The 230,686-nt window shown below is 61.2% G+C and carries 193 protein-coding genes, 3 tRNA genes, 2 rRNA genes and 6 pseudogenes (1 of these 204 cut by a window edge); 115 read left to right on the plus strand and 89 right to left on the minus strand.

Annotated features, from left to right (window positions below):
- Positions 1–8: 8 nt before the first annotated feature.
- Together rrf (CAF79_RS11810) and rrf (CAF79_RS11815) are read left to right on the plus strand one after the other, a co-directional pair.
- Positions 9–124, plus strand: a 5S ribosomal RNA gene (gene rrf / locus CAF79_RS11810).
- 106 nt (positions 125–230) lie between these two features.
- A 5S ribosomal RNA gene (rrf, locus tag CAF79_RS11815) occupies positions 231–346 on the plus strand.
- A 73-nt stretch (positions 347–419) separates the two neighbouring features.
- Here rrf (CAF79_RS11815) and CAF79_RS11820 read toward each other — a convergent pair.
- From CAF79_RS11820 to CAF79_RS11835, 4 genes are all read right to left on the minus strand, one after another.
- Positions 420–1,598: a PepSY domain-containing protein gene (locus CAF79_RS11820; protein ID WP_085697913.1), complete on the minus strand. Its 1,179-nt coding sequence runs from the start codon at positions 1,596–1,598 to the stop codon at positions 420–422.
- Between the two features lie 75 nt (positions 1,599–1,673).
- A complete protein-coding gene (locus CAF79_RS11825; RefSeq protein WP_085697914.1) occupies positions 1,674–4,175 on the minus strand; it encodes a TonB-dependent siderophore receptor in 2,502 nt (833 codons plus the stop codon).
- 87 nt (positions 4,176–4,262) lie between these two features.
- Positions 4,263–5,264 (minus strand): FecR domain-containing protein, encoded by a 1,002-nt coding sequence (locus tag CAF79_RS11830; protein ID WP_085697915.1) that lies wholly within the window; start codon positions 5,262–5,264, stop codon positions 4,263–4,265.
- Entirely contained in the window at positions 5,264–5,764 is a 501-nt protein-coding gene (locus CAF79_RS11835; RefSeq protein ID WP_085684392.1) for a sigma-70 family RNA polymerase sigma factor, read from the minus strand. The genes CAF79_RS11830 and CAF79_RS11835 overlap by 1 nt, the downstream gene beginning before the upstream one ends.
- 310 nt (positions 5,765–6,074) lie before the next feature.
- Between CAF79_RS11835 and CAF79_RS29700 the strand changes: the two are divergent.
- Both CAF79_RS29700 and CAF79_RS29705 read left to right on the plus strand, forming a co-directional pair.
- Positions 6,075–7,100, plus strand: a pseudogene (locus CAF79_RS29700) (cache domain-containing protein); the annotation flags it as partial.
- A 69-nt stretch (positions 7,101–7,169) separates the two neighbouring features.
- Entirely contained in the window at positions 7,170–7,955 is a 786-nt protein-coding gene (locus CAF79_RS29705; RefSeq protein ID WP_371807395.1) for a methyl-accepting chemotaxis protein, read from the plus strand.
- A 146-nt stretch (positions 7,956–8,101) separates the two neighbouring features.
- Here the strand turns inward: CAF79_RS29705 and CAF79_RS11845 are convergent, their stop codons facing one another.
- From CAF79_RS11845 to CAF79_RS11865, 5 genes are all read right to left on the minus strand, one after another.
- The gene (locus tag CAF79_RS11845) at positions 8,102–8,569 is read right to left on the minus strand and encodes an SRPBCC family protein (protein WP_085697916.1); all 468 of its coding nucleotides are present in this window, start codon (positions 8,567–8,569) and stop codon (positions 8,102–8,104) included.
- A 23-nt stretch (positions 8,570–8,592) separates the two neighbouring features.
- Positions 8,593–11,982, minus strand: a complete 3,390-nt coding sequence (locus CAF79_RS11850; protein ID WP_085697917.1) for a non-ribosomal peptide synthetase — start codon at positions 11,980–11,982, stop codon at positions 8,593–8,595.
- Positions 11,983–11,995: 13 nt separating this feature from the next.
- Positions 11,996–12,925, minus strand: coding sequence for a diiron oxygenase (locus tag CAF79_RS11855; RefSeq protein ID WP_085697918.1), 930 nt, complete (start codon positions 12,923–12,925; stop codon positions 11,996–11,998).
- Positions 12,922–13,695, minus strand: a complete 774-nt coding sequence (locus CAF79_RS11860) for a DUF3050 domain-containing protein (RefSeq protein WP_085697919.1) — start codon at positions 13,693–13,695, stop codon at positions 12,922–12,924. Before CAF79_RS11860 ends, CAF79_RS11855 begins: the two co-directional genes overlap by 4 nt.
- Before the next feature lie 752 nt (positions 13,696–14,447).
- Positions 14,448–15,158: a GntR family transcriptional regulator gene (locus CAF79_RS11865; RefSeq protein ID WP_085697920.1), complete on the minus strand. Its 711-nt coding sequence runs from the start codon at positions 15,156–15,158 to the stop codon at positions 14,448–14,450.
- 194 nt (positions 15,159–15,352) lie between these two features.
- Between CAF79_RS11865 and lapG the strand changes: the two genes are divergently transcribed.
- Both lapG and lapD read left to right on the plus strand, forming a co-directional pair.
- Complete coding sequence (gene lapG / locus CAF79_RS11870) at positions 15,353–16,045, plus strand: cysteine protease LapG (RefSeq protein ID WP_007960234.1); 693 nt, start codon at positions 15,353–15,355, stop codon at positions 16,043–16,045.
- 14 nt (positions 16,046–16,059) lie between these two features.
- A complete protein-coding gene (gene lapD / locus CAF79_RS11875) occupies positions 16,060–18,006 on the plus strand; it encodes a cyclic di-GMP receptor LapD (protein ID WP_085697921.1) in 1,947 nt (648 codons plus the stop codon).
- 128 nt (positions 18,007–18,134) lie between these two features.
- On the opposite strand, the gene CAF79_RS11880 is transcribed toward lapD, so the two are convergent.
- A complete protein-coding gene (locus tag CAF79_RS11880; protein ID WP_039773037.1) occupies positions 18,135–18,473 on the minus strand; it encodes a hypothetical protein in 339 nt (112 codons plus the stop codon).
- A gap of 148 nt (positions 18,474–18,621) precedes the next feature.
- Positions 18,622–34,854, minus strand: coding sequence for an immunoglobulin-like domain-containing protein (locus CAF79_RS11885; RefSeq protein ID WP_085697922.1), 16,233 nt, complete (start codon positions 34,852–34,854; stop codon positions 18,622–18,624).
- 359 nt (positions 34,855–35,213) lie between these two features.
- Between CAF79_RS11885 and CAF79_RS11890 the strand changes: the two genes are divergently transcribed.
- The 11 genes from CAF79_RS11890 to CAF79_RS11940 all read left to right on the plus strand — a co-directional run bounded on the left by CAF79_RS11890 (position 35,214) and on the right by CAF79_RS11940 (position 50,538).
- Entirely contained in the window at positions 35,214–36,566 is a 1,353-nt protein-coding gene (locus CAF79_RS11890; RefSeq protein WP_085698122.1) for a TolC family outer membrane protein, read from the plus strand.
- 34 nt (positions 36,567–36,600) lie between these two features.
- Entirely contained in the window at positions 36,601–38,757 is a 2,157-nt protein-coding gene (locus CAF79_RS11895; RefSeq protein ID WP_085697923.1) for a type I secretion system permease/ATPase, read from the plus strand.
- Positions 38,747–40,114, plus strand: coding sequence for an HlyD family type I secretion periplasmic adaptor subunit (locus CAF79_RS11900; protein WP_085697924.1), 1,368 nt, complete (start codon positions 38,747–38,749; stop codon positions 40,112–40,114). The genes CAF79_RS11895 and CAF79_RS11900 overlap by 11 nt, the downstream gene beginning before the upstream one ends.
- Before the next feature lie 368 nt (positions 40,115–40,482).
- On the plus strand, positions 40,483–41,400 hold the full coding sequence (locus CAF79_RS11905) for a LysR family transcriptional regulator (protein WP_085697925.1): 918 nt from the start codon (positions 40,483–40,485) through the stop codon (positions 41,398–41,400).
- Between the two features lie 102 nt (positions 41,401–41,502).
- On the plus strand, positions 41,503–43,038 hold the full coding sequence (locus CAF79_RS11910) for an MFS transporter (RefSeq protein WP_085697926.1): 1,536 nt from the start codon (positions 41,503–41,505) through the stop codon (positions 43,036–43,038).
- An 18-nt stretch (positions 43,039–43,056) separates the two neighbouring features.
- Positions 43,057–44,127 (plus strand): HlyD family secretion protein, encoded by a 1,071-nt coding sequence (locus CAF79_RS11915; RefSeq protein WP_085697927.1) that lies wholly within the window; start codon positions 43,057–43,059, stop codon positions 44,125–44,127.
- The gene (locus CAF79_RS11920) at positions 44,124–45,575 is read left to right on the plus strand and encodes an efflux transporter outer membrane subunit (protein ID WP_085697928.1); all 1,452 of its coding nucleotides are present in this window, start codon (positions 44,124–44,126) and stop codon (positions 45,573–45,575) included. The genes CAF79_RS11915 and CAF79_RS11920 overlap by 4 nt, the downstream gene beginning before the upstream one ends.
- A gap of 270 nt (positions 45,576–45,845) precedes the next feature.
- Entirely contained in the window at positions 45,846–46,625 is a 780-nt protein-coding gene (locus CAF79_RS11925) for an efflux RND transporter periplasmic adaptor subunit (RefSeq protein WP_085697929.1), read from the plus strand.
- The gene (locus CAF79_RS11930; protein WP_085697930.1) at positions 46,622–47,941 is read left to right on the plus strand and encodes an efflux RND transporter periplasmic adaptor subunit; all 1,320 of its coding nucleotides are present in this window, start codon (positions 46,622–46,624) and stop codon (positions 47,939–47,941) included. The genes CAF79_RS11925 and CAF79_RS11930 overlap by 4 nt, the downstream gene beginning before the upstream one ends.
- The gene (locus CAF79_RS11935) at positions 47,942–50,038 is read left to right on the plus strand and encodes a biotin/lipoyl-binding protein (RefSeq protein WP_085697931.1); all 2,097 of its coding nucleotides are present in this window, start codon (positions 47,942–47,944) and stop codon (positions 50,036–50,038) included.
- Positions 50,039–50,049: 11 nt separating this feature from the next.
- Entirely contained in the window at positions 50,050–50,538 is a 489-nt protein-coding gene (locus tag CAF79_RS11940) for a GNAT family N-acetyltransferase (protein WP_371917919.1), read from the plus strand.
- A gap of 9 nt (positions 50,539–50,547) precedes the next feature.
- Here CAF79_RS11940 and CAF79_RS11945 read toward each other — a convergent pair whose 3' ends face one another.
- Positions 50,548–50,859: a hypothetical protein gene (locus tag CAF79_RS11945; RefSeq protein ID WP_085697933.1), complete on the minus strand. Its 312-nt coding sequence runs from the start codon at positions 50,857–50,859 to the stop codon at positions 50,548–50,550.
- Positions 50,860–50,916: 57 nt separating this feature from the next.
- Complete coding sequence (locus CAF79_RS11950; protein WP_085697934.1) at positions 50,917–51,504, minus strand: phage tail protein; 588 nt, start codon at positions 51,502–51,504, stop codon at positions 50,917–50,919.
- A 240-nt stretch (positions 51,505–51,744) separates the two neighbouring features.
- On the opposite strand from CAF79_RS11950, the gene CAF79_RS11955 reads away from it, so the two are divergent.
- From CAF79_RS11955 to CAF79_RS11985, 7 genes are all read left to right on the plus strand, one after another.
- Positions 51,745–53,340 (plus strand): glycosyltransferase family 39 protein, encoded by a 1,596-nt coding sequence (locus CAF79_RS11955; protein WP_085697935.1) that lies wholly within the window; start codon positions 51,745–51,747, stop codon positions 53,338–53,340.
- Between the two features lie 137 nt (positions 53,341–53,477).
- Entirely contained in the window at positions 53,478–54,323 is an 846-nt protein-coding gene (locus tag CAF79_RS11960) for a sulfotransferase (protein ID WP_085697936.1), read from the plus strand.
- 115 nt (positions 54,324–54,438) lie between these two features.
- Positions 54,439–60,759 (plus strand): Ig-like domain-containing protein, encoded by a 6,321-nt coding sequence (locus tag CAF79_RS11965; protein WP_371917920.1) that lies wholly within the window; start codon positions 54,439–54,441, stop codon positions 60,757–60,759.
- Between the two features lie 48 nt (positions 60,760–60,807).
- A complete protein-coding gene (locus CAF79_RS11970) occupies positions 60,808–62,322 on the plus strand; it encodes a TolC family protein (protein WP_085697938.1) in 1,515 nt (504 codons plus the stop codon).
- A complete protein-coding gene (gene cysC / locus CAF79_RS11975; RefSeq protein WP_085697939.1) occupies positions 62,306–62,911 on the plus strand; it encodes an adenylyl-sulfate kinase in 606 nt (201 codons plus the stop codon). Before CAF79_RS11970 ends, cysC begins: the two co-directional genes overlap by 17 nt.
- Positions 62,908–63,693 (plus strand): aspartyl/asparaginyl beta-hydroxylase domain-containing protein, encoded by a 786-nt coding sequence (locus CAF79_RS11980; RefSeq protein ID WP_085697940.1) that lies wholly within the window; start codon positions 62,908–62,910, stop codon positions 63,691–63,693. The genes cysC and CAF79_RS11980 overlap by 4 nt, the downstream gene beginning before the upstream one ends.
- Positions 63,681–64,655: a sulfotransferase family protein gene (locus CAF79_RS11985; protein ID WP_085697941.1), complete on the plus strand. Its 975-nt coding sequence runs from the start codon at positions 63,681–63,683 to the stop codon at positions 64,653–64,655. Before CAF79_RS11980 ends, CAF79_RS11985 begins: the two co-directional genes overlap by 13 nt.
- On the opposite strand, the gene CAF79_RS11990 is transcribed toward CAF79_RS11985, so the two are convergent.
- Both CAF79_RS11990 and CAF79_RS11995 read right to left on the minus strand, forming a co-directional pair.
- Positions 64,621–65,379 carry a slipin family protein gene (locus tag CAF79_RS11990; protein ID WP_085684328.1) on the minus strand — a complete coding sequence of 253 codons (759 nt, stop codon included), beginning with the start codon at positions 65,377–65,379 and terminating at the stop codon, positions 64,621–64,623. The two genes, CAF79_RS11985 and CAF79_RS11990, sit on opposite strands and share 35 nt — an antisense overlap.
- Before the next feature lie 2 nt (positions 65,380–65,381).
- Positions 65,382–65,909 carry an NfeD family protein gene (locus CAF79_RS11995; protein ID WP_085697942.1) on the minus strand — a complete coding sequence of 176 codons (528 nt, stop codon included), beginning with the start codon at positions 65,907–65,909 and terminating at the stop codon, positions 65,382–65,384.
- A 196-nt stretch (positions 65,910–66,105) separates the two neighbouring features.
- Here CAF79_RS11995 and CAF79_RS12000 point away from each other — a divergent pair, with 196 nt between their 5' ends.
- The 13 genes from CAF79_RS12000 (at position 66,106) to pgaD (ending at position 81,245) form a co-directional block, all read left to right on the plus strand.
- The gene (locus CAF79_RS12000) at positions 66,106–66,567 is read left to right on the plus strand and encodes an aminoacyl-tRNA deacylase (protein ID WP_085697943.1); all 462 of its coding nucleotides are present in this window, start codon (positions 66,106–66,108) and stop codon (positions 66,565–66,567) included.
- A 127-nt stretch (positions 66,568–66,694) separates the two neighbouring features.
- Positions 66,695–66,940 carry a DUF2789 domain-containing protein gene (locus CAF79_RS12005; protein WP_085697944.1) on the plus strand — a complete coding sequence of 82 codons (246 nt, stop codon included), beginning with the start codon at positions 66,695–66,697 and terminating at the stop codon, positions 66,938–66,940.
- A gap of 214 nt (positions 66,941–67,154) precedes the next feature.
- Positions 67,155–67,583: a MarR family winged helix-turn-helix transcriptional regulator gene (locus CAF79_RS12010; RefSeq protein ID WP_085697945.1), complete on the plus strand. Its 429-nt coding sequence runs from the start codon at positions 67,155–67,157 to the stop codon at positions 67,581–67,583.
- The gene (locus CAF79_RS12015) at positions 67,580–69,643 is read left to right on the plus strand and encodes an FUSC family protein (protein ID WP_085697946.1); all 2,064 of its coding nucleotides are present in this window, start codon (positions 67,580–67,582) and stop codon (positions 69,641–69,643) included. Before CAF79_RS12010 ends, CAF79_RS12015 begins: the two co-directional genes overlap by 4 nt.
- A complete protein-coding gene (locus CAF79_RS12020) occupies positions 69,640–69,849 on the plus strand; it encodes a DUF1656 domain-containing protein (protein WP_007957657.1) in 210 nt (69 codons plus the stop codon). Before CAF79_RS12015 ends, CAF79_RS12020 begins: the two co-directional genes overlap by 4 nt.
- A complete protein-coding gene (locus CAF79_RS12025) occupies positions 69,846–70,733 on the plus strand; it encodes an HlyD family secretion protein (RefSeq protein ID WP_085697947.1) in 888 nt (295 codons plus the stop codon). Before CAF79_RS12020 ends, CAF79_RS12025 begins: the two co-directional genes overlap by 4 nt.
- Positions 70,730–72,172 (plus strand): efflux transporter outer membrane subunit, encoded by a 1,443-nt coding sequence (locus tag CAF79_RS12030; RefSeq protein WP_085697948.1) that lies wholly within the window; start codon positions 70,730–70,732, stop codon positions 72,170–72,172. The genes CAF79_RS12025 and CAF79_RS12030 overlap by 4 nt, the downstream gene beginning before the upstream one ends.
- Positions 72,173–72,265: 93 nt before the next feature.
- Complete coding sequence (locus CAF79_RS12035) at positions 72,266–72,901, plus strand: hypothetical protein (protein ID WP_007957651.1); 636 nt, start codon at positions 72,266–72,268, stop codon at positions 72,899–72,901.
- Between the two features lie 199 nt (positions 72,902–73,100).
- A complete protein-coding gene (locus CAF79_RS12040; protein WP_085697949.1) occupies positions 73,101–74,606 on the plus strand; it encodes a YdgA family protein in 1,506 nt (501 codons plus the stop codon).
- A gap of 261 nt (positions 74,607–74,867) precedes the next feature.
- Positions 74,868–77,348: a poly-beta-1,6 N-acetyl-D-glucosamine export porin PgaA gene (pgaA, locus tag CAF79_RS12045; protein WP_085697950.1), complete on the plus strand. Its 2,481-nt coding sequence runs from the start codon at positions 74,868–74,870 to the stop codon at positions 77,346–77,348.
- A gap of 12 nt (positions 77,349–77,360) precedes the next feature.
- The gene (gene pgaB, locus CAF79_RS12050; protein ID WP_085697951.1) at positions 77,361–79,358 is read left to right on the plus strand and encodes a poly-beta-1,6-N-acetyl-D-glucosamine N-deacetylase PgaB; all 1,998 of its coding nucleotides are present in this window, start codon (positions 77,361–77,363) and stop codon (positions 79,356–79,358) included.
- A gap of 1 nt (position 79,359) precedes the next feature.
- A complete protein-coding gene (pgaC, locus tag CAF79_RS12055) occupies positions 79,360–80,715 on the plus strand; it encodes a poly-beta-1,6-N-acetyl-D-glucosamine synthase (protein WP_085697952.1) in 1,356 nt (451 codons plus the stop codon).
- Entirely contained in the window at positions 80,712–81,245 is a 534-nt protein-coding gene (gene pgaD / locus CAF79_RS12060) for a poly-beta-1,6-N-acetyl-D-glucosamine biosynthesis protein PgaD (protein ID WP_085697953.1), read from the plus strand. Before pgaC ends, pgaD begins: the two co-directional genes overlap by 4 nt.
- On the opposite strand, the gene CAF79_RS12065 is transcribed toward pgaD, so the two are convergent.
- Positions 81,238–82,767, minus strand: a complete 1,530-nt coding sequence (locus tag CAF79_RS12065; RefSeq protein ID WP_085697954.1) for an FAD-dependent oxidoreductase — start codon at positions 82,765–82,767, stop codon at positions 81,238–81,240. The genes pgaD and CAF79_RS12065 overlap by 8 nt on opposite strands.
- Before the next feature lie 139 nt (positions 82,768–82,906).
- Here CAF79_RS12065 and CAF79_RS12070 point away from each other — a divergent pair, with 139 nt between their 5' ends.
- The 5 genes from CAF79_RS12070 to CAF79_RS12090 all read left to right on the plus strand — a co-directional run bounded on the left by CAF79_RS12070 (position 82,907) and on the right by CAF79_RS12090 (position 86,746).
- Complete coding sequence (locus tag CAF79_RS12070) at positions 82,907–83,467, plus strand: YbhB/YbcL family Raf kinase inhibitor-like protein (protein WP_085697955.1); 561 nt, start codon at positions 82,907–82,909, stop codon at positions 83,465–83,467.
- Positions 83,468–83,554: 87 nt separating this feature from the next.
- Positions 83,555–85,246, plus strand: coding sequence for a VWA domain-containing protein (locus CAF79_RS12075; protein ID WP_085697956.1), 1,692 nt, complete (start codon positions 83,555–83,557; stop codon positions 85,244–85,246).
- A gap of 29 nt (positions 85,247–85,275) precedes the next feature.
- Positions 85,276–85,857: an RNA polymerase sigma factor gene (locus CAF79_RS12080; RefSeq protein ID WP_256579265.1), complete on the plus strand. Its 582-nt coding sequence runs from the start codon at positions 85,276–85,278 to the stop codon at positions 85,855–85,857.
- The gene (locus CAF79_RS12085; protein ID WP_085697958.1) at positions 85,854–86,456 is read left to right on the plus strand and encodes a hypothetical protein; all 603 of its coding nucleotides are present in this window, start codon (positions 85,854–85,856) and stop codon (positions 86,454–86,456) included. The genes CAF79_RS12080 and CAF79_RS12085 overlap by 4 nt, the downstream gene beginning before the upstream one ends.
- A gap of 20 nt (positions 86,457–86,476) precedes the next feature.
- A complete protein-coding gene (locus CAF79_RS12090) occupies positions 86,477–86,746 on the plus strand; it encodes a hypothetical protein (protein WP_227234078.1) in 270 nt (89 codons plus the stop codon).
- Between the two features lie 67 nt (positions 86,747–86,813).
- On the opposite strand, the gene CAF79_RS12095 is transcribed toward CAF79_RS12090, so the two are convergent.
- Positions 86,814–86,890, minus strand: a tRNA-Arg gene (locus tag CAF79_RS12095).
- 198 nt (positions 86,891–87,088) lie between these two features.
- Here CAF79_RS12095 and CAF79_RS12100 point away from each other — a divergent pair.
- The 6 genes from CAF79_RS12100 to CAF79_RS12125 all read left to right on the plus strand — a co-directional run bounded on the left by CAF79_RS12100 (position 87,089) and on the right by CAF79_RS12125 (position 92,793).
- The gene (locus tag CAF79_RS12100) at positions 87,089–87,316 is read left to right on the plus strand and encodes a RebB family R body protein (RefSeq protein WP_085684289.1); all 228 of its coding nucleotides are present in this window, start codon (positions 87,089–87,091) and stop codon (positions 87,314–87,316) included.
- Positions 87,316–87,855, plus strand: a complete 540-nt coding sequence (locus tag CAF79_RS12105) for a hypothetical protein (protein WP_085697959.1) — start codon at positions 87,316–87,318, stop codon at positions 87,853–87,855. The genes CAF79_RS12100 and CAF79_RS12105 overlap by 1 nt, the downstream gene beginning before the upstream one ends.
- Before the next feature lie 43 nt (positions 87,856–87,898).
- Positions 87,899–88,216, plus strand: coding sequence for a RebB family R body protein (locus tag CAF79_RS12110; protein ID WP_085697960.1), 318 nt, complete (start codon positions 87,899–87,901; stop codon positions 88,214–88,216).
- Positions 88,217–88,533: 317 nt separating this feature from the next.
- Entirely contained in the window at positions 88,534–89,976 is a 1,443-nt protein-coding gene (gabD, locus tag CAF79_RS12115; protein ID WP_085697961.1) for an NADP-dependent succinate-semialdehyde dehydrogenase, read from the plus strand.
- Between the two features lie 186 nt (positions 89,977–90,162).
- Positions 90,163–91,440, plus strand: a complete 1,278-nt coding sequence (gabT, locus tag CAF79_RS12120) for a 4-aminobutyrate--2-oxoglutarate transaminase (RefSeq protein ID WP_085697962.1) — start codon at positions 90,163–90,165, stop codon at positions 91,438–91,440.
- 141 nt (positions 91,441–91,581) lie between these two features.
- The gene (locus CAF79_RS12125) at positions 91,582–92,793 is read left to right on the plus strand and encodes a response regulator (RefSeq protein ID WP_085697963.1); all 1,212 of its coding nucleotides are present in this window, start codon (positions 91,582–91,584) and stop codon (positions 92,791–92,793) included.
- A 138-nt stretch (positions 92,794–92,931) separates the two neighbouring features.
- Here the strand turns inward: CAF79_RS12125 and CAF79_RS12130 are convergent, their stop codons facing one another.
- Positions 92,932–93,921 (minus strand): sensor domain-containing diguanylate cyclase, encoded by a 990-nt coding sequence (locus CAF79_RS12130; protein ID WP_085697964.1) that lies wholly within the window; start codon positions 93,919–93,921, stop codon positions 92,932–92,934.
- A 145-nt stretch (positions 93,922–94,066) separates the two neighbouring features.
- Positions 94,067–95,251, minus strand: coding sequence for a delta-9 fatty acid desaturase DesA (gene desA, locus CAF79_RS12135; RefSeq protein ID WP_085697965.1), 1,185 nt, complete (start codon positions 95,249–95,251; stop codon positions 94,067–94,069).
- Between the two features lie 146 nt (positions 95,252–95,397).
- Here desA and dibA point away from each other — a divergent pair, with 146 nt between their 5' ends.
- The 6 genes from dibA to CAF79_RS12165 all read left to right on the plus strand — a co-directional run bounded on the left by dibA (position 95,398) and on the right by CAF79_RS12165 (position 101,714).
- Complete coding sequence (gene dibA, locus CAF79_RS12140; RefSeq protein ID WP_085697966.1) at positions 95,398–97,317, plus strand: phosphodiesterase DibA; 1,920 nt, start codon at positions 95,398–95,400, stop codon at positions 97,315–97,317.
- A gap of 190 nt (positions 97,318–97,507) precedes the next feature.
- On the plus strand, positions 97,508–97,690 hold the full coding sequence (oscA, locus tag CAF79_RS12145; protein WP_022643503.1) for a sulfur starvation response protein OscA: 183 nt from the start codon (positions 97,508–97,510) through the stop codon (positions 97,688–97,690).
- A gap of 140 nt (positions 97,691–97,830) precedes the next feature.
- Positions 97,831–98,844: a sulfate ABC transporter substrate-binding protein gene (locus CAF79_RS12150; protein WP_085697967.1), complete on the plus strand. Its 1,014-nt coding sequence runs from the start codon at positions 97,831–97,833 to the stop codon at positions 98,842–98,844.
- Positions 98,845–99,016: 172 nt separating this feature from the next.
- Positions 99,017–99,835, plus strand: a complete 819-nt coding sequence (gene cysT / locus CAF79_RS12155) for a sulfate ABC transporter permease subunit CysT (RefSeq protein WP_007952818.1) — start codon at positions 99,017–99,019, stop codon at positions 99,833–99,835.
- A gap of 13 nt (positions 99,836–99,848) precedes the next feature.
- A complete protein-coding gene (cysW, locus tag CAF79_RS12160) occupies positions 99,849–100,721 on the plus strand; it encodes a sulfate ABC transporter permease subunit CysW (protein ID WP_007952817.1) in 873 nt (290 codons plus the stop codon).
- Between the two features lie 3 nt (positions 100,722–100,724).
- Positions 100,725–101,714: a sulfate/molybdate ABC transporter ATP-binding protein gene (locus tag CAF79_RS12165; protein ID WP_085697968.1), complete on the plus strand. Its 990-nt coding sequence runs from the start codon at positions 100,725–100,727 to the stop codon at positions 101,712–101,714.
- A 184-nt stretch (positions 101,715–101,898) separates the two neighbouring features.
- Here the strand turns inward: CAF79_RS12165 and CAF79_RS12170 are convergent, their stop codons facing one another.
- On the minus strand, positions 101,899–102,423 hold the full coding sequence (locus tag CAF79_RS12170) for a DUF962 domain-containing protein (RefSeq protein WP_085697969.1): 525 nt from the start codon (positions 102,421–102,423) through the stop codon (positions 101,899–101,901).
- An 85-nt stretch (positions 102,424–102,508) separates the two neighbouring features.
- Between CAF79_RS12170 and CAF79_RS12175 the strand changes: the two genes are divergently transcribed.
- Complete coding sequence (locus tag CAF79_RS12175) at positions 102,509–103,192, plus strand: Crp/Fnr family transcriptional regulator (protein ID WP_085697970.1); 684 nt, start codon at positions 102,509–102,511, stop codon at positions 103,190–103,192.
- Positions 103,193–103,315: 123 nt separating this feature from the next.
- Here CAF79_RS12175 and uraH read toward each other — a convergent pair whose 3' ends face one another.
- Positions 103,316–103,726 (minus strand): hydroxyisourate hydrolase, encoded by a 411-nt coding sequence (gene uraH / locus CAF79_RS12180; protein WP_085697971.1) that lies wholly within the window; start codon positions 103,724–103,726, stop codon positions 103,316–103,318.
- Between the two features lie 16 nt (positions 103,727–103,742).
- Positions 103,743–104,225: a heme-binding protein gene (locus tag CAF79_RS12185; protein ID WP_085697972.1), complete on the minus strand. Its 483-nt coding sequence runs from the start codon at positions 104,223–104,225 to the stop codon at positions 103,743–103,745.
- Positions 104,226–104,361: 136 nt separating this feature from the next.
- Here CAF79_RS12185 and CAF79_RS12190 point away from each other — a divergent pair, with 136 nt between their 5' ends.
- Together CAF79_RS12190 and CAF79_RS12195 are read left to right on the plus strand one after the other, a co-directional pair.
- A complete protein-coding gene (locus CAF79_RS12190) occupies positions 104,362–105,042 on the plus strand; it encodes a heavy metal response regulator transcription factor (protein WP_085697973.1) in 681 nt (226 codons plus the stop codon).
- The gene (locus CAF79_RS12195) at positions 105,032–106,417 is read left to right on the plus strand and encodes a heavy metal sensor histidine kinase (RefSeq protein WP_085697974.1); all 1,386 of its coding nucleotides are present in this window, start codon (positions 105,032–105,034) and stop codon (positions 106,415–106,417) included. Before CAF79_RS12190 ends, CAF79_RS12195 begins: the two co-directional genes overlap by 11 nt.
- Positions 106,418–106,548: 131 nt before the next feature.
- On the opposite strand, the gene CAF79_RS12200 is transcribed toward CAF79_RS12195, so the two are convergent.
- The gene (locus tag CAF79_RS12200) at positions 106,549–107,553 is read right to left on the minus strand and encodes an AraC family transcriptional regulator (RefSeq protein ID WP_085697975.1); all 1,005 of its coding nucleotides are present in this window, start codon (positions 107,551–107,553) and stop codon (positions 106,549–106,551) included.
- A gap of 100 nt (positions 107,554–107,653) precedes the next feature.
- Between CAF79_RS12200 and CAF79_RS12205 the strand changes: the two genes are divergently transcribed.
- Positions 107,654–108,730, plus strand: coding sequence for a fatty acid desaturase (locus CAF79_RS12205; RefSeq protein ID WP_085697976.1), 1,077 nt, complete (start codon positions 107,654–107,656; stop codon positions 108,728–108,730).
- A 118-nt stretch (positions 108,731–108,848) separates the two neighbouring features.
- Here CAF79_RS12205 and CAF79_RS12210 read toward each other — a convergent pair.
- Positions 108,849–109,679, minus strand: a pseudogene (locus CAF79_RS12210) (sulfatase-like hydrolase/transferase); the annotation flags it as partial.
- Between CAF79_RS12210 and CAF79_RS12215 the strand changes: the two are divergent.
- A pseudogene (locus CAF79_RS12215) lies at positions 109,665–110,234 on the plus strand (TauD/TfdA dioxygenase family protein); the annotation flags it as partial. The pseudogenes CAF79_RS12210 and CAF79_RS12215 overlap by 15 nt on opposite strands.
- Before the next feature lie 52 nt (positions 110,235–110,286).
- Here CAF79_RS12215 and CAF79_RS12220 read toward each other — a convergent pair.
- Positions 110,287–111,543, minus strand: a pseudogene (locus CAF79_RS12220) (sulfatase-like hydrolase/transferase); the annotation flags it as partial.
- Between CAF79_RS12220 and CAF79_RS12225 the strand changes: the two are divergent.
- The 6 genes and pseudogenes from CAF79_RS12225 to CAF79_RS12250 form a co-directional block, all read left to right on the plus strand.
- Positions 111,543–112,079 (plus strand): annotated as a pseudogene (locus tag CAF79_RS12225) (energy transducer TonB); the annotation flags it as partial. The pseudogenes CAF79_RS12220 and CAF79_RS12225 overlap by 1 nt on opposite strands.
- A gap of 86 nt (positions 112,080–112,165) precedes the next feature.
- Positions 112,166–112,891 carry a MotA/TolQ/ExbB proton channel family protein gene (locus tag CAF79_RS12230; RefSeq protein ID WP_007952775.1) on the plus strand — a complete coding sequence of 242 codons (726 nt, stop codon included), beginning with the start codon at positions 112,166–112,168 and terminating at the stop codon, positions 112,889–112,891.
- 1 nt (position 112,892) lies between these two features.
- Positions 112,893–113,294, plus strand: coding sequence for a biopolymer transporter ExbD (locus tag CAF79_RS12235; protein ID WP_085697977.1), 402 nt, complete (start codon positions 112,893–112,895; stop codon positions 113,292–113,294).
- A 168-nt stretch (positions 113,295–113,462) separates the two neighbouring features.
- On the plus strand, positions 113,463–114,044 hold the full coding sequence (locus CAF79_RS12240; protein ID WP_085697978.1) for an alpha/beta hydrolase: 582 nt from the start codon (positions 113,463–113,465) through the stop codon (positions 114,042–114,044).
- 54 nt (positions 114,045–114,098) lie between these two features.
- Positions 114,099–115,031, plus strand: a complete 933-nt coding sequence (locus CAF79_RS12245; protein WP_085697979.1) for a sigma 54-interacting transcriptional regulator — start codon at positions 114,099–114,101, stop codon at positions 115,029–115,031.
- 164 nt (positions 115,032–115,195) lie between these two features.
- Positions 115,196–115,993, plus strand: a complete 798-nt coding sequence (locus CAF79_RS12250) for a MetQ/NlpA family ABC transporter substrate-binding protein (protein ID WP_085697980.1) — start codon at positions 115,196–115,198, stop codon at positions 115,991–115,993.
- A gap of 421 nt (positions 115,994–116,414) precedes the next feature.
- Here the strand turns inward: CAF79_RS12250 and CAF79_RS12255 are convergent, their stop codons facing one another.
- Entirely contained in the window at positions 116,415–117,575 is a 1,161-nt protein-coding gene (locus tag CAF79_RS12255; protein ID WP_085697981.1) for an AAA family ATPase, read from the minus strand.
- A 144-nt stretch (positions 117,576–117,719) separates the two neighbouring features.
- On the opposite strand from CAF79_RS12255, the gene CAF79_RS12260 reads away from it, so the two are divergent.
- The 4 genes from CAF79_RS12260 to CAF79_RS12275 all read left to right on the plus strand — a co-directional run bounded on the left by CAF79_RS12260 (position 117,720) and on the right by CAF79_RS12275 (position 125,289).
- Positions 117,720–118,823 (plus strand): efflux RND transporter periplasmic adaptor subunit, encoded by a 1,104-nt coding sequence (locus CAF79_RS12260; RefSeq protein ID WP_085697982.1) that lies wholly within the window; start codon positions 117,720–117,722, stop codon positions 118,821–118,823.
- Complete coding sequence (locus CAF79_RS12265) at positions 118,820–119,884, plus strand: efflux RND transporter periplasmic adaptor subunit (protein ID WP_085697983.1); 1,065 nt, start codon at positions 118,820–118,822, stop codon at positions 119,882–119,884. The genes CAF79_RS12260 and CAF79_RS12265 overlap by 4 nt, the downstream gene beginning before the upstream one ends.
- Positions 119,881–122,946, plus strand: a complete 3,066-nt coding sequence (locus CAF79_RS12270) for an efflux RND transporter permease subunit (protein WP_085697984.1) — start codon at positions 119,881–119,883, stop codon at positions 122,944–122,946. The genes CAF79_RS12265 and CAF79_RS12270 overlap by 4 nt, the downstream gene beginning before the upstream one ends.
- A gap of 90 nt (positions 122,947–123,036) precedes the next feature.
- Positions 123,037–125,289, plus strand: a complete 2,253-nt coding sequence (locus tag CAF79_RS12275) for a glycoside hydrolase (protein WP_085697985.1) — start codon at positions 123,037–123,039, stop codon at positions 125,287–125,289.
- 3 nt (positions 125,290–125,292) lie between these two features.
- On the opposite strand, the gene CAF79_RS12280 is transcribed toward CAF79_RS12275, so the two are convergent.
- The 12 genes from CAF79_RS12280 to CAF79_RS12335 all read right to left on the minus strand — a co-directional run bounded on the left by CAF79_RS12280 (position 125,293) and on the right by CAF79_RS12335 (position 137,454).
- Positions 125,293–125,919, minus strand: a complete 627-nt coding sequence (locus tag CAF79_RS12280; protein WP_085697986.1) for a bifunctional 2-polyprenyl-6-hydroxyphenol methylase/3-demethylubiquinol 3-O-methyltransferase UbiG — start codon at positions 125,917–125,919, stop codon at positions 125,293–125,295.
- A 48-nt stretch (positions 125,920–125,967) separates the two neighbouring features.
- A complete protein-coding gene (locus CAF79_RS12285) occupies positions 125,968–126,612 on the minus strand; it encodes a methionine ABC transporter permease (RefSeq protein WP_065261159.1) in 645 nt (214 codons plus the stop codon).
- Positions 126,602–127,726 (minus strand): methionine ABC transporter ATP-binding protein, encoded by a 1,125-nt coding sequence (locus CAF79_RS12290; protein WP_085697987.1) that lies wholly within the window; start codon positions 127,724–127,726, stop codon positions 126,602–126,604. The genes CAF79_RS12285 and CAF79_RS12290 overlap by 11 nt, the downstream gene beginning before the upstream one ends.
- 2 nt (positions 127,727–127,728) lie before the next feature.
- On the minus strand, positions 127,729–128,538 hold the full coding sequence (locus CAF79_RS12295) for a MetQ/NlpA family ABC transporter substrate-binding protein (protein WP_085697988.1): 810 nt from the start codon (positions 128,536–128,538) through the stop codon (positions 127,729–127,731).
- A 69-nt stretch (positions 128,539–128,607) separates the two neighbouring features.
- Entirely contained in the window at positions 128,608–129,960 is a 1,353-nt protein-coding gene (locus CAF79_RS12300) for an LLM class flavin-dependent oxidoreductase (RefSeq protein ID WP_085697989.1), read from the minus strand.
- Entirely contained in the window at positions 129,960–131,153 is a 1,194-nt protein-coding gene (locus CAF79_RS12305; protein WP_085697990.1) for an SfnB family sulfur acquisition oxidoreductase, read from the minus strand. The genes CAF79_RS12300 and CAF79_RS12305 overlap by 1 nt, the downstream gene beginning before the upstream one ends.
- Before the next feature lie 37 nt (positions 131,154–131,190).
- Complete coding sequence (locus tag CAF79_RS12310) at positions 131,191–132,432, minus strand: SfnB family sulfur acquisition oxidoreductase (RefSeq protein WP_085697991.1); 1,242 nt, start codon at positions 132,430–132,432, stop codon at positions 131,191–131,193.
- Between the two features lie 266 nt (positions 132,433–132,698).
- A complete protein-coding gene (locus CAF79_RS12315) occupies positions 132,699–133,463 on the minus strand; it encodes a hypothetical protein (RefSeq protein WP_085697992.1) in 765 nt (254 codons plus the stop codon).
- Positions 133,464–133,919: 456 nt separating this feature from the next.
- Positions 133,920–134,669 carry an L-cystine ABC transporter ATP-binding protein TcyN gene (tcyN, locus tag CAF79_RS12320; RefSeq protein ID WP_064382730.1) on the minus strand — a complete coding sequence of 250 codons (750 nt, stop codon included), beginning with the start codon at positions 134,667–134,669 and terminating at the stop codon, positions 133,920–133,922.
- A gap of 3 nt (positions 134,670–134,672) precedes the next feature.
- Complete coding sequence (gene tcyL, locus CAF79_RS12325; RefSeq protein ID WP_011331947.1) at positions 134,673–135,338, minus strand: cystine ABC transporter permease; 666 nt, start codon at positions 135,336–135,338, stop codon at positions 134,673–134,675.
- Entirely contained in the window at positions 135,338–136,138 is an 801-nt protein-coding gene (gene tcyJ / locus CAF79_RS12330; protein ID WP_085697993.1) for a cystine ABC transporter substrate-binding protein, read from the minus strand. Before tcyJ ends, tcyL begins: the two co-directional genes overlap by 1 nt.
- A 311-nt stretch (positions 136,139–136,449) precedes the next feature.
- Positions 136,450–137,454 carry a D-cysteine desulfhydrase gene (locus CAF79_RS12335; protein WP_085697994.1) on the minus strand — a complete coding sequence of 335 codons (1,005 nt, stop codon included), beginning with the start codon at positions 137,452–137,454 and terminating at the stop codon, positions 136,450–136,452.
- Positions 137,455–137,644: 190 nt separating this feature from the next.
- On the opposite strand from CAF79_RS12335, the gene epsC reads away from it, so the two are divergent.
- Positions 137,645–138,571, plus strand: coding sequence for a serine O-acetyltransferase EpsC (epsC, locus tag CAF79_RS12340; protein WP_085697995.1), 927 nt, complete (start codon positions 137,645–137,647; stop codon positions 138,569–138,571).
- A 288-nt stretch (positions 138,572–138,859) separates the two neighbouring features.
- A complete protein-coding gene (betT, locus tag CAF79_RS12345) occupies positions 138,860–140,821 on the plus strand; it encodes a choline transporter BetT (RefSeq protein WP_170929725.1) in 1,962 nt (653 codons plus the stop codon).
- 24 nt (positions 140,822–140,845) lie between these two features.
- Here the strand turns inward: betT and CAF79_RS12350 are convergent, their stop codons facing one another.
- Positions 140,846–141,106: a hypothetical protein gene (locus CAF79_RS12350; RefSeq protein WP_085697997.1), complete on the minus strand. Its 261-nt coding sequence runs from the start codon at positions 141,104–141,106 to the stop codon at positions 140,846–140,848.
- Between the two features lie 268 nt (positions 141,107–141,374).
- On the opposite strand from CAF79_RS12350, the gene CAF79_RS12355 reads away from it, so the two are divergent.
- Complete coding sequence (locus CAF79_RS12355) at positions 141,375–141,557, plus strand: type II toxin-antitoxin system HicA family toxin (RefSeq protein ID WP_065261145.1); 183 nt, start codon at positions 141,375–141,377, stop codon at positions 141,555–141,557.
- The gene (locus CAF79_RS12360) at positions 141,554–142,018 is read left to right on the plus strand and encodes a type II toxin-antitoxin system HicB family antitoxin (RefSeq protein WP_371917921.1); all 465 of its coding nucleotides are present in this window, start codon (positions 141,554–141,556) and stop codon (positions 142,016–142,018) included. The genes CAF79_RS12355 and CAF79_RS12360 overlap by 4 nt, the downstream gene beginning before the upstream one ends.
- 22 nt (positions 142,019–142,040) lie before the next feature.
- Here the strand turns inward: CAF79_RS12360 and CAF79_RS12365 are convergent, their stop codons facing one another.
- Positions 142,041–143,003, minus strand: coding sequence for a substrate-binding domain-containing protein (locus tag CAF79_RS12365; RefSeq protein WP_371917922.1), 963 nt, complete (start codon positions 143,001–143,003; stop codon positions 142,041–142,043).
- Here CAF79_RS12365 and CAF79_RS12370 point away from each other — a divergent pair.
- The 3 genes and pseudogenes from CAF79_RS12370 to mgrA form a co-directional block, all read left to right on the plus strand.
- A pseudogene (locus tag CAF79_RS12370) lies at positions 142,884–143,876 on the plus strand (TonB-dependent receptor); the annotation flags it as partial. The gene CAF79_RS12365 and the pseudogene CAF79_RS12370 sit on opposite strands and share 120 nt — an antisense overlap.
- A gap of 1 nt (position 143,877) precedes the next feature.
- Positions 143,878–145,197: an LLM class flavin-dependent oxidoreductase gene (locus tag CAF79_RS12375; RefSeq protein ID WP_085697999.1), complete on the plus strand. Its 1,320-nt coding sequence runs from the start codon at positions 143,878–143,880 to the stop codon at positions 145,195–145,197.
- A 39-nt stretch (positions 145,198–145,236) separates the two neighbouring features.
- The gene (mgrA, locus tag CAF79_RS12380; RefSeq protein ID WP_085698000.1) at positions 145,237–146,274 is read left to right on the plus strand and encodes an L-glyceraldehyde 3-phosphate reductase; all 1,038 of its coding nucleotides are present in this window, start codon (positions 145,237–145,239) and stop codon (positions 146,272–146,274) included.
- 160 nt (positions 146,275–146,434) lie between these two features.
- On the opposite strand, the gene tauD is transcribed toward mgrA, so the two are convergent.
- From tauD to CAF79_RS12415, 7 genes are all read right to left on the minus strand, one after another.
- Positions 146,435–147,277 (minus strand): taurine dioxygenase, encoded by an 843-nt coding sequence (gene tauD / locus CAF79_RS12385; protein ID WP_085698001.1) that lies wholly within the window; start codon positions 147,275–147,277, stop codon positions 146,435–146,437.
- A gap of 57 nt (positions 147,278–147,334) precedes the next feature.
- Positions 147,335–148,174 (minus strand): taurine ABC transporter permease TauC, encoded by an 840-nt coding sequence (gene tauC / locus CAF79_RS12390; RefSeq protein WP_085698002.1) that lies wholly within the window; start codon positions 148,172–148,174, stop codon positions 147,335–147,337.
- The gene (gene tauB, locus CAF79_RS12395) at positions 148,171–148,965 is read right to left on the minus strand and encodes a taurine ABC transporter ATP-binding subunit (protein WP_085698003.1); all 795 of its coding nucleotides are present in this window, start codon (positions 148,963–148,965) and stop codon (positions 148,171–148,173) included. Before tauB ends, tauC begins: the two co-directional genes overlap by 4 nt.
- Before the next feature lie 16 nt (positions 148,966–148,981).
- On the minus strand, positions 148,982–149,959 hold the full coding sequence (gene tauA / locus CAF79_RS12400; protein ID WP_007952702.1) for a taurine ABC transporter substrate-binding protein: 978 nt from the start codon (positions 149,957–149,959) through the stop codon (positions 148,982–148,984).
- A 267-nt stretch (positions 149,960–150,226) separates the two neighbouring features.
- Positions 150,227–151,810, minus strand: a complete 1,584-nt coding sequence (gene gshA / locus CAF79_RS12405) for a glutamate--cysteine ligase (protein WP_085698004.1) — start codon at positions 151,808–151,810, stop codon at positions 150,227–150,229.
- 317 nt (positions 151,811–152,127) lie between these two features.
- A complete protein-coding gene (locus tag CAF79_RS12410) occupies positions 152,128–152,511 on the minus strand; it encodes a PaaI family thioesterase (RefSeq protein WP_007952699.1) in 384 nt (127 codons plus the stop codon).
- The gene (locus CAF79_RS12415) at positions 152,511–154,835 is read right to left on the minus strand and encodes a Tex family protein (protein ID WP_085698005.1); all 2,325 of its coding nucleotides are present in this window, start codon (positions 154,833–154,835) and stop codon (positions 152,511–152,513) included. Before CAF79_RS12415 ends, CAF79_RS12410 begins: the two co-directional genes overlap by 1 nt.
- Positions 154,836–155,195: 360 nt before the next feature.
- Between CAF79_RS12415 and ompR the strand changes: the two genes are divergently transcribed.
- Together ompR and CAF79_RS12425 are read left to right on the plus strand one after the other, a co-directional pair.
- Positions 155,196–155,936 (plus strand): two-component system response regulator OmpR, encoded by a 741-nt coding sequence (gene ompR, locus CAF79_RS12420; RefSeq protein ID WP_007952694.1) that lies wholly within the window; start codon positions 155,196–155,198, stop codon positions 155,934–155,936.
- A gap of 114 nt (positions 155,937–156,050) precedes the next feature.
- Entirely contained in the window at positions 156,051–157,364 is a 1,314-nt protein-coding gene (locus CAF79_RS12425) for an ATP-binding protein (protein ID WP_085698006.1), read from the plus strand.
- Positions 157,365–157,399: 35 nt separating this feature from the next.
- Here the strand turns inward: CAF79_RS12425 and rimK are convergent, their stop codons facing one another.
- Genes rimK through CAF79_RS12440 form a run of 3 tightly spaced genes read right to left on the minus strand, consistent with a single transcriptional unit; the run spans position 157,400 to position 159,577 of the window.
- Complete coding sequence (gene rimK / locus CAF79_RS12430) at positions 157,400–158,305, minus strand: 30S ribosomal protein S6--L-glutamate ligase (RefSeq protein WP_065257794.1); 906 nt, start codon at positions 158,303–158,305, stop codon at positions 157,400–157,402.
- Positions 158,302–158,748 carry an ATP-dependent zinc protease gene (locus CAF79_RS12435; RefSeq protein WP_170844915.1) on the minus strand — a complete coding sequence of 149 codons (447 nt, stop codon included), beginning with the start codon at positions 158,746–158,748 and terminating at the stop codon, positions 158,302–158,304. The genes rimK and CAF79_RS12435 overlap by 4 nt, the downstream gene beginning before the upstream one ends.
- 49 nt (positions 158,749–158,797) lie before the next feature.
- Positions 158,798–159,577, minus strand: coding sequence for an EAL domain-containing protein (locus tag CAF79_RS12440; RefSeq protein ID WP_085698007.1), 780 nt, complete (start codon positions 159,575–159,577; stop codon positions 158,798–158,800).
- A 116-nt stretch (positions 159,578–159,693) separates the two neighbouring features.
- On the opposite strand from CAF79_RS12440, the gene CAF79_RS12445 reads away from it, so the two are divergent.
- Entirely contained in the window at positions 159,694–160,101 is a 408-nt protein-coding gene (locus CAF79_RS12445; RefSeq protein WP_085698008.1) for an RNA-binding S4 domain-containing protein, read from the plus strand.
- 65 nt (positions 160,102–160,166) lie between these two features.
- Here CAF79_RS12445 and CAF79_RS12450 read toward each other — a convergent pair whose 3' ends face one another.
- Positions 160,167–160,967: a phosphatase PAP2 family protein gene (locus tag CAF79_RS12450; protein ID WP_085698009.1), complete on the minus strand. Its 801-nt coding sequence runs from the start codon at positions 160,965–160,967 to the stop codon at positions 160,167–160,169.
- A gap of 104 nt (positions 160,968–161,071) precedes the next feature.
- Here CAF79_RS12450 and hslO point away from each other — a divergent pair, with 104 nt between their 5' ends.
- Both hslO and CAF79_RS12460 read left to right on the plus strand, forming a co-directional pair.
- On the plus strand, positions 161,072–161,974 hold the full coding sequence (gene hslO, locus CAF79_RS12455) for an Hsp33 family molecular chaperone HslO (RefSeq protein ID WP_085698010.1): 903 nt from the start codon (positions 161,072–161,074) through the stop codon (positions 161,972–161,974).
- Positions 161,975–162,155: 181 nt separating this feature from the next.
- A complete protein-coding gene (locus CAF79_RS12460; protein ID WP_085698011.1) occupies positions 162,156–163,697 on the plus strand; it encodes a phosphoenolpyruvate carboxykinase in 1,542 nt (513 codons plus the stop codon).
- A 172-nt stretch (positions 163,698–163,869) separates the two neighbouring features.
- Here the strand turns inward: CAF79_RS12460 and CAF79_RS12465 are convergent, their stop codons facing one another.
- The 5 genes from CAF79_RS12465 to CAF79_RS12485 all read right to left on the minus strand — a co-directional run bounded on the left by CAF79_RS12465 (position 163,870) and on the right by CAF79_RS12485 (position 166,896).
- Positions 163,870–164,142, minus strand: coding sequence for a type II toxin-antitoxin system RelE/ParE family toxin (locus CAF79_RS12465; RefSeq protein WP_085698012.1), 273 nt, complete (start codon positions 164,140–164,142; stop codon positions 163,870–163,872).
- The gene (locus CAF79_RS12470; RefSeq protein ID WP_085698013.1) at positions 164,142–164,585 is read right to left on the minus strand and encodes a hypothetical protein; all 444 of its coding nucleotides are present in this window, start codon (positions 164,583–164,585) and stop codon (positions 164,142–164,144) included. The genes CAF79_RS12465 and CAF79_RS12470 overlap by 1 nt, the downstream gene beginning before the upstream one ends.
- 156 nt (positions 164,586–164,741) lie before the next feature.
- Positions 164,742–165,041, minus strand: a complete 300-nt coding sequence (locus CAF79_RS12475) for a hypothetical protein (protein ID WP_085698014.1) — start codon at positions 165,039–165,041, stop codon at positions 164,742–164,744.
- A gap of 343 nt (positions 165,042–165,384) precedes the next feature.
- Positions 165,385–166,512, minus strand: a complete 1,128-nt coding sequence (locus CAF79_RS12480) for a hypothetical protein (RefSeq protein WP_085698015.1) — start codon at positions 166,510–166,512, stop codon at positions 165,385–165,387.
- 102 nt (positions 166,513–166,614) lie between these two features.
- Positions 166,615–166,896 carry a hypothetical protein gene (locus CAF79_RS12485; RefSeq protein WP_085698016.1) on the minus strand — a complete coding sequence of 94 codons (282 nt, stop codon included), beginning with the start codon at positions 166,894–166,896 and terminating at the stop codon, positions 166,615–166,617.
- A gap of 304 nt (positions 166,897–167,200) precedes the next feature.
- Between CAF79_RS12485 and CAF79_RS12490 the strand changes: the two genes are divergently transcribed.
- From CAF79_RS12490 to CAF79_RS12505, 4 genes are all read left to right on the plus strand, one after another.
- On the plus strand, positions 167,201–167,704 hold the full coding sequence (locus tag CAF79_RS12490) for a polysaccharide deacetylase (protein ID WP_085698017.1): 504 nt from the start codon (positions 167,201–167,203) through the stop codon (positions 167,702–167,704).
- Positions 167,705–168,075: 371 nt separating this feature from the next.
- Entirely contained in the window at positions 168,076–170,004 is a 1,929-nt protein-coding gene (locus CAF79_RS12495; protein WP_085698018.1) for an ATP-dependent DNA helicase RecQ, read from the plus strand.
- Positions 170,005–170,113: 109 nt separating this feature from the next.
- Complete coding sequence (locus tag CAF79_RS12500; protein WP_085698019.1) at positions 170,114–171,337, plus strand: 3-hydroxyacyl-CoA dehydrogenase; 1,224 nt, start codon at positions 170,114–170,116, stop codon at positions 171,335–171,337.
- Between the two features lie 31 nt (positions 171,338–171,368).
- Entirely contained in the window at positions 171,369–171,800 is a 432-nt protein-coding gene (locus CAF79_RS12505) for a thioesterase family protein (RefSeq protein ID WP_085698020.1), read from the plus strand.
- Between the two features lie 64 nt (positions 171,801–171,864).
- On the opposite strand, the gene CAF79_RS12510 is transcribed toward CAF79_RS12505, so the two are convergent.
- The 4 genes from CAF79_RS12510 to CAF79_RS12525 form a co-directional block, all read right to left on the minus strand.
- Positions 171,865–172,344 (minus strand): YMGG-like glycine zipper-containing protein, encoded by a 480-nt coding sequence (locus CAF79_RS12510; RefSeq protein ID WP_085698021.1) that lies wholly within the window; start codon positions 172,342–172,344, stop codon positions 171,865–171,867.
- A gap of 210 nt (positions 172,345–172,554) precedes the next feature.
- Positions 172,555–174,903 carry an FdhF/YdeP family oxidoreductase gene (locus CAF79_RS12515; protein ID WP_085698022.1) on the minus strand — a complete coding sequence of 783 codons (2,349 nt, stop codon included), beginning with the start codon at positions 174,901–174,903 and terminating at the stop codon, positions 172,555–172,557.
- Positions 174,900–175,739, minus strand: coding sequence for a formate dehydrogenase accessory sulfurtransferase FdhD (fdhD, locus tag CAF79_RS12520; RefSeq protein ID WP_085698023.1), 840 nt, complete (start codon positions 175,737–175,739; stop codon positions 174,900–174,902). Before fdhD ends, CAF79_RS12515 begins: the two co-directional genes overlap by 4 nt.
- 92 nt (positions 175,740–175,831) lie before the next feature.
- Positions 175,832–176,719 (minus strand): LysR family transcriptional regulator, encoded by an 888-nt coding sequence (locus tag CAF79_RS12525; protein ID WP_064382760.1) that lies wholly within the window; start codon positions 176,717–176,719, stop codon positions 175,832–175,834.
- A gap of 137 nt (positions 176,720–176,856) precedes the next feature.
- On the opposite strand from CAF79_RS12525, the gene lysM reads away from it, so the two are divergent.
- Positions 176,857–177,297 carry a peptidoglycan-binding protein LysM gene (gene lysM / locus CAF79_RS12530; protein ID WP_085698024.1) on the plus strand — a complete coding sequence of 147 codons (441 nt, stop codon included), beginning with the start codon at positions 176,857–176,859 and terminating at the stop codon, positions 177,295–177,297.
- 70 nt (positions 177,298–177,367) lie between these two features.
- Here the strand turns inward: lysM and yrfG are convergent, their stop codons facing one another.
- On the minus strand, positions 177,368–178,030 hold the full coding sequence (gene yrfG / locus CAF79_RS12535; RefSeq protein ID WP_085698025.1) for a GMP/IMP nucleotidase: 663 nt from the start codon (positions 178,028–178,030) through the stop codon (positions 177,368–177,370).
- An 88-nt stretch (positions 178,031–178,118) separates the two neighbouring features.
- On the opposite strand from yrfG, the gene nudE reads away from it, so the two are divergent.
- Positions 178,119–178,685 carry an ADP compounds hydrolase NudE gene (gene nudE, locus CAF79_RS12540; protein WP_064382762.1) on the plus strand — a complete coding sequence of 189 codons (567 nt, stop codon included), beginning with the start codon at positions 178,119–178,121 and terminating at the stop codon, positions 178,683–178,685.
- Between the two features lie 5 nt (positions 178,686–178,690).
- On the plus strand, positions 178,691–179,524 hold the full coding sequence (gene cysQ, locus CAF79_RS12545; RefSeq protein ID WP_085698026.1) for a 3'(2'),5'-bisphosphate nucleotidase CysQ: 834 nt from the start codon (positions 178,691–178,693) through the stop codon (positions 179,522–179,524).
- A gap of 13 nt (positions 179,525–179,537) precedes the next feature.
- On the opposite strand, the gene CAF79_RS12550 is transcribed toward cysQ, so the two are convergent.
- The 4 genes from CAF79_RS12550 to rfbC all read right to left on the minus strand — a co-directional run bounded on the left by CAF79_RS12550 (position 179,538) and on the right by rfbC (position 183,879).
- Entirely contained in the window at positions 179,538–179,993 is a 456-nt protein-coding gene (locus tag CAF79_RS12550; protein WP_085698027.1) for a YiiD C-terminal domain-containing protein, read from the minus strand.
- A 40-nt stretch (positions 179,994–180,033) separates the two neighbouring features.
- Positions 180,034–181,422: a sigma-54 dependent transcriptional regulator gene (locus tag CAF79_RS12555; protein ID WP_085698028.1), complete on the minus strand. Its 1,389-nt coding sequence runs from the start codon at positions 181,420–181,422 to the stop codon at positions 180,034–180,036.
- Positions 181,419–183,227 carry an ATP-binding protein gene (locus tag CAF79_RS12560; protein ID WP_085698126.1) on the minus strand — a complete coding sequence of 603 codons (1,809 nt, stop codon included), beginning with the start codon at positions 183,225–183,227 and terminating at the stop codon, positions 181,419–181,421. The genes CAF79_RS12555 and CAF79_RS12560 overlap by 4 nt, the downstream gene beginning before the upstream one ends.
- Positions 183,228–183,333: 106 nt before the next feature.
- Positions 183,334–183,879: a dTDP-4-dehydrorhamnose 3,5-epimerase gene (gene rfbC / locus CAF79_RS12565; protein WP_085698029.1), complete on the minus strand. Its 546-nt coding sequence runs from the start codon at positions 183,877–183,879 to the stop codon at positions 183,334–183,336.
- Positions 183,880–184,059: 180 nt separating this feature from the next.
- On the opposite strand from rfbC, the gene CAF79_RS12570 reads away from it, so the two are divergent.
- The 9 genes from CAF79_RS12570 (at position 184,060) to CAF79_RS12610 (ending at position 193,671) form a co-directional block, all read left to right on the plus strand.
- Positions 184,060–186,972 (plus strand): aminotransferase, encoded by a 2,913-nt coding sequence (locus tag CAF79_RS12570; RefSeq protein WP_085698030.1) that lies wholly within the window; start codon positions 184,060–184,062, stop codon positions 186,970–186,972.
- Between the two features lie 179 nt (positions 186,973–187,151).
- Positions 187,152–188,258 (plus strand): agmatine deiminase, encoded by a 1,107-nt coding sequence (gene aguA / locus CAF79_RS12575; RefSeq protein ID WP_085698031.1) that lies wholly within the window; start codon positions 187,152–187,154, stop codon positions 188,256–188,258.
- Between the two features lie 245 nt (positions 188,259–188,503).
- Complete coding sequence (locus CAF79_RS12580) at positions 188,504–188,716, plus strand: hypothetical protein (RefSeq protein WP_007952633.1); 213 nt, start codon at positions 188,504–188,506, stop codon at positions 188,714–188,716.
- Positions 188,717–188,956: 240 nt separating this feature from the next.
- The gene (locus CAF79_RS12585; RefSeq protein WP_085698032.1) at positions 188,957–189,625 is read left to right on the plus strand and encodes a DsbA family protein; all 669 of its coding nucleotides are present in this window, start codon (positions 188,957–188,959) and stop codon (positions 189,623–189,625) included.
- A gap of 299 nt (positions 189,626–189,924) precedes the next feature.
- A complete protein-coding gene (locus tag CAF79_RS12590) occupies positions 189,925–191,226 on the plus strand; it encodes an OprD family porin (RefSeq protein ID WP_085698033.1) in 1,302 nt (433 codons plus the stop codon).
- 232 nt (positions 191,227–191,458) lie between these two features.
- Positions 191,459–192,205 (plus strand): 2OG-Fe dioxygenase family protein, encoded by a 747-nt coding sequence (locus tag CAF79_RS12595; protein ID WP_011331995.1) that lies wholly within the window; start codon positions 191,459–191,461, stop codon positions 192,203–192,205.
- Positions 192,206–192,284: 79 nt separating this feature from the next.
- Positions 192,285–192,662: a GNAT family N-acetyltransferase gene (locus CAF79_RS12600; RefSeq protein ID WP_007952618.1), complete on the plus strand. Its 378-nt coding sequence runs from the start codon at positions 192,285–192,287 to the stop codon at positions 192,660–192,662.
- Entirely contained in the window at positions 192,659–193,375 is a 717-nt protein-coding gene (locus CAF79_RS12605; RefSeq protein WP_085698034.1) for an AzlC family ABC transporter permease, read from the plus strand. Before CAF79_RS12600 ends, CAF79_RS12605 begins: the two co-directional genes overlap by 4 nt.
- Positions 193,354–193,671 (plus strand): AzlD domain-containing protein, encoded by a 318-nt coding sequence (locus CAF79_RS12610; RefSeq protein ID WP_007952614.1) that lies wholly within the window; start codon positions 193,354–193,356, stop codon positions 193,669–193,671. The genes CAF79_RS12605 and CAF79_RS12610 overlap by 22 nt, the downstream gene beginning before the upstream one ends.
- On the opposite strand, the gene CAF79_RS12615 is transcribed toward CAF79_RS12610, so the two are convergent.
- On the minus strand, positions 193,588–194,514 hold the full coding sequence (locus CAF79_RS12615) for a LysR family transcriptional regulator (protein WP_085698035.1): 927 nt from the start codon (positions 194,512–194,514) through the stop codon (positions 193,588–193,590). The genes CAF79_RS12610 and CAF79_RS12615 overlap by 84 nt on opposite strands.
- Positions 194,515–194,960: 446 nt before the next feature.
- On the opposite strand from CAF79_RS12615, the gene CAF79_RS29135 reads away from it, so the two are divergent.
- The 4 genes from CAF79_RS29135 (at position 194,961) to CAF79_RS12635 (ending at position 197,446) form a co-directional block, all read left to right on the plus strand.
- Complete coding sequence (locus tag CAF79_RS29135; RefSeq protein WP_227234136.1) at positions 194,961–195,494, plus strand: PBECR2 nuclease fold domain-containing protein; 534 nt, start codon at positions 194,961–194,963, stop codon at positions 195,492–195,494.
- A 348-nt stretch (positions 195,495–195,842) separates the two neighbouring features.
- Entirely contained in the window at positions 195,843–196,061 is a 219-nt protein-coding gene (locus CAF79_RS12625) for a 4-oxalocrotonate tautomerase family protein (RefSeq protein ID WP_007952610.1), read from the plus strand.
- On the plus strand, positions 196,058–196,702 hold the full coding sequence (locus tag CAF79_RS12630) for a DsbA family oxidoreductase (RefSeq protein WP_085698036.1): 645 nt from the start codon (positions 196,058–196,060) through the stop codon (positions 196,700–196,702). Before CAF79_RS12625 ends, CAF79_RS12630 begins: the two co-directional genes overlap by 4 nt.
- Before the next feature lie 33 nt (positions 196,703–196,735).
- Entirely contained in the window at positions 196,736–197,446 is a 711-nt protein-coding gene (locus tag CAF79_RS12635; RefSeq protein WP_085698037.1) for an SDR family NAD(P)-dependent oxidoreductase, read from the plus strand.
- A gap of 58 nt (positions 197,447–197,504) precedes the next feature.
- On the opposite strand, the gene CAF79_RS12640 is transcribed toward CAF79_RS12635, so the two are convergent.
- The gene (locus CAF79_RS12640; RefSeq protein WP_085698038.1) at positions 197,505–197,771 is read right to left on the minus strand and encodes a DUF3077 domain-containing protein; all 267 of its coding nucleotides are present in this window, start codon (positions 197,769–197,771) and stop codon (positions 197,505–197,507) included.
- A gap of 527 nt (positions 197,772–198,298) precedes the next feature.
- Here CAF79_RS12640 and CAF79_RS12645 point away from each other — a divergent pair.
- The gene (locus CAF79_RS12645) at positions 198,299–198,724 is read left to right on the plus strand and encodes a type II toxin-antitoxin system HicB family antitoxin (RefSeq protein ID WP_085698039.1); all 426 of its coding nucleotides are present in this window, start codon (positions 198,299–198,301) and stop codon (positions 198,722–198,724) included.
- Between the two features lie 99 nt (positions 198,725–198,823).
- On the opposite strand, the gene CAF79_RS12650 is transcribed toward CAF79_RS12645, so the two are convergent.
- The 7 genes from CAF79_RS12650 to CAF79_RS12680 form a co-directional block, all read right to left on the minus strand.
- Positions 198,824–198,899, minus strand: a tRNA-Thr gene (locus CAF79_RS12650).
- A gap of 76 nt (positions 198,900–198,975) precedes the next feature.
- Complete coding sequence (locus tag CAF79_RS12655) at positions 198,976–199,791, minus strand: FkbM family methyltransferase (RefSeq protein WP_085698040.1); 816 nt, start codon at positions 199,789–199,791, stop codon at positions 198,976–198,978.
- A 345-nt stretch (positions 199,792–200,136) separates the two neighbouring features.
- The gene (locus CAF79_RS12660) at positions 200,137–201,372 is read right to left on the minus strand and encodes a methyltransferase (RefSeq protein ID WP_085698041.1); all 1,236 of its coding nucleotides are present in this window, start codon (positions 201,370–201,372) and stop codon (positions 200,137–200,139) included.
- The gene (locus tag CAF79_RS12665) at positions 201,353–202,042 is read right to left on the minus strand and encodes an ABC transporter permease (RefSeq protein WP_007952568.1); all 690 of its coding nucleotides are present in this window, start codon (positions 202,040–202,042) and stop codon (positions 201,353–201,355) included. The genes CAF79_RS12660 and CAF79_RS12665 overlap by 20 nt, the downstream gene beginning before the upstream one ends.
- Complete coding sequence (locus tag CAF79_RS12670; RefSeq protein ID WP_085698042.1) at positions 202,039–202,734, minus strand: ABC transporter permease; 696 nt, start codon at positions 202,732–202,734, stop codon at positions 202,039–202,041. Before CAF79_RS12670 ends, CAF79_RS12665 begins: the two co-directional genes overlap by 4 nt.
- A 78-nt stretch (positions 202,735–202,812) precedes the next feature.
- On the minus strand, positions 202,813–203,559 hold the full coding sequence (locus tag CAF79_RS12675; RefSeq protein ID WP_085684088.1) for an ABC transporter substrate-binding protein: 747 nt from the start codon (positions 203,557–203,559) through the stop codon (positions 202,813–202,815).
- A gap of 13 nt (positions 203,560–203,572) precedes the next feature.
- On the minus strand, positions 203,573–204,346 hold the full coding sequence (locus CAF79_RS12680; protein ID WP_007897462.1) for an ABC transporter ATP-binding protein: 774 nt from the start codon (positions 204,344–204,346) through the stop codon (positions 203,573–203,575).
- A 552-nt stretch (positions 204,347–204,898) separates the two neighbouring features.
- On the opposite strand from CAF79_RS12680, the gene gabP reads away from it, so the two are divergent.
- Entirely contained in the window at positions 204,899–206,290 is a 1,392-nt protein-coding gene (gene gabP, locus CAF79_RS12685) for a GABA permease (RefSeq protein ID WP_085698043.1), read from the plus strand.
- A 70-nt stretch (positions 206,291–206,360) separates the two neighbouring features.
- Here gabP and CAF79_RS12690 read toward each other — a convergent pair whose 3' ends face one another.
- The 4 genes from CAF79_RS12690 to CAF79_RS12705 form a co-directional block, all read right to left on the minus strand.
- Positions 206,361–206,813, minus strand: a complete 453-nt coding sequence (locus CAF79_RS12690; RefSeq protein ID WP_085698044.1) for a hypothetical protein — start codon at positions 206,811–206,813, stop codon at positions 206,361–206,363.
- Between the two features lie 6 nt (positions 206,814–206,819).
- Positions 206,820–207,233: a hypothetical protein gene (locus CAF79_RS12695; protein WP_085698045.1), complete on the minus strand. Its 414-nt coding sequence runs from the start codon at positions 207,231–207,233 to the stop codon at positions 206,820–206,822.
- A 20-nt stretch (positions 207,234–207,253) separates the two neighbouring features.
- Positions 207,254–208,225 carry an alpha/beta fold hydrolase gene (locus CAF79_RS12700; protein ID WP_085698046.1) on the minus strand — a complete coding sequence of 324 codons (972 nt, stop codon included), beginning with the start codon at positions 208,223–208,225 and terminating at the stop codon, positions 207,254–207,256.
- Between the two features lie 69 nt (positions 208,226–208,294).
- Complete coding sequence (locus CAF79_RS12705) at positions 208,295–209,344, minus strand: YhcG family protein (protein ID WP_085698047.1); 1,050 nt, start codon at positions 209,342–209,344, stop codon at positions 208,295–208,297.
- A 261-nt stretch (positions 209,345–209,605) separates the two neighbouring features.
- Between CAF79_RS12705 and CAF79_RS12710 the strand changes: the two genes are divergently transcribed.
- Both CAF79_RS12710 and CAF79_RS12715 read left to right on the plus strand, forming a co-directional pair.
- A complete protein-coding gene (locus tag CAF79_RS12710) occupies positions 209,606–210,055 on the plus strand; it encodes a hypothetical protein (protein WP_085698048.1) in 450 nt (149 codons plus the stop codon).
- Positions 210,056–210,130: 75 nt separating this feature from the next.
- A complete protein-coding gene (locus CAF79_RS12715; RefSeq protein WP_085698049.1) occupies positions 210,131–210,421 on the plus strand; it encodes a YceK/YidQ family lipoprotein in 291 nt (96 codons plus the stop codon).
- 128 nt (positions 210,422–210,549) lie between these two features.
- Here CAF79_RS12715 and CAF79_RS12720 read toward each other — a convergent pair whose 3' ends face one another.
- The 6 genes from CAF79_RS12720 to CAF79_RS12745 all read right to left on the minus strand — a co-directional run bounded on the left by CAF79_RS12720 (position 210,550) and on the right by CAF79_RS12745 (position 216,533).
- Positions 210,550–211,341: a TSUP family transporter gene (locus CAF79_RS12720; RefSeq protein WP_085698050.1), complete on the minus strand. Its 792-nt coding sequence runs from the start codon at positions 211,339–211,341 to the stop codon at positions 210,550–210,552.
- A gap of 68 nt (positions 211,342–211,409) precedes the next feature.
- On the minus strand, positions 211,410–212,489 hold the full coding sequence (locus tag CAF79_RS12725; protein ID WP_085698051.1) for a hypothetical protein: 1,080 nt from the start codon (positions 212,487–212,489) through the stop codon (positions 211,410–211,412).
- A gap of 318 nt (positions 212,490–212,807) precedes the next feature.
- Positions 212,808–212,883 (minus strand) — tRNA-Phe (locus tag CAF79_RS12730).
- Between the two features lie 91 nt (positions 212,884–212,974).
- A complete protein-coding gene (locus CAF79_RS12735) occupies positions 212,975–213,247 on the minus strand; it encodes an oxidative damage protection protein (RefSeq protein WP_007952551.1) in 273 nt (90 codons plus the stop codon).
- Positions 213,244–214,311, minus strand: coding sequence for an A/G-specific adenine glycosylase (mutY, locus tag CAF79_RS12740; protein WP_085698052.1), 1,068 nt, complete (start codon positions 214,309–214,311; stop codon positions 213,244–213,246). The genes CAF79_RS12735 and mutY overlap by 4 nt, the downstream gene beginning before the upstream one ends.
- Positions 214,308–216,533 (minus strand): AsmA family protein, encoded by a 2,226-nt coding sequence (locus CAF79_RS12745; RefSeq protein WP_085698053.1) that lies wholly within the window; start codon positions 216,531–216,533, stop codon positions 214,308–214,310. Before CAF79_RS12745 ends, mutY begins: the two co-directional genes overlap by 4 nt.
- Before the next feature lie 355 nt (positions 216,534–216,888).
- Between CAF79_RS12745 and CAF79_RS12750 the strand changes: the two genes are divergently transcribed.
- The 7 genes from CAF79_RS12750 to CAF79_RS12780 all read left to right on the plus strand — a co-directional run bounded on the left by CAF79_RS12750 (position 216,889) and on the right by CAF79_RS12780 (position 222,727).
- The gene (locus CAF79_RS12750; RefSeq protein ID WP_085611172.1) at positions 216,889–218,553 is read left to right on the plus strand and encodes an OFA family MFS transporter; all 1,665 of its coding nucleotides are present in this window, start codon (positions 216,889–216,891) and stop codon (positions 218,551–218,553) included.
- Between the two features lie 292 nt (positions 218,554–218,845).
- Positions 218,846–219,439, plus strand: a complete 594-nt coding sequence (gene hisB, locus CAF79_RS12755; protein ID WP_039764670.1) for an imidazoleglycerol-phosphate dehydratase HisB — start codon at positions 218,846–218,848, stop codon at positions 219,437–219,439.
- Complete coding sequence (gene hisH / locus CAF79_RS12760; RefSeq protein ID WP_085698054.1) at positions 219,439–220,077, plus strand: imidazole glycerol phosphate synthase subunit HisH; 639 nt, start codon at positions 219,439–219,441, stop codon at positions 220,075–220,077. The genes hisB and hisH overlap by 1 nt, the downstream gene beginning before the upstream one ends.
- On the plus strand, positions 220,078–220,338 hold the full coding sequence (locus CAF79_RS12765) for a DUF2164 domain-containing protein (RefSeq protein WP_085698055.1): 261 nt from the start codon (positions 220,078–220,080) through the stop codon (positions 220,336–220,338). It begins immediately after the preceding gene.
- Between the two features lie 42 nt (positions 220,339–220,380).
- Positions 220,381–221,118, plus strand: coding sequence for a 1-(5-phosphoribosyl)-5-[(5-phosphoribosylamino)methylideneamino]imidazole-4-carboxamide isomerase (gene hisA, locus CAF79_RS12770; protein WP_085698056.1), 738 nt, complete (start codon positions 220,381–220,383; stop codon positions 221,116–221,118).
- A 9-nt stretch (positions 221,119–221,127) separates the two neighbouring features.
- Positions 221,128–221,898, plus strand: a complete 771-nt coding sequence (gene hisF, locus CAF79_RS12775) for an imidazole glycerol phosphate synthase subunit HisF (protein WP_007897430.1) — start codon at positions 221,128–221,130, stop codon at positions 221,896–221,898.
- 73 nt (positions 221,899–221,971) lie between these two features.
- A complete protein-coding gene (locus CAF79_RS12780) occupies positions 221,972–222,727 on the plus strand; it encodes an ABC transporter substrate-binding protein (protein ID WP_085698057.1) in 756 nt (251 codons plus the stop codon).
- Here CAF79_RS12780 and CAF79_RS12785 read toward each other — a convergent pair.
- The 5 genes from CAF79_RS12785 to gpmI form a co-directional block, all read right to left on the minus strand.
- Positions 222,708–224,114, minus strand: coding sequence for a Vps62-related protein (locus tag CAF79_RS12785; protein ID WP_085698058.1), 1,407 nt, complete (start codon positions 224,112–224,114; stop codon positions 222,708–222,710). The genes CAF79_RS12780 and CAF79_RS12785 overlap by 20 nt on opposite strands.
- Before the next feature lie 107 nt (positions 224,115–224,221).
- Positions 224,222–224,998 (minus strand): divergent polysaccharide deacetylase family protein, encoded by a 777-nt coding sequence (locus tag CAF79_RS12790; protein ID WP_085698059.1) that lies wholly within the window; start codon positions 224,996–224,998, stop codon positions 224,222–224,224.
- 2 nt (positions 224,999–225,000) lie between these two features.
- Positions 225,001–226,320, minus strand: coding sequence for a S41 family peptidase (locus tag CAF79_RS12795; RefSeq protein ID WP_085698060.1), 1,320 nt, complete (start codon positions 226,318–226,320; stop codon positions 225,001–225,003).
- A 33-nt stretch (positions 226,321–226,353) separates the two neighbouring features.
- The gene (locus CAF79_RS12800; RefSeq protein ID WP_085698061.1) at positions 226,354–227,640 is read right to left on the minus strand and encodes a murein hydrolase activator EnvC; all 1,287 of its coding nucleotides are present in this window, start codon (positions 227,638–227,640) and stop codon (positions 226,354–226,356) included.
- Between the two features lie 250 nt (positions 227,641–227,890).
- On the minus strand, positions 227,891–229,417 hold the full coding sequence (gpmI, locus tag CAF79_RS12805) for a 2,3-bisphosphoglycerate-independent phosphoglycerate mutase (protein WP_085698062.1): 1,527 nt from the start codon (positions 229,415–229,417) through the stop codon (positions 227,891–227,893).
- Between the two features lie 152 nt (positions 229,418–229,569).
- On the opposite strand from gpmI, the gene CAF79_RS12810 reads away from it, so the two are divergent.
- The 3 genes from CAF79_RS12810 to secB all read left to right on the plus strand — a co-directional run.
- Positions 229,570–229,983 carry a rhodanese-like domain-containing protein gene (locus tag CAF79_RS12810; RefSeq protein WP_085698063.1) on the plus strand — a complete coding sequence of 138 codons (414 nt, stop codon included), beginning with the start codon at positions 229,570–229,572 and terminating at the stop codon, positions 229,981–229,983.
- Between the two features lies 1 nt (position 229,984).
- A complete protein-coding gene (gene grxC, locus CAF79_RS12815; RefSeq protein WP_039764687.1) occupies positions 229,985–230,239 on the plus strand; it encodes a glutaredoxin 3 in 255 nt (84 codons plus the stop codon).
- Positions 230,240–230,302: 63 nt separating this feature from the next.
- Positions 230,303–230,686, plus strand: the 5' portion of a protein-coding gene (secB, locus tag CAF79_RS12820) for a protein-export chaperone SecB (protein WP_007909233.1). It continues 102 nt past the right edge of the window; only the first 384 of its 486 coding nucleotides appear in the window; the start codon lies at positions 230,303–230,305; its stop codon lies beyond the right edge, outside the window.

Below are 230,686 nucleotides of genomic sequence, written 5' to 3' on the forward strand. Positions count from 1 at the left end.
CCGAATTTCTTGACGACCATAGAGCGTTGGAACCACCTGATCCCATCCCGAACTCAGAAGTGAAACGATGCATCGCCGATGGTAGTGTGGGGTTTCCCCATGTGAGAGTAGGTCATCGTCAAGATTAAATTCCGAAACCCCAATTGCGAAAGCAGTTGGGGTTTTGTTTTAGTAGAAGTCACCGATTTTTGCCGGAACGTTACTGCGGTAACGGGCTGGTCACAGAATTTCTTGACGACCATAGAGCATTGGAACCACCTGATCCCATCCCGAACTCAGAAGTGAAACGATGCATCGCCGATGGTAGTGTGGGGTTTCCCCATGTGAGAGTAGGTCATCGTCAAGATTGAATTCCGAAACCCCTGTCTGCGAATGCAGACAGGGGTTTTGTCGTTTCAGAGTCCATAAAAGTCTGATCTTCAAACCGCTCTGCGTGCCTTGCTGCTCCGACGAGCCTGCCATTTGCGCCACCAGATATAGACGCCAGTTCCCGACAACCCCGCAATCAGAACACCCAATACCGCGATCATCACTTGTCCGCTGAAGCCTATTATCCGTCCCCCATGTATCGGCAACTGTAATCGATAAAACCGCTCTCCCAACGTCCCTTCTCCTGCGATCTCTTGTCCCAATAATCGTCCGTCAGTACCGTGGAAGAACAACCAGGATTTACCGTGGGCCTCAGTGTCATGCTGTCCGAACCCCGCACCGTAGAAGTTGTACTCAAAGCTGTAATACAACTCGCCGATCGCGGCTGTCAGCCCCAATCTTTTTCCCTCCTCCTGCGCCCGTTCGTATGCCTGTTGATAACTCAATCGGGTGATCCCCAACTCTTCGGCAGGCATTCGCCCTCGAGTCTCATAGACGCTCGGTTCAATCGGAGAAAACAACGACACCACCGGTTTGAAGGCCTGGCTCGGCAGGTTCATCGCCACGCTGCTGACGGCTATCGGCAGCAATAACAACCATAGCCACAAGCCCCCCGCCCGATGCAGATCGAAGTTGAGTCGATAAGCATGGCCGCCCTTGATCTTCCAGGCGCTCGACCATTTCTTCCAGAAAAGTTTACCCCTCGGTAATGTCAGCCAGAGGGCGACGAAGCAATCGATTACCCAAGCGATGGCCACCAACCCCATCAACAGCAAACCCCAGTTACCGGGCAGTGTCAGGTTGTAGTGAAACTCAAGAATGAACGGAACGAAGTTCTCGCGCTGGAAACAGCACTCGCCCCAATAACGCTGACCTTTCTGTTCGCCACTGACCGGGTCGAGGTAGAACACTTCATTGCGTTCTTTAAACGGTTTGCCCGTCGCCGGATCATTCCGTGGAACCGCCGCCAGCAATGCCGTGTGGCCTGTCTCATTCGGGTACTCCATGTACCAGACTTGCAACTTCGGATGTACCGATTGCACCGCATCAACCAGCTCACCTGGCGGTAGACGCTCCCCCTCGGCCGACGCTGCGTAAAACTCCGGATTCAACCACTCATCCAACTCATGGTTGAACGCCAGAAGGCTCCCCGTGATCCCGGCCAGCAGTAGAAAAACCGCCGTGGCCAACCCGATATACCGGTGCAATAAAACCAGAAACGAACGCATGAACATTCCCCCACAGATACGACAAAGCCAGCCCCTGAAATCAGGGGCTGGCTTCTTTATGCACAAGACAAAGGCTCAGAACTGATAACTGACCGTCGCGGCGACGTTGCGCTCTTCGCCCATGTAGCAGAAGTCCAGACTGGCGCAGGAGGCTACGTAGGATTCGTTGGTCAGATTGTTTGCATTCAGGCGAACGTCGACACCCTTCAGACCTACCTTGCCGAGGTCATAGCCAATCGATGCGTCGAACAATGTGTAGGACGGCACCCTCATCGTGTTCTCTGCATCCACCCAGCTATAGCCGACATAACGCACACCACCACCCAGGCGCAGCCCATCGAGTGCAGCGCTGTCAAACTTGTAGTCGGCCCACAGCGATGCCATGTGCCGCGGCGCCTGGGTCGGCGAGTTGCCTTTGTTCTCGATCACATTGGTCGGTGTGCTCAAGGTGCTGATCATCGATTTCGAGTATTCAATGTCGGTAAATGTGTAACTGCCGAGGACTTTCAAGTTGTCGGTCAACTGCATGTGCGCTTCCAGTTCCAGACCTTGAGAGCGGACAGCGCCTACAGCGCGATAGAAGTTTTCCTGCGGAAGTTTGGTCGCCAGGTTCTCCTGATCGATGCGGAACAGCGAAGCGGTGAACAGGTTGTCGGTGCCCGGCGGCTGATACTTCAGGCCCATTTCCCACTGAGTTCCATCGGTCGGTGCGAGCGGATTACCGGCGCTGTCCGCGTAGGAATTCGGGTTGAACGATTCGGAATAGCTGACGTACGGCGCGAGGCCGTTATCGAACAGATACAGCGCGCCGGCACGGCCGGTGAGCTTGGTGCGTCGATCATTGATCTCGGTGCCGACCGGACGGCCCGCTTCGGCGATGCGGTTTTCGTCGGAGGTTTCCACCCAGTCCTGACGCAGTCCCAGCGAGAAGCGCCACTTGTCCATTTCGATCAGGTCTTGCAGGTAAACGCCGGTCTGCTCCAGGCGCCGCAGGTAGCTGGTATCGCCGTACGACGTAATAGCGGAATTGCCGTACACCGGGTTGAACGCGTTGATCGGCGCCAGGCCGCCACTGGTCCAGTCGACCACGGTTTTGCGTCGCTGGTAATCCGCCCCCATCAGCACCGTGTGCTTGGTCGCACCGGTGAAAAATTCGGCCTGCAGCATGTTGTCGACGATGAACGCGTGCAGACGCTCGTCGCCGCCGGTGTAGTAGCGATTCAGTTCGTTGCTGGTCGGCGACGTCCAGCCATAGGCGTATACCTGATCCATGTTCACTTTGGAGTCGAGGTAGCGGAAATTCTGCCGCGCGGTGAAGACGTCGTTGAAGCGGTGTTCGAACTGGTAACCGAACGACTGCTGATCACGGGAGTAACTATCGATGCCTGGCTCGCCTTCGAAGAAATGCGGCGAGATGCGATGGCCGTTGCGCTGATGAATCGTGCCGTCAGCGGGTACACCGCCGTGGTAACCGCCATCCGGGTCATGTTGCAGATACGCTTGCAGCGTCAGCGACGTGTCTTCGCTGAAATCGATGCTGACCGTCGGCGCGAGGGCGAAGCGCTTTTCCTTGTTGTGGTCGAATTGCGTGTCGGACTGATCCGTCAATCCGGTCAGACGATAGGCGATACGCTTGTTGTCATCGACCGGTCCGCTGAAGTCAAAACCGACACCGCGCTGGCCCTGTGTGCCGATCGTGGCCTGTACCTGGTGATAGGCTTCGTACAGCGGCTTCTTGCTGGTCAGCGCGACCAGACCGCCTGGCGAGCTACGACCGTAGAGCACTGACGACGGGCCTTTCAGAATATCGACGCGCTCAAGGAAATACGGATCGACCTGCATCGTGCTGTAGGTGCCGCTGTCGCCCATCGACTTGAGGCCGTCGAGGTAAATGTTATCCACCGAACCGTCGTTGAAACCGCGCATTGCCACGTAGTCGTAACGGTGCGTGGCGCCGTAAGGGTTGGTCAGCACGCCGGGGGTGTAACGCATGGCCTGGGACACGGTTTGGGATCCCTGGTCATCCATTTGCTCGCGAGTGACGACGGACACGCTTTGCGAAGTTTCCAGCAGCGCAGTACTGGTTTTGGTGGCGATCTGGCTGTGCGTCGCGTTGTAGCCGTCCATGCTGCCCAACGCGTTGCCGAGGGCGAAGCCTTTGATGTCGGTGGTCGGCAGGGCCAGCGCTTCGGTTTCTGCGACGGAGCGCAATACATAACTGCTGCCGTCCTGGCTGATCGCTTCCAGACCCGAACCACCGAGCAGATGACTCAGCGCCTGATCGGTCGAATACTCGCCCTGCACGCCGGGTGTTTGTCGGCCCTGGGTCTGCTGAGGCGTCATCGACAAAGTGATGTTTGCCTGACGCGCGAATTGATTGAGCGCATCGCCCAATGGTCCGGCGGCGATGTTGTAGCGGTGGTTGCTGATCTCGCTGGCATTGGCCCCCATGCTCAGGCTCGGCAACACGCCAACACCCAGTGCGGTAGAAAACAGCGCCGCCCGGACGGCATGACGCAACAGGCCGGATTCGGAAGAGAAATTCAGAGGGTTCTTACAGGTAACGCGCGCAGTCATTGTAGGTTTCCGTAGGCAGTCGCGAAGGCTGAGTTGAAGTGCTTACTGACTAAGCCGGACTTGCCACGAAAACCCGCCAAAATAATTTCAGGCCACAGACTCCAGTGTCACCCACCAGCGGGTGCGATAACGCAATTGCACCGGCAGGGTCTGCGGCAGGACCGCCAGCAGCTTGTCGGTGTCCGCAAGGCGGAATACGCCGGACAGGCGCAGATCCGCAATGTCCGACGCGCAGCTCAGAAACCCCTGACGATAACGGCCGACTTCGCTGACGAAGTCACCCAGCCGCATGTTGCGAGTCACGATCAACCCGTCGACCCAGGCACCAGCGTCCATGTCCGAGGGTGGCGCGGGGCGAATTTGATGGTGATCGATCAGATAGCTCTGACCGGCGATGACCTCTGCCGAATTGCCAGCGGAGTGAATCGCAACCCGGCCACTGGTGACGCTCAGGCGCGTGCAACCCTCTTCCTCGCGCAGAATGAATCGCGCCTTGAACGGCTCGTAAGTGCCATGACGGCTCTGCACCCGCAGCGGTCGGTCAAACGGCGCACCTTCATCGGCACCGCCGCAGGTGACGACGATTTCGCCTCGGGTCAGTTTGATCAGCCGTTGTTGCGCGGTGTAGTCGAGATCCACGCTGCTGGCAGTGTTGAGTTCGATCCGCGTGCCGTCCGGCAACTGGTAGCCACGGCGCTCGCCGGTGGCGGTGGCGTAGTCGGCGCTCCACTGTTGCCAGACGGAAGTGTCTCTGGCCAGCCATCCCGCCGAGCCCACCAGCAAAGCGCCGGACAATAGCTTCAACGCCTGACGTCGTCCCAACCCCTGCGCACTGTTTTCCAGCGTGTTGAACGCCACCTGCGCACCGGGCACGGCTCGCAAATTGTGGTTCAGTTCAGCTTGCAGAGACTGCACCCGTTGCCAGGCCAGTTCATGATCATGGTGTTCGGCGCGCCATTGTTCGCACTGGCGATTCAGGCGCGGGTTGCCATGGTTGTTGCGCAGGCGCAGGAGCCAGTGAATGGCCTGTCGAACCACCTGCTGCGGTGGCTCGGCACGACGGCCAAGCGAGGGGTTATCCACCGGCATCAGCTTTCATACCGCAGCACATAGCAGTGAAACAGGGCATCGGCGACGTAGCGTTCTACGGAGCGCAGGGACAGGCCCATCCGCTCGGCAATCTGCCTGTGGGTCAAACCTTCGCACTGCGCCAGCAGAAATGCCTGACGCACTTTCGGCTTCAAGCCTTCAAGCATGCGTGCGATGCCTTCGAGCAATTCGATCACCAAGGCGCGGGCTTCGGCACTTGGTGTTTCGGCTTCAGGCAAGTGGGCGATGGTTTCCAGATAGGCGCGTTCAATTTCTTCACGGCGCCAATGATCGATCACCAGACCCCGGGCAACCGTACGCAAAAATGCGCGGGGTGCCTTGAGCTCCAGACGCTCGGTGCGTTGCAGCAGGCGAACGAAGGTGTCCTGAGCCAGATCCGCCGCATCGGCGGCATTGCCCAGCCGCGCGCGCAACCAGCCGTTGAGCCAGCCGTGATGACTACTGTAAAGCGCCTGTACTGCAAACTCAGGTGAGGACATGAACGCGACAGCCCGAACGTCACAAATGATAATTAGTCGCATTGTCATCAAGGGTTACAGAATTTGCAACCGGCGCTGCAAAGCCGTCATCAAAAAATGACAGGCGAACGCTCTGGCACGCCGTTCGGCGGGAACTGGCAGAAATGCCGTCCATTTCCTACAAAACGCTAAGTTTTCTCCGAATCGTGCCGACAGACTGGTGAGACATGCGTGCACCAAAGTAGAGCAGCCATCAGAACGCTACCTGCGCTGTACATGGAATGTTGCATACGGAACGCATCCCCACTTTTCGCATAAGAAGTCCCATGAAATGAATCTCAAGTTCAGCCATAAAATCCTGCTGGCCGCCTCCGGCGTCGTGGTCCTGGCGTTCGCGCTGTTTACTTTGTACAACGACTATCTGCAGCGAAATACCATTCGCCAAAACCTCCAGTCCTCGGTCCAGCAGGCCGGTGACCTGACCGCCAGCAGTGTGCAGAACTGGATGAGCGGGCGGATTCTGGTACTGGAAAACCTCGCGCAGAACGTCGCTCATCAAGGCAAGAATGCCGACTTTCCGGGGCTGGTCGATCAACCGGCCTTCACCTCGAACTTTCAGTTCACCTACGTCGGTCAGGCCAACGGTGTGTTCACCCAGCGCCCTGACGCAAAGATGCCGGACGGCTACGATCCGCGTCAGCGTCCTTGGTACAAGCAGGCCGTGGCCGCTGACCAGACCATGCTGACCCCGCCATACATGGCTGCGGTTGGAGGCCTGGTGGTGACCATCGCCATGCCCGTGAAAAAGAACGGTGAACTGCTCGGCGTAGTGGGCGGTGACCTGAGCCTGGAAACCCTGGTGAAGATCATCAACTCGGTGGACTTCGGCGGCCTGGGCCACGCGTTCCTGGTCAGCGGTGACGGTCAGGTGATTGTCAGCCCGGACAAAGATCAGGTGATGAAGAACCTCAAGGACATCTACCCGAACGCCGGTGTGCGCATCGAGAAGGGCAATCAGAACGTGGTGCTCAACGGCCAGGAACGCATCCTGTCGTTCACCCCGGTCGCAGGTCTGCCGAATGCCGAGTGGTACATCGGCCTGTCGATCGACCGCGACAAGGCCTACGCCGCACTCAGCCAGTTCCGTACCTCGGCGGTGATTGCGATGTTCGTCGCCGTGGGCGCGATTGCGGTGTTCCTGAGCCTGTTGATCACCGTCCTGATGCGTCCGCTGATCACCATGGGCCGCGCGATGCAGGACATCGCCCAGGGTGAAGGTGACCTGACCCGCCGTCTGGTGGTGGAAAGCAAGGACGAGTTCGGTGAGCTGGGCAGTTCGTTCAATCAGTTCGTGGAGCGGATTCACGCCTCCATTTCCGAAGTGTCTTCCGCGACCCGTCACGTACACGACCTGTCGCAACGGGTGATGGCATCGTCCAACGCCTCGATCATCGGTTCGGACGAGCAAAGCGCGCGCACCAACAGCGTCGCTGCTGCGATCAATCAGCTGGGTGCCGCCACCCAGGAAATCGCCCGCAACGCCGCCGATGCTTCGCAACACGCCAGCGGCGCGAGCGAACAGGCTGAGGATGGTCGTCAGGTGGTCGAGCAGACGATTCAGGCGATGACCGAGCTGTCGCAGAAGATCAGTCTGTCGTGCACCCAGATCGAAACCCTGAACGCGAGCACCGACAACATCGGCCACATTCTCGATGTGATCAAAGGCATCTCCCAACAGACCAACCTGCTGGCGCTCAATGCGGCTATCGAAGCGGCCCGTGCCGGTGAAGCCGGACGCGGGTTTGCGGTGGTGGCGGACGAAGTGCGCAACCTTGCTCACCGCACCCAGGAATCGGCGGAAGAAATCCACAAGATGATCACCTCGCTGCAGGTCGGCTCCCGTGAAGCGGTGAGCACCATGAACGCCAGTCAGGCGTCCAGCGAAGAGAGCGTTGAAGTGGCGAACCAGGCCGGTCTGCGGCTGGTCAGCGTGACCCAGCGCATCGGTGAAATCGACGGCATGAACCAGTCGGTGGCAGCGGCTACCGAAGAGCAGACCGCCGTGGTGGAAACCCTCAACGTCGACGTCAACCAGATCAACCTGCTGAACCAGCAGAGCGTGGCCAACCTCAATGAAACGTTGAAGGATTGCGATGCGTTGTCGCAGCAGGCCAATCGTTTGAAACAGCTGGTCGACAGCTTCAAGATCTGACATCACGTCAGACCGCGTTATCGTTCATCGCGGGCAAGCCCGCTCACACAGGATTTCTGGCGCACACAACATTTGTGAGCGACCTGGAACCCGTGGGAGCTGGCTTGCCAGCGATAGCGGTGGCTCAATCACCGCAGAGCTGAAGCCTAAATAAACAGCTTCAGCACATTCCCCATCGCATCATTGGCAAACCCCTGCACGAAATCCTTGAACCCCGGCAGTGCCTCGGGGCCGCCGCTGGCCGGCTCGGCGATGATCGTCCAGGTCGCCCGCGACTTGCCCGCGCCCAGCGACTCCACATTCATCGCCGCCCACAGATTGGCCACGCCCAGCGTGTTGTAGATCGTGGTCCAGGTCATGCTCAACGCCTGGTCGTCCCGGGAGTTGAGTTGCTCGACCACCACGTTGCCATCCTTGAAGAACTTTTTGCGCAACGAAGACACGCCATCGCCGGTCATTTCGATGTGTGACAGGGCCGGAATGAAACGGTCGAAACCGTCGAACCTGCCCACCACCGCCCACACCTGTCTGGCGTCCACCGGCACTTCGACCGATGACACGACGTGGCAGCCGTGAGGGTTTTTGATCAGGGTGTCGGGTTGAAGATTGCTCATGGTGTTGCTCCTTGGTTGATGAGTCAGATGAAGTTGATTTCTTTCAGGTAGTCGCAGCCGCGACGCAGCAGCGCCGGGGATTTTTCCGGGTAATGCGCGCCCATCTGCTGCACGCCGGCCTGGGCGTTGGCGTGGCCGATCAGGGAAATGTCGCCGATGTCTTCCTCGAAGCCGTTGAGGTAGAAACCGAGTACGCCGAACAGCGCGTTGTCGGCATCGACCCGCTCCAGTTGCTGCTGCCAGTCGGCGACGCTGACCAGCGAAAACTCGCTGCCGGTTTCGCGGAACGACGCGACATAGGCATCCCAGCTCAGAGGCTCCGGGTTGTGCAGGTTGAACACCGCCCGTTCGGCCGAATAACGGCTGGCGTGGAAGGCGATGAAACGGGCGAGAAAATCCACTGGCATCAGGTCGAAATTCAGCGCGAAGGCGGGTACCTGACCGAGCTGGATCGAGCCCTTGAGCATCAGCATCAAACGGTTCTTGTGCGGCTGGCAGACACCGCTGAGGCTGTTGAAACTGATGTTGCCGGGCCGATACAGATTGACCCGAACCCCACGCTCCCGCGCCCGTTCGAGGATGCGTTCGCCGACCCATTTCGACAGGTTGTAGCCGTTGCGGATGTAGATCGGCGGCGTCGGTGCGGCGGGCGATTCCAGCACCCGGCCTGCGTCGTCGACGGTGCTGGAGGCGGACAGTGTCGAGACGAAATTGAACACCTTCTTGCTGCGCCCTTCGCACAGCCGCAGCAGTTCGAAAATCGGCTCGACGTTGTCCGCCGCCAACGACTCGTAATCGAGCACGTGATTGACGTTGGCCGCGTTGTGCACCAGCGCGCCGAACTCGCGATCCAGTCGCTCGAAATCCCCATCGGCCAGGCCCAGTTGCGGCCGGGTGATGTCCGCCGAATAGACCCGCACCCGACTCAGGTCCAGATGCTCCAGCCGGTTCTCTCGCAGCGCTTGGGCAAAGCGCTGCGCCGCCGTTTGCCCGCCGCCATCGCGCACCAGACACGCCACTTCGCCGGCGCCCCATCCCAGTAGCGCCTCGACGATGTGCACACCGACAAAACTGTTGGCGCCGGTGACAATCACCTTGTGAACATCGCCCATGCGACTGATCGGCAACGGCTCGATGTCCAGGGCTCGCTCGGCGTCGGCCATCGCCTGGGCGCTGAGCACCGCGCTGTCATCGGTGCCGCGCACCAGCGTGGCGAGCTTGGTAATGGTCGGCAATTCGATGAAGCGGTTGATCGAAATACTGCGACCGAACTCCTCCCGCAGACGCAGGAGCATGCGTGACAGCAGAATCGAGTGACCGCCGAGATTGAAGAAGCTTTCGTCGGTGGAAATGTCGCTGGTCGGCAGCTCCAGCAACTCGCCCCAGATTTCCAGCAGCAGTGCTTCGTCGGCATTGGCCGGCAGGCATTTCGGGCCGCTGTCCTGCACGCTGACCGGCAGTTCCAGCAAGGCCTTGCGATCGACTTTGCCGTTGGCGGCGAACGGCATGTTCGCCAGTTCCGTCCACGCCACCGGCTGCATGTAGTCGGGCAAAAACTGCTGCGCATGTGCTTTCAACGCGTCGCGCGCGGCATCCGATTGCGGCTGGGCGAGGAATGCCAGAATCCGCCGCTGACTGTCGATCACCACCGCGATTTGCCGATACAACTGACTCTCGCGCAGGCAGCGCTCGATCTCCTCCGGCTCGACCCGGAAGCCGCGGATCTTCACCTGATTGTCGCGGCGCCCGCACAGCTCTATGCCGTCTTCGCCCCACTTGGCCATATCGCCGCTGCGGTAGGCACGCAGGCGCTGGCCGTCCGGCAATTCAAGCTCCAGATAGCGCTCCGCCGTCTGCTGCGGATTGTTCAGGTAACCCAGGCACACGCCGGGGCCGACGATGAACAGTTCGCCCATCGTTTGTTCCGGTACCGGATGCAAATCGTCGTCGAGAATCAGCACCTGACTGTTGGCAATCGGCCCGCCGAGGGTGCGATTGCTGTCACCCGGTTGCAGTTGCCGCGCAGTGATCAGCACCGTGGCTTCGGTGGGGCCGTAGAGGTTGTGCAGCTTGCCCTGGCGCGTCAGTTGCTCGATCACGAACGGCTCGCAGACATCGCCGCCGGTCATGATCTGGCCGACGCTTTGCAGTTGCTCCAGCGGCAGGATGCTCAACAGCGCCGGCGGCAGGAACGCATGGGTCAGTTGCCGACGGCGGATCAGTGCCACCAGTTGCAGCGGATCGCGGCGCTGGGTGTCGTCGGGCACCACCAGTTCCGCGCCTTTGAGCAAGGTCGGGAAAATGTCGATCAGCGACGAGTCAAAACTCAGCGACGAGAACTGCAACACCCGGCTCTCTGCATGCAATTGCACATAGTCGGCGTACCACGCGGTGAAGTGCGCGAGGTTCGCCTGACTCAGCAGCACACCCTTCGGATGCCCGGTGGTGCCCGAGGTGTAGAGCGCCATGCATGGTGCATCGAGCTCGGGTCGACGACGCATCAGCGGTAGCGACAGATCGACGTCAGTGCGTTCGATGCGACAGACATCCAACCCCGGCATCGAACCGCTCAGTGGATGTTCGCCGTCGTGCAGCAACAACACCGCCCCGGCATTTTCCAGAATGTACTGCTGGCGCTGAAGTGGATGGCTCGGCTCCAGCGGCAGATACACCGCGCCGCTGCCGAGAATCGCCAGAATTGAGGCAAACAGCGCATCGCATTTCGGCAGGCAAATCCCCACCACCCACGGCTGCGGCTGGGTCTCCAGGATTGCCAGCAACCGTTGCTGGATCGCCCGGCTGTGATCATGCAACTGGCGATAGCTGATCGACCGCTCGGCAAGGTGCAATGCCGGGCGCTCCGCGTGCTCGATCAGGCTTTGTTGCAGCCGCTCGATCACCGGGATCTGCGCCTGTAGCAGCAAGGTCGGATGGTCCGTGGCATTGAAGCGATGGACGTAGGCCAGGCTATCGAGAAACAGCAGGTTTTCCACCTGCTCGAAGTCCGGTGCACGGGCTGTCGTCGCATGCTGAAAATACTCGGCATCGCGCGAAAAACGACTGACCTGCAGTGCCACTTCGTCCACCACCAGCGCCAGTGTTCGCTGGCGCAGGGCCTGGCCGTTGCCGGACGCTTCGTCGGCGATCGGCACGCGGCTCAGCAGTGTCGAGTGACACAGGCACAGCAGATCAAGCACCGGCAAACCGCCGGCGCCCGTTGCACCGATACCCAGACATAAAGTCAGGAGCGGTGTCACGCCGTAATCCTGCGGCGCAAGACTGCCGTCATCGATCACCAGATCCACCGACGGAGCGACGTCCGTCAGCAATGAATGACCGTGTTGTTCGAGCTCATGCGCCAGGTCGGTCAAGACCTGGCTGCGGCCCCTCAGCAAAATGTCGAGACGTCTCATGTCAGCCTCCTTGTCAAACCAGGTAGTCGCGCAGGGCGTGCTGCACGCACGGTGTGTCGAGCAGCGAGCTGTTGTGGAAGAACCGCACGATGTTGCCCACCAGCGGGTGGTGACGATTGATCGGGAAGGCCAACCCGGCCATCTCGTCTTTCAGTGCGCGACGGGTTGCCTCGCTGACTGGCAGGGCGTCGATCAGGCGCAGGTCGAAGGACTTCTGAATGTCGTTGGTCAGGTAATGGCCGATGAACACCGGCAGGATCTGCGCGATGCATTGACGATCCGCATCGCTCGCGGTGTGCCAGTAGATGCGCACCATCCGCGCCCAGAAACTCGAGTGTCGGCCCTCGTCGAGCAAGTGATCGGCCATCAGACCCTTGATCGAAGGCTTGACCGTGTCGTCCCGGGCGAACGCCGCGACATCGCCGGTCACGGTGTTCTCGGCGATGGCTACGCAAATCAGTTCCACGGCGCTGCGCAGGTGTTCCGGAGCCAGTTCGACGGCGGCGGGAATTGCCCGGCTCAGTTCGATTTCATTCGGTAGCTCGATCGGCTCGATGCCGGTCATGGCCACGGTCTGCTGCATGAAATCCATCGCCACCAGCGCGTGGTAATCCTCGTCCACCACCACGGTCATGGCGTCGTAGCGACAGGCGAACGGGAAGGGCACGGCGAAGCGGTTCTTGGCGATGCTGCGGGCGGTCTTGTCGACGATCTCGGTTTCGAAAATCACCACGTCGTTGATGAATTTGTACAGCGTCTGCACCAGGGCGAAATCACGCTGTTCGGGGCATTCGCGCAGGAAGGTTTCGCTGAGCACCAACGGCTGGCGGCTGAGCGGATAGATCAGCCGCGCGTCATCCTCCAGCACGCGGCGCGGCCGGGTGCGAATGGTCGCGCGGCTTTCCCAGGCATCGGCGAAAGACTGGTAGTCGGCGGCGTTCATTGGGCCACCTCCACCAGCGGTTCGCGCATGCTCAGGCGCAGGCCGTCCCAAAGGGCGATGCGGCTTTCCACGGCGGCGATGGCGCTGGCGTAAACCTCGGCTTCGCGCTGCGGATCGCCATCCACCAGTCGATCCAGCAGTTGTTCGGCGGCCGGGCCGTGGTCTTCCGAGTCGACCTCGATGTGCCGTTCGAGGTAGTAACGGAAGGTCGGCGCCTGTTCGACGCCGATGCCCCAGGCATCGAGCATGCGCTGGAACATGGTCGGGATCACGCTCTCGCGACCGTGCAGGAAGGCAGCGGCAACGCTGTGACCGGGTGCATGCAGCGCGGTGTGCAAGGTGTCACAGACGAACCGCGCCGCCGCCGGATCTACTTCGACGCTTTGCAAGGCGACGTCGTAACTGACGCCCTCCTGTTGCAGCGTCACGAAGCGCTCCACCGCTGTCGTGTCCGCACCGACTTCGCGCATGGCATCGAGGTACAGTTCGAAGTGACTGTAATGCCCGTGTGACAGCCGATCGTCAGATTCTTCCCCGAGCACGATTTCGTTGATCAGTCTTGCTGCGTGCGGATCGCGCGGCGGCAACCACGGCAGGCGAGTGCAAGTCAGTTCCTGCTGCAGGCGCTTGGTCAGCGACATGAAGTCCCAGACGGCAAATACATGGGATTCCATGAACCGGCGTAATGTCTTCAAAGAATCTATTTCGGTGAAGATCGGATGAACGCTGAGTTCGGCTTTCTTTAGTGTAAGTTGCTCTTTTGTTGGCATGGTTGCGAGACTCTGGCTAATAGGGAATAGGGATTGCTCAATCAATTGCTAATGGCGTTGAACAAGTTTCTCCAGGCGAACGACAGCCTCATTCGGTTTCGATGAAAGCAGGCAATGTCTGAAGGGCCCAAGACAGCAGCGGACGGTCAAACCGTCGCAACCGAGGCCGTAGTGCAAGGTTGTGCCGGGTTTTTCATTTCGGATCCAAACTCGGCGAAGAAAAACTAATACATCGCAAAACAACTTAACAAGTTTATTTTCAATTATTTTTAGTTGGCTGTTTTTGAAGTGTGAGTGGGTCTGATAAAACTTATAAGTTAAGTTTTATTGGGGCGTAGTTACTCCTTTCGGCGTTTAATGGCCAAAATTGAACGACAAGAGTGAATGCCTCACTCAAAGCAACTTTCCAATTGAGTAATTGAATGAATATGAGGGGATGAAGTCGGACTGTAACGGCGCCGTTCTTCCTGATCCCGTGACAAGGCTCCTTCCGTAGGTTCCTGGTGCGGGGACTGCTGCCGGGGCGGCGCGTCCCCGTTCTATATTGGGTTGGCGATTCAAGGGTGCGCGTAAATCGGCGCCGCGGCTATCGTCGAAAATGACTTCCTTTGCGGTGCAAATTCCGGGCTGTTCAAAGCAGGAGGGAGGTTAGAGCGCAGGCGCCGAAGTGCCACAGCAATTGAGCGTGACCGGCGTGGGGATTTGTAAGCGGGTTATACGCCGGGTAAGCGAGGGCTCACCCGGGCGGATTTTCAGCGTGCCGCCTGGCGATCATTAGAGGCGGTGCTTGCCAGGTATCGAGTGATCACCTCGACACCGCGATTGAGGTGCTGCTCCAGCAGTGTGACGGCACGCGGGGTGTCACGATCTATCACGGCCTGCAACAACGCACGGTGATCGTCCTGGGAGAGTTTGCCCAGGCCCATGGCCTCGAGGTTGAAACGCAGGAAGCGTTCCTCTTCATTCAAGCCGTCTTCCACCAGCCGCAACAGCCGGCCATTGGGCGCCTTGCTGTAGAGCGCCATGTGAAACAGACGGTTGAGCCGACCGATTTCGGTGTAGTCGTGTTCGACTTCCAACTCTTCGATGTAGCCGGCCGCGCGTTCGTGATCGGCCGGGGTCAACAAGGGGATCGACTGACGCAGCGCTTCAGACTCCAGCAGGATGCGCAGCTCGTAGGTTTGCGTTGCATCGCCCTGGATCAATGGCGCCACCACGGCGCCCTTGTGGGCAATCACGCTGAGCAGGCCCTGGGCCTCGAGTTGACGCAAGGCTTCGCGTACCGGCATGCGGCTGACGCCGAACAGGTCGGCCAGATCCTGCTGGCGCACGGCGGTTCCGCAGGGCAGGCGACCGTCGAGAATGGCGGCGCGCAGGGTTTCTTCGATGACCGAGCGCGCCAGATGCGCGGGAATCGGGCCGTCGACTTTGATGCTGTGGAGTGGCTTGGGCTTCTGGGTCACAACTGCACACCCTATGACTGCGATATTTGGATCCAAAGGACACTAGTGATTGCTCTACAGGTTGTCAAACCGCGTAGAGGAACCCTGTTACACCTGAAGTTTAGCGCGCCAGCGATGATCTCAGGGTGCCATTGTTTTTTGCTGGACTAACCTTCACCATCAAGCGCTTTCTTCTCTGCCCTGGATGCCTTGCATTGGCGGTACGTTTCGCAATCCCACGGATTGCGCGCTGGCTTGCCTGCGCGCTGCTGCTGGCCGGCATCATGCTGGGCGGCCTGCATGCCGATTGGGATTTTTCCGCGATCAGCCGCAAGGCCACGGCGCTGTACGGACCGCTGGGCGCCGGGCAACAGCGGATCGATGCCTGGCAGAATCTGCTGGCCACGCAGAAGCAGGTCAGCGAGATGGAAAAGCTCAAAGTGGTGAACCTGTTTTTCAACAAACAGATGCGCTACGTCGAAGACATCGATCTGTGGCACGAGGTCGATTATTGGGAAACTCCCATCGAAGCCTTGTGGAAAGGCGCCGGCGACTGCGAAGACTATGCGATCGCCAAGTATTTCAGCCTGCGCCACCTCGGTGTGGCCAGTGACAAGTTGCGCATCACCTACGTCAAGGCCCTGCGCCAGAACCGCGCGCACATGGTCCTGACTTACTATTCCAGCCCTGACGCCATGCCGCTGGTGCTCGACAGCCTGATCGACCCGATCAAACCGGCCGCCGAGCGAACCGATTTGCTGCCGGTCTACTCTTTCAATGCCGAGGGTTTGTACCTGCCGGGAGCGAAGGGCAACAAGAAGGTCGGTGACACCAAACGCCTGTCACGCTGGCAGGATGTGTTGAAGAAAATGCAGGCCGAAGGATTCCCGGTCGAGACGACTAACTAGGAGCACGCGCTCAGATGTCTTTGTTCAAACAGCTGTTGATCGCAATCTGTCTGTTCCTGGTGGTCGCCTTCACCGGCAGCTTCATGGTCAGTCTGGAGAGCTCGCGCACCCAGTACGTCAACCAGTTGCGCTCCCACGCCCAGGATGCGGCCACGGCGCTGGCGCTGTCGTTGACGCCGAACATCGACGACCCGGCGATGGTCGAACTATTGGTCAGTTCGATCTTCGACAGCGGTTATTACTCGAGCATCCGCGTGGTCGACCTGAAGACCGACCAGACCATCGTCGAGCGCAATGGCATTCCGGCGGTCACCAACGTGCCGGACTGGTTCGTCAAACTGATTGGCCTGGAACCGGCCGGTGGCGATGCGCTGGTCAGCCGTGGCTGGGAGCAGGCGGCGCGGGTCGAGGTGGTCAGCCACCCGATGTTCGCCCTGGCCAAGCTCTGGCAGAGCGCACTCGGCAGCCTCGGCTGGTTGCTGGTCTGCGGTGCGGTGAGTGCGGTGCTGGGCGCGCTGTTGCTGCGTCGGCAACTCAAGCCGCTGGATTACATGGTCAAGCAATCCCACGCCATTGCCCGCCGCGAATTCCTCAGCCTGCCGGACCTGCCGCGCACGCCTGAATTGCGCCGCGTGGTGCTGGCGATGAACCAGATGGTCGAGAAGCTCAAGGCGCTGTTTCAGGAGCAGGCCGAGCGCAGTGAAAAACTGCGCACCGAGTCCTATCAGGACAACCTCACGGGGCTGGCCAACCGGCGTTATTTCGAGATGCAGCTGAATGCGCGGGTGAGCAACCCGGAGCAGGCCAGTTCCGGTTACCTGCTGCTGTTGCGGGTCAAGGATCTGGCCGGGCTGAACCAGCGCCTTGGCGGTCAGCGCACCGATGAATTGTTGAAAGCGGTCGGCGAGCAACTGTCCCGCGAGTGCGCCAAATACCCGGAAACCCAGAATCTCGTCACCCGGATTCGTGGTGGTGAATTCGCCGTGCTGGCGCCGGGGCTGACCCGCGAAGAAGCGCTGCAACTGGCGCAAAGCCTCGACAGCGCGCTGAGCAGCCTGCACGCGACGGGCGCCACCGACGTGGCCGCCGTGGCCTCTATCGGCCTGGCGCCGTTCGCTCATGGCGATTCACCGCAAGCGGTGCTCAGCCTCGGCGATCAGGCCTTGGCTCAGGCCGAAGGTCAGGGCGAACAGAACTGGGCTTGCCTCGATCAGAGCCTGGTGGCGGATGTCGGTGACGATCACCACGCCTGGCATCGCTTGCTCGATCAGGCGCTGAACCAGCGGCGCTTCGAGCTGTTCTTCCAACCGGTGGTGGCGGCACAGGACACGCAACTGGTGCTGCATTACAAAGTGCTGTCACGCTTGCTCGACGAGCAGGGCCAGACCATCCCCGCCGGGCGTTTCCTGCCCTGGCTCGAGCGCTTCGGCTGGACCGCGCGGCTGGACCGTCTGATGCTCGAGCGCGTGCTGGAGCAGATGGCCGACCATGAAGAATCCCTGGCCTTGAACCTGTCTTCGGCGACCCTGGCTGATCCGCAGGCGCTGAACAAAGTCTTCGAGATTCTGCGCTCGCATTCCAATCTGGGGCCGCGCCTGACCCTGGAAATCGGCGAGGAACAACTGCCGGAACAAGCGGTGCTCGAACAGCTGACCCGCCGCCTGCGCGAACTTGGTTTCTCCCTGAGCCTGCAGCGCTTCGGCGGGCGCTTCAGCATGATCGGTAACCTGGCGCGGCTGGGCCTGGCGTACCTGAAGATCGATGGCAGCTACATTCGGGCGATCGATCAGGAAAGCGACAAGCGCCTGTTCATCGAAGCGATCCAGCGTGCGGCGCACAGCATTGATCTGCCGCTGATTGCCGAGCGGGTCGAGACGGAAGGGGAATTGTCGGTGATTCGCGAGATGGGGTTGTATGGGGTTCAGGGGCAATTGTTCGGTGAGCCAAAACCCTGGCGTTAAGGCTGTAGAATTGCGTCGCCGCTAAGGCTGCCTTCGCGAGCAAGCTCGCTCCCACATTGGGTATACATACCTCCTGTGGGAGCGAGCTTGCTCGCGAAGGGGCCCGTCCAGTCACCGAAGATCCTGGATCAGATCAACCCGCCCTCATCCTCATCGATCAACTGACTCAACCCACCCAGCGCTTCCCGCGCCTGAGTCCGGTCCATCAACTTGGCCTGGGCCGCCGGCGGCAGGTCGGTGACGCGGATCACGCCTTTCTGGGTCAGTACCTGAATCAGGTCGTCGAGTACCCGGATCATTTCCAGGTCGCTCTGCTTGAGCTGCTTGAGGCTGTTCTCCACGGCTTCGTTGGCGTACCAGGCCTGGATTTCGTGGTGGTCGGCCGGCAGCGTTTCCGTGGCCTCGGCGTAGGCCGCAGCTTCCACGCGAATCAACTGACCCTGCGCATCGCGTTGCACGTAAAACATTGAGCATCCCTCGGAAATGGACCAGCGTCATGCTGTCAGCAGCATAGCCAACTGCACGCGAGTATGCGGTGCGGCGACGCAATCGTCACCGGGAAGAAAGACGCAAACGTGACGGCCGCCCCATTGGGGCGGCCGTTTTGTTCACGCATCAGCTGTTGTTGTGGTCGACCTTGATAGTCGGATCACTACCGGCAATCAGGTTGTGAATGTTGGCAGTGGACCAGTTGTTGCCTTCCAGTTTGATCGTCACGTCCGGTGTGGCGGCAGCCGCATCGGCGGAGTTGAACTTGCCCGCCGAACTGACTTGCAGCGACGACACGCCATCGACCGTGGTGATCTTCAGGAAGTTGTCGATGGTGCTGCCGGACTCGCCCTGCAGCAGGTCGCGCAGGTCGATACGGTCACCTTCGCTGGCGTTGAAGTCCTTGATCACATCGTTGCCGGTGTCACCTGCTTTCCAGACGAAGGTGTCGGCGCCCGAACCACCGATCAGGATGTCGTTGCCCTGACCACCGATCAGCGTGTCGTTGCCGGTACCGCCGAGCAGGATGTCGTTGCCCTTGCCACCGTCGAGCAGGTCGTTGCCGCCCGAGCCGAACAGGATGTCATTACCCGCGCCGCCCAGCAGCGTGTCGTTGCCGTCGTGGGCGCCCGATACATCGAACGCCTGATAGTGCTCGGTGATGTACTGGTGCACGTTACTGGTGGTGACTTTGCTGACGTCGACCCCGGTTTCCTTGGCCACGAAGGCCTGCATCGCCTGATAACCTTCGCCGGCAATGCCGTTGAAGCTCACCAGGTCGCCGAACAGGATGTCGTTGCCGTCGCCACCGCTGACGGTGTCGTTGCCCGGCATCGTCGCTTCGGTATGGCCGATGATCGAGTTGGCCAGGTCCTTCGGATCGATGTTGGTTTGCGGGTTGTGATCGGTGTCGTACGGTTTCAGGTCGTTGAGGCTTACACCGCTGTTGATCCCGATGGCTTCCACATTGGACAGGTTGCCCAGCAGTGCGAAGGCGCTGTTGGCGTTGTCGGTGGTGGCCTGGCTGGTGCTGCTGCCGGAGCCTGCCAGGCTCGACAGCTCGTAGGTGCCGTCGCCCTGGGCGTGGATGGTGCCCACGTTGCTCCAGTTCCAGCTGCCGTTCTTGTACGTCTGCAGGACCACGGCACCCGCCGTGCTGATGGTCAGGTAGTGCGTGCTGTCGATGTAGGTGCTGAAGCTGTCGCCCAGCTTGTAGTTGCTGGTCTTCACCACGTCGTCGAGCTTCACGTTGCCGTACAGCGTCGGGTTGGTCTGTTCGCCGCTCTGGTAGTAGGTCGGCTGACCGTCGGTGATGAAGTACGTGAGGTTCTTCGCCCCGGTGTTAGCCACGGCTTCGGCGCTCTGGAAGAAGTTGGCCGTAGCCTTGAACACGTCTTCGTAGTTGGTGCCGCCGCCGGAGGTCATCGAGTCCAGCACAGCCTTGAGCTTGGTCAGCGCGTTCGGGTCGTTGAGGTTCACCGACACCGACTTGTTGACCTGGGTATCGAAGTCCACCAGGAAGATGTTCACCGTCCCCGAGTTGTTGCCCATGCTCTGCTTGAGAGTGTTGAACACCGACGTCAGCGAGTCCTTGGCCGCGTTGATCGACGAGGTGCTCATACTGCCCGAGCTGTCGACCATGAACGCGATGTTGTAGTTGGTGCCCGGCACTACGGTCAGGCCGCCGATGTCGGCGACGATGATGTCGTTGCCGTCGGTGCCGGTGACGTTGTCGTCGGCCGAGGTGGCGACTACCGCGTTGTAGACTGCCGGCACCACGGTGACCGGAATGGTCGCGGTGGTGCTGGCCGAGCCGCCGACCTGTTCGGTGGAGGTCGAGGTCACGGTCAGGTTGAACTGGCCGTTGTAGTAGGTCGGCGGGGTCACGGTCAGGCTGCCGAGGTTCCAGCCGGTGACGTTGGCGTCGCCGCTGGTGGCGGTCACGGTGAAGCTGTGGCCTGCGCCGTCGCTGAGCACCGAGCCGACCGGTGCGCCGCTGATCTTGATGCTCAGGGTTTCCGAGCCGTCGGTGTCGGTCAGTGCGGTGCTGATCGCCGACAGTTTCACGGTGGTGCCTTCGGCGCCGGTGTTGAGCTTGTAGCCGTCGTAATAGCCTTCGCCGTTGCTGCCGTGCAGATCGGAGACGGTCACGCCGGCATTCACTAGATCCTGCACGCCGGTGTAGATCGGTACGCCGGCGCTGCTCAGGTCGATCGGCGTGCTGCCGTTGACCGACAGGTTGACGTCGTAGCTGCCCGGGCCGCTCTGGTTGTGGTGGTAGATGTCCAGGGTGTAGTAGCCGCTGGTGGTCGGGGTGAACGAACCGTTGAGGTTGCCACCCGCGCCCCACGTTGTGGACGCCACACTCTTGCCGCAGATGGTCACCAGCAGGCTGTCATCACCGGTGCCGCTGAAGGTGTAGGTCTTGCCGGCTTCCAGATAGATCAGGCCCGAGGTTTTCGACGCGGTGCCGGCGGTCACGCTGCCATCGGACTGCACGTTGTTCACGGTGCCGCTGGTGTTCGGTTTGCCGGCACCGTCGATCACGTTTTTCAGAGTGTTCGGGTTCGCGCCGCTGCCGTCGGTGCCCAGGCCCGACAGACCGGTCCAGACTTCCTTGATCAGGCCGGTGGACTTCACGCTGTTGTCGGCGACCGACAGGGTCGGTGCATCCGCCACTGGGGTGATGTCGATCTTCACGGTGCCGGTATTGCCCAGCAACTGGCCGTCGGTTGGCTGGAACTTGATCTGTGCGTAGTCAGCCTGGTTGTTGCCCAGGCCGGTGCCGCCGTAGCCGTTCACGCCCGACTCGTTGGCATCCGGCAGGAAACGCAGCTTGCCGGCATCGATGTCGGCCTTGCTGAAGGTCTGGTTGGTGGCGACGTCTTTCCAGGTCGAACCGTCCAGGTACTGCAGTTTGCCTTCGCCCGGCAGCTGGGTGATTTTCACGCCCAGGCTGCTGGCCGGGCTGTCGACGTCGCTGACGCCGAAGGTCGACCAGCCGAGGACCAGCGGGGTGTCTTCGGTGCCGGTGACGTTGACCGGTGCAGCGACCGGCGCATCGTTGACCGCCACCACATTGACCGTGGTGGTCGCGACGTTGGAGTAGTTGCCGCCATCGGTCACGGTCACGGTGATGATCCGTGGCACGGTGCTCGGGTCTTCACTGCTGTTGGTGAAGCTGATGTTCTTGATGGCCTGCATGTAGTCGGCCAGCGTCGCATTGCCCGACAGGGTCAGCGTGATCGTGCCATTGGTGCTGTTGGCATTGATGGTGATGCCGTTGACGCTGTTGCCCAGGTTCAGCGCATCGCCGTCCTGACGGTTGGTCAGCACGACGGTGGCGCCAGTCAGCATGGTGCTGTCCGGGTCGGTGATCTTGATATCGGTGTCGGCGATCGACACACCTGCGCCCGGGGTGTTCTCGGTGAAGGTCACCTTGTAGTCGGCACCCGTTGCACCGCTGGAGTTGTTGGCGTCGAGGTCGATGACCGGCGGTGCATCGTTGTCGATGATCGAGGTGCTGACGCTGCCATTGGTGCTGCTGACCGCCAGGTTTTCGAAGTTGCCACCGGTGGCCGAGTCGATCTTGACCACGAAGTTCTCGGTGCCTTCGGTGATCTTGTCATCGATGGTGGCGACGTTGAATTGTGCACTGCTGGCGCCTGCCGGGATCTTCACGGTGTACACGCCGGTGAAGTCCGAACCGTCGGCGGCGGTGCCGCTGTAGACGATTTTCAGGGTCACTTCGGTCTGCGCCGGGTGGGTCAGGCTCACGGTATAGGTCGCGGTCTGGCCTTCGGTCACCGAGGTGCTGCCGGTGATGCTGACGGTGGTGGTGTCGATGGTGTCGGTGACGTTGGTCACCGCTGGTGTATTGCTGGTCACCAGATTTTCGAAGTTGCCACCGGTGGCATTGGTGATCGTTGCCTGCACGGTGCCGGCGTCTTTGTAGACGTCGTCGGCCGGTGCCGGAACGGTCACGGTGCCAGTTGTTTTGCCGGCCTCGATGGTGATTACCGAGCCGTTGCTCAGGGTCACGGTCACCGGGGTGCCGGCGGCGTTGGTCAGGGTTGCGGTGTAGGTGATCGAGCCACCTTCGGCCACGGTGCCGGTCGCGCTGAGCGACAGGTTGGTGGTGTCGATGGTGTCGGTCACCGTGGTGCTGACCGGCGTCTTGTCGGCGACGAGGTTTTCGTAGTTGCCGCCGCTGACGTTGGTGATCGAGTTGGTCAGCGGTGCATGACCATTCAACACGTCGTTCGGCGCGGTGGTGGTGACGGTCCCGGAGGTCTTGCCGATGTCGATGGTGATGGTCTGGCCGTTGGACAGGGTCACGGTCACTGGCGAACCGGTCACCGGCGCGCCGACAGTCGCGGTGTAGACGACGTTGCCGCCCTCGGCCGCTGTCGCGGTCGCAGTCAGCTTCACGGTGGTGGTGTCGATGGTGTCGGTGACGCTGGTCACGGCCGGCGTGGTGCTGGTCACCAGGTTTTCGAAGTTGCCGCCGGTAGCCGATTTGATCGTGGCCTGAACGGTGCCGGCGTCTTTGTAGACGTCATCGGCTGGCGCAGGAACAGTCACGGTGCCGGTGGTTTTACCGGCGTCGATGGTGATCACGGCGCCGTTGCTCAGAGTCACGGTTACCGGAGTGCCCGCAGCGTTGGTCAGTGTGGCGGTGTAGATGATCGAACCACCTTCGGCGACCGAATTGGTGGCACTCAAGGAAAGGTTGGTGGTGTCGATGGTGTCGGTGACGGTGGTCGAAACCGGGGTCTTGTCGGCCACGAGATTCTCGTAGTTGCCACCACTTACACCAGTGATTGCGTTAGTCAGTGGCGCATGACCATTCAACACGTCGTTCGGCGCGGTGGTGGTCACGGTGCCGGTGGTCTTGCCCACTTCGATGGTGATGGTCTGGCCGTTGGACAGGGTCACGGTCACTGGCGAGCCGGTCACCGGTGCGCCGACAGTCGCGGTGTAGACAACATTGCCGCCCTCGGCCGCTGTTGCGGTCGCGGTCAGCTTCACGGTGGTGGTGTCGATGGTGTCGGTGACGCTGGTCACCGCTGGCGTGTTGCTGGTCACCAGGTTTTCGAAGTTGCCACCGGTGGCGTTGGTGATGGTTGCCTGAACAGTACCGGCGTCCTTGTAAACGTCATCGGCCGGCGCCGGAACGGTCACGGTGCCGGTGGTTTTACCAGCGTCGATGGTGATCACGGCGCCATTGCTCAACGTTACGGTCACCGGAGTGCCAGCAGCGTTGGTCAGTGTGGCGGTGTAGATGATCGAACCGCCCTCGGCGACCGAATTGGTGGCGCTCAAGGACAGGTTGGTGGTGTCGACGGTGTCGGTGACAGTGGTCGAAACCGGGGTCTTGTCGGCCACGAGATTCTCGTAGTTGCCGCCACTTACACCAGTGATTGCGTTAGTCAGTGGCGCATGACCATTCAACACGTCGTTCGGCGCGGTGGTGGTCACGGTGCCGGTGGTCTTGCCCACTTCGATGGTGATGGTCTGGCCGTTGGACAGGGTCACGGTCACTGGCGAGCCGGTCACCGGTGCGCCGACAGTCGCGGTGTAGACAACATTGCCGCCCTCGGCCGCTGTTGCGGTCGCGGTCAGCTTCACGGTGGTGGTGTCGATGGTGTCGGTGACGCTGGTCACCGCTGGCGTGTTGCTGGTCACCAGGTTTTCGAAGTTGCCACCAGTGGCGGACTTGATCGTGGCCTGTACGTTGCCGGCGTCCTTGTAGACGTCATCGGCCGGTGCAGGAACGGTCACGGTGCCGGTGGTTTTGCCCGCGTCGATGGTGATGACGGCACCGTTCGACAAGGTCACGGTGACTGGCGAGCCAGCGGCGTTGGTCAGGGTCGCGGTGTAGGTGATCTGGCCACCTTCAGCCACGGTGCCGGTCGCGGTCAGCGACAGGTTGGTGGTGTCGATGGTGTCAGTGACCGTGGTCGAAACCGGTGTTTTGTCGGCGACCAGATTTTCGTAGTTGCCACCGCTCACGTTGGTGATGGCGTTGGTCAGCGGCGCGTGGCCAGTCAGCACGTCGTTTGGCGCCGTCGTGGTTACGGTGCCAGTGGTTTTGCCGACTTCGATGGTGATGGTCTGGCCGTTCGACAGGGTCACAGTGACTGGCGAGCCGGTCACCGGTGCACCTACGGTAGCGGTGTAGGTGACGGTGCCACCTTCGGCAGCGGTTTCGGTCGCAGTCAGTTTGACCGTGGTGGTGTCGATGGTATCGGTGACGTTGGTCACGGCTGGTGTGTTGCTGGTCACCAGGTTTTCGAAGTTGCCGCCGGTGGCGGATTTGATCGTCGCTTCCACGGTGCCGGCGTCCTTGTAGACGTCATCGGCTGGCGCAGGAACAGTGACGGTGCCAGTGGTTTTACCGGCTTCGATGGTGATCACCGCGCCGTTCGACAGGGTCACGGTCACCGGGGTGCCGGCCGGGTTGGTCAGGGTCGCGGTGTAAACGATCGAGCCACCCTCGGCCACGGTATCGGTCGCACTGAGCGACAGGTTGGTGGTGTCGATGGTGTCGGTCACGGTGGTGCTGACCGGAGTTTTATCAGCAACCAGATTCTCGTAGTTGCCACCGCTCACGTTGGTGATCGCGTTGGTCAATGGCGCGTGGCCGTTCAGCACATCGTTCGGTGCCGTGGTGGTCACGGAGCCGGTGGTTTTACCGACTTCGATGGTGATTTGCTGACCGTTCGACAGGGTCACGGTCACTGGCGAGCCGGTGACAGGTGCACCCACGGTCGCGGTGTACGTAACGTTCCCGCCTTCAGCCGCCGACTCGGTCGCGGTGAGTTTCACCGTGGTGGCGTCGATGGTGTCAGTGACCTGGGTCACCGCAGGAACCGTGCTGGTCACCAGATTTTCGAAGTTGCCACCGGTCGCGGACTTGATCGTCGCTTCCACGATGCCGGCGTCCTTGTAGACGTCATCGGCAGGGGCCGGAACCGTCACGGTGCCAGTGGTTTTACCGGCCTCGATGGTGATCACGGCGCCGTTGCTCAGAGTCACAGTTACCGGAGTGCCGGCGGCGTTGGTCAACGTTGCGGTGTAGATGATCGAACCGCCCTCGGCGACGGAGTTGGTGGCGCTGAGGGTCAGGTTGGTGGTGTCGACGGTGTCGGTGACGGTGGTCGAAACCGGGGTCTTGTCGGCAACGAGGTTCTCGTAATTACCGCCGGTTACGCCGGTGATCGCATTGGTCAGCGGTGCATGGCCGTTCAGCGCATCGTTCGGTGCAGTGGTGGTCACGGTGCCGGTGGTCTTGCCGACTTCAATAGTGATTTGCTGACCGTTGGACAGGGTCACGGTCACAGGCGAACCGGTGACTGGAGCACCGACAGTCGCAGTGTAAGTAACGGTCCCGCCTTCAGCCGCCGACTCGGTCGCGGTCAGTTTGACCGTGGTGGTGTCGATGGTGTCGGTGACATTGGTCACGGCTGGCGTGTTGCTGGTCACCAGGTTCTCGAAGTTGCCACCGGTCGCGGACTTGATCGTCGCTTCCACGGTGCCGGCGTCCTTGTAGACGTCATCGGCTGGCGCAGGAACAGTGACGGTGCCAGTGGTTTTACCGGCTTCGATGGTGATCACCGCGCCGTTCGACAGGGTCACGGTCACCGGGGTACCAGCCGGGTTGGTCAGAGTTGCGGTGTAAACAATCGAACCGCCCTCGGCCACGGTACCGGTCGCACTGAGCGACAGGTTGGTGGTGTCGATGGTGTCGGTCACAGTGGTGCTGACCGGAGTTTTATCAGCAACCAGATTCTCGTAGTTGCCACCGCTCACGTTGGTGATCGCGTTGGTCAATGGCGCGTGGCCGTTCAGCACATCGTTCGGTGCCGTGGTGGTCACTGTGCCGGTGGTCTTGCCGACTTCGATGGTGATTTGCTGACCGTTGGACAGGGTCACGACCACCGGCGAGCCAGTTACCGGAGCGCCCACGGTCGCGGTGTAAGTAACGGTGCCACCTTCGGCGGCAGTTTCGGAAGCGGTCAGCTTCACGGTCGTCGTGTCGATGGTGTCGGTGACTTCGGTCACGGCCGGAACAGTGCTAGGCACCAGGTTCTCGAAGTTGCCACCGGTTGCATCCTTGATGGTGACTTCGACTTTGCCGGCGTCTTTGTAGACGTCATCGGCCGGGGCCGGAACGGTCACGGTTCCGGTGGTCTTGCCCGCTTCGATGGTGATCACGGCGCCGTTGCTCAACGTCACGGTCAGCGGCGTGCCGGCCGGGTTGGTCAGGGTCGCGGTGTAAACAATCGAGCCGCCCTCGGCCACGGTGCCGGTCGCGGTCAGCGACAGGTTGGTGGTGTCGACCGTGTCGGTCACGGTGGTGCTGACCGGCGTTTTGTCGGCCACCAGATTCTCGTAGTTGCCGCCGCTGACGTCGCTAATCGCGTTGGTCAGCGGTGCATGGCCGTTCAGCGCATCGTTCGGCGCCGTGGTGGTCACGGTGCCGGTGGTCTTGCCGACTTCGATGGTGATCGACTGACCATTGGCCAGGGTCACAGTCACAGGCGAGCCAGTCACAGGCGCACCCACGGTTGCGGTGTAGGTGACGGTGCCACCTTCGGCAGCAGTTTCGGAAGCGGTCAGCTTCACGGTCGTCGTGTCGATGGTGTCGGTGACTTCGGTCACGGCCGGAACAGTGCTAGGCACCAGGTTCTCGAAGTTGCCACCGGTTGCATCCTTGATGGTGACTTCGACTTTGCCGGCGTCTTTGTAGACGTCATCGGCCGGGGCCGGAACGGTCACGGTTCCGGTGGTCTTGCCCGCTTCGATGGTGATCACGGCGCCGTTGCTCAACGTCACGGTCAGCGGCGTGCCGGCCGGGTTGGTCAGGGTCGCGGTGTAAACGATCGAACCGCCCTCGGCAACCGAGTTGGTGGCGCTGAGGGTCAGGTTGGTGGTGTCGACCGTGTCGGTGACAGTGGTCGAAACCGGCGTTTTGTCGGCGACGAGGTTTTCGTAGTTGCCGCCAGTCACGGCGGTGATCGCGTTGGTCAGCGGCTCGTGACCGTTCAACGCATCGTTCGGTGCGGTGGTGGTCACGGTACCGGTGGTATTGCCGACTTCGATGGTGATCGACTGACCATTGGCCAGGGTCACAGTCACAGGCGAACCTGTGACAGGCGCGCCCACCGTGGCGGTATAGGTGACGGTGCCACCTTCAGCAGCGGTTTCGGTCGCGGTCAGTTTGACCGTAGTGGTATCGATGGTATCGGTGACGTTGGTCACGGCCGGAACGGTGCTCGGCACCAAGTTCTCGAAGTTGCCACCGGTTGCGTCCTTGATCGTGACTTCGACTTTGCCGGCGTCTTTGTAGACGTCATCTTTCGGCGCATCGACGGTCACGGTGCCGGTGGTTTTACCGGCTTCGATGGTGATCACTGCACCGTTCGACAGGGTCACGGTCACCGGGGTGCCGGCCGGGTTGGTCAGCGTCGCGGTGTAGACAATCGAACCACCCTCGGCCACCGAGTCGGTGGCGGTCAGGTTCAGGTTGGTGGTGTCAACAGTATCCGATACCGAGGTGTTGGCCGGTTTGCTGTCGACCGCCAGGTTTTCGTAGTTGCCGCCGGTGGCCTTGTCGATGGTCACGCTCAGCGAGCTGCCGCCCGCCAGCGGGCTGTTCGGCGCAACGAAGTTCACGGTGCCGGTGGTTTCGCCCACGGCGATGGTGATGGTCTGGCCGTTGGACAGGGTCACCACGACCGGCGAACCGGTCACTGGCGCGGTCACGGTCGCGGTGTAGACCACGGTTTCGCCTTCGGCGACGTTGGCGGTAGCGGTCAGCGACACGGTGGACGTGTCGATGGTGTCGTGAACGGTGGTGACCGCCGGGGCAGTGTTGGTGACCAGGTTTTCAAAGTTGCCGCCAGTGGCGCCCTTGATGGTCGTTTCAACGGTGCCGGCGTCCTTGTAGACGTCGTCCTTCGGTGCGTCGACGGTCACGGTGCCGGTGGTTTTGCCGGCCTCGATGGTGATCACGGCGCCGTTGCTCAACGTCACGGTCACCGGGGTGCCGGCGGCGTTGGTCAGGGTCGCGGTGTAGGTGATCTGGCCACCTTCGTTGACTTCCGGCGTCGCGCTCAGTGTCAGGTTGGTGGTGTCGACGGTGTCGGTCACGGTGGTGCTGACCGGGGTTTTGTCGGCCACGAGGTTTTCGTAGTTGCCGCCGCTCACGCCAGTGATTGAGTTGGTCAGCGGTTCGTGACCATTGAGTGCATCGTTCGGTGCGGTGGTGGTGACGGTGCCAGTGGTTTTACCGACCTCGATGGTGATCTGCTGACCGTTGGCCAGGGTCACGGTCACCGGCGAACCGGTGACTGGTGCGCCGACGGTGGCGGTGTAGGTGACGGTGCCGCCTTCCGCCGCCGACTCGGTCGCGGTCAGTTTGACCGTGGTGGTGTCGATGGTGTCGGTGACCTCGGTGACGGCCGGAACAGTGCTCGGCACCAGGTTCTCGAAGTTGCCACCGGACGCGTCCTTGATCGTGACTTCAACCTTGCCGGCGTCTTTGTAGACGTCATCGGCCGGGGCTGGAACGCTGACGGTGCCGGTGGTTTTACCGGCTTCGATGGTGATCACGGCACCGTTCGACAGGGTCACGGTCACCGGAGTGCCGGCCGGGTTGGTCAGGGTCGCGGTGTAAACAATCGAGCCGCCCTCGGCCACGGTGCCGGTCGCGGTCAGCGACAGATTGGTGGTGTCGACGGTATCGGTCACGGTGGTCGACACTGGAGTCTTGTCCGCTACGAGGTTCTCGTAGTTGCCGCCGCTGACGTCGGTAATCGCGTTGGTCAGCGGTGCATGGCCGTTCAACGCATCGTTCGGCGCCGTGGTGGTCACGGTGCCGGTGGTCTTGCCGACTTCGATGGTGATTTGCTGACCGTTGGACAGGGTCACGGTCACAGGCGAACCGGTCACCGGCGCGCCTACGGTAGCGGTGTAGGTGACGGTGCCACCTTCGGCAGCGGTTTCGGTCGCAGTCAGTTTGACCGTGGTGGTGTCGATGGTATCGGTGACGTTGGTCACGGCTGGTGTGTTGCTGGTCACCAGGTTTTCGAAGTTGCCGCCGGTGGCCGATTTGATCGTCGCTTCCACGGTGCCGGCGTCCTTGTAGACGTCATCGGCTGGCGCAGGAACAGTGACGGTGCCAGTGGTTTTACCGGCTTCGATGGTGATCACCGCGCCGTTCGACAGGGTCACGGTCACCGGGGTGCCGGCCGGGTTGGTCAGGGTCGCGGTGTAAACGATCGAGCCACCCTCGGCCACGGTACCGGTCGCACTGAGCGACAGGTTGGTGGTGTCGATGGTGTCGGTCACGGTGGTGCTGACCGGAGTTTTATCAGCAACCAGATTCTCGTAGTTGCCACCGCTCACGTTGGTGATCGCGTTGGTCAATGGCGCGTGGCCGTTCAGCACATCGTTCGGCGCGGTGGTGGTCACGGTGCCGGTGGTCTTGCCGACTTCGATGGTGATGGTCTGGCCGTTGGCCAAAGTGACAGTCACTGGCGAACCGGTCACAGGCGCACTGACCGTCGCGGTATAGGTGACAGTGCCGCCCTCGGCCACCGATGTATCGGCGCTCAGCTTCACCGTGGTGGTGTCGATGGTGTCAGTCACTTCAGTGACAGCCGGGACGGTGCTCGGAACAAGGTTCTCGAAGTTGCCGCCGGACGCATCCTTGATGGTTACTTCGACCTTGCCGGCGTCCTTGTAGACGTCATCGGCCGGCGCAGGAACAGTCACGGTGCCAGTGGTTTTGCCCGCTTCAATGGTAATGACCGAGCCGTTGCTCAAGGTCACGGTCACCGGCGTGCCAGCCGGGTTGGTCAGCGTGGCGGTGTAGACGATCGAGCCACCCTCGGCCACGGAGCCAGTGGCGCTCAGGGTCAGGTTGGTGGTGTCGACGGTATCGGTCACAGTGGTGCTGACCGGCGTTTTGTCGGCCACCAGATTCTCGTAGTTGCCGCCGCTGACGTTGGTGATGGCGTTGGTCAGCGGTTCATGACCGTTCAACGCATCGTTCGGCGCGGTGGTCGTCACGGTGCCAGTGGTCTTGCCGACTTCGATGGTGATTTGCTGACCATTGGCCAGGGTCACGGTCACTGGCGAGCCGGTCACAGGTGCGCCGACGGTAGCGGTGTAGGTGACAGTTCCACCTTCAGCTGCCGACTCGGTCGCGGTCAGTTTGACCGTGGTGGTGTCGATGGTGTCGGTGACTTCGGTCACAGCCGGAACAGTGCTTGGCACCAGATTTTCGAAGTTTCCGCCGGACGCATCCTTGATGGTCACTTCGACTTTGCCCGCATCCTTGTAGACGTCATCGGCCGGAGCCGGAACGGTCACGGTGCCAGTGGTTTTGCCCGCTTCAATGGTAATGACCGAGCCGTTGCTCAAGGTCACGGTCACCGGCGTGCCGGCCGGGTTGGTCAGGGTCGCGGTGTAAACGATCGAACCGCCTTCAGCCACGGAGCCGGTCGCGCTCAGGGTCAGGTTGGTGGTGTCGACGGTGTCGGTGACAGTCGTCGAAACCGGGGTCTTGTCGGCCACGAGGTTTTCGTAGTTACCGCCGCTCACGTCAGTGATCGAGTTGGTCAGCGGCGCGTGGCCGTTGAGTACATCGTTCGGTGCGGTGGTGGTCACGCTGCCGGTGGTCTTGCCGACTTCGATGGTGATGGTCTGACCGTTGGCCAGGGTCACGGTGACCGGGGAGCCGGTCACCGGTGCGCCAACGGTGGCGGTGTAAGTGACGGTGCCGCCTTCAGCGACCGAAGTGTCAGCGGTCAGTTTCACGGTCGAAGTGTCGATGGTGTCGGTCACTTCGGTAACCGCCGGGACAGTGCTCGGAACGAGGTTCTCGAAATTGCCGCCGGATGCATCCTTGATGGTGACTTCCACTTTGCCGGCGTCCTTGTAGACGTCGTCGGCAGGGGCCGGAACAGTCACGGTACCGGTGGTTTTGCCGGCCTCGATGGTAATCACCGCGCCGTTCGACAGGGTCACGGTGACTGGCGAGCCGGCTGCATTGGTCAGGGTCGCGGTGTAAACGATCGAACCACCCTCGGCCACGGAGCCAGTAGCGCTCAGGGTCAGGTTGGTGGTATCGACGGTGTCGGTGATCGTGGTCGAAACCGGCGTTTTATCGGCGACGAGGTTTTCGTAGTTGCCGCCTGTCACGCCAGTGATCGAGTTGGTCAGCGGCGGATTGCCGGTCAGCGCGTCATTCGGCGCGGTGGTGGTCACGGTGCCGGTGGTCTTGCCGACTTCGATGGTGATTTGCTGACCATTGGCCAGGGTCACAGTCACCGGCGAGCCAGTCACCGGTGCGCCGACGGTAGCGGTGTAGGTGACAGTTCCACCTTCAGCTGCCGACTCGGTCGCAGTCAGTTTGACTGTGGTGGTGTCGATGGTGTCAGTCACTTCAGTGACGGCCGGAACAGTGCTTGGCACCAGGTTCTCGAAGTTGCCGCCAGCGGTATTGGTGATAGTGACTTCAACCTTGCCGGCGTCTTTGTAGACGTCATCGGCAGGAGCCGGAACAGTCACGGTACCGGTGGTTTTACCGGCCTCGATGGTGATGACCGAGCCGTTGCTCAAGGTCACGGTTACCGGCGTACCGGCAGGGTTGGTCAGTGTCGCGGTGTAGACGATCGAGCCGCCTTCAGCCACGGAGCCAGTAGCGCTCAGGGTCAGGTTGGTGGTGTCGACGGTGTCGGTGATCGTGGTCGAAACAGGGGTTTTATCGGCCACGAGGTTTTCGTAGTTACCGCCGCTCACGTCAGTGATCGAGTTGGTCAGCGGCGCGTGGCCGTTGAGTACATCGTTCGGTGCGGTGGTGGTCACGCTGCCGGTGGTCTTGCCGACTTCGATGGTGATGGTCTGACCGTTGGCCAGGGTCACGGTGACCGGGGAGCCGGTCACCGGTGCGCCAACGGTGGCGGTGTAAGTGACGGTGCCGCCTTCAGCGACCGAAGTGTCAGCGGTCAGTTTCACGGTCGAAGTGTCGATGGTGTCAGTCACTTCAGTGACAGCCGGGACAGTGCTCGGAACGAGGTTCTCGAAATTGCCGCCGGATGCATCCTTGATGGTGACTTCCACTTTGCCGGCGTCCTTGTAGACGTCGTCGGCAGGGGCCGGAACAGTCACGGTACCGGTGGTTTTGCCGGCCTCGATGGTAATCACCGCGCCGTTCGACAGGGTCACGGTGACTGGCGAGCCGGCAGCATTGGTCAGGGTCGCGGTGTAAACGATCGAACCACCCTCGGCCACGGTGCCAGTAGCACTCAGTGTCAGGTTGGTGGTGTCGACGGTGTCGGTGATCGTGGTCGAAACAGGGGTTTTATCGGCCACGAGGTTTTCGTAGTTGCCGCCTGTCACGCCAGTGATCGAGTTGGTCAGCGGCGGATTGCCGGTCAGCGCGTCATTCGGAGCGGTGGTGGTCACGGTGCCGGTGGTTTTACCCACTTCGATGGTGATTTGCTGACCATTGGCCAGGGTCACAGTCACCGGCGAGCCAGTCACCGGTGCGCCCACGGTAGCGGTGTAAGTGACGGTGCCACCTTCAGCTGCCGATTCGGTCGCGGTGAGCTTCACTGTTGTGGTGTCGATGGTGTCGGTGACTTCAGTAACCGCCGGGACAGTGCTCGGCACCAGGTTCTCGAAGTTGCCGCCCGTGGTGCCGGTAATGCTGACTTCGACTTTACCCGCGTCCTTGTAAACGTCATCGGCCGGTGCCGGAACGGTCACGGTGCCGGTGGTCTTGCCCGCTTCGATGGTGATGACGGAGCCGTTGCTCAACGTCACGGTTACCGGGGTGCCGGCAGGATTGGTCAGGGTTGCGGTGTAAACGATCGAACCGCCTTCGGCCACGGAACCGGTCGCGGACAGCGACAGATTGGTGGTGTCGATGGAATCGGTAACGGTGGTGGTCGCCGGCGTGGTGTTCTGCACCAGATTCTCGAAGTTACCGCCGGTAGCACCGGTAATCGTGGTGCTGACGGTGCCGCCGTTGTTGTAGACGTCATTCGGTGCGGTCGGCACGTTGACGCTGCCGGTGGTCTGGCCGGCGCCGATGGTGATGGTCGAGCCGTTCGACAGGGTGACGGTCACCGGCGTCTGCGCCGGGTTGGTCAACGTCGCGGTGTAGGTGATCTGGCCACCTTCGACCACGGTGCCGGTAGCGGTCAGGGTCAGGCCGGTGGTGTCTTTCGAATCGACGATCGTGGTAACGGCCGGTGTCGGGTTCGGCACCAGGTTTTCGAAGTTGCCGCCCGTGGCACCGGTGATGGTGGTGGTGACGGTGCTGCCGTTGTTATAGACGTCATTCGGCGCGGTCGGCACGTTGACGGTGCCGGTGGTCTGGCCGGCGCCGATGGTGATGGTCGAGCCGTTCGACAACGTGACGGTGACCGGCGTCTGCGCCGGGTTGGTCAGCGTGGCGGTGTAGGTGATCTGGTCGCCTTCGGTCACGCTTGGCCCCGCCGTCAGGGTGACGGTGGTGGTGTCGATGGTGTCGGTGACCTGGGTCACGGCCGGTGTGGTCGGCGGGGTCACGGTGATGCCGCTGCCGCCGGTAGTGCCGGTGACCGTCACGTCGATCTGGGTCGGGTCGTTATAGACAGTGTCGTTCGGTGCCAGTGGCACGTTGACGGTACCGGTGGTGGAACCGGCCGGAATCACGATCACCGCGCCGTTGGACAGGGTGATGGTCAGGTCGGTCAGCGGCGCCTGGGTCAGGGTCGCGGTGTACACCAGAACACCGCCGGCTTCGGTGATGGTCGGCGTGGCGCTGAGGCTCAGGGTCGATTCGCGCAGGGCGTTGGCGGTGGTGTCGGTGGTCTGGCCACCGGTGGTGTCCTGGGCAACCTGGCCGGCGGCGTTGATGCCCGCAGTCGGGAAGCCAATGGTCGGGTCGACGCGGCCCGCAGTCGCATCGAGCATCACGAAGCTGTGGCCGCCACCGGCGGCACCGCCAGTCCCCGCGGCGCTCGGGCCGGCCGCTGTGGCTTCAAGGGCGGTTGTCGGGTCGACACCGGCGGCGATGGCTTGTTGCAGCTCTTCAACCGACGGCGCGGCTTGCGCGGTGGCTTCGGCCAGGTCAGTGCTGGAGTCCGGGGTCTCGGCGCTCCACTGAGTGTCACGGCCCAGATCGATCGTGCGGCCATCGGCCAGTTCCAGGGACACGGCGCCGGAAATGCCGGTGTCGACCTGATCGCCGGCAAACAGCCGGTCGCCTTCAACGAGTACGCGACGGACGCCCTCTGGGGACACCACGAAAACCTGACCAACAATGCTTTTGACGATGGCAACAACACTGCTCATTGAAGACTCTCCGGGTGTCACGTTCAGTTGACTTCCATAGACCTGATGGCGATCTGTGCCGATTCAGTCTGGACGTACTTTTAAAAAAAAATGAAACAAAGTTGACGCTGCTATTCGTCAATAAATTGGCTAGATTCTTTCGCTATTAACTTTATGCCAAACTATTGACCTTCTGGGAGCCATCCTAAACAATCGCCCCGGTAATGTCACATTGATATTTATGCGGCGACCTGCCCTTCAGCGTGTGATCCAGTTCCGGTTTTAAACTTTCCGACATACGGTCATTCCGGTTGCCATCTTCCGACGCAGCTCGACATTTTGCTGTGATTCAAGACAAGAAGTTCTGGGAAATCTTTACCATGCGTTCGCACCTGTTCAAGGCTCTACCCTTCGCTCTCGCCGCGTCTTTCGTACAGGCACAATCCTTACCAGAAGCCATGCAACAGGCGTTGGATGTCCATCCGGAAATCCAGGCAGGGGTCAACAGCCGACTGGCCGCGGATTATCAGTTAAAGGCTGCAAAAGGTGGATACCTGCCCAAAGTTGATCTGCTGGGCGGTTATGGCCGTGAAGGCACCGACAGTGTGACCACCCGCGCCAATGGTGGCGGCAATCACTGGGAAACCCTGAACCGCAGCGAGTCAAGTTTACGTCTCTCGCAAATGGTTTTTGACGGTTTTGCGACGTCCAGCGAAGTCGGGCGTCAACAAGCCACCGTCAACTCCCGCGCCTATTCATTGCTCGGCACTTCCGAGCGCACCGCGCTGACCGTGGCCCAGGTTTATCTGGACGTGCTCACCCGTCGCGAATTCGTGCGTCTGGCCGAAGAAAACCTCAAGAGCCACCAGCGCATCTACGACCAGATCCAGTTGCGCACCCAGCGCGGCGTCGGCAGCGGTGCCGACCTTGACCAGGCCGAAGCGCGGATGGCCCAGGCCCGCAACAACCTGATCACCGAGCAGACCAACCTCGCCGATTCGGAAACCAACTTCCTCAGCGCCGTCGGCCAGATGCCCGATCAGCTGGAGCGTCCGGCGCCGTTCATGGCGATGATGCCGGCCAACCTGAATGAAGCGCGCCAGCAGATGCTGGAAAACAGCCCGATCCTGCGCTCGGCCGAGTCCGATATCGCCGCTGCCGAAAAGCAGTACGAGACCGCCAAGTCGACCTTCTACCCGCGCTTCGACGCCGAGCTGGGCCGCACTGCCGACAACGATCTCGATGGCCAGAACGGTCACAACAATGAATGGCAGGCGATGCTGCGCATGCGCTTCAACCTGTATTCGGGCGGCAGCAACAAGGCGGATCTGGAGTCCAAGTCCTACCTGTCGAACCAGGCGCTGGACATCCGCAACAATGCCTTGCGTCAATTGAATGAAGAACTTGGCCTGGCCTGGAACGCCCTGAACAACGCCAATGCACAGGTGCCGATCGCTCAGCAATACGTTGATCACAGCACCGCGGTGCGCACCGCTTACCAGCGTCAGTTCAGCCTCGGCGAACGTACCCTGCTGGATTTGCTGGACAGCGAAAACGAGTTGTTCACCGCTTCGCGCCGTCTGGCTGAAATCAAAAACATTCAGTTATTTACTCAGTACCGAATCAAGGCGACCATGGGCGAATTGCTCAAGAGCCAGGGAGTGGTCGCACCTTTGGCATCCGTTGTGCAGAACGACGTGAAGCCCAAGGTCCAGCTGCCTGGGATGAATTGAGTTGTCCCTTTTCAACTGCTAAAGAGTGTCGAGCGTGGAATCAGAAGTCAGTCGAGTTCATCTCAGTCATGATCCACGCGCGTTGCACGACGATCCGTTACTGGATGGTCTGCTCGCTCTTTGCATGCTGCACCAGAAACCCGCCAGCGCGGCCATGCTGACCACCGGCCTGCCGCTGCCCAAGCAACGCCTGAGTGTCGAGCTGCTGCCCCGTGCGGCGGCGCGCGCCGGGCTGCAGGGGCGGGTGCTGCAACGCAAGCTGGAAGAGGTTCCGGCGATTGCCATGCCGGCGCTGTTGCTGCTCAAGGATGGCCGCAGCGCCGTCCTGCTCGGCTGGCAGGGCGAGAACGAAGCACGGGTGCTGCTCAGCGAAAGCGACGGCGGTGAATCCCTGGTCAGCCGCGAACTGCTGGCCGACGACTACACCGGCAAAGTGTTCTTCGCCCAGCCCCAGCACAAATTCGACGTCAACCACGGCACGCTGATCCCGCGTGCGCGCTCGTGGTTTCGCGACACCCTCAAGCGTTCGCGCTGGCTGTACGCCGACGCCATCGCCGCCAGTTTCCTGATCAACATCATCGCCATGGCCGCGCCGCTGTTCGTGATGAACGTCTACGACCGCGTGGTGCCGAACCAGGCCGAAGCGACACTGTGGGTGCTCGCGCTGGGCATCACCGGCGCCTATCTGTTCGACCTGATCCTCAAGAGCCTGCGCAGCCTGTGCCTGGATCTGGCCGGCAAGAAAACCGACCTGATCATCTCCGCCACGCTCTTCGAACGCATCGTCGGCATGGCCATGAAATACCGCCCGGCGCGGGTCGGCAGCTTTGCCCAGAACATCCACGAGTTTCAGAGCCTGCGCGATTTCCTCGCCTCGCTGACCCTGACCAGCCTGATCGATTTGCCGTTCACCATTCTGATCTTCATCGTCATCGCCATTCTCGGCGGGCATCTGGTGTGGATTCCGGTGCTGGCCTTCCCGATTGCGCTGCTGATCGGCTACGCCTTGCAGAAGCCGCTGGTGGCAACCATGGAACGCACCATGGCGCTGGGCGCCGAGCGTCAGTCGAGCCTGATCGAAACCCTCGCCGGCCTCGACGCGGTGAAGGTCAACAACGCCGAAAGCGAGCGCCAGTACCAGTGGGAGCAGACCATCGGCACCCTCAGCCGCCTCGAGCTGCGGGTGAAAATGCTCTCCGGCCTGGCGATGAACATCACCCTGCTGATCCAGCAACTGGCCGGGGTGATCATGATCGTCTTCGGCGTGTACCAGATCATCGCCGGCAACCTGAGCATGGGCGGTCTGATCGCCTGCTACATGCTCAGTGGCCGCGCCCTCAGCCCGCTGGCGTCGCTGTCCGGTCTGCTGACCCGCTACCAGCAGGCACGGGTGACCATGACTTCGGTCGATCAGATGATGGAGCTGCCGCAGGAGCGTAACTTCGAAGAGCGCCCGCTGAGCCGCAAGGTCCTGCAAGGTGCGATCGAATGCCGCCAGCTCAGCTTCACCTACCCGGAGCAACAGAACCCGGCGTTGAAGAACATCAACCTGGTGATTCGTCCCGGCGAGAAGATCGGCATCATCGGCCGCAGCGGTTCCGGCAAAAGCTCACTGGCGAAACTGCTGGTCGGCCTGTACCAGCCGGACGACGGTGCGTTACTGGTGGACGGCGTGGACATCCGCCAGATCGACGTCAGCGAGCTGCGCTACAACATCGGCTACGTGCCGCAGGACATCCAGCTGCTGGCCGGCACCCTGCGCGACAACCTGATTTCCGGCGCCCGTTACGTCGAGGATGAGTTGGTCCTGCAAGCGGCCGAACTGGCCGGTGTCCACGAATTCGCCCGCCTGCACCCGCAGGGCTATGAACTGCAGGTCGGCGAGCGCGGGCAGAACCTGTCCGGCGGTCAGCGCCAGAACGTCGCGCTGGCCCGGGCGCTGTTGCTCAATCCGCCGATTCTCTTGCTCGACGAACCGACCAGCGCCATGGACAACACCGGCGAAGAGCGCCTCAAGCAACGCCTCGCGGCGGTGGTGGAAAACAAGACCGTGGTGCTGGTGACGCACCGGGCATCGCTGCTGTCGCTGGTTGATCGTCTGTTGGTGGTCGACCGTGGACAGATTCTCGCCGACGGCCCGAAAGCGGCCGTCATGGAAGCGTTGAAGAAGGGGCAGATCAGTGTTGCTTAAGTCGGGTTTCAAGGATTCGATCCGCCGCTACTTCAAGGGCTCGGCATCGCTGCAGGGGCAGCCGCTGCCAGAGGTCAACAAGGCTTTGATCGAGGACGCGCCGCGTGTGGTGCGCCTGACGATCTGGGCGATCATCGGTTTCTTCGTGTTCCTGATGCTGTGGGCCAACTTTGCCGTCATCGACGAAGTGACCAAGGGCGACGGCAAGGCGATTCCCTCGTCGAAGATCCAGAAAATCCAGAACCTCGAGGGCGGGATCGTCTCCGAGCTATTCGTCAAGGAAGGCCAGATCGTCGAGGCCGGCGCGCCACTGGTGCGGCTTGATGACACGCGATTCGTGTCCAACGTCGGCGAAACCGAAGCGGATCGCTTGTCGATGCTGCTGCGGGTCGAGCGCCTGAGCGCCGAGGTCGATGACCGTCCGCTGAATTTCCCCGAGGACGTGCTCAAAGCCGTGCCGGGTCAGGCGAAGAGTGAAGAGTCGCTGTACATCAGCCGTCGTCAGCAATTGCACGACGAGGTCGGTGGTTTGCAGGAGCAGTTGATCCAGCGCCAGCAAGAGCTGCGCGAATTCACCTCGAAGCAGGCGCAATATCGCCAGCAACTGGGTCTGCAACGCCAGGAAATCAACATGTCCGAGCCGCTGGTGGCCCAGGGCGCGGTGTCGCCGGTGGAAGTGCTGCGACTCAAGCGTGCCGAAGTGGAAACCCGTGGTCAGCTCGACGCCACCACGCTGGCGATCCCGCGCGCCGAATCGGCGATCAAGGAAGTGCAGCGCAAGATCGACGAGACCCGTGGCAAATTCCGCAGCGAAGCCCTGACTCAGCTCAACGAAGCGCGCACCGACTTGAACAAGGCCCAGGCCACCGGCAAGGCGCTGGAAGACCGGGTCAGCCGTACGCTCGTTACTTCGCCGGTGCGGGGTATCGTCAACAAGATGCTGGTCAACACCATCGGCGGCGTGATCCAGCCGGGCAGCGACCTGCTGGAAATCGTACCGCTGGACGACACCCTGCTGGTCGAAGCGAAGATCCGCCCGCAGGACATCGCGTTCCTGCATCCGGGCCAGGAAGCCACGGTGAAATTCACCGCGTATGACTACACCATCTACGGCGGTTTGAAGGCCAGGCTGGAGCAGATCGGCGCCGACACCATCACCGATGAAGACAAGAAAACCACCTACTACGTCATCAAGCTGCGCACCGAGCGCAGCCATCTCGGCACTGACGAGAAGCCGTTGCTGATCATCCCGGGGATGGTGGCGTCGGTGGACATCATCACCGGCAAGAAGACTGTGCTGAGCTATTTGCTCAAGCCGATCATCCGGGCGCGGGCCGAGGCGTTGCACGAACGCTAGATTTTCATTTGCCCTTCACGCCTCATCGCTGGCAAGCCAGCTCCCACAGGAATCTCTGCTGGAACACGATCGTGTGCTCACCAAAGAATTCTGTGAGAGCGGGCTTGCCAGCGATGCGTCAGGTTGAACACCACATACCTGTCAGTAAGTGACAAAAATGGTCACTCACCATCCGGTCCATTCCTAAGCAATCGCCATATGGTTATTTGTTAGCGGTATTTAAATTCCGCTTCTTATAGCTATAAAGTCATCCTCGGCGTACCTGCCGACCAATCGGCGCGCCGCACGACACTGGGGCGTGCAGCGCTGATTTTCTGATCTGCTAGCATTGCGTGCGAATCAATCCTGATCGGTCATGAGTGCTCAGCATGCAACTCCCGGACATGAACCTGTTGGTCGCCCTCGACGCCTTGCTCGACGAAGGCAGCGTGGTCGGTGCCGCACGGCGGATGAACCTCAGCCCGGCGGCCATGAGCCGTACGCTGACGCGGATTCGCGAAGCCATTGGCGATCCGGTTCTGGTGCGTGCCGGACGCGGTTTGGTGCCTACGCCCAAGGCTCTGGAGTTGCGCGAGCAGGTGCGCGATGTGGTCGAGCAGGCGGCGCTGCTGTTTCGCTCGGCGGATGCCGTTGAACTGGGCACGTTGCGCCGGCGCTTCAGCATTCGCGCCAACGATTTTTTCGTCGGCGTGTACGGCGGCAAACTGTTCGACACCCTCGATCAATTGGCGCCGCACTGCGAATTGCGCTTCGTTCCCGAAGGTGACGGCGACGATGAAGCCTTGCGCGAAGGGCGGATCGACCTGAGCGTGAGCAACACCCGCCCGGTGACCCCGGAAGTCAAAATACAGAACCTGTTTTCCACCCACTTCGTCGGGCTGGTGCGCGAGGACCATCCGCTGCTGGATGGCGAGATCACCGCCGAGCGGTACGCCGGGTTTTCCCACATCAGCATGTCCCGCCGGGGCATTGCCCGGGGGCCTATCGACACCGCGTTGAATGCCCTGGGCCTGGAGCGGCGAGTCGCAGTGATCGCGCCGAGTTTCCACGCGGCAATGTTCGCGCTGCCGGATTCCGACCTGATCCTGCCGGTGCCCAAGGAAGCGCTGCTCAGCGTGCGACGGCTGGGTTTGAAGCTGCGCTCATTCGATCTGCCGATCCCGCTGCCGACGCTGATGCTGACCCAGGCCTGGCACCCGCGTTTCGACAAGGATCCGGCCCATCGCTGGCTGCGCGAAACCCTCAAGACCTGCTGCGATGAAACTTGGCTGGCGGCGCAGCCCTGAGAGTTGCGTCTGATGCACTTATAAACTGCCGAGAAGTCAATTTTCGTCAGCACTAAGCCCTACTACCATGCTCCGGTATTTTTCCCTCCGGAGTTTGCCTGCATGACATCCCTGACGGTTACGGCGCCGATTGCCGCTGCCGCTCCGATGGCCGCCGCGCCACCGGTGTTCGGGGCGCGGATCATCATTGGTCTGGTCGGCGTGCTGCTGGCGGTGCTGGTGTCGGGTCTCAACGAGATGGTGACCAAGGTCGCCCTGGCCGACATTCGCGGCGCCCTGAGCATCGGCTACGACGAAGGCACCTGGCTGGTCGCCGGCTACACCGCGATGTCGGTGGCGGCCATGGCGTTCGCGCCGTGGTGCTCGGTGACCTTTTCCCTGCGTCGCTTCACCCTGTGCGCCATTGGCGTGTTCACCCTGCTCGGGGTGCTCTGCCCGTTCGCCCCGAACTACGAAAGCCTGCTGCTGATGCGCATCCTGCAAGGCCTGGCTGGCGGCGCGTTGCCGCCAATGTTGATGACCGTTGCGCTGCGGTTTCTGCCGGCCAACATCAAGCTTTACGGTCTGGCCGGTTATGCCCTGACCGCCACCTTCGGCCCAGGCCTTGGTACGCCGCTGGCCGGGTTGTGGACTGAATACGTCGGCTGGCAGTGGACTTTCTGGCAAATCATCGTGCCGTGCCTGATTGCCATGGCGATGGTTGCCTGGGGCATTCCACAGGATCCACTGCGCTTGGAGCGGCTCAAGTCGTTCAACTGGAAAGGCCTGCTGCTGGGCTTTCCGGCGATCTGCATGCTGGTGATCGGCCTGTTGCAGGGCAATCGTCTGGACTGGTTCGAGTCGAATCTGATCTGCGCTTTGCTCGGCGCCGGTTCGCTGTTGCTGGTGGCGTTTCTGATCAATGAATGGTCGCAGCCGATTCCGTTTTTCAAGTTGCAGATGCTCGGCATTCGCAACCTGTCGTTCGCGCTGATGACCTTGGCCGGCGTGCTGGTGGTGCTGTTGGCGGTGGTGCTGATTCCATCGAGTTATCTGGCGCAGGTGCAGGGTTACCGGCCGGTGCAGACCGCGCCGATCATGCTGCTGGCGGCGTTGCCGCAACTGATCGCGCTGCCGCTGGTGGCGGCGCTGTGCAACCTGCGTTGGGTCGATTGCCGCTGGGTGCTCGGCATCGGTTTGAGCATGTTGACGCTCTCCTGCCTGGGCGGCTCGCAGCTGACTTCGGTGTGGATTCGCGACGATTTCTACGTCCTGCAATGGCTGCAGATTTTCGGCCAGCCGATGGCAGTGCTGCCATTGCTGATGCTGTCGACCGGCAGCATCCAGCCGCAGGACGGGCCTTTCGCTTCGGCGTGGTTCAACACCGTGAAAGGCCTGGCGGCGGTGGTCGCCACCGGCGTGATCGAGGCGCTGACCACTTCGCGCCTGCATTTTCACTCGACGATGCTGGTCGATCGCCTCGGCAATTCGCCGCTGGCCGCCAGCAATGACCCCGGCCTCGCTCATCGCCTGCATGAACAGGCGGTGGTGCTGACGTCTTCGGATCTTTACCTGTGCATGGCTGGCGTCGCGGTGGCGCTGATCCTGCTGATTTTCTGGCTGCCGACGCGGATCTTCCCGCCGCGCGCGCCGACCTGACTGAAATAGAAGGTTCTTATGACGACTCAAGCAAAGCAAAAACTCGCGGTGGCTGTGGCCGCTGCGCTGGCGGTCGGTGTGCTGGTGTATCTGGCGATGCCCGGTCTGTTCGGCAAGCGCACTCAACAGAACACCAATGATGCCTTTGTCTCCGCCGACTTCACTCTGGTGGTGCCGCGTGTGGCGGGGTTCATCAAAGAAGTGCTGGTGGAAGACAACCAACAGGTCAAGGCCGGCCAGTTGCTGGCGCTGATCGATGACCGCGACCTGCGCGCCGCTGCAGAGGCCGCCGATGCGCAAACCCTTGTCGCCCGTGCTCAACTGCAGAACGCCAAGGCCACGCTGGAGCGCCAGACCTCGGTGATCGCTCAGGCGCAGGCGTCGGTGGTGTCGGCCAAGGCTGAAATGGCTTTCGCCCAGCAGGAATTGAACCGCTACAACCACCTCGCCGGCGTCGGTGCCGGCACCGTGCAGAACGCGCAACAGGCGCGCACCCGGATCGATCAGGCTTCTGCGCGTCTGGACACGGCCACGGCAAAACTGGCGGCGGAACGTAAGCAGGTCGAGATTCTGACGGCGCAGCGCGATGCCGCCGAAGGCAGTTTGAAACACGCTCAGGCCGCGCTGGAAATCGCCAGTTTCGAGCTGTCATACACGCGCATCACCGCGCCTCAGGACGGCATGATCGGCGAACGCGCGGTGCGGGTCGGCGCCTATGTGACGCCGGGCAGCAAGTTGCTGGCGGTGGTGCCGCTGAAGCAGGCCTATGTGGTCGCCAACTTCCAGGAAACTCAACTGACTGATGTGCGGCCGGGGCAGGACGTTGTCGTGCGGGTCGACAGCCTCGGCGGCGAAGCCCTCACCGGCCGCGTCGAGAGCATCGCTCCGGCCACCGGCGTGACCTTCGCGGCGGTCAAACCGGACAACGCCACCGGCAACTTCACCAAAGTCGTGCAGCGGATTCCGGTGAAAATCCTGCTGGAGCCTGGCCAGCCGCTGGCCGAACGCTTGCGGGTGGGAATGTCGGTGGAGGCGAGCATTGATACCAAAAGCCCGGCGACGTCGATTCGTGAGGTGACGCAGCGATGAAGCACCTTCAGTCCATGACCGTGGCCCTGAGTCTCTCGGCGTTGGCGGCCTGCACCGTCGGCCCGGATTTTCAGAAGCCCGAAGCCACGCGGATTGCCGAGTGGGCAAAACCGTCGAAAACCGCCGTCAGCAAGACTGTCAGCGAACCGTTGAACGAGCGCTGGTGGGAAGTCTTTCACGACGCGCAACTGTCGGCCCTGACCCAGCGCGCCTTGCGCAGCAACCTTGACCTGCAACTGGCCAGCAGCCGCCTGCAACAAAGCCGCGCGGCCCGTCAGGTGATCACCGCCGATCGTTATCCAACGACTGCCGCCACCGGCAGCTACGCTCGCAAACGCAACAGCGGCGAAGGCCTGAACGATCCGTCCGGGCACAATGGCGATTCTGCGTTCAACCTGTGGGATGCCGGTTTCTCCGCCTCTTGGGAACTGGATTTCTGGGGCCGTGTGCGCCGGGAAACCGAAGCCGCCGATGCCAACCTCGAGGTCGCGGAAAACGACCGTCGCGGCGTGCTGCTGGCGGTACTCGCGGACACCGCGCAGAACTACATCCAGTTGCGCGGCGTGCAAAACACCCGCGCGGTCACCGAGCAGAATCTCGATGTGGCGCGGCACAGCCTGAAACTCTCGCAACTGCGCCTCAACGACGGCGTGGCCACCGATCTCGACGTCGCCGAAGCGGCCGCACAAGTGGCGGCCATCGAATCGCGGCTGCCGGCACTGGAGCAACGTCAGGCGCAACTGATCAACGCCATCAGTCTGTTGATGGGTGAACCGCCGCAGGCTCTGTCCAAAGCGTTATCCACAGATGCCCCAGTGCCACAGTCGCCACTGACTGTCGCCATCGGCTTGCCGTCGCAACTGGCCGAGCGCCGCCCGGACATCCGCCAGGCCGAAGCCCGGTTGCACGCCGCCACCGCCAATATCGGCGTGGCCAAGGGCGATTTCTATCCGCGCATCACCCTGTCCGGCAATCTCGGTTCGCAGGCCATGCAACTCAGCGACTTCGGTTCCTGGGGCTCACGCGCCTTCGGCATCGGCCCGCAATTCAGCCTGCCGCTGTTCGACGGCGGCCGCTTGCGCGGCGTGCTGCAACTGCGTGAGGCCCAGCAGCAGGAAGCGGCGATCGGTTATCAACAGACCGTCCTGCGTGCCTGGCACGAAATCGACGACCAATTGACCGCCTACAACGCCAGCCAGCGCCGGCGCGACAGCCTCGCCGAAGCCGTGCGCCAGAACCAGATCGCCCTGCGCACCGCGCAACAGCAATATGTCGAAGGCGTGGTCGACTTCGTCAACGTCCTCACCGTGCAAGGCGCACTGCTCGCCACCCAGGAACAATGGGTGGAAAGCTCCACCGGCGTTTCACTGGCGATGGTCGGCCTGTATCGGGCGTTGGGTGGGGGATGGGAGTCGGTGTATCCGGTGGGGGAGATGGCGCAGCGTTGAGGGCATAAGTACAAAATAAAAAAACCGGCCGAAGCCGGTTTCTTTGACCCCAACTGCCAGCGAACTAAATCGCTACGTACGGGGTTGAGTGCGGTGAGAGTAAGCAACGAACGATAAATCGGCAATAACGGCCCTTTGGAAAGACGCGTAGGAAACTTCCCTAAAGTTTGTAAGCGACGAAAGCGCCCACCTCAAGACGAATGATGGCCTTTCGCTTGACGCTAATTGCCGCTGTCGTAGACTCCGAGCATCCGTCAGGGAGTAACGGTTATGCGGCGTTTTCGAGGTTGGGTTGTCGGGTTGTCCTTTGTTACGTGTGCAGTTCAGGCTCAAACGCCCGCGCCAGACGATCCGCTGCTGGATAACGGCGGGGCCGCGAATGCATCGGCCAGCAGTGAAGCGCGCGGTGTGTTGCGAGCGAGGGATCAGGCGACCCTGGCCAGCGAGTTGTCGGGGCGGATTGTCGAGTTGCCGTTCAGCGAGGGCGAGTCGTTCAAGAAGGGCGATACTCTGGCGCGTTTCGACTGTTCGGCCTATCAGGCTCAGTTGAATGCTGCGCAGGCCGCCAGCCGTGGCGCCAGTGAAGAGTTGGCGCACAACCGGCAACTGGCGGCGCTCAATTCCGTCGGGCGTTTCGAAGTGGCCCGGGCCGAAGCCAAGGTCAGCGAAACTCAGGCGCAATCTCAGGTTTATCAAGTCCAGGTCAAACGCTGCAGCGTGGTCGCGCCCTTCGATGGGCAAGTGGTCGAGCGCAAGGTAAAGCGTTATGAAAGCGTGCCGGCCGGGGCGCCGCTGCTCGATGTGGTCGACAATCGCACCCTGGAAATCCATCTGCTGGTGCCGTCGCGCTGGATGGCCAGGCTCAAGCCCGGTCAGTCGTTCAGCTTCGTGCCCGACGAAACCGGTCAGCCGATCGACGCCACGGTCAAACGCCTCGGTGCGCGGATCGACGAAGGCAGTCAGACCCTGTTGCTGGTCGCAACACTCCCCGACGCCAAAGGCTTGCTTGCCGGCATGAGCGGCACCGCACGCTTCCCGGAGCTTAAGTGAACGCCCCGGTGAGCGGCGCCGCCGAGCAGGTGTTCGCGCGGTTTCTCGATCTTGAACGGCAGACCCGCGCCGCCCATGACATTTCGCAACTGGCCTACAGCCTGGTCAATGACGGCCAGTCGCTGTTCGGTTTTCGCCATGCGGCGCTGCTGATCGCCGGCAAGGTGCGGGCGGTGACCGGGGTCAGCGCAGTGGAGCCGAATGCGCCGTTCGTGGCGTTCGTCGAGCAGGCCGTGGCACAACTGTTCAAGCAGGATGTGCTGAAACAGGCGCGGGTGATCCCGCCGGAAATGGTCGGCGAATCGATTCAGGCCGACTGGCGCAGTCTGTCGGCCATGCAAGTGTTCTGGCTGCCGCTGATCGACCGACAGGGTCAGGTGTTTGGCGGTTTGTGGCTGGCCCGTGATCTGCCGTGGAATCCTTCTGAACAAGTGCTGCTGTCGCAGCTGGGCGACACCTACAGTCATGCCTGGCTGGCGTTGCAACCGCGCAAGCCGTGGCGGCTGCGCTGGACCCGCAAACGTCAGGTGGCGCTGGTCGCCGTGTTGCTGCTCGGGCTGTTGATCCCGGTGCGTCAGTCGGTGCTGGCACCCGCCGAAGTGGTACCTCAGGGCGGGCGCGTTGTCGCCGCGCCGCTGGACGGGGTGATCGCCGAGTTTCTGGTCAAACCCAACCAGAGCGTGAAAACCGGCGACCTGCTGCTGCGCTTTGAAAGCACGACGCTGAAGGCTCAGGCCGATGTCGCCGAGCGTGCGCTCGGGGTTGCCGAAGCGGAGCTCAAAGCCAATTCCCAGCGCTCGTTTGTTGATGCCGAATCCAGCTCCCGGGTCGATCTGCTGGCCGCCCGCGTCGAACAGAAACGCGCCGAACGCGACTACGCCCGCGAACTGCTCAACCGCAGCGAAGTGCGCGCCGAGCGCGATGGCATTGCGGTGTTCGCCGATGCCGAGCGCTGGACCGGCAAACCGGTGCAGACTGGCGAACGGCTGATGGAGATCGCCGACCCGAGCCAGGCCGAACTGCGTATCGAGCTGGCCGTGGGCGATGCGATCTCGCTGGAGCCGGGCGCCGAAGTCGCGCTGTTTCTCGACAGCGACCCGTTGCAGCGCCACCTCGCCACCCTCGAACGTTCGGCCTACGAGGCGCAGCCCACCGCCGGCGGCCAATTGGCCTATCGGCTGGACGCCGGTTTTGCCGACGCCCCGCCGCGTATCGGCCTGCGCGGCACCGCCAAAATATTCGGCGACCGCGCGCCGCTGGCCCTGTACCTGCTGCGGCGTCCGCTCGCCGGGCTGCGCCAGAGCGTGGGCCTGTAAATGACTCTGCCGAGCCTGCGTGCCGACCTGCAATTGTCGCCCGCGGCGCCGGCACTGGACGGTTCGCCGCGCTGGACCCTGGCCGACCCGGTGCGCGGGCGCTACTTCAAACTTGGTGCGGCGGCGATGCGCCTGTTGCGCCACTGGTCGCTGGGCGATCCCGAACAAGTGCTGCGCGCCGCCAACCGTGAACCTGGGCTGCCTCTCGACGCCAGCGAGCTGGCGCAACTGCTGGAGTTCCTGCGCGGACATGACCTGATCAGCGCACTCGACGAACAGCAGCGCGCCAGCTATCGGCTCAAGGCCCTCGTGCAACGCCAGAGCCTGTGGAAAATCCTGCTGCATCAATACCTGTTCTTCCGCATTCCACTGTGGCGCCCGGACGCTTTTCTCAACCGTGCCTGGCCGTGGCTGGAGCGCTTCGGTCCGAAGATGTTGCGTTATGGTCTGCCGGCGACGCTGGCGCTCGGGGTGTTTCTGGTGTCGCGGGACTGGCAGCGGTTCGTTGGCACTTTTCCGCACCTGTTCAGCCTCGGTGGCGCGATCGCGTTCGGCATCGCGCTGTTTTTCGCCAAGTTGTGTCACGAGTTCGGTCATGCGTTCATGGCCAAGCGCGCCGGGTGTCGGGTGCAGAGCATGGGCGTGGCATTCATGGTCCTGCTGCCGATGTTCTACACCGATGTCAGCGATGCCTGGCGGGTCAATGACCGACGCGCGCGACTGCTGATCGGTGCCGGTGGCGTGCTGGCGGAATTGCTGCTGGCGAGCCTTGCGCTGCTGGCCTGGTCGTTCCTGCCGGACGGGCCCGGTCGCACGGCGGCGTTCATGCTCGCCAGCGCGACGTGGATCACCACGCTGGTGGTCAATCTCAACCCGTTCATGCGCTTCGATGGTTACTTTTTGCTCAGCGACTTGTGGGAAGTCGACAACCTCCAAGGCCGGGCCTTTGCCCTGTGTCGCTGGCGGCTGCGGGAATTTCTGTTCGGCTATGGCGCACCGGCGCCGGAGCCTTGGTCGCCGACGATGCAGCGGCGTTTGCTGATCTGGGGGTATGGCTCGTGGTTATGGCGTGCGGCGTTGTTTTTCGGGATCGCGCTGGCGGTCTATCACCTGTTCTTCAAGGTGTTGGGGATCTTCCTGATGCTGGTGGAACTGGTGTGGTTCATCTTTCTGCCGATCATGAGTGAGTGGCGCCAGTGGTGGAGCCGCCGCGAACAGGCTCACGGCCCCCGCGTGCTGCTCAGCAGCCTGGCGGTACTCGGTTTGTTGCTGGTGCTGGTCGTGCCGTGGCGCAGCTCGGTCGAGTTGCCGACGATGCTCGAGGGCGGCCGCGCCAGTGCCTTGCATGCGCCGACAGCGGCGCGGGTCAAAGCCGTGAAGGTCACGGATGGTCAGACCGTTGCTCAGGGCGACGTGCTGATCGAACTGGAATCGCCGGACCTCGATTCGCGGCAGGCCATCGTCCGCCGGGAAATCCGCATCCAGCAATTGCTGATGCGTCGGCAGGCCGGCCGCAGTGAAACCGCTGCCGATGCCGGCATCGTCGAGCAGCGTCTCGCCGAAGCGGTGGCGGAGTATCGCGGCCTGACCGCCCAACGCGAACGTCTGCTGTTACGTGCGCCCCATGCCGGCACCGTGCGTGACCTGCTGCCGAATCTGACGCCGGGCCGCTGGCTGTCGAGCAAGGATGCGCTGGCGCGGGTGGTCGAGGACGGCACGCGACTGCGCGGTTATCTGGCCGAAGCCGAACTGTGGCGGGTCAAGCCCGGGGCCACCGGGCGGTTTATCGCCGACGACCCGATGCATGCCGCCATCGCGGTGCAACTCAATGAAATCGACACCAACGGTGTGGCTTATGTCGATCAGGAGGCGCTGACCTCCGATCACCACGGACCGATTGCCGTGCGCCGCGATCAGCAGCAACGGGCGGAACCGGTGCAGGCGCAATACGGCGTGCGTTTGACTACGCTGGATCAGGCACCGACCCCGGTGCAGCCGCTGCGCGGCGTGGTGGTGTTGCAGGGCAGCGGCGAATCGGTGCTCGGTGTGGCCTGGCGCCGAATGGCGGCGTTGGGGGTCAGGGAAAGCGGTTTCTAGGGAGCATGAAGATGACGGACAACCTGGCGGCGGACGGATTGGTGGTGCGGCCTTCGCGGGCGACTGACGGGCCGTTTCTGCAAAGCCTGTATCAGTCGGCGCGGCCGGATCTGCAGTGGATCGACGGCGAGCAGGAACAGGTGCAGCAAATCGTTGCCCAGCAGTTTCAGGTGCAGGAGCAGGGCATGGGTGAAAACCATCCCGACGCCATGCACTACATCGTAGAAAAACTCGGCACCGCCATCGGTGCACTCAGCACCGATTTCGGCGTCAATGAAATTCGCGTGTTGTACCTCGCCTTCATTCCCCAGGCCCGGAGCAAGGGTTACGGACGAACCGTGCTGCAAGGCGTGCAAAAAGCCGCGCAGCAAGTGCGCTGCCCGGTGGCGACGGTGGTCTGGGCCAACAACCCCCATGCGCGCCAGCATTACCTGGCGCTGGGGTTTGCCGTGGAAGAGCGCAATCCGGCGGCAGAGCGGTTGGTGTGGTACCCGCAGTGAGTCGGGGTTTCAGTTGAAGGAAATGCAGAAATAACCCAACTGCGGATCCCGCCCCATCGCCGGCACCCGCGACACGAAAATATCCTCCACCCGGCCGAGCTCCGGCAGTTCCAGCGCGCATAAACCGTCGACGAATTCGGTGGGCACCAGGCTGTTGAACTCGAGGCAGAAGGGCATCCGTTCGCTGTAGCGGGTTTTTGCCGCCGGAACCTCATCAAGGTGCTCGATCTGAATCGGCAATGCCGTGCCATCGGGCAGGTGCAGCGTGCGTTGCTGTCCGAGCAACGGCTGGACGTGTTGAATCTGAACCGTTTGCAGCATGGTCTGACTCCAGTGAAAAAAAGAACGGCCGGGGGCTGTGAAGCCCCCGGCGTTTGTTCAGTTGCGCGACGGGAACAGGCCGTTGAGGGCAACGCTGAAGTTGAGGACCAGGGCCGGGTTCAGGATCGGCAGTGGCTGACTGCCGCCGGTGGAGGAAATGTCACCGGTGACGGTGGTGGTCATACCCTTGAGTGGCACCGGCGTGGCGCCTTGGGCGTCAGAGTAAATGTTCGCCGAGCCCGGGCCGCCGCCGGACGCGCCGAGGTACGAGTTGGTGGCGGTCGGCACGGTCGCCGGATTGCTGGCAGGTACGGCCAGCGACAAGGCCGTGTTGGCGGTGAGGCCGGTCATGGCATGAGTGTGGTTGGGCATGTTGGCGATGGTGGCAGTGACGTTTTCGGTGCCGTACACCTGACCGATGACGCGCGGTGTCAGACCCAGGCCATTGCCTTGTGCGACAGGCACGCGACCTTGCAGGTTGGGCAGTTGAAAGTTGGTCGTGCCATTGCCGCCGTAGTAAGTGCCCAGCAAGGCGAACAGCGCCTGGTATTGCGAGATGCTCAGGATTTGCCCGTTGCACAAGGCCCAGCCACTGGGGGCAAAGTTGAAGGCGAACGGTTGAATCGTACCCATAAAGACTTCCATGGTTCCTCATCCTTCTGTTGTGTGGTCGGCGCGCCGCGCGTTCGCCCTTGTTGTCGGGCCGGTAGAAACGTTTTGCTGACTCCTTCCTTTTGCGCGGGCAGGTCACGCCAAGCCCTAGCGTAGACCCGGATCGACGGACTTGCCGGACGTCGTCGTATCCGCGCATCGACTTCGGCGCTGGCCTAAAGTGTTCGCAGTTGATGACGCAATTGTGTTCGCAAAAACGCTGAGGGGAGGTTGATGGAGTTCCTTCGCGAGACGCCGCTGGGGGATACCCAGGATCCGTTCGCCGCACCAAATGCCGGTGTCCGACGACTGTTGCGCTGGGCGCGCCAGCACTGGTTGATACCGATCTTGCTGCTGGCAACCGTGGTGCGTTTTTATGACCTGACGGCTGCCGCGATCTGGGGCGATGAAGGTTCGAGCCTGCTGCTGGCGCGCTATTCGCTGGACGGGATCTGGACGCACGCCGCGTTCGACGTGCATCCGCCGCTGTACTTCATGCTGTTGCACGGCTGGATCGGGATGTTCGGCGACGGCATCCTGGCCATTCGCAGTTTCAGTGCACTGGCCGGCATCGCCACGGTCGGGCTCGGTGTGAGTCTGGTCGACCGGCTGGCTACCCGCCGCGCCGCGATAATCGCCGGGGTATTGCTGGCGCTGCTGCCGACGGCGGTGCGCTACAGTCAGGAAGTGCGCATGTACGCGTTGCTTGGCTTGCTGCTGGTCGGCGCGACGCTGGTGCTGGTCAAATGGATCCGGCGCCCGCAGCGTCACCGCTATCTGCTGATCTACGCGCTGTTGATGACCGCTGCGTTGTACACCCATTATTTCGCCGTGCTCGCGGCGCTGAGCCATTGGCTGTATCTGGGGCTGATCCGGCTGTTGCCGGGTTTTCGCCTGAAGCATCTCCAGCGCAAGGACTGGTGGCTGGCCAATCTGGCCATCGTCGTGCTCTACCTGCCGTGGCTGCCGAACCTGCTTGAACTGCTGCAACACATGGACGCCCTCAAGGCTGGCGGCGATGTGGGCTGGGAAGACCCGGTGACCCTGTCTTCGCTGCCGTCGATGATCTGGCTCTGGCTGATCCAGGATGAGGGCGAGCAGCTTCCGTTGTTGCTGTTCGGCGGTGTGCCGCTGGCCTTGCTGGTGCTGGCGGCTGTCGCCGTCGCCCGGGATCGCAGCGTGAGCCATGGCAGCGTCCTGCTGGCGCTCTACACCGGCGTGCCGTTGTTGCTGGTGTTCGCCGTGTCTTTCGTCACGCCGGTGTTCGTCGAGCGTTATCTGACCGCCTACGCGCTGGGGCTGCCGATGCTGGCAGCGCTGGCCATCGACCGCCTCTACACCAGCGTGCGCGTGCTGGCGGTCGCGGTGCTGCTGTCGCTGGTCGGGGTCGAGATGATCGGGGTGAACGCCAACGCCACGGTCGACCGCAACGACCAGTTCGACGTCATGGTCGATTACGTCAATCGCCACTTCGCCAGCGGCGACCGGATCGTCATCAGCGACATGCTCTGGTACCTCAGTTACGTCTATTACAACCGCACTGACGCTCAAGTCCGGCTGTTTACGCCGCCCACCGCCGAGGGCCGCTCCACGCGTCCGAACCACTACGGTTTCGGCACGCTGGTATCCGATGGCGTTTACCTGGATCGACTGAGCGAATTGCCACAGGGCAGTGCCCGGGTCTGGTTGATCAGTGACCTGGATGCGGAGGTGCCGGATCCATTCCTGCCCTTGCCTGCGACCTGGCAGTTGCGGGATCAGGTCCAGGCGGGTGGCGCGAAAGCGCGACTTTTTTCGTTACCTCTGCCCAATGGACCGGAAGAAAACTGACTTAAACGCTTCACCATTTTATTCGCGATAAAAAATGAATTTTTAAGTCTGTTTTGCTCTGTTTTGATATCAAAACACTAGTAGTCGAAAGGGTATTGTTGGATTACGCTCGTCAGACAAAAGGACTTACAAATAAGGTGAAGGGATTGCAGCAGTTCCACTTTATCTCCGGCTTGCCGCGCTCAGGTTCGACCCTCCTTTCTGCGATCCTTCTGCAGAATCCGCGCTTCCATGCCGGCATGACCAGCCCGGTCGGCGCACTGTTTTCCGGTGTCCTTGAACAATGCAGCGCCGGCAGCGAATTCGGCGCGGTGATCGACACCGACATGCGCCGCCGCCTGTTGCGCGGCCTGTTCGATTCCTATTACGCCGACAAGGCCGACAAACCGGTGGTCTTCGACACCAACCGCCAGTGGAGCTCGCGCCTGCCGGCGATCAATGATCTGTTTCCCAAAGCCAAGGTCATCGCCTGTGTGCGCAACGTCGCCTGGGTGATGGACAGCCTGGAGCGGCTGTACCGCGCCAATCCTTTCGAAAACACCAAGCTGTTCGGCGATGCGGTCGAGCGCAACACCGTTTACAGCCGCTGCGAAACCCTGGCCCAACGCAACCGTCTGGTGGGTTTTGCCTGGGCAGCGCTCAAGGAAGCCTATTACGGCGAGCACGCCGAGTCGCTTCTGATCGTCGATTACGACCTGCTGACCCAGGCCCCGGAGCGCGTACTGCGGTTGGTCTACGATTTCATCGGCGAACCCTGGTTCGAGCACGATTTCGAGCATCTGGCCTATGACGCGCCGGAGTTCGACCAGGCCCTGGGCGTGGCCGGCCTGCACAAGGTCAAACCCAAGGTCGCCTTGCAGTCGCGGCGCACGATTCTGCCGCCGGACCTGTTCAAGCAATACGCCGATCTGTCCTTTTGGCTCGATGGCTCGGCCAGCGCTGCCAATGTGATTCGTATGAAGTCCGACGCCGCGATCAGCTGATCGCGGCGTTTTTCATTGATGCATCAACAACTGTGTTCGAGTCCGGGTGAGCAACATGTGGTGGAGCAAGCAAAAGTCGCGGGTTACCGAGGGCCAACGGACGCTGGCGGCGCCCATGATCATGTCGCTGGAACCGCGCATGCTGTTCGACGGCGCCGTTGCGGCCACCGTGGCCGACACCGCCGCCCAGGCTGACAGCCATGCCACCGCCGATGCCGCGAAAGCGCCGGCCGCCGACCACCCGAGCGCCAGCAAGGACACCCACGGCCAGGCCGATGCCACGCCTGCTGCCAGTCCGGTCGCGGTGCCGGGGCAGAGCGTGGTGTTCGTCGATTCCCGGGTCAAGGATGCCGACAGCCTGCTCAAGGGCGTGGCGCCCGGCACGCAAGTGGTCAAGCTCGATGCGGGCAAGGACGGCTTGCAGCAGATCGCCGATTATCTCGATCAGCATCAGGGCGTGAGCTCGGTGCAGATCATTGCCCACGGCAATGCCGGCGACCTGTGGCTGGGCAACAGTTATCTGTCGGCCGACAACGTCGCCCAGCGCAGCGCGATCCTGGCGGAGATCGGCAAGGACATGAACGTGGGCGGCGACATCCTGATCTACGGCTGCTACACCGCCGAGGGTGACCGTGGGCTGAGTTTCGTCGACTCGCTGGCGCAACTGACCGGGCGCGACGTGGCCGCCTCCAGCAACCGCACCGGCGTGGGCGGCGACTGGGACCTGGAGATCGCCACCGGCTCTATCGAAAGTGCCAACGTGCTGTCGACCAAAGCGATGAGCGAATACCAGTGGGGCCTCGCCACCTGGACCGCCACCAACAATGCCAACACCGGGGTCGGCTCGCTGCGCGCGGCTATTGCGTCGGCGCAGAACGGCGACATCGTGACCTTCAGCTCCGGCATGACGGTGCAGCTCACGTCCGAATTGCTGATCAACAAGAACATCACCGTCGATGGCGACCTGAACAACGACGGGGTTGCCGACGTCACGCTCGATGGCCAATACCGGACGCGGGTAGTGGAAATCACCTCCGGCAGCACGGTGACCCTGGATGGTTTGGTCATTACCCGGGGCCTCGTCTCCGGCAACGGCGGCAATGGTGGCAATAGCGCCACCGGCGCCATGGGCGGCGGGATCTTCAACGCCGGCATTCTCACGCTGAACAATGTTTCGGTTACCGGTAACGCGGCGGCCGGTGGTGGTGGCGGTGGCGGTGTTACCGGTGCGTACTCCGGCGGTGCTGGCGGTGGCGGTGGCGGCCTCGGTGGACAGGGTGGCGGTCACGGCGGTTCTACCGGACCGGGGATTGGTACTTATGGTGGTCAGGCCGGTAGTGGCGGGGTCGGTGGTTATGGCGGCGGCTTCGATGCAACGCACATGGGCGGGCGTGGAGGCTCCAGCACTGGCGGTGCTGGTGGGCTGGGTACTTACAACTACAGCAACGGCGGCAACGGCGGCACGGCCAGCAACGGCACGATATCCATCGGTGGCGGCGGTGGTGGCTCGGGGTGGGACAAGGTCGGCGGCGCGGGCGGTAACGCCGCCGGCGGTATTTACAACGCTTCTACCGGGACCCTGAAAATCGTCGGCACGTCGGTCATCAGCAATAACATCGGTGCGGGCGGCGGTGGCGGCGGTGGCAGTGGCCTGGGCAGCAACAACCAGAACGGCGGCGACGGCGGACGCGGCGTCGGCGCGATCTGGAACCAGGGCGGCACGGTGCTGATCACCGCCGCCAACTTCGCCACCATCAGCGGCAACGCCGCCGGCAGCGGTGCCGGTGGTGTGGCATTGGGCGGCGGCACGAACGGAACGTCACCGACCGCCGTTGCGGCGATCTACAACAATGGCGGCACCCTCAACACCGCTTATGTGGAACCGCCGACCGCGACCATCGTGATGTCGGACACAGCGCTGAAAATCGGCGAAACCTCGCTGGTGACCATCACTTTCAGTCGGGCGGTCACCGGTTTCACCAACGCCGACCTGACCATTGCCAACGGCACGCTGACAGCGGTCAGCAGCAGCGACGGCGGCATTACCTGGACGGCGACCTTCACCCCGACCAACAACATCACCGATGCCACCAACCTGATCACCCTCGACAACACCGGAGTGACCGCAATCAGCGACGGCGTGGCGGGCGTCGGCACAACCAACTCCACCAACTATGCGATCGATACCGTACGGCCGACCGTGACCATCGCGATGTCCGATACGGCGTTGAAGATCGGCGATACCTCGACGGTGACTTTTACCTTCAGCGAAGCGGTGACCGGTTTCACCAACGCCGACCTGACCATCGCCAACGGTACGCTGAGCGCCGTGAGCAGCAGCGACGGCGGCATCACCTGGACGGCGACGTTCACGCCGAGCGCCAGTATCACCGACACCACCAACGTCATCACTCTGGATAACACCGGTATTGCCGATCTGGCCGGCAACGCCGGCAGCGGCACCACCGATTCGACCAACTACGTGATCGATACGGCGCGCCCGACCGCGACCATTGTCGTCGCCGACAGCAATCTGGCGGCGGGCGAAACCTCGCAGGTGACCATCACCTTCAGTGAAGCGGTCAGCGGTTTCACCACCGCCGACCTGACGGTGGCCAACGGTACGCTGACCGGCCTGAGCAGCAGCGATGGCGGCATCACCTGGACCGCCACGCTCACGCCGACCACCAACATCACCGACACCACCAACCTGATCACCCTGGACAACACCGGGGTCGTCGATCTGGCCGGCAACGCCGGCAGCGGCACTACCAACTCCAACAACTACGCCATCGACACTGCGCGCCCGACCGCAACCATCGTGGTGGCCGACAGCAGCCTGCGGATCGGCGAAACCTCGGTGGTGACCATCACTTTCAGCGAAGCGGTGACCGGTTTCACCAACGCCGACCTGACCATTGCCAACGGCACATTGACGGCGGTCAGCAGCAGCGATGGCGGCATCACCTGGACGGCGACGTTCACACCGACCGCCAGCATCACCGACGCGACCAACCTGATCACGCTGAACAATACCGGCATTGCAGACCTGAACGGCAACACCGGCAGCGGAACCACCGACTCCAACAACTACGCCATCGATACCGTGCGCCCGACCGCGACCATCGTGGTGGCCGACAACAACCTGCGGATCGGTGAAACCTCGCTGGTGACCATCACCTTCAGCGAAGCGGTCAGCGGTTTCACCAACGCCGACCTGACTGTCGCCAACGGCACGTTGAGTGCGGTCAGCAGCAGCGACGGTGGCATCACCTGGACGGCGACGTTCACGCCGAGCGCCAGTATCAACGACACCACCAACCTCATCACCCTGGACAACACCGGCGTTGCCGACCTGGCGGGCAACGCCGGCAGCGGCACCACCGATTCCAACAATTATGCGATTGATACGGTGCGGCCAACCGCGACCATCGTGGTCGCCGACAGTAACCTCACTGCCGGCGAAACCTCGCTGGTGACCATCACCTTCAGCGAAGCGGTCAGCGGTTTCACCAACGCCGACCTGACGATTGCCAACGGCACGCTGACGGCGGTGAGCAGCAGCGACGGCGGCATCACCTGGACGGCGACCTTCACGCCGAACCTGGGCGTCAACGACGCGACCAACGTGATCACGCTGGCCAATACCGGCATCGCCGATCTGGCCGGCAATGCCGGCAGTGGCACGACCAATTCCAACAACTACACCATCGACACCCTGGTGCCGACCGCGACCATCATCGTGTCCGACTCCAGTCTGAAGATCGGCGAAACGTCGCTGGTGACCATCACCTTCAGCGAAGCGGTGACCGGTTTCACCAACGCCGACCTGACGATCGCCAACGGCACGTTGAGTGCGGTCAGCAGCAGCGACGGCGGCATTACCTGGACCGCGACCTTCACGCCGACCAGCAACATCACCGACACCACCAATGTGATCACCCTGGACAACAGCGGTGTCCAGAACCTGTCCGGCAACGCCGGTGTCGGCACCACGAATTCCAACAACTACGCCATCGATACCCAGCGCCCGACCGCAACCATCGTGGTCGCCGATACCGCACTGGGCGTCGGCCAGACCTCGCTGGTGACCATCACCTTCAGCGAAGCGGTGACCGGTTTCACCAACGCCGACCTGACCATCGCCAACGGTACATTGAGTGCAGTCAGCAGCAGTGACGGCGGTATCACCTGGACGGCGACCTTCACGCCAGCGGCGGGGATCACCGACACCACCAACCTGATCACCCTGGACAACACCGGCATCACCGACCTGGCGGGCAACGCCGGCAGCGGCACGACCGACTCCAACAACTACGCGGTCGACAGTCAGCGCCCGACAGCCACGATTGTGATGAGCGACAGCGATTTGCGCCCCGGTGAAACAGCGCTGGTGACCATCACCTTCAGCGAGGCCGTGACCGGTTTCGACAACGCCGATCTGAGCGTCGCCAACGGCACCCTGAGCAATGTTTCGTCGAGCGACGGCGGTATCACCTGGACGGCCACCTTCACGCCGAACATCGGTGTGACCGATCTCACCAACCTGATTGTCCTGAACAATACCGGCATCGCCGACCTGGCCGGCAACACCGGCACCGGCACCACCAGTTCGGCCAACTATCAGGTGCAGACCCAGGTGCCGACCGCCACCATCGTCGTGGCCGACACTTCGCTCAAGGCCGGGGAAACCTCGCTGGTGACCATCACCTTCAACGAAGCGGTGAGCGGCTTCGACAACAGCGACCTGACCATCGCCAACGGCACATTGAGCAACGTCAGCAGCAGCGACGGCGGTATCACCTGGACCGCGACATTCACCCCGACGGCCAATGTCACTGACGCCACCAACCTGATCAGCCTGAACAATGCCGGCGTGACCAACGTCTCAGGCAACAGCGGTATCGGCAGCACGGACTCCAACAACTTTGCCATCGACACCGCGCTGCCAACCGCCACCATTGTGGTTGCGGACAACCGCCTCGGTATCGGTGAAACCACCACCGTCACCATCACCTTCAGCGAAGCGGTGATCGGGTTCGATCTGGGCGACATCAGTGTCGCCAACGGTTCGTTGTCGAACCTGGCCAGCAGCGACGGCGGCGTGACCTGGACCGCGACCTTCACGCCGACAGCCAACGTCAACGATCCGACCAACCTGATCCTGATCGACACCGGCGGCGTCCAGGACCTGGCCGGCAACCTCGGCGCGAGCATCGCCATCTCCAACAACTACATCCTCGACGCCACCCGGCCGACGGTGAGCATTGTGGTCGCCAACCCACATTTGGGCATCGGCCAGACCACCACCGTGACCTTCACCTTCAGCGAGGCAGTGAGCAATTTCGACCTGTCCGACCTGAGCGTGACCAACGGGGATCTGAGCAATCTGAGCAGCAGCGACGGCGGCAAGACCTGGACCGCGACCTTCACGCCGACCGCGAATGTCACCGACCCGAGCAACTTCATCGCGCTGGACACCAGCAATGTCACCGACCTTGCAGGCAACGCCGGCAGCACGGTGGCGGTATCGAACAACTACGCCCTCGACAGCGAACGGCCGACCGCCACGGTGGTGATCGCCAATCCAAACCTGGGCGTCGGCCAGACCTCGCAAGTGATCATCACCTTCAACGAAGCGGTGAGCGGTTTCGACCTGTCGGACCTCAGCGTGGCCAACGGCACCTTGTCCAACCTGAGCAGCAGCGACGGCGGCAAGACCTGGACCGCGACCCTGACGCCAAACGCCAACGTCAACAGCACCAGTAACGCGATCAGCCTCAACACGGCCGGGGTCAGCGACCTTTCCGGCAACAGCGGCAGTGGCGTCAGCAGTTCCGGCAATTACGTGATCAACACGGTGCCTCCTGTGACACCCACTTCTGCGCTGATCGTGGTGACGCCGGATCCGGAGTTCCGCAGCAGCGATCCGGTCGTACCGCCGCCACCGCCGAACGTTCCGCTGCAACCGATCGTTTTCACGCCGCCCACCGGCGACCTCGGTTCACCGCTGACTTTCGCGCCGTTGTTCGAGCAACGGGTGATCGGCAACGGCATCCGTCCGCTGGGGGATATCTTCATCAACCGCGGTGCGCTGAGCCCAAGCTTCATTGCCCAGGTCTTCACCAGCAGTGACAACGGCGGTGACAGTTCCGGCCATGGCTTCCTCGGATTCGGCGGCGGCGATGGCGGGGTGTTCGGCAGCAGCACGCTGTCGAGCCTGTTCAATCAGGACAGCAGCGCCGAGCGCGATTCGCTGAACGCCTTCGGCAGCCAGTCGATCAAGGGCGGCGATATTTCCCAGGGCCTGCGCGGCGTATTCGGCGCGCCGACCCTGGGCCAGCAACTGCAACAGATCAAGGACAGCGAGCAGCACCGGGTCGACAACCTGGCAGCGGCACTGCAACAGGTCGGCATCAGCGAAATGCCGGCCTGACAACACACAACAATTCACATATGTGCGGGACCTAGGGGCGATCCAGGGATGAAGAAAAGTCAGAAGTTGTTCGGCGCCAGCCTGCTGGCGCTGGCGATCAGCGGATGTGCAGTAACCAGTGAACCGATCGAACGCAGTGTCAGTGAACAACGGGCCCGGGCCGACCTGCAAAGCATGTACAAGGGCCAGGAACCGCTGAGCGGTCCGCTGACCCTGCACCAGGCCATGGCTCGTGCGGTGAAGTACAACCTCGAAGGCCGCTTGAAAATCATGGAGGAAGCGCTGGCCAAGCGGCAGCTCGACCTCGCCAGTTTCGACATGCTGCCGCGCATGGCGCTGGACGCCGGTTACGTCGGGCGCAACAACGTCAGCGCCTCCAGCAGCCAGAGCGTGCGTACCGGCACCCAGTCCCTGGAACCGTCGACCTCTCAGGATCGCGACCGCGAAGTCGCCGACCTGACCATGGTCTGGAACGTCCTCGATTTCGGCGTCAGTTATATCAGCGCCAAGCAGCAAGGCGACCAGCGGCTGATTGTTCAGGAGCGCCGACGCAAGGTGATCAACACCATCGTTCAGGACGTGCGCTCGGCCTATTGGCGGGCGATGGCCGCCGAACGTCTGCTCAAACAGATCGACAGCCTGATGGCGCGGGTCGACACCGCCCGCCGCAACAGCGAAAGCATGAGCGAGCAACGCATCGGCGATCCGGTGCAGTCGCTCGGCTACCAGCGATCGTTGATCGAGGCGACCCGACAACTGGAAGAACAACGCCGCGCGCTGTCGCTGGCGAAAACCGAACTGGCGACCCTGATCAACCTGCCGCTGGGCACCAACCTGACTTTGGCCACCGATGACGGTTATCAGATCCCGGAACTCAAGGTCGACCTGACCAAACTCGAGCAGGAAGCCCTGACCAGTCGTCCGGAACTGCGCGAACAGGATTACCAGACCCGGATCAGCGCCGCCGAAACCCGCAAGGCCATGCTGCGACTGCTGCCGGGCCTGGAGTTTTCCGCCGGCGGGCATTACGACAGCAACTCGTTCCTGGTCGAACAGGGCTGGGCCGACTACGGCGTGAAGGTCACCTGGAACCTGTTCAACGTGATCTCCGCCCCGGCGGCCATCGACGTGGCCAAGGCCGGTGAAGAAGTCGCCACCGCACGGCGTCAGGCGATGTCGATTGCAGTGCTGGCGCAGCTCTACGTGGCCAACGCCAACTATCAGGAGGCGCTGCGCCAGTTCAAGACCAACCAGCAACTGTCGGACATCGACGGGCAAATCGTCGGTCAGTTGCGTAACCGTCGTCAGGCGGACGGCATTGGTGAGCTGGACCTGATTCAGGGCGAGCTCAATACCTTGCAGGCCGATCTGCGTCGTGACCTGTCCTACGCCGATCTGCGCAATGCCTACGGCCAGATCTTCGCCAGCGCCGGCCTCGATCCGCTGCCGGATCAGGTGCAATCGACCGAAGTCCAGTCGATCGCCACGGCGCTGGCCAACCGCGAAGCGGCGTGGGCCTCGGGGGATATTTCGCTGCCGGTGGCCCATGCCTCCGCGCAGTGACGTGCTGGCGCCGACCGCCAGCATCAGCCGTACCCAACGCGAGGCCCGCAACGGCCATCGCGGCACGGCGATGCTGCTGACCGGCTTGCCGGCGGCGGGCAAATCGACCCTTGCCCAGGCGTTACACGCCGAGTTGTTCAGTCGTGGTCTGCAAAGCGTGGTGCTCGATGGCGACGGCTTGCGCGTCGGGCTCAACCGCGACCTGGGTTTTACCGATGCCGATCGCCTGGAAAACATTCGCCGCGCCAGTGAGCTGGCGGCGTTGCTGGTGGAGAACGGGCAGATCGTGATTCTGGCGATGATCGCCCCGCTGGCGGAACTGCGCGAAGTGTTTGCCCGCCGTTTGGGTGAGGACTATCGCGAGGTCTGGTGCAGCGCTGCGCTGGCGGTGTGCGAGCAGCGCGATCCGAAAGGGCATTACGCCCGGGCCCGACGCGGCGAGCTGGCCGGGTTCACGGGTGTGTCGGCGCCTTACGAGGCGCCGGCCCAGGCTTCGCTGGTGCTCGACACCGGCACGCTGACGGTCGACGCCTGTCTGGACCGGTTGCTGACCTGGCTCGGCGAAACAGCGGTGTTGCCCAAGGTATGAGCCGACCGGCGTTCTCGCGGTTGCCGGTGACGGTGGACCTGCCGTTGCTGTTGCAGGCGCTGTCGGCGATTGACGACGCTGCCTGGCGCGGCCATTTCAACACCGCTTATTTCGCCGGCGACTGGAGCGGCGTGGCGCTGATTTCCGCCGCCGATGCGCTGACCGAACTGTCCCCCGGCAGCGCCGAACCCGTCCAGCGCGCCCCTTGGCTGAATGATGGTCGCTGGCAGCAGGCCCTGCGTGATCTGCCGCTGGAGATCGTCAGCGCGCGGCTTTTACGACTGGGGCCGGGCGGGCAGATCCATGAGCATCGCGACTACGATCTTGAGGGTGCGGACGCCGATTTGCGCCTGCACATTCCGCTTCTCAGCCCGCCCGCCGTGGATTTCTGGCTCGACGGTCAGCGGATGCCGATGACGGCGGGGGAATGCTGGTTTCTCGATCTCGCCCGACCGCATCGGGTCGACAATCGCGACTGCACGGCACGGGTTCATCTGGTGCTCGATTGCCACCCCGCGCCATGGCTTGCGCAGATGATCGTTGACGGGTTGCCGAGTACTCCGCTGCCTGATGGCGTGGAGACGGCGTTGCAGCGTTTTCAACGGTTGCTGGTCACGGATCCGATGTTGTCCGCGACGTTGCAGGCAGTGCACGACCCCGAAGCCTTTACTGTCCATACGCTGGCGTTGGCCGCTGAACGCGGCCTGCACTTTTCCCGTGAAGAACTGCTGGCGGCGATGCGTAACGGTCGTCGGTCATGGAACGAGCAATGGCGCCTGTGAATTTCGACGGCTGGTTGCCGATTCGCGTCTGGAAAACCGCCGGGCAATGGCAGGTCGACTGGTGCTGGTTCGGCGACACCCCGCTGCATCAGCCGTTCTTTCGTGAAGCTGTCGAAGACGCGTTGCGTCTGCCGTTCAATCAGGCGTTCCGCCGGCAAACACCCTTGTCGGCGCTTATGGACTGGCAAGCGCTCAGTCCGGGTCTGCCGCCGAGCGCCTTGATCCTGCACGCCTCGCGGTGCGGTTCGACGCTGATCAGTCAGATGCTTGCCCGTCTCGACGATCACATCGTGGTCTCGGAGCCGCCGCCCCTTGATGCCTTGCTGCGCAGTGATCTGCCGGACGAAGAACGCCGCGCGGCCATCGCCGGATTGCTCTCGGCGTACGGTCAGCGGCGGCGCGGCCAGGAGCAGCGGCTGGTGATCAAACTCGACGCCTGGAACATCGGCGAATGGCCTCTTCTGCGCGAGTGTTTTCCCGATACGCCGTGGCTGTTTGTCTATCGTGATCCGCTGGAAATCGCCGTGTCGCACCTGCGCCGTCCCGGCCTGCACATGGTGCCGGGAGCGCTCGGCGATTGTGTGCTGGACGATGATTTGCCGTTCGAGGGGCGCGAGGATTTCATCGCCCGGCGGCTGGGGCGCTTGCTGGAGGCCGGTTGGGTGCATTGCCGTGAGTCTGCCGGGCTGGTGCTGAATTACAGCGAATTGCCCGAGGCGATGAGCGGACGGCTGGCGAGGTTTTTCGGGCTGAGTGCCGCGCAGTGTGAACAGGCGCTGGCGGCGACGGCGCAGCACGCGAAGCAGCCGTCACAACCCTTTGTCGTCGATGGCGAACACAAGCGCCGTGAAGCATCGGCGTTGTTGCAGGCGCGGGTCGAACATTGCGCCCGTGCGCCCTATGCCGCGCTGGAACGCTTGCGCGCGCTCACGATTTCGCCGACAGATCCGCCATCCCCTTGAGCAGTTCGATCGGTAACGGAAAGACGATGGTCGAGCTCTTGTCGCCGGCAATCGAACTCAAGGTCTGCATGTAGCGCAACTGCATGGCGCCGGGCTGGCGGCCGAGCATTTCGGCGGCCTGCATGAGTTTTTCCGAGGCCTGCAATTCGCCTTCGGCGTGGATCACCTTGGCGCGCCGTTCCCGCTCGGCTTCGGCCTGCCTGGCGATGGCGCGCACCATCGACTCGTTGAGGTCGACGTGCTTGATCTCGACGTTGGCGACCTTGATCCCCCAGGTGTCGGTCTGGGCGTCGAGCACTTGCTGGATGTCGATGTTCAGGCGTTCGCGCTCGGCCAGCAGTTCATCCAGTTCATGTTTGCCGAGCACCGCGCGCAGAGTGGTCTGGGCCAGTTGGCTGGTGGCCATGAGGAAATCCTCGACCTGGATGATCGCTTTCTGCGGATCGAGCACGCGGAAGTACAGCACCGCGTTGACCTTCACCGACACGTTGTCGCGGGTAATCACGTCCTGCGGCGGCACATCGAGGACGATGGTGCGCAGATCGACCCGGACCATTTGCTGCACCACCGGAATCAGCAGGATCAGCCCCGGCCCCTTGACCTGCCAGAAGCGTCCGAGCTGGAACACCACGCCGCGTTCGTATTCGCGCAGGATGCGGAACGTCGAGCCGGCCAGGGCGATCAGCAACAGCAGCAGCGCGACAAAACCGATTTGCAGACCCATGATCACTCTCCGAGCGGTGCCGCGTCAGTCGCGGCCACTTGCAGCAACAGGCCCTTGCGCCGGATCACGCGCACCGGTTGCCCGGTGTGCAGCGGCGTGGCGCTCAGCACCTGCCAGCGTTCTCCCTGTAATTGCACCCAGCCATTGCGGCTGTCTTGCGGTTGCACCACCGTCACCGCCGTGACACTGCCGAGCAGGCCGGCATCGCCGCTGACCGGACGACGCGGTCGGGTTTTCAGGGCGCGGATCAGCAGCGCGATCAGCAACAGGGCGCTGACCAGACCGAGGCCGATCATCATCGGCACCGGCAGTTCGGCGTTGCTCAGGATCAATGCACCGATCACAAACATCACGATGCCACCCAGACCAATCACCCCGTAGTTGGGCAGCACGGCTTCGGCGATCAGAAACGCGATGCCCAGGGTGATCAGCCACAGACCGACCGGGCTGGCGGCGGTTAACGGGTTATCTGCCGCAACCACCGATCCACTCAGCAGCAACAGGGCAAGCGCACAGCAACGGATGTTCACGTGACCCTCCGCGAGAGTCAGGGCTTGTACTTACAGTCTAGTTGACGCGGCGGGTGGATGATTTTTGATCAATCTGCCTACCCCGCCAGTGGGCGGATTTCCCGGTGTTTGCAGCTCGCCGGACTAGAATTTCTAGGACAGCCACAGCGTTTCATTACCGTCCGCCGCGCAGCGTCGGCGGGCACCGAGGTGCATCATGCGTATGGCCAAGAAAGTGCAGAGCAGCCTCAACCGGGCGCAATGCGAATATGACATCGTCACCCACCCGCACTCGTCCAGCAGCCTGGAAACGGCGCGGGTCTCCGGGATTGCCGCAGAACGGGTGGCCAAATCGGTGATCCTGGACGACCGTCACGGGCACTACCTGATGGCGGTGCTGCCCGCCAGCCGCCACCTGGACTTGAGCAAAGTGCGCAGCAGCGGCGAATGGCAAATCACCCGCGAAAGCAATCTGGCGCACATCTTCGACGACTGTGAGCGCGGTGCCGTACCGCCACTGGGCGACTCCTATGGCCTGGACATGGTCATCGACCCGCTGCTGACCCGGCCAAAAGACATCTACCTGGAAGCCGGAAACCACAACAACCTGCTGCACATGAGCATGCCCGAATTCCTGAAAATGGTGCCGCATGCGCAGGTGCGGGAACTGAGTCAGTAGCTTTTTTAGCGTCGGTGCCGACGCCAATCGCGAGCAAGCTCGCTCCCACAGGTTCTGCGCTAAACCTGAGGGAGCGAGCTTGCTCGCGAATCTATTACATCCACCTGGTCTTCGAAGGAGCAGAACAATGGAAAACCCGACGCACAGCCTCCCATCCCTGTTCAAACAGCTCGGCCTGGACAACGACCCGGTCAGCATCGACCAGTTCATCGCCACCCATTCCCCGCTCAAACCCGAACTGCACCTGTGCGACGCGTTTTTCTGGACCAAGAGCCAGGCGGATTTCCTGCGGGACGAGATTCTCGATGATGCGGATTGGGCGGAGGTGGTGGATCAGTTGGATGTGATGTTGAGGAAGGGGCGGGGAATGTAAAAAAAAATGATCGAAAAGACCGAAATGTAAAAAAAACTTGTGGGTTGTAAAAAAAACAGCGCAAAAGTCAGGGTGAGATAAATTTTCTGAATTCACCTTCGGACATGAATTTGTTTCAAAACTTGACTGAATTTCCCCGCCAATGCGATATTGATAGTTAGCAAACTAACAGTGTGTGCATTCCCTCGTGCCGAATAACCTCGACGCTCTTCAGATGAACATCAGCAGTGCCATGGTGGTGGCCGCCAGGCATTGGCGGAAGATCTGCCAGACCACGCTGGTCAATTATGGAATTTCCGAAGCCTGCGCCGTCCCGTTGTTGATGATCGGGCGCTTGGGCGAGGGTGTGCGCCAGGTGCAGGTGGCGCAGGCGGCGGGGATGGAGTCGCCGTCGCTGGTGCGCCTGCTCGATCAGTTGTGTCACGCCGGTTTTGTCTGCCGCACCGAAGATGCCCATGACCGACGCGCCAAATGCCTGAGCCTGACCGACGCCGGCCGTGAGCTGGTGCAAGCGGTGGAGGCGCAACTGGTGCGGCTGCGTCATGAAGTGCTCGAAGGCATCGACCAGCGCGATCTGGAAGCTACGCTTCGGGTACTGAGAGCTTTTGAGGCGGCCACTCCGCCAACGGTGATCAATCCGTGAACGGGTTCTTTTCCGGCATGCCCCCCGCGCGGGACTGGTTCTACGGGATCCGCACGTTCGCGGCCTCGATGACCGCGCTGTACATCGCCTTGCTCATGCAGATGCCGCGTCCCTATTGGGCGATGGCCACGGTGTACATCGTTTCCAGCCCGTTCCTCGGCCCGACCAGTTCCAAGGCGCTGTATCGCGCAATCGGTACGTTTCTCGGTGCGGCGGCAGCAGTGCTGTTCGTGCCGATGTTCGTCCAGAGCCCGTATGTGCTGGTGGTGGTCATTGCCTTGTGGACGGGGATTTTGTTGTTCCTGTCCCTGCACCTGCGCACCGCCAACAACTACGCGCTGATGCTCGCCGGCTACACCTTGCCGCTGATCGCCCTGCCGGTGGTCGACAACCCGCTGGCGGTGTGGGACGTGGCCGAGTCGCGGACTGAAGAAATCTTTCTCGGCATCGCCGTGGCGGCGGTGGTCGGCGCGATGTTCTGGCCACGGCGCCTGGCACCGGTGTTCAACGATGCCGTGGGCAAATGGTTCGCCGATGCCACAACCTACAGCCTCAAATTCCTCAGCCGCGACGTGCAGCCCGAAGAAGTTGCCGCCCTGCGCATGGCCATGGTCGGCAGTTTCAACAGCCTGGAATTGATGATCGGCCAGTTGCCGCACGAAGGTGCGCGGCCGCAAACCGTACGCAACACCAAGGAGTTGCGCGGGCGGATGATCCACCTGCTGCCGGTGATCGATGCCCTCGAAGATTCGCTGTACGCCCTCGAACGGCGCACGCCGGAACTGGTGCAGAAATTCGCGCCGCTGCTCACCGCGACCCGCGAATGGCTAGGCCACAAAGACGCCAATCTGGAGCGCTGGCAAGCCCTGCGAAATCAGCTCGAAGCGCTGCAGCCGAGTGCCGAAGCCCTGGAGGATCGCAAGCAATTGCTGTTTTCCAATGCGTTGTATCGCCTCAGCGAATTCATCGATCTGTGGCAGGACTGCCGCAGCCTGCAGGACGCGATCTTGTGTGAGCGCCAGGACAGTTGGCGCGCAGTTTATCGTCACTGGCGCCTTGGTCGCCTGACGCCATTTCTCGACCGTGGGCTGATGCTGTATTCGGTGGCTTCGACCATTCTGGCGATCATCGTTGCCTCGGTGTTGTGGATCCTGCTGGGCTGGACCGACGGCGGCAGCGCGGTGATTCTGGCGGCGGTGTCGTGCAGCTTCTTCGCCTCAATGGACGACCCGGCGCCACAGATTTACCGGTTCTTTTTCTGGACCGGAATGTCGGTGCTGTTTGCCAGCCTGTACCTGTTTCTGGTGTTGCCGAACCTGCATGACTTTCCGATGCTGGTGCTGGCGTTCGCGGTGCCGTTCATCTGTGTCGGTACCCTGACGGTGCAGCCGCGTTTCTACCTCGGCATGCTGCTGACGCTGGTCAACACCTCGTCGTTCATCAGCATTTCCGGTGCGTACGACGCGGACTTCTTTGCCTTCGTCAACTCCAACCTCGCGGGCCCGATGGGGCTGCTGTTCGCGTTCATCTGGACGCTGATCGCCCGGCCGTTCGGCGCCGAACTGGCGGCCAAGCGCCTGACCCGTTTCAGCTGGAAAGACATCGTCAGCATGACCGAGCCGGCCAACCTCGCCGAACACCGGCAACTGGGCGTGCAGTTGCTCGACCGCCTGATGCAGCACCTGCCGCGTCTGGCGCTGACCGGCCAGGACACCGGCATCGCCATGCGCGAAGTGCGCGTCGGGCTGAACCTGCTCGACCTGCTTGCCTATACGCCGCGAGTGACGGGCGCGCCGAACGCGTTGCTCAAGCAAGTGGTGGCCGAGGTTGGCGAGTATTTCCGGGCCTGTCTCAAGGCCGGCGAACGCCTGCCGGCGCCGAGTGCCTTATTGATGACCATGGATCGCACCCGCCGCGCGCTCCACGGTCAAGGTGATGAAGAAACCCGACTGAACCTGTTGCACGCCTTGAGCGGTTTGCGCCTGGCGCTGTTGCCCGGCGTGGAATTCGTCTCCAACGCAGAGCCCAAAGAACCGCTGCCCGAAGGAGCGCCCCTATGATCGGTGATCTGGACATCAGCGGCATTTTCCTGCCGACCCTGCTGGTGTTGATGGGTATCACTTATGTGCTGTTTGTTTTGGTACACGGCGTGCTCACACGCCTGCATTTCTACCGTCTGGTCTGGCACCGGGCATTGTTCAACGTGGCTCTCTACGCCGTGATGCTGTACGGCGTGGATTCACTCAGTCGATACCTGATGACATGAAAAAACCGTTTCTGACCCTCGGTCGCGTCGTCCTGACGCTGCTGATCGTGACTTTCGCCGTCGTCGTGGTCTGGCGCATGGTGATGTATTACATGTTTGCGCCCTGGACCCGCGACGGCCACATTCGCGCCGACATCGTGCAGATCGCCCCGGACGTGTCCGGGCTGATCCAGCAGGTCGAAGTGAAGGACAACCAGTTGGTGAAACGCGGCCAAGTGCTGTTCAGCATCGACCAGGACCGTTTCAAACTGGCGTTGCGCCAGGCCAAGGCAGCGGTCGCTGATCGCGAAGAAACCCTGGCTCAGGCACAACGGGAAGCCAAACGTAACCGCGGTCTGGGCAATCTGGTGCCGGCCGAACAGCTGGAAGAAAGCCAGTCGAAAGTGGCCCGCGCGCAATCGGCCCTGGCCGAAGCGCTGGTGGCGGTGGACAGCGCTCAGCTCAATCTCGACCGCTCGGTGATCCGCAGTCCGGTGGACGGCTACGTCAACGACCGTGCGCCGCGCTCGCAGGAGTTCGTCACCGCCGGGCGTCCGGTGTTGTCGGTGGTCGACAGCAATTCGTTCCACATCGACGGCTATTTCGAAGAAACCAAACTCGACGGCATCCACATCGGCCAGTCGGTGGATATCCGCGTGATCGGTGACCGCGCCCGCTTGCGCGGGCATGTCGAAAGCATCGTTGCCGGTATCGAAGACCGCGACCGTTCGAGCGGCAGCAACTTGCTGCCCAACGTCAATCCGGCGTTCAGCTGGGTGCGACTGGCGCAACGGATACCGGTGCGCATTGCTTTCGACGACGTGCCGAATGACTTCCGCATGATCGCCGGACGTACTGCCACCGTGTCGATCATCGACGATCAACCGCAGGAGCCCGCGAAATGAGCAGGGCTCTGATGATCGCCGGTTTGGGCATGATGCTGTCGGCCTGCTCGATGGTCGGGCCGGACTATCACGTGCCCGAAGACGCGGCGATCCAGCGCAAGGATTTCCAGGGCGATCTGGCGGTGGCCGGCAAACCGGTGGTGTCGGCCCCGGTGCCGGCGGACTGGTGGCGCCTGTATCAGGATCCGCGCCTGGATCAACTGGTGCAGCAGGCCATGGCGTCCAACACCGATCTGCGGGTGGCGGCGGCGAATCTGTCGCGGGCCCGTGCGCAGGTCGATGAAGCCGAGGCGGCCGGTGGCTGGAGCGGCGGCGTGAAGATGGGCGCGCAACGCTTGCAGGAATCCGGCGAGGCATTCCTGCTGCCGGAGAAAGTGCCGGTGGCCAACATTGGCGATATCGGTATCAGCGCGTCTTACCAGTTCGACCTGTGGGGCACGTTGCAACGCGGGATCGAAGCGGCAAAGGCCAACGCCGACGCGACCCAGGCCGCTGCCGACACCGCACGCATCACCCTGGTCGCCGACGTGGTGCGGGCCTACACCCAGGTCTGCGCGGCGAACGAAGAACGGGAAATCGCCCAGCATTCCCTCGACCTGCAATCCCAGAGCACCACCCTGATTCAGCGTCTGCGCGACGCCGGACGCGGTGACGAGACCCAGGTCACCCGCTCGCAGACCCAATTCAAATCCTTGCGCGCCGACATGCCGCGTTATGAGGCGGCGCGTCAGGCCGGGTTGTTCCGTCTGTCGATGCTGCTGGCCAAACCTGTCGATCAACTACCGGCCGGCACCGCAACCTGCGCCGAACTGCCTAAAATCGCTCAACTGGTGCCGGTCGGCGATGGCGCGGCGCTGCTCAAGCGCCGGCCGGACATCCGTCAGGCCGAGCGACGTCTGGCAGCCGCAACGGCCGGGATCGGTATCGCCACCGGCGAGTTGTACCCGGACATCAGTTTCGGCGCGACGATCGGCACCGTCGGCATTCTGGACAACCTTGGCAAACCCTCCACCAACCGCTGGGGCTTCGGCCCGTCGTTGAGCTGGAAGGTGCCGACCAACGGCGCCCGGGCCCGGATCCGCGAAGCCGAAGCCACCACCCAGGGCGCGCTGGCACATTTCGACGGCGTGGTGCTCAACGCCATCCGCGAAACCCAGACCGGTCTGGCCCAGTACACTGCGCTGCTGCAACGCCGTGATGCGCTGGCCGATGCCGAGCAGTCGGCGAAACTGGCGGCTGACCAGACTCACCGCTTCTTCCAGGCGGGCCGCGAGTCGTTCCTCGCCGACCTGCAAGCCACTCGCACCTACACCGACGTCACTGCGCAACTGGCCGCCGCCAACACTCAGGTTGCCATGAGCCAGATCGATTTGTTCCTCGCCCTGGGCGGCGGTTGGGAAAGCGGACGAACGCAAGCCTCGAGCGCCAGCAAACCCTGAGGCCGTTGCTATGCTTTGAAGTATTGAAAGGGCGCCCCGAACCAGGCGCCTTTTCAGTGCACATCGCTAGCGCAGGTCTAGGGGAAACCAATAATGAAAAACCCTTACGCTCTCGGCTTCTGGTGCGCCCTGGTAGCCCTGGTGCTGCTCTCGGCCACCTATTTCTACGGCATCATGCTGGCCCACCAGATCGACAAGGCAATGGTCTTCCTCGACAGCACCGTGGCGCTGATCGCGGTCATGGCGATCGTGGTCGTGGCGTCGGCCCTGGTGCAGAGCCAGCGCCTCAAGAAACGCCAGCTTGAGCAAAGCAAGACGCTGCTGCTGATCTGGGACACCAAAGTCGCGCTGCGCAAAGTCGAAACCGTGTTCGACCGCTACTTCTGGGGCAGTTACTGGCAACCGGGGCGCACCTTCGCCGAAGTCATGGGCGAACTTACCGGCACGCCGCTGGAAAAAAGCCTCGAAGCCCTGAAAAAACAATGTCTGGCCCTCGACCGGCAAGTCGCTGACGACGGCTGGCACTGGCTCAACAATGCCCGCGAACTGTCGGACGTCGCCACCGCCATGGCCCGCGAGCGTTATCAACTGGACTTCTGCGACCCGCGCAGCGACGGGCCGGGCGGGGCGGTGATCGACCGGGATTTCGAAGTGCTGGTGTACACCTGGACCGCGCGGTTGAAAAGCTTCGACCATCAGCTTGATGAGATCGAGGTGCAATATTCCTGACCCCTGAAAGATCGCCGAACCCGGCGATCTTTTTGTTTGTCCATGACTTGTCGACACTCTTTAACCTTTAATCGTTGGGCCGCGTCGCACTGCCAGTGCTAATCTCCACCGCTAAATTCAGCGGAGTCGCGCCACGGCCCGGTCACGGGTTCAGGGAAGACGACCACACTTTCAGCCACGGAAATCGATCAGGTCATTCATGAATAAATCAGCAGGCGTGCTTCTCGGAATTGTTGTGGCCATCGGCGCCATCAGCGTAGGCGGGGCCTGGTACACCGGCACCAAAATCGAAGGCGTCCTGAACAACGCCGTCGCCAACGCCAACAGCGAATTGCAGACCGCCATGGCCGGTTCCAACGGCAGTGCGTCGCTGGAACTGGTATCGCTTGAGCGCAACACCTTCAGCAGCACCGCGCACTACCGCCTCAGGGGCGAGGGTGAAATGTTCGGCGAGGCGCCGGTCGAGCTGCTGTTCGTCGACCACATCGAACACGGCCCGCTGCCGTTCTCGCGGCTGGTGTCGCTGAAATGGCTGCCGGTCATGGCCACCAGTCACTACGAACTGGAAAAGACCCCGACCACCGAAAAATGGTTTGCCGCCACCAAGGGCGCCGCGCCGCTCAAGGGTGTGGTCAACATCGGTTACGACCAGTCCACCACCGGCAACCTCGAACTGCTGCCGCTGGAAGCCGCGCTGGATGACAAGTCGAGCCTGAAATTTTCCGGCCTGAACATGGACATCTCCGCCAGCGCCCAGGCGCAGAAGGTCAAGGCCAACGGCTACATGGACAGCCTGCACCTGACCACGGTCGCCGAAGATCAGGCGCCGGTGCAGATCGAACTCAATGGCCTGACCCTGGCCAGCAACCTCGCCAAGAGCACTTACGGCTACTACACCGGCGAGAACACCCTGGAGCTGACCAGCAGCAAGACCACCTTCGGTGCCAAACAGTCGGTGCTGGGCGTGAAGAACTTCGAGATGAAGAACCGCACCGAAGAGAACGGCAGCAACGCCTCCGGCCGTGCCGACTACAAGGTCGCTGAAGTGACCCTCAACGACAAGAAGATCGGTTCGGCCAACCTGGCGATGAGCCTGAAGAACCTCGACATTCCGTCGGCCATGTCGCTGATGCAGATCTACCAGACCAAACTGCAGCCCTACGAGAAAGCCGCTGCCGAAGCGACTGCCGCCGGCCTGCCGGCGCCGGAGCTGGACCTCACCGAGGCCGAGTCCGCCCAGGTCAAGGCTGACCTGCAGAAACTGCTGGCAGCCGGGCCGCAACTGGCGCTGGAAGACCTGTCGCTGAAAACCGCCAACGGCGAAAGCCGCGCGAGTCTGGTGCTCGACCTGGCCAAGCCACAGTCGATGGATTTGCCGCCGGATCAGTTGGGCAAACAGCTGATCGCGCTGCTTGACGTCAATGTGCTGGTGTCCAAGCCGATGCTGGTCGATCTGCTCAGCGTGCAGGCGCAAATCGACGGTCAGACCGATGCCAAAGCCATCGTTGACCAGGCCAGCGCTGGCGCCGACATGTTCGCCGGCATGGCCGTGGGTTCGCAGTTGGCAACCCTGGACGGCACCAACGTTGTCACCAAACTGCATTACGCCGCCAATCAGGTGGAATTCAACGGCCAGAAGATGACTGTCGAGCAGTTTGTCGGCTTCTTGATGAGCAAGTTCGGCAGTATCGAGCAGCCTCAGTAAACGACGCCCCGCGCTAAAACGAAACGCCCGGCCTCTGCACCCGCAGACGCCGGGCGTTTTGCTGTCTGGCGTCCGGGTTTGCGGCCTTTCGGGAAATTCATCGTCACGAATCTGAATAATTATTGTGTTCTGAATCTTGGTCTACGCTTGCGTGCAAGACTGCCTGGATAAGCTTGGCTGAGCGTTTTTTGCTTGGCCTCCGTCACGAAATGGGCAAGGGGGAGCACTGCTACCCGGCTGGCCATGTAAGGATGCTGACGAATGCCGCGTATTGATGTTCCCGTATTACATCGTGGTTTACGCCCTTTGTTTCGAGTCGCGCTGTGCAGCCAGTTGCTCTGGCCGGCGCTCGCGTTCGCCGATACGGCCTACGATCAAATGGTGCTCGACGCCCGGGCCGGGCATTACACGCCCGCGCTGACCGTTTTGCGGCAGGTGCCGCCGGCCCAGGCCACCACCGGCCAGGTCAGCGATCACCTGCAAATCGCCGGCTGGGCCGGGCTCGACGCTGAAGTGGTGCAGGTCTACGAGACCCAGGGCCTTGGCCGGGCATTGCCGGTTCAGGCGCTGACCGCCACCGCCCGGGCCTATCGCAACCTCAAGCGTTGGGATCAGGCGATCCAGGTCTACAACAAGGCCCTGATGCTGGAGCCGGACAACGCCGACCTGCAACTCGGCCTGGCGCTGACCCAGGCCGACTCCAGCAAACCTGATGAAGGGGTGATCCGCGCCCGCTCGCTGGTCGCCGCCAAACCCGATGATCCTTCCCGCCGACTGGCGCTGGGCTACGCCCTGAATCGTGCCGGAAAGCCCTACGACGCGCTGTTCGAATACGACCAGGCCTTTGTTCGCGCCGGCAACAAACCGGAGGTCGCCCGCGAATACGTGGTCGCCCTGCAAAAGGCCCGTCTACCGGAGCCGGCGCTGCGTCTGGCGAAGCAGCGTCCGGGGTTGATCGATCCCGTCACCTTGCGCCGTCTGGAAGGCGATCTGGCCGCCGAGCGCGTGCGCCTTGCCGAGCTGGCCACCCGCAGCGAAAAAGAACGCTACGTGATCGCCGACCGCGCCCTGGCCGACTACGACCAGTTGCTCGCCACCTGGACCCCGGACGCCAGCGCCCACGACGACGTGACCCGCTGGCGCATCGACCGCATGGGCGCGCTCAAGGCCCGGGCGCGCACCGCCGAAGTCATCAGCGAATACCAGAAGCTGCAAGCCGAAGGCGTGAAGATTCCGACCTACGCCCTGCGCTGGGTGGCGGCGTCCTATCTGGATCAGCGCCAGCCGGAAATCGCCACCGATCTTTACCGGCAGGTGCTGGCGGCGCCGGACGCCGATGTCGGCGACCGACTCGAAGACACCACGGCGCTGTATTACTCGCTGCTGGAAAGCGATCGCGCCGAAGAGGCACGCAAGGTCGCCGAAGATCAGGCCAGGACACAGAAACCGCGCATCGAACTCAAGGGCCTGCCGATCGGCAACCCCAACGACGAATGGATGGACGCCCAGCAACTGGCGGCGCAGGCCGGCACCTACGGCTCCGACCTGCCTCACGGCGAAGAGCGCTTGCAGACCCTGGTGGATCAGGCGCCGGGCAACATCGGCCTGCGCCTGGCCCAGGCCGATCTGTACCTGGCCCGCAACTGGCCGCGCCGTGCGGAAAACCAGCTCAAGGAAACCGAGAGCATCACGCCGCGCGACATGGGTCTTGAAGTCGCGCAGGCCCGCACCGCCATGGACCTGCAGGAATGGCGGCAAATGGACGCGCTGACCGACGACGTGGTGGCGCGCTTCCCCGACAACCGTCAGGTCCAGCGTCTGGCCCGCGAGCGTGAAGTGCATGACATGTCCGAACTGCGCGTCGAAGCTTACGGCGGCAAGGCCAATGGTGGCAGTGGTGGCAATGCCGGCGCGGTCAGCGGCAGCCGCGACTTCGGTATTCAGACCACCCTTTACAGCCCGCCGATCGATGAAGACTGGCGGGTGTTCGCCGGGGCCGGATACGCCACAGGCGATTTCACCGAAGGGACCGGCCACCACCGCTTCCAGCGTGTCGGCCTGGAGCGTCGCACCCGCGACATGACCCTCGAAGCCGAAGTGTCGAATCATTCCTATGGGTTTGGTGACAAGCAGGGCGCGCGCCTGGCGATTGCCCGCGACATCGACGATCACTGGCAATACGGCGGCAGCCTCGAATATCTGTCGGCCGAGACCCCGCTGCGGGCATTGAACAGCGACATCAAGGCCAACGGCGGCAGCGGTTTCATTCGCTGGCGCGCCAACGAGAGTCGCGAATGGCGGCTGGCGGTCAGCCCGTCGCACTTCAGCGACGGCAACAACCGTGTCGAAGCCTTGCTGACCGGAAAAGAGGGCGTCTACAGCGCGCCGAACCTGCAAGTCGATGCGGGCCTGGAAGTGAGCACCAGCCACAACTCCAAGTCCGATGACGTGCCGTACTTCAACCCGAAGTCGGACTTCAGCGTCATGCCGCTGCTGAACGTCAATCACGTGCTGTACCACCGTTACGAAACCGTCTGGAGCCAGCAGTTCCAGGCCGGTGCGGGTACTTACAGCCAGCGTGATCACGGCACCGGCGGCATGGCATTGCTCGGTTACGGCCAGCGCTACGCCTGGAACGACGTGTTCGAGGTGGGCGGTTTGTTCAGTGTGATCAACCGGCCCTACGACGGTGACCGGGAAACCGATCTGCGTCTGCTCGTCGACCTCACTTTCCGCTTCTAGAAGAGTTTGAAGATGCCTTTGATTTCGCGTTTCATCCTTCTGCTGGGAGTGCTGCTGGTCAGCGCCTGCGCCCAGCAAGCCCCGGCGTTCGTGCCGCCGTCCGAGCGACCGGTGGCAGCCAGTGAAAAGCCCTGGCCGAAAAACCACGTGCTGGGCATCGCCTACCACGACGTCGAAGATCGTGACCCCGATCAGGCGGTGGTGGCGGTGCGCACCGAGCGCCTGCTCGAACAGCTCGCCTGGCTGCGGGAGAACAACTACAAACCGGTGACGGTCGATCAGATCATGGCCGCACGCAAGGGCGGGCCGGAACTGCCGCCCAAGGCGATCCTGCTCAGCTTCGACGACGGTTACTCAAGCTTCTACACCCGCGTGTTGCCGGTGTTGCGCGCCTATAACTGGCATGCGCTGCTGGCGCCGGTCGGCACCTGGATCGATACGCCGCTGAACCAACCGGTGGACTTCGCCGGCACGCCGCGTGCGCGCTCGGACTTCCTGACCTGGGCTCAGGTGCGGGAAATCTCCCAATCGGGGCTGGTGGAAATCGCTGCCCACACCGACGCCAGCCACAAAGGCATCCTCGCCAATCCGCAGGGCAACATGCAGCCGGCGGCCGCGACCCGACGCTACGATCCGGTGAGCAAACGCTATGAATCCGAAGCGGACTTCCAGGCGCGCATGCGTACCGATGTGGCGGCCATCTCGGAAAAAATCCGCAAGGTCACCGGTAAGAAACCAAGGGTCTGGGTCTGGCCCTACGGTACAGCGGACGGCACTTCGCTGACGGTGGTCAGTGAGCAGGGCTACGAAATGGCCCTGACCCTCGATGACGGTCTCGATGCTCTCGACAACCTGATGAGCGGTCCGCGCTTTCTGGTCGCCTCCGATCCTGACGGCGAGCATTTCGCCAACAGCATCGTCGCGGTGCAATCGGACTTCACCATGCGCGTGGTGCACGTGGATCTGGACAACGTCTACGACCCGGATCCGGCGCAGCAGGAAATCAACCTTGGCAAACTGATCCAGCGCATGGCCGACATGGGCGCCAACACCGTATTCCTGCAAGCTTTCGCCGACCCGAAGGGCGATGGCTTGGTGCATTCGATGTACTTCCCCAACCGCCACTTGCCGGTGCGTGCCGACCTGTTCGATCGTGTCGCCTGGCAATTGCGCACCCGGGCTCATGTGAAGGTCTTTGCGTGGATGCCGGTGCTGAGTTTCGAACTGGATTCGAGGCTGCCACGCGTGACGCGCTGGGATCCGAAGACCGGCGCGACGGCTGTCGACCCGGATCAATATAAACGCCTGTCGCCGTTCGATCCCGAGGTGCGGCGGATCATCGGCGAGATCTACGAAGACGTGGCACGCCTGACTTCGGTCGACGGCATTCTCTACCACGACGACGCGGTGCTCTCGGACTTCGAAGACGCCGGCCCTCAGGCGCTCAAGGCCTATGCCGCCAACGGCTTGCCGGGCTCGATCGCCGCCCTGCGTGACGATCCGGCGGCGATGCAGCGCTGGACGCGGTTCAAGAGCCGCTACCTGATCGACTTCACCAATGAGCTGACCGCCAGGGTGCGCGCGATTCGTGGCCCGCAAGTGCTCACCGCACGCAACATCTTCGCCGAGCCGATTCTCAACCCCGAGAGCGAAGCGTGGTTCGCGCAGAACCTCGACGACTTCCTTGTGAGTTACGACTGGACGGCGCCGATGGCCATGCCGCTCATGGAAAAACAGACCCATGCGCAATCCGGCCCGTGGCTCGAACAGCTGGTGGCGAAGATCAAACAGCGCCCCGGTGCGCTGGATCGCACGGTATTCGAACTGCAGGCCCGGGACTGGACGAAAAAGGAACAGGCCGGCATCGACGGTGCACGACTGGCCGACTGGATGGGCCGCCTCAAGCGTCAGGGCGCCACAAGTTTCGGCTACTACCCGGACAACTTCCTCGAGAACCTGCCGGACCTGAAAACCGTGCGGCCTGCGCTCTCCAACAAATGGAACCCATGACATGCTGGATAGACTGCTGGCCCTGCTTGTTCTGGCGATCGTCCTCGGCGTTCCGCTGGGTCTGATCTTCCTGGTCACCGGGCAATTCCTGATGGACTTCGTGTTCTTCTACCCGCTGTTCATGTCCGGGTTGTGGATTTCCGGTGGCTTGTATTTCTGGCTGCACTGGGAGCGGCACTGGCCGTGGAAGGACGACACGCTGCCGCCACCGCTGGCAGGCGAACCGCTGATTTCGATCCTGATCCCTTGCTACAACGAGGGCGACAACGCCGCCGATACCATCCATGCGGCGCTGGCGCAGCATTACCCGAACATCGAAGTCATCGCGATCAACGACGGTTCCAAGGACAACACCGCACAAGTGCTGGATGCGTTGGCCAAGGAAGACCCTCGGCTGCGGGTGCTGCACCTGGCGGAAAACCAGGGCAAGGCCGTGGCTCTGCGCATGGGCGCCATTGCTGCGCGCAGTGAATATCTGGTGTGCATCGACGGTGACGCGTTGCTGGCGCCGAACACCGCGGCTTATCTCGTCGCGCCGATGCTCGACAACGCGCGGCTGGGCGCGGTGACCGGCAACCCACGAATCCGCACGCGTTCGACGCTGGTCGGGCGGGTTCAGGTCGGCGAGTTCTCGTCGATCATCGGGCTGATCAAGCGCACCCAGCGGGTGTTCGGGCGGATTTTCACCGTGTCGGGTGTGATCGTCGCGTTCCGCCGTACCGCGCTGAACCGGGTCGGCTACTGGAGCCCGGACATGATCACCGAAGACATCGACATCAGCTGGAAGCTGCAACTGGACCACTGGAGCATCTTCTACGAGCCCCGTGCCCTGTGCTGGATCCTGATGCCGGAAACCCTGCGCGGTTTGTGGAAACAGCGTCTGCGCTGGGCCCAGGGCGGCGCCGAAGTGCTGTTCAAGAACATTCGCGGGATCTGGCAGTACCGTCACCGTTACCTTTGGCCGCTGCTGTTCGAATACTGCCTGTCCACCGGTTGGGCGTTCACCTTCCTGTTGTCGGTGATCTTCTGGGCCGTCGGCAAGTTCGTGGTCATGCCCGAGGCAATTGCGGTGCATCACCTGATGCCTCCGGCGTTTACCGGTTTGCTGCTGGCGTTTGTCTGCCTGGTGCAGTTCGCGGTCAGCATCATCATTGACCGTCGCTACGAGCCGGGCCTGGGCAAGACGATGTTCTGGGTGGTGTGGTACCCGATCGCGTTCTGGTTCGTCAGCCTGCTGACCACGCTGGTCAGTTTCCCCAAGGTATTGTTCGGTCAACACCAGAAGCGTGCGCGCTGGGTCAGTCCCGACCGGGGTATCAAACCGATCGGGGACGATGAAGAGGAGGTTATCAAATGAAAATCATCCGGACCCGCCAACGGCCGTTTCTGGTGGTGGTCGATGCGTTCTTCACGGTGCTGGCCTGGGTCGGCCTGCTGTATCTGCTGGTGCGCGGCCTGTGGCCGTTGATCGAGACCCATGAAGGCGGGCCGCGCATCGACCATTCGGCGTTCGAAGCCCTCGGCACTTTGCAGATTTACCTGTGGGTGGCGTTGGTCAACGCGGTGATCCTGATCGGCTGGGCGCGTTATCAACAACGCAAGAGCCGAAGCTTCGCCCAGCGTCGCCTGCCGCCCCCGGTGGTCGACGATGAGGCGCTGAGCCGCAGCTTCAAACTGTGCGACGACCGCTTTCAGAAACTGCGCGGGCCGGGCGTCATGACCATCCACAACGATCAGGACGGCGACGTCAGCCATGTCGTGCCGCATTTGTGGCCGGTCCACCCTGAAGAATTGCCGCCGCCGCTGGCGCCACTGGAGCACCCTCGGGTGATCTTTCTGCACGCCGAGGACGATGACAACCGCGAGCCGTTGAACCGGATCACCTGACGGCGCGAATCAGCCGCCAGGCCTTCTCCATCGACAGCGGTTGCTTCATGCGTTCGGCCAGCAGCGCCATCGACCGTTCCTCTTCGCAGGCCACCGCTGCCACCACGACACCCTTGCACCCGAACAGTCCGATAAACGGCGGCTGTTCGGGTTCGCCGATAAATTCGACCGCATCCCACGCCTCGGCGTGACCGAGATAGTCGTAGTTGCGGCCGAAATGCCAGGTCCAGAAATACGGCACGTCGAGGTAATGTTCATCGCCACCGAGCAGATTGGCGGCGGCGATCCGCGCGTGCTGCTGGGCCAGGCGCCAGTGCTCGATGCGTTGTGGCTGGCCGTTCAGCGGGAAGGTGGCGATATCGCCAATGGCCCACAGACCTTCGGTGACGCGCAGGCTGCCATCGACCAACAGTGATTGATCGTCCTCGCGCGGCAGGTCGCCGAACGCTTCGGTGGCCGGATGTACGCCGATTCCCGCTAACACCAGATCCGCCGACAGGCGCAGGCCATTGTCGAGCAACACTGCCTCGACCTTACCGTCTCCGGTGATTTCCCTGGCTTCGTGATCGGTGATGAATTTCACGCCGTTTTCTTCATGCAGCGCACGGATCGCCTTGCCGACGGCTTCACCGAACTGCGCCGCGAAGGGAATCGCGTGCCGCGCGAGTACCGTCACCTCGAGCCCGTGCTGGCGCAGGGCCGAGGCGCATTCGAGTGCAATGAAGCTGTCACCGATGATGACGGCACGCTGGCCGGGTTGGGCGGCGTCCATGATGGATTGCGCCTGGGCTTTGGAGCGCAGGACAAACACCTGGGGCAGGTCGGCGCCGGGCAGTTTCAGCGCGTTGGGCGTTGCGCCGGTGGCCAGCACCGCCGCGCTGTAATTCATCGTGCGGCCATCGCTCAGGTGAAGGGTCCGGGTATCGGCATCGAGCCCGCTGACCTCGCCCGAAACCCGATTGATGTGTTGCTCGCGGTAAAAGTCGTCATCGCGCAGGGGCGGGGTTTCCGGCGCCGGCATTTCCCCGGACAGCACGAATTTGCTCAGCACCGTTCGGTCGTAGCCGGCGTCCGGCTCGCGGTCGATCAGCACGATCCGCCCGCCGAAGCCTTTCTCGCGCAGCGCGGCGGCGCAGGCCGTTCCGCCGGCACCGGCGCCGACAATGACAAAGGTGCGTGGATCGTCCTGCGGCGGAGTGTGCGGATCCGGCAACGGCTGATCATCGACCCACACCTCGTCGCCGCGCAGTTCCAGCGGATAGCGCTTGAGGCTGTCCAGCGCCGGAGGTTCGCACAAGGCGCCGTCTTCGGCGCGAAAGGCTGCCTTGTGCCACGGGCAGATCAGTCGGCCGTGACACAACGCACCTTCCGCCAGCGGCGCGCCGGCATGCGGGCATTCCCCCTGAAAGGCGCGCAACTGGCCGGCGGCGCGCAGCAGGACGATCTTGCAGTCGCCGATCTGCACCTCCAGCCCACGGTCTTCAGGCACATCGGCGAATCGGGCGACACGGTGCAGGGTCATGGTCTTGCTCCTCACAGGCATTTCTCTTACGAGTTTGGGCCGCATTGCGAGGTTCAGCCATTTCCTACTGCCACGGCACGAACGGTACGGCTATAGTTTGCAGGCCGACGAAGGCCCAACTGCACAAGGTGCTCCCGGAATGACCCGATTGACCTCTCTAAACCCTTGGCTGGCGGCCGTTGCCGTCGCCCTTTGCGTGCAGTTTCCGGCGCAGGCCCAGGAGCGTTTCACCCTCAGCATTCCCGGTGTGTCGGATAACCGTCTGTTCACCTCGGCGGCGGCCAGCGATGCGGCCGGCTGCGGCGGCAAGAACCAGTCACCGGCCCTGAGCTGGAACGCAGGCCCCAGCGGAACCCTGAGCTACGCGATCGTCATGCACGATCCGGACGGCCAGAAAGGCGCAGGCGTCGATCACTGGATTCACTACGGGATCAAGGCCACGACCCGGCAGATTCCGGCCGGCGTCGGCGCAAAATCAGCCCTTGAAGGCTTCGGTGGCACCAACAGCAAAGGCACCACCAGCTACATCGGCCCATGCCCACCGGTTGGCGACAGCGCGCACCACTACATCATTCAGATCTACGCCCTCGATCTGGCCCCGGACGCCTTGCCCGCCGGTCTGACCCGTGCCCAGCTGATGGAAAAAATCAAAGGCCACGTGCTGCGCAACAGCAGTGTGGTGCGGCGTTATCACCGCTGAAAATTTTTCGGCGAGGTTTAACCCGTACTGAAAGGGCTGCCCGTCTCAGGGGATGAATGGATCAATTCTTCCCCGAGGTCAGCCCCCATGTCCCTTCCTTCCACGCTTCTGCGCCCTCTTGCTGCCAGTGTGTTGCTAGTGGTTGCCGGTTGCGGCGTTTCCTCCAGCCCGGAAACCACCGTTGTGCCCCCTCCGGCGCAGACCGAACTGAAATCTTCCGCGCAGCCCGAAGCGATCATGGCCGACAGCTCGATGGCCAAGCGCAGTGCCCTGGCGGCGCCGATCGCCCGTTTTGCACCGATGCCGGCCGGTGAAAGTTATCCACAGGGCTATCGCGATGAACAGCGCGAGCAGTACGCCAATCTGGCCGACAACCCGATCCACAGCGTCGCCGAAACCCCGGTCTCGACCTTCAGTGCCGACGTCGACACCGGCGCCTACGCCAATGTGCGGCGGTTGCTCAATCAGGGTCGACTGCCGCCGGAGGGCGCGGTGCGGCTGGAAGAGATGGTCAATTACTTTCCCTACGACTATGCGCTGCCGAGCGATGGCTCGCCCTTTGGCGTGACCACCGAACTGGCTGCTTCACCGTGGAATCCGCACACCCGCTTGCTGCGCATCGGCATCAAGGCGTCCGACCGCGCCGTGGCGGAACTGGCGCCAGCAAATCTGGTGTTTCTGGTGGATGTGTCCGGCTCGATGGACCGCCGCGAAGGCTTGCCGCTGGTCAAAAGCACCCTGAAATTGCTGGTCGATCAATTGCGCGAGCAGGATCGGGTGTCGCTGGTGGTGTATGCCGGCGAATCCAGAGTGGTGCTGGAGCCGACTTCCGGACGGGAAAAGGCGAAAATTCGCACAGCCATCGAGCAATTGACTGCCGGCGGCTCGACCGCCGGCGCTTCAGGCATTGAGCGGGCTTATCAGATGGCGCAGCAGGCGTTCATCCCCAAAGGCATCAACCGCATCCTGTTGGCCACCGACGGTGACTTCAATGTCGGCATCAGCGACTTCGACAGCCTGAAACAAATGGCTGTGGATAAACGCAAGACCGGAATTTCCCTGACCACCCTGGGTTTCGGTGTGGATAACTACAATGAGCACCTGATGGAACAACTGGCCGATGCCGGTGACGGCAACTACGCCTACATCGACAACCTGCGTGAAGCGCGCAAGGTGCTGGTGGATCAACTCGGTTCGACCCTCGCCGTGGTGGCGAAAAACGTCAAGTTGCAGGTCGAGTTCAACCCGGCGCAGGTCAGCGAATACCGGCTGCTCGGCTACGAAAACCGCGCGCTGAAGCGTGAGGATTTCAGCAACGACAAGGTCGATGCCGGCGAAGTCGGTGCAGGCCATACGGTGACGGCATTGTATGAAATTGTCCCGACAGGCGAGAAGGGCTGGCTGGAGCCGCTGCGCTACGGAAAAACCGATGCAGTGGTTTCCGAGAAGAAAGGAGAATTAGCAATGCTGCGTGTGCGATATCAAAAGCCTGAGGGTGGGAAAAGTCTGCTGATCGAGCGGCCGATTGCCAGTCAGGTTGCGCCGGCCAGTGAGGACCTGCGTTTCGCTGCCGCCGTCGCCGCGTTTTCACAACAACTCAAGGACGGCCGCTACACCGGTGATTTCAGCCTCAAGGACACCGAAACCCTGGCGCGAGGTGCCCGTGGCGATGACCGCTTTGGCCTGCGCAACGAGTTCGTGCAACTGGTGGAACTGGCGCAGAGCCTGCGTACGTCCACCGCCTCCAACGGAACGTCCACTGAGCGACGGATTGAATAGTGAGCCGCCTCAAAGGCTTCATCACACAGCTGTTCGCCTCCGCCGACAGCCTGAAGGCCAGCAGCGACGAATCGCTGCTGGCCCGTTATCGCGAGGGTGACAGCAAGGCGTTCGAGATCCTGTACGCCCGTCATCGCCAGAGCCTGTACCGGTTTCTGCTCGGGTTGAGCAGCAAACCGGAACTGGCTGACGAAGTGTTCCAGGAGACCTGGCTGAGCCTGATCCGCAGCACCAGTCAGCTACACGGCCGGGCGACCTTTCGTACGTGGTTGTTCCAGATTGCCCGCAATCGCCTGATCGATCACTGGCGCAAACACGGGGCCCGGCAACCGCTGCATGACAGTTACGACGAGCAAACCCACGCCATCAGCGACGACGCCTCCGATCCCGAACAGCTGCTCAATCTCAGCCGCGACAGCAAGCGCCTGGAAAGCGCCCTGCAAACCTTGCCCGCCGACCAGCGCGAAGTGTTCCTGCTGCGCGCCCACGGCGACCTCGACCTGGCGCAAATCGCCAGCCTCACTGAAACACCGCTGGAAACCGTCAAGAGCCGTTTGCGCTACGCCCAGCAAAAACTGCGTCGGCTGCTGGCCGAGGAGGTACTGACATGACGGACGCCCGCCCGACCCCCGAAGAGCAAGTGCTCAAGCACGTGCGTGAACAGCACAACGCCGAGCCGCCGGCGCATCTCGATGCGCTGATCCTCAACGCCGCCCGCCGTGAAACCCCGATGCCACGGCAGAGCCTGTGGCAACGCTGGCTCAAGGCCTGCCAGACACCGCGCTATCAGGTGGCTTTTGCCAGTCTGGTCGGCATCGCGCTGATGCTGTCGCTGGTGCAACGCACGCCGGAGCCCGTGGCTCAATACGATTTCGCCCCCGCCGCGAAACCGGCTGCGCCTGTGGCCCGCCAGGAGGCCCGATCATTGTCGGCGCCCGCCGGCGCGCTTTCTGCGCCAGCTCCCGCGCCAATGGCGGAAATGGCTGCACCGATGCAGAGCGAATCGATCAGCGCCGACACGGCGGACGAAGCCAGGGTCGGCAAGCGCGCCGCTGCCCCGGTCAACGGTCTCGACGAGCAGCTGCGTGAAGTCTTGCGCCTGCGCGAGTCCGGCCAGTCGCAAGCGGCCGACACCCTGTTCAACCACCTGCACAAGCGCTACCCGAACGTGAATCTCGACCTGCGACTGGAAAAAATCCGCAAGAACTGACCGTATCAGTCATCCGCCATTTGGCATTGACCCGCAAAAACGCGCACTATCGGGTCATTGCCGATGCGCTGGAGGATGCCGTGGCCCAAAAAATCGACCGCATCGCCCAAATGCTCAACTGCCCGGTGAAGGGTGAGGAACTGCGGCGGGCAGTGACGGAGAGTCGCAAGGAGTTTCTTCTGGCCAAACAGGCCGAAGAGAATCTGGAGGAAGACGTTCTCGATGATGACTTGATCGAGGACGAAGAAGACGATGATGAATATGACGAGTTTGACTGGACGACGGAGTGAGTCGCCGGTCGGCAGGCACAAAAAAGCCCCGGACCATCACAGTCCGGGGCTTTCTCGTTTAAATCAATGGCGCACCAGGCGGGATTCGAACCCACGACCCCTGCCTTCGGAGGGCAGTACTCTATCCAGCTGAGCTACTGGTGCAGCGGGCGACATCATACCTAGGTCGGCTCGGGGCGTCCATGCCGGTTTTTGCCGGGTCATTGTCAGTGTTTGTGTCGGTGCAGGGCGCATTCCAAAAGGCTGTAACGTCCTGCAAAACGCTCTCGTGGCAGTTTGGCGCAGCTGTTCTATTGTTTTCCTGCGGCGGGTTCCTCGATCGCCTTATTCAGGGAGAAAAGCATGAGCGTCGTCAATCCTCAAATCACCGACTCTGTCACCCAATCGACCGTGCAGGTCGTCGGTTCTGCACCGGCCACGGCCATTGCTACGCTGACTCAGGTCAGCAGTCATGCGGTCAGTCTGGCGTTGCAGAACGCGGTCAGTCATCAGCAGGCGCTGAACATTATCGGCAACGCCACCGTGGCGGCGGCCGTGCAGCAGATTCTGGCGGTGGGAGGGCGATCCTGATGGCCAGGGAAAAGGCGCAGACCGACGGCGCTGAGCAGCCGGCCGTCGATCCGGCCGCCGCTGCGGCTTCATTGCTCGAATCACTCAACGAGCATCTGCTCCAGCAATCGTCTGAGGGCGTGGGTGCCGACGCCTTGAACCGACAGATCGTCGAAGCGGTGAACCTGCTCAACACTCAGTTGGCAGCCAATGCGCCCGCACTGGCGTCGCTGGGTTCGGAGCTGCTGATTCGTCAGGCCAGCGGATTGGTGGCGCAGTCGGCGGCGAGCTACTTCGATGGTGTCACCAAGCTCGCTCTGGCTTCTCAAGGTGTGCTGCTGCGCAAGATGACCGAGAGCATCATCAAGGATGACCTCGACGCCGCCACCGAAAGTGCGCTCGGCGCGTTGAATACCCATCTGCTGGTGGGCGGGGCCGCAGCGGTGGCCGCGGCGAGCGGGGTGCTGGACGCCGACGGAGTGGACCAGGCACTTGAGCGAATCAATCAGAGCATTGCCCAGTTCAGCGCCAGCCAGCCTGAGCGGTCGTCCGGCGCCTGAGCAATATTTGCAACACCCACTGTCCCTTGAAAGGAGTCGGAACATGGCAACCGTGAATGATCAGATTACCGATGCAGTCACCCAGACCAGCGTCAAGGTTGTGGCCGAAGCGCCGGCCATGGCGATGGGCAGTATTTACCAGAGCCTGGCGCACTCGACCGGCATCCTGTTCGAGAACGCCGTCAGTGCCCAACAGCAACAGAACACTTTGGCGCAAGCGGCGACCAATCAGGGCGTGATGCAGATTTACAGCGTTGATACCACAGCCGGCGCCGCGGCCACGGAGAAAGTCGCGCAGACGGGGGTGGCTGACAACCTGACCAGTCTGTTGACGGTGCTCAAATCGTTTCAGGATAAGTAGTCACCATCCTCTGTTCCCTGCCGTTCGACGGCGGCAGGGAACACGGGCGCTTGTACGTTGATCTGAAATGTTCAGCAATTGCGGCGTTTTTGTTCTTTTTTTCGAACGCCCTATTGTCCTCCAACCCCTTTGAACCTAGGATTCGTTTGAGATTTCAAACGCTCCTTATCCAGGTGCTGAGTCGCACGTCTTTTGAGTCGTGCGCTGTTCATGTGCCAGCCCGGTAAATGATTTCCCTGACGGCAGCCTTGCGAGGCGCCTTTCTACAATCATAATTTTGCTCCGCGCCTTGCGCGGTGCTGTTAAGGAAAGCCGACATGCAGCTTAAAGACACCCAGTTGTTCCGCCAGCAAGCCTTCATCGATGGCGCATGGGTCGACGCGGACAACGGTCAGACGATCAAGGTCAACAACCCGGCCACCGGCGAAATTCTGGGCACCGTGCCGAAAATGGGCGCTGCCGAAACCCGCCGTGCCATCGAAGCCGCCGACAAGGCGCTGCCGGCCTGGCGTGCACTGACCGCCAAGGAGCGCGCAGGCAAACTGCGTCGCTGGTTCGAACTGATGATCGAGAACCAGGACGACCTCGCTCGCCTGATGACCCTCGAACAAGGCAAACCACTGGCCGAAGCCAAGGGCGAAATCGTTTACGCCGCTTCGTTCATCGAGTGGTTCGCCGAAGAAGCCAAGCGTATCTACGGTGACGTGATTCCGGGCCACCAGCCGGACAAGCGCCTGATCGTGATCAAGCAGCCGATCGGCGTGACCGCCGCCATCACCCCGTGGAACTTCCCGGCGGCGATGATCACCCGTAAAGCCGGTCCTGCGCTGGCCGCCGGTTGCACCATGGTGCTCAAGCCTGCTTCGCAAACGCCGTTCTCCGCCTTCGCCCTGGCTGAACTGGCCCAGCGCGCCGGCATCCCTAAAGGTGTGTTCAGCGTGGTGTCCGGCAGTGCCGGCGACATCGGCAGCGAGCTGACCAGCAACCCGATCGTGCGCAAACTGTCCTTCACCGGCTCGACCGAAATCGGCCGTCAGCTGATGTCGGAATGCGCCAAGGACATCAAGAAAGTCTCCCTGGAACTGGGCGGCAACGCGCCATTCATCGTGTTCGACGACGCGGACCTGGATAAGGCCGTCGAAGGCGCGATCATTTCCAAGTACCGCAACAACGGCCAGACCTGTGTTTGCGCCAACCGTCTGTACATTCAGGATTCGGTCTACGACGCATTCGCCGAGAAGCTGAAAGTGGCAGTCGCCAAGCTGAAGATCGGTAACGGTCTGGAAGAAGGCACTACCACTGGCCCGCTGATTGACGAGAAAGCCGTGGCCAAGGTGCAAGAGCACATCGCTGACGCCGTGGGCAAAGGCGCAACTGTGCTGGCCGGTGGCAAACCGATGGAAGGCAACTTCTTCGAGCCGACCATCCTGACCAACGTGCCAAAAGACGCAGCTGTCGCCAAGGAAGAAACCTTCGGTCCGCTGGCGCCTCTGTTCCGCTTCAAAGACGAAGCCGACGTGATCGCGATGTCGAACGATACCGAGTTCGGTCTGGCCTCGTACTTCTACGCTCGCGACCTGGGCCGTGTGTTCCGTGTGGCTGAAGCCCTGGAATACGGCATGGTAGGCGTCAACACCGGGCTGATCTCCAACGAAGTGGCGCCGTTCGGCGGCATCAAGGCCTCGGGCCTGGGCCGTGAAGGCTCCAAGTACGGCATCGAAGATTACCTGGAAATCAAATACCTCTGCCTGGGCATCTAAGCCTCGGTAGAAGATCGCTGTAAACGCAAAGGGCACGAGAGCGCTGTCCCTTTGCGTCGCTTCAAACCGGAATTTTCTCTGCGGCCGGGAACGCCGTGGCAGTCGATCATCGCATGCTGCCACCGCCGATTCCTCCCGCTTAATCCTTGAACCACGCCGCCCGATGAGCGGCGAATGAGGACTGTAATGAGCAAGACTAACGCTGACTTGATGGCCCGCCGTACCGCTGCTGTTCCACGTGGTGTTGGCCAGATTCACCCGATCTTCGCCGAGTCCGCGAAGAACGCGACCGTGACCGACGTTGAGGGTCGTGAATTCATCGACTTCGCCGGTGGTATCGCCGTACTGAACACCGGCCACGTGCACCCGAAAATCATCGCCGCCGTGACCGAGCAGCTGAACAAGCTGACCCACACCTGCTTCCAGGTGTTGGCCTACGAGCCGTACGTCGAGCTGTGCGAGAAAATCAACGCTCGCGTACCAGGCGACTTCGCCAAGAAAACCCTGCTGGTGACCACCGGCTCCGAAGCCGTTGAAAACGCCGTGAAGATCGCCCGTGCCGCCACTGGCCGCGCTGGCGTGATCGCCTTCACCGGCGCTTACCACGGTCGCACCATGATGACCCTGGGCCTGACCGGTAAAGTCGTGCCTTACTCGGCCGGCATGGGCCTGATGCCAGGCGGCATCTTCCGCGCGCTGTACCCGAACGAACTGCACGGCGTGAGCATCGACGACTCGATCGCTTCCATCGAGCGCATCTTCAAGAACGACGCCGAGCCGAAAGACATCGCCGCGATCATCATCGAGCCTGTGCAGGGTGAAGGTGGTTTCTACGTCGCACCGAAAGAATTCATGAAGCGTCTGCGTGCCCTGTGCGACCAGCACGGCATCCTGCTGATCGCTGACGAAGTGCAGACCGGCGCTGGCCGTACCGGCACTTTCTTCGCCATGGAACAGATGGGCGTTGCTGCCGACCTGACCACTTTCGCCAAATCCATCGCCGGCGGCTTCCCGCTGGCCGGTGTGTGCGGCAAGGCCGAATACATGGACGCCATCGCTCCAGGCGGCCTGGGCGGCACCTACGCCGGTAGCCCGATCGCTTGCGCCGCGGCCCTGGCCGTGATGGAAGTGTTCGAAGAAGAAAAACTGCTGGACCGCTGCAAGGCTGTCGGCGAGCGTCTGGTCACCGGCCTGAAGGCCATCCAGGCCAAGTACCCGGTGATCGGCGAAGTCCGTGCCCTGGGTGCCATGATCGCAGTCGAGCTGTTCGAAAACGGCGACAGCCACAAGCCAAACCCGACCGCTGTCGCGGCTGTCGTGGCCAAGGCGCGTGAAAAGGGCCTGATCCTGCTGTCCTGCGGCACCTACGGCAACGTTCTGCGCGTCCTGGTACCGCTGACTTCGCCGGACGAGCAACTGGACAAAGGCCTGGCGATCATCGAAGAGTGCTTCTCGGAGCTGTAATCCGTAGCACCGTGTGATCGGATCGACAAAAAACCCGCTTCGGCGGGTTTTTTCATGCCCGGAGAAACACTTGCGCGGTTTTCAGGTTGTACCGAAACGCAAGCATTGGCTAAGGTTCAAGCATTGCAAGGGAGGGCGAGCATGACTGCCGTCGATTTACCCGCTGTACCCCGGGTGCTGATTGCCGAGGCCGATCCCTGGTCGCGTGATCTGCTCAAACAAGTGCTGCTGAATGTGCGCTGCGATGCGCGGCTGGACCTGTGCGCCGATGGCCAGGAGGCGATGTCGCTGCTCAGCGAAGTCCCGTATGACCTGGCGATCGTCGACTGGGAATTGCCCGGCGTCGATGGCTTGAGCGTGTTGCGCAGTGTCCGCCAGCGCAAACGCAACCCGCCGCTGCCGTTCATTTTGATGAGCAGCCGCAACGACAGCGCCAGCGTGCGCGAAGCCCTGCCGATGGCGCCGACCGCCTACCTGGCCAAACCCCTGAACATGGAAAGCCTGACCGAGCGTTTGCAGGGACTGCTGCTGAACGCCGGCGAGGAAGTGTTCTGTGAAGTACCTGCACTGGCGCCGGGCATGACCCTCTCGGTATTCCTCGAACGTCGCCGCGAACAGGCCGATGGCGCACCGCTGATGACCGATGTGCAGGTGGCAGTCAAACGCAGCCTCAATCCCAATGGGCTGGACCTGAAGCTGCTGGAGGAGGAAATCCGCACCGATCCGCAGATCACCGCCGTGTTGATTGCCGCCGCCAACAGCGCCGCCCAGCACCATGGCGCGCCGGTGCAGACCTTGGCGCAGGCGCTGCATCGCCTGGGCACCGGGCAGAGCATGAACCTGATCCTTGGCCTTGCACTCAAGCGCAGCGCCCGACTCAGCGATCCGTGTCTGGCCGATTACGCCGAGCGCTATTGGGGCCTGTCGCTGCACACCGCCGAGTACGCCCGCACGCTGGCGCGGCTGCTCGATCTGGATCAGGAACGCTGCTATTGCGCCGGGATGCTCCATCGCCTCGGCGACCTGGCACTGCTGCGTTGTCTGCAGGAATGGAAGCAGGCCGGCGGCGAGCTGGATGAACTGGAGGAAGTCGGCGATGCGCTGGCGGAATTCGGCGCAGCGTATGGCTCGGCGTTACGCACCCGCTGGCGCTTGCCGCTGGAGTTGCGCGAGCTGATTGCCGCGGTTTACCAGCTCGGTGGCGGGGTGTACTCCCGCGAGGCGCTGGTGATGAACATGGCGGCGCAGATGGCGCGGCTGACCGAGCATGAAGGCGTTGAGGAGCTGGCGAAGAGCCGCACGGCGCGCTTGCTCAAGATCGGCTTGCCGGAGCTGCTGCGGATGCGTAAATAACCGCGCGCACTACGAATCCCTGTGGGAGCGAGCTTGCTCGCGAAAGCGGTATGCCAGTCAGCGCTATGTTGACTGACAAGACGCCTTCGCGAGCAAGCTCGCTCCCACAGTAGTCTTGTGTTGGGCTGAGGTCTTGAATCAGGCGGAAATGATCCGGTTCTTGCCCTGCCGTTTGGCTTCGTACATCGCTGCGTCCGCGCGGGCGAACAGGGTGTCGAGGCTTTCGTCATCCGGGGTGAGGCTGGTCAGGCCCTGGCTGACGGTGATGCCGAACGTCTGATCACCGTGGTTGAAACTCAGCCGCTGAATTTCCCGTTGCAGCCGTTCGGCCACCTGCATCGCCATGTCTGGCGCACAGCCCGGGAACACCGCAGCAAATTCTTCACCGCCAATCCGCCCGAACAGGTCGCCCCGGCGTAACGATGCTCGCCCGCATTCGGCGATCCGTTGCAGTACGTTGTCGCCTTCCGGGTGGCCGTAGGTGTCGTTGATCACCTTGAAGTCATCAATGTCCAGCAGCAGAAACGCCAGTGGCACGCCTTGCAGGCGGGCGTCTTCGAACTCGCGGTGGGCGCATTCGAAGAAGTGCCGGCGATTGCTGCTCTGGGTCAGCACGTCGGTGGTGGCCAGGCGTTGCAGTTCGGTTTCCATCTGCTTCTTGTCAGTGATGTCTTCGGCGATGCCGACGATGATCACCGGTTGCCCTGGTTCGTCCTGACGGTTGATGAAGCACTTGTCGCTGATCCAGCGCACTTGGCCGTCGGCGGCGATGATCCGGTATTCGCGGTCTTCCACGGCGCCTTTGTGCAGCACTTCGGCGAGGCTGCGTTCGGCGTATTCCAGATCGTCCGGGTAGATGCTGTCGCGCCACTGGTTGTAGTCGGCCAACAGCAGGGCGGCGGAGCGGCCGAATATCCGTTCATAGGCGGGGCTGACATACAGCACCTGACGGGTTTCCCAGTTGAAGGCCCAAAGCACGGCGTTGACGCTGACCAGCAGCGAGCTGAACAGTTGCTCGCGTTCGCTCAGCCGGGCGACTTCGCCCTGAGCGTGCATCAATGCCATCAGGGTTTGCGCAGCCTCGGGCCACTGGGGAGGGGATGAGTCTTTCTGATTGTTGTTGACCATCGACACGAATCTCAAAGGGCGTGCCGGGAAGTCGACAACGGCCACGGGAAAGCCCGCCGGGGGTGGCGAAGTGTCTTTGAGATAGGGGATCGGGGGTGAAGTTCCGAAGGGTGCGCCCGGGAATCGGGCGCACCGATCAACGGCATCAGGCGGTGGCAGGGCGCAGCGAGTAGGTTTTCAGCTGGTCGGCGAATTCACGCAGGGACTGGATGCCACTGGCCTCCGCCTCGTGTACCCATTCCTTGATGGCAGCGAGCATGTCGTGGCCATTTGCGCTGGTCTTGACCCAGATCTGCTGCAGGGCCAGGCGTTTCTCGTAGATTACCTTCAGCGCCTGGCTGTGCTCGAACATGTTCTGGATGCGCACGTGGTGGCGATCTTCCAGCAGGCTGGTTTCCCGCGACAACAGGCGTTTGGCCCGGTGGAACTGGTGGCGTACCGAATGATCGACCTTGGCCAGCTCCTGCTTCACCAGCGGCCCGATCACCAGCTTGCGGTACTGGGCCATGATCTGGAAGCGGTTGTTGAGGATCGCCATGGCGGTGTCCATGTCCAGGCTGCCCTTGCCTTCGACGCGGTGGGCGATCGGGGCGACCCGTTGCACCTTGGCCAGACGCAGGAAGCTGAAGACCTGGATCCAGGCCCAGCCGAGGTCGAATTCCCACTTCCTGACCGACAGCTTGGCCGAGTTGGGATAGGTGTGATGATTGTTGTGCAGTTCTTCGCCGCCGATCAGGATGCCCCATGGCACCAGATTGGTCGCCGCGTCGCGGCATTCGAAGTTGCGGTAGCCGACGGCATGGCCCAGACCGTTGACCACACCGGCCGCCCAGACCGGGATCCACATCATCTGGATCGCCCAGATGGTGATGCCGATGGTGCCGAACAGCAGCAGGTCGACGACGGCCATGATCGCCACGCCCAGCAGCCGGTAGCGGCTGTAGAGGTTGCGCTCGATCCAGTCTTCGGGGCAGTTCTTGCCGTATATGCGCAGGGTTTCCGGGTTCTGCGCTTCTTCGCGGTACAGCTCGGCACCTTTGCGCAGGACGGTGGACAGACCCTTGACGACCGGACTGTGCGGGTCGTCTTCGGTTTCGCATTTGGCGTGGTGTTTGCGGTGGATGGCGGTCCACTCGCGGGTGTTCTGCGCGGTGGTCAGCCACAGCCAGAAACGGAAGAAATGCTTCAGGCCGGCATTCAGCTCCAGAGAGCGATGGGCCGAGTAGCGGTGCAAGTAGACCGTGACGGCAACGATCGTCACGTGGGTCATCACCAGGGTGACGGCGACCAGTGACCAGGCCGACAAGCCAAGAAAACCTTCGTACCACATAGGCTATAGGGCCCTCGATAAAGAAAAAACAGCCGTTGCATTATCACCAAGCACACAGATAAAACCAGTCGCCCTTTCAGATAAGAGATGGCTGGATGTTTCTTGACTTATAATCCCGACAATTTTGTAGGGACATGGACGGCCGAATGTCTGCCACTTACCGCGATGCCTTGCGTGCAGCGCTGCTTTATCTGGTCCTTGCGGTTGTGTGGCTGCAAGGCACTGGCTATTTATTGAACAGTTTCTTCGATAACTCAGACGAACTGCTGCGCTGGCAACTGATCAACGGCTACGTGTTCGTAGCGCTCAGCGCCGGGTTGATCTTCCTGGCCCGTGCGCGGCTGTTCGAATGCCTGGGCATCGGTGCCCGACTGCGTGAACGCCAGGCGGATCGCGAACGCCTGCGTCAGGCTGCTGCAGTATTCGATTGCACCCGCGAAGGCGTGCTGGTCACGGACCGACAGGGGCTGATCGTCCACGTCAATCGCGCCTTCATGGAAATCACCGGCTATCAACGCGAGGAAGTCATTGGCCAGCAGCCCAGCCTGTTCAAGTCCGGGCACCATCCTCCGGGGTTCTATCAGGCGATGTTCGCCACCTTGCAGACGAAGGACGAGTGGAGCGGCGAAATCTGGAACCGGCGCAAGAGCGGCGAGATTTATCCACAGTGGCAAACCATTCGGGTGATCCGCGACGAGGACGATCGGCTCAGCCATTACGTCGCGGTGTTTTCCGACATCAGCGCCATCAAGGATTCCGAGCACGAGCTCAAGCACCTGGCCCATCACGATCCGCTGACCGACCTGCCCAACCGCCTGCTGTTCAGCGACCGCGCCGAACAGGCGCTGGCATCGGCGCAGACCCACAAGCGCGGTTGCGCGTTGCTGATGATCGACCTGGACCATTTCAAACTGATCAACGACAGCCTCGGCCACACCATCGGTGACCGTTTGCTCAAGGCGGTCGCCGTGCGTTTGCAGGCGTTGTTCGGGACGGGCATCACCCTGGCGCGGCTGGGTGGTGACGAGTTCGCAGTCCTGCTGGAAAGTTGTCCACAGCCGGCGCAGGCGGCGGCGCTGGCTCAACGCATTCTCGATGCGCTCAAGGAGCCGTTCTGCCTCGATGGTCATGAGCTGTTCATCAATGCCAGCCTCGGCATCAGTCTGTTTCCCAGCGATGCATTGAGCGCCGAGCAGCTGTTGCGCAACGCCGATGCGGCGCTGTTCAAGGCCAAGAGCAGTGGCCGCAATGGCTACGCACTGTATACCGAAGAGCTCACGGCTCACGCCCAGCAACGGGTCGAAATCGCCTTTGAACTGCGCCGCGCGCTGGAGCAGCAGGAGCTGCGGGTCTATTACCAACCGGTACACGACCTGAAAACCAGTCGCCTGATCGGCGTCGAAGCCCTGGTGCGCTGGGAACATCCGCAACGGGGCCTGGTGTCGCCGGCGGAGTTCATCCCGATTGCCGAGCGCACCGGGCTGATCTCGGAAATCGACGCCTGGGTCATGCAGCAGGCCTGCCGGCAGATGTGCCAATGGCAGCAGGCGGGAGTCGTGCTGTCGTTTGTCGCGGTAAACGTGTCATCACGCTTGTTTGCCCGCCGCGAGTTGTACGAGCAGGTTGCGCAGGTGCTGCACGACACGGGCCTGGATCCGGCCTACCTGGAACTGGAAGTTACCGAAAGCGCGGTGATGGACGATCCGGAAGTCGCGCTGGAACAGATGCATCGTCTGCGCGAGCTGGGCATTCGTCTGGCCATCGATGACTTCGGCACCGGTTATTCGTCGTTGCTGCGGCTCAAGCGCCTGCCGGTGCAGAAGCTCAAGATCGATCAGGGTTTTGTCGCCGGCCTGCCGTGGGACGAGGACGACGCAGCGATCGTCCGCGTGATCATTGCCCTGGCCCGCAGCATGGGCATGCAGGTGCATGCCGAGGGCATCGAGCAGGCGGAACAGGCGGCGTTCCTGTTGGGCCAGGCTTGTGATCTGGGGCAAGGCTATTGGTTCGGGCGGCCGGTCCCGGAAGCGCAAATCGACTGGAACCGGGCGCCTTTGATCGGTTGATGACGGCGTACGGCAGGTTTGCCGGCGGGCGAATCCGCCGCAAACCCTTGCTGCATCACATAATGTTTTCCAGTTATATAAAAATTCTTAAATAGTCTTTTTAAGAATATCTGCGCCTCTCTTATATTGCTCCCACGCCGAACGCAGTACCGCCCACTGCCAGGCATATCCCATTCAAAGGAGCAGCACCATGAGCGCATCCCTGCGTAGCGTTGACGGTCAGGACGAAGCCACCATCCTTCGCGAAATCCAGAGCGCCTTGCGCGACCTGCGATTCGGCGCGGTGGAAATCACTGTGCACAACGCCCAGGTGGTCCAGATCGAACGCAAAGAAAAATTCCGCTTGCAGCAACCGGGCAACAAGCCGAGCTGAATCGAAAAAAGATTCCAGCCTGCGCCCGCTCTTGCCGGGGATCAACGCAAGAGTGGGCGCAGGCGGTGATCTTTACAGGCAACCCGATTTTCGAAATTCATAAGAAAAAGTCACCACCAGGAATTCCAGGAGCTTTCACCATGTCGTCGATTCGCCGTTACGCTTTGGCCGCCCTGGCCAGTGCTGTTTTTGCCGGTTCCGCGGTTGCCAAGGATTACGAACTGCTCAACGTGTCGTATGACCCGACGCGCGAGCTTTATCAGGATTACAACGCCGAATTCGTGAAGTACTGGCAGTCGGAGCACGCCGGCGACACCGTGAAAATCCAGCAATCCCACGGCGGTTCGGGCAAGCAGGGCCGTGCGGTGATCGACGGTCTGCGCGCCGACGTCGTGACTCTGGCCCTGGCCGGCGACATCGACGAAATCGCCAAGCTCGGCAAGACCCTGCCGGCCGACTGGCAGAAGCGTCTGCCGGAAGCCAGCACTCCGTACACCTCGACCATCGTGTTCCTGGTGCGCAAGGGCAACCCGAAAGGCATCAAGGACTGGGGTGATCTGATCAAGAACGACGTCTCGGTGATAACCCCGAACCCGAAAACCTCCGGCGGTGCACGCTGGAACTTCCTCGCGGCATGGGCCTACGGCCTGAAAGCCAACGGCGGCGACGAAGCGAAAGCCAAGGAATACCTACAGACCCTGTTCAAGCATGTGCCGGTTCTGGACACCGGCGCCCGTGGCTCGACCATTACCTTCGTCAACAACGGTCAGGGTGACGTGTTGCTGGCCTGGGAAAACGAAGCCTTTCTGGCGCTCAAAGAAGATGGCGGCAAGGACAAGTTCGACATCGTCGTGCCTTCGCTGTCGATCCTCGCCGAACCTCCGGTGGCCGTGGTCGACAAGAACGCCGAGAAGAAGGGTAACGAGCAGATCGCCGAAGCCTATCTCAAGCATCTGTACAGCCCGGCCGGTCAGGAAATCGCGGCGAAGAACTTCTACCGTCCGCGTGACAAGGACGTGGCTGCCAAGTACGCCCAGCAGTTCCCGAAACTGGAACTGGTGACCATCGACAAGGACTTCGGCGGCTGGAAAACCGCACAGCCGAAATTCTTCAACGACGGTGGCGTGTTCGACCAGATCTATCAGGCGCAGTAATCTGAAATAAGCTGCAACCGAGCTTTAGTGCCGGACACCCCATGTGGGAGCGAGCTTGCTCGCGAAGGCGGTGTGTCAGACAACGTAAGTGTTGAATGATGCTCCCTCTTCGCGAGCAAGCTCGCTCCCACATTAGTGCGTTCAGCGGAACGTTTTTTAACCAAGGACTTTTATGTCGCGTCGTATCTCCCCCGTCATACCCGGCTTCGGGCTGACGCTGGGCTACACCTTGGTGTACCTCAGCCTGATTGTGCTAATCCCGCTGGCGGCGATGTTCGTCCACGCCGCCCAACTCACCTGGGATCAGTTCTGGACGATCATCTCCGCGCCCCGGGTTCTGGCCGCACTGAAGCTGAGCTTCGGCACTGCGCTGTGCGCCGCGATCATCAACGGCATCATCGGCACGTTGCTGGCCTGGGTTCTGGTGCGCTACACGTTCCCGGGACGCAAGGTGATCGACGCGATGATCGATCTGCCGTTCGCCCTGCCGACCGCGGTGGCCGGTATCGCGCTGACGGCGCTGTACACGCCGACCGGGCTGGTCGGGCAGTTCGCTGCAGACCTCGGTTTCAAGATCGCCTACACCCCGCTCGGGATTACCTTGGCGCTGACCTTCGTGACCCTGCCGTTCGTGGTGCGCACGGTGCAGCCGGTGCTGGCGGACATCCCGCGGGAAGTCGAAGAAGCCGCGGCGTGCCTCGGTGCCAAACCGCTGCAGGTGTTCCGTCACATCCTGCTGCCGGCGCTGTTGCCAGCCTGGCTGACCGGTTTTGCCCTGGCGTTCGCCCGGGGCGTTGGCGAATACGGTTCGGTGATTTTCATCGCCGGCAACATGCCGATGAAAACCGAGATCCTGCCGCTGCTGATCATGGTCAAGCTCGACCAATACGATTACACCGGCGCTACCTCCATCGGCGTGTTGATGCTGGTGGTTTCTTTCGTCCTGTTGCTGCTGATCAACTTGCTGCAGCGGCGCATCGAAACCCCATAAGGAGGCGCGAACCATGTCCCAATCGTCTATTGCGGCCGCTTCCTCGGCCAATGCCGCCCGCCGTGGCAGTGCCACTTCGCGGCGGATTCTGATCGGCCTCGGCTGGCTGATTTTCTTCCTGTTCCTGGTGCTGCCGCTGTTCATCGTGGTGTCGCAGGGATTGAAGAACGGCCTCGGTGCCTTCTTCACTGCGATCTTTGAACCGGATGCCTTGTCGGCGCTGAAACTCACCGTGATCGCGGTGCTGATTTCGGTCCCGTTGAACCTGGTGTTCGGTGTCAGCGCCGCGTGGTGCGTGAGCAAATACTCGTTCCGTGGCAAGAGCATGCTGGTGACGCTGATCGACCTGCCGTTCTCGGTGTCGCCGGTGATCGCCGGTCTGGTCTACGTGTTGATGTTTGGCGCCCAGGGCCTGTTCGGGCCGTGGCTGCAGGATCACGACATCCAGATCGTCTTCGCCCTGCCGGGCATCGTACTGGCGACGATCTTCGTCACCGTGCCGTTCGTGGCCCGCGAGCTGATCCCGCTGATGCAGGAACAAGGCACTCAGGAAGAGGAAGCCGCGCGTCTGCTCGGCGCCAACGGCTGGCAGATGTTCTGGCACGTGACCGTCCCCAACATCAAGTGGGGCCTGATCTACGGCGTGGTGCTGTGTACTGCGCGGGCCATGGGTGAGTTCGGCGCGGTGTCGGTGGTTTCCGGGCACATTCGCGGGGTGACCAACACCTTGCCGCTGCACGTCGAGATCCTCTACAACGAATACAACCACGTGGCCGCGTTCGCCGTGGCGAGCCTGTTGCTGATCCTGGCGCTCTTCATCCTGCTGCTCAAGCAGTGGAGCGAAAACCGTATCAACCGCCTGCGCGCCAGCGCCGCGGAGGAATAATTCATGTCGATCGAAGTGCGTAACGTCAGCAAGAATTTTAATGCGTTCAAGGCGCTGGACAACATCAGCCTGGACATCCAAAGCGGTGAGCTGGTGGCGCTGCTCGGCCCGTCCGGCTGCGGCAAGACCACCTTGCTGCGCATCATTGCCGGTCTGGAAACCCCGGATAACGGCAACATCGTGTTCCACGGTGAAGACGTTTCCGGCCACGACGTGCGTGATCGCAACGTCGGGTTCGTGTTCCAGCACTACGCCCTGTTCCGCCACATGACCGTGTTCGACAACGTCGCGTTCGGCCTGCGCATGAAGCCGAAAAACCAGCGCCCGAGCGAAAGCCAGATTGCGACCAAGGTTCACGAGCTGCTGAACATGGTGCAACTGGACTGGCTGTCGGATCGTTATCCGGAGCAACTGTCCGGCGGTCAGCGTCAACGTATCGCCCTGGCCCGTGCCCTGGCGGTAGAGCCGAAAGTGCTGCTGCTCGACGAGCCGTTCGGCGCCCTCGACGCCAAGGTGCGTAAAGAGCTGCGCCGCTGGCTGGCGCGCCTGCACGAAGACATCAACCTGACCTCGGTATTCGTGACCCACGACCAGGAAGAGGCAATGGAAGTGGCCGACCGAATCGTGGTGATGAACAAGGGTGTGATCGAGCAGATCGGCTCACCGGGCGACGTCTACGAAAACCCGGCCAGCGATTTCGTCTACCACTTCCTCGGCGACTCGAACCGTCTGCATCTGGGCGATGACAATCACGTACTGTTCCGCCCCCACGAAGTGTCGCTGTCGCGGCATGAGCTGGAGGATCACCATGCCGCTGAAGTCCGCGATATCCGGCCGCTGGGCGCGACCACGCGGGTGACGCTGAAGGTTGAGGGGCAAACCGATCTGATCGAGGCGGAAGTGGTGAAGGATCACGACAGCCTGACCGGGTTGGCGAAGGGTGAGACGTTGTTCTTCAAGCCGAAGGTCTGGCAGAAAGTCGCCAACGTTTGACCTCGCGCGTTCCCACGCTCTCCGCGTGGGAACGCCGCTATGGACGCTCCGCGTCCACTGTGACGCGGAGCGTCACGGGATGCATTCCCACGCAGAGCGTGGGAACGAGCGACAGTTTTTCAGCGAACACGACATTTGTGAACGACTGGATCCCTGTGGGAGCGAGCTTGCTCTCGAAAGCGGCCTACACAGCGGCCCTGTTCGGATTGACCCGCACCACACCCGCCCGCGCCTCGATCTGCTCTTTCAGTTCATGGCGCATCCCGAGCATGAACGCCAGTTCGGCCACCACAAACAGCGGCCCGACAATCAGCCCGCTCAAATCATCCACAAACGCAGGTTTGCGCCCTTCATAGTGATGGCCGACAAACTGGATCGCCCAGCCAATCACAAACATCGCCAGACCACTGCTGAGCCAGACCAGGGTGCTCTGCTGCGCCAGAACGTGCCCGGCCCAGACCGATAGCCCCATGAGTGCGGTCATCAACACACCAAGTTTCACTTCCAGTCGCAGGTAAAACCATGCTGAGGCCAGCGCCACGATAACGGCAGGCGAAATCCACAACTCGCCCACCGACCATTCCGGCCGCGACAACAGCACGGCCACCGCCACTACGATCAGCGGAATCCCGATAAAGTGGCTGGCGATGTTGCGCGGGTCACGGTGGTAAGCGGCGTATTGACTCAAATGATCGACGAGGCTTTTCATTGTTGTTCCTCCTGTAGGGTGATCGAATCATGCCCCGGGTTCACGGCTCGCTCTGTCAGGCAGGCGACAATCTTTAGGAGAACGCATGGAAAAGGTCTGGCGCGAGCGCCTGTTGACCGGGCAATGGTTCAGTCATCTGCCTTCGTCCTTTCAGAATAGTCTGCTGGCGGCGGCAAAGGAGCGGCGGCTGACGGCGGGGCAGCGGCTGTTCCAGCGCGGTGATGCGCCGTGCGGGCTGTACGCGGTGCTCGATGGCGCGGTGCGCATCGGCGCGGTCAGCGAGCAGGGCAAAGAGGCGTTGCTGAGCCTGGTGGAAGCGCCGCACTGGTTCGGCGAAATATGCCTGTTCGACGGCCAGCCCCGCACCCATGATGCTTATGCGGTCGGCCCGTGTCTGTTGCTGAATATCCCGCAAGCCACACTGCTGAAATTGCTCGACGAGCAACCCGTCTACTGGCGGCATCTCGCATTGTTGATGAGCCACAAACTGCGCCTGACCTTCATCAACCTCGAACAGCTGAGCCTGCTGCCGGCCCCGGCGCGTCTGGCTCATCGCTTGCTGATGATCGCTGAAGGCTACGGCGAACTCGACCCGCCGCGCCGCGTGCTGCAACTGCCCCAGGAACAGCTGGCGTCGATGCTGTCGCTGTCGCGGCAGACCACCAACCAGATCCTCAAGGAGTTGCAGGGGCAGGGGATTATCGGCTTGAGCTATGGCGAAATCGAAATCCTCGACACTGATCGCCTGCGGGCACTTGCCACACTTTAGTGTTCACTACTATCCCTGTGGGAGCGGGCTTGCCCGCGATTGGGGGCTGTCAGTTGTCCTCTATGTCGATTGACACGACGCCATCGCGGGCAAGCCCGCTCCCACAGGGGAATTGTATGTGGCTTACGAGCCGCGATAGGTCGAGAAGCCATAAGGGCTCAGCAGCAGTGGGATGTGATAGTGCTGATCCGTCTGCTTCACTTGAAAAATCACCGGAATCTCCGGAAAGAACGTCTCGTGCTTCGCCTTCTCGAAGTACTCGCCGGTCTTGAACACCACCCGATATTCACCCGCCTCGAACGGTTTGTTCGCCGGGAACAATTCGGCGATCCGTCCCTGTTCATTGGTGGTGCCCTGCGCCAGCGGCTGCCAGTTCTGGCCGACGTGACGCTCCAGCGTCACGTTGATGCCCGGCGACGGCAGGCCGTTTTCCAGATTGAGCACGTGCACGCTCAGCGGGTTGCCGGCGGCCAGTGTCAGGCTCGAAAAAGCACTCAGGCCGAGCGCGGCGAAAGTGATGCGCAGTGGGGTCATGGTGATGCTCCTGGGTTCAAATTCGGTTGATGGAAAGACCGCCAGCTTCGGCCGCCTTCGTCGCACAGCTTTCGTCCTGTTCACCGCCACCGGAACCGGCCACGCCCATGGCGCCGACCAGTTCTTTCCCGGCAAACAAAGGGATGCCACCGCCGAGCAACAGCAACTCGTCCAGCGTGTTGAGGTTGGCGGTTTCCGGGTTGTTGCGGGCGCGCTCGGCGAACAATCGAGTCGGGGTTTTCGTCGACAGCGCGGTGTAGGCCTTGCGTTGGCTGGCGGCGGTGTTATGCGGGCCGATACCGTCGCCGCGCAAGGTCACCAACAGGTTGCCGCCACGGTCGAGTACCGACACCGTGCCGGTGCAGTTTTCCAGTGCCGCGTCGGCCAGCAGCCGGGCGGTTTTCAGATCGAGATCGGCGTGACGGGGCAGCTCCGGCGTAGCGAATGCGGCAGTGCCGAGGCCGATTGCCAGGCTGGCAACCAGGTATTTAGCGGTCATGGGCAGGCTCCAAAAGCGAAGGCCGTCACCTTATCCGCCGGTCCCCGTCGAAACCTCGTCAGTCGGATTACAAGTTTGTAATGGGCAACACGGTCGAAGGAGCCTAGCCTGTGTCTCTGATCAATCGAGGTGTGCCATGCGTTTGCTGGTCGTAGAAGATGAAGCCAAAACCGCGAATTTCCTCGCCAAAGGGCTGGGCGAGTCGGGTTTCGCCGTGGACGTGGCACTCAATGGCCTCGACGGGCGCTACTTCATCGAGCAGCAGGAATACGACCTGATCATCCTCGACGTGATGCTGCCGGGCCTCAACGGCTGGCAATTGCTCCAGCTGATCCGTCAGCGCGGCGCCACGCCGGTGCTGTTCCTGACGGCGAAGGATGCCATCGAAGACCGCGTGCGCGGCCTCGAACTGGGGGCCGATGACTATTTGCTCAAACCGTTCGCCTTCGCCGAATTGCTGGCGCGGGTGCGCACGTTGTTGCGGCGCGGGCCGATGCGTGAGGCCGAGTCGTACAGCATCGCCGATCTGGAAATCGACGTGCTGCGCCGCCGCGTCAGCCGGGGCGGCCAGCGCATCGCTCTGACCAACAAGGAATTCGCCCTGCTGCATCTGCTCGCCAGCCGCCAGGGCGAAGTGCTGTCGCGTACGCTGATCGCTTCGCAGGTGTGGAACCTGAATTTCGACAGCGACACCAACATGGTCGAAGTCGCGGTGCGTCGCTTGCGTTCGAAAGTCGATGATCCGTACATGCCCAAACTGATCCACACCGTGCGCGGAGTCGGCTATCAACTCGAAGCCCCCGACGATGCGCGCTAGATCCATCGCCTGGCGCCTGGCCCTGGCGTTCGCTGCCGTCTGCGCGCTGGTACTCAGCGCGATCGGCGTGTTCCTGTATCGCTCGCTGGCCTCGGAAATCGCCTGGCGCGACGACATGGCGTTGCTCGGTCGCCTGGAACAGGTGCGCGCGCTGCTCGCCGACAGCGACAGCCTAGACGCCTTGCAGGCGCGGCCACGGCTTTACCAGAACATGCTGGGCAACCTCGACAGTCTGCTGCTGGTGCAACGCGCGGACGGCTCGAATGTGATCACGATCAACCCTCGTCAGCGCGAACTGCCGTCCATACAGGCCATTGCGCGAGAGCAGCCGCCGCAACGCCGCGATGTGCTGACCTGGCAAGCGGCGGACGGTGTCGAGCTGGCGCTGTTGTCAGGTCAGGCTCAAGGTCCGAACGGTGAAGCGCTGACCGTGATTGCTGGCAAGGTCTTGAGCGAGCGCGAGCAGATGCTAGGCAGCTATCGGCTGCGCTTGTATCTGGCAGTCGGGCTGGGTGCCGTGCTCGCCTTCACGCTGGGCCTGGTGCTGCTGCGCCGAGGTTTGCGGCCTCTGCGCAAGCTGAGTGAAGCGCTGCGCGGCATCGACCTGCGCAGCCTCGATCAACGCGTTCCCACCGCTGGCACGCCAGCGGAATTGCTGGAACCGGTGCACGCGCTGAACGGCATGCTGGTACGGCTGGACGATGGCTTCCAGCGCCTCTCACAGTTTTCCGCCGACCTCGCCCATGAAATCCGCACGCCCCTGCACACCTTGCTCGCGAGCAACGGCCAGGCACTTAATTACCCGCGCAGCAGCGCCGAGTATCAGGAAGTGCTGGCGTCGAACATGGAGGAGTTCGAGCGGCTCAAGCGCATGGCCGAAAACCTGATGTTTCTCGCCCGCGCCGAGCAGGCCGAGCGAGCGCTCGATCTGCGCACGCTGGAACTGCACGACATCGGCGATGAGTTGTGCGACTACTTCGAAGCCCTGGCCGACGACCGGGGAATCCGCCTCGAAAACACGTTCAGCGGAGAATTGCTGGCCGATCAGCAACTGCTGCAACGCGCCTTGGGCAATCTGTTGGCCAACGCCGTGCGCCATGCCGACGCCGGTTCGATCATCAGCCTGCGCCGGCGCGACGAACCAGGCATGTGCTGGCTGCAAGTCCACAACCTCGGCCCGGTCATCGCGCAGGAGCATCTGGACAAACTGTTCGACCGCTTCTACCGCGTCGACCCGTCCCGCACGCAGCCTGGAGATTCCGGCGGCTTGGGACTGGCGATCGTGCAGTCAATCATGCAGTTGCATGGAGGGCGGGTGCGGGTCAGCAGTGGTGCAACGGGTACGGTTTTTGAGCTTGGATTTGCAGCGATCTGAATGGCCTCTTCGCGGGCAAGCCCGCTCCCACGGTTGTCGAGGTGTGACGCAGGATTTTGTACGCCCCAATCCTTGTGGGAGCGGGCTTGCCCGCGAAGAGGCTGGTCGATTCAGTACAAGTTCCAACCCCTTCAGCGCAACTGATCCCGAAACTGCCCCGGCGTCATCCCGGTCCAGCGCTTGAACGCGCGGCTGAAGCTGCTGGTGTCGGCAAATCCCAATAGATAACTGACTTCGCTCAGCGAGCATTGCGGATCGCGCAGGTGCAGCAGCGCGAGGTTCTCGCGGCTTTCATTCAATAGCGTATCGAAGCGACAACCCTCGTCCGCCAGGTGCCTTTGCAGGCTGCGCAGGCTCAGGTGCAGGGCCTGGGCGATGCGTTCGGCGCTGGGTTCGCCTTCGGGCAGTTGTTCTTCGATGGCGTCGCGCACCTTGCGCTCCCAGGTCAGCGGCTTGAGCTGGGCGAGGGTGCGTTTGAGCACGGCTTCGTTGTGCTCGGCCAGTTCCGGGTTGGCATCGTCGAGATGGCTGTCGAAGTCGGCGAGAGCGAATTCGATGCGGTCTTCTTCGGCGGAAAAATGCACGGGTGCGCGGAACACCTTGTGCCATTGATGCGCGTCAGCGGGTTCCGGGCGGCGCAGGTACACCGCCAGCGGCGCGTAGTCGCGGCCGAGGCGATTGCGGCAGGTGCGCACGTAGATTGCGGCGAAGGCGTCGATGGCCTCGAAGGCGGGCGCCGGGTTGTCCGCCGGGATTTTCAGGCGAAACCGATAGCGGTCTTCGGTGCGGGTCAGCTCCAGTTCCAGCGCGTCGCTGACCACCTGGTGATAACGCACGATCCGCTCGAACACTTCCCGCAGGCTGCCGCTGGCCACCAACGCGTAGCCCAGTGCGTGAAATGTCGTAGGGCTGACGAACCGCGAAACCCGCAAACCGATCGCCGGATCACCGCTGACCTGCACCGCGATTTCCCACAGGCGTGTCGTCGCGGATAGCGGGTAGCGGGCGTTCGGGTCGTCCATCAGTTGCGGATCGAGCCCGGCCTGCTGGCACAGGGCAGTGCTGTCCAGCCCCAGCGCGTCGAGTTGCTTGCGCAGGGCACGGGTCCAGCTGGCGAGAGAAGTCGGTTCCTTCATGCTGGTTGGCGCTTCCGGTCAACAGGTTGGCGTTCTCGGCTACCGCGTTCGGAACCCGCGCGGGGCAGGATGCGAACATCAATAACCAGAGGATGGAAGCATGGACCGTACTTCTGCAAGTCCCCGGCGACACAATGCTGCCCAGCGATCAGCGCATATTCGCGAAGTGGTGCTGGCCAAGGGCGTCGAGCTGCGCGAGCGCTACCCGATTCTCAAGCATCAGGACGCCCTCGGTGCGGGGATTCTGGCGTTTGCCCTGGCCGGGATGATCGGTTCGGCGGCGCTCTACATCACCGGGCACATGGCAGGGTGGGCGTGCCTGTTGCTCAACGCGTTTTTCGCCTCGCTGACCCACGAACTCGAGCACGACCTGATCCACAGCATGTATTTCCGCAAACAGCGCGTGCCGCACAACCTGATGATGGGCCTGGTGTGGCTGGCGCGGCCGAGCACGATCAACCCGTGGATTCGTCGCCATTTGCACCTCAATCACCACAAGGTGTCCGGCACTGAAACCGACATGGAAGAACGCGCGATCACCAACGGCGAACCTTGGGGTTTTGCGCGGTTGCTGATGGTGGGTGACAACGTGATGTCGGCGTTCATCCGCATGCTGCGAGCCAAGACCTGGGCGCATAAATTCAGCATCATCAAGCGCTCACTGAAGGTCTACGCGCCGTTGGCGCTGGTGCATTGGGGCGCGTGGTATGTGTTTCTCGGGTTTCATGCGGCCAACGGAATTGCTGACTTGATGGGTTCGCCGATTGAATGGTCAGCGACCACGTTGTCGGTGATGCAGGTGATCGATATCGCCGCCGTGGTGATCATCGGCCCGAACGTATTGCGTACCTTCTGCCTGCACTTCATCAGTTCGAACATGCATTACTACGGGGATGTGGAGCCGGGTAACGTTCTTCAGCAATGCCAGGTATTGAACCCTTGGTGGCTGTGGCCGTTGCAGGCGTTCTGCTTCAACTTCGGCAGCAGCCATGGCATCCATCACTTTGTGGTGAAGGAGCCTTTCTACATCCGCCAGATGACGGTGCCGGTGGCGCATAAGGTGATGCGGGAGATGGGGGTTCGTTTCAATGATTTCGGGACGTTTGGGCGGGCGAACCGGTTTGTTCGAAAGGATGAAGCAGAGGTGCAAGAAAACGCACGTACAGCCCGGGCTTGATGGTGAGTTTGCGGGCCTCTTCGCGGGCAAGCCCGCTCCCACAGGGGAATGCATTTCAACTGTGGGAGCGGCGGTGCGACGATTCGACTTGCCCGCGAAGGCGTCAGGTCGGGCAACCTCAATCCGGCTGAAACGGCGAGGCACTCAAAATCACGCCAGTCTCTTCCACATACTTTTGCCAGTGCTCGATCAAGGTGTTGAGCTTGTCCGGCTTACTCGACGCCAGGTCATGAATCTCCCCAGGATCACTCCCCAAGTCATAAAGCTGCCAGGTCGCCGGCCCCACCGGCCCGGGGATCCACACTGCCTTCCACTGACCCTGCCGAATCGCCCGGCGCCCGAACAACTCCCATCCAGTGACGGTGTGTTCGTCATGCACCTGCGCCGTCTCGCCGGACAGGAAACCCAGCCACGATTTCCCGCGCAACGGCGCCACCGGTTTGCCGTGCCACTGCTTGCCGGGATGGCGCACGCCGGCCAGATCGAGGAGGGTCGGCGTGATGTCCATCACCGTGCCGAAACCATGGCTGATCTGCCCCTTGAGCGGCAGCTGCGGATAGTGCAACAGTGCCGGAACGCGAATCCCGCCCTCGGTGGTGAACGCCTTGAACAGGCGTGACGGCGCGGTCGCCACCTGCGCCCAGTTCGGTCCGTACCAGACGTAGGAATTGGCGCGGCCTATGTTGTCGAGGCTGTTGTCGTAATGCTGGTTCAGATAGGTCAGCAATTGCGGGCCGAACTTGGGGAAGGCTTCCAGCAGCGCGCCTTCGGCACCGTTGTCGGACATGAACAGGATGAAGGTATTGTCGAGCTGGCCCTGCTGGCGCAGGTAGTCGACGACGCGGCCGATGTTCCAGTCCATGCGCTCGACCATCGCGGCGTAGACCTCCATCGCCCGCGCGGAAATGCGTTTTTGTTCATCGCTCAGCGCAGCCCATTGCGCGGTCAGCTGCGTTCGGTAGTGGCCCCGGCATTCGGCGGCGATACCCTTTGGGCGAATACCGCGACCGCGTACAACGAACTGCCGACCGAATTGCGCGAGCTGGCGGACAAGCTGGTGGCCGTGCACAGCAACGAATACGACTACGCCGCTGTGAAGCCGGATGTGTCAGCGGAGAAGCTTGAGCGTTATCGCAAGATCTTCACCTCGACGGTTTACGAGACCGAACATCCGGTGGTGCGTGTACACCCGATCAGCGGCGAAAAGAGCTTGCTGCTGGGGCATTTCGTCAAGCGCATCAAGGGCTATTCCCAGGCTGATTCGGCGCATCTGTTCGGGCTGTTGCAGAGCCATGTAATCCGTCAGGAAAACACCGTGCGCTGGCGCTGGAAGGCTGGTGATGTGGCGATCTGGGATAACCGCTCGACGCAGCATTATGCGATTGATGACTACGGCACTCAGGATCGGGTGGTGCGGCGGGTGACGCTCAAAGGGGAAGTGCCGGTCGGGGCGAATGGGCAGCGTAGTCAGACCGTCAAAGGTGTCGAAATCGTCGGTGTCTGACTGATCGTTCCCACGCGGACGGTTCGACGCCTCGACGTGGGAACGATCACTGTCACCACACGCCGATCTGCACCATCTTCTCCGTCTCCGGCTCCCCATAACGAAACCGCTGCCCACGCAAATCAATCTCCTGATGACTGATGGTGGTACGCCGCTTCAGTCCGCGCACCCACTCGAACAGATAACCCGCATGCTCTTCGCGCACCGCCGCATATGCCGGATCCGCGCCCAGATCCTGCAGCTCCTGCGGGTCATTCAACAGATCGAAAAGCTGCGGCCGGAAGCCGTCGTACGCCAGGTATTTCCAGCGTTCGCTGCGCACCATGGTCATGCGGCAACGGTCGATCGGCTGGCCCAGTCGCTCCCTTGCCGGGGCCTGAAAGGCGTAGTCGTATTCGCTGATCGCATAGCGGCGCCAGTCGGGATTTTCACCGTGCAGCAGTGGAATCAACGAACGACCTTCCAGGCGATGTTCGGCTCCCGTCACACCCAGCGCTTCGAGAAAGGTCGGCACGCCATCGATGGTTTCCGCCAGGCGCTCGTCCACCGTGCCCCGCGTGACATCCGCCGCCGCACGCGGGTCGCGCACGATCAAGGGGACGCCCACCGCCTGCTCCAGCAAAAACTCCTTCTCACCCAGCCAGTGATCGCCCAGAAAGTCGCCGTGATCGCTGGTGAACACGATCAGCGTGTCTTCCCAGCGGCCGGTGCCTTGCAGGAAATCGAACAGCCGCCCCAACTGATCATCGACCTGTTTGACCAGGCCCATGTACGTCGGGATCACGTTCAGTCGTACCGAATCTTTGGAGAAATTCAGGCTTTCCTCATGCTGGCGAAAGGCCTGATAGACCGGGTGGTCGCTTGGAGAGGCATTACGTACCGGTTCGAGAATCGATTTCGTACTGTACAAGGTGTGGTACGGAGCCGGTACGATGTGGGGCCAGTGGGGTTTGATATAGGACAGGTGTAAAAACCACGGTTTTTCACCTTGCTCACCGATGAAGTCGATGGCTCGATTTGTAGTGTAGACAGTCTCTGAATGTTGCTCGGGAATTCGCGCTGGCAAATGGGCATTGCGCATTTGCCAGCCGCTGAGGATTTCGCCGTTGTCGCCTTCGGCAGCGTTGGCCCAGTCGTGCCAAGGGTTGCGTCCTTCGAAACCCTGTTCGCGCAGGTAATGGGTGTACGGCGCGGATTCGCGTTTGGCGTCGAACAGCGGGTCGTCGGGGAAGATGCCGTCGTGGCGAAAGTACGGTTCAAAGCCGACTTCATTGAGCACTTCGGCCTGGGCGCTTTCAGGGTTGATCGCCGGAAATTCCACCGATGACCATCGAGTTTTCGCGTCCGGCGCCGCCGGCACCTGTGGTCGAGCCACCGCCGCCAGTGGAAGACGAACTGGCAACCAAGCCGCCACCGAAACCAAAGCCGATTCCCAAGCCGAAACCGGTCGCCAAACCCGTGCCGAAACCAGCGCCAAAAGCGGTCGAGCAACCACCGGCTCTGCCACAACCGGCAGCCCCTGTCGCTGCGCCAGCGCCACCTGCACCACCGGCGCCTGCTCCGGTGACGCCGGCCTCGGCCAACGCCGCGTACCTGAAGAACCCGGCGCCGGAATATCCGTCGCTGGCCCAGCGTCGCGGTTGGGAAGGCACGGTGTTGCTGCGGGTTCATGTGCTGGCCAGCGGCAAACCGGGAGAAATCCAGATTCAGAAAAGCAGTGGCCGGCAACAGCTCGACGACGCGGCGCTGGACGCCGTGAAGCGCTGGAGCTTCGTGCCGGCCAAGCAGGGTGATGTCGCCCAGGACGGCTGGGTCAGCGTACCCATCGATTTCAAGATTCATTAATTGGTAATCAGCCGGCTTTATTCTCGCGGTGTGTCTGTAACCGTCATCGCGAGCAAGCTCGGCTCCCACACACGAGGGAACTCATCATGACGTTACTGGCATCTCCACTGGAATCCATCGAAAGCGCGGTGATCTGGCTGCTGGTGGTCTTCTCTGTCGCAACCTGGGGCCTGGCATTGCTCAAGGCTTTGCAGTTCGGCCGGTTGAAGGCGCAGGACCGCAAATTTCACAAGCGCTTCTGGGCGGCGTCGAGTCTGGACTCCGCCGCCGAGTTGAGCGAAACCCAGCCCGGCGCTGCAGCGCGGGTGGCACAGGCCGGTTATGCGGCGATTCAGGTGGGCGAGGCGCCGCAGGCCAATGACCTGAGCCAGGCGATCAACCATCAGGATCGTCTCGAACGTGCCTTGCGCCAGCAGATCGTCCGCGAGCGCCGTTCGCTGGAAACCGGTCTGGCGGTGGTCGCGAGTATTGGCAGCACCTCACCGTTCATTGGTCTGTTCGGCACGGTGTGGGGAATCATGGAAGCGTTGAAAGGTATCAGCGCGGCGGGCTCGGCTAGCCTGGAAACGGTCGCCGGTCCCATCGGTGCAGCGCTGGTCGCCACCGGTGTGGGGATCGCGGTCGCGGTGCCGGCGGTGCTGGTTTACAACTACTTTTTGCGTCGTCTGAAACTGACGGCGGCGGACCTGGATGACTTTGCCCACGACTTCTACAGCCTGGCGCAAAAGAGCTCGTTCCGTGTGCTGATCCACCCGACCGCGCACAAGGCTGCGGCCCAGGGCAACGCAACAAAAGTGAAGGAGGCGTCCTGATATGGCCTTCTCCACGCAAGACAGCGACGAGGTGCTGAGCGAGATCAACGTGACGCCGCTGGTGGACGTGATGCTGGTGCTGCTGGTGGTGTTCATCGTCACCGCGCCGCTGCTGACCAACGCGATACCGATCAACCTGCCGAAAACCGAAGCGGTGGCACCGGTCGAGCAGAAAGACCCGTTGGTGGTGAGCATCGACGGTACGGGAAAACTGTTTATCAACAAGGACGAAATCCAGCCGGATTTGCTGGAGTTCAACCTCAAATCGGCCAAGGCCAAGGACCCGGAAGTGCGCGTGCAATTGCAGGCCGACAACGGGGTGAATTACGGCGAAGTGGCGCGAGCCATGGCTTCGATTGAGCGGGCGGGCATCACCAGGCTGTCGGTGATCACTGCACGATAAGGGTTTGACGTTTTTCCGGGGCCGTCTCCTTGGCAGGGTGCGGCCCCTTTTTTGTTCGTTGCTTGATATTCGTTTAGGGTCTTAATAAATAGCTTCTTATTCCTTAACGAATATAAATCCCGTCCCTATACTCGTTCAGGAACAGACACGACGCAGGAGAGCTCCCCCATGCGCAACGAATCAATCCGCTATCTGATTTTGCCGGGCTGGCAAGGATCGCCAGAAGATCATTGGCAAACCCACTGGCAAAACAGCCTGCCGAACAGCGCGCGGGTGGAGCAGGCCGACTGGCTGACGCCGCGTCGTGAAGACTGGGTCGCGGCGCTGGCCGAGGCGATTGCCGCCGACAGCTCGCCGGTGATTCTCATCGCGCACAGCCTGGGCTGCATCACCGTGGCGCACTGGGCGGCGACCGCGCCGCTGCATCACCTGCGTCAGGTGCGCGGCGCGCTGCTGGTCGCTCCGGCGGATGTCGAACGCCCGGCTTGCGCGCCGGCACTGCGCAATTTCGCACCGATTCCGACCGATCTGTTGCCGTTCCCGAGCCAGGTCGTCAGCTCCGACAACGACGCCGCCGTCAGCGCGCCGCGTGCGCTGGAACTGGCGCGCAACTGGGGCGCCGAGGCGGGGATTCTCGCAGGCGCCGGCCATATCAACGTGAAGTCCGGGCATCAACGCTGGGAGCAGGGATTCGCTTATCTGTATCGCCTGCAAAACCGCATGGAACACCACGCCCGGCGCCGTGCCTGACCCATTATTTTTTCAACGCCCCCGTCTCCCGGCGATTTGGGGCGGGAGTCTGCCATGAATTTTGAAACCTTCGGTCAGCCGTTGCTGACCTTTCCCGATGCGGAAAAAAGTCCCCTGAGCATTCGCGCCAAGGCGCTGGTGTTCGTCGATCCGCGCTCACGCCAGTTGCGCGAGGAAATGGCCCAACTCGCACCGCGCTCGATCTCGGTGTTGATTCGCGGTGAGACCGGCACCGGCAAGGAATTGCTCGCCCGCCACATCCACCGTGCCAGTGATCGCAGCGGGCTGTTTGTCTCGGTCAATTGCGGTGCGATCAGCCCGACCTACGCCGATGCCGAATTGTTCGGCTACGCCGCCGGCAGTTACAGCGGTTCGGCCAGCAGCCGCGCTGGCTGGTTCGGCTCGGCCAACGGCGGCACCTTGTACCTGGACGAAATCGGCGACCTACCGCTGCCGATCCAGATCAAGTTGCTTGCCGCCCTGGAAAATCACGAAGTCACCCGCGTCGGTGCTCATCAACCGAGCCCTGTGGACGTACGTCTGGTGGCGGCGACCAGCATCGATCTGGCGCAAGCGGTGGCGGCGGGGAAATTCCACGAGCGGCTTTATCACTATCTCAGCGAAGGGCAACTGGAACTGCCGGCACTGCGCGCGCGGGTCGGCGACATTCTGTCGCTGGCCGAGTACTTCCTCGGCATCTACAGCCAGCGCCTCGATCTGCCGGTGCCGCTGATAAGCGAAGCGGCGCAGCAGGTGCTGGAACAACACAGTTGGCCGGGCAACACTCGGGAGCTGGAAAATGTCATTCATTTTGCGCTGCTGGTGAGCACCGGCGACGAAATCCTGCCGGAGCACCTGAACCTGCCCGAGGTGTCTGGGCCGCTGGTTCAGATCGAGCGTCAGGCGGCGAGCATCAGCCTCAATGGCACCGCCGACGAACGTAAGGCATTGAAAGAATTGCTGTTGAGTCTGAGCGAGGCGTTGTAACCATTTTGTTCAACATGAACAAAATGGAATATGAAGCTGAATAAACGTTATTGTCCGGGAATAAAAAATCCCGGTATTGTCCGCTTCACGCCAGCAGTAGCACATCGCTGGCACACGTATTAATGCCGTCGTCGATGACGACCGATTTTCGATAAGGACACTGCATGAAAAAGGTTCTGTTGTTTACCGCATTGGCGGCTGCTCTGACTGCTTCCCTGGCCCAGGCCGGCGAGAAACTGGTGGTGGCCGCGACGCCAGTGCCGCACGCCGAGATCCTCGAACTGATCAAACCGACCCTCGCCAAAGAAGGCGTGGATCTGGAAATCAAAGTCTTCACCGACTACGTTCAGCCGAACGTACAAGTGGGCGAGAAGCGTCTGGACGCCAACTACTTCCAGACTCTGCCGTACCTGAACAGCTTCAACCAGGGCAAATACAAGGACGACAAGGCCAAGTACCTGGTAACCGTGCAAGGCGTTCACGTTGAACCGTTCGGTGGTTACTCGAGCAAGTACAAGACCCTGGCCGAATTGCCTGACGGCGCCACCATCGCCATTCCGAACGAAGGCAGCAACAGCGGTCGCGCACTGATCCTGCTGCAGAAGGCCGGCCTGATCGAGCTGAAAGATCCGAAGAACGCCCTGGCCACGCCAAAAGACATCGCCAAGAACCCGCACAACTTCAAGTTCAAGGAACTGGAGTCGGCCCTGCTGCCGCGTGTTCTGAAAGAAGTCGATCTGGACATGATCAACACCAACTATGCGCTGGAAGCCAAGCTGAACCCGACCAAGGACGCCCTGGTGATCGAAGGCGCGGATTCGCCTTACGTGAACTTCCTGGTCGCCCGTGAAGACAACAAGAACAGCGATGCCATCAAGAAACTGGCCGCTGCCCTGACCAGCCCTGAAGTCAAAGCGTTCATCGAGAAGAAGTACGACGGCGCGGTACTGCCGGCGTTCTGATCAGACGCAGCAACACAACCCCTTCAGGTATGAAAACGCCGATGGCCAGTGATGGTCATCGGCGTTTTTGTGTGTGCAGGTGAGGGTGTCTTTAGGCTCAGGCTATCCCGGTTTTCAAAGCCCGGCGCAACGCCACCAACAATTTCACGATTTCCTGCGGATCCAGTCGCTGCGGCACTTTTACGTCCATGTTCTCTTCCTTGTTATGGTTTGGCCGGGGGAGTCTGGCCAAAAGCTGTTCGTCCTTGGAGGGCCTTCATGAAAAAAAGATCCGTCCTACAGCGGAAGGAAAAATAGCTTTCTTATTCTGTCGGGGCAAATCCCGCGCAGCAGTTCCTGAAGAAGTTCTCCGACGTCGAAGCGCTGACTGGGAGATGGCCAGGCGGGCGGTTTTCCGATGACGGGCTCTTGGCTGGCAGGGCTAATCAGGCCAATTCCACGCCGGCTCATCCAGAACCCTCTGCCCGACGATCCCGGTCTGGCCGAGGGTTTTTTCCAGCACGATGCAATTGCATTCCGGGTCTTGCTGCAGCGCCGAAATCAACCGCCGGGCATGGGATACCACCCACACCTGACACTGCTCCGACACGCGGATAATCAAGCGCGCCAGCGCCGGCAGCAGGTCCGGATGCAGGCTGGTTTCCGGTTCGTTCAGCACCATCAGCGACGGCGGGCGTGGGGTCAGCAGCGCGGCGACCAGCAGCAGATAACGCAATGTTCCATCCGACAGTTCCGCCGCCGACAACGGTCGCAACAAACCCTCCTGAAAAAACTCGATGGCAAAGCGGCCGCCCGCCAGCGGTGCAATATTCAGCCGTGCGCCGGGAAACGCATCACTGATCGCGGCCTGCAACGCGTCGGGATCGCCGATCTCGCGGATCGTCTGCAACGCGGCTGCCAGATCTCGCCCGTCGTGATGCAGCACCGGCGTGCGGGTGCCCAGTTGCGGCTGGCGCACCGGGGCGTCGGCGTCGCTGCGAAAGTGATCGTAGAAGCGCCAGCGGCGGATGAACTCGCGCATCTGGAACACTTCCGGCGAGCTGCGCAGGCTGCCGACCTGATCGAACAGGCTGTCGAAGTTCGGCGTGTGCTGGGCCAGCACGTCCCAGTTGCGGCCGTCACGGACACGGATCATCCGCCCGTCGCGATCCACCAGCAAACTCGCCGGACGATACAGCGGGCCGGCCCAGATGCATTCCTTTTTGATTTCCGGGTCGAGGGAGAAGAACGAAAGACTCGGCTCCGGCAATCCCAAGGCGATCGAATAGCTGAAGTCCTCCCCGGCAAAGCCCAGGCGCAGGCGTTTGACGCCCCGGCGCACGGTGGACTGGATCGGCACCTCGCCGTTGCGCATGCGCCGGGTGATGGTTTCCGGTCCGGCCCAGAAGGTCGAATCCAGCCCACCCTCGCGGGCCAGCGCATTGACCACGCCGCCCTGAGCGGTTTCCGCCAGCAGCCGCAGCGCCCGGTACAGGTTGGACTTGCCGCTGCCGTTGGGGCCGGTGATCAGGTTCAGACGGCCCAGCGGAATCACCAATTTATTGATCGAGCGGTAATTGGCTACCGCGAGGGTCTTGAGCATGAAAATCCTTCTTGGGTGCCCCGAAATCCGGGTCAGGATACTCGCTGCACATAAATGCCTGTATCGCGCGGACGAAGGTTGAACCCTGTTCTAAGCTCACAGTCGTATCGTCACTTGCACGTTCGTACACAGGAAGGAGTCTGCATGGCGAGTCCCGGATTGAAAACAGCGGTCATGCTGAGTCTTTTCGCTTTGTTGAGCGCATGCGGCGAGAAAAAGGCGCCCGAAGAGTACCTGCCCCGGGTCTTCGTCCAGGAAGTGAGCCCCGTCAATTACGCCGCCACCGTGACCCTCACCGGCGATGTTCAGGCGCGGGTGCAGACCGAACTGTCGTTCCGCGTCGGCGGCAAGATCATTCAGCGCATGGTCGATGTCGGTGACCGCGTCTCCGCCAGACAAGTGCTGGCCAAACTCGATCCGAAGGATTTGCAGACCAACGTCGATTCCGCCCAGGCCCAGGTGCTGGCCGAGCAGGCGCGGGTCAAACAGAGCGCCGCCGCGTTCGTCCGCCAACAGAAACTCTTGCCCAAGGGCTACACCAGCCAGAGCGAATACGATTCCGCGCAGGCCGCATTGCGCAGCAGCCAGAGTGCCCTGAGCGCGGCCCAGGCGCAGTTGGCCAACGCCAGGGATCAATTGAGCTACACCTCGCTGATCGCCGATGCGCCCGGCGTCATCACCGAGCGTCAGGCCGAAGTCGGCCAGGTGGTTCAGGCCACAGCGCCGATTTTCAGCCTGGCCCGGGACGGCGACCGCGACGCCGTGTTCAACGTGTACGAGTCCCTGCTGGCCGAGCGGCCGGCGGAACGTTCGATCGTCGTGAGCCTGCTCGACAACCCCGCCATCAAGACCACCGGTACCGTGCGCGAAATCACCCCGGCGGTGTCCGCGCAGTCTGGCACGGTGCAGGTCAAGGTCAGCCTCGACAGCCTGCCGCAGGGGATGCAACTGGGCTCGGTGGTGAGCGCCACGGCCAAGGGCACTGGCAAGTCGGCCGTTGAATTGCCGTGGTCGGCGCTGACCAAGAACGTCAGCGATCCAGCGGTGTGGATGGTCGACGATAACGGTGAAGCGCAGCTGCACAACGTCACCGTCGGCCGCTACCTGATCGGCAAGGTCATCATCAGCGAAGGTCTCAAGGGCGGGGAAAAAGTCATTGTCGCGGGTGGGCAATTGCTGCATCCGGGCATGAAGGTCGAAATTGCCGAAAACACCTACAAGGGCCTGCAACCGGGAGCGCAGCCATGAAGCGTCTGGGGCTGATATCCATTGGCGTGTTGCTGGCCGCCTGTTCGAAAAGCGAGCCACCGCCGGAGCCGGTACGGCCGGTGTTGTCGGTCAGGGTCGAGGCGATGAACGAGGAAAACCTCGGGCGTTTCGCCGGCAGCATTCAGGCGCGCTATGAAAGCAACACCGGTTTTCGCGTCGGCGGGCGCATTGCCAGCCGCAACGTCGATGTCGGCACCGAGGTGCAAAAGGGCACGCTGCTCGCCACCCTCGATCCGTCCGATCAGCAGAACCAGTTGCGTTCGGCCCAGGGCGACCTGGCCAGGGTTCAGGCACAGCTGATCAACGCTCAGGCCAACGCCCGCCGTCAGCAAGCGCTGTTCGACCGGGGCGTGGGCGCGCAGGCGCAGCTGGACATTGCCATGACTGACCTGAAAACCACCCAGGCTTCGCTGGATCAGGCGCGGGCGGCAGTCAAACAAAGCAAGGATCAACTCGACTACACCGAGTTGCGTTCGGATCACAAAGCCGTGGTGACCGCGTGGAATGCGGAGGCCGGGCAAGTGGTGACGGCGGGCCAACAGGTGGTGACCCTGGCGCAACCGGACATCAAGGAAGCCGTGATCGATCTGCCCGACACCCTGGTCGATGAGATCCCGCCCGACGTGGTGTTTCTGGTGGCCGGGCAACTTGACCCGAGTATCAACACCACGGCGACCCTGCGCGAGATCGAACCGCAGGCACAAAGTGCGACGCGCACCCGACGCGCACGGCTGACCCTGGCTAATACGCCCGACGGCTTCCGCCTCGGCACCGCGATCAGCGTCACCCTCAGCTCGGCGATCAAGCCGCGTATCGAATTACCAGCCACGGCGTTGCAGGAGGTCGACGGCAAACCGCGAATCTGGGTCATCGACACCCGGAGCAAAACCGTCAACCCGCGCGACGTCAGCGTGATCAGCCGCACCGACAACAGCGTGGTGCTCGCGGGGGGCGTGAAGAACGGCGAGCGCGTGGTCAGCGCCGGCGTCAACAGCCTCAAACCCGGACAATCCGTGAAACTTGACGAGGACAGTCAATGAAAGGCTCTTTCAATCTCTCCGAATGGGCCCTCAAGCATCAGTCTTTCGTCTGGTATCTGATGTTCGTGGCATTGCTCATGGGGGTGTTTTCCTACTTCAATCTGGGGCGCGAGGAAGACCCTTCGTTCACCATCAAGACCATGGTGATCCAGACCAGATGGCCAGGTGCGACTCAAGAGGAAACCCTCAAGCAGGTCACCGACCGCATCGAGAAAAAACTCGAGGAACTCGATTCCCTCGACTACGTGAAAAGCTACACGCGCCCCGGCGAATCGACGGTCTACGTGTACCTGCGCGACACCACCAGTGCCAAGGACATACCGCAAATCTGGTACCAGGTGCGCAAGAAGATCGACGATATTCGCGGGCAGTTTCCTCAAGGCATTCAAGGGCCGGGATTCAACGACGAATTCGGTGACGTGTTCGGTTCGGTGTACGCCTTCACCGCCGACGGCCTGACCATGCGCCAGTTACGCGATTACGTGGAACAGGCGCGGGCCGAGATCCGCAGCGTGCCGGGGCTGGGCAAGATCGAGATGATCGGCCAGCAGGATGAAGTGATTTACCTGAACTTCTCGACCCGCAAACTGGCGGCGCTGGGCATCGATCAACGACAAGTCGTGCAGAGCCTGCAATCGCAGAACGCGGTGACTCCCGCCGGTGTGATCGAGGCGGGCCCCGAGCGGATTTCGGTGAGAACGTCCGGGCAGTTCGCTTCGGAGAAAGATCTGGCCGAGGTCAATCTCAAACTCAACGACCGCTTCTATCGCCTGGCCGATATCGCCGAAATCACTCGTGGTTACGTCGACCCGGCCACCCCCGAGTTCCGCTTCGACGGCAAGCCGGCGATCGGTCTGGCGATTGCCATGCAGAAGGGCGGCAACGTTCAGGAGTTCGGCAAGGCCCTGCACAAACGCATTGATGAGGTGACGGCGGATCTGCCGGTGGGCGTGGGTGTGCACACGGTGTCCGATCAGGCGGTGGTGGTAGAGGAAGCCGTCGGCGGCTTCACCAGCGCGCTGTTCGAAGCGGTGGTGATCGTGCTGGTGGTCAGCTTCATCAGCCTCGGAGTGCGCGCCGGGCTGGTGGTGGCGTGCTCGATTCCGCTGGTGCTGGCGATGGTGTTTGTGTTCATGGAATACAGCGGCATCACCATGCAGCGGATTTCCCTCGGTGCTCTGATCATCGCCCTCGGCTTGTTGGTGGACGACGCGATGATCACCGTGGAAATGATGGTCACGCGCCTGGAAATGGGCGAGAGCAAGGAAGAGGCCGCGACATTCGCCTACACCTCGACCGCGTTCCCGATGCTCACCGGTACGCTGGTGACGGTCGCCGGTTTCGTCCCCATCGGTCTCAACGCCAGCTCGGCCGGCGAGTACACCTTCACGCTGTTCGCGGTGATTGCCGTGGCGATGATCGTGTCCTGGATCGTGGCGGTGTTCTTCGCCCCGGTGATCGGCGTGCACATTCTCAGCACCAACGTGAAACCCCATGAAGCCGAACCGGGACGCGTCGGCCGCGCATTCAATGGCGGTTTGCTGTGGTGCATGCGCAATCGCTGGTGGGCCATCGGCATCACCGTGCTGTTGTTTGTGCTGGCGGTGTTCTGCATGCGGTTTGTGCAGAATCAGTTTTTCCCGTCCTCGGACCGGCCGGAAATCCTGGTCGACCTCAACCTGCCGCAAAACGCCTCGATCGACGAAACCCGCAAGGCCGTCGACAAACTCGAGGCCACGCTCAAGGGCGATGCGGACATCGTGCGCTGGAGCACCTACATCGGCCAGGGTGCGATTCGTTTCTACCTGCCGCTCGACCAGCAATTGCAGAACCCGTACTACGCGCAACTGGTGATCGTCAGCAAAGACTTCGAAGCCCGCGAGGCGCTGAGCAAGCGCCTGCGCGAACGTCTGCACAAGGATTTCGTCGGCATCGGCAGCTACGTGCAGGCGCTGGAAATGGGCCCGCCGGTGGGGCGTCCGATCCAGTACCGGATCAGCGGCAAGGACATTGATCAGGTGCGCAAGCATGCCATCGACCTGGCGACTGAACTGGACAAGAACGAGCACATCGGCGAGATCATTTACGACTGGAACGAGCCAGGCAAAGTCCTGCGAATCGACATCGCCCAGGACAAGGCGCGCCAGCTCGGCCTGTCGTCCGAAGACGTGGCGAACCTGATGAACGGCATCGTCAGTGGCGCGCCGCTGACCCAGGTCGACGACGATATCTACCTGATCAACGTGGTCGGTCGGGCTGTGGATTCCGAGCGCGGTACGCCGGAAACCCTGCAGAACCTGCAAATCGTTACGCCCAACGGCACGTCGATTCCACTGCTGGCCTTCGCCACGGTTCGTTATGAGCTGGAGCAGCCGCTGGTGTGGCGTCGTGATCGCCTGCCGACCATCACCATCAAGGCGTCGGTGCGTGACGAGATTCAGCCGACCGATCTGGTGAAAATCCTCAAGCCGTCCATTGATGCCTTCGCCGAAAAGCTGCCTGTGGGCTACAAGGTCGCCACCGGCGGTACGGTCGAGGAAAGTGGCAAGGCGCAAGGGCCGATCGCCAAGGTGTTGCCGTTGATGCTGTTCCTGATGGCGACTTTCCTGATGATCCAGCTGCACAGTGTGCAGAAGCTGTTCCTGGTGGCCAGCGTCGCGCCACTGGGGTTGATCGGCGTGGTGCTGGCGCTGGTGCCGACCGGTACGCCGATGGGCTTCGTGGCGATCCTCGGGATTCTGGCGTTGATCGGCATCATCATCCGCAACTCGGTGATCCTCGTGACCCAGATCGACGAATTCGAGCGCAAAGGCTACTCGCCCTGGGATGCAGTGGTGGAAGCGACCGAACACCGACGCCGGCCGATTCTGCTGACCGCTGCGGCGGCGAGCATGGGCATGATCCCGATCGCCCGGGAAGTGTTCTGGGGGCCGATGGCCTACGCGATGATCGGCGGGATTGTGGTGGCGACCCTGCTGACACTGCTGTTTCTGCCGGCGCTGTATGTGGCCTGGTACAAGATTCGCGAGCCGAAGAAGGACGCTTCGACATCGGCCCATTAAGCAGGCTTGTTACATATTTGCGAAGGGTCTGACTTACAGCGTCGGTGTATTCAGTTAACGTCCCCGATCCTTTGGGAGAAGGGACGTCTGATGTCTACCGTTATTCGCTGGCTGCGCGCGCTATTGCTGATTGCCGGATTGTGCGTTTCATCCCTGTCATGGGCCGACACGTCATTGGAAAACTCGCTGTGGCGCGTGCAACTCGATCCTGCAACGCTGGCTGTCCGTGTCACCCCGGCCGGCGGCGAGACGGTGCAGGCATCGGCCGGGATTGCCCCACACAAGGTCAGTCAGTTGAGCAGACGCGACAACCGCATCGACTGGCAATGGGATGGCGGGGCCTGGACCCTCAGCGCCACGCTCGATCAACGTGATCTGTCCTTCTCGATCAAGGCGCGTGAGCCGGCAGAACTGGAATTTCTCCATCAGCCCGCCAGCGCGCTGGGCAAGGCGCTGATCTGGCCTCTGGCCGAGGGGCACTATGTGCCGCGTGGCGATCCGGTATGGCAGGCCTTTCTGTTGAGTCAGGGGGAATTCAATACCACTCAGGATCTGAGCTTGCCGCTCTGGGGCGTTGAACATGACGGGTTCAGCCTGCATTGGCTGATGACCAATCCCTACAACAATCGGCTGCTGTTCAGCGACCAGGGCAAGGCTCTGGCACTGTCCGCCCGGCATCGTTTCACCCCGCTCGAGCCGTCCACACCAATGACATTCACCCTGTTTCTCGGGGCGGCCGACCCGTTGGCTGGCGCCAAACGCTACCGGCAGTGGCTGATCGATAACGGTCGCCATGAAAGCTTGAACAGCAAATTCGAAAAAACACCTGAGGCGAAGCGGCTGTTGGGCGCCAGTCATCTGTACCTGTGGGGCAACGACCTGCTGGGCGCCAGGGATGTACGCAGTTGGCCCTTGCTGCTCGACACCTTGCGCGGGGGTGATGCGTTGATCCGTGAACTGAAAGCGGGAATGGATCATGAGGCGTTGCAGATCCTTGCCAGTGGCACGGTGTTGAACGGTTATCAGAAAAAAGTGCTTCTGCGCAGTCTCAACCACGCCTTGAATACGCTGGCGCGCAAGACCTGGCAGGCCCGTGCCGTGCCGGACATGCAGGCTCTGGCGAGCGGTTACGCTGATGTGCGCGCGCAAGTGGCAGCTTCACTCGGTGAAGCGCTGACCCCCGAGCCCGAGCGCTGGGGCAGCACCTTGTCATTGGAAACGATCAGGCAAGTACAGAATGCCGGTCTGTTGCGTCTGTGGTTGGGATTGGGCGAAGGCTGGGAAGGTGGCCTGTGGCACCCCGAGGCGATCAAGGCCGGCGTGGCGGCGGGTTATCTGATCGCACCGTATGACTCCTATGAAACGGCGCTGAGCCGCAATGAAAACCCTGACTGGACCACGGCCCATCTGGGGGACAAGGCAAATCTTGAATGCGCAATCGTAAAGAGCGACGGAACGCTGAAAAGCGGCTTCCAGCAATCGGGGCATTACACCGATCCACGTTGCGTGCGGCCGTTGCTTGAACAGCGGGTCGCGGCGATTCGCGACGCCGCCGGTTTCAACAGCTGGTTTCTCGATGCCTATGCCACCGGCATGCTGTTCGACAGCTACCGACCCGGGGCAACGATGACCCAGGCCCAGAATGCCGCAGGCAACATCGGGGCATCACGCTGGATCAATGAAGTGTTGAAACTGCCCACCGGTTCAGAGGATGGCAACGCAACGACCGCGCAAGGCGTGTTGTTCACCCATGGCATGCAGACCCCGGTGATCGGTTGGGGTGACGTCGAAATGAGCAAGAACCCCGAATCCAGGTACTTTGCAGGCAAGTGGTATCCGCCGGAGCAGCCAGAGGTTTTCTTCAAACCTGTGCCGATCAAAGAGTCTTTGCGGCGTATTCACTTTGATCCGGCCAGCCGCTTGCCGTTGTATCAGGCGGTGTTCCATGGGTCGGTCATCACGTCCCACCATTGGCTGTTCGATAGTCTGAAACTGACCAATGTAAGGGCGGACAACGAACTCGCACAGTTGCTCTACAACGTTGCGCCGCTGTATCACCTCAGTGCTGACACGCTTGCACAGCGATTGCCGCAGATTGCCCGTCAGGATGCGTTCTTCCGGCCTTTGCATGAGCGTCTGGCGACCCAGGCGCTCACCGGTTTCGAATGGTTGAGCGCGGACCGGCTGGTTCAGCAGACCTCCTTTGAAGACGGCACGCTTTTGCTGGCCAATTTTGATATTCAGGCGCGTGAAGTACAGGGGCAGACGCTGCCCGGGCGGAGCCTTACGGTGCGTTCACCCGAAAGTGCGCCGACCCGGTTTCAGATTGAGGCGAGGCCCTGAGTTTCAGGTTTTGCGCCAGACACTCGCCAGCCATGGCTGCTGCTCCCGCGGCAACCCTGCCGGCCGGTAGTAATGCTCAAGTTCCACGAATCCGGCAGCGGTCAACAACCCGCGCCATGCCTCCAGATCGTGGTACGAGCCATAACGCGGCCCGTTCCAGCCTTCACGGTTGTCCCCGCGAGGATTGGAGCTGAACAACACGCCCCCCGGTTTCAGTGTCCCGTGCAACTGCTTCAACACCCGTGGCAATTCCTGCAACGGCACATGAAACAGCACCGCATTGGCGAAGATTCCGTCGAAGCGTTCTGCCGGCAGATCCAGCTTCAGAAAGTCCTGACACCACACTTCACAGCCACTGTCCTCTCGAGCCATCTGCGCGAATTTTTCCGCGCCGTCGAGGCCGACGGCGATGTGACCCATCCGTGTGAAGGTCTGCAAGTCCCGGCCCGGCCCGCAGCCGAAGTCGAGAATGGAAAGCGGCCCTTCAGCCTGAATATGCCGCAGCAGGGCGTCGATGTTCTGGCTGACATCATGGTCGCGGGTGCCTTCACGAAAATCCTCGGCCACCGCGTTGTAGTGGCCGAGGGTAGTGGAGGTGATCTGTTCCAGATCGATAGGCGTCTGTTTCATGGTCGGGCTGCGCTGACAATGGATGTTGCCGACTATACGCCATGGGATTCAGCGCTTGTTCAACCCTCGCGCCAGACGGTCGCCGCCCAGTTGAATCACCGCCACCAGCGCCACCAGCAGCACGATCACGGTCAGCATGATCTGGCTGTCGAAGCGCTGATAGCCGTAGCGATAGGCGATGTCGCCCAGACCGCCGGCGCCAATCGCTCCGGCCATTGCCGATGAGTTGATCATCGTCACCAGCGTAATGGTGAACCCGCCGACGATGCCCGGCAGCGCTTCGGGCAGCAGCACATGCCAGACGATGTGCCAGCGCCGGCAACCCATGGCCTGCGCGGCTTCGATCAAGCCGTGGTCGACTTCACGCAGGCTTACTTCGGCAATCCGCGCAAAAAACGGCGTGGCCGCGATGGTCAGCGGCACAACGGCCGCCCAGACACCGTAGGTGGTGCCGACGATCAGCCGGGTGAACGGGATCAGTGCCACCATCAGAATCAGGAACGGAATCGAGCGAAACAGGTTCACGAAAGCACCCAACGCACGATTGAGCACTGGCGCCTCGTAGATGCCGCCCTTGTCGCTGGTGACCAGAATCACTGCCATGGGAATCCCGGCGAGCAATGCAATCAGCGATGACACGCCAACCATCAGAAACGTGTCGATGAAACCCTGCAGCAAGCGATCAAACCACATAACCCAGCACCTCCGTGCGTTGTGCCCACTGGCCCGCACGCTGACGCAGTTCCTCGGCGTTCAGCTTCGATCCCGCGACTGCCAGCAGCAATTGTCCGAGTGCATGGCCCTGAATCCGCTCCACGCCCCCCTGCAGCAATTTCACCCGACCACCGAGGGCGGCGAACAGCGCGGCCAGATCCGGTTCATCCTGCTGGCTGCCGGTGAACTGCAAACGCAGCACCACGGCCGCATCGGACGAAGACGGTTGCGCCTGCAAACGGCTCTGCAACTCTTCGGGCAAGGCATGTTGCAGTGGCGCGAGCAATGTCTGGCTGACTTCGTGCTGCGGGTTGCCGAACACTTCCCAGACCGGACCCTGTTCGACGATGCGGCCATGTTCCAGCACGACGACGCGGTCGCAGATTTCCCGGATCACCGCCATTTCGTGAGTGATCAGCACGATGGTCAGGCCCAGGCGTTTGTTGATCTCGCGCAGCAGGCCGAGGATCGACTGTGTGGTTTCCGGATCGAGGGCGGAGGTGGCTTCGTCGCAGAGCAGAATGTCCGGGTCGTGCACCAGCGCGCGAGCGATGCCGACGCGCTGTTTCTGCCCGCCCGACAACTGCGCCGGATACGCCTTGTGCTTGGCTTGCAGGCCCACCAGCTCCAGCAGTTCGCGAACCTTTTTTTCCCGTTGCTCCTTCGGGACGCCGGCGACTTTCAGTGGCAGTTCGACGTTCTGCCACACCGTTTTCGCTGACATCAGGTTGAAGTGCTGGAAGATCATGCCGATCCGCCGGCGCAGGGCGACGAGGCGATCTTCGTCGTACTCGCCGATGTCCACCTGATCGATCAGCACCCGGCCCGAGGTCGGTTGTTCGAGGCGGTTGATGGTGCGGATCAGCGATGACTTGCCGGCGCCGCTGCGGCCGATAATGCCGAACACTTCACCGCGCTGGATTGCCAGGTCGATGCCTTGCAGGGCCGCGACCGGGCCTTGTTTGCCGTCGTAGGTTTTGCCGAGCCCGACGAAACGCACATGGGCACGGTTCAGTTCGGGATGCAGTTCGGTGCGCTGCGCAAGCGCGGGTGACTCTGGAAGATCCAGTCGCCGTTGAATGGCTGCCGTCATCCTCAGCTTTCCCAACCGGCCTGGTACAGCTTGCCGTGGGCCTTATCCAGCGCCGCGCGAACGGCCGGCGAATGCTGGTAGATATCGACGAACTTGATCAGGCGCGGGTCGTCCTTGGTCTTGGGCTGGATCACGAACTGGATCACGTATTCCTTGTGGTCGAGGCCGTCGAACAGCAACGCGGAGCCGGCATCGAAAGTCTTCGCCAGACGGATATAGGCCGGGTAGCCCTGGACCAGATCGGCGTCGTCGTAGGCGCGCACCAGTTGCACGGCTTCGACCTGGAGGATCTTGATCTTCTTCGGATTGGCGACGATGTCGTCTTCGGTGGCCTTGTAGCCGACACCCGGTTTCAGGGTGATCAGACCGGCCTTGGCCAACAGTTGCAGACCGCGTCCGCTGTTGATCGGGTCGTTGGCGATGGCGACGCTGGCGCCCTCAGGCAGTTCGTCGAAGCTTTTGTATTGCTTCGAGTACAGGCCGACGTTGTTGATGATGCCCGGCGCGAACGGCACCAGGTCGAAACCGGAAGCGGCCTTGGCGTTTTCCAGGAACGGGATGTGCTGGAAGTAGTTCACGTCGATGTCACCGGCGGCGAGGCTGACGTTCGGTGCGATCCAGTCGGTGAACTCCACCAGTTCCACTTTCAGGCCCTGTTTGGAGGCTTCTTCGACGGCCGCTTCCAGCGGAATCGCGAACGCGGCGGTGGTGCCGATTTTCAACGGCGCATCGGCAGCGAACACCGCCGAGCTGAACAGGCCGAAGGCCAGGGCCAGTGCTTTGACTGGGTGGGAGAGCAGTTTCTTGGTCATGGTGGTTTTCCAGTCAGTTGAATCAGCCTGATCGCTCCCATGCTGAGGTGGGAACGATCGGTGCAAGGGTTAGTGTCGGTAGTGGGCGCCCGTGTGTTGCTGCGGCAGGTGCGCTTCGCCGTGAAACAGTTTTTCCCGCAGGCTGCCGGTGTCGTATGCGGTCTTGTACGAGCCGCGCCGTTGCAGTTCGGGAATCACCAGGTCGATGAAATCCACATAGCTTTCCGGGGTGACGATGCGGGTCAGGTTGAAGCCGTCCAGACCGGTCTCGGCGATCCACGATTCCAGCTCATCCGCCACTTGTTGCGGTGAGCCGACCACGGTGATGTAGCGCCCGCCGAGGGCGTGCTGGTCGAGCAATTTGCGCCGGGTCCAGTCGTTGTTCTGCAGGTTCGTGGTGGCGGACTGGATCGCGTTGCTCTTGACGTACTGGATCGGCTCGTCGATTTCGTAGCGGGAAAAATCGATCCCGGTGGACGCCGAAAAATGCGCCACGCCCGCCTCGGCGCTGGCGTAGCTCAGGTATTCGGCGTGCTTGGCCCAGGCCGCTTCCTCGGTCTCGCCGACGATCACGTTCAGGCCCATGAACACCTTGATGTCCTCCGGGTTGCGCCCCGCTTCGACGGCGCTGGCACGGACCTTGTCTACTTGCACCCTGGTCGATGGCTTGTTCTGGCCGCTGATGAACACGCACTCGGCATGACGTCCGGCGAACAGCAGACCGCGATCCGAACTGCCGGCCTGGAACAGCACCGGCGTGCGCTGCGGCGACGGTTCGCACAGGTGATAACCCTCGACCTGATAGAACTCGCCCTTGTGTTCGACCTTGTGCACCTTGTCTGGCTGCGCGTAGATCCGCTGTTGTGGATCGTTGAGTACCGCGCCGTTTTCCCAACTGCCTTCCCAGAGTTTGTAGAGCACTTCGAGGTACTCGTCGGCCTGGTCGTAACGCCGGTCGTGCTCGACCTGTTCGCTCAGGCCCATGGCCTTGGCGGCGCTGTCCAGATAGCCGGTGACGATGTTCCAGCCCACCCGTCCACGGCTCAGGTGATCGAGGGTCGACAGGCGGCGGGCGAACAGATACGGCGGCTCGTAGGTGAGGTTGGCGGTCAGGCCGAAACCGAGGTTTTTGGTCACCGCAGACATCGCCGACACCAGCAGCAGCGGGTCGTTGACCGGCAACTGGATCGACTCTTTCAGGGTGATGTCCACCGAGTTCTGATAGACGTCGTACACGCCGACGATGTCCGCGATGAACAGCCCGTCGAACAGCCCGCGCTCCAGCAGCTGTGCCAGCTCGGTCCAGTATTCGAGGGTCTTGTACTGGGTCGAGGTGTCGCGTGGATGAGTCCACAAGCCGTGGTTGATGTGGCCGATGCAGTTCATGTTGAACGCATTGAGCAGGATCTTTTTCTTGCTCATCAGATGGTCCCTCGCAGCGGAGGGTTTTCATCGTTGAGGTAGTAATTGCCCACCGCGTGATACTTCCAGCGCACCGGGTCGTGCAGGGTGTGCACCCGGGCGTTGCGCCAGTGACGGTCGAGGCCGTGCTCGATCAGGGTGGCCTGGCTGCCGGCCAGTTCAAACAGCGTGCTGCCGGCGGCCAGGGATATTTCGGTGCTGATCGCCCGTGCTTCGGCGACGGCAATCGAGGCTGCTGCGACCGTCTCGGCGTTGGTCTCGGCCTGGGCAGTGTCGAGGAATTCGCCGGCGCGTTCGAGCAAGGCTTCGGTGGCGTGCAGACGAATGCTCAGATGGCCGAAACTCTTGAGGGTCAGCGGGTCTTCGGTGGCCTTGTCGTTGCCCGAATCGATCCATGGCCGGGTCTTGCTGCGCACGAAGTGCAGCGCATCTTCGTAAGCGGCGCGGGCGATGCCGGTGTCGATGGCGGCGTGAAGGATCTGCGCCAGCGGGCCGACCGGGGTCGGGCGTTCGAAAGCACTCTGGAACGGGATGACATCTTCGGCAGCGACATACACGTCTTCGAACACCACCGAACCGCTGCCGGTGGTGCGCTGGCCGAAGCCGCTCCAGTCGTCGATCACGGTCAGGCCTTTGCTGTCGCGCGGGACGAAGACCAGTTGCTGCACGCCGTTTTCATCGACGACGGACGTTGGAATCCGTTGGGCGTAGATCGCGCCGGTCGCATAGAACTTGCGGCCGTTGATGCGATAGCCGCTGCCGTCGCGTTTGAGGCTGGTGACTCGGTCGTGAGCGGTCCTGGTGCCCAGTTCTGCCAGGGCATTGCCGAAGCGCCGGCCGGCGAGGACTTCGGCGTACAGGCGTTGTTTCTGCTCGTGGCTGCCATTCACCCGAAGCACTTCGAGGGCATAGAAATGGTTCTGTGGAATCTGTCCGAGCGAGCCGTCCGCCCGGGCGATCAGGGCGATGACTTTGGCCAGGGTCACGTTGGATACGCCGGCGCCGCCGTATTCCTTGGGCACGCTGATGCCCCACAGGCCGGAGCGGGAAAACACGTCGAGCTCCGGCAGCGGCAGCCGGCGTTCGCGGTCGCGCAGGTTGCTGTCGCGCTGGAAATCTTCGGCCAGGTCGCTGGCGACGATCAGGGCTTGCTCGTCGCTGGTGATAACCGCGACGGGGTGGGAAAGAGTCATGTGTTTCTCCAGAGATCTGGTCAAAGTGTTCTGGTCGTCAGATCCAGGAATGGCGAGCCGGAAGTTTTCCGTTGAGGCGATATGCGCCGACCGCGTGGTACTTCCAGCGCACCGGATCGTGCAGGGTGTGGACCCGGGCGTTGCGCCAGTGACGATCGAGGTTGAATTCGGCGAGGGTGGCGCGGCTGCCGGCCAGTTCGAAAAGTTTTTCGCTGGCCAGCAGCGATATCTCGGTGGTCAGCACCTTGGCTTCGGCCACGGCAATCGAAGCGCGGGCGGCGGATTCGGCGGTCAGTGGCGCGGCGTGTACCTGATCCAGCACTTGCCCGGCCTTGCGCAGCAATGCTTCGGCGGCGTGCAGTTCGATTTTCAGTTTGCCGATGTCGGCGATCACGTAGAGGTCATCGCTGGCCCGCTCGACCCTGGCGTCGATCCACGGCCGGGCGCGGGTCTTGACGAATTCGATGGCGTCATCGATGGCGCCACGCGCGATGCCGGCGTCGATGGCTGCCTGAATCAGCTGCGACACTGCGCCCTGGGTGTTGGGCTTTTCGTTGATTTTCCAGTTGTCCACCACGAGGCCGGCATCGACCCGCACGTTGTTCAACAGGATCGTGCCACTGGCGGTGGTGCGCTGGCCAAAACCCGACCAGTCATCGACGATGCGCAATCCCGGGGTACCGCGACGGACGAAGGCCAGGACTTGCTTGCCGTCATCGTTCAGCGCCTTGACCGCCACCCAGTGGGCGAACAGGGCGCCGGTGGAATAGAACTTCTGGCCGTTGATCACGTAGTCATCGCCGTCGGCGATGATGCGCGCTTTCAGTTCCAGGGTGTCCTTGGTGCCGCGTTCAGGTCCGGCATTGCCGATGCGCCAACCTTCGAGCACGCTCTGCAGCAGCTGTTTTTTCTGCTGTTCGGTAGCGCAGCCGAGGATCAGGTTGATGATGCCGAACTGGTTCTGCGGGATCTGCCCCAACGCCGGGTCGGCTGCGGAAATGATCGCGAACACTTCGGCCAGGGTGACGAAGGAAACCTGCGGGCCGCCGAACTCGCGCGGGATGGCGATGCTGCCCAGACCACTGCGGGTGAACTGTTCGATTTCCGACCATGGCAGCTTGCGCTGGCGGTCACGTTGGGCGGCCTGCACGCGAGCGACTTGCGCCAGTTCATGGGCGGCCTTGATGGCTTGATCGTCGTTGCGCAGCACTTGCGCGGGCAACAACAACGGGGCGATGTCTAGGTCACTCTGGACGTTTGCGTCTGCCAGACTGGACATCAGTGCCGCTCCTTGACTGCACGCAATGCCCTGGCGATCTGCACTGGGGTGATTGTGTTCCGGACCATGTTACCTACCTCACATCTCATGAAAGACGCCGCAAAAGTGCGGCGAACGAAAGAATGTCCGGTGGTCCGGTTTATATACCCTAAACGCGTATAAATTTTAAATAAACTAACTTTTGGGAATATGTATAGAAGAGGGCGTGGTCCGCCTGGTTAAGCGTGCGGCGGCGAAGGACGTTGTCCCTCGCCGATCATCGATGCTTATTTTTTTCGCGGCTCTGCTGCCTTCAGCGTTTTCTTGAGCGGCACCTTGAGGTAAGGGTTCACGCAGCCGATTTTCAGCGTTCGCGGCGGCGCCCAGCGCGAGTTGTTGCCGACCCGGTCGAGGATGCAGTAGGTGACGTCCAGCCGCAGATCTTCACCGGCTTCGGTGATGATCGCCGGTGGCACCCAGACCTGGACCGGCTTGCCGATGTCGGCCGGGGTGATGCGCGCCAGGTCCATCCGTACATCGCCCCAGCGCAAGGTGATGGCGTCGTCTTCGGCCATGTTCAGATACGGCTCGATGGTCAGCGGCACGCCGCGTCTGATCTGGTTCGCGTTGACGCCGTTGCGGCGAATGGTGTCGGGCAATGTCACCGGTGCAAGTTGCTGGTTCTCGTCGCCACACAGCGCTGGAGGCTGCCCGCCGGGGCAGTCGAGCTTCACCGTGACCCGCGCGGCTGCCGACAGCGATGGCCCGTGACCCACCCGCATGACCCGATAGTGGATGCGTGACGAGCCGCTGGCGATGAAGCTTTCCGGCACTCGCAGGCTGACCGGGGCAGCGACATCCTGCGCTGTCAGCACATGAGAGGCGACATAGCAGTTGTTCCAGAAAAGTTCGATCAAGTCGCCGGTGTCCATGTCCGGATAGGGCGGTACATCGACCCGCAAGCGGGCCGCTGCCGCGAGGTTGATGCCGTTGGTTTGCGAGGGCGCCAGGCGCGGCGCGGCCAGTTCGGGGATGTGCGAAGTGCGGGTCATGAAATCCTCTCCTTGAAGCCTTGCAGCGAAATCCGTTTCTGAAAGTTCAAAAGACCAGAATGACCTGGTAATAAAAAACAGGACTTCTCGGCCGATCGGTATTGGGTCTTGGTGATGTGCGGGTTGCGATGAGTGACTAGATAAAAGTTCGCCGAATGGCATGTCAACGGACAGGATTGTTTAATTGAAGAATTACGGACTTATCAGAATGCTCCTACATCGATAAAGCACTCTACCTATCCGGCTTGGCGAATCGGGCCACGGATTTTGCCGGGTTTGACGGTTCTGACGTCGATTGGTTTGGGTAGCTGGCTATTCGAAGGGCACTGAATTTAATTACGCCGGGTCTGTTGCAGGACATATATATGTACCGCAATGGATTGATTAAGTTCTTGGCAGGAAGGATGTAAATAAAACTTCCATCCATGGAAGTTTGTGTTCAGGAAAGTTAGCGGCTCAGCCGTTGTTTCTGAACTTGCTGAGGAACTGTCGAGTGCGTTCTTCTTTCGGATTGGCAAACAACGCTTTCGCCTCACCTTGTTCGACGATCACGCCTTTATCGAAAAACACCACGCGGTTGGCCACGTCGCGGGCGAACGCCATTTCGTGGGTGACGATCACCATGGTGCGTTTCTCCTCGGCGAGGCCGCGGATGGTCGCCAGCACTTCACCCACCAGTTCCGGATCGAGGGCCGAGGTCGGCTCGTCGAACAGGATCACTTCCGGCTCCATCGCCAGCGCCCGGGCAATCGCCACGCGCTGTTGCTGGCCACCGGACAGGCGCCGTGGGTAGGCGTCTTCCTTGCCCGCCAGGCCGACCTTGGCCAGCAGCTTCTTGCCCAGGGCAATGGCTGCATCGCGGGGGGTCTTCTTGACCACGATCGGGCCTTCGATGACGTTTTCCAGGGCGGTGCGGTGGGGGAACAGGTTGAAGTTCTGGAACACGAAGCCCACGTGCTGGCGCAGGTTGCGCACCAGGCTCTGCTGCTGGTTCAGCGGGCGGCTGGTATCGATCTCGATCTCGCCGACCTTGATCCGACCGCTGGTGGGTTCTTCGAGGAAGTTCAGGCAACGCAGGAACGTGGTCTTGCCCGAGCCGCTGGGGCCGATGATGGCCACGACCTCGCCTTCCTTCACCTCCAGATCAATGCCGTTGAGCACGACTTGACCCTTGAACTGCTTTGTCAGTTTTTCCACGACAATCATGGGTCAGGACTCCTGGTCGTGCCGATTGACCCGCTCTTCCAGCTTGTTCTGGAAGTGCGACAGCACCGTGGCCAGAATCCAGTAGATCAGCGCGGCGGCAAGATACATGGTGAAGACTTCGAAAGTCCGGGCGGTAATCAGTTGTGCCTGACGGAACAGCTCCGGCACCTGAATGGTGGCGGCCAGTGCGGTGTCCTTGACCAGTGAAATGAAGCTGTTGCCCAGCGGCGGCAAGGCCGTGCGCATGGCCTGCGGCAGGATGGCCCGGCGCAGGGTCTGCGCGCGGGTCATGCCGATGCTCGCAGCGGCTTCCCACTGGCCGCGTTCGATCGAACCGATCGCGGCACGCAGGATTTCACAGGCATAGGCGGCCATGTTCAGCGAGAAGCCGATCAGCGCCGCCGGCAGCGGGTCGAGTTCCATGCCCAATTGCGGCAAGCCGTAATAGATCACGAACAGTTGCACCAGCAACGGCGTGCCGCGAAAGAACGACACGTAGATGCGGGCCAGCCAGCTGACCGACTTGAAACGCGACAGGCGCATCAACGCCAGGCCAAAGCCCAGCAGCAGGCCGAAGAACATGCCGCCGAGGCTGAGGATTACCGTGTAGTACGCGCCCTTCAAGAGGAAGGGCGCGGAGTCCAGTGCGAGTTGGAAAGCCTCTTCCATTATTTGGTGACGTCAGCGTTGAAGTATTTCGTGGACAGCTTCTCAAGGGTGCCGTCGGCACGCAGTTCGTCGAGGGCCTTGTTCACAGCGGCCAGCAGCTCAGGCTCGCCTTTGCGCAGGGCAATACCGGCTTCCTGACGCGAGAAGGCTTCACCGGCAGCGACGGTTTTCGGCGCTTTCTTGGCATATTCCAGCGCAGCCAGACGGTCGATCAGGATGGCGTCGGTACGGCCGTTGTTCAGGTCGGCGAACTTGGTCGGATCATCGTCGTAGGTGCGAACGTCGGCACCCGGCACGTTGGCGCGGACCCACTGTTCGTAGTTGGTGCCCAGACCCACGCCGACTTTCTTGCCGGAGAGGTCAGCGGCGGACTTGATGTTCAGCGCGGCGGCCTTGTCTTTCAGCACCAGCGCCTGAATCCCGGAAACGGTGTACGGCTCGGAGAAGTCATATTTCTTCTTGCGCTCGTCGGAGATGGTCACCTGATTGACCACGACGTCCAGACGTTTGGATTCCAGGGCCGCGAGGATGCCGTCCCATTTGGTCGGCTGGATCTTGGCCTTCACGCCCAGCTTCTTGGCCAGTGCTTCGGACAGCTCGACTTCGAAACCGGACAGCTTGCCGTTCTCGTCAACGAAGCTGAATGGTGGGTAAGTGCCTTCCAGGCCGACGTTGATAACGCCTTTGTCCTTGATCTGTTGCAGTTGCTCACCGGCAACCGCCTGCCCCAGCAGACCGGCGCTCAGTGCCAGGCCCAGCGAACCTACCAGCAGATTTCGACGTAGTGCGGAAAGAATCATGACAAGCCCCTGTGTTTTCTTATGGAAGACGCTTAAGGAAAGTTGGCGAATCCGGGAATTGGACGACAGCGCTATCCTGCCTTAAAGCAGCTTATGCGTCTCTCGCGAAATTCGCCTGCGGCGAGACTATATGCCGGCTCTTTTAGAATGGAAAATAATGAATTTTCAATTTGTTATTCTTATTTAGAATATTTGTTGTTGTTTGCCGAGTGTTTCCTGGCTCCGCGTGTCCTTTCAAAGGGGACGCGGAGCGTCCCGGGCTGCATTCCCACGCAGAGCGTGGGAACGAGCGCTGCGGTACGCGCTTCGAATTACAGAAAGTCCTTGTACGCGAACAACGCCGGAGCGCCGCCGGTGTGCAGGAAGATGATGGGGCCTTCATCGAAGCGCCCGCGTCCGATGCCGTCGAGCAGCCCGGCCATGGCTTTGCCGGTGTAGACCGGATCGAGCAGCACCGCGTCCTGGCTGGCCAGCAGCTTCACTGCCGACAGCGTCCCGGCATTTGGCTCGCCATAGCGCGGGCCGAAGTATTCGTCCCACAGCTCGACCTTGAAGCTGTCCGGCAGCGCCACGCCCAGCAGGTCGGCGGTGCGTTCGGCCAAGCCCTGGACTTTCGGGCGCTGATCTTCTTCGCTGCGCGAAACCGTTACGCCGATCACCGGCAGTTGCGGCAGGGCTTCGCTCAACGCCAACGCCAGACCGCTGTGGGTGCCGGCACTGCCCGAGGCCAGGACCACGGCGGAAAATTGCAGCCCGGTGTCCTTGATCTGCTCAGCCAGCTCCAGACCGGCGCGCACGTAACCCAGCGCGCCGAGGGCGTTGGAGCCACCGATCGGCACCAGATACGGCTTCTTGCCGTTGCTGCGCAGGCGCACGGCGAGGGCGGCCAGTTGTTCGTCGGCGTTGTCGAGGTTGTCGACCAGCTCGACCTTGGTGTCGAACAGATCCAGCAGCAGGCGGTTGCCGTTGCCGGTGTAGTTGCTGTCATCGGTGCCCAGCGGATTTTCCAGCAGGGCCACGCAGCCCAGGCCCAGTTTCGCGGCCAGCGCGGCGGTCTGGCGAACGTGGTTCGATTGCAGTGCGCCGGCGGTGATCAGGGTGTCCGCGCCTTGGGCGATGGCATCGGCGGCGAGGTATTCAAGCTTGCGCAGCTTGTTGCCGCCCATGGCCAGCGGCGTCAGGTCATCGCGCTTGATGTAGACATCGCGGCCGAGCCAGGTGGACAGGCGTTCAAGTTTTTCCAGTGGGGTCGGTTGGCCGAGCAGGTCGAGGCGGTTAAAGCGTTGCAGCTGTTGTTTGATCGGTTGTGTGGACATGGTTCCGTACTGGCGGAGGAAGATCACAGGACTATAGGCACGCCGATTTTCCGGGGCAACCGCCAATCGCTTATAGCCAAAAGTGCTTGAGCCAGCACTATCGGTTCTTAATTCGCGCCCGTGGGCTTGCCGTAAAGTAGTCGCCGTTGACGCGGCCAGACAGTCCGGCCGCCCGTGAGGAGTCTTTACCGTGAGCGAGCGTTCCAGCCATTGGCAATTGCAGACCATCGTCAGCCAGCTGCGTACCGCGCGGGATCAGTGGCGGGCACAAAATGGCCGTGCTTCCGGCGAGCAGGGCGGTCGCGAATTGCCGTCCCGTGATGCGATGGCGCAGATCCTTGAAGCCCTGTGCGGCGCGCTGTTTCCGATGCGGCTGGGGCCGGTGGATCTGCGTGAAGAGAGCGAAGATTTTTACGTCGGGCACACCCTCGATGTTGCGTTGAATGCGTTGCTGGCCCAGGCACGACTCGAACTGCGTTACGTCGCCCGCCACAGCGCCCGGGATGACAGCGAAGTCGAGGCGCAGGCCACCAGGATCATTCAGGATTTCGCTCTGGCGCTGCCGGGCCTGCGCAGTCTGCTCGACACCGATGTGCTGGCGGCGTATCACGGCGATCCGGCGGCGCGCAGCGTCGATGAAGTGCTGCTGTGCTACCCGGGGATTCTGGCGGTGATCCACCATCGTCTGGCTCACCATTTGTACCGCGCAGGCCTGCCGCTGCTGGCGCGGATCAGTTCGGAAATCGCTCACTCGGCAACCGGCATCGATATTCACCCGGGCGCGCAGATCGGCCGCAGTTTCTTCATCGATCACGGGACGGGAGTGGTGATCGGCGAGACCGCGATCATTGGCGAGCGCGTTCGGATCTATCAGGCGGTGACCCTCGGCGCCAAACGCTTCCCGGCGGACGAGGACGGCCAGTTGCAGAAGGGCCATCCGCGGCATCCGATCGTCGAGGACGACGTGGTGATCTACGCCGGAGCGACGATTCTCGGGCGGATCACCATCGGCAAAGGCTCGACCATCGGCGGCAACGTCTGGCTGACCCGCAGCGTGCCGGCCGGGTGCAACCTGACCCAGGCCAATCTGCAGCATGATGACGGGACACAGAAGTAACACTTGCGCCTCATCGTTCCCGCGCAAGGCGGGAACGATCGCTCTCACTAAAGCGTCATACCCCTCCTTGAGCTAGCGTACGAAAGGTACCGCTGAGCCCTGCGATTAGTCCTGAGCGTACTATCCATGTTTAACTTGAACGTTCATTCAAGTTAAACCGGCGGTTCGCTGCCCGCTCACAACAGGAGGCTTGCCTTTGCTGAGTCCGATCATTTCAGCCATTTTCCAACCCCGTGAGGTGCACCGTTCATGAGTGCATCCTCCACCCCCGCCAGCGGTCTGGTGCGCATGAATCCACCGGTGTTCTGGTTCGCCGCAACGGTGATCCTGCTGTTCGGCCTGACGGTCATCGCCATGCCGGAACAGGCCGGCGCCTGGCTTCTCGAAGCGCAGAACTGGGCGGCCAACACGGTCGGCTGGTACTACATGCTCGCGATGACCCTCTATCTGATCTTCGTGGTGGTCACCGCATTGTCGGGCTACGGCAAGATCAAACTCGGTGCCGACCACGACGAACCCGAATTCAGTTACCTGTCCTGGGCCGGCATGCTGTTCGCCGCCGGGATCAGCATCACGCTGTTTTTCTTCTGCGTGTCCGAACCGCTGACCCACATGATTCAGCCGCCGCAAGGCGAGGCCGGCACGGCTGAAGCGGCGCGTCAGGGGATGCAGATTCTGTTTCTGCACTGGGGTCTGCACGGCTGGGGCGTGTTCGCTTTCGTCGGCATGGCGCTGGCGTATTTCGCCTACCGGCACAACCTGCCGCTGGCCCTGCGTTCGGCGCTGTACCCGCTGATCGGCAAGCGCATCAATGGCCCCATCGGTTACGCGGTGGACGGCTTCGGCATCATCGCCACGGTGTTCGGCCTCGGTGCGGACATGGGCTTCGGCGTGCTCCATCTCAACTCGGGTCTGGATTACCTGTTCGGCATCGCTCACACCCAGTGGATTCAGGTCGGCCTGATTACGTTGATGATGGGCGCGGCGATCATCGTGGCCGTCTCCGGCGTGGATAAAGGCGTGCGGGTCATGTCCGACATCAACATGCTGCTGGCCTGCGCGCTGCTGCTGTTCGTGTTGTTCGCCGGCCCCACACAGCATCTGCTCAACACCCTGATCCAGAATCTGGGCGACTACCTCGGCGCGTTGCCGATGAAGAGTTTCGACCTCTACGCCTACAACAAACCGAGCGACTGGCTCGGCGGCTGGACGGTGTTCTACTGGGCCTGGTGGATTGCATGGTCGCCGTTCGTGGGCCTGTTCATCGCACGGATTTCCCGTGGCCGGACCATCCGCGAATTCGTCTTCGGCGTGCTGCTGATCCCGCTCGGCTTCACCCTGGCGTGGATGTCGATCTTCGGCAACAGCGCCATCGACCAGGTGCTCAATCACGGTATGTCGGCTCTGGGCATTTCGGCCCTAGACAACCCGTCGATGACCCTCTACCTGTTGCTGGAAACCTACCCGTGGAGCAAGACCGTCATCGCGGTGACGGTGTTTATCAGCTTCGTGTTCTTCGTCACGTCCGCCGACTCCGGCACCGTGGTGCTCTCGACCCTGTCGGCCAAGGGCGGAAACCCGGATGAAGACGGGCCGAAATGGCTGCGGGTGTTCTGGGGCGCGATGACCGCACTGATCACCAGTGCGCTGCTGTTCTCCGGCAGCATCGATGCGCTTAAGTCGGCGGTGGTGCTGACCTCGCTGCCCTTCTCGATGATTCTGCTGCTGATGATGTGGGGCCTGCACAAAGCCTTCTATCTGCAGTCGCAGAAGCAGATCGCGCAACTGCATTCGCTGGCGCCGGTGTCCGGCTCACGGCGGGGCAAGGGCGGCTGGCGCCAGCGCCTGAGTCAGGCCGTGCACTTCCCGTCGCGGGACGAGGTGTACCGTTTCATGGACACCACGGTGAAACCGGCCATCGAGGAAGTGACGGCCGTGTTCGCCGAGAAAGGGCTCAATGTCGTTACGCAACCCGATCCGGCGCACGACAGCGTCAGCCTGGAAATCGGTCACGGCGAGCAGCACCCTTTCATCTACCAGGTGCAGATGCGCGGCTACTTCACTCCTTCGTTCGCCCGCGGTGGCATGGGCTCCAAGCAGCTCAACAATCGCCGCTATTACCGCGCCGAAGTGCATCTGAGCGAGGGCAGTCAGGACTACGATCTGGTCGGTTACACGAAAGAGCAGATCATCAACGACATCCTCGACCAATACGAACGGCACATGCAGTTCCTGCATCTGGTGCGTTGATCGGGGCAGGGCGCCGGGACGTTTTCAGGTCTCGGCGCTCAGCACCATGAACAACACCATCGCCGCAATCGGCACGCCGAACACGGCACTGCCGATCGCAATCTCCGACCCCAGCGTCTGCCCGGCGTGCACCACGCCGACCGCCCCGTTGATCACCGTCAACGCCAGCCACAACGCCGCGAAGCCATAGGCCAGCGTCTGCCGACTGAAGCCGATGCGCTCGCCGATGTAGAACATCAGCGCCAGCAGGATCAGGCCGAAGAAGATGATGATTGCGGTGTGCATGGTCGGGATCTACCAGTGGATGGGAGTCGTCCTGGCTTTGCTCATGTTGAGCATAGGTCAGCTGTCGGGCTCATGCTGATCGACACATTTCGCCACGTATACATCTGTTTATGAGAGCTGTGTGCCAGGGCGCGTCCACCGCCGATCTGGCGATTAAACACGCGCCTGTCCACTAGGCTAATATGTCTCCAAGTGTGTATGGTGTGTATTGATGAAGAAGGACAGCTCTTAAAGTACGCAGCTCTTGCTGTCGAACAGGGCGAAGGAAATGCGTAGTCGGGAAATGATCAGGATGATCGAGGAGGATGGATGGTATCTGGTCGCCGTCAAAGGCAGTCACCACCAATACAAACATCCGGGCAAGCCAGGGAGGGTGACGATCAAGCATCCGGATTCAGATCTTCCCAAGGGAACGATCAACAGCATCTTGAAACAGGCGGGTTTGAAATGAAGCCCGTCATTGGAAACGAAATTCCCTTAATGGACATGTCAGAGGAAGGATTCACTTACATGAAATTCCCGGTCGTTCTGCACAAGGATGCCGACTCAGACTACGGAGTGATTATCCCGGATGTACCCGGGTGCTTCTCCGCAGGCACTACGGTAGCCGAAGCATTTGACAACACTCAGGAGGCACTGGCCTTGCACTATGAAGGACTGGTCGCTGATGGCGCACCGTTGCCTCGGGTTCAGGACATTGATGCCCATCTCGAGAATCCGGATTACGCCGGCGGTATCTGGGGTGTAGTCGAGTTTGATATCACTCCCTACTTCGGCAAGTCGGTGCGCTTCAACGCTACGCTCCCGGAGCAGTTGCTGGAGCGTATCGACCAGACTGTACGACGTGATCAGCGTTACAGCTCTCGCTCCGGATTTCTGGCTGCTGCTGCCTTGCGTGAATTGTCAGCTTAAGGCCGATTTACAGAATTCTGGGTCAGGTACTTTCTCGCTCGATGACTTGGCATTGCAGCAAATTAAGTCGCTGCACCTCATCGCTCGGCAGCACGCCCAGGCTTTCCAGCACCCGCGTCGCCGCGAGTACGCCGATCTCCAGCGCCGGCGGTTTGATGGTGCTCAGGCTCGGCAGCAGCATCTCGGCAAACGGGTAATCGCCGAAGCCGAGGACGGCGCAGTCTTCGGGGATCTTGAGGCCGGCGCGTTGCCCGGCGAGCAGGCCGCCGGCGGCGAGGTTGTCGTTGGCGAAGATGATGGCGTCCGGGCGTTGTGAGGCGTTCATCAGCGCTTCCATTCCTTGCTTGCCGGCCTCGAACGGGGCGTGATCGGCGTCCGGTGCGAACACCCACGGTTCCAGACCGAATTCACGCATGGTCGCGGCGTAACCGTCGCGGCGTTCCAGTGCGCTGAAGTCACCTGGCGCGCTGTTCTGCACGAAGGCGATTCGCCGATAGCCTTTGCCGTGCAAATAACGAGCGGCGTTGACCCCCACTTCGAAGTGCGAGAAACCGATCTGAATCGGTTCGCGATCCGGTTGGTAATCCCAGGTCTCGATCACCGGGATATCTGCTTCGGCGAGCATCTTTTCCGTGCCCGGACTGTGGAAGTGACTGGTCACCACCAGCGCCGCCGGTGACCAGCCGAGGAATGCCCGTACCGCGTTTTCTTCTTGCTCCGCGCTGAAGTAACTCGAGGCCAGCAGCAGTTGGTAGCCATGAAGTTCCTTGAATACGTCGGCGGCCTGTTCTACATGCACGGCATGGATGACGAGACCTATCAGCGCACGCTGACCACTACCACGCGCACAGATCGCGGCGTTGCCGATTACAGCACCACCAGCGACAGCTATGCAGTGTTCGGCGAGAGCACGCTGAATTTCACTTCGGACTTGCGTGGCATCGCCGGCCTGCGCTACACCCACGACGATCTGGAATACGATCACCGTCGAGTTTCCACTTCCGCCACCACCGTCAGCGGCATTCAACCGGCCACCAGGAGTTCCGGTTCGGTGGACGAGGACGGTTGGTCCGGCCGGCTCGGTTTGCAATACGACCTGAGCGATACCGTCACCACTTATCTGACTTACTCGCGCGGCTACAAAGGCCCGGCCTACAACGTGTTCTTCAACATGCAGCCGCGCGACACCGAAGCGCTGAAACCGGAAACCTCCAACACCTGGGAGGCGGGTATCAAAGCCTCAAGCTGGAATAATCGCCTGACCACCAACCTCGCGGTTTTCCACAGCGACTACGACAACTATCAGGCGAACTTCTTCGACACCGTCGCCGGGCAAGTCGTAACTCGGCTAATCAACGCCGGCAGCGTCAGCACCGAGGGTGTGGAACTTGACTTCGCTCTGCAGGCGACCCAGCAACTGAAGTTCTCCGGCGCGCTGGCCTACACCCGCGCCCGGATTGATGAGTTCGCCTGCCCGGCCGGTGCGGCGGCGTCGTGCAACGTCAACGGCAAACCGCTGCCGTTCAGCCCGGACTGGAAAAGCTACGTGCGGGCCGACTACACCATCGCGCTGGATAACGGCCTGGATATCGAACTCGGCACCGACTACAGCTGGCAGAGCGAAGTGCAGTACGACATCAGCCAGAACGCCGACACCAAACAGGGCGCCTACGGTCTCTGGAACGCCAGCGTGGCACTGGCCGATTACTCCAATGGCTGGCGCGTGGCGTTGCTGGGCAATAACCTCACCGACAAGACGTATTCGCCATTGCTCGCCAGCGGTGGCAACTACATCTACCGCGCTGTGCCGCGCGACGACGAGCGCTACTTCGGCGTGCAACTGCGCAAGGACTTCTGAGATGAGCAGGCAGTTGAAACTCGGCGCTTTCCTCATGGCTACCGGGCACCACGTTGCTGCGTGGCGGCATCCGGACGTACCCGCCAACGCCGGGCTGGATTTCGCCCATTACAAACGCCTGGCGCAGATTGCCGAGGCAGCGAAGTTCGACACCTTGTTCGTCGCCGACAGCGTCGCCGCGCCGACCAAGGACATCGCCAGCCGCATGGCCCGTTCGGATCACTTCGAACCGCTGACGTTGCTCTCGGCCTTGAGCGCGGTGACCGAGCACATCGGCCTGATTGCCACCGCGACCACCAGCTACAACGAGCCCTACCACGTGGCGCGTAAATTCGCCTCGCTCGATCACCTGTCGGGCGGGCGAGCGGGGTGGAATCTGGTGACCTCGGACAACGCCGCCGAAGCACAGAATTTCGGCCGCGATGAACACATCGGCCATGCCGAACGCTACAGCCGCGCCCGGGAATTTCATCAGGTGGTCACCGGGCTTTGGGACAGTTGGCAGGACGATGCCTTCATTCGCGACAAGGCCAGCGGCGCGTATTACGATCCGGAAAAACTGCATGTGCTGGATCACGTCGGCGAACACTTTCGGGTCAAGGGCCCGTTGAACGTTGCGCGTTCGCCACAGGGTCAGCCGGTGATTGTGCAGGCCGGCCCGTCGGAAACCGGGCGTGAACTGGCGGCGCAGACGGCCGAAGTGGTGTTCACCGCGCAGACCTCGTTGGCCAGCGCCCAGGCGTTCTACGCCGACCTCAAGGGCCGCTTGCTGAAGTACGGACGCAGCGCCGATTCGCTGAAAATCATGCCCGGCGTGTTTGTCGTGGTCGGACAAACGGAAGCCGAAGCGCAGGAAAAGTGTGAAACGTTTCAGCAATTGGTCGAACCCGAGGTTGGCGTCGCCCTGCTTGGGCGTATGCTGGGCAACTTCGATCTGTCGAAGTACTCGCTGGACGGGCCGCTGCCGGAACTGCCGCTGATTGAAAGCGGCCAGCAAAGTCGACAGAAACTGCTGACCGAACTGGCCGGCCGGGAGCATCTGACCCTGGCCGAACTGGGCCGCAGAATCGCCGGCGGTCGCGGGCATTACAGCGTCGTCGGCACACCGTCGCAGATTGCCGACCGCTTGCAGGAGTGGTTCGAGCAGGGCGCGGCGGACGGTTTCAACGTGCTGGTGCCGCACCTGCCGGGCGGGCTCGAAGACTTTGCCATTGGCGTGGTTCCGGAACTGCAACGGCGCGGGCTGTTCAGAACCGAATACGAGGGCCGGACCTTGCGCCAGAACCTTGGCCTCGCCCGGCCCGGCAACAGATTTGCGTAGCAATCGACACCCGATTCAAGACCGACAAGAGAGGATTCGATGACTTACACCGCTGCCGAAAACCGCTATGACTCCATCCCTTACCGTCGCGTCGGACGCAGCGGTCTGGTGCTGCCGGCGCTGTCGCTGGGCCTGTGGCACAACTTCGGCGACAGCACGCCGATCGACACCCAGCGCGCGTTGCTGCGTACCGCGTTCGATCTGGGGATCAACCACTTCGACCTGGCCAACAACTACGGCCCGCCCTACGGCAGCGCCGAGACCAATTTCGGCCGCCTGCTGCGCGAAGACTTCAAGCAGTACCGCGATGAACTGATCATTTCCAGCAAGGCCGGTTGGGACATGTGGCCCGGCCCTTACGGCCAGGGCGGCGGTTCGCGCAAATACGTGCTGGCCAGCCTCGACCAGAGCCTGCAACGCCTCGGTCTGGACTATGTGGATATCTTCTATTCCCACCGCTTCGACCCGGACACCCCGCTGGAAGAAACCGCCAGCGCCCTCGCCACTGCGGTGCAGCAAGGCAAGGCGTTGTACATCGGTATCTCGTCGTACTCCGGGGTGAAAACCCGCGAAATCGCCGCGTTGCTCAAAGAGTGGAAAGTGCCGCTGTTGATTCACCAACCGGCGTACAACCTGCTCAACCGCTGGGTGGAAAAGGACCTGCTCGACACCACCGACGAACTCGGCACCGGCGTGATTGCGTTCACTCCGCTGGCGCAAGGTCTGCTGACCGACAAATACCTCAACGGCGTGCCGGCGGATGCACGGGTCAATCGTCCGGGCGGTGGTTCGTTGCAGGCTTCGCACTTGTCCGAGGCCAACATCGCTCACGTGCGGGCGCTGAACGAGATCGCCAAGCGTCGTGGCCAGAGCCTGGCGCAACTGGCGTTGGCGTGGACGCTGCGCGATCCGCGAATGACCTCGGCGCTGATCGGCGCGAGCCGGCCGGAGCAGATTATCGAGAACGTCGAAGCGTTGAAGAACCTGAGCTTCAGTGCGCAGGAGCTGGCGGAAATTGACCGGTTTGCCCAGGAGGGCGGGATCAATCTTTGGGAGAAGCCTTCCACGGCTGAATAAGTGACTGGCGCCGAGTCATTCGGCGCCTGCTCTGACGCTTTCGCGGGCAAGCCCGCTCCCACAGGGGCCGAGTCGTACACAAAACTTGTGAACGCCGCTGTACCTGTGGGAGCGGGCTTGCCCGCGAAGAGGACGGCTCAAGCACCAGGAAGATCGGTGCCTATTTAAAGAACGGCACATCCCCCAATACCGTAGCCCGCTGCATCACCCGCCGCGCCGGACGGTAATCATCCACCGCGTAATGCTGGGTCACGCGGTTGTCCCAGAACGCGATGTCATCCTTCTGCCAGCGCCAGCGAATGGTGAATTCCGGGCGTGTCGCGTGGGCGAACAAGAACTTCAGCACCGCTTCACTCTCGGTTTCCGACAGCTCATTGATCTTCGACGTGAACCCTTCACTGACGAACAGCGAACGCCGTCCGCTCACCGGGTGCGTGCGAATCACCGGGTGCGACAGCGGTGGATTCTTGCGCCGCGCCGCTTCCCACTGCGCCAGTGCTTCCGGGGTGTTGCCGTAGCGCTCCAGCGGAAACGAGCGGGTGAAATCATGCGTAGCGGTCAACCCTTCGAGCATTGCCTTCATCGGCGCCGACAGCGCTTCATACGCGGCAATGCCGCTGGCCCACAACGTGTCGCCACCAAACTCCGGCAACAGTTTGGCGCTGAGCACCGCGCCCATGGCCGGGGTCGGCAGGAAGGTCACGTCGGTGTGCCAGATCGCGTTGTCGCGCACGTCGGTGACGGCGGTGTCGAGGATCAGCACTTCCGGCTGTTCCGGCACGTTCGGGTAGATCGGATGAATGTGCAGATCGCCGAAGTAGGCGGCGAAACGCGCCTGCTGCGACGGCTCGATCGGCTGATTGCGGAAGAACAGCACCTGGTATTTGAGCAGCGCCTGCTCGATGGCGTCGCGTTGTTCCAGGTTCAGCGGCTGGCTGATGTCGACGCCGCTGATCTGTGCGCCGAGGGCCGAGCTTAACGGGGTGATGTTCAGGCTGCTCATGGTGGTTCTCTTCAATTCCGGGGCCCCGAAACTGTCGGGGTAGTCAGTGCTGAAAAATCAGTGGGCCTGGCCGTGCCACGGCACCAGCTTGCGTTGCAGGGCGCGCAGGCCCATTTCCATGGCGAAGGCGATCAGGGCGATGACCAAAATCCCCAGCACCACCACATCGGTAACCAGAAATTGCGCGGCCGACTGCACCATGAAGCCCAGGCCGCTGGTGGCTGCGATCAATTCGGCGGCGACCAGCGTCGACCAGCCGACACCCAGACCAATGCGCACACCGGTCAGAATGTCCGGCAGGGCGCTGGGCAAAATCACGTGGCGAATCAGTTGCGTGCGAGTCGCCCCCAGCGATTGCGCGGCACGCAGTCTGGCCGGGTCGACGGTGCGCACGCCGGTGGCGGTAGCAATCGCGATCGGGGCGAAAATCGCCAGGTAGATCAGCAGCACTTTCGACAACTCGCCGATGCCGCACCAGATCACGATCAGCGGCAGATAGGCGAGTGGCGGAATCGGCCGGTAGAACTCGATCAGCGGATCGAGCACGCCACGGGCGATGCGATTGGCGCCGATCGCAATGCCCACCGGCACGGCGCTCAGAATCGCGAAACCGAGGCCCAGGCCGATGCGGCTCAGGCTCGCGCCCAAGTGCTGCCACAACGTCGAGTCCATGTAGCCCGTGGTCGCCAGCAACCAGCCTTTTTGCAGCACGGCGGACGGTGGCGGCAGGAACAGCGGCTCGATCAGGCCGGTGGCCGTGACGGCCCACCAGATCACCAGCAACGCGAACAGGGTCAGCAGGCTGATCCAGCGAATGCTGAGGCTGCGACGCACGGGAATCACCGCCGACGTGGCGGCGGGTTTCACGGCGGTGGCGGAAACGTCGTAACTGCTCATGCGCGCTCCTGCCGTTGAACGGCGCTGCGTTGCGAGAACACTTTGGCCAGCACGTGTTCGCGGGTTTCGATGAAGCGCGGATCGGACTTGATCGCCCGCGCCGATTCGCCGGCGGCGTAACGCTTGCCGAAATCCAGGTGCAGGCGCTCGACGATCTGCCCCGGATTCGGCGCCAGCAGAATCAGGTCAGTGGCGAGGAACACCGCCTCTTCAATGTCGTGGGTGATCAGGAATACCGGTTTGGAGGTGCGTTGCCAGACTTGCAGCAACAGCTCCTGCATCTGTTCGCGGGTGAAGGCATCGAGGGCGCCGAAGGGTTCGTCCATCAGCAACACACGCGGGTCCGCCGCGAGGGCGCGGGCCAGGCCGACACGCTGCTTCTGGCCGCCGGAAAGCTGCCAGATGCGACGATGTTCAAAACCGCAAAGGTCGACCAGCGCCAGCATTTCCCGGGCGATCTGTTCGCGTTTGTCCCTGGCCACACCGGCCAGCTCCAGACCGAAGGCAACGTTGGCCAGCACGTCCTGCCAGGGCAGCAGGGCGTCGTCCTGGAATACCACGCCGCGCTCGGCGCTCGGGCCTTTGACCGGCACGTTGTCGAGAGTGATGCGCCCGGCGCTCGGTTCGACGAAACCGGCGATCAGGTTCAACAGCGAAGTCTTGCCACTGCCGGACGGGCCCAGGGCCACCAGCAATTGCCGAGGGCCGAGGGTCAGGGAAATGTCGGACAGAACCGGTTCCGGGCTGCCGGGATACTGTGCGCTGATGCGCTCCAGCTGTAGCAAGGCCATCGCAATTAACTCCCGATCAGTTGGTGATGTACTTGGCGCTGACGTACGGCGCGTAGTCCGGCAGTACCGCTTCGACCTTGCCTTGCTCCTTGAGGAACGCGGCGGTGTCGGTGATGGCTTTGGTGGTCGGTGCGCCGAGGTCGCTGACCTGATCCGCCGCCAGCGGGTAGACGTTGCCCTGCAGCAGCAATGGAATGTCGCTGGCCTTGGCGCCCGAGAGCTTCACCAGCTTGTCGACGTTGCTCTGATTGGCCAGCCAGGCTTTCGGATCCTTGCGGTAGTCGGCATAGGCGTCGAGAGTGACCTTGGCGAAAGCGGTAACGATTTCCGGGTGCTTCTCGGCGAAGTCCTTGCGCACGATCCAGGCGTCGAAGGTCGGCGCACCGAACTTGGCCAGTTCGCCGGAAGTGATCAGCACTTTGCCGTTTTCCTTGGCCACACCCAGCGCCGGATCCCAAACGTAGGTGGCGTCGATGTCACCGCGTTTCCACGCGGCAATGATCGCTGGTGGGGCGAGGTTGAGGACGGTGACTTTCGACGGGTCGATGTTCCAGTGCTTCAGTGCGGCGAGCAGGCTGTAGTGACCGGTGGACACGAACGGCACGGCGATTTTCTTGCCGACCAGATCCTGCGGGGTTTTGATGCCGGAGCCGTCGCGGGCGACCAGTGCTTCGGCGGCGCCGATCTGGGTGGCGATGAGGAAGGTTTCCACCGGGACCTTGCGGGTGATCGCCGCGGTCAGCGGGCTGGAACCGAGGTAGCCGATCTGCACGTCGCCGGACGCGATGGCGGCGATGATGTCGGCACCGTTATCGAATTTGCGCCAGTTGATGTCGGCCTTGGTGGCTTTCTCGTAGGCGCCATCGGCCTGGGCAACTTTCGCCGGGTCAACGGTGGTCTGGTAGGCGACGGTGAGGTCGGCGGCCTGAGCCAGGAAACTCGCGGCAGCCAGAGAGGCCACGGCCAGCAGGCGAAGCGGGAAATTCAGTTTCATTGAAAAGCTCCATATCAGGCGACCGAACGTCGGCGTGAAAGGAGACTAAATGATCTAAGAAACTAAAAATAAATAACCTTTTAGAATGAGCTTATGAGCGGAAAAATCTAAGGAAGGGAAGGTGATAGTTCCCACGCAGACGGTTGATAGTTCCCACGCTCTGCGTGGGAATTCAGCTCGTGACGCTCTGCGTCACTGGGACGCAGAGCGTCCCTTGAGGCATTCCCACGCAGAGCGTGGGAACGATCAACAATAAAAGACAAACGATCAGTTGCTGATCGCCAGAATGCTCGCCTGATACGCACCGACAAACACGTCGAAATCGCCAACCTCGTTCTGTTCCAGCTCAGCCTGTTGCGCCAGCGAAGACCGCGCCAGTTCTTCGAACCGCGCTTGTTCTTCAGCCGCCAACGGCTCGCTGCGGAAGAACTCGGCGTGGGCCTGGCTCTGGCGCAGGGAGAATTGCGCGAAGCTTTCCTTGTGCGTGGCCATCGCCGCCAGCACCTGGGCCGAAGGCGTCAGCGACGAATCCTTGACCTTCGCCAACTGCGCATCGAGCGCCTTGCTGTGGGCATCGCCGCCGTGGCTTTGATCCAGCAGCGCCGCCAGCGGAGCGATTTTTTCCAGCAGTTCGGCGGCCCATTCCTTGAGCTCGACCGGTTGACCGTCGCGCTGCAATTGCAGGCCCGGACGGCGACCTTCCTTGACCACGCTGAGGAAGTTGGAGGTGGCGTTGCCGCAGGAGTTGTTGGTCAGCAGCGGGCTTTCGTTGAGTGCGCAGTACAGCAGGAACGCGTCGAGGAAGCGCGACTCGGTGAGGTCGATGCCCATCGGCAGGAACGGGTTGATGTCCAGGCAGCGCACTTCGACGTACTGAATGCCACGGGACATCAAGGCCTGGATCGGCCGCTCGCCGGTGTAGGTCACGCGTTTCGGGCGGATGTTCGAGTAGTACTCGTTTTCGATCTGCAGGATGTTGGTGTTCAGTTGCACCCACTCGCCATCCTGGTGCGTGCCGACTTCGACATACGGCGCGTACGGCGTGGCCACCGCTTTGCGCAGGCTGTCGGTGTAGCTCGCCAGGTCGTTGTAGCACGGGGTCAGGCCGGCCTGGGCGTTGCTCTGGTAACCGAGGTCACTCATGCGCAGGCTGGTGGCGTAAGGCAGGTACAGGGTGTCCGGATCCAGTTGTTCCAACTGATGCGGACGACCGCGCAGGAAACCGGCGTCCAGCGCCGGCGAGGCACCGAACAGGTACATCAGCAGCCAGCTGTAGCGGCGGAAATTACGGATCAGCGCGATATAGGACGATGACTGGAAATCCCGGTCGGTGCCGACGAAGCCTTCGGCTTCCTTGAGCAACGGCCAGAGCTTTTCCGGCAGGGAGAAGTTGTAGTGAATCCCGGCGATGCACTGCATGGTCTTGCCGTAACGCAGGGCCAGGCCCTTGCGGTAAACGTACTTGAGCTGTCCGATGTTGGAGGTGCCGTAATAGGCGATCGGGATGTCTTCCTCGGCCGGCAACGGGCACGGCATCGATGGACTCCACAGGTACTCGTTGCCGAGCTTGCTGTAGGCGAAGCGATGAATCTTTTCCAGGCTCGCCAGCGTGTCGGCAGGCTCTGGCAGGGCGGGCGTGATGAACTCCAGCAGCGACTCGGAATAGTCGGTCGTGATCTGTTCGTTGGTCAGCGCGGAACCCAGGGCTTCAGGGTGCGGGGTTTGGGCCAGGCGGCCTTCGCCGGTCACGCGCAGGCATTCACGTTCGATACCGTGAAGGCACTGCTCAAGCAGAGAGAGGTTAGCGCGCTCGCCGAGCAGAGCCAGGCGGCGGTTGAGAAGTTCGCTCAATTTGGATTCCTTCACGCGTCAGTCGCCCCAATATGGGGGTGGGCAGGACGGTCTACAAGGGTGAAGTTGAAACTGGCGTTTTCGCCTGGTTTTTCGGGCTCTGAAGCCCCCGTTGAAACGCCAACTTCACTCCCTGAATCTGGCCGATGCACGCGAAGATTACGCAGTCCCTGTGGGAGCGGGCTTGCCCGCGAATGGGGCGTATCAGCCAGTATCAACTGGTCTGACACACCCCATTCGCGGGCAAGCCCGCTCCCACAGAAAAGCTCGACGCTGCAATCACAGCGCCGAAATTAACTCAAAATGATGAACAACATCTACAGGACAGCGAACGTGCCTTGCGCTTTTGCGACCAGTTTGTCGCCCTGCATCACATCGGCTTCGACCACCAGCGTGCGCCGGCCCGGGTGGATCACCCGTGCCGTGCACATCACCTCGCCTTCGGAGACGGCGCGGATGTAGTTGATCTTGCACTCGATGGTCGCGCTCTGCTGGTCAAAGCCGTGGGTGCTGGAACAGGCCAGCCCCATGGCGATATCCACCAGACTGAACAGCGCGCCGCCGTGCAGCTTGCCGCCGCGGTTGCGCAGTTCGGGTTCCAGCGCCAGGGCGACTTGCGCCACCCCGGTTTCCAGGCTGTGCAGGCGGCAGCCCAACAGCTTGAAAAACGCGCTCTCGACGAGCCCGGCCGGAATGTCCATCAGCGTTTCTTCAACTGCTTGGCGTTGGCAAACAACGACGCCATCGCGTTATTCACCGGAGCAGCCGGGGTGCTTTCCTTGCGTGGCGCCGAACCCTGCGACTGGCGTGGTGCCGAGCCCGGACGCGAGCCACGGGCACCGTCGATCTTCTCGCCCGGGGTGTCGCTCATGCGCATCGACAGGCCGACGCGTTTGCGCGGGATGTCGACTTCCATGACCTTCACTTTCACCACATCACCGGCCTTCACCGCTTCGCGCGGATCCTTGATGAATTTCTCCGACAGCGCCGAAATGTGTACCAGACCGTCCTGGTGCACGCCGATGTCGACGAACGCACCGAACGCTGTGACGTTGGTCACCACGCCTTCGAGGATCATCCCCAGTTGCAGGTCCTTCAAGTCCTCGACGCCTTCCTGGAACTCGGCGGTCTTGAACTCCGGACGCGGGTCGCGGCCCGGCTTTTCCAGTTCCTGCAGGATGTCGGTGACGGTGGGCAGACCGAAGGTCTCGTCGGTGAACTTCTTCGGATCCAGGCGCTTGAGGAACGCGGCGTCGCCGATCAGCGAGCGGATGTCGCGGTCGGTTTCAGCGGCGATGCGTTGCACCAGCGGATAGGCTTCCGGGTGAACGGCCGAGGAATCCAGCGGATTGTCGCCGTTCATCACGCGCAGGAAGCCGGCGGCCTGTTCGAAGGTTTTCTCGCCCAGACGCGCGACTTTCTTCAGCGCAGCGCGAGTCTTGAATGCGCCGTGTTCGTCACGGTGAGTCACGATGTTCTGCGCCAGGGTCGCGTTGAGGCCGGAGATCCGCGCGAGCAGCGCCACGGACGCGGTGTTCACGTCCACACCCACGGCGTTCACGCAGTCCTCGACCACGGCGTCCAGGCCGCGCGCCAGTTTCAGCTGCGACACGTCATGCTGGTACTGGCCGACACCGATGGATTTCGGATCGATCTTCACCAGTTCGGCCAGCGGATCCTGCAAGCGACGGGCGATCGACACGGCGCCACGGATCGATACGTCCAGATCCGGGAATTCCTTGGCTGCCAGCTCCGAGGCCGAATACACCGACGCGCCCGCCTCGGACACCATGACTTTGGTCATTTTCATCGCCGGATATTTTTTGATCAGCTCGATCGCCAGCTTGTCGGTTTCACGGCTGGCGGTGCCGTTGCCGATGGCGATCAGGTCGACCGAGTGCTTGGCGCACAGGGCGGCCAGGATGGCGATGGTCTGATCCCATTTGTTGTGCGGCACGTGCGGGTAAACCGTGGTGTGATCCAGCAGCTTGCCGGTGGAGTCGACCACCGCAACCTTGCAACCGGTACGCAGGCCCGGGTCGAGGCCCAGGGTGGCGCGCGGGCCGGCCGGGGCGGCCAGCAGCAGGTCGTGCAGGTTGTGAGCGAACACGTTGATCGCTTCGGTTTCGGCGCCGTCGCGCAACTCGCCCAGCAGGTCGGTTTCCAGGTGAGTGTAGAGCTTGACCTTCCAGGTCCAGCGCACCACTTCACCCAGCCATTTGTCGGCCGGCCGGTTCTGGTTCTGAATGCCGACGTGCTGGCCGATCATGCCTTCGCACGGGTGCAGGGTGCCCGGCAGTTCTTCGCCGACTTTCAGCGCGCAGCTGAGGATGCCTTCGTTGCGGCCACGGAAAATTGCCAGCGCGCGGTGCGACGGCACGCCTTTGAGCGGTTCGTCGTGTTCGAAGTAATCGCGGAACTTGGCACCTTCCTCCTCCTTGCCGGCGATCACGCGGGCACTGAGGGTGGCTTCCTGCTTCAAATAGTTGCGCAGTTTTTCCAGCAGGTTGGCGTCTTCGGCGAAACGCTCCATGAGGATGTACTTGGCGCCTTCCAGCGCAGCCTTGATGTCCGCCACGCCTTTTTCGGCGTCGATGAAGCGCGCGGCTTCGGTTTCCGGGGCCAGGTTCGGATCGTTGAACAGCCCGTCGGCCAGCTCGCCGAGGCCGGCTTCCAGGGCAATCTGGCCCTTGGTGCGGCGCTTCTGTTTGTACGGCAGGTACAAGTCTTCGAGGCGGGTCTTGGTGTCGGCGAGTTTGATTTCGCGCTCCAGCTCAGGGGTGAGTTTGCCCTGCTCCTGAATGCTGGAAAGAATGCTGATGCGCCGTTCGTCGAGTTCTCGCAGGTAGCGCAGACGCTCTTCCAGATGACGCAGTTGAGTGTCATCGAGGCTGCCGGTCACTTCTTTCCGGTAACGGGCGATGAAGGGAACGGTAGAGCCTTCATCGAGTAGCGCGACGGCCGCTTCGACCTGTTGTGGGCGTACGCCGAGTTCCTCGGCGATGCGGCTGTTGATGCTGTCCATAAAACCACCTGACAAATTGTGAAAGCAGGCTCGCAGGCGCGTAAATAAAGGCCCGGAGTCTGGTGGGGCGGCTTGATGCTGGCCGCTGCCTGGGTCAAAAGGCATCCCATTGACCCGTGAAATCGAACAATTACTGCGGCGCCCATGAAAATAAGGGGCGGCCACCTGCGGTAACGATTCAGACGTTGCCTGACACAAAAGGCCGCGCATTATAACCAGCGTTCTGTCATTCGGGGGCGACGCAGTCTGTAGGCACAAGCCCCGGTTTTCTGGCAGTGAAGGAAAAATCTGCTAACAATGCACACGGTGCGTATAACGGCAGCTACGCCATAATGCGCGCCGAGCTAAAAGGAGCATCCAATGAGCAGCACTGCACAAACTGCTGAAGGCGAAAAAATTCTCATCGTTGACGACGATCCGGGGCTGAGCAGCCTGCTGGAACGCTTTTTCGTCAGCAAGGGCTACCGTGCCCGCGCCGTACCGAATACCGAGCAGATGGATCGTCTGCTGTCGCGTGAAGTGTTCAACCTGGTCGTCCTCGACCTGATGCTGCCGGGCGAAGACGGCCTCACCGCTTGCCGCCGCCTGCGCGGTGCGAACAATCAGATTCCGATCATCATGCTCACCGCCAAGGGCGACGAGCTGAGCCGTATCAAGGGTCTGGAACTGGGCGCCGACGACTACCTGGCCAAGCCGTTCAACCCGGACGAGCTGATGGCTCGCGTCAAAGCCGTATTGCGCCGCCAGGCGGCACCGGTGCCGGGCGCGCCGGGCAGTGAAGAAGAAAACGTCACGTTTGGCGATTACGTGCTGTCCCTGGCCACCCGCGAACTCAAGCGCGGCGACGAAGTGCACATGCTCACCACCGGTGAGTTTGCGGTACTCAAGGCTCTGGTGATGAATGCCCGCCAGCCACTGACTCGCGACAAACTGATGAACCTGGCCCGTGGCCGCGAGTGGGATGCTCTGGAGCGTTCCATCGACGTGCAGATTTCCCGTCTGCGCCGGATGATCGAACCCGATCCGTCCAAACCGCGTTACATCCAGACCGTCTGGGGTGTCGGCTACGTGTTCGTGCCGGATGGCAACTCCACCAAGTGATGGGTGATTTGTAGGAGCGGGTCTGCGCGAAACGGTCGGAAACGCCGTCCGCGCAGACTCGCAATCCGCAATATGCGAGCATTGCTCGCTCCTGCAAGTGTGTAGCGCTTATCCATGAAAACCCCCGTCTGGTTCCCCCAAAGTTTCTTCTCCCGCACCCTGTGGCTGGTGCTCATCGTCGTATTGTTTTCCAAGGCACTGACTCTGGTTTATCTGTTGATGAACGAGGACGTGCTGGTGGATCGGCAATACAGCCACGGCGTCGCCCTGACGCTGCGTGCCTACTGGGCGGCCGACGAAGAAAACCGCGCGAAAATTGCTGATGCCGCAACCCTGATCCGGGTCGTTGGTGCCGGTGTGCCGGAAGGTGAACAGCACTGGCCGTACAGCGAAATCTACCAGCGGCAGATGCAGGCGGAGCTGGGCGCCGACACCGAAGTGCGCTTGCGCATGCACTCGCCGCCGGCCTTGTGGGTTCGCGCGCCGAGTCTCGGCGATGGTTGGCTGAAAGTCCCGCTGTATCCACACCCGCTGCGCGGCCAGAAAATCTGGAACGTGCTTGGCTGGTTCCTGGCGATCGGTTTGCTGTCCACGGCGTCGGCGTGGATTTTCGTCAGCCAGCTCAACCAACCGTTGAAACGTCTGGTATATGCCGCCCGGCAACTCGGCCAGGGCCGTAGCGTGCGCCTGCCGATCAGCGATACCCCCAGCGAAATGGCCGAGGTTTATCGTGCCTTCAACCAGATGGCCGAAGACGTCGAGCAGGCCGGTCGCGAGCGTGAGCTGATGCTCGCGGGGGTATCCCATGACTTGCGCACACCGCTGACCCGTTTGCGGCTGTCACTGGAGTTGATGGGCGACCGCACCGACCTGACCGAGGACATGGTCCGAGACATCGAAGACATGGACGCGATCCTCGACCAGTTCCTCGCATTCATTCGCGATGGCCGGGACGAGTCGGTGGAGGAAGTGGATCTCAGCGATCTGGTGCGTGAAGTGGCGGCGCCCTTCAACCAGAGTGAAGAGAAAGTACGCCTGCGCCTGGAGCCGATCCAGCCGTTCCCGCTGCGTCGGGTGTCGATGAAGCGTTTGCTGAACAACCTGATCGGCAACGCCTTGAATCATGCCGGCGGCAGCGTGGACGTCGCGGCCTATGTCTCCGGAGACACCAGTGCGCCGTACGTGGTGCTGAGCGTAATGGATCGGGGGGCGGGGATCGATCCTTCCGAGCTTGAGGCGATCTTCAACCCGTTCACCCGTGGCGATCGTGCGCGGGGCGGCAAGGGCACCGGGCTGGGACTGGCGATTGTGAAGCGGATTGCTTCGATGCACGGCGGCAATGTCGAGTTGCGCAACCGCTCCGGTGGCGGGCTGGAGGCGCGGGTCCGGTTGCCATTGGGATTGATGCTGCCGCGAGACGCGGTTTAAGTTTCAGGCGGCCTTGCGGCCGCCTGATTCAAGGTTCAACCCTTGCCTTTTGTGCGGGTCATGTTCGGCCCGCCATTCTTCTCAAGGTGCTCGATGATGATCCCCGCCACGTTTTTGCCCGTGGTGGTTTCGATCCCTTCCAGACCCGGTGACGAATTCACTTCCATCACCAGCGGCCCGTGGTTGGAACGCAGAATATCCACGCCCGCCACCGTCAGCCCCATGACCTTGGCTGCACGCAGCGCAGTCATGCGTTCTTCCGGGGTGATTTTGATCAGGCTGGCGCTGCCGCCCCGGTGCAGGTTGGAGCGGAACTCGCCGGGCTTGGCCTGACGCTTCATCGCCGCGATCACCTTGTCGCCGACCACGAAGCAGCGGATGTCCGCGCCGCCGGCTTCCTTGATGTATTCCTGCACCATGATGTTCTGCTTCAGGCCCATGAACGCCTCGATCACCGACTCTGCCGCCGTCGCGGTTTCACACAACACCACGCCGATTCCCTGGGTGCCTTCCAGCACCTTGATCACCAGCGGCGCGCCGTTGACCATGTCGATCAGGTCGGGAATGTCATCCGGCGAGTGGGCGAAACCGGTCACCGGCAGGCCGATGCCCCGGCGCGACAGCAATTGCAGCGAACGCAGCTTGTCCCGGGAGCGGGCGATGGCCACCGATTCGTTGAGCGGAAACACCCCCATCATTTCAAACTGGCGCAACACTGCGCAGCCATAAAACGTCACCGACGCGCCGATCCGCGGGATCACTGCATCGAAACCCTCCAGCGGCTTGCCGCGGTAGTGGATCTGCGGCTTGTGGCTGGCAATGTTCATATAGGCGCGCAAGGTGTCGATCACCACCATTTCATGCCCGCGTTCGGTTCCGGCTTCGACCAGACGGCGGGTGGAATACAGACGCGGATTTCGCGACAGCACAGCGATCTTCATGCAACACCTGTGGAGGAGGTAGATACCGGGAACACCGGCTTGTCTTGTACATATTTGATGCCCGGATTGACCACCAGCTGGCCGTCGATCAGGGCTTTGGAACCGAGCAACAGGCGATAGCGCATGGACTTGCGGCAGGCGAGGGTGAACTCGATCGGCCAGACCCTGTCACCCAGGGCCAGCGTGGTGCTGATCACGTAGCGGACCTGGGCCTGGCCATTGGAGCTCTTGATGGTCTTGCGGGCGACCAGCGGCGCTTCGCATCGCCGATGGCGCAACTGCACGACGGTGCCCAGGTGCGCGGTGAAGCGCACCCACTTCTCACCGTCGCGTTCGAACGGCTCGATGTCGGTGGCATGCAGGCTGGAGGTGCTGGCGCCGGTATCGATTTTTGCCCGAAGGCCGGCGACTCCCAGATCCGGAAGCGCCACCCACTCGCGCAGACCGATAACGGTCAAATGGTCAAATGTCTTCAAAGGAAAAAACCAACGATTAACGCGTCCACGCTTCAGGGGACACCTGGGCCAACGCTTTGAATGCGGGCCTGGCGAACCAGAAACCCTGCATCAGAAATATTCCGCAGTCCGCCAGGAAATCCCGTTCCCCCGCACTCTCTATGCCTTCGGCGATGACTGTAACGTTCAACTCCGCACAGATTGTGACAATCCCCCGAACGATAGCCTGACGAACACGGTCATGGTCGATATCGCGGATCAGCGACATGTCGAGTTTGATCAGATCCGGTTGGAAATCGGCCAGCAGATTGAGCCCCGAATAACCGGCACCGAAATCGTCGATGGCCGTCTTGAAGCCGAATTCGCGGTATTCACGCAGAATATTGGTCAAATGGCGATAGTTATCTACGTGCTCGCTTTCCAGGGTTTCGAAAATCAGCCGGTCGATCGGGAAATTGTGTTTCCTGGCAGCCTCCAGGGTGCTGCGAATGCATAACTCTGGACGATAGACGGCGTTGGGCATGAAGTTGATCGACAAGTGTGTCTGCATATTTAGTTCGGCTGCGCCTTCGATGGCGCGAGTCCGGCAGAGCTGGTCGAAACGGTAGCGATTATCTTCCGTAACCTGATCCAGCACGGTTAAAGCGCCTTCACCGGCCACACCACGAACCAGTGCCTCGTAGGCGTACACCGACTCGTCACGCAGATCCACGATGGGCTGATAGGCGAAGGAAAAATCGAAGCCCAGCGGTGCGCTTTGCTGGCAACCCGCGCACCCGGATTTGGGTGAGGTCAATGAAGACGGAAATTTGGTCACTCGATCACTCCATGCCGTTGAACCGGCGAAGATCACAGTTTATCTGGAGGGCCGGATTCTTGCGCCCGACAGAATCGGTAGTACAGTTCCGACTACTGGCTGAACGAGGAATTCATATGGCGCAAAAACAGGAAGAGGACGACAAGGTCCGTCTCGACAAGTGGCTGTGGGCTGCGCGTTTTTTCAAGACTCGCGCGTTGGCCAAGGCTGCCATCGAGAGCGGCAAAGTGCATTGTCGGGGAGAGCGCTGCAAACCTGGCAAAGAACCACGCATTGGTGATGAGTTCGAGATTCGTACCGGCTTCGACGAGAAGACCGTGGTGGTTCAGGCCTTGTCGATCGTGCGTCGCGGCGCACCTGAGGCGCAGACGCTGTATGCCGAGACCGAGGCGAGTATTGCCAAACGTGAATCGGCTGCTGCGATGCGCAAGGCCGGCGCCCTGGGCGTGACCACTGACGGTAAACCGAGCAAGAAGCAGCGTCGGGATCTGTTTAGATTTCGTGGGAACAGTAGCGGCGAATAAAAAAACGCAGCCTGCCGGACTGGGTTCAAGACCCGCCGGCGGCTGCGTTTTTGTCAGCCATTTGATTACTGCGCGGACACCACACTCATCCGCGAAATCACCGGCAGTTTGCCCAGCAGCCGGAAAACCGGCGACGTGACCTTCAACCAGAAGTTCGCCGCGTGATAAGCAAATGGTGTGTAGTAACCCCAGCCCAGTGCCCACACCGCCAGCAGCATGCCGCCGATGTAATCGTCCTGGCCCCAATGGGCACCGGCGACCAGACGCGGCAGCATGAACAGCAGCGCCAGGCCCCAGATCACTGCGAACTGGCCGACCGTGCGGCTGAACACGCCCATGAACAGCGCCCAGATCAGCAACACCGAAGCGTGGTCACCGGGGAAGCTCTGGCTCGAGCGATCCTTCAGTTCCCATGTCTTCTCCAGATGCGGGAAGTAATCGCTGATATGCACCGCGCCTTCGAGCACCATCGACGGGCTGCTGTGTTGCCAGTCCATGTGATCGGCGAACTTGGAAAACAGCGCGCGGATCACCACCATCAACAGCAGGATCGAGAAAAATCCGAAAAAGGCGCGACGCACGTCAATCGCCCTGAACACCCAGTCGCCCTTGATCAGCAGCATCAGCAGAATCAGGCCGACGACGATGTCGAACGGTCGCAGACTTGCAATTGCCCAGATGTGGAGCCATATGGGGTTGCTGGCCAGCGGTGCGTTGAGTGAGCGGAACAGCCACTCGTCGAAAATCACACACAGCATCTGACCCGTAGGCCATAACCAGAAAGCCAACAGTGCCAATGGCACGATGTTGCACAGAACCAGCCGGCCGAGGTTCCACCTTGATTGGAACAAACCCGGATTGTTCATAAAATGCCTCCCGTGGCTGAACATCGGCATCAAGAAGGATGCCAGAAGCGCGGAATTTTCATCCTTTGTAACCATTTTGTCATCACATTCAGATACCCAGACCTATGACCGATTTCCTCGATACCGATTACACCCAACGCTTCATCTTCGATGACAGCGACACTCGCGGCGAACTGGTGTCGCTGGAGCGCAGCTATGCCGAAGTGCTCGCCAAGCACCCGTACCCGGAACCGGTTGCGCAATTGCTGGGCGAACTGATGGCTGCCGCGTCGTTGCTGGTGGGCACCCTGAAATTCGATGGCTTGCTGATTCTTCAGGCCCGTTCCGAAGGCCCGATCCCGCTGCTGATGATCGAGTGCTCCAGTGAGCGCGAAATCCGTGGCCTGGCGCGCTATCACGCCGATCAGATTTCGGCCGACGCCACCCTCGGCGAACTGATGCCCAACGGTGTGCTGGCCTTGACCGTCGACCCGATCGTCGGCCAGCGCTATCAGGGCATCGTCGACCTCGACGGCGAAACCCTGTCCGACTGCTTCACCAACTATTTCGTCATGTCCCAGCAGGTTGGCACCCGCTTCAAGCTGTGCGCCGATGGTCGTCGTGCCCGTGGTCTGCTGCTGCAGCAACTGCCGGCCGATCGCCTGAAAGACGAAGAAGAACGCGCCGCCAGCTGGCAGCACATCACCGCGTTGGGCAACACCCTGACCGCTGATGAACTGTTGAGCCTGGACAACGAAACGATTCTGCATCGCCTCTACCATGAAGAGCAGGTTCGTCTGTTCGATGTGCAGAAATTGCGCTTCCACTGCAGCTGCTCCCGCGAGCGTTCGGGCAATGCACTGGTCAGCCTGGGTCTGGAAGATGCACAGGCACTTGTTGCCGAGCAAGGTGGACAAGTCGAGATCGATTGCCAGTTCTGCAACCAGCGCTACCTGTTCGATGCGGCAGATATCGCTCAATTGTTCGCTGGCGCGGGCGTCGAGACGCCGTCAGAGACCCGGCACTAAAACGGTTCAGCGCAGGTAAATTCACTGCTCAACGACGGAATAACGCCGTTACGACGGGAGGGCCCTACTCTTTTTGGGCTTTTCTGGCATAATCCGGCCCACTTTTTTCGCGGTAGTAGTGCACGACTTTCTACTACAAAACGTTTGGAGCACACTCGGCCACTGGCCGACGGGGAACCTCATGACGCAAGCCAATAACGCCGTGTACACCGATCTGAGTGTTGATGATCTGGTAAAAGAAGCCCTGAACCGCGGTGAAGGCGAGCTTGCCGATACCGGCGCTCTGGTTGTTCGCACCGGTCACCGCACCGGCCGTTCGCCAGTCGACCGTTTCATCGTTGAAGAGCCTTCCACCCAGGCTGCCATTGCCTGGGGCCCGATCAACCGCAAGTTCCCGGCCGACAAGTTCGACGCGCTGTGGGCTCGTGTTGAAGCATTCAACAACGCGCAAGAGCATTTCGTTTCCCACGTGCATGTAGGCGCGGCCGAAGATCACTACCTGGCCGTGAAGATGACCACCCAGACTGCCTGGCAGAACCTGTTCGGTCGTTGCCTGTTCATCAACCCGGCTCAGTACAACCCGGCCGGTCGCGAAGAGTGGCAAGTGCTGAACGTTGCCAACTTCGAGTGCGTACCAGAGCGTGACGGCACCAACTCCGACGGTTGCGTGATCATCAACTTCGCCCAGAAGAAAGTGCTGATCGCCGGCATGCGTTACGCCGGTGAAATGAAGAAAGCCATGTTCTCCGTGCAGAACTTCCTGCTGCCGGCCGCTGACGTGCTGCCAATGCACTGCGCTGCCAATATCGGCGAAGAAGGCGACGTGACCCTGTTCTTCGGTCTGTCGGGCACCGGCAAGACCACCCTGTCCGCCGACGAAAGCCGTTATCTGATCGGTGACGACGAACACGGCTGGGGCGAAGGCGTTGTCTTCAACATCGAAGGCGGCTGCTACGCCAAGTGCATCGACTTGTCCGAGAAGAACGAGCCGGTCATCTGGAAAGCCATCAAGCACGGCGCGGTGCTGGAAAACGTCGTGATCGACGACGCCAAGCACGCCGACTACGCCGATGTCAGCCTGACCCAGAACAGCCGCGCGGCCTACCCGCTGGAGCACGTTGCCAAGCGTTCCGCGAAGAACCTGGGCGGTGAGCCAAACGCTGTAATCTTCCTGACCTGCGACCTGACCGGCGTCCTGCCACCCGTGTCGATCCTCAACGAAGAACAAGCGGCCTATCACTTCCTGTCCGGCTACACCGCACTGGTGGGCTCGACTGAAATGGGCTCGGGCAGCGGCATCAAGTCGACCTTCTCCACCTGCTTCGGCGCACCGTTCTTCCCGCGTCCGGCCGGCGAATACGCTGAACTGCTGATCAAACGCATCCGCGGCTTCGGCTCCAAGGTCTACCTGGTCAACACCGGCTGGACCGGCGGCGGCTACGGCGTCGGCAAGCGCTTCAACATCCCGACCACCCGCGCGGTGATCGCAGCGATCCAGAGCGGCGCGCTGATCGGTGCAGCCACCGAGCACCTGGACACCATCAACCTGGACGTGCCACTGGCTGTACCGGGCGTCGAAACCAACCTGCTCAACCCGCGCAACACCTGGGCTGACAAGGCTGCGTACGACGAAGCTGCCAAAGCACTGGCCGGTCTGTTCGTCGAAAACTTCAAGAAGTTCGAAGTGAGCGACGCGATCAAGGCTGCCGGGCCTAAGTTGTAAGACTGGGTTTTGGTGAATGAAAAAGCCGCCTCTTGAGGGCGGCTTTTTTGTGGGTGATTGGTTAGACATCGTTGTCAGATCAGCTGCCATTATTCCCGCAGAGTCCGCGCTGAACAGCCAGAATAATGCTACTTAAGGGGCCGCGAACTCCTAAGCATTTTTTCTCCAGTCATCATGGCCATTGCCTTCTGGTATGCAGCACTCGCAGCACTTCCACAGCATCAAATTTGATTGCGTAGATGATGATGTAGTTTGGGGTGACGACGATTTCGCGGGTGCCTTCCGCGATACCTTTTCGGTATATGGCTGGGTGCTTGCGAGCGCTTTCTCCTTTCAGTTCGAAAACCTCATCGAGCTCAATCGCTGCAACGGGATTTTCCTGTCCGATACGCTCCATGATGTTGTCTCGGTCATCCAGCGCCTCTTGGCGCCAGACCAACCTCATCAACGTACTCGCTGACGCAAGGCATCCCGCTTGGCGGCAAATAATTTGCGAGCGTCTTCATCGCTGACGCTGGGTCTTGTGTCATCAATGCTGATTTGTACCTGTTGTTTGACCCATTCTTCATATGCAGCGGCTTCATGAGCTTGCTTCATCGCTTCGGCGCGATCAGGGCGAGCATAGGTTTTTATTTGAAGAGGATCATAACTGGAGGCGTCCACATCGAAGTGATTGATACCCACTCCTTGCAGGTAGGTCACCAGTGTTTCGAACCGCTTAAACAGCCGCACCTGGCCACTGCGTTGCGCCGCCAGTGAATACTCTTTGCTTCCTTGCTGAACTTGAATCGACCAGCCACCGGGCTTGGCGACGATATGTGCGCTACTGATCGAACCGCTCTCAAACAGTCGCGTGAGAGTGCTGTGATCAATGGTTTCAATGGTCATGAAAGCAAGCCCTTGGTTGAACAATGGCTCCCATCGTACGCAATCAATAATAGTTTGCAAAATTCAGGTCCTTAAGTTTTGCGCCGGAAATGTCAGCGTCAGTGTTCGAGATGGAGACAGACAGTTCTAGCCATGAACACGCCTGCCCGAAGTTCGTCAGGCCGGGGCTTTCCAGCTGAGCACTTTCTGCTGGGCGACTTGCAGCAGGTCACAGCCGTCTTTGGTCAGCAGGTAGAGCGCGTGGGTGATGTGCGGGATGTCTTCAACGTCGGCATGTTTGAAGCAGAGGCAGTAGAGGGTTTGCAGCAGGTCGCTTGAGGCGCGCAGGCGCTGGACGGCACATTCGAGGATGTCTTGCGGGTTGGCTTCGGTGTCGATGATGAGGGGCTTGGTGTCGGTGAGGTTGGAGTCGAGTGGGCGGTAGCGATTGGAGTGGAGCTCGTTCCATGATTTCATTTTTACTATCTCTGTAGGCATCAATGAACCGCTGCTACCGTGACCAAGCGGTGGAGGCGGACTGTGTTCAAGTTGGTCAAACCGGCAGAGATAACCCGGTACGCCGAAGCGTCCCAAACACAGCCCGCCATAAAGCGTGCCGACAGAAAGAGGTCGGCAGCATACAAGGGCATGCATCAGTTATCTCTGTTTTTCAGGTGACCAAACCTGAATCGCTGAATTGTCAGCGACAGTCACAACTATAGGTTTCGGCCCACTGGCGCCGATAGAAGACAAGGCGCCGCTGCGTGTAGGAACGGGATGCAGATTCGTGCAGCCCGTTCCTACGGATCAATCACGGTTTTCAACGAATCGATCGATACGCCTCAATATCCAGCACACTCGTGGTCAGCCCGGTCGCCGGGGTATAGATCGTGCCTTTCACCGTCGAGAACGGAACGCCTTTGCTGCCCAGCGAAACGTAGCGCTCGCCTTGATCCAGCTCGGTGAACCAGGTGTAGGAACACTTCTCCATGGCCTTGTATTTCGCTGCCGCGTTGACGATGGCGGCGGTGTGGTTGCGAAGGGCGGCATCGGTGAGGTTGAGGTTTTTGTCGAGTACGGTGCCCCAGCGTTTCAGGCAGACCTCGGCAAAGTGGCGCACGATCAGGCCGGGTTCGGCCAGCACTTTTGGACCACTGTTGCCATCGGCGGAGGCGTTGCCCACCAGGGTGGCGTGACGGCCGGGCATCGGGAAGATGCTGGTCTTGGTTCCGGTCGCGGTTTGCGGGATGACGCAACTGAAGCCCTTGGAACGTTCATCCCGAGCGTAGAAACCCACATACTCTTTTACGTTGCTGTTGAGCTTTACCCGATGTTCCTGAAAGTTGCCAATACCTGGCACCGGGTCAATGGCGAAGATATTCACTGGAATGTTTTTCAGTGCACTGTCCTTGAACATGACATTGGCCAGCATGTGACAACTGATACCCCCGCGACTCCAGCCCACCAGATTGACTTTTGTTGGAATAACACCGCCCTTTCGAAAGGTTTTAATAATCTGCTCCTGTAACTTCTGTTGCGTGACGCTGCGATCGCCATAGTTGTATTTGCGCCACAGCCACGAACCTTCGACCTTTACATCTTCAATCGGGATGCCGGCGGCTTTGAGGCGGTTATATTCCGCTTCGGTCAGTTGCTCGCGCTGCCAGTCACATTGGCCCTTGATGATGTTTACCGCGTGTTGGACGTTCTCCTCCCAGCCCTTGCCGAACAAGGTTCCGCTGAGACCGTAGTCCTTGGATTTGGTGAACAGATCATCAGCTTGCAGGTTGCTGGTACCGGGGCCATCGACGACGATCCATTCGGCGAACTCGCGCCCCGTGTGATGAGACGCAAGTGTGGAGACCAATTCTCCATTCCAATAGTTTTCGTGAGTATCATCAAACTTTGTCGAACCTGTACCGCAAAAGAAAATAGTCAGCGTAGTCATGTTATTGCTCTTGGTTGATGTAAGAGCGAACAGGCTAGTTCTGAACTTTGCTGTAAGGGAAGTGGTGGGTTGTTGCGAACTTTGTAAGTTTGTCCGCGAGCGCTAATTATTTAATCGTTGCCTGGCAACTTCCAATAAGTCGCAGCCGTCCTGCGTCAATAAATAAAGCGCATTGACGATGTTGGGGATGTCTTTTACATCGGCCTGTTTGAAACACAAGCAGTAAAGAGTTTCCAGAAGATCGCTGGCGGCGCGCAACCGAAGATCGGCGGCATCGAGTAAATCAACCGGTGTTGCTTCGGTGTCGATGACCATTACCGGGTTGTTGCCGTCGCAGCTCTTGAGAGGGCGAAAACGATTATTCAGCGGTGTGGAAATGTTCATGTTTGAGGCGTGTCCTTTTCGAAGTCGCTTCGGCGGGCCGACACAGAGTTTTCAGTCGCGCCGGCCACTATAGAAGGGCTCCTTCGAATGGGACAAGACAGCCACAATGGACAGAATTCGTAGGGGTTTTTCCGGGGTTCGGGCATTTTCCCTACGCAGTTTTACGGCTTTTTCACAGCCAAACCCTGAGTGGAGAGATTTCCTACGTGTTTAGCGGGCGATTCCCGTTAAACATCTGTATGGTGCGCGCCAGAATCCGTGGGGCGTTTCCGGACGTCCGACCCAGACTTAAAGGGAATTAGGTATGCAGTGGCTAAGAATGGCCTCGATCATTTTGCTTTGGGCCAGTGGATGTCGTTTGGCGTTGGCCTCCGAGGCGGGCAACGGACTGGGGCTCGCGCACGTGGAGCGCACGGACTGGCCGGACGCACTCACGACCCAGGCCGCCATCGACACGGCTTCCCGTGCCGAAGTGTTGATGTTCGGCAAGGCACTGCTGGCCTGCGAAGGCCTGGATGAATCCGCACTCAAACAACGCCTGGGTGTGCCGCATGCGCAGCTCAAGTCAATCCGTCAGGTGCGTGAGGGTTTATGGGATCGTCTGCTCGCCACCTATCGCAACGCCAGTCAGAGCTGCGACGAGCAAGCGTTCTGCCCACGGGTGCGCAGTGTTGCCGACCTGCGTCAGCTGGCGGCGGCATTCACCGGTGATATCAGCCCGGCCCATGCACTGTGGGCCAGCAAAAGCCTGGGCGTGCATGAGCAGCTGTTGAACGAGCAATTGCGAGTGGCGGTGTTGCAGCCGTAGAGTCTGCTAAGCCGTTGGCGTGGGGCTCGCCGCCACCACGCTGGCGAGTGGCGGAAGCTCGCCGGGAAAGGGCAGGCACCCGCCCAGTAACAGGCTCTGGACAAGAAGGGCGAAGAGCAATTTCAAACGGTTCGACATATTCATTCCTTGGCGAGTCTCTAGATGTATCGGCCGTCCTGGCGCGATGAATGTCGGACGTTACTCTCGCCACGGCGATGCAGGCGAGGAACAAGGTGTTTCGTTTGTTTCTAGCCGTGACTCGGCATTTCACGCTGTATCATCCCGTATCGATTTGACCCCCGACCTTTCTCGACGCGCTGCGATCGCCCGCTAGGCTGTTGGCATCACAGCGGTCAACGGAGTGACAGCGAATGCACAACACCCTGGAACAGGTTTTCGGTTATCCACAGTTTCGTCCCGGTCAAGAAGCGGCAATCAGCGCCGTTCTCGCCGGGCGCTCGGCGGCTGCGATCTTTCCCACCGGCTCCGGCAAGTCCCTTTGTTATCAGGTGCCGGCAATCCTGCTGCCACACCTGACGCTGGTGGTCTCGCCGCTGCTGGCGTTGATGCAGGATCAGCTGGAGTTCTTGCGTCGGCACGGGATTTCGGCAGGCAGCATCGATTCGGCGCAGAGCCGCGAAGACGCCAACGATGTGATGGCTCGCGCCCGTTCCGGTGAACTGAAGATCCTGATGATTTCCGTGGAGCGTTTGAAGAACGAGCGCTTTCGCAACTTTTTGCAGCAGGTGCCGATCTCGCTGCTGGTGGTGGACGAGGCGCACTGCATCTCCGAGTGGGGCCATAATTTCCGCCCCGACTACCTCAAGCTGCCGGACTACCAGCGACAGTTCAACATCCCGCAAACCTTGCTGCTGACAGCCACGGCAACACCAAAAGTCATCGCCGACATGCAGGCGAAATTCGCCATCGCAGCAGAAGATGTGGTGACCACCGGTTTCTATCGGCCCAACCTCAATCTGCTGGTCGAGCCGGTGCGTGGACAGGACAAGCGCCGCCGGCTGGTGGAGTGGATGAGCGAGCGTGCGGGTCAGCCGAGCATCGTCTACGTCACCCTGCAGAAAACCGCCGAACAGATTGCCGAACATCTTGAGCGCAATGGCATTCAGGCCGAGGCTTATCACGCCGGTTTGCCCCATGAGCAACGGGACGCGATCCAGAAGCACTTCATGAGCGGGCAGTCCAATTGCATCGTCGCCACCATTGCCTTCGGCATGGGTATCGACAAGAGCGACATCCGCAATGTGGTGCATTTCGACCTGCCCAAATCCATCGAAAACTACAGCCAGGAAATCGGTCGCGCCGGGCGTGACGGGCAGCCGTCCGATTGCCTGGTGCTGGCCAACCGCGACAGCCTCAACGTGCTGGAAAACTTTGTGTATGGCGACACGCCGGAACAGGATGGCATTCGCCATGTGTTGGACGAGTTGCAGGCCGCCGCAGCCGAAGGCCAATGGGAGTTTCTGCTCGGGCCGTTGGCGGATCAGAGCAACATTCGTTCGTTGCCTTTGAAGACGTTGCTGGTGCAGCTGGAACTGCGAGGGCTGATTGCCCCGCGCTACGCGTACTACGCCGAATACCGTTTCAAGTACTTGCTGGAGCCCGAAGCGCTGCTTGAGCGTTTCGAGGGCGAGCGCAGGGATTTCGTTGCCGCGATCATCCAGACCTCAAGCCGCGCGCGTACTTGGGCCACGGTGAATTTCGAGGCGATGTACGAGCAGTATTCGGCCGAGCGCAATCGGGTGGTGAAGGCACTGGATTATTTCCAGGAAAAGGGCTGGGTCGAGCTTGAGAGCAAGCAGATGACCGAGGTCTACAACGTCCTGCGCGGCGATTTCGACAGCCAGGCCTTGAGCGCTGAACTGCACGACTATTTCACCCGCCATGAGCAAACCGAAGTGGCGCGGATTCACGCCATGCTCGAGCTGTTCGCCACCGAGCGATGCCTTGGTTATCGGCTGGCCGAATATTTCGGCGATCACGATGCGCCGCAGCAGTGCGGGCATTGTTCGGTGTGTCACGGGCAAGTCGCCCGGCTGCCGACACCTCCGGAATTGCCGGTGCTTGTGGATAAAAATTTCGCGGCGTTGTGTGGCGATTTTATCCACAGGCATCAGCAGCACGCTGTCAGTGCTCCGTCGGCGGAGCAGGTTACCCGGTTCCTGTGCGGCATCAGCGTGCCGTTGTTTACCAAGCTCAAGGCGCGGGCCATTTCCGGGTTTGCGGCGCTGGAGGAATATCCCTACGCCGAGGTGAGGGCCTGGGCTCAGGCGCATCTCTGAGCTCTCGAATCCATCTGCTGAATGTCGATCATCACGGCCATGAACTTCAAAAATGCCCGGTAGCTGACTATGGTGATGGCTGTCTTCGGATCGCCAACAAGAGAACAACATGAGCCAGACATCCTTCGCTATTCAGCAGGCCGCCGTGATCGGCGCCGGCACCATGGGCCGCGGCATTGTCATGTGCCTGGCCAACGCCGGCGTGTCAGTGCAGTGGGTCGATAACAATCCACAGATGCTCAAGCAGGCGCTGGCCACCGTGGCCGACACCTATGCGCACAACGTGCGACAGGGGCGAATTGAACAGGCCGATGCCGATGCCCGGATCGCCCGTATCAGCGCGGCGGCGGACTATGTGGCGATCCGCAACGTCGATCTGGTGATCGAAGCGGTGTACGAAAACCTTGAACTCAAGCAGAAGATCTTCCGCGAGCTCGATGGCGTGCTGAAGCCCGAGGCGCTGCTGGCGAGCAATACCTCGGCGCTGGACATCGACGCCATCGCCGCCGCGACACGGCGTCCGACTCAAGTGCTGGGCCTGCATTTCTTCAGCCCGGCGCACATCATGAAATTGCTGGAAATAGTCCGTGGCGCGCAGACCTCGCCAGCGGTGCTTGAAACCGCGCTTGAGCTGGGCAAGCGCATGGGCAAGGTCAGTGTGGTGTCGGGCAACTGCCACGGATTCATCGGCAACCGCATGCTGCATCCGTATGTGCTCGAAGCGCGCAAGATGTTGCTCGAAGGGGCATACCCGCAGCAGGTCGATGCGGCATTGCAGAGTTTCGGTTTCGCCATGGGGCCGTTTCGCATGTACGACGTGGTCGGCATCGATCTTGAGTGGCGCGCTCGCGAGCTTGCCGGCAAGGGGCAGGACGCGCCCGAGGTTCAGGTGGATAACCGCTTGTGCGAACGGGGCCGGTTCGGTCAGAAGTCTGGCAATGGTTATTACCACTACGAGCCCGGCAGTCGTCAGGCCGAACATGATCCCGAGGTCGATGCGCTGGTGTTGAGTGTCAGCGAAGGTTTGGGGTTTCATCGCCGGGATATCGGCTCGGAGGAGATCCTGGAGCGGTGCCTGTTGGCGTTGGTCAACGAGGGCGCAAAGATCCTGCAGGAAGGGATTGCCGAGTCGGCGCATGACATCGATCAGGTCTATCTGAATGGCTACGGCTTCCCGGTAGAGCGAGGCGGGCCGATGGCCTGGGCGGACGATCAGGGGCTGGTCGACATTCACAAGCGATTGCTGGCGCTGGAGACCCGGCAGGGCGATCACTGGCGGCCGGCGTCATTGATTGGCGAGCTGGCGGCGCGAGGCAAGGGTTTTTACCTTTAGACTGGGCAAATCACTCCAGGAATCGACACTCATGTCCAACCCGATGCCGCAACGCAGCGACTACCCGCACTTCCAGCCGATCACCACGCGCTGGCATGACAACGACGCCTATGGCCACGTCAACAACGTCACCTATTACAGCTTCTTCGACACGGCGGTGAACACCTACCTGATCCAGGTCGGAGGGTTGGATATCCATGACGGCGAGGTGGTGGGGTTTGTGGTGAGTTCGTCCTGCGACTACTTCGCGTCGATTGCTTTCCCGGATCGAATCGAAATCGGTCTGCGGGTCGGCAAGCTGGGCAACAGTTCGGTGCAATACGAACTGGCGGTGTTCAAGGAAGGAGAGGTGGAAGCCTGTGCGGCCGGACGTTTCGTGCATGTATTCGTCGACCGGGCATCCAATCGGCCGGTGGCGATTCCAGCCCGATTGCGCCAAGCGATGGAACGCCTGGCGGTGTGACAGGCAAAAAAAATCGCAGCCCGGGGGAGCTGCGATCTGGCTGTTACGGCAACGAGGTCAAACCTCAGTCGCGGTAGTAGCGGTGGTGCTTGCGATGACCATAGGCATGACCACGACCTGGATGACGGTCGCGGTAATAGCGACGATCATCATGGCGACGATCGTAACGGCGATCATCGTCGTCACTCTTGTTGCCCATGTAGTTGCCCAGCGCGCCACCGGCGCCGCCGCCGGCTGCTGCGCCGATCAGGCTGCCGGTGGTGCCGCCCATGCTGCGGCCGACCACGTTGCCGCCGGCTGCGCCCAGCGCACCACCGATGGCTGCTTCGCCACGGCTGCGCTTGTCGGCGCCGACCGCACTACCACCCGCGCCGCCCAGGGCTGCGCCAATGGTTGAACCTGTACTGCCGCCTAACGACTGACCGACGACCGAGCCAAGAACCCCGCCCAATGCGCCGCCCACACCTGCTTCGGTGGTGCCTCCGGCAGAAGCGAAGCCACTGACCAGGCCAAGGGACAACAAGAGAATCGAGGAGAACTTCATAGAGGAGCCTCAAAGGGATGACGGCGCGATCCTGAGGCTCTGGAATGGGCGTGACAATCGAAATCCGACGAATAACACGACTTGTATACAATTCTGCAACTTACTGATTTTTGGGCGGAACTTAACGGATTTTCGCCGGTCTTTAGCTACTTCACAAAGGCCGCTTTTATGCAAAAGCGGCCTTTTTTGTGGGCGCAGAAAAGTTTTGTATCAGGCCGATCTGGCCATAATCAGCCCCGTCTCACTCGCCGCTTCCAGCCGGATAGCGATGAACTTCGACGTCGGCGTATGGCTGCCATCGCCGGTGCTTTCCAGCGGTACCAACGGATTCACCTCAGGGTAATAAGCCGCCGCCTGCCCCGCCGGAATGTCGAACGCCAGCAGCGTGAAGCCCTTCACCCGACGCTCGCGGCCATCGTCCCACAGCGACACGATGTCAGCCTTTTGCCCCGGCTTGAAGCCCAGACGAATGATGTCGGCTTCGTTGGCGAACAGCACATCACGCTGTCCCTTCACGCCGCGATAACGGTCGTCCAGACCATAAATCGTGGTGTTGTACTGATCGTGGGAACGCATCGATTGCAGGATCAGGTCCGGCAGTTTGCCGGTAGCGCGAGTGCGCTCGTGGATCAGGTCCTTGGGCAGCATGTTCGGCTTGAAGTTGGCCCGCCCCGACGTGGTGTTCCACTTGCGCGCGCCGGCGCTGTTGCCGAGGTAGAAACCGCCCGGGTTCTTGACCTTCTCGTTGAAATCCTTGAAGCCCGGGATGGTGTCGGCAATCAGTTCGCGGATGCGTCGGTAGTCGGCCACCAGCCAGTTCCAGTCCACCGGTTTGCTGCCCAGGGTTGCGGCGGCGATGCCGGCGATGATCGACGGCTCCGAGCGCATCTGGTTCGACAGCGGCTGCAACTGGCCGTTGGAAGCGTGCACCATGCTGAACGAATCTTCCACGGTGACGGCCTGCGGGCCTTCGGTCTGGATGTCGATGTCAGTACGGCCCAGGCACGGCAGGATCAACGCTTCCTTGCCGTGGGCCAGATGGCTGCGGTTGAGCTTGGTGCTGATCTGCACAGTCAGGTCGCAGTTGCTCAGCGCCTGGAAGGTGCGCGAGCTGTCGGGCGTGGCCTGGGCAAAGTTGCCGCCCAGACCGATGAACACCTTGGCGCGGCCTTCGGCCATCGCGTGAATCGCTTCGACCACGTTGTGCCCGTTGTGGCGCGGCACCTTGAACTGGAAGCGACGCTCCAGGGAATCGAGGAACGCCACCGGCGGACGCTCGTTGATACCCATGGTGCGGTCGCCCTGTACGTTACTGTGGCCACGCACCGGGCACAGACCGGCGCCGGGCTTGCCGATGTTGCCGCGCAGCAGCATCAGGTTGGCGATTTCCTGGATGGTCGGCACCGAATGACGATGTTGGGTGATGCCCATCGCCCAGCACATGATCACGTTCTTGCCTTTGGCGTACATGCGCGCCGCTTGCTCGATTTCCACCAGCGTCAGGCCGGACTGCGCGACGATCTGCTCCCACGGCGTGTCGTCGACGACACCGAGGTATTCCAGCACATTGACGCTGTGCTCATTGAGGAAGTCGTGATCGAACACCGCCGGCGCACCGGCCTTCTGCGCATCGCGTTCCCATTGCAGCAGGAACTTGGCCATGCCGCGCAGTACCGCCATGTCGCCGCCCAGTGCCGGGCGGAAATACGCGGTGTTGGTCGGCTTGTCGCCGTTGGTGAGCATTTCGATCGGGTGCTGCGGATGTTGGAAGCGCTCCAGGCCGCGTTCTTTCAGCGGGTTGATGCACACCACCTGAGCGCCGCGTTTCACCGCTTCGCGCAGCGGTTCGAGCATGCGCGGGTGGTTGGTGCCCGGGTTCTGGCCCCAGACGAAAATTGCATCGGCGTGTTCGAAGTCATCGAAGGTCACGGTGCCTTTGCCGACACCAACGCTTTGCGCAAGCGCAACACCGCTGGCCTCGTGGCACATGTTCGAGCAGTCGGGGAAGTTGTTGGTGCCGAAGGCGCGCACGAATAGTTGATACAGGTACGCCGCTTCGTTGCTGGCGCGGCCCGAGGTGTAGAACTCGGCCTGATCCGGACTCGACAGCCCTTGCAGGTGTTTGCCGATCAGCGCGTAGGCATCGTCCCAACTGATCGGCTTGTAGTGATCGGTTTCGGCGTCATAGACCATTGGCTCGGTCAGACGACCCTGATATTCGAGCCAGTAGTCGCTCTGCTCCAGCAACGCAGTGACGCTGTGCTTGGCGAAGAATTTGCCGTCCACCCGACGCTTGGTCGCTTCCCAGTTCACCGCTTTGGCGCCGTTCTCGCAGAACTTGACCATGCCGCTTTCCGGCGAATCACCCCAGGCGCAGCCCGGGCAGTCAAAGCCGCCGTTCTGGTTGGTCTTGAGCATCGCGCGCAGGTTTTTCAACGCGTTGTCACTGGTCAGCCAGGCCTGGGCCACGCTGATCAGTGCGCCCCAGCCACCGGCTGGGCCCTTGTAAGGCTTGTAGCGCGGAACGGGTTTCTGGTCGGCTTGATGGTGTTGGCTCACGGGTGTTTCTCCATTTCTGGGCTATACACCCGCGGCGCGTTTTTTTGCGGCAGGTGGATGAGATTGAGGTTATGGCGTCGGGCCCATTGCACGGCGAGGCCGGTGGGCGCGGACAGGCTGACCAGGGTCTGAATCCCGGCCCGAAGGACTTTCTGGATCAACTCGAGGCTGCAACGGCTGGTGACAATCGCCAGGCCGCCCGTTGTGGATATCTTTTGCCGGATCAGGCCGCCGATCAGTTTGTCGAGGGCGTTGTGCCGGCCGATGTCTTCGCGACCCAGCAGCAATTCACCGCTGGCGTTCATGAACACCGCCGCATGTACCGCGCCGCAGTGCTTGCCCAGCGGCTGAAACGCGCCGATGCGCTGTCGCAGACCGTCGAGCCATTCGATGGGCGGCAAGGGGGCGCCGGGCAAAACCTTGAGATCAGGCAGCGCCTGTTCCACCGCTTCCACGCCGCACAACCCGCATCCGCTGGTGCCGGCCAGTTGCCGACGCTGTTGCTTGAGGTTCCAGAAGGCGCGGTTGGCGATGGTCACTTGCGCGTATTGCGCCGAGCCCGAGCCAGTCAGTTGCAGGTCGTAGATGTCCGAAGCGTCTTCGATGATGCCGCTGCCGAGGCTGAAGCCGACGATGAAGTCTTCAAGGTCGGTCGGCGTCACCAGCATCACGGCCTGACTGATGCCGTTGTAGGCAATCGCCAGCGCGACCTCTTCGGCCAGCGCGGTGCTGGCCGATTCCGTGAGGGGAAGATCGCTGTAACTGTAAGTCTGACTGGCAGCAGGCGCGGGCGTTTCGAGAGCAGGCGCCGCGCAGGCCGGGCGCTTGGCGTTCATGGCATCACCGACGGATTGATCAACGTTAAGACTAGGCGCGGCAAGTTGTCGCGTCTAATCGCTAGTGTCGATGCTTCGATAGATGCCGTCGATCAAGCGTCCGTTGGTGATTTTTGATAAAGCGCGAAACAGGCTTCGGCCAGCGCCGACCGTGGTGCTCCGCGACGCATGATCAGGCCCAGTCGGGCGAGGGTCTGGGCGTTTTCGATAGGTTGCAGGCGCAGGTTATCCGTAAGGTTTTCCAGGCCGCCATCCAGTGGCATCACCGCGCAGCAGAGGCCGCCATGCACCGCTTGCAACAATTGGTGAACGGCATCGGTTTGCAGCAACGGTTGCGGCGTCAGGCCTCGGCTGTGGAAGTTGTGGTCGATGGACTGGCGAAAGTGCATGCCGCTGGTGAGCATGCCCAGGGGCAGTTCGATCAGCGATTCCCAACTCAGCGGTGCTTCGCCAAAGCTGAAGAACCGCTGGTCGTAGAGCAGGCCCATCTGCGTTTCACTGAACGCCAGGGATTCAAAACGCTCGCCGTCGAGGCGATCCAGGTAAGACACGCCAATGTCGATGCGGTTGTTCGCCAGTTGCTCCAGAACCTGTTCGGAGCTCAGCGAGGACAGTTCAAAGCGCAGGTTCGGGTGTTGCGCATGCAGGCGTTGCATCAAGGGCAAGGCATCGAAACTCGACAACGGCACCACGCCCAGCCGCAGGGTGCCGATCAGGTTGCCGCGACAGGCCGCCGCTTCCGCCTGTAAACCGTCATAGGCCGCCAGCACCGTGCGCGCCCAGGCCAGCACCCGTTCCCCCGGCGCGGTGAAACCTTCGAAGCGCTGGCCACGGTTGACCAGTGGCAGGTCGAGTTCTTCTTCAAGGCTGCGCAGACGCATCGACAAGGTCGGTTGGGTAATGTGGCAGCGGGCGGCGGCCTGGCCGAAATGGCGGGTTTCGTCGAGGGCGATGAGGAATTTCAGCTGCTTGATGTCCATCTTCGCTCCGGGGCGCTGGCAAGGGTGGGCGATTCTACCGCTTGCGCGGGGGCAGGGTCATTGGTCGGGCCGCAACCGGGTTTGTCCGGCGTGGTCTAGGCTTGGGCGTCTGGAACTTAAATCAAGGAGTGTGTGCTATGAGTCTTTTGAGCTTTGTGAAAGAGGCCGGTGAGAAGTTGCTCGACCTGCTGACCCCCGGCAACGCCAATGCCAGCGACCAACTGAAGGAACACATCAGCAAGGTCGGGTTGGGTAACCCGAATGTCCAGGCGACCGTGGACGGTGACAAGGTAACGGTCACCGGTGAAGTGGCGAGCCAGGAAGAGAAAGAGAAAATTCTGCTGGCAGTGGGCAACATTGCCGGTGTCGGCAGCGTCGATGACCAGATCACCGTGACCGGGCCGGTGGTGGCGGCGGCGCGTTTTGTGGTCGTGAAGAAGGGCGACACTCTCAGCGCGATTTCCCTGGCGGTGTATGGCAACGCCAATCAGTACAACAAGATCTTCGAGGCCAACAAACCAATGCTGTCACACCCGGACAAGATTTATCCGGGGCAGACGCTGCGTATTCCCGAGTAACCGCACGCCTGCGGGAGCGGCCTTGAGCAGCTCCCGCAGTCTTCAGCGCTCGGCAATCAGCGCTCGGCAATCAGAGCCCGGCAATCAAATCCCGATAATCCTCGACCGCCGCAAACTCCCCGGTGTCCTTCGGCCCTTTGCGGCTGTCCGGTTCCTTCACGGCCAACAGATGCGCCACGCCGAAATTCCGCGCACTGCGCAGGATCGGCAAGGTGTCGTCGATGAACAGGCTGCGTGCCGGGTCGAAGTCGATATCGGCCTGCAAGGCGTCCCAGAATTGCGGGTTTTCCTTGGGAAAACCGTAATCGTGGGAGCTGATCAGCCGCTCGAAGTACGGCGCCAGTTCGATTCGTTCCAGTTTCAGCGACAGCGAATCGCGGTGCGCGTTGGTGATCATCACCACACGTTTGCCGGCTCGTTTGATCGCCTCCAGAAACGTGTCGGCGTCCGGGCGCAGGGCGATCAGGTGGGCGGTTTCCAGTTTCAGTTCACGCACCGACAGCTTCAGTTCCGCGCTCCAGAAATCCAGGCAATACCACTGCAATTGACCGGCATGGCGCTCGAACAGCGGCTGCAATTCCATTTCCGCCATGGCCCGGCTCACGCCATGCAGTTCGGCGTAGCGCTGCGGCAAGTGCTCCAGCCAGAAGTGGTTGTCGAAGTGCAGGTCGAGCAACGTGCCGTCCATGTCCAGCAGAACGGTATCGATGTCGGACCACGGTAATGAAGGCATGGCAACGTCTCGAACGGTAGAAAGATATCCGACGCAAACAATCGGAAAAGCCGCGTTATAGTAGCGCGTTCACGCCAAGGAGCTTTGCATGCGCCAGAAACCCACCGTACTTGCCCGCGAGATCGTCGCCACCAGCCGACTGTTCTGCGTCGAAGAGCTGAAGTTGCGTTTCTCCAACGGCGTGGAACGCACCTACGAGCGGCTGGTCGGCAAGGGCGCCGGTTATGGCGCGGTGATGATCGTGGCGATGCTTGATGCCGAGCATGCGGTGCTGGTCGAGGAATATTGCGGCGGGACCGACGAGTACGAGCTGTCGCTGCCCAAAGGCCTGATCGAACCGGGCGAAGACGTGCTGGCCGCCGCGGAACGTGAGCTCAAGGAAGAAGCCGGTTACGGCGCGCGTCAGCTGGAGCATCTGACCGAGTTGTCATTGTCGCCCGGTTACATGAGCCAGAAGATCCAGGTGGTGCTGGCCACCGACCTGTACGAAGAGCGTCTTGAAGGCGACGAACCTGAGCCGATGCGCGTGGACAAGGTCAACCTGCGGGAGTTGTCGGCGCTGGCGCAGAATCCGAATTTCAGTGAGGGACGCGCCCTGGCGGCGTTGTACTTGACCCGCGATCTGCTGACCCAGCGCGGATTTTTTCAGTCATGAGTGAGATGTCTATGAATTTTCCCCATCCGTTGATGGCGCCGGTGGTCGAGCTGGCCCTGCGGGCCGGCGAGGCGATCCTGCCGTTCTGGCGCGCCGGTGTGGCGGTCACCGCCAAGTCCGATGATTCGCCGGTGACGGCGGCGGACATGGCTGCTCACCATGTGATCGTCGCTGGTCTGACGGCGCTGGATCCGAGCATTCCGGTGCTGTCCGAAGAGGATGCCAACATCCCGCAAAGCGTGCGCGAGGGCTGGCAGCGCTGGTGGCTGGTGGACCCGCTGGACGGCACCAAGGAGTTCATCAGCGGCAGCGAAGAGTTCACCGTCAATATCGCGCTGATCGAAAACGGCCGGGTGGTGTTCGGTGTGGTGTCGATGCCGACCAACGGGCGCTTCTACGTCGGCGGCGCGGGTCTGGGTGCCTGGCGCGGCGACACGGGCGGTACACCGGTGGCGATTCAGGTACGTGACGTGCCGGGGCCTGGTGAAGCCTTCACCGTGGTTGCCAGCCGTCGTCATTCGAGCCCGGAACAGGAACGTCTGCTGGCCGGTTTGAGCGCCAGTCTTGGCGAGTTGCAACTGGCCAATATCGGCAGTTCGCTGAAGTTCTGTCTGGTGGCTGAAGGTGCTGCCGATTGTTACCCGCGTCTGGCGCCGACTTCGCAGTGGGACACGGCGGCGGCGCAGGGTGTGCTGGAAGGGGCCGGCGGCGAGGTGCTCGACCTGAGCGGCGAAGCATTCTGTTACCCGCCACGGGAGTCGTTATTGAACGGTTTCTTCCTGGCATTGCCGGCGAAAGCCGCCTGGCGGACGAAGCTGCTGGAACTCGCCCGCACGTAAGCTCGCTCAATCTTCAGCGGTGCAGGACGTACTGCCCGCTGAACGTCACCGCATCTTCATCGCTGCCCGTATTGACGACCCGCGTGTGCAGCGTCAGTCGCGCCCGTCCATAGCGCTGATACATCGTCAGAAATTTCTTCCACACCGCAGCGCTCGGTGACGGGCAGATCGCAATGGCATCACCGGTCACCGGCAGTGGATAACTGATCTGTCCTTCCTGGATCACGATGTGTCCCTCCTCGATGCCTTCCTCTTTCAAGCGCAAATGCAGCCAGCCCCAACCCGCCAGTACGGCGCCGCAATACAGGCTGCCGCCGAACATGGTGCTCTTGTGATTGACGTTGGCGTCCAGCGGCAGGTGCAGGCGCAGTTGCTGCTCGTGCCAGTCGAGGACTTTGAGGCCCATGTCCCGGGTCAGCGGGATGTCGTGGTGAAGGACCGATTCCAGATAACGACTGTCGTGCTTCATGCCCGGACCTCTTGCGGCAGAAAAGTGAATTGAGCGTGCTTCATTCGGACTCGTCGGAATGGCCGCCGCTGCCAGCGAAATTCAACCCGTGCTTGCGCAGTTTGTCATGCAAGGTCTTGCGCGGAATGCCCAGGGCTTCGGCGAGACTGCGCACGGAACTGTGAGAGCGGGCCAGTTCGGCGGCGATCAGCGATTTTTCGAAGTTTTCCACTTGCTCGCTGAGCCCTCCCGCCGTGATTTCGACGCTGGTGCCGGGGCTGCCATCGGGCTGCGTGTTGTCCAGTGCCAGTTCCAGGCCGAGGGCAAAACGCTCCGCCGCGTTCTGCAATTCCCGCACGTTGCCCGGCCATGAATGCCGCAGCAGCAACGCCCGTTGCGCCGGCTGCAATTCATGCGGTGGCAGGCCATGGCGGGCGCTGGCTTCGTCGGCGTAATGCTGGAACAGCATCAGCGCGTCTTCACCCCGTTCACGCAGTGGCGGAATGCGCAGCGGCGCCACGTTGAGTCGGTAATACAGGTCCGCCCGGAAACGCCCCTGATCGGCGGCCTGGCGCAGGTCTTCCTTGGTGGCGGCGATGACGCGAATGTCCAGCGGGATCAACTGATTGCCGCCCAGACGCTCGACCACGCGCTCCTGCAGCATGCGCAGCAGTTTGACCTGCACGTCCATGCTCATGCTCTCGATTTCATCGAGGAACAGTGTGCCGCCGTTGGCAAATTCGAACTTGCCGATCCGGCGCTTTTGCGCGCCGGTGAAGGCGCCGGGCTCATGGCCGAACAATTCGCTTTCGACCACCGACTCGGCCAGCGCTCCGGCGTTGATCGCCACGAACGGGCCGTTACGCCGACTCGACAGATCATGCAGGGCGCGGGCGACGACTTCTTTACCCGCGCCGGTTTCGCCGAGGATCAGCACGTCGGCCTTGGTCGCCGCCAGTGCGCCGATCTGCTCGCGCAGGCGCGACATCGGCGCGGACTGACCGACCAGCCGCGCGCTTAATTCGTTGCGATCACTCAGGGCCATGCGCAGGCTGCGGTTGTCCAACACCAGACGCCGCAGAGCCAGGGCGCGACGCACGCTGTCGAGCAGGGCGTCACTGGCGAAGGGTTTTTCCAGAAAATCATAGGCACCGGCGCGCATGGCCTGCACGGCCAGGGGCACGTCGCCGTGGCCGGTGATCAGCAGCACCGGCAGCTCCGGATCCTGAGCGTGCAGTTCGCTCAGCAGTTCCAGGCCATCCATGCCGGGCATGCGGATGTCGCTGACCACGACGCCCGGCCAGTCGCGCTCCAGTTGCGCGGCCAGGCCCTTGGCTTCGGACAGCGGCAGAATTTTCAGGCCGGCCAGATCCAGAGTCTGGCCGAGGGCCTGACGCAGGTGCGGATCGTCGTCGATCAGCACCACCTGAATGCGGTTGTCGATGGTCATGCGCTTCGATCCTCGGACGGTTGCAGGCTGACCCCGGGTGCGCCGGCGCGCAACCGCAGGGTAATCAAGGCGCCACCTTGCTTGTGGTTGGCGAACGACAGTTCGCCGCCGAAGGCGCGCATCAGGGTTTCGCAAATGGCCAGCCCCAGACCGAGACCCTGCGTGCGGGTCTTGGTCGTGTAAAACGGTTCGCTGGCTCGGCCCAGGGCTTCCATGCAGAAACCCGGGCCATTGTCGCGAATGTACAGGTTGACGCCTTCGTCGGTGGATTCGGCACTCAGCCACAATTTGCGCGGCGGGCCTTTCTCGGTCAGGGCGTCGAGGGCGTTGGCCAGCAGGTTGCCCAGCACCTGACGCAGCCGGGTTTCCCCGGCCTCGACCCACAAGGTCGCGGCGGGCAGGTCGCGGATCAGTTCGACGTCCATGCTGCGGCGACGTTTGGCCAGCAAGGCGAGTGCATCATCGAGCGCCGGTTGCAGGGCGACGCTTTCCGGGGCATGGCGGTCGCGGCGGGCGAAGGCGCGCAGGTGAGCGATGATCGAGGCCATGCGCCCGGTCAGTTCGCTGATCAGTTTGAGGTTGCCGCGAGCGTCTTCGGTCCGCTCATGGTCGAGCAGCACTTCTGCGTTCTCGGCGTAGCTGCGGATCGCCGCCAGCGGCTGGTTGAGTTCGTGGCTGATGCTCGCCGACATCGTCCCCAGCGCCGACAGTTTGCCGGCCTGCACCAGATCGTCCTGGGCGCGGACCAGTTCCTGCTGCGCCTGTTCACGCTCAAGCACTTCCTGCTTCAAGCGCCGGTTGAGGCCTTCGAGATCGCTGGTGCGCTCGGCAACCCGGCCCTCAAGTTCCCGTCGGGCCTTGGCTTCGAAGGCGATGCGTTCCAGGTAATGACGACGACGCTGCATCATCAGGCCCAGCAACAGCATCACCACCAGCAAGGTGGCTCCGCCGATCGCCACCACGGTGCGCACCGGCCGGTCGATCAATGTGCGCGGGGCGAGGATGCTGACGCTCCAGCCGGTTTCCGCGATGTCCTGGGTCTGCGGCAGCCATGCGGTCGGGCTCAGGTTCAAGGGGCGTGGCTCGCGGGTCGGATAGGGCTGGATTGCGGTAATCGCCGCACGTTCGGTATCACTCAGGGGGCGGGTCGCGCGAAAGCGCCATTCCGGGCGCGAGGTCAGGATGACCACGCCGTTGTGGTCGGTCACCAGCAGTTGTTCCGGGGTTTTGCCCCACAGGCTTTCGGTGTGATCGAGGTCAACCTTGATCACCAGCACGCCGATGATTTTTTCGCCGCTGCGCACGGCGGCGGCGAAGAAGTAGCCGCGCTTGGCGGAGGTGGTGCCCAACCCGAAGAAGCGCCCGAGGCGGCCGGCCATGGCCTCGCTGAAGTAGGGCCGGAAAGAGAAATTGCGCCCGACGAAACTGTCGTGCTTGTCCCAGTTCGACGCCGCCAGTGTCCGGCCGTTGGTGTCCATCAGGTACATGACTTCGGCGCCGGTCTGCGCGGCGATGTTTTTCAACAGGCGATTGGCATTACCCTGGGTGACGCCGTCGTCCGGCGCGCCGAGCACTGCGCGCAGCGCTGGCAGGTCGCCGAGGATTTGTGGCAGCACCTCATAGCGATGCAGCGTGCCCAGCAGGTTGGCGACGTAGAGGTCGAGGGTCTGGCGGTTCTGGCCGGCCAGTTCGCTGCGGTAATAGCGCTCGGCCAGATGTTCCAGCGGCCACAGCAGCGGTGCCAGGCACAGGGCCAGCAGGGCGAGGCTGCGCCAGCGAGGGCGGCGGGGAAGGGTCGGAGTCATGAGCATCGAGCGCCTGTGGGTACAGGCGCATTATGCCTAGGCTTGCAGGCGCAGTCTGCGCACCCGTGGCCCGGTGTGCAGCGGCGCTGAAGATTCACACAGGACTTCAGGAAAAGACGTCGGCGTCCTTGAGGAGGGCGGCAGCCTGATCCTTGGCCGACAGTTTTGGCGCTTCATCCAGTTGCCAGTCGATGCCCAGGTCCGGGTCGTCCCAGCGAATGCTGCGCTCGGACGACGGGTTGTAGTAGTCGGTGGTCTTGTAGAGGAATTCGGCGAATTCGCTCAGCACCACGAAACCGTGGGCGAAACCTTCCGGTACCCACAATTGACGATGGTTGTCGGCAGACAGACGCACCGCCACCCACTTGCCGAAATGCGGCGAGCTGCGGCGGATATCCACGGCGACGTCGAGGACTTCGCCGACGGTGACGCGGACCAGTTTGCCCTGGGTGTTTTCCAATTGGTAATGCAGCCCGCGCAGAACGCCTTTCTGCGAGCGCGAATGGTTGTCCTGCACGAACTGCGTGTCGAGGCCGGTCGCGTCCTGAAAGGCCTGGGCATTGAAGCTTTCGTAAAAGAACCCGCGCTCGTCACCGAACACCTTGGGTTCGATGATCAGGACACCAGGCAGGTCAGTGGGGATTACATTCATCGGGATATTCCAGTGGCAGGTTTGAATGGCCGACATTCTTGCGCAAAGTGCCGTTGGGTGCGAGGGGAGGCATGCAAATCCATCTGCTTCGCTGCGTGTCGGGGGACGGATGGTCGGGGGTTGCTTATCGCCCGAAGCAATGGCGATATAGGCGCCTAATAAAATTTCAGGGGTCGTTCCATGTCGTTCGCCACGTTGATTCATCGCGCCAGTTTGCCCAGTCCTCAGGTTTCGCTGGAGCAGGCCCGGCATCTGTTGGCGCAGCATTACGGCTTGAACGGCACGTTACTGGCCCTGGGCAGCCAACAGGACCTCAATTACCGGGTCGACAGCGAGCGTGGGCGGTTCGTGCTGAAGATCTGCCGGGGCGATTATTCGCTGGTGGAGTTGCAAGCCCAGCATGCGGGCCTCAAGTACCTGGCCGAGCAGGGCGCGGTGAAGGTGCCTCGGGTGATCGCAGCCAGCAACGGCGCTGACCTGCTGACGCTGGACGTCGAGGGCGAGTCGGTGCATGTGCGGCTGCTCGATTACATCGAGGGGCAGCCGCTGACGGCCCTTGATCATCTTGGCCATGAGGTTGTCGCCGGCTTCGGTCGGCTTTGCGGCGAAATGGATCTGGCCCTCGCCGGTTTCGATCATCCAGGGCTTGAGCGGACGTTGCAGTGGGATGCGCGCCACGCCAGCGCCCTGATCGAGCACCTGCTGCCGGTGATCGAAGACGAACGCCAGCGTGCGCTGATCGCCGAGGCTGGCGAGCAGGCCCGGCTTCGTTTGCAACCGCTGGTGGAAAAGCTGCCGGTGCAGGCGATCCACATGGACATCACCGATGACAACGTGGTCTGGCAGCGTGACGCACGGCGCCACTGGCAGTTGCAGGGCGTCATCGATTTCGGTGATCTGGTGCGCACCTGGCGCATCACCGATCTGTCGGTCACCTGCGCCGCGCTGCTGCACCACGCCGCCGGCGATCCGTTCGTGATTCTGCCGGCGGTGCAGGCCTATCACGCGGTCAATCCGCTGCAACGCGAAGAGCTTCTGGCGCTGTGGCCGCTGATCGTGGCGCGGGCGGCGGTGCTGGTGCTCAGTGGCGAGCAACAGGTCAGCATCGATCCGGGCAACACCTACAGCCGCGACAACCTGACCCACGAATGGGAAATCTTCCGGGTCGCCACTTCGGTGCCGCTGGCATTAATGGAGGCGGCGATTCTCACGGCAGTGGGGCAGACGTTACCGGCCATCGACAGTGAAGGCTTTGCGCCGTTGTTGCCCGGTCTGGTCGGGCGCGAGTTCGCGTTGATCGATCTGGGGGTGTTGAGTGCGCACTTCGAGGCGGGCAACTGGGAGCAGCCTGGCATCGATCAGCGTCTGTTGAGTGAAGCTGCTGCTATCCATGGCCTGGCGTCCAGTCGATACGGGCAATACCGGTTGTCGCGCACCCGGCCCGACAGTGCCGAAGAGCCAGAGACATTCCCGCTGCACGTTGAATTGCATGTGCCCCAGGGGTCTACGGTGGAAGCACCGTTTGCTGGCGTATTTCACCTGTCGGCTGACGGCGCGCTGCGACTCGACGGCCCGCAACTGAGCTTGCGTTTGCTCGGTGTGAAGCCTTCGTTGCACAGCGGCGCAGCGCTGGTCAAAGGCCAGGTGCTGGGTTCGGTGGACGGTCCGTTGATTGTGCAGTGGGTCCGCGATGCGCATCTGCAGGCGCCGCTGTTCTGTACACCGAGCCGTGCGCCGGCGTGGCAGGCGTTGTCCCCGTCGCCGGCAGCGCTGCTGGGCCTGGCCTGCGACGCCGAGCCGGAACTGGACGCCAAGACCTTGCTGGCGCGCCGCGACGCCAGTTTCGCCCGCACCCAGAAACACTATTACGTCGACCCGCCGCGCATCGAACGTGGCTGGCGCAATCATCTGATCGACATGCAGGGCCGCTCCTATCTCGACATGCTCAACAACGTCGCGGTGCTCGGTCATGGTCATCCGCGCATGGCGGCGGTGGCGAGCCGGCAGTGGTCGCTGCTCAATACCAACTCGCGATTCAACTATGCGGCGGTCGCCGAGTTTTCCGAGCGCTTGCTGAAACTGGCGCCGGAGGGCATGGATCGGGTGTTCCTGGTCAACAGCGGCAGCGAGGCCAATGACCTGGCGATTCGTCTGGCGTGGGCCGCCAGCGGTGGACGCGACATGATCAGCGTGCTGGAGGCCTATCACGGCTGGACGGTAGGGGCGGATGCGGTGTCGACCTCGATTGCCGATAACCCGCAGGCCCTGAGCAGTCGCCCGGACTGGGTGCATGCGGTGACCGCTCCAAACACCTATCGCGGCGAATTTCGCGGCCCGGATTCGGCACCGGATTATGTGCGCAGCGTCGAACAGCATTTGGCGAAGATCGATGAGCAGAAACGTCAACTGGCAGGGTTCATCTGCGAGCCGGTCTATGGCAACGCGGGCGGGATCTCGCTACCGCCGGGTTACCTGAAAAAGGTTTATGAAATGGTGCGCGCCCGTGGCGGCGTGTGTATCGCCGATGAGGTGCAGGTCGGTTACGGGCGCATGGGCCACTTCTTCTGGGGTTTCGAGGAGCAAGGCGTGGTGCCGGACATCATCACCATGGCCAAAGGCATGGGCAACGGCCAGCCGTTGGGCGCCGTGATCACCCGCCGGGAAATCGCCGAGGCGCTGGAAGCCGAGGGCTATTTTTTCTCGTCCGCCGGCGGCAGTCCGGTCAGCTGCCAGATCGGCATGGCGGTGCTGGATGTCATGGAAGAAGAAAAACTCTGGGAAAACGCCCAGGTGGTCGGCGCGCACTTCAAGGCGCGGCTGGAGGCGTTGATCGATCAATATCCGCTGGTCGGTGCGGTGCACGGTTCCGGGTTCTACCTGGGGGTCGAGTTGATCCGCAATCGGGAAACCCTGGAACCGGCGACCGAGGAAACCACGCGGTTGTGTGATCGCCTGCGGGAGTTGGGAATTTTCATGCAGCCGACCGGTGATTATCTGAACGTGCTGAAGATCAAGCCGCCGATGGTCACCTCGCGTCAGAGCGTGGATTTCTTCGTCGACATGCTGGTGAAGGTGCTGGAAGAAGGACTCTAAGGCGTTTCGAACCCGTTAAATACCGATTTGTATCGATATTTAACGGGGTAAATTGGGATTGTTTTTTGTTTATGGCTTCTAAAGCCGATATTTATCGTTTATAAAGTCGCCATAGTCCGTCGTCCAATTCTGTACGGCGTGTTGAAAAAACCTCGACGGTTCCCTGGAGTCTGATCGACATGACCACCTTGAAAAGTACCCCACGCGCCGATGGCTTCTACATGCCGGCCGAGTGGGCGCCGCAAACCCAGACCTGGATGATCTGGCCCGAGCGTCCGGACAACTGGCGTCTGGGCGGCAAACCGGCTCAGGCTGCTCATGCGGCAGTGGCCAAGGCCATCGCGCGTTTTGAACCGGTGACCGTCGCGGTCTCCGCCGGCCAGTACGAAAACGCTCGTGCTCGTCTCGACGTGCCGAATATCCGTGTGGTCGAGATGTCCAGCGATGATGCGTGGGTCCGAGACAGCGGCCCGACTTTCGTAATCAACAACAGCGGTGAAGTGCGCGGTGTGAACTGGGACTTCAACGCTTGGGGCGGCTTTGACGGCGGCCTGTATTCGCCGTGGAACCGAGATTCCCAGGTCGGCGGCAAGATCCTCGAAATCGAGCGCAGCCCGCGTTACCGCACCGAAGGCTTTGTGCTAGAAGGCGGCTCGATTCACGTCGACGGCGAAGGCACTCTGATCACCACCGAAGAATGCCTGCTCAACCGCAATCGCAACCCGCACCTGGGCCGCGAAGAAATCGAAGCGGTGCTCAGCGAAAACCTGTCGGTAGACAAGATCATCTGGCTGCCGGATGGCCTGTTCAACGACGAAACCGACGGCCATGTGGATAACTTCTGCTGCTACGTGCGTCCGGGCGAAGTGCTGCTGGCGTGGACTGACGATCCGCAGGATCCGAACTACCCGCGCTGCCAGGCTGCGATGAAAGTGCTGGAAAGCAGCACCGACGCCAAGGGGCGCCCGTTCACGGTGCACAAGATGCCGATTCCGGGGCCGCTGTTTGCCACTGAAGAAGAATGCGCGGGCGTGGATCCGGTGGACGGCACCCAGGAGCGCAATCCGAGCGTGTGCCTGGCCGGTTCCTACGTGAACTTCCTGATCGTCAATGGCGGCATCATCGCACCGAGCTTTGACGACCCGATGGATGCTCCGGCCCGGGAGATCCTGCAGAACCTGTTCCCGCAACACGAAGTGGTCATGGTGCCGGGCCGTGAACTGTTACTGGGGGGCGGTAACATTCACTGCCTTACCCAACAGCAACCCGCGCCGCACAAAGAGTGAGTGCGGATGTAACAGCTTGAGTTGATTGGAAAAACGACCGGGCAGTCATTTGTTGCCCATGCTTGAAGAGAAACCCGCAGCCCGTCAGGACTGCGGGTTTCTTTATGTCCGCTGGTCGACAATTTGATTACGTTGGCATAGCTCTTGTATCGCTTATGGCGCACTAGGGAGGGGGGAGAACTTCAACGGTTCTGTCATAAACCTTGGATAACTTAGCCGCTCATGAACGGGGAGAGAGCGCTGAAATGAACGCCGAAGTGAACGTAATCAGCGAGCGGACGTTGCATCCCATGGCTGTAAATAGTGAGTCGCTCCAGATTGTCGCGCACTGGTTGAAGTCCAATGGAACGCGTCAGATCAGGGAACCTGATCCGCGCCGGATGATGATCGAGCGTTACCCCGCTGGCCTGTTCAGCGAGGCCGAACTGGAAGCACTCTGGGATGTGATGGAAGGATAAGAAGAACAAACAAGGATTGTAAAAAGCGCTGCCGGGATGGCAGCGCTTTTTTTATGGACGCGATATCAGAAGCTGTTGGGGTCGTTGACCACCAGGTTGACTGCCTTATCTGGCGATGACGGCTGGCGGTTTTGATTCGACCGATTGCCGCAACAGACTGAAAGTCATTCCGGCGTTTTTCCGCAGCGACCGAGGGACTAATGTGCCGGCATCTTTCCCATCCTTTGCCGGAGTTCTCCGATGGCTCTTCATTACATCTACGACCCGCTGTGTGGCTGGTGCTATGGCGCCACACCGCTGGTGCAAGCCGCGCAGCAGGTGCTGCCGGTGATCGCCCACGCCGGCGGCATGATGACCGGTGCCAACCGCCAGAGCATTTCGCCGCAACTTCGCAACTACGTGATGCCTCACGACCGGCGCATCGCCGAATACACCGGTCAGCCGTTTGGCGAAGCGTACTTCGAAGGTCTGTTGCGCGATCACTCGGCGGTGTTTGATTCGACACCACCCATTGCCGCTGTGATGGCAGCCGAAAAAATCGACGGCCGTGGCCTGGAAATGCTTGGACGTTTGCAGACTGCGCACTATGTCGAAGGGCGGCGAATTGCCGACCAAAGTGTGCTTGTGGAATACGCGGTGACGCAGGGTTACAACGCCGAGAGGTTCTTGTATGCCTTGCAGTCCGTCGACACCGAACAACACATAAAGAACAGCCGCGCCCTGTTGGCAAAACTGGGTGGGCAGGGTTTTCCAACTTTCGCACTGGAACAGGACGGTCAATTCGCATTGGTTGATATCGGGCCGTGGCTTGGCAAGCCAGAGGCTTTTGCCCAATGGTTGAGGGAGTCGTTTACACCGGCGCGAGGGACTGAAAGCCTGCCGGTCTGTGGCCTCGACGGTTGCGCATGATCCCGCATTAAAATCCCTGATTGCTGGCAGTTCCGTGCAATCGGCCATCGCAAAATTTACTTTTTTTAGACGTTTTTCGCCTATTTAAAGACGATTCTTGAAATTGACACATTGTTGAGGGCGCGGCTACGATTCGGCCCAACGCCTGTGGCTAACCGCCATGATTCAAAATCAGGAGCAGGCCCGCCATGACATTGTCTTGAGCGGGTCTTTTTGTTTCGGGGTGAATAAAAGAGTGCACCAAGCGCCGTTTCAGCCGTTCGACACAGCGCGTTTCAACCCGTAATAAGGAAAACAAAATGTTGAACAAGCGAATCAGTTTGATCGCACTGGGGATGTTGAGCGCCACTCAGGCAATGGCTAACGACCAGGCCGAGTCCAAGGGTTTTGTGGAAGACAGCAGCCTCAAAGTGCTGCTGCGCAATGCCTACATCAATCGTGACTACAAAGACGGTCGTAAAGACAAAGCCGAGTGGGGCCAGGCGGCCATCGGTACGTTCTCGTCCGGTTTCACTCAAGGCACCGTAGGTGTGGGTGTGGACGCTTTCGGTCTGTATGCACTGCGTCTGGATGGTGGCGAAGGCCATACCGGCGCGCAGGGTATCGACTTTTTCAAGCAGGGCGATCACCCGCCAGGCTCAAGCGATAAAGCCGCTCATGACCTGTCCAAGGGCGGCGCGGCCGTCAAATTCCGTATTTCCAACACCGTATTGACTTACGGCGACCAGATGCCGGCCCTGCCGGTGCTGAGCTATGACAACGTGCGTCTGTTGCCGGAAAGCTACACCGGTACCTTGATCACTTCCAAAGAGATCAAAGGCCTGGAGCTGAATGCCGGTCGTTTTACTGCCGAATCGCGCAAAAGCGCTGAAGGCCGTGACAGCGGTGGTCTGAAGTCGATCAACGTGTTGGGCGGTAGCTACCAGTTCACCGAACAGTTCAAGGCTGCGCTGTACGCTTCCGACGTCGAAGACGTGCTGAAGAAGCAATACGTGAACGCCAACTACGTGTTCCCGATCGACAAGGACCAGTCCCTGACCCTGGACTTCAACGGCTACCGCACCAAGCTGGACAACTCCTATGTCCGCGAAAACGGTGTGACCGGCGACGACAACAAGATCTGGAGCCTGGCAGCAACTTTCGCCACCGGCCCGCACTCGTTCACCGTGGCGCATCAGCGCTCCACTGGTGACAGCAACCTGGGCTATGCCTATGGCGGCTATCAGAAAGAACAAGGGCGCGTGGGTGATGGCGGCAATACCATCTACCTGGCCAACTCCTACTGGTCCGACTTCAATGCTGAAGACGAGCGCAGCTGGCAGTTGGGTTACGGTCTGGACTTCACGGCGTTCGGCGTACCGGGTCTGAGCTACAACTTCGCGTACGTGCGTGGCGACAACATCACTACCTCCACCAGCACTGGCGGTACCGAGCGCGAATATTTCAACCAGTTCAAGTACGTCGTGCAAAGTGGCCCGGCCAAAGACCTGAGCATCAAGCTGCGTAGCTCGATCCTGCGTGTGTCGCAGAAATCCAGCGAATACAACGTCAGCGGCAACGAACTGCGTGTGTTTGTGGATTACCCGATCAACGTCTTCTGATGATCGATTGACCCGCAAGACGCGACAGAAAAACCCCGACTCGTTCGGGGTTTTTTTTTGACGCTTTTTGAAAAAACAGCATAAAAACCCGTGTTTTTGTCATTTGAAATGCACTTTCAGGCGGCTTCAAATCGCGTTTCAAACAGCGCTTTAAGTGCCTGAAATTCTTTCTCATGGACGCAAATTCTCCACCTAATAGATTAGGCCGCTCAACGCAGCGGAGAATTGGGTAATGATCGTTTTAACCAGAGAAGTGGGCGAATCGCTACGGCGCGACAAGTACGCCAATGTGCAGGGTGCTGACTTCAATCTCTACGGTCATTTCGCCGACTTCGTCAGACTGACCAAAAGTTGGGAAAACATGGAGCCTGACAGTTACTACGGTCAGGCCGAAGCCGGCATGCGTTACCGTCGTTACAGCGACTTTGAATACAACCCCAAGACGCGCGAACTGAAGCAGCTGGAACATCGCGCGTACGTGCAGTCCAAGGCCAACAACAGCTATGTGGGCGGTGTGGTGCGGCACTTCCAGGACTTCTCGGACGAAGTCATCAGCTCGCCGGTGATGCGCAGCCTGATCGACACCGATTTCGAAGTGTACAAAAGCGTGTTGCCGGAAGAGTTGCACGATGAAATCTGGCAATGCCAGATCCATCAGATCCGAATCGAGATCAAACCGGGCAAACAACTGGAAATCACTCCGGAGGGGATTCACTGCGACGGCTATCCGTTCAGCGGCGTGCACTTCTGGGGGCGCAACAATGTCGAGGGCGCCGAAAGCCGCCTGTACGACATTCACGAGCAACAACTGGCGTCGACCACTTACCAGGAAATCCTCGACACCACGTACTTCCTCGACCGCGACATGCGCCACTACGTGACACCGGCACGCAACACTCACTCCCACGCCATGGCGTACCGGCAGATCCTGGCGATTTCCTTCTCGCGGCCCGGGACCGCTTTCGACATTGTTCGCTAATCAGATCACCCCAATCGACGGCGTCGAATGCTCGACGCCGGTGGTGCTGCGGCGCGCGACGGCCAAGGACGCACAGCGCATGGAGCGTTTCTTCCGTCAGTTCGACGAAGTGTCGTTCTGTGAATGGCAGGACGCCAAATGCCTGCGCGGCGTGCTGATCCAGAAAACCACCACGGCCTATCTGGCCTTCGATGTCGAAGGCGAGATCGTCGGCGCGGTGCTGGGTGGCATGCTCGGCAGTCGCGGCACGATCAACCATCTGGCGGTCAGTCTGCGCTATCGCAGCCAGGGCGTCGGCCAGCGGCTGGTGGAAGCGGCGTCGGCCGACATGAAACGGGTCGGTGTGCTGCGGATGTTCCTGTTCGTCGATGATGCTAACCTCGCGGGCAAGCGTTTCTGGACGGCCCAGGGTTTTTGCGAACCTCATGGCGAGCGGACATTTGAGAGGGATCTATGAATGAAACATCCGGCAGTGCGCCGCTGATGGTCGACCGTCAGCCGTCGCGCACCTTTGCCGAAGCCAGCCCGGTGGTGGCCGGTTACTTCACCGTGTCGTTCGTGTTCGGGCTGATGGCGGTCAACGCGGGGCTGCCGCTGTGGCTGCCGGTGGCCATGTGTCTGTTCGTGTATGCCGGGGCTTCGCAATTCGCGGCGCTGGCGCTGATCAGCAGCGGGGCGTCGCTGACCACCATCGTGCTGACTACGTTTCTGATCAATGCGCGGCACATGCTGATGTCGGTCTACATGGCAAAAGCCCTGCGGGCGCTGGGCCTGAGCCGCATTGAGCGCTGGTGCTACGCCGGCGGCCTGACCGATGAATCGTTTGCCTTCCACAGCGTCAAACTCGGCACCGGTGCGCCGGTGAATATCCGCTATCTGATCGGCTTCAACCTGTTCTGCCACACCTCCTGGGTGATCGGCGGATTGCTCGGCGCCCTGTGTGCGCAGTACGCGTCGCACCTGATCAAGTACCAGCTCGATTACGCGCTGACCGCGATGATGCTCTACGTGCTGGTCTCGCTGTGCAACACCCGCAACAAACTCATCGCCGCCATGGCCGCCGTCGTCTGCATGGGCGCTCTGAGCCTGGTGGGCAGCTCGCCGTTCAACGTTTTCATCGCCACGTTTGTGGGCTGCGGAGTGGGTGTATGCCTGACCAAACGTTCCTGATTCTGGTGGTCGCGCTCATGATGGCCGTGACCTTTCTGCCTCGGGCTCTGCCGCTGCAGGTCAACACCGAGCACTGGCCGCCCTTCGTCGCCCGGGCGCTGGAATACCTGCCGGTGGCGATCGTCGCTGCGATCAGCCTGACACCCTTGTTGATCAAGGATCAGCACATACAGCTCGATCGCCCGGAATTTTATGCAGCGATTCCGACGTTGTTATGTGCGTACTTCAGCAAAAACCTCTTTCTCAGTGTGGCGGTTGGGACGGCTGCGTACATTGCGCTCGGCTCGTTCATGTAGCGGAAGATCGACCACGTCGTTCAACGCCTGGCCGGACAGGTCCGGGTTGTTCACCGCCAGGCGCACTTCGAGGAAATCCTCGAACCCGGGGAAGATCGTCAGGCCGTTTTTCTGAGCGGCCTCGCGAGAGACCATGCCGATGGCGTCCATCTGCGTGATGAGCGACAAGGTCAGCGTTTCGCTGCAGGAGTAGATCGTCCGCTGACTGTTCTCGTAATTGCCCAGCCCGGCGTCGAGAAAACGCAAAAAGCTGTGGGAATACGGACAATCTTCTGCCGGACGCACTTGAAACTTGTTGCCGAGCAACGTCAGCGGATCGTTCTCCTGACCACAGTGCGCGCCGACCACCTGCACCTGCACTTCCGGCAGGACAATGCTCGGCAAGCCCGGACGCTGTGGCCCGATCAGCACCGCCAGATCGAAGTCCTCGTTCTTCAGCTTGCTGAGGTTTTCCATCGATTCGGCGTAGCTGAATTCCATCTGATAGTCGGGAAACACCTCGATCAGGCGTCCGATCAGTCGCCGGTTGAAATCCGGGTCCAGTGTAGTGTTCAACGCCACTTTCAGCGTGCGCTGTCCCGGCACCTTCAACGCTTCGACTTTCTCTTCCATCTGCCGCGTGGCAATCAGCACTCTGTCCATATAGGGCGTCAGCTCCGTGCCTTGCGGCGTCAGCGTCAGCCCCTTGTTGGATCGTCTAAACAAGCGGAAACCGAACTGCTCTTCGACCTTGTTCAACTGTGCGGCCAGGGCCTGCACGGTCAGGCACGAATGCTCGGCTGCGGCCGACAACGAGCCGGTCTGCACGATGCGCATGAGGTTGCGTAAGGTTCTGCTATCCATGGGTAATGCCCTCTGAAGTGGGCTGGGTATTGTTGTGTACGTGACGGCCTGAACGGCTCCGTTTGCCGGCTATATTCCTGTACCTGAGCATAGTTGTCGCGCAATTAGTAGCGAATTGATGTCCGCGCCGATGGCTGGAGGCTGACACAGGATCGGGGTTTTTGGCGACGCGGGGGTGATTGGGGTCAAAAAAGTGCACGACGCGAAGGAGTCGGGCACTTTTTTTGTGCGGTTGGGTTACAGCGGCTGGGACAATTTCGTACAGCCATCTCGCGCTGTTCTGCGTTGATGTCGGAAGCCTCCTATTGAAAGACAAGAACGGGCTGATTTATTAGCGCAGTACAAGTGGCTGAAATATCAGGCAGTTACTTTCGGGACTTTTTCAGTCCGAGGCCATTGGATATCCAGGCAATGCCGGCATCCGCGAAGCTAGCGAGAAGGTGCCAATGAATTTGCCTTGGAGCATGGCGTTACCTGAACAAAAGAACTGGAAGGATCATGGTTTACCGGACATTCGGGACATTGATCCCGAGTTGCTGACTTCTGCGATCAGAGAACGTCCGGGCGCCGAGAGTCTGGAGGCTGCATGGGAGCAAGTTGCCAAAGGCTTCGGACTTCATGACGGCCTCAATTCGACTGTGATTGAGACACCCATTTGCCCAGTTCTGGTGAGGCGCGAGCACTTGTTGCACATTGTGGAAAAACGTCCGAATGCTCGGGAGCGCTTCACAGACTTCGCGCAAGACACCCTGAAAAAACCGTTAGAGATCTGGAAGATTTCCTACGATGACGACTCTTTCCGGCTCTCATATATCGGTGCCTACAACACGAAATACCAGATGCTGGTCGTGATCCATATCGATCATGGCAACGTACTCTGGAACTTCATGAACTGTGAAAAAAAGGGTCTGAACAAGCATCGGCATGGAGAGCTACTGTTTCAACGTTACCGATGGTCCAAACAAAAAGGGCAGCCTTGATAGGCTGCCCTTCACGAAAAAGTTGCTTGATATTGTGCTCCCTCAAGCAGGGGAGAAGAGGTCTCACCCGAACGCTGATTTTCAGGTCATCAACGGGGTTCCTAACGCCGACTATAGCCACCTGATGGCAGTCGGTTTCGCGCTCTTGGGGCCGATTCTCGGCCACTGAATTCGATGTGTCAACCCGAGACTTCAGGGGGTAACTGGGAGCGACGTAGGTGTTTCAATTCATTACACCACCTCACAAATGAAGTACCCCGCCCCTACTTTTTCCCCTCCCGGCACGCTCCTAAATTGAGCTCCAACACCTGACCATCATCCCGAGGGCAGGTCACTGGAGTAGTCGTCATGCCATTTGTCAGCGTACGCATCACCCGCGACGGCGTTACCCGTGAGCAGAAAGCTCAGGTGATCGCCGAAATCACTGAAACCCTGGAACGCGTCCTCAACAAACGCCCGGACCTGACCCACATCGTGATCGAAGAAGTCGACACCGATAACTGGGGCTACGCCGGCATCACCACCACCGAATACCGCCGACAACTGGCGGAACGGGGTCAGTCATGACCCCGACCGTGACCATCGATTTCGTTTCCGACGTGGTGTGCCCCTGGTGCGCACTCGGGGCGACAGCGCTGGAGCAGGCGATCGGCAATCTGGCCGGCGAGATTTCGGTGGAGCTGACCTACAAGCCCTTCGAACTCAACCCGGACATGCCCGCCGAAGGTGAACCGGCCGTGCAGCACCTGATGCGCAAATACGGCCGCACCGCCGAAGACGTCGCTGCCGGCAAGAAGATGCAGATCGAACGCGGCAAGGCCATCGGTTTCGAGTTCGACCTGGAGAAACGCACGCACTTTCACAACACCTTCGACGCCCATCGCTTGCTGATGTGGGCGGCGCAGGAGGGTCGGCAAGTCGCGCTGAAAAAGATCCTGCTGCGCGCTTACTTCCGCGACGGTGACAACCCCAACGATCACCCGACGCTGATCCGTCTGGCGACCGAAGCGGGGCTGGATGCGGCGAGGGCTCGCAAGGTGCTGGCCAACGACGATTTCGCCAGCGAAGTGCGCCAACTGCAGGCGTTCTACCGGCAGCACGGGATCAACTCGGTGCCCGCGCTGATCCTGAACGGCAAGCACCTGGTGTCCGGTTCGCAATCGGTCGAGTACTACGAACAAATGCTGAAACAACTGGCTATCGCCTGATTCAACACCCACTTATTGATTGAGGATTTCATCATGAGCAACTCGAAAAAAACCGTTGTTATCACCGGTGCTTCCCAAGGTCTGGGCGAAGGCATGGTCAAGGCCTTCCGTGAGCTGGGCTACAACATCGTCGCCACCTCGCGCTCGATCAAGCCGTCGAACGACCCGCAGATCCTGACCATCGCCGGCGACATCGGCGCCCCGGCCACTGCTCAACGCGTGATCAGCGAAGGCGTTGCACGCTTCGGCCGCATCGACACCCTGGTCAACAACGCCGGTATCTTCGTCGCCAAACCGTTCACCGCCTACACCCCGGAAGACTACGCGGCGGTGCTGTCGGTCAACCTCAACGGCTTCTTCTACATCACCCAACTGGCCATCGCCGAGATGGAAAAACAGGGCAAGGGCCACGTGGTCAACATCACCACCAGCCTGGTCGACCATGCCATCGACGGCGTGCCTTCGGTCCTCGCTTCCCTGACCAAGGGCGGCCTCAACGCCGCCACCAAATCCCTGGCCATCGAATACGCCAAACGCGGAATTCGGGTAAATGCGGTATCGCCGGGCATCATCAAGACGCCGATGCACGGCGAGGAAACCCACGCGGCACTGGGTGCGCTGCATCCGGTTGGGCACATGGGCGAGATCGACGACATTGCGCAGGCGGTGGTGTATCTCGATAACGCCAACTTTGTGACCGGTGAGATTCTGCATGTGGATGGCGGGCAGAGCGCTGGGCACTGATTGATCCGGTAACACAAAGCCCTCGCAGCGATGCGAGGGCTTTTTTGTGAGCGGCGGATTACGGATCTGGACTCAACACTTTGACCGCATCATCGACCAGCGCCTTGCTCAACTCCTGCAAATATTGCGAGGCGCAGGCGTGGAGTTCCGGATCGTTGGCGGCAGAAGTATCCGAGGTGAGCAGTTTGGAAATATGAAGCAGGTGGGAGGCGTGGGAGAGGGCGGTGACGACCGGGACGCCGGGGTTGGTGCGGAAGAGTGCGTGGTTGGACTGAAAGGAGAAATGGGTGAGGCCGAGGGTTTTCAGATCGTGGGGGTTGGTCATGGCTTCACCTACCGTTGGCTGGTTGGTGGAAGGGGCAGACTCTGGACGGATCGATGCTAATCATTTGTGAAACTCCCTGTATCAAATGAGCGCTACCACTTCGTTCTCAGGCGAAAGGGTGGCAGCTATGCGCAGGCTGAGAAACCGGAGATACAGGAACCCGGCAGACCCGAAGGTCTCCCACGCACAGCCGCCATTGCACGGAAATGCAGGCACAAAAAAACGCCGGCAAACGTGGGTTGGGGCGCTGGTGCGCCTGCATCTTACGCGGGTTCTCAGGCCCGGTCGCTGAATTGGCAGCGACGGGATTGACGGTAGCGTGGGGGAGGGTTGAGCGCAATCGTGGCCAGGTGGTGGCGAGGAGGACGACATACTCACATGCAACACTTATGTTGCATGGGTAACAAATATGTTGCACGGTCGCTCTGCCGAAATAGCGCGTGATGCGCATAAGCGACATCGAGTTTCAGCGATGCAGCCAGGCCACAAGGGTGAGACTGAGTTTGTACCCCATGAGAGGAAACGTGATGTTCGAATATGCGTTGGAAGTCCACGAGGAGCCGAGCAGTGTCTGGTTGTCCTGCGCAGAAATTCCAGAGATGCACGCCGCTGGCGACACTCTTGAGGAAGCACTCGACGGCGCCATTGATGCGATGGAAACGGCATTGTCGATTTACGTCGATGATCGCCGATTGATTCCGACAGGTGATGCGGGAGAACAGGAAAGTGACGCGGTATTGCGTCTGCCTGCACTGACTGCTGCGAAGGTTTGGCTCTGGAATACGCTTCTGGAGTCTGGGGTCAGCAAAGCTGAACTGGCACGACGCTTGGGTGTACAACGACCCCAGGTAGATCGATTAGTCGATTTCCTGCATCACTCCAAGATCGAGAATGTCGAGCGTGCATTGCAGCAGCTTGGGCGCCGGATTTTGCTCTCGGTTGAGGCTGCCTAGGATTGGAGAAAAGCCCCCGACAGCGATTGCTGTCGGGGGCTTTTCATTTGGCGCGGAAACAACAAAGCCCCTGCATTTCTGCAGGGGCTTCGTTTTGTATGGTGCCGGCACCAGGAATCGAACCCGGGACCTACTGATTACAAGTCAGTTGCTCTACCATCTGAGCTATACCGGCGTGTGGGCGACGATTATAGCGACTCGGGTGCTTCTGTAAACCCCTGAATTCAGACTATTTTTGCGCCCTCTTCGAATCACGCCCGGCGCAGGACGTTGCGCAGTTTTTGTACAGCGCGCCAGGCGCGGCTGTTTTGCATGGCTCGCAGTTCGGCTTCGGCTTGTTCGGCGCGTTGCAGGGCGGTTTCCAGTGCCGGGTTCACCGGGTGGGCGAGGTTGTGGCCTTTGCACAGCTGGAAGTTGTCGAGATTGCACGGTGGCAGGTCGAACGCGGGCTTGAGGTTGATGTGTTCGTTGGCGAGGAAGAAGCTGTTGAGGCCGTCGAACAGGACGTTGGTGTAGCCGGCGTCTGTCACCAGGTGTTCCCAGGTGTGGTCGCGCTCCCATGGGGTTTCGATGAGGATGATCCATGGGCGGAATCGGTTGAAGTCCATGCCGCGCAGGACGGTTTCCTCATGGCCCTCGACGTCGATTTTCAGGAAGTGGATCGGCCGCTCGGCGGCGTGTTCTTCGCAGATTGAAGTCAGTGTGCGTGCATTGACGGTGAGGCTTTGCACGTTCATGCCGAGGTTTTTGCGCTCTTGCGCAACGACCGGGTCAGCGGTGGACAGGCCAGTGTCGGGAATACCGTAAAAGGTCAGTTCGCCCGGCTGGTCGCTGGCCACGCATTGCAGCGTGGTGTCGCGGGGGCGATGCTGGCGGAGTGCGTCGTAGTAGTTCTGCATCGGTTCGACATTGATGCCCTGCCAGCCACGATCGTAAAAGGCCTTGGTGACCGAGTCGTGGATCGGGTCATTGGCGCCGACGTCGATATAAAAACCGTTTTCAAAATACTGCAGGGCGCGCCAGAGGCGAACGTCCTCGAAATTCTGTGCGTAAGAAATGAACGTCACGGTCGCTTCCTGTCGGTCAGATTTTTTCTTGTTCGGGCGTGCGCTACCTGCACGGCGTAGGTCTGTATAACAAGGGCGGTGGGCAGGCGCAATTGCCGGTTGCCGGCGTCCGCGATTCGGCGGTTATGTCCTTTTATTCGAAGGCTTATGCACAACAGGCTTTGTAGAGAACGCGCTTAGGCAGGTTTTTGTGAGCGGGTTCTCATTTGAGTTGCAAATCCCTGTTTTGCCGGTTTTTTCTTTTCGTGAACAAAAAATGACCAAGGCTGTTAATGGCCTGAAACAGCCGTGGATATTGGATCCACGACAATTCCATCAACAGAGTTATCCACAGGATGTGAAGGATTAATCGCGTTCTGCCAGCAACAGGAAATTGCGCGGTGTGAGCGGCGCCTCGCAGAAGGTGCCGAGACGTACGACGTATCCTTGTTCGGTGAGGAAAAGTGCCCGATCCAGATTCAGCCAAAGCTCCAGCGGCCGTCGGAACAGTCCGCGCAGCAATTCCAGGTTGCGAACTTCGGCCAATCGCTGCCAACCAGCGGCTTCCAGTGCTACCCAATCTGGCGCGCCAACTGTGGATAACTCTTTCAACGCTGCCAGATCGCGGCAGTAATCGGCGAACGGTTTGTCCAGCCAGGCGCTCGGCAGGGACGGCGTCGGCAAGTACTCGTCGACGCCACGCACTTGCCGTTGCAATAGATCAAAGGCCAGTCGGCGGGCCATGGAGGCGTCACGCTGACGTCGGACGCGGGCACCAGCCGTGACGGTTTCGCTCATAGGCAGGGACAGATCTTCCAGCGAGAGCTGCAGGGCTGATCGCGAACCGGCGCAAGATAGCGCCTGATACTCCGTGTGACTGATCCGGTTGTAGCAACACGGGGCGATGGCCAATTGTCGGCAACCAGCCGCCGAACCCAGTTGCATCAACCGCACGTGCAAGTCACCGCATGCGTGCAGAGCGACGGGCGTGTGCTCGGCGCTCAGCAACAATGCGGTGTTCGCCGCAAGCACATCCTGCTCGACATGCAGCGCATGCAAATGATGACGCTGACTCAATGCCTGACCGCTGGCGACCAGCGCCGGGTCATATTCCAGGCATGTGAGTTGCTGACCAGCACCGAGCAGACGCCGGCCCAAGTGGCCTTTGCCCGAACACCAATCCAGCCAGTGCTTCGGTTGCGCGGCAAACGACAAGCGACTGGCGAACGCCTCGATCTGCTGCCATTTGCGCCCCGGCACATCGATATTCAGGCGATGTCCGGCGGCTTCCAGCGTATGCGCAGGCAAATCACCCACCGAACTCAGCTCAAGCGACAACGTTGCCAATGAAGCAAACGGCTCCGGCGAATCTATAAGTTCGGCAGGTTGGTTGTGGGCGTTTTCCGCATCTTCCAGCGATCGCCTGCGTAGCCACGAGGCCAGTTCCGGGTAGGACGCTTCCCAAGGCAGTTGCAGATGAGTGAACGGGCGGGGTTTCCACAGCGCCTGATGCGCTGTGAGAAATGTATCCAGTGCCGTGAAACGGGCGAGCAGATCCTCGCCCATCAGCACGTCAGAAGAATCAGCGCCCCTGGCACGCATCGACGCGCAGCCAGCGTTCAAGCAGCTTGAAGCCGCGAACCAGCACGTAGGCCATCACCAGGTAGAACACACCGGCAGCGAAGAAGATCTCCACCGGCAAGTAAGTGCGGGCAATGATCGTGCGCGCCATGCCGGTCAGTTCCAGCAGAGTCACGGTGCTGGCCAGGGCGCTGGCCTTGAGCATCAGGATTACTTCGTTGCTGTAGGCCGGCAGACCGATGCGCGCGGCACGCGGCAGGATGATGTAGAACAGTGCTTTCGGCCGTGACATGCCCAGTGCCCGTGCCGCTTCGATCTCGCCCGGCGGAATCGCCTGGATCGCGCCGCGCAGGATCTCGGCGATGTACGCTGCGGTGTGCAGGGTCATGGTCGCAGTGGCGCACCAGAACGGGTCGCGCAGGTATGGCCACATCGAGCTGTTACGCACCGCATCGAACTGCGCCAGGCCGTAGTAGACCAGGAACAGTTGAACCAGCAACGGCGTGCCACGGAAAAAGAAGATGTAGGCGTAGGGCAAAGCGCGCACGTACCACAGCTTCGAAGAACGGGCGATACCCAGCGGAATTGCCAGCAGCAAACCGGCGATCACGGCGATGGCCACCAGTTCCAGGGTCAGCGTCGCGCCCTGAGCCAGTTTCGGCAGCCATTTGATGATGACTTCCCAATTCATTGAGCGCTCCTCGCGAAGCCGCGTGCGGCGCGTTTTTCCAGCAGATGCATGCCGATCATCGCCAGCACGGTCAGGCACAGGTACATGAGCGCCGCCACCATATAAAAGGTGAATGGCTGCTTGGACACGGTCACGCCGATCTGCGCGTGACGCATGATTTCTTCCAGGCCAATGACCGACACCAGCGCGGTGTCCTTCATCAGGATCATGAAAAGGTTACCCAGGCCGGGCAGGGCGATGCGCCACATCTGCGGCATGATCAGTTTGGTGAAGATCCGCCATTTCGACAGGCCCAGGGCCACGCCGGCCTCACGGTGGCCTTTGGGAATGGCGAGGATCGCGCCACGAAACACTTCTGTGGCGTAGGCGCCGAAGCACAGGCCCAGCGCAATGACGCCGGCGGCAAAGGCGCTGAGTTCCAGTTCGGGATTGCCGAGGAACTCACCGAGCGCGCGCATCGCGTTGACCGTACCGAAGTAGATCAACAGCACCCAGAGCAATTCCGGGACACCGCGCACCAGGGTCGAATAGGTTCCGCCAAGCCACTGCAACGGCTTGTACGGGGAAGTCTTGGCCAAGGCGCCGAGCAGACCGAGCACCAGCCCCAGGCACAGGGCCGAGAGTGCCAGTTTGACGGTCATCAGCGCACCGGCGAAGAGCGCCGGGCCGAATCCGTGGAGGTCGATAATCATGGATTTCTTTTCAAATCGCGGCAGGCAAGGCCGGGGATCGGCGCCGCCATGTGACGGTGCCGATCCGGCAGGTCAGGATCAGTAGATGCTGAACGGGAAGTACTTGTCGTTGATCTTCTTGTAGGTACCGTCGGCGACGATTTCCTTCAGCGCGGCGTTCAGCTTCTCGCGGATCGGGTCGCCTTTACGTACAGCGATACCGATCTTGTCGCTTTCTTCCACCGGGTCGCCTTTGAATTCGTAGGCTTTGCCAGCGTCGCTTTTCAGCCATTCGTAGTTGACGTATTTGTCGGCGAGGATGCCGTCCAGACGACCGGAGGTCAGGTCGAGGTAGGCGTTTTCCTGGGTGTCGTAGAGTTTCACTTCGACGCCCGGCATGTTGTCTTCCATGTACGTACCGGCGAGGGTCGCGCGTTGGGCACCGATCACTTTGCCTTTCAGGGAGTCCTTGTCGGTCTTGAACTCTTTATCCTTCGGCGCGATGAATTGCAGCTTGTTGGAGTAGTACGGGTCGGTGAAGTCCACCGCTTGCTTGCGCTCGTCGGTGATCGACATCGAGGAAATCAGGAAGTCGAACTTCTTGGCGTTCAGGGCCGGGATGATGCCGTCCCAGTCCGAGGTGACTACGGAGCATTCAACTTTCATCTTGGCGCACAGGGCGTCGCCGATGTCTTTATCGAAGCCGACGACGTTGCCGCTGGCGTCTTTGTTGTTGAACGGCGGGTAAGCCGCTTCGATGCCCATCTTCAGGGTCTCGGCCATGGCACCGGCGCTGAACGCGAGAGTGACGGCGGCGGCCAGGAAGACCTTTTTGTAGTTCTGCATGCGGGTAGCTCCGTTAGCGGTTGCTGGACATGAATTGTTTGCAGCGCGCCGAAAGCGGGTTCTCGAACACCTGCTGTGGCGATCCTTGCTCTTCGACCAGGCCCTGGTGGAGGAACACCACTTCGCTGGAGACCTGACGGGCGAATCCCATTTCATGGGTCACGAGCAGCATGGTGCGGCCTTCTTCGGCCAGTGCGCGGATGACATTAAGTACTTCCTGGACCATTTCCGGGTCAAGGGCGGAGGTGGGTTCGTCGAACAGGATCACCTTGGGCTGCATCGCCAGTGTGCGGGCAATCGCCGCGCGCTGTTGCTGGCCGCCGGACAGTTGCGCCGGGTAGGCGTGGCGCTTGTCGGCGATGCCGACCTTGGCCAGCAGCGCTTCGGCGACTTCGATGGCTTCGGCCTTGCTCTGGCCGAGCACGCGGCGCGGGGCTTCGATGATGTTGTCGAGCACGCTCATGTGCGGCCATAGATTAAAGTTTTGAAATACAAAACCAATCTCGGAGCGCAGGCGATTGATCTGTTTGCCGTCGGCGGCAACCAGTTCGCCATTCTTGGCGGCCTTGAGCTTGAGTTCTTCGCCGGCGACCAGGATCTGGCCCTGGTGCGGGTTTTCCAACAGGTTGATGCAACGCAGGAACGTGGACTTGCCGGAACCGGAGGAACCGAGGATCGAGATCACATCGCCGTCGCGGGCGGTCAGCGAGATGCCTTTGAGCACCTCAAGCTGTCCGTAGCGTTTGTGCAAGTTGCGGATTTCAAGCGCGGGCGTGGCCTCAGCCATGTGCGTTCCTCATATATGTTGCGCTCCTGCTGTTGGTTGGCCTTCCTGGCGAGGCGGCCAAGCTAGCATAGCGTTTCAATGGCAGCCAACAGCGCTACGAGCGGTAAACGGATGGCGTGTGGCAGGTTGTCGCATCGGCGCAGCAGACTGTCGCCCCATCAACAACCGAACGGGTGTTTGAACGTGGATTCCCGTGGGTGTCGCGTAAAAAAAGGCGCGATGTTGCCACCTTTGGCGGGGTGTTGGAAGCGCTAACCGGCCGAACGTTCCTCATTCGCCCTTTTATTGTGCATCCCGTACTTTTTCAGTGTGTTTCTGGTGCGCTGATTCGTTTGAAAAGTGGGTCGCAGGGTAACGCTTTGGCGAAAGGCCATTATTCTCAATGACTTGCGATGACTGTCCGGTCGCGCTGAAAACCGCAGGCCAGAAGACTTTGAAACATTTTGGCGCAATTATTGCGTGCAGAATTCGGAACGCCCCGTTGGATTCTTTTTACGAGAAGGAACGCCAGACGGGCCGGACGCCATCGCTTTCCTCGCAAAGGTAGTTTCAATGAGCAGTACCCAAAGCTCCAATGGCCTCGAACAGGGGCTCAAACCGCGTCATGTGACCATGCTGTCGATCGCCGGGGTGATCGGTGCAGGTCTGTTCGTAGGCTCCGGCCATGCCATCGCCGCCGCCGGTCCCGCTGTTCTGCTGGCTTACGCCGCTGCTGGCGCGCTGGTTGTGCTGGTCATGCGCATGCTTGGCGAGATGGCTGTCGCCTCGCCTGACACTGGCTCGTTCTCGACTTACGCCGACCGTGCCATCGGTCATTGGGCCGGTTTCACCATCGGCTGGCTGTACTGGTGGTTCTGGGTTCTGGTGATTCCGCTGGAGGCCAACGCCGCCGCAACCATCCTGCACGCCTGGTTTCCGAGTGTGGAAATCTGGGCATTCGCGCTGATCATCACCATGCTGCTGACCGTGACCAACCTGTTCAGCGTGAAAAACTACGGTGAGTTCGAATTCTGGTTCGCCCTGCTCAAAGTCGTGGCGATCATTGGTTTCATCATTCTCGGCGTCGCGGCCATTTTCGGCTTCCTTCCGAACAGCCAGGTCAGCGGCGTTTCGCACATCTTCGACACCCAGGGCTTCCTGCCGAACGGCATGGGCGCGGTGCTGGGCGCGATCCTGACCACCATGTTCTCCTTCATGGGTACCGAGATCGTGACCATCGCGGCCGCGGAATCGAAGAACCCTGGCAAACAGATTTCCAAGGCCACCAACTCGGTGATCTGGCGGATCGGTCTGTTCTACCTCGTATCGATCTTCATCGTCGTGGCGCTGGTGCCATGGAACGATCCTGCACTGGCCAGCCTCGGTTCCTACCAGACCGTGCTTGAGCGCATGGGCATCCCGAATGCCAAGATGATCGTCGACATCGTGGTACTGGTCGCTGTGACCAGCTGCCTGAACTCGGCGCTGTACACCTCTTCGCGCATGCTGTTCTCCCTCGGCAAACGGGGCGATGCTCCAGCCATGTCGACCCGCACCAACAAGAGCGGCACCCCCTACTGGGCGGTGATGCTGTCCACCGGCGCGGCGTTCCTGTGCACCTTCGCCAACTACGTGGCCCCGGCAGCGGTGTTCGAGTTCCTGCTGGCCAGCTCCGGCGCCATCGCACTGCTGGTGTATCTGGTGATCGCGATTTCGCAACTGCGCATGCGTAAACAACGCGTGGCTCGCGGCGAGAAAATCGTCTTCAGCATGTGGCTGTTCCCGGGCCTGACCTACGCGGTGATCGTATTCATCGTGGCGGCCCTGACCATCATGCTGTTCCAGGAAGCCCACCGCGTGGAAATCCTCGCGACCGGCCTGCTGAGCCTGGTGGTTGTCGCGACCGGCCTGCTCGTGGCACGTCGTCGCAAGGCAGAAAACCGTGGTGCGGTGGTGTTGAACTGATCCGTATCGCGTCATGCAAAACGGCCGCTGTCAGCGATGACAAGCGGCCGTTTTTGTTAGCCGGCGAGGTTTATTCGCTCTTTTCTTCCTGCGCTTCGAGCGACTGGCCGTAGGTGTCCAGTGCCTTCCCGAAATCGGTGATGAACTGCGGCTCGCTCAGCCAGGCCTGGGCGGTCTCGCGATCCATTCCGTCGGCCCACATGCGGTAGTCGATCAGCATGTCGGCGGCCAGGTGAGTGGCGGCCATGCCTTCGTCGTCAGCATTTTCCATGTCCAGCAGTTCAGGATGGTCGACGATGATGAACGCCAGCTCCCGCAGCAGGGTCAGCAGCATTTCGTCGCGGCTGACGGCTTCGGCGTCGCGCATTTTGCTGAACATCGCCAGGGTGTATTCCGGGATCGGCTCCGCCAGGTGACCGTGGTCATCGTCCAGGGCCAGAGGTTTGCGGCCGACCATGCGGATCTGCTTGGCTTTGGCCTTGGCGCGTTTGGCGCGTTTCTGCTGCTTGTTCAGGGATGCCATGGGAACTCAGTTTTTCTGTTGGGTTTGTGCGGCGATCGCGTCGGACGCGGCCACATAGTCTTTCTGGAATTCAGGCGACTCGATCCAGGCCAGGGCGCCGGCTTCGTCGGTTTCGGTGGACCACTGGCGGTACTCGATCAGGGCGGCGAGGATGAAATCCATCGCGCCTTCTTCGCCTTCCTGCTCGTACACCAGCTCCAGCAACGGGTCTTCGAGGAATGCGGTGCACATGGCCTGCTGGCTGATCTTCTCGGCGTCGATCATTTTCTTGAACAGTTCGGTCAGGTCCACCGATTCGAAATCGATGCGGTCGTCGTTCGGGTCCAGCTCGACCGGTGCTTCGGCACGCTTGGTGCGGTTCTGCCTGGCTTTGGTCTTGGCTCGGGCGGCGCGTTTTTGCTGCTTGTTGGCGGAAGCCATGGTGTGTGTTCCGTGGTGCGTTAAAGGGCTTGGCTGCGTGGGATTTTGCGCCCCGGGGTGTCGGAGGCCAGTTCGCCGGTCTGCAGCCAGGTCAGAGCGATGGGCCATAGTGTGGCTTGGTATGCGCTGCGAAAAAAGGCGAAATGTCCGACTTGCTGTTCACCGATGTCCTGCGGCTCGATTCGCAGGTGGGTCCTTTGCGCGTTGTGAAAGTAAGCGAGCAGACGTTCGATGGCGGCAATCGTGCCGTAGGGATCGTCGCTGATGCTGATTGCCAGGGCTTTGGCCCGGACGTTGGCGAAGGGCAAGTCGGTCATCGTTCTGCCGCTCGGGCGCCGCTCATAACGTGCGTCCGGCGTGCTCCAGTCGCGCACCACGCCGGCGGGGGTGTCTTCCAGCCAGCCAAGTCGTTTGCCCGGAAAGTAGCCACAAAACAGCGTGACCAGTGGCATCAGCAGATGCCATTTGCCGAACATCCGCCAGCGGTGCTCGGGCGCGTAATCGCGCCAGTAAGCGAATTGCGCGCCGACCGTCACCAGTCGCCGGATTATCTTCCCGGACGCCCCCAGGCCTGCTGCGCAGCCACCGAAGCTGTGCCCGACCACATCGATCGGCTGCCCGGGGAACTCCCGCTGCGCGCGTTTGAGCATCGCCTCGAAATCCAGCGCGCCCCAATCCGTCCATGAAGCCTGCAAATGCCTCATCGATTTCGGTCGTGATTCACCAATGCCCCGGTAGTCGTAAATGATCACGTCGAAGCCGTTGGCGAAAAGGTACGCCGCGAAGCGCGAATAGTGACGGCAGCGCACGGACGTGGCGGCGTTGATGATTACCACTGGGCGTTGTGGGTCTGGTGAGGCGTGACGCCAGGTGAAACCGCCGAGCAGATAACCGTCGGCGGCAGGTTCCTGAAAGGGGGCGTCCTGAACATCGCTTGCGAGTGTGGTTCTGTTCCGGGCAGCTTCCAGTGCGTGCGTGTCTTGAAAACCCATGGCTCTCGACCTTCGCGGAGTAGCTGCCAACGATAGTCCCAGCTGGCTCGGTGAACAATCCGTCGGCGATCAATCAGCCGTCTGATCGCTCAAGCGCTCTTCCAGCAGCGTGTGTTCCCGATTCAACTCCGCTCTTAACTCCTCTTCGCTCGGCAGCACCAGTTTGTAGCTGCTGGCGAACAGTTGTTCATTACCCTTGAGGATCGTGTAGCGCGCCACCGATTCATTTTGTTGGGCACAGAGAATGATCCCCACCGTTGGCCCGTCGCCCTCGCTACGTTTGAGGTCGTCGTACATGCGGATGTACATGTCCATCTGGCCTACGTCCCGAGCACTGAGTTTGCCGCGCTTCAGATCGAGGATGACGAAGCATTTGAGCAGGTAGTTGTAGAACACCAGGTCAATGTAAAAATCATCGTCACCAGCGCTGATGCGTTGCTGGCGACCGACAAAAGCGAAGCCTTTGCCCAGCTCAAGGAGAAATCCCTGGAGCTGGTCGATCAAGGCTTGCTCCAGTTCGGATTCCTGAAGCTTGCCCGGTGATGGCAGGCCGAGAAATTCCAGCAGGACCGGGTCGCGGATGAATTCCCGGGGATTGCTTTTCATCGCGGCAATGTTGGTTGCGGCCTCTGCATAGACGTCGGTTTTGTCTCGACTCATCAACAGACGTTCGTAGTAGAGGGTGTTGATCAGGCGATCGAGGGCACGGCTTGACCAGTTTTGCGCAGCGGCTTCGTTCATGTACCACTGCCGGGCGGGTTCGCTTTCGACCTGCAATATCCTGCGGTAATGGGTCCAGCTCAATTCGAGACGCAGTGCGTCTCGAATTGGAAAGAGCTGATAAAACTGCCGCATTTTTCGAAGATTGGTAACGTCGAAGCCTTTCCCAAAGTCTGCAGTCAGCTCCTTCGCCAGCGTAGCCAGAAGCTGTTTTCCGTACCCCGCACGCCGGGCTCCCTGTTGCTCGAACTCGACAATGTGTCGCCCGATCTGCCAGCAGGTCTGGACTTGAATTGTGTCGACCGTTCGCAGCACTTTCTGCCGGGCCTCGCGTATCAGGTCGCCCAGCAGCGACTCAAGTTTTGAATCTTGTGGTTCAGCCGTTTCCAGTTGGCTCATCAGGTCTTCCGGCTCGGGGTGAACAGAAGCAAGAGCATGCCAATTGTTCAGGGCCTGGGGATGCCGGCCGTGTCTGATGCCACTGAAGGAAGAGTGGGCGGGTTTTGCGAGATCAGGCTGACGGAGTCCGCGAACGAGGAGTACGGCGTGTAGTCCTTTTCGTATCAACCGCAACTCCCAATCGTTCTAAAACCCACCCCGCAAGACAAAATCTAAAAAGAGGTAACGATTGGGTTCCGCGAGAGCCCGGGAGTCGTCCTCATGAAACGTGTTCTTTCATTCGTGCTGCCCGTTGCCGCTGCTGCGGTGCTGCTGTTTCCGGTCATGGCGCAGGCTGCGAGTCTGGAGCCGATCGACAGCTCCGCTGTGCAGGCTCAGCAGCAAGAACAAAACGGCGTTTGCTATCTGGCTGGCGGGATTGGCGAAGATGAGTCGAAAGCCATTCAGCAATCCGCGGGCTACAACCTGCACATGACGTTCGCCGTCGGCATGCAAAACCAATACACCGCCGATGTCGACGTGATGATCCAGAAAGCTCCGGGCCAGACCGTGCTGACGCTGAATCAGACCGGGCCATTGGTCTACGTGCAGTTGCCGCCCGGCAAATACACGGTCGTGGCGACCCGCAATGGTGAAACACGCCGGGATGCGGCCGAAATAGGCGGCGGTGCTGCGCGCAATCTGGTCTTTCACTGGAATGACGCCGGATAGCGATGGGTGTATCCGTGAAACAAGGCGCGGGTACAATCCCGCGCCTTATACGTTGTGAACCAAGGAAGCGTTGGCTTGAAAGGGATTTTGCGGATGGGCTTCGTAGTGGGCCTTGTGTTTTTGTTGGCGGGCTGCGGAATGTTTATCGGACGTTTGAATGACGGTTTGTCTGACGCCCGGTATTACCGGGGGGTTGATGGCAACCTTCATCTGCTGGGCGTGCGTGGCGGGGGGAGCGATGGCATGCCGGCAGCGATAATTTGTTACATGATGATTGTCTGTCCGGTCATTACCGTCGTATCCCTGCCAGTGGATGCAGCTTTGGACACCGTTCTGCTTCCTGTCGATTACATCAATACGCTTTAGATTTTCCCTGTGCGATGCTGGCGTTTCGGCGTGTGCAAGAGGAGGGCGCTTGGCAGTAGATCGAGGCGCCGCGTCGAACTGCAACCGGGATCGAAGTTTGGACGCGCCGATCAGCGCCGACCGGTTGATCAAAAGGCTGCCAGGTTGTGAATGACTGCAACTCGCAGTGGATTGGTCTCATCGCTCAGAAGTTTGATCGCCAGTGCGCAGCAGACCACGATCAGCATGGGCTTGATCAAACGCGGGCCGACCCGGACGGCGGCTCTTGCACCTAGTTGTGCGCCAAGGAAGGCCGCCAGAGCCATGGCAATCGCGATCGGCCAGATGATGACGCCTTTGGTGATGAAGACTGATAGCGAACCTAGATTGCAGGAGGCGTTTGCTAGTTTGGTGAAGCTCATTGCCCGCATCATTCCAAGTCCGCAGAGCAGAACGAAACCGACGATAAAAAACGAGCCTACGCCGGGACCAAAGATGCCGTCGTAGAAGCCCAAGATCGGCGCAACAGTGAACGAGAACAGCAGAATGCCCATTCTCTTGCGTCGATCCTCATTGGCCAGTTTCGGCGAGAGTGCAAAGTAAATCGCCACCAGAATAAGCATGATGGGCACGCACACTTCCAGATAACGCTTGTCGATGGAGCTGACCAACAGAGCACCGCTGGCTCCACCCAGAAACGCGCAGATAACCAGAAAGCGTCCTTCGCGCCACTCAATCATTCCTTTGCGAGCAAAAGTGACGGTTGCCGAAATAGTGGCCGAGGCAGCCTGGAACTTGTTTGTGGCAATCGCGCTGATCGGGTCTACGCCGGCCAGAAACAGGGCAGGCAATGTAATCAAACCGCCGCCGCCGGCAATCGCATCAAAGAATCCAGCGCAAAAAGCAACAAGCGCCAACGTGCCGATTATGTCCCAGGACATTGCTTACCCTTTTCATGATTTATTTATTGTTGGATCGCGAGATGCTCAGCGGCCTGTGTGTATGGAAATCATCCCTGTAGCAGTAATGGATCCTCTGAAATGACGATTGGAGACGCAAATTTGGAAAGTCCGAAAATGCGCACCAGCACTCGTCTGTTGTCTTTGATGACGTCTCGACAGTGCAATGCTCGGGCGTTGTTGATGATCATGGCCGACTCCTGAGTCAGCACATAATCTGTCGTAGTCGACTCACTCACCGCTTGGCATAGGGCTGAGTACGCCTTTTTTACGGTTGGCGAAACGTTACTGCCTGTCGAGAAACGATAAGAATTGAACCGCGCTGCGAAACCTGCTCGGTCGTCAAACTCAAGGATCGAGACGTTACTCCCGTCCTCTCCTTTGCCACTGACAAACGAGTCGCTACGGGTGAACTGAAAGTTGTTTGTGGTCAGCGCAAGGCAATTGGTTATGCCGATCCTTTCTAATACGGGAGGAAGCGGAATGACGCGTGTGGGTTCACGGGAAGGGTTCCAGAGGGCGGAAAGTATGAGTGAGGACGGCGAAGGCGAATGGCCATTTTTTGCATTTACGGCGCACCAGTATGGCGCCTCGGTGTGTGGCCCAAGTGCAAGACCGGAGTGTGAGCTCAGTTCTTTGTATTCGGGCTCGCCCTCAATTGTTGTAAGCCCGCCACCCTTGAAGTTGGCTACTAGTCGGACCAGTTTTCCATCATTGTCCATGTCATAGGCGAACGCAGTGTTATCAACCAGTTTCAACAGTATCTGGTTGCGTGCAGCTAGGCAGAGCACGTCATGGCGACCTTCCAAGGACGCGAGGTCGGGTAATTCATGAGGTGGGCCTGAGTCGACAATCTTTTGTAGGCCTTCGAAGATCAATACGGAATGCAGACAGTCAGAATACGCATCAAGAAGTGCGCATTGATGCTCGGAAAATGCAGATCTCAACTGAGCAGCTGCCGAAGAGGCGATGAGGCAGGCTCCTGGCGCCTGTGGTCCGCCAATATTGGCCAACTCCATCGTGAATTGCTGAAGCAGGTTTGATTGCTGTCGTTCAAAGTTGAAAATTCTTGTTTCTCGTCCGATGCAAGGCTCAGCGATTGCGATGTTGGGGTTGATGGCGTCGATCATCGGATACGTCCCTGTTGTGTATCTGGTTTTGGCTAGCAACTCAGGGCGCGATTCTGCTCAATCCCGGGATGAATGTATGTCGGCCATTTCCGCTGAGGCTTACGGAGCGTTCCGGTCTATTTGAAAGATTTTGAGATTTATCGATCACCCATACCTGTGGAGTTCAGTCTGCATCCCTCAGGGTGCGACAGATGATCGTGATGTGTTGAGAGGGGAGTAGCAGGGGATTGGCAGTGAGCGCAGCGCTGTAGAGCTGCAACTCATCAAATCGCAGGCATAAAAAAACCCTGAATCTTGCGATTCAGGGTTTTCGGTATTTGGTGCCCAGAGACGGAATCGAACCGCCGACACGGGGATTTTCAATCCCCTGCTCTACCGACTGAGCTATCTGGGCAACGGGGCGCATTAAAAGGGTTTTTCGGATTTACGTCAACGACTTTTTTAAAATTTCTTAAATTAATTCCGTCGCTTACGAAATCCGGGGGTTATTCGGCTGGCGGAACGTAGCCTTCGGCCTGAGCGTATTCCTCGCCGGAGAAGTACTTGTCCATTTCGCCCTGAAGAAATTTGCGGTCTTCGGCGTTCATCATGTTCAGGCGTTTTTCGTTGATCAGCAGGGTCTGGTGTTTCTGCCAGTCGGCCCAGGCCTTGGCCGAGACGTGTTCGAAAATGTCCTGGCCCTTGGCGCCCGGGTACGGTGGGCGCTCCAGACCTTCGAGTTGTTCTTTGTATTTGCGGCACATTACGGTGCGGGTCATGTCGACTCTCCTGCATTCAAGACGGCGGCCGCGCGTTCGAGCAAGGTCTTGACCGGGGCGGCGAGGCCCAGGCGCGGCGGGGTGGCGAGGTTATACCAGAGCCAGTCGGCCTCGGCCACGTGACCGCCGACCTCCTGCACCTGAACCAGCCAGGGTTCGATGGACAGCTGGAAGTGGCTGAATGTGTGGACAAGGCTCGGCAGCGCCTGCTGCTCGCCCAGTTCCAGAGAGTGCTGCGCGGCGAGGTGTTGCAGGTCGTCGAGGTCATCGAGTTCCGGCAGGCTCCACAAACCGCCCCACAATCCGCTGGACGGTCGACGATAAAGCAGAATTGCGCCGTCCTCGTTGGCCAACAGCGGCATCAGCGTGCGTTTCTGCGGGATGGCCTTGCGCGGCTTGGGGATCGGGTAACGCGTCTCCAGGCCGAGCAGGTGCGCTTCACAGCCCTTTTTCAGCGGACACAGCAGGCAGCTCGGTTTACTGCGGGTGCACAGCGTGGCGCCCAGGTCCATCATCGCCTGGGTGTAGGCGTTGACCCGATCCTGCGGCGTGAAGCGCTCGGCGTTGGCCCACAGCTGTTTCGCGACCTTAGGCTCGCCGGGGTAGCCTTCTTGCGCGGTAAAGCGCGCCAGCACCCGTTTGACGTTGCCGTCGAGAATCGGCGCACGCAGGCCCATGCTGATGCTGGCAATCGCGCCGGCCGTGGACAGGCCGATGCCCGGCAGTTCGGTGAGCTTCTCGACATCCCGGGGAAACTCGCCGCCGTACTGGCTGACGACGATCTTCGCGGTCTTCTGCAGATTGCGCGCGCGGGTGTAATAACCCAGGCCCGTCCACAAGTGCAGCACTTCATCCTCCGGCGCTTCGGCCAGGGCTTCGACCGTCGGCAGCGCGGCCATGAAGCGGTCGAAGTAATTGAGCACGGTGCTGACCTGGGTCTGCTGCAACATGATCTCGGACACCCACACCCGGTACGGGTTGATGTTCTGTTGCCAGGGCAAATCATGGCGGCCGTGGCGGTCGAACCATTCCAGCACCGCCGTGGAAAACTGCTCCGCTCTCATCGCTTGAACAGCCCCTTCAATGCGTTTTTCAGTTCCGGGCTGACTTTGTCGCCCAGTTTCTCGTCGATTTTTTCGCTGAGCTTGTCGCCGGCCATTTTGGTCGCGACCTGGCCCAGGCGCTCGTTGTCCACGCGGCATGCCTTGGCGCCCAGTTCCAGCGGGCCACGGCAGCGCAGCGGCCATTCGATGCCGACGAACTTCTCGCCGACCTGGCAGGCCGGATCCGGCATGGCACTGGTATCGCCTTCGACGATGATGCCGACGCGGTAATCCATGCCCAGCACCTTGAGGTCGATATCGCCGTCACCGTTGACGCTCATGCCGGGGATGCGCACTTTCAAGTCCGGGTTGCTGGCCACGCCGTTGCGGAAGGTGAGGTTGCCCTTGAGTTCCTGGAACGGCGTGTCCTTGCCGCGCGGCTCACCGCTCAGGGATTTGCGGTTGAGCGTGGCGATGCCCTTGCACAGTTGCTGCTCAAGGTTGGCGTTGAGCAATACGCCATTGTTGATCACAAAACTGGCGTTGCCGTTGAGGGTGTCGATCAGCGCCTGCTGGCTGTTGCCGCTGCCGGTGACGGTACTGGTGAGATTGACCAGACCTTTGACCGGCGGATTCTTGCCCTGGCTTTCGAGGATTTTCTCCACCGGCACCCGGTTGATCCGGGTTTGCAGGTTCAGCACCGGCGCTGTCTGGCGCACATCCAGCGTGCCCTTGGCTTCGAAGTCGCCGTTGTACAGCTCGCCGCGCAGATTTTCCAGGGTCAGCAGGCCGCCCTGGCCGGTGGCTTTCAGTGCGGCGTTCTGGATCGGCAGCTTGTCGAGGGTCAACTGGCCGAAGGTCAGGTCGGCGTTTACGTCGAGTTTGCTCAGGCGCTCAACCGGGAACAGGCGCTCGGTGCTCCAGGCGCTTTTGCTCGGTTTTTCCGGCAGCGGTGTGCTGCCGGCACCGGCCATCGCATCGGCCTCGGTGTTGGCAACTTCGGCCTGGCGGACCTGGGTGGCGTTGTTGGCTTTCTCCGATTTCGGCGGCAGGTAGCGGTCGACATTGAAGGTGTCGGCCTTGAGGATCGCCCGCAGCGATTGCTTGGCGAAATCTTCGACGGCGATGCGGCCGCTGAAGCTGCTGTCGTCGAGTTTCAGGTTGATGTTGTCCAGCGAAACGCTGGTCGGCGTCGCGGCGACACGGCTGACCAGTTCAACCTTGCTCAGGCTGCCTTCTGCCATGGCTGGCAAGGTCTGACCGATGCTGTCGACGAATTTCGCCAGGTCGAACTGGGCAATGGAAATCCCGCCGGTGATCTGTGGCGTCTTGTCCAGGTCGTTGGCTTTCAGCTCGCCCAAGGCACGCAGCTGATTGACCGACAGCTTGATGCCGGTCCATTCGGCGACGTTGGCGGCCTTGTCCAGCAACAACTGGCCTTGGGCGGCGAAGGTCACGGTTTTGCCTTGCAGCGGATCGCCGGCGACTTCGCCGGAAAGCTTAAGGTCTTCGAACTTGTAGCGTTGCAGGGCGCGCTCGAAGCGCAGCTCGCCGTTAAGCTCGGTGCGCACCCGCAGCACTGGCTGATTGGTGCCGAGAAATGCGGTGGCCTTGACCGGGATGTTGGTCGAATCGTGGACCGCGCCGGTGCTCAGCTGAATGCTTTCGGCGCTGAATTGCTTGCCGGTCAGCTCGTCGTTGTATTCCACGCGGGCGTTGTTGACGGTCAGGCTGTCGATGTCGAGGCGGATCGGCTGGGCCGGTTTTTCCGGTTGCGGGGTGGTCTCGGGTGCGGTTTCGGCGGTGGTGGTCGGTGCCGGTGTGCTGCCGGCCTTGGGCGGCACCTTGCCGATGTCTTCCCAGTTGCCATGACCATTCTTGTCGCGATTCAGGCGCAGGTTCAGGCCTTCGACGCGCACATCGCTCATCTGGACTTCGCGGCGCAGCAGCGGCAACACGCGCACGGACAGGCCAAGCATCTGCAGGTCGGCAAACGGTTCGGCAGGCTTGGCCAGAGTCGCGACGCTGGCCTCGTGCAGTTCCAGGCCGAGCCACGGGAACAGGCTCCAGCCGATGTCGCCATTGAGCGTCAGCTCGATGTGGGCCTTGTCGCGGGCAATCTGGCGGATCTCGTCTTTGTAGTCGTTGGGATCAAACAGGTGGGTCAGGGCGAAGCCCGCCGCCACAATGATCAGCAACAGCCCGAGAAGTACCAGACCCAGGATTTTGCCGAACGCTTTCATGGGCGAGTCCTTGTAAGTAGTCGAATTCGTGATTTAGCCGGGGAGTATAGCGCTGCATCAACCCTCGCTGTTGCGGTGCCCCGTCAGCCCGCTGAACCGTGATGTACAGCGCTTCGACAACGATCGGCATCGGGGTTCCCCGGCGTCAGGAGATCAGATGACCCAAAAAAGGTGATGTCAGTTTGGTTTTTCTGTCACGTGCAAATGGTAACCTTCGCCCGTTCGTCCGCCCATCTGCGACTTAACGTCGCGCTTTCAAGGAGCTTCACCCGCAAAAAAACGGTCATGCCTGCGTGCATAAAGGCCGGGGGTGAGCAGTGGCTGGCGAACCATACTAATAATTGGGGGATACATAATGAGCACGACCATTACGGCGGACGGCTTCAAAGCCGATCAGCCCGGGTTCCTGTCCAAGGAACGCATCATCGCCAAGCCCGGTTTCAACCGTTGGCTGGTTCCGCCGGCCGCTCTGGCCATTCACCTGTGCATCGGCATGGCCTACGGCTTCTCGGTATTCTGGTTGCCGCTGTCCAAGGCGCTGGGCGTGACCGCTCCGGTGGCTTGCGCACCGGACATGAGCTTCATTGCACAAGTCTTCTCGTCGCAGTGCGACTGGCCGATCTCCATGCTCGGCTGGATCTACACCCTGTTCTTCATCTTCCTCGGCTGCTCGGCAGCGATCTGGGGTGGCTGGCTCGAACACGCAGGCCCGCGCAAGGCTGGCGTTGTATCGGCTCTGTGCTGGTGCGGCGGTCTGCTGATTTCTGCGCTGGGGATCTATACCCACCAGATCTGGCTGATGTGGATCGGCTCCGGCGTGATCGGCGGTATCGGTCTGGGCCTGGGCTACATCTCACCGGTCTCGACCCTGATCAAGTGGTTCCCGGACAAGCGCGGCATGGCGACCGGCATGGCGATCATGGGTTTCGGTGGCGGCGCGATGGTTGGTGCTCCACTGGCAACCGCATTGATGAGCCACTTCGCTTCGCCGACTGGCGTGGGCGTATGGCAGAGCTTCGTGGCCATGGCTGCGATCTACTTCGTGTTCATGATCGGAGGCGCTCTGGCCTACCGCGTTCCGCCAACCGGCTGGAAGCCTGAAGGCTGGACCGCGCCGGCGAAAAAAGCATCGAACGCGATGATCACCCACCGTCACGTTCACGTGAACGTGGCCTGGAAGACCCCGCAATTCCGTCTGGTGTGGCTGGTGCTGTGCCTGAACGTGTCCGCCGGTATCGGCATCCTCGGCATGGCTTCGCCGCTGTTGCAGGAAGTGTTCGGCGGCAAGCTGCTGGGCAACGACCTGCCGTTCGGTCAGCTGGACGCCGGTCAACTGGCTTCCATCGCTGCCATTGCAGCCGGTTTCACCGGTCTGCTGAGCCTGTTCAACATCGGCGGTCGCTTCTTCTGGGCGTCGTTCTCGGACTACCTGGGCCGCAAGAACACTTACTTCGTGTTCTTCGCACTGGGTTTTGCGCTGTACGCGCTGATCCCGAATCTCGGTCACCTGGGCAACGTTGCGCTGTTCGTGGCGGCGTTCTGCATCATTCTGTCGATGTACGGCGGTGGTTTTGCGACCGTGCCGGCGTATCTGGCCGACCTGTTCGGTACGCAAATGGTCGGTGCGATCCATGGTCGTCTGCTGACTGCCTGGGCCGCCGCCGGCGTGCTGGGTCCGGTGCTGGTGAACTACCTGCGTGAGTATCAGCTGAGCATCGGCGTTGAACGCGCCGCCGCTTATGACATCACCCTGTACATCCTCGCCGGCCTGCTGGTGCTGGGCTTCCTGTGCAACCTGCTGGTGCGCCCGGTGGCCGACAAGTACTTCATGACCGACGCCGAACTGGCTGCCGAGCAGGCGCTGGGCCACGACAAGGGGGCTGATGCCAGCACCGTGCTGGAGTGGAAAGCCGCGCCGGGCAGCAAGCCACTGGCGATCGCTGCGTGGCTGGTGGTGGGGATTCCGTTGGCGTGGGGTGTGTGGGTGACCCTGCAGAAGACGGCGGTTCTGTTCCACTAAGACGCTGAAATTGCCGGCCTGATATCTCAGGCCGGCACCAACACCTGTGGGAGCGAGCTTGCTCGCGAAGAGGGTAGATCAGTCGACATCGTTGTCGGCTGACCCACCGATTTCGCGAGCAAGCTCGCTCCCACATTTGTTTTCAGGCTGCCTGTAATGGCTTGTATGGACATGTCTACCCGCGACGGCCGGGGGTTCTATCCGTCAGTCATTGCACCTCTCGTGTTTCTGTTTCGGCCCCGCGCCCCTATAATGGCTGCCTTTTTCGCCCAATGATTTTGCGGAGCTGGTGATGGCCGAACGTAAGGCGTCTGTCGAGCGCGACACTCTGGAAACCCAGATCAAAGCCTCGATCAACCTTGATGGCACCGGAAAGGCCCGATTCGATATCGGTGTTCCTTTTCTTGAGCACATGCTGGACCAGATCGCCCGTCACGGGTTGATCGACCTGGATATCCAATGCAAGGGCGATCTGCACATCGACGACCACCACACGGTGGAAGACGTCGGTATCACCCTCGGCCAGGCCTTCGCGCAAGCCATCGGCGACAAGAAAGGCATCCGTCGTTACGGCCACGCCTACGTGCCGCTCGATGAAGCGCTGTCGCGCGTGGTGATCGACTTCTCCGGCCGCCCGGGCCTACAGATGCACGTGCCGTACACCCGCGCCACCGTCGGCGGTTTCGACGTCGACCTGTTCCAGGAATTCTTCCAGGGCTTCGTCAACCACGCGTTGGTCAGCCTGCACATCGACAACCTGCGCGGGACCAACACCCACCACCAGATCGAAACCGTGTTCAAGGCTTTCGGCCGCGCGCTGCGCATGGCCGTCGAGCTGGACGAGCGCATGGCCGGCCAGATGCCTTCGACCAAAGGCGTCCTGTAATGCAGACCGTTGCAGTTATCGATTACGGCATGGGCAACCTGCACTCGGTGGCCAAGGCCCTCGAGCACGTCGGTGCCGGCAAGGTGCTGATCACCAGCGACGCGGCAGTTATCCGCGAAGCCGACCGGGTGGTTTTCCCCGGCGTCGGCGCGATTCGCGATTGCATGGCGGAGATCCGTCGCCTCGGTTTCGACTCGCTGGTGCGTGAAGTCAGCCAGGATCGTCCCTTCCTCGGCATTTGCGTCGGCATGCAAGCCTTGCTCGACAGCAGCGAAGAGAACGACGGCGTCGACTGCATCGGCCTGTTCCCGGGCGCGGTGAAGTTCTTCGGCAAAGATCTGCATGAAGACGGCGAACACCTGAAAGTCCCGCACATGGGCTGGAACGAAGTGAAGCAGGCGGTGGATCACCCGCTGTGGCACAACATTCCGAACCTGGCGCGCTTCTACTTCGTGCACAGCTACTACATCGCCGCCGGTAACCCGCGGCAGGTGGTCGGCAGCGGTCATTACGGTGTCGATTTCGCTGCGGCGCTGGCCGAAGGTTCGCGTTTCGCCGTGCAGTTCCACCCGGAAAAGAGCCATACCCATGGCTTGCAATTGCTGCAGAACTTCGCCGCGTGGGACGGTCGCTGGTAAATGGCCGTCAAGAAATCCAGGCCACCGATCCTGACCCTCACGCCTGAGCAGGACAGTGAGGCCAACCGCAAGATTCAGCGGTTCATGGAGGATCGTTTCGAACTGGACCTGGGTTCGTTCGAGGCGGCGGAAATTCTTGAGCTGTTTACCCGCGAAATTGCTCCGCACTATTACAACAGGGCGATTTTCGATGTGCAGACCCACCTCAAGGAGCGGTTTGAAAGCATTGAAAGCGACCTGTGGGCGCTCGAGAAAAACTGATTTCCGAGCCAAGCTGAACATTCAAATTTGAAGGTTTGCCAGATGCTGATTATTCCCGCTATCGATCTCAAAGACGGTGCCTGCGTACGTCTGCGCCAGGGCCGCATGGAAGATTCCACAGTGTTCTCCGATGATCCGGTGAGCATGGCTGCCAAGTGGGTGGAGGGCGGTTGCCGCCGTCTGCATCTGGTCGACCTGAACGGCGCTTTCGAAGGGCAGCCGGTCAACGGCGAAGTCGTCACCGCAATCGCCAAGCGCTACCCGACCCTGCCGATCCAGATCGGCGGCGGCATCCGTTCGCTGGAAACCATCGAGCACTACGTCAAGGCGGGCGTCAGCTACGTGATCATCGGCACCAAAGCGGTGAAGGATCCGGCGTTCGTCGCTGAAGCCTGCCGCGCGTTCCCGGGCAAGATCATCGTTGGTCTGGACGCCAAGGACGGTTTTGTCGCCACCGATGGCTGGGCTGAAATCAGCACCGTGCAGGTCATCGACCTGGCCAAGCAGTTCGAAGCCGACGGCGTGTCCTCGATCGTTTATACCGACATCGCCAAAGACGGCATGATGCAGGGCTGCAACGTTCCGTTCACCGCTGCACTGGCGGCTGCCACCAGGATCCCGGTGATCGCTTCCGGCGGCATTCACAACCTGGGTGACATCAAGTCGCTGCTCGACGCCAGGGCGCCGGGCATCATCGGCGCCATCACCGGCCGGGCGATCTACGAAGGCACTCTCGACGTCGCCCAAGCGCAAGCTTTCTGCGACTCGTACCAAGGCTGAGGACTGACCATGGCGCTGGCCAAACGCATCATCCCTTGCCTGGACGTGGATAACGGTCGGGTCGTCAAAGGTGTGAAATTCGAGAACATCCGTGACGCCGGCGATCCGGTGGAAATCGCCCGTCGCTACGACGAGCAGGGTGCCGACGAGATTACCTTTCTCGACATCACCGCCAGCGTCGATGGCCGTGACACAACACTGCACACCGTCGAGCGTATGGCCAGCCAGGTGTTCATTCCGCTGACCGTCGGCGGTGGCGTGCGTACCGTGCAGGACATCCGCAACCTGCTCAACGCCGGTGCGGACAAGGTCTCGATCAACACCGCTGCCGTGTTCAACCCGGAATTTGTCGGCGAAGCGGCGCAGCATTTCGGCTCGCAATGCATCGTCGTTGCCATTGACGCGAAGAAGGTTTCGGGCCCGGGCGAAACCCCGCGCTGGGAGATCTTCACCCACGGCGGCCGCAAACCGACCGGCCTCGACGCGGTCGAGTGGGCGAAGAAAATGGAAGGCCTGGGTGCCGGTGAAATCCTCCTGACCAGCATGGATCAGGACGGCATGAAAAACGGCTTCGACCTCGGCGTGACCCGCGCCATCAGCGATGCGCTGGGTATTCCGGTGATCGCGTCCGGCGGTGTCGGCAACCTGCAGCATCTGGCTGACGGCATTCTTGAAGGCCACGCCAGCGCAGTACTGGCGGCAAGTATTTTCCACTTCGGCGAATACACCGTTCAGGAAGCCAAGGCTTATATGGCTCACCGCGGCATCGTAATGCGTTAAACGATACAGGCCAGTGGACAGCATGGCGTACCCAAGGCACTCTTGGGCACGCCATGGATTTCGGTAGCCCGACATGATCAAACGCCTGCTTCTCGCTCTCGCCAGTGCCTCCGTGTTGTTGATCAACACCGGCCACGCCGAAGAAAGTCCCGACACCGATCTGGTGCTTCTTACCGAAAACTTCCCGCCGTACAACATGGCGAAGAACGGCAAGAATTTCGCCCAGGATGAAAACATCAACGGCATCGCCACGGACATCGTGCGCGAGATGTTCAAGCGTGCCGGCATCACTTACAGCCTGACCCTGCGCTTCCCTTGGGAGCGGGTCTACAAACTGGCGCTGGAGAATCCCGGTTACGGTGCGTTCGTCATGGCGCGCCTGCCGGATCGCGAAAAACTCTTCAAGTGGGTCGGCCCGATCGGCCCGGACGACTGGGTCATGCTGGCCAAGGCCGACAGCAAGATCATCCTCGAAACCCTCAATGACGCGCGCAAATACAAGATCGGCGCCTACAAGGGCGATGCCATCGCCGAGACGTTGACCAAACAGGGTCTGAAGCCGGTGGTGGTGCTGCGCGATCAGGACAATGCCAAAAAACTTGTTAGCGGCCAGATCGACCTGTGGGCCACCGGCGATCCTGCCGGCCGTTATCTGGCGCGGCAGGATGGCGTGATCGGGCTGAAAACCGTGCTTCGCTTCAACAGTGCCGAACTGTATCTGGCGCTGAACAAGGACGTACCGGATGCAACCGTTGCCAAGTTGCAAACTGCGCTGGATCAGATGCGCAAGGATGGCGTGGTCGACGAGATCATGGGGCGGTATCTGTAACCGCTGCGGGTTCAGCCGGTGGTTGCGGTTTAACTGCGAGCTCCGCCACCGGCGGCTCTTCAGGCTCTTTTGCCGGTTCAGTGACGGTCGGTTCCGCGGGTTCTTCGAGCGGTTCCTTCACGCGTTCGAGTTCAGGCTCGACCGGGCAATCCGTCATATGCAGGCTGTCCATGTCGGTAAAGCTGAAATGACCTTCCACTTGTGAGCCGTCTTCGCGCAACAGTCGATAGTCGCTCTGCAAGACGTAAACCGCCGCGAACCGGTTTTTTGCAACGAGTGCGATGACCTCTGCGTCCGAAGAGTTCACCCATTCGAAAGGTTCTGACTCGGCGTTGAAGAAGCTGTTGTGCAATTTGGCCGAGCAGATGATGACAGGCTCAGGTAAAGACCTGCTTGGTGACCATTGATCGCCGATTTCAATACCTGTGTTACGGCAGAACTTGCGCAACGTCTCCCAGGACTGGGTACGGCCGGCCTTCGATTTGAGCGCTCGGTTCATGTCTGTACTGTTTTGCCCCTGGCCGACAAGCAAATAGCGATCTGTTCTCTCCAGGCTGTAAAACGGTGAGGTGCGCAGTTGTTCAAGGTTTGCCATGAGTGAGTCGTTTACCGCGAACCACGGCAACTGCACCACTCGTGTGATCTTCGCTGGTGTAAGGGCGGCAGAGACATCGTGCCCGGTGAGTACGGGGGCGGCTGGTGGTGACTCGACCTGAAGGGGAATCTGCATCCGCAAGGCATAGGCGATGATTGGCGACGCAGGCTTGCCGTAGCCGTTTTCGCCAATGAACGTGCCCGGAGCAAAGTAGATTTCCCCTGCGGGCGCTGCGGGAGGCTTGACGCTCCAGGCGCTGAAATCGCGGTCGGCTCCGCTGCCCTTGTCGCTCCAGATCAGGTCGCCGGTACTGGCGGCGATCACCAGGTCGGTGCGCACACAACGAACGGCATTGAAGGACGGCTTGCTGCGGTCGTTGGAGCACACCAGCCCGAGAGCCACGTAACCTTGCGGAGGGATCGGCCGCCAGACAGAGCAGTCGCCGTTGGCGTTCGAGCCGATATCGTTCCAGACGAGTTGGTAATCATCCGGCCTGCTCAGTGCAGGACCTTTGCCCGGCTCGGTATTTTGCAGATCCCCCTCGCGGACGACAGCCATCACCTTCTTATCGTTGATGTTGTCTCGTCCGGCGACAACGAGATCACCCAACGGAAAATAACCGGGTAGCAGGTCGGGAGCCGGTGTCGGACGCCAGAAACTGCCGGGTTTTGACTTCGAGCCGGTGTTGTCCCAGATCCGGTGGAACTCGGTGGTGAAATTGATCAGCAGGTTTTCAACCGCTATGGGTTCCATCTGCCGAACAGGCAAATGAAGATTGGTTTGGGTGTTCATGATTGATCCCGAATAAAGAAACGGCTCGGTGTGGCCGCGACGGGTCTCAATATCCGGGTAGCGAGGGGGCTGGCTGCGGTATCTATCTATCGCTTCGTGACAGCTTGTTACCGATAAACGCCGTCTTTCCCATGAGCGGCGGTGGCCCGATTGCTGCGCACGCTGATCATCTGCTTGATGTCGATCCACTCGATGCCTTGAGCTTTCAATTTCGGCAGCTCGCGCTCCAGCACGGCCAGGGTCTGCGGATAGGGATGGCCGATCATCACTGCCGAACCCTGTTTGTGCGCCAGGCTGATTGCGGTCTGCAATTGGGTCAGGATCGCCGCTTCGGTGCGCTCATCATCGAGAAACACATCCCGCGAAACGCTCGCCAGATCGATCTTCTGCGCCTGTTGCGCTGCGACGGTCTGCGCGCTGGTGCGACTGTCGACGAAGAATTTGTGGCGGCGCTGCAACTCGCCCATCAGCCACGCCATTGCCACTGGTTGAGCGGTCATGCGGCTGCCCATGTGGTTGTTGATACCTGCGGTGTACGGGACCATTTTGAACGCGGCGTTCAGCCGTTTTTCCAGCTCTTCGATCGGCAGTTCGGGATGCCAGGCGAACGGACCGGTGGCCGGGTCCATCGGCATGTGCAGGATCACGATCTTGCCGGCGCGATGGGCTTCGCGGGCGAATTCGGTGGCGTGCGGGGTGTCGGGCATGATCGCCGTGGTCACCGGCCCGGGGAGGGCCAGCACGCGGCGATCCCGGGGCAGGTTCTGCCCCAGGTCGTCGATGATCAGTGTCAGGTAGGCTTTTTGAGGTGTTGGTCTGGCAGGTTCTGCATGAGCAGCACCCGCCAGACAGCACAGCAGGACGAAGAGAAAACGCAAAGACATCCTCAACGGCCGGACGTGATGCTCAGGCCTTTGAGCAGGCTCAGGGCCTGGGCCAACTGGTAATCGTCATCCTGCGGCATCGCCTTGGCCTTGCCGCCCGAACCGGTTGGACGGTCCGCGCCGCCGTTGCCGTTGCCCAGGTGACCTTGCAGGTCGGCTTCCTTGAAGTAGTCGCCGTCTGCCTCGTTGGTGATCTTGGCCTTGCGTACCTCGATGTCCGGGACGATGCCCTGGGCCTGAATCGAGCGACCGTTCGGCGTGAAGTACAGCGCAGTGGTGATCTTCAGCGCGCGGTCGTTGTTCAGTGGCAGCACGGTCTGCACCGAGCCCTTGCCGAAACTGGTGGTGCCCATGACCACGGCGCGTTTCTGATCCTGCAGGGCGCCGGCGACGATTTCCGAGGCCGAGGCGCTGCCACCGTTGATCAGCACAACCATTGGCACCGCTTCGCTTTCGTCCTTGCCGGTGGCGGAGAAGCGCAGTTCGGAGTTGGCGATCCGGCCCTTGGTGTAGACGATCAGGCCTTTGGTGATGAAGTGGTCGACCACTTCCACCGCTGCCTGCAACACGCCGCCCGGGTTGTTGCGCAGGTCGAGGATGATGCCGTTGAGCTTCTTGCCGTTGTCCTTGCGCAGTTTGGCCAGGGCCTTGGAGACCTCTTCGCCGGTCTTGACCTGGAACTGGGTGATGCGGATCAGGCCATAACCCGATTCCAGCAGTTGCGCCTTGACGCTCTTCACCTGAATCACGGCGCGAGCAAGGGTCACGTCGAACGGCGTGCCGCCGTCGCGAACCAGGGTCAGGGTGATCTTCTGGCCGATCTTGCCGCGCATCTTGTCCACGGCTTCGGTCATGGTCTGGCCACGGGTCGGCGCGCCGTTGATCTTGACGATGAAGTCGCCGGCCTGGATGCCGGCCTTCGACGCCGGCGTGTCGTCGATCGGCGACACGACCTTGATGAAGCCGTCTTCGGCGCCGACTTCGATGCCCAGGCCGCCGAATTCACCGCTGGTGCTTTCCTGCAACTCGGCGAAATCCTCGGGACCAAGGTAGGCGGAGTGCGGATCAAGGTTGCTGAGCATGCCCTTGATCGCGTTTTCCAGCAGGGTCTTGTCGTCCACCGGTTCGACATAGGCGGCCTTGATCCGGTCCATGACCTCGGCAAAGGTGCGCAACTCTTCCAGCGGCAATGGCGCCTTGGAGGTCGCGGCAGTGCCTGCCGGAGCGACAGCCGGGGCCGGTTGAGCGGCAAACGCCAGAGGCGCGCCGATCACCAGGGCGATCGTCAGGGCCAGCGAGGTAAGGCGGGACAAATGCAGCATGTCGAACGAACTCCTAATTTAGGTTGCCCGCGCTTATCCTTGCGCGCGGCACCATTGCGCCGGATCACTCGGGTGACCCTGCTGACGAATTGCGAAATACAGCGCCGGAGTGTCCTGGCCGCCACTGTTACCCACAGTGGAGATGGACTCGCCGGCCTTAACCACGTCACCCGCCGACTTCAGTAGCGTCTGGTTGTGACCGTAAAGACTCAGAAAACCGTTGCCGTGGTCGAGGATCACCAGCAGCCCGGCGCCGCGCAACCAGTCGGCAAACACCACGCGCCCGCCGTGTACGGCATGCACCTGGCTGCCGGCGGAGGCGCTGATCATCACGCCGTCCCACTTGGTGCGGGCATCGTCGCCACGGGTTTCGCCGAAGCGTGCCAGCAGTCGACCATCAACGGGCCATGGAAGTTTTCCCCGACTAGACGCAAAAGGGCCACCGAAGGTCTCGCCGCCGCTGGACACCAGGGCGCCGGGAGTCGATCTGACCGGTTTGCGTGGGGCGTCGGTGTTTTCCGCCTCGGCCTCACGCAAGCGCTTTTTTTCGGCTTCCTGCTGGGCGATGAGCGCTTTCTGCCGCGCTTCTTCTGCCTCACGGGCCTGGCGGGCCAGGGTTTCTTCAATGGTTTTAAGGACTTTAGACAGGTCTGCCTGATCCTGCTCGCGGGCGGCCAGTTTCTGGTCCCGGGCTTTCACGTCTTCATTGAGTTTGGCGAGGGCCTGCTGGCGCTCCTTGCGGACCTTGTCGAGCGCTTCGCGCTGAGTGTCGAGATCGCTTTGCTGCGCCAGCAATTGCGCCTGCTGCAAGCCGATGTCCTTTTCGACATTGGCCAGTTGGCGCAGGGTTTCGTTGAAGCTTTTCAGCTGCTCCAGGCGAGCCTGGCTCAGGTAGTCGTAATAGGTGAGGGTGCGGGCGAATTTCTCGGGGTTCTGCTGGTTGAGCAGCAGCTTGAGGTATTCCTGGCGACCATTCTGGTAGGCGGCGCGGGCCTGGATGGCGATCAGTCGCTGCTGTTCAGTGCGCGCGCTCTGGAGTTTTTTTTTCTCCGCATCGAGCCGCTGCAGCTCGGATTCGCTCTTTTTCAGCTCTTTCTGCAGGGCTTCGACCTGTTTCTCGAGCTTGCCCATCTCGGTTTCAGTGCCCTTGAGCTCCTTTTGCACGCCGGATTTTTCTTCCTGGAGCTTGCCCAGCAGTTTTTTCAGCTCGGCGATGTCCTGGCGCGTGGCGTCCAGTTGCTGTTGGGTTTGCGCGCGCTCATCCGCGAAGGCCGGTTGGAGCAGGCATGTCAGAGCGAGGGCGATCAGGACGCGAAGCATAGAGGCGGGCGGCACCAGGGTAAGGGACGGCCTAGTATGCCCGCCCGACGCGGCAAAAAAAACGCCCAATTGGGACTGTGTGATAACTGGGGTGCCGGACAGAGTGAAATCCTCTTTGAAAACCCCACAAACCAATGTGGGAGCGGCTTGCCCGCGATGGCGTCTGAACATTCAACATAGTTGTCGGCTGTCAGATTGCTATCGCTGGCAAGCCAGCTCCCACAGGGTTTTTCAGTGTTTTGACGGGCGATTACACCAGAATCGAAGTGCCAGTCATTTCCGCCGGTTTTTCCAGGCCCAGCAGTTTCAGCATGGTCGGCGCCACGTCCGCCAGCACGCCGCCTTCGCGGACTTTCAGATCACGCTTGCCGACATAGATGAACGGCACCGGCTCGGTGGTGTGCGCGGTGTGCGCCTGGCCGGTGGATTCGTCGGCCATCTGTTCGACGTTGCCGTGGTCGGCGGTGATCAGCGCTTCGCCGCCGACTTTTTCCAGGGCTTCGACGATACGGCCGACGCAGGTGTCCAGGCACTCCACGGCTTTCACCGCGGCTTCGAACACGCCGCTATGGCCGACCATGTCGCCGTTGGCGTAGTTGACCACGATCACGTCGTAGCGCTGATTCTCGATGGCTTCGACGATGCGGTCGGTGACTTCGGGCGCGCTCATTTCCGGCTGCAAGTCATAGGTGGCGACTTTCGGCGACGGGATCAGAATGCGCTCTTCGCCGGGGAACGGCTCTTCACGACCGCCGGAGAAAAAGAAGGTCACGTGGGCGTATTTCTCGGTTTCGGCGATGCGCAGCTGGGTCTTGCCGTTTTTCGCCAGGTAGTCGCCGAGCACGTTTTCCAGGCTGCCCGGGGCAAAGGCGGCGGGGGCCGGGATGCTGGCGGCGTATTGGGTCAGGCCGACGTACTGCACTTTTGGCTGGCGTGCGCGCTCGAACTCCTTGAAGTCGTCTTCGACAAACACACGGCTCAGCTCGCGGGCACGGTCGGCACGGAAGTTCATGAACACCACGGCGTCGCCGTCTTCGACTTTTACCGGCTCACCGATGCTGGTGGCTTTGACGAACTCGTCGCTCTCGCCACGGGCGTAAGCGGCTTCCAGACCTTCCTGGGCGGTGGCGGCGCTGAATTCGGCTGTGCCATCAACGATCAGGTTGTAGGCCTGAGACACGCGATCCCAACGGTTGTCGCGATCCATGGCGTAGTAGCGGCCGATCAGGCTGGCGATGCAGCCCTTGCCGAGCGCCTGGAAGGTCGCGTCGAGCAGTTCGATCGACGAGGCGGCGCTTTTCGGCGGCGTGTCACGGCCGTCGAGGAAGGCGTGCAGGTAGATTTTCTCGGCGCCGCGCTTGAAGGCCAGTTCGGCCATGGCGATCAGGTGATCCTGGTGGCTGTGAACACCGCCGTCCGACAACAGACCCATGAAATGTACGGCCTTGCCGGCGGCCACGGCCTTGTCCACGGCGGCGCAGATGGTCGGGTTCTCGAAGAACTCGCCATCGCGGATCGCTTTGGTCACGCGCGTGAAGTCCTGATACACCACGCGACCGGCGCCGAGGTTCATGTGGCCGACTTCGGAGTTGCCCATCTGGCCGTCCGGCAGACCGACGTCCATGCCGCTGCCCGAGATCAAGCCGTTCGGCACGGTGGCCCACAGGCGATCCAGTACAGGCTTTTTGGCCGCATAGACGGCGTTGGATTCGTGGCTGTCGCTGTGACCGAAGCCGTCGAGAATCATCAGGACCAAAGGTTTAGGCGTGGTAGTCATGGAATCCACTCGTGGCTAATAAGAAGAGGGCGATGGAAAAGGGAGTTGGAGTTTAAAGCGAAGTTCCGGCGGCGTCACCGCCGGACGGGGTTTGGCCGACCATAGTGGCTGTGTATACTGGCCGACATTTTAACGCCCTGGAACCTCCTTCGATGGTTGCTCACCTGATTGAATTTGCCACTAACCACTACATTCTTGTCGGTATCTTCGTCGTACTGCTGGCTTTGCTGCTGGCGCATACGGTGCAGGGCGGCGGTAAAAGCCTGAGCACGGGCGAGCTGACCGCACTGGTCAACAAGGAAGCCGGCGTGGTCGTGGACATCCGTCCGAGCAAGGAATACGCCGCCGGTCACATCGTTGGCGCGGTGAACATTCCCCAGGACAAACTGGTTGCCCGTATCGGCGAGCTGGAAAAACACAAGGCCAAGACCATCATCCTGGTCGACGCCCTGGGCCAGACCGCCGGCACCCACGCCCGCGAGCTGATGAAGGCCGGCTTCACCGCCGCCAAGCTGTCCGGCGGGATTTCCAGCTGGAAAGGCGACAACCTGCCGTTGGTGAAGTGACATGAGCAACGTCATCGTCTACTCCAGCGATTACTGCCCTTACTGCTCGCGCGCCAAGTACCTGCTCGCGAACAAAGGCGTGGCCTTCGAAGAGATCAAGGTCGATGGCAAGCCGCAGGTGCGCGCCGCCATGGCCCAGAAGGCCGGACGCACGTCCGTGCCGCAGATCTGGATCGGCGACACCCACGTCGGCGGATGTGACGATTTGTACGCCCTGGAGCGCGCCGGCAAGCTCGACGCGCTGCTCAAGGCCTGACCTGCTGCACGCTCTACCGAACACCAAGAACCCTAAAAGACCCGAGATCAGAAAGGATCTGAGATGACTGACCAACAGAACACTGCAGCCAGCGAAGAAGAAACCGCACCGCAATTCTCCTTGCAGCGCATCTACGTACGCGACCTGTCCTTCGAAGCCCCGAAAAGCCCGGCGATCTTCCGCCAGCAGTGGGATCCGGCGGTCGCTCTGGATCTGAACACCCGCCAGAAAGCCCTGGAAGGTGATTTCTACGAAGTCGTGCTGACCCTGTCCGTCACCGTGAAAAACGGTGAAGAAGTCGCCTTCATCGCTGAAGTGCAACAGGCCGGTATCTTCCTGATCAAGAACCTGGACGCGGCTTCGATGAGCCACACTCTGGGTGCGTTCTGCCCGAACATCCTGTTCCCGTACGCTCGCGAAACCCTGGACAGCCTGGTGACCCGTGGT

Source organism: Pseudomonas sp. B26(2017), assembly GCF_002113045.1.
Classification (GTDB): domain Bacteria; phylum Pseudomonadota; class Gammaproteobacteria; order Pseudomonadales; family Pseudomonadaceae; genus Aquipseudomonas.

Bases quoted from the DNA above. Each gene is read 5' to 3' on its own strand.
- CAF79_RS11820 (WP_085697913.1), bottom strand. From the start codon at position 1,598: ATGCGTTCGTTTCTGGTTTTATTGCACCGGTATATCGGGTTGGCCACG.
- CAF79_RS11825 (WP_085697914.1), bottom strand. From the start codon at position 4,175: ATGACTGCGCGCGTTACCTGTAAGAACCCTCTGAATTTCTCTTCCGAA.
- CAF79_RS11830 (WP_085697915.1), bottom strand. From the start codon at position 5,264: ATGCCGGTGGATAACCCCTCGCTTGGCCGTCGTGCCGAGCCACCGCAG.
- CAF79_RS11835 (WP_085684392.1), bottom strand. From the start codon at position 5,764: ATGTCCTCACCTGAGTTTGCAGTACAGGCGCTTTACAGTAGTCATCAC.
- CAF79_RS29705 (WP_371807395.1), top strand. From the start codon at position 7,170: ATGGCATCGTCCAACGCCTCGATCATCGGTTCGGACGAGCAAAGCGCG.
- CAF79_RS11845 (WP_085697916.1), bottom strand. From the start codon at position 8,569: ATGAGCAATCTTCAACCCGACACCCTGATCAAAAACCCTCACGGCTGC.
- CAF79_RS11850 (WP_085697917.1), bottom strand. From the start codon at position 11,982: ATGAGACGTCTCGACATTTTGCTGAGGGGCCGCAGCCAGGTCTTGACC.
- CAF79_RS11855 (WP_085697918.1), bottom strand. From the start codon at position 12,925: ATGAACGCCGCCGACTACCAGTCTTTCGCCGATGCCTGGGAAAGCCGC.
- CAF79_RS11860 (WP_085697919.1), bottom strand. From the start codon at position 13,695: ATGCCAACAAAAGAGCAACTTACACTAAAGAAAGCCGAACTCAGCGTT.
- lapD (WP_085697921.1), top strand. From the start codon at position 16,060: ATGTCTTTGTTCAAACAGCTGTTGATCGCAATCTGTCTGTTCCTGGTG.
- CAF79_RS11880 (WP_039773037.1), bottom strand. From the start codon at position 18,473: ATGTTTTACGTGCAACGCGATGCGCAGGGTCAGTTGATTCGCGTGGAA.
- CAF79_RS11885 (WP_085697922.1), bottom strand. From the start codon at position 34,854: ATGAGCAGTGTTGTTGCCATCGTCAAAAGCATTGTTGGTCAGGTTTTC.
- CAF79_RS11890 (WP_085698122.1), top strand. From the start codon at position 35,214: ATGCGTTCGCACCTGTTCAAGGCTCTACCCTTCGCTCTCGCCGCGTCT.
- CAF79_RS11905 (WP_085697925.1), top strand. From the start codon at position 40,483: ATGCAACTCCCGGACATGAACCTGTTGGTCGCCCTCGACGCCTTGCTC.
- CAF79_RS11910 (WP_085697926.1), top strand. From the start codon at position 41,503: ATGACATCCCTGACGGTTACGGCGCCGATTGCCGCTGCCGCTCCGATG.
- CAF79_RS11915 (WP_085697927.1), top strand. From the start codon at position 43,057: ATGACGACTCAAGCAAAGCAAAAACTCGCGGTGGCTGTGGCCGCTGCG.
- CAF79_RS11920 (WP_085697928.1), top strand. From the start codon at position 44,124: ATGAAGCACCTTCAGTCCATGACCGTGGCCCTGAGTCTCTCGGCGTTG.
- CAF79_RS11925 (WP_085697929.1), top strand. From the start codon at position 45,846: ATGCGGCGTTTTCGAGGTTGGGTTGTCGGGTTGTCCTTTGTTACGTGT.
- CAF79_RS11935 (WP_085697931.1), top strand. From the start codon at position 47,942: ATGACTCTGCCGAGCCTGCGTGCCGACCTGCAATTGTCGCCCGCGGCG.
- CAF79_RS11940 (WP_371917919.1), top strand. From the start codon at position 50,050: ATGACGGACAACCTGGCGGCGGACGGATTGGTGGTGCGGCCTTCGCGG.
- CAF79_RS11945 (WP_085697933.1), bottom strand. From the start codon at position 50,859: ATGCTGCAAACGGTTCAGATTCAACACGTCCAGCCGTTGCTCGGACAG.
- CAF79_RS11950 (WP_085697934.1), bottom strand. From the start codon at position 51,504: ATGGAAGTCTTTATGGGTACGATTCAACCGTTCGCCTTCAACTTTGCC.
- CAF79_RS11955 (WP_085697935.1), top strand. From the start codon at position 51,745: ATGGAGTTCCTTCGCGAGACGCCGCTGGGGGATACCCAGGATCCGTTC.
- CAF79_RS11965 (WP_371917920.1), top strand. From the start codon at position 54,439: ATGATCATGTCGCTGGAACCGCGCATGCTGTTCGACGGCGCCGTTGCG.
- CAF79_RS11970 (WP_085697938.1), top strand. From the start codon at position 60,808: ATGAAGAAAAGTCAGAAGTTGTTCGGCGCCAGCCTGCTGGCGCTGGCG.
- cysC (WP_085697939.1), top strand. From the start codon at position 62,306: ATGCCTCCGCGCAGTGACGTGCTGGCGCCGACCGCCAGCATCAGCCGT.
- CAF79_RS11980 (WP_085697940.1), top strand. From the start codon at position 62,908: ATGAGCCGACCGGCGTTCTCGCGGTTGCCGGTGACGGTGGACCTGCCG.
- CAF79_RS11985 (WP_085697941.1), top strand. From the start codon at position 63,681: ATGGCGCCTGTGAATTTCGACGGCTGGTTGCCGATTCGCGTCTGGAAA.
- CAF79_RS11990 (WP_085684328.1), bottom strand. From the start codon at position 65,379: ATGGGTCTGCAAATCGGTTTTGTCGCGCTGCTGCTGTTGCTGATCGCC.
- CAF79_RS12000 (WP_085697943.1), top strand. From the start codon at position 66,106: ATGCGTATGGCCAAGAAAGTGCAGAGCAGCCTCAACCGGGCGCAATGC.
- CAF79_RS12005 (WP_085697944.1), top strand. From the start codon at position 66,695: ATGGAAAACCCGACGCACAGCCTCCCATCCCTGTTCAAACAGCTCGGC.
- CAF79_RS12010 (WP_085697945.1), top strand. From the start codon at position 67,155: ATGAACATCAGCAGTGCCATGGTGGTGGCCGCCAGGCATTGGCGGAAG.
- CAF79_RS12020 (WP_007957657.1), top strand. From the start codon at position 69,640: ATGATCGGTGATCTGGACATCAGCGGCATTTTCCTGCCGACCCTGCTG.
- CAF79_RS12025 (WP_085697947.1), top strand. From the start codon at position 69,846: ATGAAAAAACCGTTTCTGACCCTCGGTCGCGTCGTCCTGACGCTGCTG.
- CAF79_RS12030 (WP_085697948.1), top strand. From the start codon at position 70,730: ATGAGCAGGGCTCTGATGATCGCCGGTTTGGGCATGATGCTGTCGGCC.
- CAF79_RS12035 (WP_007957651.1), top strand. From the start codon at position 72,266: ATGAAAAACCCTTACGCTCTCGGCTTCTGGTGCGCCCTGGTAGCCCTG.
- CAF79_RS12040 (WP_085697949.1), top strand. From the start codon at position 73,101: ATGAATAAATCAGCAGGCGTGCTTCTCGGAATTGTTGTGGCCATCGGC.
- pgaA (WP_085697950.1), top strand. From the start codon at position 74,868: ATGCCGCGTATTGATGTTCCCGTATTACATCGTGGTTTACGCCCTTTG.
- pgaB (WP_085697951.1), top strand. From the start codon at position 77,361: ATGCCTTTGATTTCGCGTTTCATCCTTCTGCTGGGAGTGCTGCTGGTC.
- pgaC (WP_085697952.1), top strand. From the start codon at position 79,360: ATGCTGGATAGACTGCTGGCCCTGCTTGTTCTGGCGATCGTCCTCGGC.
- pgaD (WP_085697953.1), top strand. From the start codon at position 80,712: ATGAAAATCATCCGGACCCGCCAACGGCCGTTTCTGGTGGTGGTCGAT.
- CAF79_RS12065 (WP_085697954.1), bottom strand. From the start codon at position 82,767: ATGACCCTGCACCGTGTCGCCCGATTCGCCGATGTGCCTGAAGACCGT.
- CAF79_RS12070 (WP_085697955.1), top strand. From the start codon at position 82,907: ATGACCCGATTGACCTCTCTAAACCCTTGGCTGGCGGCCGTTGCCGTC.
- CAF79_RS12075 (WP_085697956.1), top strand. From the start codon at position 83,555: ATGTCCCTTCCTTCCACGCTTCTGCGCCCTCTTGCTGCCAGTGTGTTG.
- CAF79_RS12085 (WP_085697958.1), top strand. From the start codon at position 85,854: ATGACGGACGCCCGCCCGACCCCCGAAGAGCAAGTGCTCAAGCACGTG.
- CAF79_RS12100 (WP_085684289.1), top strand. From the start codon at position 87,089: ATGAGCGTCGTCAATCCTCAAATCACCGACTCTGTCACCCAATCGACC.
- CAF79_RS12105 (WP_085697959.1), top strand. From the start codon at position 87,316: ATGGCCAGGGAAAAGGCGCAGACCGACGGCGCTGAGCAGCCGGCCGTC.
- CAF79_RS12110 (WP_085697960.1), top strand. From the start codon at position 87,899: ATGGCAACCGTGAATGATCAGATTACCGATGCAGTCACCCAGACCAGC.
- gabD (WP_085697961.1), top strand. From the start codon at position 88,534: ATGCAGCTTAAAGACACCCAGTTGTTCCGCCAGCAAGCCTTCATCGAT.
- gabT (WP_085697962.1), top strand. From the start codon at position 90,163: ATGAGCAAGACTAACGCTGACTTGATGGCCCGCCGTACCGCTGCTGTT.
- CAF79_RS12125 (WP_085697963.1), top strand. From the start codon at position 91,582: ATGACTGCCGTCGATTTACCCGCTGTACCCCGGGTGCTGATTGCCGAG.
- CAF79_RS12130 (WP_085697964.1), bottom strand. From the start codon at position 93,921: ATGGTCAACAACAATCAGAAAGACTCATCCCCTCCCCAGTGGCCCGAG.
- desA (WP_085697965.1), bottom strand. From the start codon at position 95,251: ATGTGGTACGAAGGTTTTCTTGGCTTGTCGGCCTGGTCACTGGTCGCC.
- dibA (WP_085697966.1), top strand. From the start codon at position 95,398: ATGTCTGCCACTTACCGCGATGCCTTGCGTGCAGCGCTGCTTTATCTG.
- oscA (WP_022643503.1), top strand. From the start codon at position 97,508: ATGAGCGCATCCCTGCGTAGCGTTGACGGTCAGGACGAAGCCACCATC.
- CAF79_RS12150 (WP_085697967.1), top strand. From the start codon at position 97,831: ATGTCGTCGATTCGCCGTTACGCTTTGGCCGCCCTGGCCAGTGCTGTT.
- cysT (WP_007952818.1), top strand. From the start codon at position 99,017: ATGTCGCGTCGTATCTCCCCCGTCATACCCGGCTTCGGGCTGACGCTG.
- cysW (WP_007952817.1), top strand. From the start codon at position 99,849: ATGTCCCAATCGTCTATTGCGGCCGCTTCCTCGGCCAATGCCGCCCGC.
- CAF79_RS12165 (WP_085697968.1), top strand. From the start codon at position 100,725: ATGTCGATCGAAGTGCGTAACGTCAGCAAGAATTTTAATGCGTTCAAG.
- CAF79_RS12170 (WP_085697969.1), bottom strand. From the start codon at position 102,423: ATGAAAAGCCTCGTCGATCATTTGAGTCAATACGCCGCTTACCACCGT.
- CAF79_RS12175 (WP_085697970.1), top strand. From the start codon at position 102,509: ATGGAAAAGGTCTGGCGCGAGCGCCTGTTGACCGGGCAATGGTTCAGT.
- uraH (WP_085697971.1), bottom strand. From the start codon at position 103,726: ATGACCCCACTGCGCATCACTTTCGCCGCGCTCGGCCTGAGTGCTTTT.
- CAF79_RS12185 (WP_085697972.1), bottom strand. From the start codon at position 104,225: ATGACCGCTAAATACCTGGTTGCCAGCCTGGCAATCGGCCTCGGCACT.
- CAF79_RS12190 (WP_085697973.1), top strand. From the start codon at position 104,362: ATGCGTTTGCTGGTCGTAGAAGATGAAGCCAAAACCGCGAATTTCCTC.
- CAF79_RS12195 (WP_085697974.1), top strand. From the start codon at position 105,032: ATGCGCGCTAGATCCATCGCCTGGCGCCTGGCCCTGGCGTTCGCTGCC.
- CAF79_RS12200 (WP_085697975.1), bottom strand. From the start codon at position 107,553: ATGAAGGAACCGACTTCTCTCGCCAGCTGGACCCGTGCCCTGCGCAAG.
- CAF79_RS12205 (WP_085697976.1), top strand. From the start codon at position 107,654: ATGGACCGTACTTCTGCAAGTCCCCGGCGACACAATGCTGCCCAGCGA.
- CAF79_RS12230 (WP_007952775.1), top strand. From the start codon at position 112,166: ATGACGTTACTGGCATCTCCACTGGAATCCATCGAAAGCGCGGTGATC.
- CAF79_RS12235 (WP_085697977.1), top strand. From the start codon at position 112,893: ATGGCCTTCTCCACGCAAGACAGCGACGAGGTGCTGAGCGAGATCAAC.
- CAF79_RS12240 (WP_085697978.1), top strand. From the start codon at position 113,463: ATGCGCAACGAATCAATCCGCTATCTGATTTTGCCGGGCTGGCAAGGA.
- CAF79_RS12245 (WP_085697979.1), top strand. From the start codon at position 114,099: ATGAATTTTGAAACCTTCGGTCAGCCGTTGCTGACCTTTCCCGATGCG.
- CAF79_RS12250 (WP_085697980.1), top strand. From the start codon at position 115,196: ATGAAAAAGGTTCTGTTGTTTACCGCATTGGCGGCTGCTCTGACTGCT.
- CAF79_RS12255 (WP_085697981.1), bottom strand. From the start codon at position 117,575: ATGCTCAAGACCCTCGCGGTAGCCAATTACCGCTCGATCAATAAATTG.
- CAF79_RS12260 (WP_085697982.1), top strand. From the start codon at position 117,720: ATGGCGAGTCCCGGATTGAAAACAGCGGTCATGCTGAGTCTTTTCGCT.
- CAF79_RS12265 (WP_085697983.1), top strand. From the start codon at position 118,820: ATGAAGCGTCTGGGGCTGATATCCATTGGCGTGTTGCTGGCCGCCTGT.
- CAF79_RS12270 (WP_085697984.1), top strand. From the start codon at position 119,881: ATGAAAGGCTCTTTCAATCTCTCCGAATGGGCCCTCAAGCATCAGTCT.
- CAF79_RS12275 (WP_085697985.1), top strand. From the start codon at position 123,037: ATGTCTACCGTTATTCGCTGGCTGCGCGCGCTATTGCTGATTGCCGGA.
- CAF79_RS12280 (WP_085697986.1), bottom strand. From the start codon at position 125,919: ATGAAACAGACGCCTATCGATCTGGAACAGATCACCTCCACTACCCTC.
- CAF79_RS12285 (WP_065261159.1), bottom strand. From the start codon at position 126,612: ATGTGGTTTGATCGCTTGCTGCAGGGTTTCATCGACACGTTTCTGATG.
- CAF79_RS12290 (WP_085697987.1), bottom strand. From the start codon at position 127,726: ATGACGGCAGCCATTCAACGGCGACTGGATCTTCCAGAGTCACCCGCG.
- CAF79_RS12295 (WP_085697988.1), bottom strand. From the start codon at position 128,538: ATGACCAAGAAACTGCTCTCCCACCCAGTCAAAGCACTGGCCCTGGCC.
- CAF79_RS12300 (WP_085697989.1), bottom strand. From the start codon at position 129,960: ATGAGCAAGAAAAAGATCCTGCTCAATGCGTTCAACATGAACTGCATC.
- CAF79_RS12305 (WP_085697990.1), bottom strand. From the start codon at position 131,153: ATGACTCTTTCCCACCCCGTCGCGGTTATCACCAGCGACGAGCAAGCC.
- CAF79_RS12310 (WP_085697991.1), bottom strand. From the start codon at position 132,432: ATGTCCAGTCTGGCAGACGCAAACGTCCAGAGTGACCTAGACATCGCC.
- CAF79_RS12315 (WP_085697992.1), bottom strand. From the start codon at position 133,463: ATGACCCGCACTTCGCACATCCCCGAACTGGCCGCGCCGCGCCTGGCG.
- tcyN (WP_064382730.1), bottom strand. From the start codon at position 134,669: ATGATTGTCGTGGAAAAACTGACAAAGCAGTTCAAGGGTCAAGTCGTG.
- tcyL (WP_011331947.1), bottom strand. From the start codon at position 135,338: ATGGAAGAGGCTTTCCAACTCGCACTGGACTCCGCGCCCTTCCTCTTG.
- tcyJ (WP_085697993.1), bottom strand. From the start codon at position 136,138: ATGATTCTTTCCGCACTACGTCGAAATCTGCTGGTAGGTTCGCTGGGC.
- CAF79_RS12335 (WP_085697994.1), bottom strand. From the start codon at position 137,454: ATGTCCACACAACCGATCAAACAACAGCTGCAACGCTTTAACCGCCTC.
- betT (WP_170929725.1), top strand. From the start codon at position 138,860: ATGAATCCACCGGTGTTCTGGTTCGCCGCAACGGTGATCCTGCTGTTC.
- CAF79_RS12350 (WP_085697997.1), bottom strand. From the start codon at position 141,106: ATGCACACCGCAATCATCATCTTCTTCGGCCTGATCCTGCTGGCGCTG.
- CAF79_RS12355 (WP_065261145.1), top strand. From the start codon at position 141,375: ATGCGTAGTCGGGAAATGATCAGGATGATCGAGGAGGATGGATGGTAT.
- CAF79_RS12360 (WP_371917921.1), top strand. From the start codon at position 141,554: ATGAAGCCCGTCATTGGAAACGAAATTCCCTTAATGGACATGTCAGAG.
- CAF79_RS12375 (WP_085697999.1), top strand. From the start codon at position 143,878: ATGAGCAGGCAGTTGAAACTCGGCGCTTTCCTCATGGCTACCGGGCAC.
- mgrA (WP_085698000.1), top strand. From the start codon at position 145,237: ATGACTTACACCGCTGCCGAAAACCGCTATGACTCCATCCCTTACCGT.
- tauD (WP_085698001.1), bottom strand. From the start codon at position 147,277: ATGAGCAGCCTGAACATCACCCCGTTAAGCTCGGCCCTCGGCGCACAG.
- tauC (WP_085698002.1), bottom strand. From the start codon at position 148,174: ATGAGCAGTTACGACGTTTCCGCCACCGCCGTGAAACCCGCCGCCACG.
- tauB (WP_085698003.1), bottom strand. From the start codon at position 148,965: ATGGCCTTGCTACAGCTGGAGCGCATCAGCGCACAGTATCCCGGCAGC.
- tauA (WP_007952702.1), bottom strand. From the start codon at position 149,959: ATGAAACTGAATTTCCCGCTTCGCCTGCTGGCCGTGGCCTCTCTGGCT.
- CAF79_RS12410 (WP_007952699.1), bottom strand. From the start codon at position 152,511: ATGGACATTCCGGCCGGGCTCGTCGAGAGCGCGTTTTTCAAGCTGTTG.
- CAF79_RS12415 (WP_085698005.1), bottom strand. From the start codon at position 154,835: ATGGACAGCATCAACAGCCGCATCGCCGAGGAACTCGGCGTACGCCCA.
- ompR (WP_007952694.1), top strand. From the start codon at position 155,196: ATGAGCAGCACTGCACAAACTGCTGAAGGCGAAAAAATTCTCATCGTT.
- CAF79_RS12425 (WP_085698006.1), top strand. From the start codon at position 156,051: ATGAAAACCCCCGTCTGGTTCCCCCAAAGTTTCTTCTCCCGCACCCTG.
- rimK (WP_065257794.1), bottom strand. From the start codon at position 158,305: ATGAAGATCGCTGTGCTGTCGCGAAATCCGCGTCTGTATTCCACCCGC.
- CAF79_RS12445 (WP_085698008.1), top strand. From the start codon at position 159,694: ATGGCGCAAAAACAGGAAGAGGACGACAAGGTCCGTCTCGACAAGTGG.
- CAF79_RS12450 (WP_085698009.1), bottom strand. From the start codon at position 160,967: ATGAACAATCCGGGTTTGTTCCAATCAAGGTGGAACCTCGGCCGGCTG.
- hslO (WP_085698010.1), top strand. From the start codon at position 161,072: ATGACCGATTTCCTCGATACCGATTACACCCAACGCTTCATCTTCGAT.
- CAF79_RS12460 (WP_085698011.1), top strand. From the start codon at position 162,156: ATGACGCAAGCCAATAACGCCGTGTACACCGATCTGAGTGTTGATGAT.
- CAF79_RS12465 (WP_085698012.1), bottom strand. From the start codon at position 164,142: ATGAGGTTGGTCTGGCGCCAAGAGGCGCTGGATGACCGAGACAACATC.
- CAF79_RS12470 (WP_085698013.1), bottom strand. From the start codon at position 164,585: ATGACCATTGAAACCATTGATCACAGCACTCTCACGCGACTGTTTGAG.
- CAF79_RS12475 (WP_085698014.1), bottom strand. From the start codon at position 165,041: ATGAAATCATGGAACGAGCTCCACTCCAATCGCTACCGCCCACTCGAC.
- CAF79_RS12480 (WP_085698015.1), bottom strand. From the start codon at position 166,512: ATGACTACGCTGACTATTTTCTTTTGCGGTACAGGTTCGACAAAGTTT.
- CAF79_RS12485 (WP_085698016.1), bottom strand. From the start codon at position 166,896: ATGAACATTTCCACACCGCTGAATAATCGTTTTCGCCCTCTCAAGAGC.
- CAF79_RS12490 (WP_085698017.1), top strand. From the start codon at position 167,201: ATGCAGTGGCTAAGAATGGCCTCGATCATTTTGCTTTGGGCCAGTGGA.
- CAF79_RS12495 (WP_085698018.1), top strand. From the start codon at position 168,076: ATGCACAACACCCTGGAACAGGTTTTCGGTTATCCACAGTTTCGTCCC.
- CAF79_RS12500 (WP_085698019.1), top strand. From the start codon at position 170,114: ATGAGCCAGACATCCTTCGCTATTCAGCAGGCCGCCGTGATCGGCGCC.
- CAF79_RS12505 (WP_085698020.1), top strand. From the start codon at position 171,369: ATGTCCAACCCGATGCCGCAACGCAGCGACTACCCGCACTTCCAGCCG.
- CAF79_RS12510 (WP_085698021.1), bottom strand. From the start codon at position 172,344: ATGAAGTTCTCCTCGATTCTCTTGTTGTCCCTTGGCCTGGTCAGTGGC.
- fdhD (WP_085698023.1), bottom strand. From the start codon at position 175,739: ATGAACGCCAAGCGCCCGGCCTGCGCGGCGCCTGCTCTCGAAACGCCC.
- CAF79_RS12525 (WP_064382760.1), bottom strand. From the start codon at position 176,719: ATGGACATCAAGCAGCTGAAATTCCTCATCGCCCTCGACGAAACCCGC.
- lysM (WP_085698024.1), top strand. From the start codon at position 176,857: ATGAGTCTTTTGAGCTTTGTGAAAGAGGCCGGTGAGAAGTTGCTCGAC.
- yrfG (WP_085698025.1), bottom strand. From the start codon at position 178,030: ATGCCTTCATTACCGTGGTCCGACATCGATACCGTTCTGCTGGACATG.
- nudE (WP_064382762.1), top strand. From the start codon at position 178,119: ATGCGCCAGAAACCCACCGTACTTGCCCGCGAGATCGTCGCCACCAGC.
- cysQ (WP_085698026.1), top strand. From the start codon at position 178,691: ATGTCTATGAATTTTCCCCATCCGTTGATGGCGCCGGTGGTCGAGCTG.
- CAF79_RS12550 (WP_085698027.1), bottom strand. From the start codon at position 179,993: ATGAAGCACGACAGTCGTTATCTGGAATCGGTCCTTCACCACGACATC.
- CAF79_RS12555 (WP_085698028.1), bottom strand. From the start codon at position 181,422: ATGACCATCGACAACCGCATTCAGGTGGTGCTGATCGACGACGATCCG.
- CAF79_RS12560 (WP_085698126.1), bottom strand. From the start codon at position 183,227: ATGACTCCGACCCTTCCCCGCCGCCCTCGCTGGCGCAGCCTCGCCCTG.
- rfbC (WP_085698029.1), bottom strand. From the start codon at position 183,879: ATGAATGTAATCCCCACTGACCTGCCTGGTGTCCTGATCATCGAACCC.
- CAF79_RS12570 (WP_085698030.1), top strand. From the start codon at position 184,060: ATGTCGTTCGCCACGTTGATTCATCGCGCCAGTTTGCCCAGTCCTCAG.
- aguA (WP_085698031.1), top strand. From the start codon at position 187,152: ATGACCACCTTGAAAAGTACCCCACGCGCCGATGGCTTCTACATGCCG.
- CAF79_RS12580 (WP_007952633.1), top strand. From the start codon at position 188,504: ATGAACGCCGAAGTGAACGTAATCAGCGAGCGGACGTTGCATCCCATG.
- CAF79_RS12585 (WP_085698032.1), top strand. From the start codon at position 188,957: ATGGCTCTTCATTACATCTACGACCCGCTGTGTGGCTGGTGCTATGGC.
- CAF79_RS12590 (WP_085698033.1), top strand. From the start codon at position 189,925: ATGTTGAACAAGCGAATCAGTTTGATCGCACTGGGGATGTTGAGCGCC.
- CAF79_RS12595 (WP_011331995.1), top strand. From the start codon at position 191,459: ATGATCGTTTTAACCAGAGAAGTGGGCGAATCGCTACGGCGCGACAAG.
- CAF79_RS12600 (WP_007952618.1), top strand. From the start codon at position 192,285: ATGGAGCGTTTCTTCCGTCAGTTCGACGAAGTGTCGTTCTGTGAATGG.
- CAF79_RS12605 (WP_085698034.1), top strand. From the start codon at position 192,659: ATGAATGAAACATCCGGCAGTGCGCCGCTGATGGTCGACCGTCAGCCG.
- CAF79_RS12610 (WP_007952614.1), top strand. From the start codon at position 193,354: ATGCCTGACCAAACGTTCCTGATTCTGGTGGTCGCGCTCATGATGGCC.
- CAF79_RS12615 (WP_085698035.1), bottom strand. From the start codon at position 194,514: ATGGATAGCAGAACCTTACGCAACCTCATGCGCATCGTGCAGACCGGC.
- CAF79_RS29135 (WP_227234136.1), top strand. From the start codon at position 194,961: ATGAATTTGCCTTGGAGCATGGCGTTACCTGAACAAAAGAACTGGAAG.
- CAF79_RS12625 (WP_007952610.1), top strand. From the start codon at position 195,843: ATGCCATTTGTCAGCGTACGCATCACCCGCGACGGCGTTACCCGTGAG.
- CAF79_RS12630 (WP_085698036.1), top strand. From the start codon at position 196,058: ATGACCCCGACCGTGACCATCGATTTCGTTTCCGACGTGGTGTGCCCC.
- CAF79_RS12635 (WP_085698037.1), top strand. From the start codon at position 196,736: ATGAGCAACTCGAAAAAAACCGTTGTTATCACCGGTGCTTCCCAAGGT.
- CAF79_RS12640 (WP_085698038.1), bottom strand. From the start codon at position 197,771: ATGACCAACCCCCACGATCTGAAAACCCTCGGCCTCACCCATTTCTCC.
- CAF79_RS12645 (WP_085698039.1), top strand. From the start codon at position 198,299: ATGTTCGAATATGCGTTGGAAGTCCACGAGGAGCCGAGCAGTGTCTGG.
- CAF79_RS12660 (WP_085698041.1), bottom strand. From the start codon at position 201,372: ATGCGTGCCAGGGGCGCTGATTCTTCTGACGTGCTGATGGGCGAGGAT.
- CAF79_RS12665 (WP_007952568.1), bottom strand. From the start codon at position 202,042: ATGAATTGGGAAGTCATCATCAAATGGCTGCCGAAACTGGCTCAGGGC.
- CAF79_RS12670 (WP_085698042.1), bottom strand. From the start codon at position 202,734: ATGATTATCGACCTCCACGGATTCGGCCCGGCGCTCTTCGCCGGTGCG.
- CAF79_RS12675 (WP_085684088.1), bottom strand. From the start codon at position 203,559: ATGCAGAACTACAAAAAGGTCTTCCTGGCCGCCGCCGTCACTCTCGCG.
- CAF79_RS12680 (WP_007897462.1), bottom strand. From the start codon at position 204,346: ATGGCTGAGGCCACGCCCGCGCTTGAAATCCGCAACTTGCACAAACGC.
- gabP (WP_085698043.1), top strand. From the start codon at position 204,899: ATGAGCAGTACCCAAAGCTCCAATGGCCTCGAACAGGGGCTCAAACCG.
- CAF79_RS12690 (WP_085698044.1), bottom strand. From the start codon at position 206,813: ATGGCATCCCTGAACAAGCAGCAGAAACGCGCCAAACGCGCCAAGGCC.
- CAF79_RS12695 (WP_085698045.1), bottom strand. From the start codon at position 207,233: ATGGCTTCCGCCAACAAGCAGCAAAAACGCGCCGCCCGAGCCAAGACC.
- CAF79_RS12700 (WP_085698046.1), bottom strand. From the start codon at position 208,225: ATGGGTTTTCAAGACACGCACGCACTGGAAGCTGCCCGGAACAGAACC.
- CAF79_RS12705 (WP_085698047.1), bottom strand. From the start codon at position 209,344: ATGAGCCAACTGGAAACGGCTGAACCACAAGATTCAAAACTTGAGTCG.
- CAF79_RS12710 (WP_085698048.1), top strand. From the start codon at position 209,606: ATGAAACGTGTTCTTTCATTCGTGCTGCCCGTTGCCGCTGCTGCGGTG.
- CAF79_RS12720 (WP_085698050.1), bottom strand. From the start codon at position 211,341: ATGTCCTGGGACATAATCGGCACGTTGGCGCTTGTTGCTTTTTGCGCT.
- CAF79_RS12725 (WP_085698051.1), bottom strand. From the start codon at position 212,489: ATGATCGACGCCATCAACCCCAACATCGCAATCGCTGAGCCTTGCATC.
- CAF79_RS12735 (WP_007952551.1), bottom strand. From the start codon at position 213,247: ATGACCCGCACCGTAATGTGCCGCAAATACAAAGAACAACTCGAAGGT.
- mutY (WP_085698052.1), bottom strand. From the start codon at position 214,311: ATGAGAGCGGAGCAGTTTTCCACGGCGGTGCTGGAATGGTTCGACCGC.
- CAF79_RS12745 (WP_085698053.1), bottom strand. From the start codon at position 216,533: ATGAAAGCGTTCGGCAAAATCCTGGGTCTGGTACTTCTCGGGCTGTTG.
- CAF79_RS12750 (WP_085611172.1), top strand. From the start codon at position 216,889: ATGAGCACGACCATTACGGCGGACGGCTTCAAAGCCGATCAGCCCGGG.
- hisB (WP_039764670.1), top strand. From the start codon at position 218,846: ATGGCCGAACGTAAGGCGTCTGTCGAGCGCGACACTCTGGAAACCCAG.
- hisH (WP_085698054.1), top strand. From the start codon at position 219,439: ATGCAGACCGTTGCAGTTATCGATTACGGCATGGGCAACCTGCACTCG.
- CAF79_RS12765 (WP_085698055.1), top strand. From the start codon at position 220,078: ATGGCCGTCAAGAAATCCAGGCCACCGATCCTGACCCTCACGCCTGAG.
- hisA (WP_085698056.1), top strand. From the start codon at position 220,381: ATGCTGATTATTCCCGCTATCGATCTCAAAGACGGTGCCTGCGTACGT.
- hisF (WP_007897430.1), top strand. From the start codon at position 221,128: ATGGCGCTGGCCAAACGCATCATCCCTTGCCTGGACGTGGATAACGGT.
- CAF79_RS12780 (WP_085698057.1), top strand. From the start codon at position 221,972: ATGATCAAACGCCTGCTTCTCGCTCTCGCCAGTGCCTCCGTGTTGTTG.
- CAF79_RS12785 (WP_085698058.1), bottom strand. From the start codon at position 224,114: ATGAACACCCAAACCAATCTTCATTTGCCTGTTCGGCAGATGGAACCC.
- CAF79_RS12790 (WP_085698059.1), bottom strand. From the start codon at position 224,998: ATGTCTTTGCGTTTTCTCTTCGTCCTGCTGTGCTGTCTGGCGGGTGCT.
- CAF79_RS12795 (WP_085698060.1), bottom strand. From the start codon at position 226,320: ATGCTGCATTTGTCCCGCCTTACCTCGCTGGCCCTGACGATCGCCCTG.
- CAF79_RS12800 (WP_085698061.1), bottom strand. From the start codon at position 227,640: ATGCTTCGCGTCCTGATCGCCCTCGCTCTGACATGCCTGCTCCAACCG.
- gpmI (WP_085698062.1), bottom strand. From the start codon at position 229,417: ATGACTACCACGCCTAAACCTTTGGTCCTGATGATTCTCGACGGCTTC.
- CAF79_RS12810 (WP_085698063.1), top strand. From the start codon at position 229,570: ATGGTTGCTCACCTGATTGAATTTGCCACTAACCACTACATTCTTGTC.
- grxC (WP_039764687.1), top strand. From the start codon at position 229,985: ATGAGCAACGTCATCGTCTACTCCAGCGATTACTGCCCTTACTGCTCG.